The organism is Photobacterium sp. ABD4_091 (assembly GCF_056160145.1).
In genome coordinates this window covers 2,278,668-2,509,353 of the sequence record NZ_JBSWWQ010000001.1, presented here as the reverse complement: position 1 = coordinate 2,509,353, position 230,686 = coordinate 2,278,668, and the positions used below count along the sequence as shown (strand labels likewise).

Sequence of the window (230,686 nt, the reverse complement as noted above, 5' to 3'; positions counted from 1 at the left end):
TCGGCATTGTACGGCATGCATTTCTCTCTTACTGAATTAACCTACCAATAATACTAGCGGCTTAACGCAGGAAAAGTAGGTAGCAAGATCAATTCAAGTGCATCACGTAAGCGAGCAAGATCATATTTTTGCTATAAAAAAACCGCCCAGAAGGACGGTTTTGAAATTTCGCTAATTGCTATTAGGCTTGAATGCCCACAATCAGCCAAGGTGCGTTCGGCGTACGCAGGTCGCGCTCAAGGTGCCAGATATCGGTAATATCTTCTTCCACACCCTCTTGGCGGTCTTTGTAGCGGCCAGAGAACTTAATACTCAGCTGCGCGATGTTGGCATCGTAGTCGGCACGTACTAGCTCGGCATCTACATACATCACTTCGGTATGCTGCTCGCCGTCTAGCTTGGCACGCTCGGCAATCAAATCGTCAAGCAGCGCAGGGCTGACGTACTCTTTGATCTTAGCCAGTTCGTTGTGGTTCCAAGCACCCTGGATAGTACGGTAGTGCTCACGTGAGCCGTTCAGGAATGCATTCATGTTAAAGCCCGGAGGCAGGTTGAACGGTACGTCACTATCGGTTGATACATACTCTTCCTGCGCCATGCCGCCTTGGTTCGCCTGCTGGCGGAACTGATTAGGCTGTTGTGGCTGACGCGGGGAGTTGCCTGCATATGCCTCGCGGTGGCCCATCGGAGTCGATTTGGCACCACGTATTGTTTTGAACAACTTGAAGATAACAAAGGCAATCAAGCCCAAGATCAAAATATCCATAAACTGGATACCTTCAAACGCACCGCCAAAGAAGGCTGCTAGCAATCCACCAGCTAATAGTCCGCCCATCAGGCCGCCCATTAGTCCCTTCTTGCTTGAGTTTGCTGCCTGATTAGCACCTGGTTGTTGCTGCTGTCTCAGGGTGTCCGTTTGTTGTGGTTGCTGCTTTTTCACTGGCGCAGTTTTAAAGCTTTTGCCAAATGATTTACCGCCACCAAATTTCTTTGCCTCAACCTCAGGAGCAACGAATGCAACCGTCAAGATCAGGGCAAAAACTGTGAAGATGCGTTTCATTTGAATGAATTACCTTTGCCTCATATTGGAGATTGCATCGTAAACCGCTACAACTGAATGTCAACCAAACCACACAAGCAAATTGTTACTAATATTAATTATCGATGAAATAGTTTCATGTCATGCTCGATTGGATTAGTCTTTAACCATAATAACTTCAATGTGTTAATAACCATTTTGTAGGCGGAATGACTTATGCAAGATACGCACAGCAAACTGATCGGATATCTATTGTGGATTTTCGGCTTTACCGGCGCCCACCGCTTTTACTACGGTAAACCAGTTACCGGGACCATCTGGTTCTTCACCTTGGGTCTGTTCGGTATCGGCTGGTTGATTGACCTCTTCCTGATCCCATCGATGGACCGTGAGGCTGACCTGCGCTTCCAGGGCGGTGAGATTGACTATACCGTCGCATGGCTACTGCTGACTTTCCTTGGCGTATTCGGCCTGCACCGGATGTATATGGGCAAGTGGCTAACCGGTATCTTGTACCTGTGTACCTTCGGCTTCTTCCTAATTGGTATCTTGGTCGACTTCTGGACCCTCAACGATCAGGTTTCTATTCAGAACCGTGAGCGGCGCCGCAGCTAATTCAACTCGAGCGGTACTGTTCAACGGTACCTTTCAACGGTGCCTTTCAACGCCAGCGCCACTATTGCTCAGCGCTGTAATAGTAGCCAAGATAATGCCAGCATTCGAAATAGTGCTGGCATCTGTCATGACTGGGCTCACAACTCACCAAGTAAATGTTAGAAAAGGTTATTGGGCAGGAGATGTCGCTTGACCTATTCTTGTTGAAAACACTAGAATATCGAACAATGTTCTAATTATTTTTTGCCTTTTAGCAAAAAAACTTATTTCGCATTATCCCCACATTGGTTGGGCATATTACAATTAAGCAAAATAAGACTTAGTCGATTAAGAGTAACCTCGATGGCAAGACGAAACGACCATACTCGTGAAGAGTTGGTAAGTATGACACTGGAGCAAGTCAAAAACTTTCTCGCCCAGCACCCACACCACGAACTTAGCCTGCGCAAAGTTGCAGGAATGATAGGCTATGTGCCTAGCACCTTGGTCAACGTGTTCGGTAACTACAATCTGCTTTTGCTGCATGCCGTAGCCCAGACGCTAGATGAGCTATTCGCCGAAGCAGAAGCAGAAATGAAAGAAGCCTCATCAGCGGAAGATGCACTTAAGCGCCTTGCATACTGTTATTTGGACTTTGCTTCGCGGAACCCATACCGCTGGCAATTGATTTTCCAACATACGATGAACGGTGAAGAACTGCCTGAATGGCAATCTGAGCGTATCAATAACATGACGGGTATGCTGGAAACCCTTATCCAGCAAATCAATCCAAGCCTTAGTAGCGACGAAACCTTGGAAGCCAGCCGTGTGATCTGGTCAGGTGTTCATGGTATCACCCTGCTGTCGGTTGACGACAAGCTATTTACTGCTGTACCTGTCGATGGCAAGGCATTGATTAATAACCTGTTAAACACTTACCTTAACGCTTGGAAAGGGTAATTAGTTAACTGTTATTAAGCAGTATCTGGCCTTTATTAAGGCCAGATACCTATACTCTCATGTCAACAAGTGTTAACGTCTTTTTTCAACCCGCACACCCTGCGGTGACTACTTTCGATGATCAATTCGAACTCAGGCTAAAGTATTCATGTCAGATCAGTCTCGACTCCTAACCCAGCGGCGTTTCCTGCCCTACTTCCTTACGCAGGCCCTCGGGGCGTTCAACGACAACATCTACAAGAATGTTCTGCTTATTCTTATTGCTTTCGCTGCCCCTGGTACCTTGCCGGTAGACAGCGATCTGGTCATCAACCTGGCTGCGGGCTTATTCATTTTGCCGTTCTTCCTTTTTTCCGCAACCGCCGGGGTGATCACCGACAAATACGACAAGGCCAACATCATGCGGGTCGTCAAGATGGCTGAAATCATCATCATGACCTTGGCTGCGATTGCCTTTATCAGCGAAAACTACATGATGTTGCTGATCTTATTGTTCCTGATGGGCACCCAATCAGCTTTTTTTGGCCCGGCCAAATACGCGCTTCTGCCCCAGCAACTGAAAAAAGAAGAACTGGTATCCGGAAATGCCTTGGTGGAAACCGGTACCTTCCTGGCTATTCTCATCGGTACCTTGCTGGCAGGCGTGATTGCCAACCAAGAGCAGGCAACCTACATCGCGGCAATAAGCGTGGTGAGTTTCGCCATCATTGGCTACCTGTGCTCAAAGTGGATCCCTTCTGCCAAGCCAAGTAACCAAGACCTGGTATTCAAATGGCAGCCGGTCAAACAAACCCGCAAGACGCTGGCGATTGCACGAAAAGACAGAACCGTCTTCCAGTGCATCATGGGGATCAGCTGGTTTTGGTTCCTTGGAGCCTGTTACCTGACGCAGTTCCCGAATTTTGCCAAATTACACCTCGGCGGCAATGCAGCGTCGGTTTCCTTCCTGCTGACCCTGTTCTCAATCGGTATCGCCGTTGGCTCGCTGTTGTGTGACCGGTTATCCGGCCACCGTATCGAGCCGGGCATTGTGCCGCTAGGTAGCATGGGGATCACCCTGTTCGGTGCTGGCTTGATGCTGAGCACACCGAGTGTGTTGCCTGAGACCCAGCCGATCCTTGAGTTTATTACTGACCCTCAGCTATTGGGCGTCTTTGTCTGCCTAACCATGCTTGGGGTATCTGGCGGTATTTTCATCGTCCCGCTGTATGCCATGATGCAACACCGCGCCAAAGAAGAAGAACGGGCGCAGGTGATTGCGGCCAACAATATCTGGAATGCCATTTTTATGGTGGTCAGTGCAATTAGCGGCATTGTGGTACTGTCGGTGCTGGAGTTCACCATCCCGCAGTTCTTCCTTATCTTGTCGGTACTCAACTTGGTTGTCGTCGTCTACATCTACGTACAGGCCCCTGACTTCTTCTGGCGCTTTATGGTTTGGCTCGTTAGCCACACCATGTACCGTGTGACCCACAAAGATCTGAAAAATATCCCGGAAAGCGGCGGTGTACTGATTGTGTCCAACCATGTCAGTTACATGGATGCCCTGCTGCTTGCCGGTGCCTGCCCTCGCCCGATCCGTTTCCTGATGGACAGGGATATCTACAACCTGCCAATGATCCGGGCCTTCTGCCGTGCCTGCAAGGTGATCCCAATTGATGCGACCGACAGGAAATCGGTGTTGAAAGCCTTTGTTGACGTCAGCAAACACCTCGAGCGCGGTGAAGTTGTCTGCGTCTTCCCCGAAGGGCAACTGACCTATGATGGCGAGATGGGCCCTTTCATGCGGGGAATCGATTTGATCATCAAACGCTCCCCGGTACCTGTAGTGCCAGTGGCTATCCAGGGGCTATGGGGCAGTTTCTTCAGCCGGGAAGGTGGTCGCGCGCTATTGAAAATCCCTAAACGCTTCTGGTCAAAGGTCACAATTATCGCCGGGCAGCCGGTTCAACCGGAAGAGACCAATAGCAGCCAACTAAGGGAAGAAGTACTAACGTTGCGTGGGGATAATAGGTAGCTAGATCCTAGAGCCTAGGTTCTAAATCCTGGCAAAAGTGTTGCAAAAAAGCCCAAGGGATAACCTTGGGCTTTTTTATTTGGAAAATAATCAATTGTTAGGATTGCTTAGCCAGCCATTCTGCCAGCTGTTTACGGGACACCTTGATCCCGCCTGTGCTCAAGTGGGTAGGCAAAGTCAAATACTTCACCGGGCGGCAAAGGCCCATCATTTGTTGCTGCATATAATCAGCCAGCTCACCCTGCAAAGCAGCATCTAGCTCACTAGGCGTTGCCACGATGGCAACTGGGCGTTGGCCATATTCCTTGTCCTCAGCTGGCAGGACAAATGCCTTGTTCACCTTGGGATGAGCCAACAACACTTTCTCTATTTCCTCCGGCTGGATATTCTCGCCGCCAGAGATAAACATGTTGTCCTTGCGACCGAGAATAAACAGCTCCTCGTCACGCCAACTGGCCAGATCTTTGGTCGCGAACCACTGTTGATCCGAGAACGGAAAAACTGTCCGGTTTCGGTAGTAGCCCAAGCCCAATGTCTTGCCTTTGACCCACACCTCGCCATCTTTGAGTGTCAACTCTCGGTTTGGCAGCACGGCACCGACACCGGCTGTGCTATCGGCAAGCTTAGCGGTGACTGTCGAGGCCATTTCCGTCATGCCATAACCGCACCAGCACTCTATACCCACTGACTTGGCTCGCTCGGTCAGGCTCACAGGGATCACGGCGCCACCAAGCAATACCCGTTTTAGTGACAATGCAGAAACATCGCTATTCTCCAACAAGCGCTGGAGCTGGGTCGGTACTAATGAGGCATGGGTGACCTTGCTGAGGGCTTGCTGCAAATCTTGCGATGGCTCGACAGCCATTTGGGCACCGCGGTATAACCAGCGCCAGACAATCGCCATACCTGAAATGTGAAATAACGGCAGTGACAATAGCCAACTGTCATCGGCATCAAACCGCATCCAGCTAAGCAGCCCAGCCGCACTCGCCAAATGGCTTTGAGCGCTGTGCACTACCGCTTTAGGCTGGCCGGTAGAGCCCGAGGTCATGGTCAAAGTCGCCGCCCGAGTGGCTTGCCAAGTCACTGGCACCATTCGTGGGGTTTGCGGCGGTAACAACTGTAATCGTGGTGGCAGTTCGGCGATACGATCTTGTCCAAGATTGCTCTTGGCAGGATGCCAGATAAAATCACACTCAAGCTGTGCCAACTGGCTTGAGAGTTCCTGCTGGCCCAACCTAGGGTTCAAGCCTACAAAGCGGGCACCTGTGCGCAAAACCGCCAACAGCAACCAGATCACTGATACCGAATTGGGTGCAACCACAGCCACTAGCTGATCACGCTTGAGCCCTTGCTCAACCAAGCCTTGGGCGTACTCTTCTACCCGCTCGGCTAATTCCGCCCAGCTAAATTGTTGTTCACCACAGGAGCGGTCTCCAAACGAGAGAGCGACCGCTGACGGTCGCTCTTTTGCCCAGTGCTGCCACGGCCAAGTGGAAAAGGTCATATCCATCACCTCCTCCACCGGCAAGTTCAAGGTTCTTTCGTTCAGCATGGTATCCAGGGTTACTTGGCCCATACCACGTCCAGTTCTGCCAGCGTTTTCACAGGCAGCTCGCACTCAGGCCATGATGTTTCCAGCTGGCTCTGGAACAGCTGCATGGTATCCAGGCCCGGGATCACTCCCGGCGTCTGCCATTCGGCAAAGCGAGCCAGTTGATTAAGACCAAGACTGCTCTCCATGCTTGAACTGATCACAGCAGTAAGGCCATGTTCATGAGCCTGCTTAACCAGCTCCATACAGCGCTGGACACTGCCCACTAGGGTCGGCTTGATGACAATCGCTACCACACCCGGCTCAGCTTTGACTTCAAAACCTTCATCACGCACGGTTTCATCCCATGCGATGTTAATGCCCGTCTCCTGGGCAAAGGCCAAGCTGTCAGCTGGTGTTTGGCAAGGCTCTTCCAAGAAAGCAATGCCGCCACGGTTTTCCGGTTTCACGTATTTGGCAAACTGCTGGGCCTTTAGTGGTGTCCACTGGCGGTTGGCATCCAAACGCAAACGGATGCCCGGAATTGAATCGACAAACATATTGGCAACCATGCCATCGCGGACCGCTTCGTACATGCCTACCTTGATTTTAGCAACCTTCTCACCCGGCATATTGTTCAGGGCAATTACCAAATCATCCGGGTCGCCGGCACAAAGCGGTGCTACCGTGTAGTTACCTTCTTGCGGCAAGTCGCCTTGCAGTTCAAGCTGCGCCATGCTCAGGCCGAACGCAACAGATGGAAGCGCATCAGCAAGGTCAAACGCCTCACCCGCAACCCATTGTTCCAATAACGCTTTGGCTTGCTCACCAGCTTGTTCTGCTGTCTCTTGGCTGAACTCAGGCAATGGCGCAATTTCACCATAAGCCTTCTGCTCGCCGTCCTGAAGTTCGACAATCCAACCGTCTCGGTTTACAAGGCGCTGGGTACGGAGGATCACGCCGGAGTCCATAGGAAGCTGGTATTGGTAAAGTTTCGCGCTACGCATCATAAAATTCCATCTGCCTTATTCTTTAAAAGAATGTGCTAAAAAGTTCTTGAAATAAAGTCGTCTACAGCTCTGGCGAATAAGTATGGCTGCTCAACATGAACATTATGGCCGGCATCTTCAATAACCTGATAAGACAGGTCGGAGCCGGCAGCCAGTAGCGTAAACTTGTTGTCTTTCTCTCCGCAAAGATAATGCACAGGTATCGGTAACCCGGTTAACTGAGGTTGCAGAAGAGGTTGTTTGGCTAATGATGTAGCCAGTAGCATATGTGCTATAGAAGAGCCAAGGTTATCACTGCGCTTGGCAATCAAACCTTGTCTTTGGTCATGGTTCAGTGATGAAAATACCGGTTGCTGGTACCAGTCAGCCAATACTTCGGCAATGGGTTCATTGGCAAAGCGCCGGGCCCAGTGCTGATCGTTCTCCCAGCGTGCTGGGCGAGTATCTTGCGGCAAGCCAAAATGACCACCTTCCAAAATCATTCCGCATAGCTGCGGCGATACTGAATCTGGGCAAGTTTGCGAATCAGCCACCTGGCGGCAGGCATGGTACATCGACATCCTAGCACCAAGCGAATAACCAACCAGAACATAGCGCTCGACACCGCGAGCAGCCAGGGTACTAGAGAGCCATTGACTGACTTGCTCAAAGCCTTGCTCTAGGCCCGCCTGTAATAGCCGGCTATGGCCATGACCCGGCAGATCAACGGTTAGGCAGCGATATTGACCACTTAACTGGTTGACGACCTGCTGCCAATCCCGGCCCGAGCCAAGCAAGCCGTGCAGGAACACAAGTGTTGGCTGGGCTGGCGGTTGCGAGCCAGCCACTTTAGCAGGTGCACCGTAAGTTTCAGAGAACAGACACTCATTGCACATAACGGTAGAAGCCGGGCTGTTAGAGTAAGGTCGCATGCTTAATCTCGCTGAAAATCGCCCGCAGCAATTCGCCACTTTCTCCGGAAGGGGTCTGGACTTCAACCAGTGTCGCCCCTGCCGTAGTCAAGCCATGCTCAACGGCTTGCTTGGCTTCATCAAGCGTCCCAGGGCAAGCGTAACCCAAGCCGAACATACCCGCGGCTTGGTCAAAGCTCAGGCCGTGGGGCATCCGATACAAACTGTCTTTCTGGGCATCAGGTACGGGAAGCAGATCAAAAATCGCCCCGCCATCATTGTTGGTCACCAGCACGACAAGAGGTTGAGTCGCCTCTTTGAGTAATGCCAGCGAATTAAGATCATACAGCAGCGAGGTATCACCCAAGACACAAAGCATCGGCTGGCTACAGGCACGCTGTACACCGGCCGCAGTCGCCACCAAACCGTCGATCCCAGAAGCTCCGCGGTTGGCAAACGTGGCCGTTTGCGGCATACGACCGAACATATCTAGCAAGCGAACAATCAGGCTGTTGCCCAAAAACAAGGTCGTATCCGGAGCGACCCAGTCCATCAAATTGGCAGCAAGGCTGACTTCATTGAGCGTGGTGTACTTGCCTTGTATTGTCGCCAAACACTGGCTTGAAGCAACCTTGAGCGGATCAGCCCAGCCATGGTGGGCGGTTATGGTATTTTGCGTGTGCTCAGCAAGCAGGCTGGCAAGCCCAGCGACATTGGCCTGAATGCGGGTTGTGACGGCAAAACTAGGGTCCAGCGGGACGGCTAATGGGTCCACCAGCCAATAGTCCTGCCACTGTTTCGCGCCAAGCAACTGCCCAAGGCGTTTGGAGACCAAACGGCCGCCAAACTGAATAATACTGTCCGCCTGAGTAAGGTACTCGCGGCAGGCCTCGTTTTGTAGCCAGACATCAAACCCTGACCAGTCACTACTGCCCCCCGCTTGCGGATCAGCCAGCAAGGGCCAGCCCAATACCGAGGCGAGCTTGCTGACCGCGTCGAATTCGTCCGGGGCGATACGGCCGGCAATCACAACCCCTTTTTTGCCTTGCAAGGATTGCCACTGCCCGGCCCCAAAAGCCGTACCGTTTCTTTCGGCATCCATATACTGGGTAAAGCGTGACTGACCTGATAGCCAATGCTGGGCAGGCTGAAGGTAGTCCGAGAAATCGCACTCATCACCGTACAGCGGCTCTGGGTAATGGCAGTTGAAATGCACCGTCCCCCCGCGCTGGAATTGCTGGTGCATCACCTTATCAACGGTTGCGAGCAACCAGGCAGGGCTGATCGCTTGTGTGGGTGTAGGAATATCTTCAAATGCCGTCACATGAGAAGAAAAAATACCGTGCTGGCGGATGGCCTGGTTGGCACCACAGTCAATCAGCTCAACGGGGCGGTCAGAGGTAAGCAGTACTAGCTTTTCCCCTGTCAGGCCACTCTCGGCCACCGAAGGCAATAAGTTGGCCACTGCGGTACCAGATGTTACTACCACCGCAACTGGCTCATTGGTCGCCTTGGCAAGACCCAGCGCAAGAAAACCCAGACCGCGCTCGTCAAAGTGGGTATGAATAGATAATTTGCCATTTTTGGCCGCCGCTAATGTCAGCGGCGTAGAGCGTGAACCAGGGGCAATACAGATATGCTTGACTCCATGGCGCACCAATTCTTCGAGCATCAGCCCTGCCCATAACTGGTTCAAGGCCGCTCGTGTCGAAACCCCATTGCTCATGCAGTCCGGCGCTCCCAGTCAGGCTCATCGCTCGCCAAAAGGCTGCAAAGGGTCGATGTTTTGCGATCCAGCTCTTTCCACTCACTGTCAGCGGTCGAGCCCGGGACAATGCCAGCACCGGCAAACAGGTGTAGCTCATCGCCCATGATCAATGCACTGCGGATCGCAACACAGAACTCACTGCGGCGGGTGCCCAAAAAGCCTACCGCACCACTGTACCAACCTCGGGCAAACGGCTCGTTCTCGCTAATAAAGTCCAAGGCTTTATCCCTTGGCAAACCAGCAATAGCAGCCGTTGGCTGAAGGCTATCCAGCAAGTCTGAGTTTTCGACCCCATCATTGAGCTGGGCGTCGATACCCCGCTTGAGGTGCTGCACCTTGCGCAGGCGGATCAGCTCTGGTGTCTGAGCAACATTCATGCTGATACAGCGCGGCACCAAACGATCAACAATATCATCGACCACCAGGCGGTTTTCATAGCGGTTCTTACTGTCATCGAGCAGCCATTGCGCCAAGCGGTCATCTTCGGCGATATCGGCCCCGCGGCCAATGGTACCGGCCAGCGCTTCGGTTTGCAGATCTTGCTCCTGGCGCAGGAACAGACGCTCTGGCGTTGAGCCAACGAAACAATGCTTGGCATCAAGGGCCATCATAAAATGGAAGCTGTTATGGTTACTGTCACGGCTAGCCTTGAGCAGCTGGGCCGGAGAGACCGGTGTATCGAGGGTCAGGGTCGTTTTGCGTGCAAGCACGACCTTCTCGAACACTTTTTGCGAGATTGCCTCAAGGGCACTGCCAATCATCTGCGACCAGCCAGAAAAGTCCGGGCTATAACTCCGCCCTAGAATCTTGCTGGTGATCTGGGGAACCTCAGCAGTATCCAGCGTCAGTTGTGCCAAGGCATCCGTTACCTTGCCCCGGCTTTCTTCAGACAGGTTCACAGCAATATTCCAGCCACCGTCCAAACGGAAAATTTCCAGTACCGGCAAGAAGAAAAAAGAAGGCATGCAGCGTCTGTTGCGCTGGGTGCGGCCATCAAACGAGCGGCCACCCCAAATTCGCTGGCCATCAGACAAAATGGTCTCGGCAGCTTTTGGATCGGTGAATGTTTTTATTTGCCCAAACGCCACTACTTCCTCGCGGCAATCTCGTGACTGCCAGTAGAATTTTGGAAACAGGGGTTGGGATTCCATCCAATCAATCAGATCGGTATTGGCCGGAAGATCCAGCTTTACCGTAATTCGTTGAGTTGTTGGCGTGGATTGTCGAATTTTTTCAAGTAGTAACTCAACGGCTTTTTGTAACGCGGTCAAGGTAACCTCACTCAGCTCTCAAGCACAGAATTGGCTCATCCCTGGCTGATGGTAAATGGCTAATCAATTAGCATCTTTCGCCCTATATGTGATCCCCCAGCAAGTCATACAGCTGCAAGCAATAGACCACATACCGAATGCTGGCATTCTACCCCAGAACTCGCATTCTGACTAATAAAGTAATGACTCAACATGAATCTTCATATCTCATCACAATTCTCTGCTTCTGGCCAATTATCCCAGCGCTGAAGCAATCCCCTCATGACCAGATATTATTTTGCCAGCGAAATCGACAAATACGGTTTAAATCGCACCATTTTTTGCTGAAATCTCCAGCAATTCCCTGCATTGTAATATTTTATTCTAAACAAAGAGGTAAATAGCCCCTGTTTTTCCAACCAGCCAGTGGATCCCACCTGACATTGTAGAATTTAATTATACAAACAACTATTTTACGCTACTTATTTCTGCAGGGTGTTTATTTTATAAGGTTTTATAGTGTAATTTGTTGTCATTAACGGCTTGAAACAGGATACCACCAAAAATGCAAAACATCGGGATGTCATCAAAACTCAACAATGTCTGTTACGACATTCGAGGTCCCGTTCTGAAACATGCTAAGCGCATGGAAGAGGAAGGGCACAAGATTCTCAAACTCAATATCGGCAACCCTGCGCCGTTCGGTTTTGATGCCCCTGATGAGATTCTGGTGGATGTGATCCGTAACTTGCCGACTTCACAGGGTTACTGTGACTCCAAGGGCATATACTCAGCACGTAAAGCCGTGGTTCAGCACTACCAAAAGCGCGGTATGCTTGATTTGGATGTCGAGGATGTCTACATCGGTAATGGTGTGTCAGAGCTGATTGTGATGGCGATGCAGGCGTTGCTCAACAACAACGATGAAATGCTGGTACCGTCTCCGGACTACCCGCTGTGGACCGCAGCCGTATCACTGTCTGGTGGTAAAGCCGTGCACTATACCTGTGACGAGCAAGCCGATTGGTATCCAGACCTCGACGATATCCGCAGCAAAATCACCCCTAATACCCGTGGTATTGTGCTGATCAACCCGAATAACCCGACAGGTGCGGTTTATAGCCGAGACTTCCTGCTGGAAGTGGTAGAGATCGCCCGCCAGCATAAGCTGATTATTTTTGCCGATGAGATCTACGACAAGATCCTTTACGAAGGAGCACAACATACTTCGATCGCACCGCTTGCCGAAGATGTTTTCTGTGTCACTTTCAACGGGCTGTCGAAATCTTACCGTGTCTGTGGCTTCCGTGCTGGCTGGATGGTGCTGTCAGGCCCTAAGCATCTGGCCAAGAGTTACGTCGAAGGGCTGGAAATGCTCTCCTCCATGCGCCTGTGTGCCAACGTACCGATGCAGCATGCTATCCAGACGGCGCTCGGCGGCTACCAGAGCATCAATGAGCTGATCCTGCCAGGAGGCCGTCTGCTGGAGCAACGCGACCGGGCCTATGATTTGCTCACCTCCATCCCAGGTGTTTCTTGCGTGAAACCCAAAGGCGCACTTTACCTGTTCCCGAAATTGGATCAGAAGAAGTTCAACATCATTGATGACCAGCGCTTCGCACTGGATTTCCTCCAGCAGGAAAAAGTGTTGGTGGTGCACGGCACTGGCTTTAACTGGAAGCAGCCAGATCACTTCCGTATTGTCACCCTGCCACGGGTTGATGACTTAGAAATGGCAATAGGTCGTTTGGAGCGATTCCTTCATAACTATCGCCAGTAAAAATTAATATTTTACGTGTTATTAGACCTATATCAGGGCGAGATTTCAAAACCTACCCGCCATGGATGGCGGGTCGGAGCGACATGGATGTCTTAATGCGTTTTTGAAATCACATCCTGCATATATGTCCCTTCATTATTTCATTTCTCTAGCTTGTCCCCTAAAGATCCAAACGCGAATTATCGTTTGCTTAGCGGTAAATTCTGATACCTTTAAAAGGTGATTGATTTTATTACCTGTTCTGTCCGTCAAGAAGTACCGCTATGAAACAAAGCCATTTTTTTGCTCACCTTGCCCGAATGAAGCTGATCCAGCGCTGGCCGTTGATGCGCTGTGTCGAAGCTGAAAATATTTCCGAACACAGCCTTCAGGTCGCGTTTGTCGCCCATGCCCTTGCCCTGATCAAAAACCGCAAATTTGGTGGCAACACCAACCCGGAGCGTATTGCGCTGCTTGCGATGTTTCACGACTGTAGTGAAGTGCTGACCGGGGATATGCCCACCCCGATCAAGTACTACAACCCGGCCATTGCCGAAGAGTACAAAAAAATTGAACTCGCGGCCGAGCAAAAACTGCTTTCGATGCTGCCAGCAGAGTTCCGTGACGATTACGCCCCGCTTATCGATAGCCACCAGGTAGACAAAGGTGACTATGCGATCGTCAAACAGGCTGACAGCCTGTGTGCGTACCTCAAGTGCCTGGAAGAGCTCAATGTCGGTAACCATGAGTTCACGTCGGCCAAGAACAACCTAGAGCACACCCTGCATGACCGCTCTACCCCGGAAATGCAGTACTTCCTCGAGACCTTCGTCGACAGCTTCAATTTAACCCTTGATGAGATCAGCTAATGACAGTTATCTCCCTCTCCCCTGAGTTCAGCCAACAGTGGGAAGCGCGCAAAAGCAATGAACAGAAGATGCGACGTAACGACCATCGCTCGGCCTACCAGCGAGACCGGGCCAGGATATTGCACTCTGCCGCTTTTCGCAGGCTCCAGGCAAAAACCCAGGTTCACGGTGCCGGACACCATGACTTCTACCGCACCCGTCTAACCCACTCCCTTGAAGCCTCGCAGATTGGCACCGGCATTGTGGCCCAGCTTAAGATCAAGCAACCGGAGTTTCGCGATTTGCTACCTTCAAACAGCCTGATGGAAAGCCTGTGCCTGGCACACGATATCGGCCACCCGCCTTTTGGCCACGGTGGAGAAGTCGCCCTGAACTATATGATGCGCGAGCACGGCGGGTTCGAGGGCAATGCCCAGACCTTCAGGATCGTCACTCTGCTCGAACCTTATACTGAAGCGTTCGGCATGAACCTGTCACGCCGCACCTTGCTCGGGCTACTGAAATACCCAGCATTTATCAGCCATACCCGCGCGACAGAGCTCCCTGCTGATGTTCATCATTTCCGCCACCTCAAAGCCAAGGATTGGTACCCGGCAAAGGGTATTTACAATGATGACAGCCAGACCTTCGACTGGGTGCTAGCACCACTGTCCGAGCATGACCGCCAGCTGTTTGGTCAAATGCGCGGTGAGCGCCAAGTGCCGAGAGAGCACCTTAAAACCCGTTTCAAATCGTTGGATTGCTCTATCATGGAGCTGGCCGATGATATTGCCTACGGTGTCCATGATCTGGAAGATGCGATTGTGATGGGGATTGTTACCCGCGAGCAATGGCAGGAAGCAGTTGCCAGCAAGCTGGCTGATTGCGGTGAGCCTTGGATTGAAGAACGAATTGGCGTGTTGAGTGATCAGCTGTTTGGCACCCACCACCAGCGTAAAGATGCTATCGGTGCCATGGTCAATGCTCTGCTGACCTCCATCCAGATAGCCCCAACCATCCAAAATGGCATTGATAGCTTCGAAGACCTGCTGCTGCAGTGGAACGCTTACCTTTCAGATCCGATGGAGCAGGTACTGGAAGTCCTCAAGCAGTTCGTCAGCCAATACGTGGTCCACAAACCGGATATCCAGCTATTGGAGTACAAAGGCCAGCAGTTGGTAATGGAGCTGTTCGAGGCCTTTGCCTCAGATCCCGAGCGCCTACTGCCGGAGAACACCCGCGAGCGCTGGCGCCAATGCAATGACAGTGGTGAAAATGCCCACCGGATCATCGCCGATTATATTTCCGGCATGACCGACGGCTTTGCCCAGCGCCTGTACAGTACCCTGTTCCACCCGACCGCTGCCACCGGCATAGGGTTTCATGGGGGGGACTGATAAAAGCGGAGCCTAGATCCTAGATAAAGAGCCTAGGATCTAGGAACTCGTATCTAGGTTCTGTAGTTATTCTCAAACACCCCTTCCGGCATCTGCTTGATCTGGAACTCGATCATTTGGTTGAACGCATCAATAAGCGGGTCGAATCTGCCGTCATCCCCTTCCAAGGCCGTTAAGGCGAGGTAGCCAGCTTCAACCGTCGAAACCCCCTGGGATTTGGGTGATTTTCGAATGCGGTAATTGCCCTGCTCGGCGTTGTCGAGAGCTACAGTAGGTAATTGCTGAAGGTTCGATGACAGCTGCCACATCTTGTAAGCTTTCTTCCAAGTGCCGTCAAGCAGGATAAGGGTACGCTTTGGCTCAGTTGCTTGTTCAGCCCCCTCACCAGCAAGGCTTGAAATAGGCTTCGCCTGCTCTCCTGGATAGACAACCCAAGCCTGGCGACCTGGCTCGGCCAGCAACTGGTTGATTTCCTCATGCTTTGAAAAGTCCTCCCCGACCCAGAGCTTGGCGTTGGGCAGCGATAAGGTGAGGATCCTCGCTGTACCAATTGCACGCTTTACTTCCGATGGGTGTTGTAAAATCCACAATTCAGTTTTAGCATCAAGCTGTTGGATCCACTGGCAAATACATGCCTTGGTTGCTTTTCCGCACCGTTCACAATATCGACTCATCGAGGTAGCCTTGTCTATTCGCATCTTCGTTTTCATTATTATCGGTATGATGGCTATCGCCCAGCTGCCAGCCATCCAGCCATTGCTGGTATGGCAACGCCCATTGATCGCCAATAGGGAAGTTTGGCGGCTGGTCAGCGGCAACCTGACCCATACCAATTGGCCACACATGATAATGAACAGTCTCGGCTTGGCAATCATTACCTTCATCTTTCGCCGCTATCTCACCAGCCTGCGCCTTGGCTTGTTGACCTTAACCATTGCAGGCTTCATTGGAACAGCTCTATTGCTAAGCCCTATGACGTGGTATGCCGGCCTGTCGGGTGTGTTACACGGGCTATTTGCCTGGGGGGCAATACAAGATATCAAAGCGAAAGATAAGCTAGGCTGGGTACTGCTGATCGCTGTTATAGCCAAAGTTATATGGGAGCAAGTTTCAGGGGGGTCAGCAAGCTCTGCTGATCTGATTGGCGCTAGAGTAGCCGTAGAAGCTCACCTGGCGGGTGTTTTGGGCGGCTTGCTTTTTGCCGCAGCGGAGCAAGTTAAAAAGAAGATTGCAATTGAGAATTAGTTTCATTTAAAATGCATCTTAAAGGTGTCGACCTTGTTGAACTAAGTCTGTTTAATAGTGAGAACCAAAATGGCTTTGGAATCTGAAATTTTAAACCGCATCAATGTCTCTCTACCGACAGGTATTGTGAGAGTGGGTTCAAGAGGAAAATACAAATTCCCGCTTGAAGCCGCTAAGCAAATAGCTAAGGCTTATAAGGATGATGGTTATTAAATCCATTTTACACCAGCCAGACCACGTTTTACCTTCAGTGCGTGCTAATAGCTCACCTAATAAAGGAGAACAACTTACCTCTCTCCTTTAAGTAACTTATGACAGAGCAGGAGCCATTATTGGAGCTTGATCCGCTCGCGGTTTTTTTCAACCGTAGATGCACCAATACCCTTCACTTTGATAAGGTCATCAGGGCTGGCAAAAGACCCATTCGCATCACGGTATTCAATAATCCGGGCAGCTTTATCCGGCCCGATACCCAGCAATAACTTATCCAGCTCTTCGGCATTCGCATCATTAATGTTAACAGTAATCTCTATTCCTTCATGGCTATCGCTAGTTGCCATTGCCGGTGCTGCCAGGCCAACCCCCAGCGCGCTAACCAACACCATAGGCATAATGAATCGCTTCATGTCTTTTCCTCTTCTATAAACTAAGAGAAAGAGTGACGAATCCATACCCTGCAGTACATAGCTAATACTTACCTAGACTCCAAAAAAACGACGGGCCGCACAGTGGCGGCCCGTCTAGCAACGTATTAGTTACACTTAATTTGTTGTTGTATCCAACACAGGGTAAGAAACCTTGGCTGCATTTCGCAATACATCAAGCGTCGCCATTACATCCTGCTGGGCATGCATTTGCTCAAGCTGCTGGGCCATCTGCGGGTCAACCGCATCCACATCGGCTTCAACCACATTGTCCAGCGCGATAATTAGCATATTGCCAGCCATATCACGAGTAACACCGTAAACCGGTGCGCCAGCTTCAGGCTTGGCAAGACCGAATGCCACTTGGGCAACAAGACGATCAGCACCCATACGGTTGATGGTTTCCGCCTCAGAGAAGCTCAAGCCTTCATCAGCCAATACGTCGGTATTGCCATCACGCAGCGCGGCAACCAACTCATCAGCTTTCTCGCTTGCCGCCTCTTCGCCTTTCACGACAGACAGCTGCTGCTTCACTTTTGCAGAGACTTCGTCGAACGGCAGTACCATTTCGTCACGAGAGTCATCAACGCGTACAACAACCACATGCTCAGGGCCGATCTCGATAATATCTGAGTTCAGGCCATCTTCACGAACTTCCGGGCTAAACAGCGCCTGCTGTACCGCAGGGTTAGCCAGTACGCCCGGTGCATCAGACTGAGAGATGAAGTCTGTTGTTTCAACCGTTGCATCTACCGCTTCCGCCGCATCCTCAAGCGAGTCAGGCATCTCGAATGCCTTTTCAGCTAGCTGAGTCTGAAGATCGTAGAACGCTTCCGCTGCGCGATGCTCGCGAAGTTCTGCAAGGATATCTTCTTGAACGTCAGCGAATGGCTTGACTTGTGGCTCTTTGATATCGTCCAGCTTAATGATGTGGTAGCCGAAATCAGATTCAACCACACCAGATATCTCGCCTTTACCCAAGGCAAACGCTGCTTCCTCGAATGCAGGATCCATCACACCACGCTCGAACCAGTCCAGCTGACCACCATCTTTGCCACTGAACGTGTCATCAGATGAGCTTTTCGCTAGCTCGGCGAAATCAGCGCCGTTGTTCAGCTCTGCAAGTAGGTCTTCAGCTTTTGCTTTGGCTTCGCTACCTTTGCCCTGCACCAGGATATGGCTCGCTTGGCGTTGCTCGGCGGTACCATACTTGTTCAGGTTTTCGTCGTAGTAAGCTTTGGCGTCGTCTTCAGAGATGTTCAGAGTCTCTTTCAGGTTAGCGCCTGACAACTCGATGTAAGCCGCTTTGACTTGGTCTGGACGAGTGAACTGCTGTGGGTTCTGCTCGTAGTAAGCTTGCGCTTCTTCGTCAGTGACTTCTGCCTTGTTGGTGAATTCAGCGACATCAAGAGTCAGGGTGCGGATTTCACGCTCCTGACGCTCTAGTTTAGCCAACGCCGTCACTTCATTACCCAGAGCAAAATCACTGCCTTGGATAGCCAACAGCAATTGCTGGCGCAACAGGTCAGTTCGCATAGACTCTGCAAACATATCCGGCGTCAGGCCTGAGCGGCGAAGCAGTGCATTGTACTGGTCGTTGTCAAAAGCACCATCACGCTGGAACTCAGGCATCGACAAAATAACCTGGCGCACTTGCTGATCACTAATGCGTAGGCCCAGCTCGTCGGCACGCTGCTCAATCAGCAGGTCGTTGACCATACGGTCTAGTACACTGCGGCGGAACTGCTGCACATACGCTGGGTCGCCCATTAGGCTCGAGAAATAATCGCCCAGTTGCGCCTGCATGCGGTTGCGCTCATTTTGGTAAGCCATTTCGAATTCGCGCTGGCTGATTTCACGGTCGTCCACTTTCGCGGCAACTTGCTCGGTTCCACCAGCGAGGTAGCTACCTACCCCTGCAAAAACAAAAGAAAGAATAATCAGACCAAGAATAATCTTGACCCAAATGCTGCTTGCGCCTTCGCGCATACGCTCCATCATAATTTGCCGTATCTCCTACCTATTCGATTTGGCATGGTAATACCAACCTGTGATAAGCCTAATGTAGACTCGTTTAGCCTGGATGACTTCGAAATCACAGCTTACCTGTATTGATATTAGTGAAGAATGCTAACAGGCGAAGACCTGAAAAATTCACACTTTTTCCAAAGTAAAAAAAGCGCACCGACAAGATGCGCCCTTTATCATGCCAGATTGCCCATTAAGACAACCTGAATGTTCGTTTGTTCACACAAACCGGCGGGCAAAGCCCAACGCTTAGTTTACAGAATCTTTAAGCGCTTTACCTGCTTTAAAGCCAGGTACTTTTGCTGCAGCAATTTGAATTTCTTCGCCAGTCTGTGGGTTGCGGCCAGTGCGCGCTGCACGCTCACGTACAGAGAAAGTGCCGAAGCCAACAAGCGCAACCTGATCACCGTCTTTCAGGCTCTCAGATACCGCGTCGATGAATGCATCCAGTGCACGACCCGCAGATGCTTTAGAAATATCTGCATTTTCAGCGATTTTATCAACTAGTTGAGTTTTGTTCACGATCTATCCCCTCTATGAACGTTATCCGCTTGCAGCCTTCATGGCAAAATTTACATCACGGATAAAAAGAATCAGTTTCATTATATCAACACCGAACCCAAGTTCACGTGTAGACATTGATTTTATTGAGCTAACGGCAAATTAGAACTCACTTATAGCCACACAAAAAAACGCTGACAAGGTTTTTATCCCCGAAAGCGTTTTTTCATATCTTAACTTTGCTGCACGTCACTGTTTTGGGCGTTTACCAGCTCGATACCGGTTGGATTATTCTGCAGTGCAACGGTCAGCACTTCATCAATCCAACGTACTGGTCGCACTTCCAAATCAGCAATCACGTTATCTGGGATCTCTTCCAGATCACGCTCATTCTCCTTCGGAATCAGTACCGTTTTGATACCACCACGGTGAGCAGCAAGCAATTTCTCTTTCAGGCCACCGATTGGTAGCACTTCACCACGCAGGGTAATTTCACCTGTCATAGCGACATCGCCACGTACCGGGTTACCGGTCAGGCTAGAAACCAACGCAGTACACATCGCGATACCAGCACTCGGGCCATCTTTCGGCGTAGCACCTTCTGGTACGTGAACGTGGATATCACGTTTCTCGTAGAAGTCAGGGGCGACACCCAAACGCTCGGCGCGGGTACGGACAACGGTCATGGCTGCCTGAATCGACTCCTGCATCACATCACCCAACGAACCGGTGTAGGTAAGCTTACCTTTACCCGGCATCGACTCGGTTTCGATAGTCAGTAGGTCACCCCCCACTTCTGTCCATGCAAGGCCTGTCACTTGGCCGATACGGTTATTCTCTTCGGCTTTACCGTAATCAAAACGCTGAACACCCAAGTACTCTTTCAGGTTATCTTGAGTGATCACAACCTTCTTGGTTTCAGTGTTAAGCAGAATTTCTTTCACGGCTTTACGGCACAGCTTGGACACTTCACGCTCAAGGCTACGTACACCTGCTTCACGGGTGTAGTAACGAATGATGCCGATCAGGGCTGAGTCGTCCACTTCAATTTCGTTTGGCTTCAAGCCATTACGCTTGATTTGCTTTTCAAGCAAGTGACGCTTGGCAATGTTCAGCTTCTCGTCTTCGGTGTAGCCCGACAAGCGGATCACTTCCATACGGTCAAGTAGCGGGCCTGGAATGTTCATCGAGTTCGATGTTGCTACGAACATGACATCAGACAAATCGTAATCCACTTCCAGGTAATGGTCGTTGAACGCATTATTCTGTTCCGGATCCAGCACTTCCAATAGCGCTGAAGACGGGTCGCCACGCATATCAGATGACATCTTGTCGATTTCATCAAGCAGGAACAGCGGGTTCTTAACCTCAACCTTGGACATTTTCTGGATCAGCTTACCCGGCATGGAACCAATGTAGGTACGACGGTGACCACGGATTTCCGCTTCGTCTCGTACGCCACCCAATGCCATACGGGTGTATTTACGACCGGTAGCAGCAGCAATCGACTGGCCCAGAGAGGTTTTACCCACACCAGGAGGACCCACCAAACACAGGATAGGGCCTTTTAGCTTGTTGATGCGGCTCTGTACTGCCAAGTACTCAAGGATACGCTCCTTGACGCGCTCAAGGCCGTAATGGTCGGCATTCAGTACTTCTTCTGCCTTGGCAAGGTTCTTCTTCACCTTGGAACGCTTGAACCATGGCACGCTCAGCATCCAATCGATGTAGCCACGCACAACCGTTGCCTCGGCAGACATCGGCGACATCATCTTAAGCTTCTGCAGCTCTTGTTCTGTCTTCTCGCGTGCCTCTTTCGGCATCTTCGACTCTTCGATTTTCTTCTTCAAAGATTCGAATTCATCCGGCGCATCGTCCAGCTCACCCAGTTCTTTCTGGATAGCCTTCATCTGCTCGTTGAGGTAGTACTCGCGCTGGCTCTTTTCCATCTGCTTCTTGACACGGCCGCGGATCCGCTTCTCCACCTGCAGCAGGTCAATCTCAGACTCCATCATCGCCATCAGGAACTCTAGGCGTTCCACAACGTCGACGATCTCCAGCACTTTCTGCTTGTCAGCCAGCTTGAGCGGCATATGGGCAGCAATGGTATCGGCCAGGCGCGCTGCCTCATCGATACCATTTAGCGAAGTCAGCACTTCCGGCGGGATCTTCTTGTTGAGCTTGATAAAGCCTTCGAATTGGTTGATGGCGGTGCGAACCAGGACTTCCTGCTCGCGCTCGTCCATTTCTTCGGTGACCAAGAAATCAGCCTCGGCACTGAAGAACTCATCATCGCGAAGGTTTTCTACCTTGGCACGCTGCTGGCCTTCTACCAGAACCTTCACCGTACCGTCAGGCAGCTTAAGCAGCTGTAGGATAGTCGCTACCGTACCGACATCGTAAAGGTCGGTAATGGCAGGCTCGTCAGTCGCCGCTTCTTTTTGGGCCACCAACAAAATTTGTTTGTCGTCATCCATCGCCGCTTCAAGGCAGCGAATAGACTTATCCCGGCCTACAAACAATGGAATAACCATATGCGGGTAGACCACCACATCACGAAGTGGCAGAACGGGGATCTCAAGGCGTTCCGAACGCTCCAGGTTCATATTATTCTCTCTTCCGTTCACTCTTATTAAAGAGTATATGGGGGCTTGGACAAAAGATTCAACGGGATATGTATCAGAAAATAAAAAAGGAGGCGATTGCCTCCTTTTTTTGACCGCTCTGCGCAGAAATTACTCAGCACCAGCTGCTTGGTTTTCAGTGTTTTCGTAAATCAGTAGAGGCTCAGACTCGCCTTTAATTACTGATTCATCAATCACAACCTTGCTAACGCCTTCTGCTGAAGGTAGCTCGTACATAGTATCAAGCAGTACCGCCTCAACAATCGAGCGCAGGCCACGTGCACCAGTCTTACGCTCCATTGCCTTACGGGCAATAGCCACAAGCGCATCGTCACGGAACTCAAGCTCAACGTTTTCCAGCTCAAGAAGTGCCGCATACTGCTTGGTAAGCGCATTCTTCGGCTCACGCAGGATCTGTACCAGTGCGTCTTCGTCCAGCTCGTTCAAAATAGCTGTAACGGGAAGACGACCGATGAACTCAGGGATCAGGCCGTATTTGACCAAATCTTCCGGCTCAACCTTCTCGAACAGATCGCTCAGGGTACGAGACTGATCTTTCGAACGCACATCAGCACCAAAGCCAATGCCTGTACCGGTTGCAACACGCTGGTCAACCACCTTGTCCAAGCCGGCGAATGCACCGCCACAGATGAACAGGATTTTTGACGTGTCCACTTGCAGGAATTCCTGCTGTGGGTGCTTGCGGCCACCTTGCGGTGGAACCGATGCAACAGTACCTTCAATCAGCTTCAGCAATGCCTGCTGAACACCTTCACCCGACACATCGCGGGTAATTGATGGGTTGTCTGACTTACGTGAGATCTTATCGATCTCATCGATGTAAACAATGCCGCGCTCGGCCTTAGCTACATCGTAATCACATTTCTGCAGCAGCTTCTGGATGATGTTCTCAACATCCTCACCCACATAACCGGCTTCGGTCAGGGTGGTGGCATCTGCCATAGTGAACGGCACATCCAGCATGCGAGCCAATGTCTCTGCAAGTAGCGTCTTACCGCTACCCGTCGGGCCGATCAACAAGATATTACTCTTGCCCAGCTCAACACCGTCACTATTGGTGTCGCCATTGCGAAGACGCTTGTAGTGGTTGTAAACCGCTACTGCGAGTACTTTCTTCGCATGAGACTGGCCAATAACATATTCATCCAGGTTTGCACGAATTTCTTGCGGTGTCGGAAGCTCATTGCCATCACGCTTAGGCATCACTTCTTTGATTTCTTCACGAATGATGTCGTTGCACAGGTCAACACATTCATCGCAAATATACACAGAAGGGCCTGCAATCAGCTTGCGAACTTCATGCTGACTTTTACCGCAGAAAGAGCAGTACAGCAGTTTTCCACTACCACTCTCTTTTCGCTTATCTGTCATTCGCTAACCTCTTTTCGGGTCTTACCCCATCATTGCCTTTGTTTTGAGTGTATAACAACTCAAGTCTTTTTGCTCCGTGCAAGCGGCTAAGTCGCTGCACGGAGGCTAAAAAACTTAGTCACGCTGACTCAAAACAGCGTCGACCAAACCGTATTCTACAGCTTGTTCTGCCGACATAAAGTTATCACGATCAGTGTCGCGCTCAACCACTTCAAGTGGCTGGCCGGTGTGCTCTGCAAGCAAACCGTTCAGGCGCTGTTTGATCGTCAGGATTTCCTGGGCATGGATCTGGATATCAGAAGCCTGGCCCTGGAAGCCACCTAGCGGCTGGTGAATCATTACACGGGAGTTCGGTAGGCAGTAACGCTTACCTTTGGCACCACCTGCTAGCAGGAAGGCGCCCATTGAGCATGCCTGACCCATACATACCGTGCTGACGTTTGGCTTAATAAACTGCATGGTGTCGTAGATAGACATACCCGCAGTCACCGAACCGCCTGGTGAGTTGATGTATAGGAAGATATCTTTGTCAGGGTTTTCAGACTCAAGGAACAGAAGCTGTGCAACAACTAGGTTGGCCATGTGGTCTTCAACCTGACCGGTCAGGAAGATCACACGCTCTTTTAGTAGTCGGGAATAGATGTCGTAGGAACGTTCACCACGAGAAGTCTGCTCGACCACCATAGGAACCAGCGCATCCAAAATCGGCGACATGGCGTTTTTTTCTTGGTAGCTCATAACGTTATTTCCCTAAAATAAATGGCCCGAATGAAATTACTCTCACACGGACCATTGTTAGCAGAAGATTTGAAGTAAAGTCAAATCCCTACAGCAATTTCAGCAAATTATGCAGCTGGCTGCTGGTTCATCAGATCGTTGAAGCTAACTTCTTTTTCTGAAACCTGAGCTTTAGCCAGTAGCGCATCGATAGCTTGCTCTTCTAGAGCAACGTTGCGCATGTTGTTCATCATCTGCTCGTTTTTCTCGTAGTAAGCAACAACTTCTGTTGGATCTTCGTATGCAGAAGCCATTTCAGCGATGATTGCTTTAACGCGCTCTTCATCAGCTTTTAGCTCTTCAGACTTGATCACTTCACCTAGAAGTAGGCCAACAACTACGCGACGCTTAGCTTGCTCTTCGAACAGCTCACGTGGAAGCTCAGGAGCGTTAGCTGCATCACCGCCGAAGCGCTGAGTAGCCTGCTGGCGTAGAACGTTGATTTCTTGATCGATTAGAGCAGCTGGAACAGTGATGTCGTTCTGCTCAACTAGACCGTCTAGAACCTGATCTTTGATACGGTTCTTAACAGCTTGCTTCAGCTCACGTTCCATGTTCTTGCGAACTTCAGCTTTAAGACCTTCTACAGAACCGTCTTCAACGCCGAACTTAGCAACGAACTCTTCAGTTAGCTCTGGAAGTTCCTGAGCTTCAACTTTGTGTAGTTTGATAGCGAAAGTCGCTGCTTTACCTTTTAGGTTCTCAGCGTGGTAGTCTTCAGGGAAAGTCACTTCTAGAGAGAACTCTTCGCCCGCTTTCTTACCAACGATGCCGTCTTCGAAACCTGGGATCATGCGGCCCTGGCCCATTGCAAGAGCGAAACCTTCAGCTTTACCGCCTTCGAACTCTTCACCGTCGATAGAGCCAGTGAAATCGATAGTTACGCGGCTGTCAGCAGCTGCAGCTTCTTCAACTTCGTTCCAAGTCGCCTGCTGCTTGCGAAGCGTCTCAAGCATAGTTTCAACGTCTTCGTCTTTAACTTCTACTGCTGGTTTCTCAACAGTGATGTTTTCTAGACCAGCTAGTTCGATTTCTGGGAAGATTTCGAAAGACGCCTTGAATACTAGGTCTTTGCCTTCAGCCATTTCAACAGGAGTAAAAGTAGGCGCGCCTGCTGGATTGATTTTTTCTTTAACGATAGCTTCGATGTAGTGACGCTGCATCACTTCACCTAGGATGTCCTGGCGAACAGAAGCGCCGAACATACGTGCAACCATTTTGATCGGTGCTTTACCTGGACGGAAACCATCGAAACGACGATTCTTAGCAATTTTCTTCAGCTCAGCTGTTACAGCGTCTTCGATGTTTGCAGCTGGAACTGTGATAGTTAGATGGCGTTCTAGACCTTCAGTGGTTTCAACGGTAACTTGCATTTTATTTAACCTCAAAACTTACTCAGTGCTATCTGAGTGATGTTGCCGATCAGTCATACTGACGGTGGCATCCTTTCGTGTTATGGCTGGCAACCACGCCAAAACCATAACGCCTTAATTCTGATAGTTCCTGCTTTCTATCGGGCTTAAACCCACCCGGCCAGGGACTAAAAACGCGGTATTATAGCGATCCTCAACCCTGCCGTCGAGACAGAGTGGTCGCACCGCAATCAAACCTTTCACACAAGATAGGGGCAAAAATTCCATTTACAAGGGAAAACCCAAAAAAAATCGTTTCCTTTTACGTTTTTTTGACCGTCAGCTGCTTTATCTGCCTCTTTTTACCGCTAAACGCTGCTTTTTTATCGCTTAAACTTTATACATGCCACTGCTCAAAATTAACGATGATCTGTCATGCGCAGCAACGCGTAACAAAACATGAGGTTATATAAAGAGTGCTACTATGGGTGATGAAAAAAAGAAGACCTGGATTATCGGTGCCAACGGGGGCTTAGGGTTCGCCCTCACCCAACACATGCTGAACCAAGGCCATCACGTTGCTGCTATGTCTCGTCGCCCATCGAAAAAATTGGAGCAGCTGCAGCAAGACTATCCTGGCCAGATTGCCCCTGTCGTGTGTGATATTAACCAGCAGGGTTCAGGCGGACTTTCGGCTATTTCAAGCATTTTCAAGCGATATGGGCGGCCGGACTGGACTATCAATGCCTCAGGGCTACTGCACACCTATACTCAAAACGATGGTCAAAACGATAGCCAAAGTAACAGTCAATTACACAGTAAACAAAGCGATATGCCGGAAAAGCGCCTGTCGCAGATCACCCCAGCTTTTCTGGCTGGCAACATAGAGGCCAATACCTATACCAGCATTGCCACCGCCCAGTACCTCGACACGCTCTATAGACGCGACGACCCATTTCGCTTCTTATGCCTATCCGCCATGGTCGGCTCTATCAGCGATAACCGCTCAGGTGGATGGTACAGCTACCGAATGAGCAAGGCGGCTCTGAACATGTTTATCAAAACCCTCAGTATCGAATGGCAAAGACGCTTTCCTAATGCCTGTATCGCGGCTATTCACCCCGGTACAACAGAAACCCCGCTCTCAGCCCCTTTCCAACTCAACATTCGTGATGACAAGCTCCATACACCACAACTTTCCGCTGAACGAATTTATAGCGTCCTAAACTCCCTAGCGGCTGAAGACAGCGGTAAGTTCTTTCATTGGGATGGAAGTGAAATAGCTTGGTGATAGAATAGAGCGGATCCTAGCTTCTCGATCCTAGATTAAATCAGGCAGCATTTTCCCCACATCCACTATCTGGCGTGCTTTTCTTAAGATCAGCTCTTCTAAGGTTCTTCTTGCTCCACAAGAACTAGGATCTTCTCTTCCTAGCTCCTGCACCACCTGAACCCTTCCTGAAATTAACCCTATTAACACTAAGGTTAACTTGATAAACCGACGGATAGCACAAAATGTAGCCACCACCCTCATTAAGATACTTGTTGAATATTCCCCAAGAGCATACAAGGAAAAGACAATGAAAAGGAACAAGGCAACAGTGATCGCCTCATGGCAACCGACTAATGAACGCGAGCAACAAGCGCTGAAACAGTTTCTGATGAACGAAATAGCAGGATGCACCAAGCAGCACCAAGGCGGTACAGGAAAAACAGGTTGCGATACGGGTAGATTGATTCGCTAGAAGTAGCATTTGAAGAAAGGGGAAATGGCACGCCCTGTAGGATTCGAACCTACGACCACATCCTTAGAAGGGACGTGCTCTATCCAGCTGAGCTAAGGGCGCATCATTGGTGTAACACTGGGTTACGGGACGGAATTATACGTCTCCAACCATGAACGTCAATGCCTTTTCCCCTATTTTCTCTGCATTTGCGGTTAAGTGACTAAACATAGAACAAATTGCATAGGTGGCGGGCAATCAGCGATACGTGTTAACAATAACCACACAAAGATAGCAACTATCACCATAACGTAAACAAAATCCAAACCAAAACCCAAACGCAAACGTTTGCGCTATAGATCTTCGTAACATTCTCTGCGACAATACAACAATCGAGTAGCACCCGAAATACCTCGTTCATGAGTGTATTCATATACCAAGCTACTTTGCTCCATGCTCAGTCAATTTCAGTTCAAAGGATAAACATGGCCGCTCAAATCATTGATGGAAAACTCATTTCGCAAACTGTTCGTCAAGAAGTTGCAGCCCGAGTTAAAGCTCGCCTCGACGCAGGCCTTCGTGCACCGGGGCTTGCTGTTGTCTTGGTAGGCCAAGACCCTGCTTCGCAAATTTACGTGGGTAGCAAACGTAAAGCCTGTGATGAAGTCGGTTTTGTATCCAAGTCTTTCGACTTGCCAGCCACTACAACCGAAACTGAATTGCTCGCCCTCATCGACGAGCTAAACGGTGATAACGACGTGGATGGGATACTAGTGCAACTCCCCCTGCCGGCAGGTATCGACAGCACCAAGGTACTAGAGCATATCGACCCGGAGAAAGACGTTGATGGTTTCCACCCCTACAATGTCGGCCGCCTTTGCCAGCGTATTCCCAAACTGCGTTCATGCACGCCTAAAGGCATTATCACCCTGCTTGAACGCTACAATATCGCGGTACGAGGCAAGCACGCAGTGATTGTTGGTGCGTCGAACATTGTCGGACGCCCTATGACCCTCGAGCTGCTTCTGGCTGGTGCAACCACCACCACATGCCACCGCTTTACCCAAGATTTGGAAAGCCATGTCCGCCAAGCGGATATATTAGTGGTTGCTGTCGGCAAACCTAACTTCATTCCGGGCAGCTGGATCAAAGAAGGGGCAACGGTTATTGATGTCGGTATCAACCGCCTGGACAACGGCAAGCTAGCTGGTGACGTGGAATATGATATTGCCCGTGAGCGAGCACGCCATATCACACCGGTACCGGGTGGTGTAGGCCCTATGACCGTAGCAACCTTGATTGAAAATACCCTGCATGCATGCGAGCAGTATCATGAGAAGTGAGCAAAGCAGATCCTAGATCCTAGATCCTAGATCCTAGGAAAGGCTGCTAGACGCCAAATAAAAAAGCGAGAGGTATCACCTCTCGCTTTTTTAAATATTAAAATCAGGATCTTGTTACTTCACCATCTCTTTCAAGAAGGCTTTGAAGTCCTCGCCCAGAGACTCATGGCGTAAGCCGTATTCGACAAATGCCTGCATGTAGCCTAGCTTACTACCGCAATCGTGGCTCTTACCTGACATATGGAACGCATTAACTTGCTGATCTTCCATCAGCATATCAATCGCATCAGTTAGCTGGATCTCATCACCGGCACCCACTGGGGTACGCGCTAGCAGTGACCAAATTTCAGCAGGCAGCACATAACGGCCAACGATGGCCAAATTCGACGGCGCATCCTCAAGGGCAGGCTTCTCAACGACTTTGGTCATCGCTGCTGTTTCACCCGGCTTAAGCTCTGCACCACTAATATCTGCCACGCCGTAGCTGGATACCTCAGACATTGGAACCGGCTCAACCATCACTTGGCTGATCTGGGTATCATTAAAGGCGTTTACCATCGCCGCCATATTTTCACGGCGCAAATCACTGGCAGCATCATCAAGAATCACATCAGGCAGCACAACGGCGAAGGGCTCGTCACCAACTAGAGGGTGAGCACACAAGACTGCATGGCCCAAACCTTTTGCCTGGCCCTGGCGCACATGCATGATGGTGACATCTTTCGGACAAATCTTTTGAACTTCATCAAGCAGCTGTCGTTTTACACGCTTCTCAAGCGTTGCTTCCAGCTCAAAAGAGGTATCGAAGTGGTTTTCAATTGAGTTCTTCGAAGAGTGAGTCACCAACACAATTTCTTTGATGCCAGCAGCAACACACTCGTTAACCACATACTGGATAAGCGGCTTATCCACGATAGGCAGCATTTCCTTTGGAATTGCTTTAGTTGCAGGCAGCATTCGCGTACCCAAGCCGGCAACAGGGATCACCGCTTTACGTACAGGGGAAGATGTAGACATAGTTTATTCCGTTTTAAGTTATCTGAACCACTATAACAAACACATTGCAAACGAATCCAATATTGCAATAAAGGTGGATCACTTTTTCACCAGATCTTCATTCTGGACACTGACTTTCACCGGCCTGCCAAGTAGGTTAATCAGCATAAATGAACGTTTCTCGCCATCAGGCTCCTGGTAAATAGCTTCAATACCCTTGAACTGACCTTGCAACAATTTGAGTGAATCGCCCGGTTTTGGCAGATCGGACAATTTCGCCTGTTGTTCTTCAGAGTCCTCATTCACCATCAAGCTATAGATGAGATCCGGGTTCACCACCTGTGGTTTTGCCCCTTGACGGATAAAATCAGCCACACCGCGTGTCGATCGCACCGTGGTATAGCTGATTTGCTCAGGATCGAAATAGACAAACATATAGCTTGGGAAAAGAGGCTCAAAAGCAGTCGTACGTTTACCGCGGACTATTTTCTCAACCGTGACCTGCGGGTAATAACACTCCACACCTTGACGATCGAGGTTGATCACCGCACGTTCCTGTTCGCTGCGCTTACAATACAGTAAGTACCAATCTTTCATAGCAATCTCAGTCAGTTAATCCTCTAGCCATAGCTAATTATACCTAAGCCTGCCTATGCGACAATAATTTGCCCCTTCCCGCGCTTAAAAAACACCAAGGTCATTGCGAGACTGCATAAACAGCCATAATTGTAATAATCATTAACAAAAACCAACCACAGGATTTAATTCCATAAAAAGTTAAAAATTCAACCTATAACACCACAATAATCACAAAATACGATATCATCTCAATTTAACTTCTGGTAAATCTGAAATTTCAATTTTGAGCAAATAGCAAACAATCGCTTATATTTCAGAGTCTTGCGTTGTTTTTGGTTTGTTTTATATTTGTAACGATTTGCAGTTTAATAATTTGTCATTTATAAAAGGGGCGACATTAGCAAACACAAAACCAATTAAATTTAGAGAATAATTATGAGCAATCTGAATAGTGGCACGCTGTTAGGCCATCCAAAAGGTTTGTTCTTACTGTTTGGAACCGAACTGTGGGAACGTTTTTCTTACTATGCGATGCGTGCCATTCTGGTGCTTTACCTCACCGACAAAACCATCAATGGTGGTCTTGGTTGGACAACCCAAGATGCCCTTAACCTCTACGGTATCTATACCGGCCTTGTGTATATCACCCCTCTCATCGGTGGTTGGATTGCCGATAACTTTCTAGGGCAGCGACGCTCTATCATTATTGGCGGTATCTTGATGGCCCTAGGCCAATTCACCCTCGCGCTGCCAAACAGCATGGTCGACCCACATTCTGTCACTGCTTTTTATCTCGGCCTAGGCTTGTTGATCATTGGTAATGGTATGTTCAAGCCGAACATTTCAACCATGGTGGGTGACTTGTACCAAGAAGGCGATAACCGCCGTGACGGTGCATTTACTATCTTCTATATGGGTATCAACCTTGGCTCTTTACTTGCAGGTATCATTGCCGGCACAGCTTCTGCCACTTACGGCTGGAAAGCGGGTTTCCTGACGGCAGGTATCGGTATGCTGATCAGCCTAGTAACCCAACTGATTTTTGCCGAGCGCCTACTTGGTGATATTGGTAAAGAGCCAGCAGCAAAACGTGCGGCGGCCATGAATAAGTCAGGCCAGAAAGAGCCATTGACCAAGCAAGAAAAAGATCGCCTGAAAGTGATTATGATCATGGGTCTATTCGTGGTTATCTTCTGGGCGGGCTTCGAGCAAGCAGGCGGCCTGATGAACATTTTCTCGCAGCAGTACACCGACCGTATGATCGGTAGTTTCGAAGTGCCTGCTGCTTGGTTCCAGTCTCTAAACCCATTCTTCGTGATCACCCTAGCGCCGCTTATCGCTTCGATCTGGGTGAAAATGGGGCCCAAAGAGCCAAGTTCCCCAGTTAAATTCGCAATGGGCTTGTTCTTCCTTGCTGCTGGCTTCGTGTGCATGATGGGTGCTGTTATGCAGCAAGGTGGTGATATCACTGTGAAGACGTCAATGTTCTGGCTAGTCGGCGCATACTTCTTCCATACCCTTGGTGAGCTATGCCTATCGCCAATCGGCTTATCGATGGTTACCAAGCTAGCACCGCTTCGCCTTGCTTCCTTGATGATGGGTGCATGGTTTGGCTTCAATGCCATCGCTAACTATGTAGCCGGTATTATTGGTGCCCATGTCGGTGAATCTGGTCCAATGGCAATCTTCAGTGGTATCGCAATCGCAGCGACAGTTTCTGGTGTGCTGCTGCTTCTATGCTCTAACCAACTAATCCGCTGGATGCACGGAGCAGAAGGTAAGGCTGTGGAAGAAGAGGCTGAGCCGCAGCCAGTGCAAGCCTAAACTGAACACAGTAGGTACAAAAATGACAACGGAGAGCCTAGGCTCTCCGTTTTATTTTCTTGTTACTGGCTTTTTCGTTTAAAAGTCAAACTAAAGCTGGCCGATCCCATTTCGCTTAATGATAAACGCCCCCCAGATTCAGCAAACTTGAGGCTGACGCTCTCATTTTTACTGGCTTGGTTACCGAGCCAAGGTTGGGCTTTGACTACTTGCTCACCGTCACTGGTTTGCAGCCTGGCGGAGAGGCCTGCAGACGCAATATTCAGGGTTCTGTCGGTCACATCAAAGATACCGAATATCGCCTTGATTGGAGATGCATAACCGGAATGGCGCATTCCTTTCTCGATCAATTTAATCAGGCCAGATATCGTGTTTTGATCTCCCATACGGGTTCGGAGGTAATCATTGAAAAATGCGCGGATAAGTAAAGTGGTTGCCGTGCCGTTATCACCACCGGTTGCTGAATCGACCAAGTAAAAAGCCAACCGGCCATCAATCAGCCAGGTGTAATCGAGCAATACGGGCTGGACATCAGTCGCCTGCAGGACACAATAGTTCAGCTGCCAGTCACCCAATGAAGACTGTGCTTCAGGCATAAGGCCCAACAACAATTCTCGAGCCGCACGAGGGTTAGCCTTTAGCTCTTCGATATGCCACTCAAGCTCCTCATCAACCACGGTCTCTTCGTCGATGTTGACCCATTGGCTAGAAAAACCCTGGTTTTCTGTCACGGAATCTTCAGACTTCAGCACTGACAAAATGGCAGACTTCAGCACCATGATGTTATCAAGCGGCTTGATCAAGAAGTCTTTTACCCCATGGCGCAATGCCGCCGCTACATCCGACATATTCCCAGTACCAGAGATAACAATTATAGGAACCATTGGATATTGAAGCGAAACTTCCTCTACAAACTCCATACCGGTCAACACCGGCATGGCCAGATCACACAATAGGATATCTGGCATACCCTCGCGCAGTGCCTGCAAGCCCTCAAGGCCGTTCTCCGCTTCACGCACCCGGCACCCCTGGCTGGATAGAAAGCCAGTGAGCATGGTTCTAAATACTGGATCATCTTCGACGATCAGAACGTCTTTATCTTCAAGCAAAGCCTGCTCCCTGACTGACGAATGGTAATGCTGCTTGGCACCGACTGTGCCACCTGACTGGGAATGTGTACTCATGACAACGCTAACCACAGGCTTGACTAACCTACCAAAAGCATAGGTCGAAATCCGCTGATCGTCAGGGGATTCCTGATATCGACGATGAAAATATTGAAATTTGTTAACAGCATCAAAATTTAAATTTATCAATTAGTAAGAATTAACCCAAAAAGAAAAACACGCCATATCTTGATTTACAGCAAAAGTTGTCCTGAAAGCGTCATCTTTTTACATATTTTGTTATACAATTCCCCATTATAAGTTTTCAGTGTTGTACAGTTATGAAGCTTGACGATTTGAATTTATTCCGCATGGTTGTGGAAAACGGCAGTTACACAGCGACTTCTCGCAAGACCCAGGTACCCGTTGCCACCCTGACAAGACGTATTCAGGCGCTTGAAGAGTGCTTGAATATCCGACTACTCAACCGTCATGCAAGGAAGCTATCACTGACAGAAGCCGGACAGAAATTTTACGATGAGTGCAGCCCCTTGCTCCAGAGCTTGGTGGACACGGCTGAACATGTCAGCGAAGAGTGTAAAGGCGCTGCAGGCAAGCTAAAGATTGCCGCCCCCTCAAACCTGACTAAGGTCATGTTGCAGCCCCTGCTCAATGCGTTTATGAAAGAGCACCCGGCTATCAACATCCAGTTAACGATGAGTAATGACCCGGAGATCCTTGACCCGACTGATTGGGATGTGATCTTCCGTGTCGGGCCACAGCGTGACTCGACCCTGATTGCTCGAAAGATCAATGCGGTTAAAGATATCTTGGTTGCCAGCCCGGCGTACCTCAAGAGCAACTCCGAGCCAAAACATGCTCAGGACTTACACCAGCACCCCTTGCTAAAAGGCAAACCCCTTTTGCGCTGGCGCCTGACTAACAGCGATGGTGAAACGGTCACCGTGTCTGACCGTGGGCGCTACGAAGCCAATGAGCTCAATGTTGTTCGCAAAGCCTGTATGGCCGGTTTAGGAATTACACTGATGCCGGATGTCATGCTGGAGAAATACATCTCTTCAGGCGAGCTGGTGCAAATCCTTGAAAACTGGTCATCCAACCAACGTGATGTGTACCTGATGTATAACCATCGCGATTACCAGCCAGAGAAGCTGCGCTTGTTCATTGAGTTTGCCAGCGAGTATTTCAAACTGTAAAGCGGTTAGCACTGTTATCCAAATCAATAAGCGAGAGACGAAAGTCTCTCGCTTTTTTGATCCTTGGGCCCTAGATCCTAGTTCCTGGAACCTTGATAAGATAGAAGCTAAAGCTTTAGGTTCCACTTTCCCGCTCCTTCTAGGAACACGATTCTAGGATCTAGGTTCCCTCTATTTCTTGCGAACTTTTTCAACCACGACTAAATGTTAATAGTACTGGCACGAAAAGCCTTCCTGATTTTGTGTTTATTGGTAGGCAACGCCACAAGCAGTCTTTATTTGCAAAAAATAGCGATATTTGTAAAAAGAGCAGTTAGCAAGAAGAGCACCACAAGTTCCACTTTCGCTTAGTAAGTGTTCTTCGACAACGGATGAAAATAAGCACGACTCAATGAGGAAGCATTATGATTCTGGGACACTTATTTGGTTTATATACCCACCCCAAGCAAGAGTGGCGGGCGATTGACAAGGAACACGAAGGGATACAAAGCAGTTTAAGCCACATTCTACTGATTGCTTTGCTTCCACCTGTCTTTGCCTTCATTTCAAGCGTATTTATCGGCTGGCGAATTGGCGTCGGCGCACCTATCTACCTTACCCAAGGCAGTGCGCTAGCAATGTCGGTCGCTATGTACTTTGCCTTGATAGCCGGGGTATTCGCCCTCGCCTACCTGACTTACTGGATGAGCCATACTTTTGGCTCCACACCGACATATACTCAGGCACTTGAGCTAGCGGCATACACAGCAACGCCATTGTTCATGGTCAGTATCGCGGCTATCTATCCTCAGGTTTGGTTCCTGATGATTGCCGGGTTGATAGGTATCGCCTATTCCGTCTACCTGCTCTACACCGGTGTGCCTATTTTGATGCATATTCCCGAAGAGCGTGGGTTTATTTATGCGAGCTCTATTGTCACCTGCGGGTTAGTACTGCTGGTTTCCATCATCGCAGGGTCTGTGATCCTATGGAACCTAGGCATTGGGCCGCAGTTTAGTCATTAGAAGTTAGGTTTAGAGATACTAGAACCTAGAACCTAGAAAAACGCAAACAAAAAAGCGAGAGCCGTTGGCTCTCGCTTTTCACTTGATAGGTAAATGGATAAAGCTTTTGCTCTTTCCAGGAACTAGGATCCAGGGCCTCGCACTCGCACCCTTTCCCCTTAAACCCCTTCGTTATGCAACTCGAGGTTCGCTAGATCCTGCTGGATTTCACGCTTGATTTTCGAGTCTTCGCTACGGAGTGATTCGAGGTAATCAAGGTAGGTCTGGTCGATGTCACCTGTGACGTAAGAACCGCTGAATACCGACGTTTCAAACTTCTGGATATCCGGGTTACCTTCTGCAACGGCATCAACCAGATCTTGTAGATCTTGGAAGATCAGGCCGTCAGCACCGATCATGTTACAGATCTCATCAACTTCACGGCCGTGTGCAATCAGCTCGTTAGCCGTTGGCATATCGATACCGTATACATTCGGGAAGCGAACTTCAGGTGCAGCTGATGCTAGGTAAACCTTACGCGCACCGGCTTCACGTGCCATTTCAATGATCTGCTCTGAAGTGGTACCGCGAACGATTGAATCGTCCACCAGCAGTACGCTCTTATCTTTGAATTCTGAACGAATAGCATTCAGCTTACGACGTACTGATTTACGACGCATTTGCTGGCCCGGCATGATGAAGGTACGGCCAACATAGCGGTTTTTCACAAAACCCTGACGGTATGGCTTATCCAGTGTACGGGCAATTTCCAACGCGCTGTCACACGATGTTTCCGGAATAGGGATAACCACATCGATATCCAAGTCAGCCCAGTCACGCTTGATCTTCTCGCCCAGCTTCTGGCCCATGCTTACACGCGCACCGTATACTGATACCTTGTCGATAAACGAGTCAGGGCGGGCAAAGTAAACAAACTCAAACACACAAGGATTTAGCGTTGGGTTGTCTGCGCATTGCTGAGTGTATAGCTGGCCATCAAAGGTCACATAAACCGCTTCACCCGGTGCAACATCACGCATGAAATCAAAGCCAACGGCATCCAGAGCTACCGACTCTGAAGCCACCATGTACTCCACCTGACCTTCAACTTCACGCTTACCAAGGCACAGAGGACGGATACCATGCGGGTCGCGGAAGGCAATCATACCGTGGCCGATAACCATAGAAACGACAGCATAAGCACCAGAAACCATGCGATGTACTTCACGTACTGCATCAAAGATTTCTTCAGGCGTGATTGGGTAAGTCGTGGCGCTTTCCAGCTGGTTCGCCAGTACGTTCAACAGGATTTCTGAATCAGAAGTGGTGTTAACGTGACGACGTGCTTTTTCGAACAGCTGCTCTTTGATCTCACCCGCATTGGTCAGGTTACCGTTGTGGGCCAGTGAAATACCGTATGGTGAGTTCACATAGAAAGGCTGGGCTTCTGACGCGCTTGAGCTACCAGCAGTCGGATAGCGCACATGGCCAATCCCTACGTTACCCTGCAAACGCTGCATGTGCTTGGCTTCGAATACATCGCGAACCAAACCGTTCGCTTTACGCAGACGAAAACGATTGCTTTCCAAGGTAACAATACCAGCCGCATCTTGGCCGCGGTGCTGCAGCACAGTCAAAGCATCATAAATAGACTGGTTAACCGGGGTTGAACCCACGATTCCGACAATACCACACATGTCCTAAATCCTCGTCACGCTTAATTTGAAATTCAGCGGGTATTCGGCCTAGCCAAATACCCGCTGAGAGCTTTTCCATTAGGTATCAGTAAATTAACACTGAACCTGATTTCCCCAAGCCACCTTGGGTTTCATCCAACACCGTTCGCTATATCGCGCCCGGCAAAAAGCTTGATGTGTCTTTGAGGTACGAAAAGAACCATTCAATCACGACGCCAAACTGAGGGATCAGTTGGGACTGCTGCCACCATTCCGCTTCCGCAAAACCGGTGAAGGCGTCCATGAAGAACAGCACTGCCGCGACAATCAATACGCCGCGCACCCCGCCGAACACAATTCCCAGTACCCGGTCTGTCCCTGACAGGCCGGTTTTCTGTACCAGTTGTCCAATCACATAGTTCACTACTGCGCCGACTATTAGCGTGGCAATGAACAAGGCAGCTATCGCACTACCATTTCGAAGCATCTCATCTTGTATATTAGTGAAGTAGGCCGCCAGCTGATTATAAAAATTACTTGCGACGAAAAAAGCAGCAAACCATATCACTAACGAGAGCGCTTCCTTGACAAAACCTCGGATCAAACTCACCAGAGCCGAGAAGCCAATTACGCCTAAAATTACGTAATCAATCCAGATCATCATTTGTTGTATTCGTCTTGTTGGTGCGTATTCTAACAGAAAAAATGAGAACGCAAACGTTTACCTAAGGGTTAAGTGGATTAAATCTGACCAATCGGCCCTTTAATCCGGTCAATTCTTCCAATTTTTTGATGTCACCCGACAGCTTTTGCTTCGACACATCAGGGCCAACGACAACCCGGGCCAAATCGCCTTGCTGCGGTTGTTTTGGAAAAACATGTGCCTGATAACCCGCTTTGCGAAGACGCTCAACCAACTGGTTGGCGTTATCAAAATTGCGGAATACCCCTAGCTGAACCACCCAGGCGCTGTCTTGGTTACCTACCGCTGGCTCGCTAACAGGTTGAGGTTCAACCTTGAGTGGCTGGTTGGCCGCTTCGATTGCCTCGGCAGTTACTTCAACCGAGTCTTCCGGCTTCGGCTCGTCAATCACCACTGTGACCGGTTCTGGGGGTAAGTCCACCTCAGCAAACTCCGGAGCTGGGATCGTTTCATACTCGACTTCAGCAGTGGTTTCAGGCTGCAGCGGTATACTGGCAAATTGCTCTTGGTAATGCTGTTTCTTGCCATCGAACAAATCGGGAAGAAAAATCACCCCGATGGCCACCAAAATAATCGTACCGATCAACCGGCTCTGAAATTTACTTGCCACAGTTACTCCTGATTCTTTGCTTCAATGTGACTGGTTATCTGCCCCACAGTGTAAAAGGAGCCAAATACAATTACCATATCGTCCGCTTCTGCCTGTGTCAGCGCTTTGTCATAAGCCTCCTCTGGGGTCAGGCAAGGCTCTGCTCCCATAGGAAGGTGGACCAAGATTTCATCCGCACTCGCCGCACGCGGGCCTGTCAACGATGCTGGGTACCAATAATCAACCACTTCTGTCATCTCAGCAATGGTAGCTGCTATGTCTTTATCGTGGAGCATTGCCACCACAGCATGGAGCTTATTCTTGCCGAGCTTTTGTTTCATACCTGCTAGCTGCTGGGCAAAATACTGTGCAGAGTGCGGGTTATGAGCCACATCCATGATAACCAGCGGTTGCTCAGAGACTTTTTGCATACGTCCCGGCAGAGCGGCATCAGCCAAACCCTCAATCACATTTTCATCAGTGATATTCAGCTCGGCAACGGCCAATGCCATCAGTGCCGTTGCGGCATTTGGCAGCGGCAAAGACGGAATCGGCAATTGTTCCAGCGTGAATGCACCGCTCTGCCAGCGCCAGTGATCCGCTTCGACGCTATAGTCAAACTGGTAGCCAACCTGATACATCTTGGCACCGATATCATCAGCATGGGCAGGCACGGTCGCTGGCGGGTTAGGCTGGCCACACACGGCCGGTTTGCCGCTACGGAAAATTCCAGCCTTTTCATAGCCGATGACATTGATGTCATCACCCAGCCAATCAACATGATCGACTGCCAGGCTGGTTATTACCGATACATCATGGTCAACGATGTTGGTGGCATCCAAGCGCCCACCAAGCCCTACTTCCAATAAAACGACATCAACCTGGCGCGACTTGAATAGCTGCAACGCTGCCAAGGTGCCGAACTCGAACAGGCTCAGGCTGGTTTCGCTGCGCTGCTGCTCTATGGCCGCAAAGGCTTCGCTGTGTGCAGAATCAGCCAACTCAACGCCGTTAATGCGGACACGCTCGTTATAACGAACCAGGTGGGGAGAACTATACACCCCAACACGGTAGCCGGCCTTGAGCAAAATCGCTTCCATCATGGCGCAGGTAGAGCCTTTGCCGTTGGTCCCCGCTACAGTGATCACACAAGGTGCCGGCTTAGTGAGTTCCGCCTTCTGGGCTACTGCCTGTACCCGGTCAAGACCCAGATCAATGGCACTGGTGTGGAGGTGTTCAAGATAAGTCAGCCAAGAGGCCAAAGGAGAATTTGCTTGAGGTGCTGTCAATCCGGACATCATATTTCATTTCGTTATAACAATATGAGCCTTAATTTACCACTGAACGCAGCCAGACCAAACAGCAATGTATTGATTCTTGATGACGAGGGGGAAATAAATACAGGGCCAGAAGGCTCGTTGTTTGGGGATAAAAACAAAACGGGGCCAACAGGCCCCGTTCGATATCTATTTGCAAAAAAGCTTACTCTTCAGTTTGCTCGTTCTGCTCTTCTACTTTTTCTTCAGTGGCTTTTGCCGGCTTCTCAACAGGCACAACCATTGGAGATTCAACCTGGGTTAGCTTCGCAACCAGGCCACCGATACGCTGGCGCATTTCACGGCGGTCGACAATCATGTCAATAGCACCGTGCTCAAGCAGGAATTCACTGCGCTGGAAGCCTTCTGGCAGCTTCTCACGCACCGTTTGCTCAATAACACGCTGGCCTGCAAAGCCGATCAGGGCTTTTGGCTCACCGATATTGATATCACCCAGCATTGCCAAGCTTGCCGATACACCACCCATTGTAGGGTCTGTCAATACAGAGATAAACGGCAAGCCTTTATCAGACAGGCGCTCAAGGGCCGCACTGGTTTTCGCCATCTGCATCAGCGACATTAGCGCTTCCTGCATACGGGCACCACCACTGGCAGAGAAACACACCAAAGCACAGTTATTGGCAATGGCTTCGTCAACCGCTTTAACGAACTTAGCGCCCACGACTGAGCCCATTGAGCCGCCCATGAAAGAGAATTCAAATGCACAGGCTACCAATGGCTGGCCTAGCAAGGTTCCTTTCTTCACGACTAGCGCATCTTTCTCGCCGCTTGCCTTCTGTGCAGACGACAGGCGATCTTTGTATTTCTTGGAATCACGGAACTTCAGCTTGTCTTTTGGCTCAAGCTCGGCCGCGATTTCAACTTGCCCTTCTTCATCAAGGAAAGTTTCCAAGCGACGGCGTGCCTTCATGCGCATGTGATGGTCACATTTAGGGCAAACTTCCAAGTTACGTTCTAGATCGGCGTGATAAAGCACTTGTTCGCAAGAAGTACATTTGGTCCACACCCCTTCAGGGATAGACGCTTTGCGAGAAGAAACAATGTTGCTTTTTGTAAGGATCTTTTCCAGCCAGCTCATGAATGACCTTTTATCTTTTATTTCCCTGCCCTTAGGGTCTTAGCACAAGTCTTTGCAGCAGAGAATTACAAATTCGTTAATTTACCGAGGTGGAATTAAAGCACAAACTCGTCTAACTGTAGATAAAAAACTGGTACTACGAGTTAGCCCGAGACAAATCTGACCGTTACCTGACAGGTTAATCAGGCAAAAACAACGGGCCAACAGGCACTTTCGGCAGTTCATGCTCTTGAGGATAGTCCACCTCAACCAAGTACAGCCCTTCCGCTTTTGCTGTCGCACCTGCCAATGTACGATCCTTCTGCTCCAGCAGCCACTGGATCCATTCCGGCTTTTCTTCACCTCGGCCGACTTTGATCAGGCTTCCTGTAATGTTGCGGACCATATGATGGACAAAGGCATTGGCCTTGATATCAATGATCACAAAATTACCCTGACGCGACACGTTCAAATGCATTAGGTTACGCCAAGGACTGCGGGATTGACAATACACAGCACGGAAGGATGTGAAGTCATTCTCACCCAGTAGGTACTGCCCTGCTTCATGCATCGCTTTTTCGTCAAGCTCACCGTGATAATGGCTCACACCTTTGGCCAAAATCGCAGGGCGGTATGCATGGTTATAGATAATATAGCGATACCGGCGCGCTGTTGCGGTAAAACGGGCATGGAATTCATCATCCACCCTCTTGGCCCAGCGAACCGCGATATCTTTAGGTAAGTGGGCGTTCACCCCCATGCTCCACGCAGCCATCTTGCGGTCAACATCGACATCAAAATGTACGACCTGCCCGGTGCCATGTACACCCGCATCCGTCCTGCCTGCACACTGTACTTCAACGGGCTTATTGGCAATCTTGCTCAGCGCCTTTTCCAACCGTTCCTGGACACTGTCTACGTCACGCTGGCGTTGCCAACCGTAGTATTTCGCACCATCGTACTCAATACCTAAAGCTATTCGCATAATCTTCTTCGTCTTGCTGGCGGCCAAAGGCCGATTTTCAAAATAAGGGAGGGAGTATAACAAAAAAAGCGGAAGCTTGTGCTTCCGCTTTTTGGGGTTGTGTAGATCCTAGATCCTGGATGCGAGTTCCTAGACAATCAGAAGCTAGATCCTAGATTCTAGAACCTAGGTAGCTATATCCACTCAAGCTCTTAGCTTTTGTTCTTACTAGGATCTAGGTTCCGCTCTTATCCTTTTGTCTTCCCCAGCAGGCTCTTCGCCTCTTGCTGCAATGCGGCGTCGCCACCCATTGCTACTTCCTCAAGGAGCCCCTGGGCACCTTCACTGTCATTCATCTCAAGGTATGCCTTAGCCAGATCCAGTTTGCTGGCAAACTCGCCCTGGCTATCGATATCCATACTGCCAATATCGGCCAGTACATCCGGGAACTCATCCAAGCCAACATCCAGGTTGAGCGGGGCTTCGTCAAGCTCACTGTCTAGATCTTCGCCATCTAAATCTTTCATCAGCTCATCAATACTGATATAGGATGCGTCCGATGGTGAGCTAGCCTTTGCCGCTTCATTCAGAGGCTCTTCCAGCAATTCGCTGGCTGCTTCTTCCACCACCGGCTGAAGCCCATTAGCTTCAAGGTCACTGCTTTCAAGGCCATTGGTTTCAAGGTCACGACTTTCGAGGTCTTTGCTTTCAAGGTCATCGATTTCGATGTTAGCTGCTGTCTCAGGCAGCAGTTCAGAATCAACGCTCTCTTCATCCAAAAGCTCGCCTTCATCATAGGCTGGCACATCCTCGATATTCATCTCAGGCTGCTGGCCCCAATCTTCCCCTTCTAATTCAGGCTCTGGGTTATTCGTCGACCAAATTTCTTGCTCTTCTTCAGAAAGCGTTTCTTCTTGAGATGAATCAACGGTGCTCTCTTCAGAATGCCCCACCAACTGCTCGCGCTCCCAGTCAGCCTGAAGCTCAGGATCATTCAACAGAGCATCCATATCCAGCCCCGCCGAATCCACAAACTCGTCAGTCATAGGCATTTCAGCCATAGACATTTCAGGGCTAATGCTGCTGTTTTGCGCCGATACTGGTTGCTGTAAAGCTGTCGGCTCTGGGCTTAACGCCTGCTGTAGTTGTGTTTCAGCTTGCTCTGAAGTATCTGAAACTGCAGGTTGCGCTTTAGCACCCTGCTCCATCTCATACTGCTCGAGCTCGTGCTGCTCATCGAACGAGGCCTGCAAGGCGTCATCTTCACTGAACTCAGGCAGACTGGCCGGATCTAGCGTTTCAAACTCAATATCCGGGCGGCCATGCAACGAGTATTGGCCTGCCGCACCAACTGGAGACGCCTCTGGCGCAGAGTCAGTGCCAAGCGACGGTTGATTATCAACCGGCTCTAATGATTCAGGTTGTGCCAACTCTCCAGTCTGCGTATGCGGCTTGTCTGCCGCTTCAGCCGCCTGCTGTAACTGACGGACGATATTATCTAGCATGGCCTGCTCATCGTCATCGCTCAGTACCAGCTCTTGCTCTGCCAGCGGTTCAACTTCAGGGTCATTAAATGCTGCCTCTTCGTCAAACTCAGGCAATTCATCATCCGACAGAGGCTCGCTTACAAACTGCTGAGAATCCGGAACAGCATCTGAGCCGTGCACCTCTTCTGTTGATTCGGTTTCAGGCTCTAGATCAAGCTCAGCCAGCAACGTTTCTTCATCGAAAACTGGGAACTCTTCGGCAACATTATCTGTTTGCTCGGCCTGCAACGGCTCTGTTGAGTCAAGGATGCTCTCTTCTTGGCTAATATCTTCTAGAATAGCCTCCTCAACTTCAGCCGCAATGCTATCGTGCTCTACGTTGCCTCGTTCTTCGTTGTCCAGTGCTTCGATGCTTTGCTCTTCTTCGTCCAGACTCTCAAGCAGTTGCTCCACCGTCTGGCCAATCGCCTCAACGTCAGCGCTTTCTGTCAGTATATCGGCATGTTGCGAATCGGCATCAAATGGAGCTGCCTCAACAGAGGCAAGCAATTGCTCGATTTCATCTATCCCTGGCTCAACCTCGAGGGCGACCTCTGGCTCTTTCTCCGCTTCGAAATCATCTGCGTGGCTACCTGGCTGTAGTTCGGCCTCTGCCGCTATAGCCGGTGGCGCTGCCAGGTCAGATTGTTCACCGCTGGTTTCCTCAACTTGGCTATGCTGCTGCAAAATATCATCGAGCAGGTCGGTGCTGTCTTCCTCGATGGTAATATCGTCCACAGAGACTGCCTCTTCGATACCCTCAGCGTTAGCAATGTGACGGGCGTCTTGGCTGCCATCTTTAAGGCTACCGTTAAGGCTGTCATCTTCAAAGCTATCGTCTTCAAAGCTGTCCTCGGCATCAGCCAGTAACTCATCCAGCAGCTCTGTGCTGTTTTCGTCGATCTCAATATCGTTGTTGGCCAACAACCCGTCCGTTTCTGGCTCGTCCAACAGTTCATCAAGCAACGCCGTACTGTCTTCTTCCACCTCGATATCAGACGTTAAACTGTCTTCATCATCAAGCAGTTCATCAAGCAGAGCCGTTGAATTCTCTGGCGTCTGAGCTGCAGCTCTTTCGACTTCTTCATCAAAACTACCCACCGCTTCATCAAACATCGAGGCAAAGTCCTCATCGCTTGAAGGCGATGCCATCATATCGATATCGGCTAATGCTTGATCTACCGCTGCTTGCTCGGACACTTCCTGCTCGTTTGTGGCTTGCGCAGCAGTTTCATCGGCTCCGACACTGTCGAACAGTGCATCCAGCTCATCTTGGCCGACCGTTTGCTCTGGCGACTGGCTATCGAAAGCGGTGTCATTCGGGGTGTCATCCGCAGCAGAAGAGAACAGATCATCCAGCATAGCCTGATCGACAATTTGCTCGTCCTCAGCCTGCGGCGCCATAGAGGCGTCAAGATCCATCTCGTCAACGTCGTAAGACAAATCAAAGCTGTCTTCGTCGTCATCGTCAGCTTGCAATGACTGCTCCCACATCGCAGCTAGCTCTTCATCAGGGCTTGGATCGGCCTTCTTGTCCATCTCATCAAGCGCCCGCTCCATGTCTTCCAGGCCAATAGCTTCATCATCACTATTCACCGAGATACTGCTAGCCCCCATGTTGCTTCCCAGCTCACCAGCAATATCAAAGCCATTGCTGTCATTGTCTTTCGAGCCCATGCCATCATGGCTAAACAAGCTGCTTTCGGGATCATCAAACGGAGAATCATCATCACCAAACAGGTCGTCAAGCTCCTTGTCATCCCCCAGAGACAGGTTCGGCACATCTTCATCATCACCAGGTACTGGCGGAGGCGGTACCATGGCGGTTTCATCCTGCCCCTGCGGTGCATCCAGTGACTTCACATCATCTTCTTGCTCCCGTTTGCGGCCAAGCAGGAAGTAAGCCAGCGCACCGGCAATCAATGCGCCGGGGATCAATGCCAGCGCGGCCAGCATCAATGGGTTGGCAATCAAACGATCAAACATACTTGGCTGAGGCTCAACCACTTCCGCCTGCATCGCTCGCTGCTGGTCGATAAACCCTTTGATTTGCTCGCGCAATACCTCATCGTCGCTGATTTGCTGTTTCAGCGCCGACACTTCATGCTGCATTTCGGCAAGGCGGACACGCAGCAGGTGGTTGCTTTCAAGCAACTTGGTCATCTGTTCATCCGAGGCATCCAGCTGGGCCTGAAGCACGGTTGGTTTCGGAGGAATAAGTGCCTTAGGTGCCTCAGGGGTTGCAGCTGCCGACTTAACCTCTGACTCCACCACTGGCTCAGGTTTTTCCTGTGGGGTCACGACGACTGCCGGAGCCTGTGGTTTAGGAGCTGGGGCTTTAGGTGCTTCAGCAACTTTAGGCGTTGGCGTTGCTGCTGGCTCTGGCGTCTGAGCAGGCTGAGAAACTTGCGGTGTCGGCCTTGGAGTTGATGGCGCAGAAGCGGTTCGTGTTGAACTACGCGCAGGCGAGCTTTGGTCAGCTTCCAAACGCTGCTTCACTACATCGACATTTTCCCGGCGCATTTGTGCTTCTGTTGGGATGGCCAACATACTCCCCGGGATCAACCCGTGGATATTGCTATTTTCGAATGCCTGAGGATTTTGGCGAAAAATAGCGCCAATCACTTGGTAAATGGATACCTGATTATTTGGTCGGTAGCGGGTCGAAATAGACCACAAGGTCTCGGCATTGGTCGTTGGACCATAACGGAAGGCATTCGCAGAAGGCTGTCCCGTCGCGGCGTTGTCAACCGGTAATGAGGTAGTGGCAGGCTGTACACCTTGAGTTGGCCCTGTAATACGAATGGTATTGGCATGAGCCGAATAAGAAATTACAGCGGTGGAAAAAATTACCGGCAGAAAAATGCGTTTTATCATCGTCGAAAGGTCAGACACTGCCTGTCATCCTCTTTGGCAGGAAAAATAGCTACGAATGAATAGGGCACATCATGTGCACACATACAGACGTTGTATCATACAAGAATATTTATCTTCGGCCTATTCACAATAAACTTGAACGTGACCGAATTAGTCAATTTAGACTTCGGGAGCAAAGTCGCACTCTGCAGCCCTGGTTACTGAGTAATCAGTAATGGGTGAATTGATATTGATAGTAGGTTCAACAAGCTAAAAATACAACAGAGCCAATATCGCCACCAGCATAACCACAGCGATATAAAAATAAAAAAGCGCCCGCTTGAAAAAGCATGGCGCTTTGGGTTTCCTAGATCCTAGATCCTAGATCCTAGATCCTAGATCCTAGATCCTAGATCCTAGATCCTAGATCCTGCAGAAGCGATCACTGATAGCGATACGTCGTCAAGCTTTAGCTCTTGCTCTTGCTCTTGCTCTTGCTCTTGCTCTTGCTCTTGCTCTTGCTCTTGCTCTTGCTCTTGCTCTTGCTCTTTCAAGGAACTAGGATCTGCTCTTCCCTAGGATCTTATTTTTACAAATACTCTTCAATCAGCTTCTCGGCGATCTGTACGCTGTTGGTCGCCGCGCCTTTACGCACGTTGTCGGCAACTACCCACATGTTCAGGCCGCAAGGGTGGCTGATGTCTTCGCGGATACGGGCAACCATCACGTGGTCTTTACCTGTCGCATCGCTAACCTGAGTCGGGTAATCATTGCCGTGGAAAACTTCGATACCTTCGGCATTTTCCAGCAAGTTAATTGCTTCTTCGACATGCACAGGCTGACAGGTTTCAACGTGAACCGCTTCGGCATGACCATAGAACACCGGCACACGGACGCAGGTAGGGTTTACACGGATGTTGTCGTCGCCCAAAATTTTCTGGGTTTCCCACACCATCTTCATTTCTTCTTTGGTGTAGCCGTTATCCATGAACTGGTCGATATGCGGCAAGCAGTTAAAGGCGATTTGCTTGTCGTAAACATCCGTTTCCGCAGGCAGGCCATTTAGTAGCTTAGCCGTTTGGCCTGCAAGCTCATCCACACCTTTCTTGCCCGTGCCCGATACCGACTGGTATGTCGCCACGTTGATACGCTCAATGCCGTACGCTTCGTGGATAGGCTTCAGTGCCACCAGCATCTGAATGGTCGAGCAATTCGGGTTAGCAATAATGTTACGGTTACGGTATTCCGCCAATGCGTGCGGGTTCACCTCAGGGATAACCAAAGGCACATCATAGTCGTAACGGAAACGTGATGTATTGTCGATCACTACTACGCCGTAATCAGCTGCAGTGGGTGCCCAGCGCTCAGATGCTTCTGCACCGGCAGAGAAAATAGCAAGCTGAACCTGACCCCAGTCGAAATCTTCAACATTGGTAACACGTACAGTCTTACCCTTGAAGCGCAGGGTTTTGCCCGCACTGCGCTCAGAAGCAAGCAAATAGAGATTGCGAACAGGAAAATTGCGTTCCTCAAGAACTTCTACAATGGTTTCGCCGACAGCGCCGGTCGCACCGAGTACTGCAATATCAAATTCCTGGCTCATGGCCTTTCCTCTACTGTAAAACCTAATTTAGCCAGCGACTCTACCCCAAAATGGGCCTCGCCCGCTACTGTAATCGCGCTATATTCGCGGCGATCCCAGTAATTTTTACGCATCCGGTCAAATGCCGAAGCCATTTCCACGCTCCCTTCTTCAGTTTGGCCCATTTCGCGGCGGAATAAACCATCATCACGGCGCACATCGTAAACCAGCTGGGTCAGGGTAAATAAGGTTGGCTCGTCCCACTGACCGCTGAGCGTAACCTGCGGCACAGGAGCAACCGGCAGCAAGCTTGAGGCACTGACTTCCTTATCCAGACCAAGGAACTGGCAGAAGCTGTTGTACACCATGGTCGTTCCGCGAGCTTTACCTTCCAGGCCATACCCGGCAACGTGCGGCGTGGCAAATGCCAGCAATGGCAACAGCTCCAAGTCGACTTGTGGCTCATGCTCGAACACATCCAACACTGCGGTTAGGTTCTTGCCTTCCCCTGACAGGCTCTGGTGCAGGGCGTGCTTAAGCGCCTGGTTGTCCACCACAGGGCCACGGGCTGCGTTGATCAAAATCGCACCCGGCTTTAGATCAGCGATGAATGCCTCATCAACCAGGTGATGGGTTGGGTACTCGCCGTCGCGGGTAATTGGCGTGTGCATGGTGATCACATCACATTGCGAGCGAATTTCTTCCAGCGAGTGGAATGGTCGGCTATCGCCCTGTTGCTCTTTAAGCGGGTCATTGAGCAGGTACGAGATACCCAGCGCATCGAGGCATTGGGCAAGGTAGCTACCAACATTGCCAGCACCGATAATCCCGACCTTTTTGTCAAAAATAGAAAAGCCCTGCTGCTGCCCAAGCACCATCAGACTGCTCAATACATATTCTGCCACCCCGACCTTGTTACAGCCTGGTGCAGCAGTGAAAGTGATCCCTTTTTCGGCCAGCAAGCTTTCATCGACATGATCCTGACCAGCGGTTGCAGTACCAACAAACTTCAACTTGTTGGCCTTGGTCAGAAGCGCTTCATTGACCTTGGTCACCGAGCGGATCATCAATGCATCGATATCCTGCAAATCCTCAGCGGTCATGGTCCTGCCCGGCTTGCTGATCACCTCGCCCAACTGGCTAAAAAGCACCTCGGCATAAGGCATGTTCTCGTCAATGAGGATTTTCATAAAGCGTCCTTCGAAGGTTATTTGTATATGGGAGATGCTATTGAAAGTTTAGGAAGAGTCAAGGTGTACGAGACTAGATCCTAGATCCTGGAGCCTAGTACCTAGAGGCGGTGGGTCCTGAGTTACTAGAGGTCTAAGAGCCTAGGTTCACTATGCACTCACTTACTGGCGAGCTCTTGCTTTGCTCTTCGCTCTTGCTAGGAACTAGGAACTAGGAACAGTTCAACCTAGGGCCGGCTCCTCCCAGGAACTAGGATCCAGGTTCTCGCCCCTGCTTTTACATATAAAAAAACCCAGCAGAAACTCTGCTGGGCGAACGTCCAGGAATAAAAACACCGGCTGGGATCATAGACAGCTCCCGCAAAAGAAAATACTATTCTCACAGCCAATGTCGCGTCTGTTTTTTAGGCACTGGCTTAAGGGCAAATCAGCTAGAGCAGTCTCCGCAAAAAGGCCTTCTAGCTGAATCTCTTAGTCAGTGCCACCCCCTGGAAAATGACAAAAGTCGGTTCACTTAAGATCCTAGGTACGAGTTCCTAGTTCCTAGATGTTTTCATATTTCGCATTCAAAACGACACGCTTTCTAGGAACTAGGATCTGCTCTTTCTAGGATCTAGGCTGTTATGCCTCGTATTTCTTAATAACCAATGTGGCGTTAGTGCCGCCGAAGCCGAAGCTGTTTGACATTACTGTCTTCAACTCTTGATCGCGTTTTTCAGTAACGATATCTAGGCCTTCAGCCGCTTCGTCAAGGTTATCAATATTGATGCTCGGGGCGATAAAGCCATTGTCTAGCATCAACGTCGAGTAAATCGCTTCGTGTACACCAGCCGCACCCAGTGCATGGCCTGTCATTGCCTTGGTGGCAGAAATCGCCGGGCTGTTATCACCGAACAGCTCTTGGATCGCGCCTAGCTCTTTCACATCACCTACTGGCGTTGAAGTACCGTGGGTGTTGATGTAGTCAATGCTGTCAACATCCTGCATCGCCATCTTCATACAACGCACTGCGCCTTCGCCAGATGGCGCTACCATGTCGTAGCCGTCAGACGTCGCACCGTAGCCTACGATCTCACCGTAGATTTTCGCGCCACGCGCCAATGCGTGCTCTAGCTCTTCGATAACGACCATACCGCCGCCACCAGAGATCACGAAACCGTCGCGGTCTGCATCATAAGTACGCGATGCTTTTGAAGGGTCATCATTGTACTTGGTGGATAGTGCGCCCATGGCATCGAACATCATAGTCAAAGACCAATCTAGCTCTTCACCACCACCTGCAAAAACAACGTCTTGCTTGCCTAGCTGGATCAATTCTAGTGCATGGCCGATACAGTGTGCAGATGTCGCACATGCTGAGCTCATGGTGTAGTTCACACCACGGATTTTGAACGGTGTCGCCAAACAAGCAGACACGGTTGAAGACATAGTACGCGGTACCATGTAAGGCCCCACACGCTTAACGCCTTTCTCACGAAGAATATCAACCGCAGCAACTTGGTTGTAAGAAGATGCACCGCCAGAACCAGCAACAAGGCCAGTACGGTCGTTTGATACCTGGTCTTCAGTCAGGCCAGCATCTTCAATCGCTTGTTCCATAGACAGGTAAGCAAAAGCGGCGGCATCGCCCATGAAACGCATTTTCTTACGGTCGATATGCTCTGAAGGGGTCATTTTCAAATCGCCCCAAACATTACTGCGCAGCTTCATTTCTGCAAATTGTTCAGAGAAGTTGATACCGGACTTGCCCGTTTTCAAAGACTCCAGCACTTCTTTAACGTTGTTACCAATGCTGGACACAATACCCATGCCTGTAATTACGGCTCGTTTCATGATGAATTCCTACTGTCATTTATACCCAAATAACCTCAGTCAAAACAATCAACAACCTGAGGTAACTTGGGTATAACGTTGACGATAATAACGGGTTTGTCCGCCAAAAGTGGTCAGCTTTCCTGTTGATCAGGTACAATCCTCTGCAATTCAACCCGTAATACCAACTATGAGGCTTCTCCCTTTGTCTTATAAAGCCCAACCGTCCGTAAGCAAAACGCCATCGGCAAAAATCGAAAATGCCGTATTGAACTGGAACGAATCAGGCACTCCTGTTTCCAATGACTTTGACGATGTCTACTTCTCCAACGCCAATGGCCTGGAAGAAACCCGTTATGTGTTTCTGCACCAGAATGGCTTACCGACACGCTGGGAAACCTTCGACCGCCGCCGCTTTGTGGTGGCGGAAACCGGCTTTGGCACCGGCCTCAACTTCCTTGCGGTATGGCAATGGTTCAAAGCCTTCCGCCAGGCCAACCCTGACGCGACCACCAAAGAGCTACACTTCATCAGCTTCGAAAAGTTTCCGGTCACCAAGGATGATCTGATCAAGGCTCATGAATCTTGGCCTGAACTGGCCGATTTAGCCAGCCAGCTCCATGCCCACTACCCACCAGCGGTCGCTGACTGTCACCGAATTGTGCTGGAAGATGGCATGATCACCCTTGATCTGTGGTTTGGTGATATCAAAGACTGTATGCCACAAGTATGGACGAATAATGACGGTATCGTTGATGCTTGGTTCCTTGATGGTTTTGCCCCGAGCAAGAACCCGGAAATGTGGAACCAGGAACTGTTCAACGGCATGGCCAAGCTTGCCCGCGTCGGCTGCAGCACCGCAACCTTCACGGCGGCTGGTTTTGTCCGCCGCGGCTTGATTGAAGCGGGTTTTGACATGAAAAAAGTCAAAGGCTTTGGCACCAAGCGCGATATGCTGGCTGGCAGCGTGACCGAACGCAAATATGGCAGCAACGTCAAGCCATGGTACAACCGCAAGTCGGCCGAACTCATTACAGATCAAGAAGACAGAACTGAGCAAGAAAACAGCTCTGAGCCAGAAGAAAGCAGCGAGAATAAAGGCAAGGGTATCGCAATTATCGGAGGTGGTGTCGGTTCAGCAACGACCGCTCTGGCACTGGCACGCCGTGGGATCAAAACAACGCTTTACTGTGCCGATGCACTACCTGCCGAAGGGGCTTCAGGTAACCGCCAAGGCGCTGTATACCCTCTACTCAACGGCTCTAACGATGCCCTATCACGCTTCTTTGCCCCGGCATTTCTCTATGCCCGCCAGTTTGTCGAACAAGCGGCCAAGCAAAAAGCGTTTGCCCATGAGTGGTGCGGCGTCACACAGCTCGCCTGGGACGACAATGCCGCCAGCAAGCTTGGCAAGATGATGGCAGGCGGTTTCCCTGAGCTGCTAATCCGTCAACTGGACGTTGAACAAACTGAACAGATAACTGGCGTGGCCTCTGGCCACAGTAGTGTCAACTACCCGCTTGGCGGATGGCTGTGCCCGCAGGAGCTGACCCGCGCTTTGATTGAGCAAGCACAAGAAAGGGGCATGCTTGAGCTGAAGACCCAAGTTGATATCAATCAGCTTAGCCAGCAAGAAGATCAGTGCTGGTTGCTGGTCGACCAAAATGGCAAGACTTACCAACACCACACCGTGATTGTGGCAAATGGGCACCGTTTTGCCGAATTCCCGCAGACCCAGGATATCCCGGCCTACTCCGTACGCGGGCAGGTAAGCCATATCCCAACCAACTCAACGCTGACGCCGCTCAAAACTGTACTTTGCTACGATGGCTACCTAACACCAGTTAATGCTACAGGTGAAAGCCATTGCATCGGTGCCAGCTACCGCCGTGGCAGTACCGATTTAACCTTCAGCCCAGAAGAGCATGCCGACAACAAACAGCGCCTAGTTGACTGTTTACCAGAAGCTAGCTGGCCACAAGATATTGATATGTCGGGCGAGCAAGCACGTGCCGGTGTCCGCTGTGCCAGCCGCGATCACCTGCCGTTCGTGGGTGATGTATGCCAATACGCGCCATTGCTTGAGCAGTATGCCGATTTGAAAAACCAGCAAGAAAACGCGCAAGACGTCCCGGTTTACCACAACCTGTACGCCATGATTGGTTTAGGCTCTCGAGGGCTAAGCTCCGCCCCACTGCTAGGAGAGCTATTGGCATCACAGATCTGCGGCGACCCACTGCCATTGCCTAACAGCGTTCTGGAAGCCTTGCACCCAGGCCGGATGTGGGTGAGAAAACAGGTGAAGGGGAAAAAGGTTTAAAGAACCTAGATCCTAGAACCTAGATCCTAGACCCTAGATCCTAGATCCTAGAATAAACTAGGCCTGCGGGTGATGCAGGCCTAGCTAAGAATAGATACTTTTACCTTATTTATTCGGCTTGTGCTGTTACAGGTGGTGCCGGATCATCGCCACCACCAGAATCTGACAATGCGACCCCAATGACAACCACTGCGGCACCGACTGCCAATACCGTTGCCGTGATACCTCCTGCCGAAGCGGCAAATGCCGTATCAATTCCTGCCGCCTTCCCGGTTTCTTGACTCACAGCATCCGCCTGTTGACTAGTAGCCTGCGCCTGTTGCTGAGTCGTACCCGGCTGAGAGGCGGTTGATGCCGAGGTTGGTGCTTGCCTGACCTGAGACGAATTAGATGCAACGTCTGCTGCAAAAGCAGAAAGGCTAATAAAGCCAGATATGAAAATTGCCGCCAATGAAAACTTCATCATTACTATCCCCAAAGCGCAACGTATCGTTATTGATATGGTTATAAGTATAGTTAGGGATTGAAAAGGCGGAGGGGCGGTTGAGATGAGTCTTGAGAATGAGAACCTAGAACCTAGAACCTAGATGTATGGACTCCCTCTCCCTGAGGAGTTACGGTCTTAATCCGACGAAAGATTAGCCAAAAGGAGTCCATACATGAACGACCTTAATACATTGGCCATCGACTTAGCAAAGAATGTTTTCCAAGTTTGCAAGCGAAGCCCGCAAGGCAAAGTATTCTTCAATCGGGAAATGACCCGGGCAAAGCTCAAGGAGCTGCTTGCTAACGAGAAAGTGGCTTTAGTCGCAATGGAAGCCTGCAGTAGTTCCCATTATTGGGCAAGGTATGCTGCTGAGCTCGGGCATGAAGTAAAAGTCATCAATGCCCGAGCTGTTAAGGCTTTCCAAATCAAGCAGAAAACGGATAGGAATGATGCATTGGCAATAGCTGTTGCTGCTGCTCAAGCCCATATCCCTAGTGTCCGTGTCCAATCGGCCGATGAACAGGCACTGCAATCCTTAGAGCGAGCCCGCCAATTAGCAACGTCCCATCAAATTGCACAAAGTAATCAAATTAGAGGGCTATTAGCCGAGTTTGGTATCGTCGCTCCAAAAGGCCTCAAAAGCTTGAGAGAGAAAATACCCTATATTCTCGAAGATGGGGATAACCGGTTACCTGGTAGTTTTAGGGAAATGTTACACCGATTATGGGAACACCTCCTTGCCCAGATTGAACATACCGAAGCCTTAGAAAAGCAGCTTGAAGCCACGGTAAAGTCGAACAATGTTTGCCAAAAGTTGATGAAGCTTGAAGGCGTTGGGCCGATATGTGCAATAGGTTTAGCCGTCAAACTAGGACGAGGAGAGAGCTTTGCCAATGGCAGGCAGGCTTCAGCCAATATAGGTCTCACCCCAAGGCAGCATAGTTCTGGTGGCCAAGAACGGATAATCAATATCTCAAAGTACAGTGCAGACAAGCGACTTCGTTCAACACTTTTTCAAGGAGCGCTTTCAGTCATTACTCAGGTAATGAAACGTCCAGCGAGAACGCATAAAGAACAATGGCTCCAAGCATTAGTCATGAGAAGGGGACAGAAGATAGCCGCGGTAGCCCTTGCCAATAAGACAGTGCGTACAGCGTATGCGATATTAAAGAATGACTCAGTGTACCAGCCAGTTGAGTTGACTTAGTACACTGCTCATAATCTGCAAAGAGCGATGTAAAACAGGTAAGACCGACCAGTAAAAGCTAGATGGGTTCTGAGGTACCTAAATACCGCTTCCTAGAGTTAGCTTACTGGTGCGACTACATCTTAGGGCGGGGTAGCTCCCCAAAGAAGCCCGTATATAAGTGCGCATCTATACCTTGTTTTGGTTTTTTTCTTTGTTGATTTCCCAAGGGAGTCCATATAAGAACCTAGAAAAATAATCTAGGAACTAGGATCTAAAATCTAGCGCCTGCTGTTAATTAGTCGGCACCAAATAAATCACGGGTGTAAACCTTATCTTCAACATCAGCAAGTTCTTCTGCCATACGATTAGAAACGATAACATCGGAAATTTTCTTGAATTCTTCAAGATCTTTAATCACCTCCGACTGGAAGAACTCATCTTCTTGCAGTACCGGCTCGTAAACCACAACGGGAATACCCTTGGCCTTGATACGCTTCATAATGCCCTGGATAGAAGAAGCGCGGAAGTTGTCAGAACCCGCTTTCATAATCAGGCGGTAAACACCAACTACCTGTGGACGCTTAGCAATAATAGAGTCTGCAATAAAATCCTTGCGGGTTCGGTTGGCATCAACAATGGCACCGATGATGTTATTTGGCACCGACTGGTAGTTAGCCAGCAGCTGCTTAGTATCTTTTGGCAGGCAGTAGCCGCCATAGCCAAACGATGGGTTGTTGTAGTGGTTACCGATTCGAGGATCCAACCCTACCCCTTCGATAATTTGTCGGCTATCCAAACCATGAGCCTCGGCATAAGAGTCTAGCTCATTGAAGTATGCGACACGCATAGCAAGATAAGTGTTAGAGAATAATTTCACCGCTTCGGCTTCGGTAGAATCAGTGTAAAGCACCGCAATATCTTCTTTTACCGCGCCTTGTACCAGCAAGTTGGCAAACACTTCTGCCCGCTCAGACCTTTCGCCGACAATAATGCGAGACGGGTGCAAGTTATCAAACAAGGCACGGCCTTCACGCAAGAACTCAGGTGAGAATAGCAAGTTTTGACAACCCAACTCTTCCTGCACACGCTGCGTATAGCCAACAGGAACCGTTGACTTAATGACCATGACCGCCTTCGGGTTAATCGACATAACATCTTTGATCACCGCTTCAACCGAAGAGGTATTGAAGTAGTTGGTGATCGGGTCGTAATCAGTTGGTGTTGCAATAATGACGTAGTCAGCCCCTTGGTAAGCAAGCTCCTTGTCCGTTGTCGCTTGAAGATCCAGCTTTTTTTCTGCCAGGTATTGAGAAATTTCTCTATCTTCGATCGGCGATTGACCACTATTAATCAAGTCTACTTTATCTTGGATAATATCCAATGCGACGACTTCATTGTGCTGTGCCAATAGCACCGCGTTTGACAGGCCAACATACCCTGTACCCGCAACCGTAATCTTCATTATTCAACCTCTATCTCATCAGTAAACCGCAAGAGCGACGGTTCTTGGATCGCTACCTATTTACTGATTGGTATACTCAATTGGCAACGATAGTACATCAGTAACTTAACAGAGCATAGTGATGGTTTAGTTTAAGGTACACAATAATGTTCAGTATCAAGCAGTGACCATTTTTTGCCCGGCAGTCACCACCACCTCACAATTGGGTTTTATCGCGCGTAACTTTGCAGCCAATTCACTTTGCGCTTTAATATCGCCGTGTACAAGGTGAACTTTAGCCGGGCCTTGGCCAATATTGTCGACAAATCGAACCAAATCAGCTTGGTCTGCATGGGCAGAATAGCCCGTTAGATGATGTATACGGGCCCTGACCTCTATATCCTCACCATCAATATTAACCCGCTTGGCACCACGGGAAAGGGAATACCCCAGTGTACCCTTCGCCTGATACCCCGCAATCACTACATCTGTCCTTGGTTCTGGCAATAACGCCCTGAGGTAATTGAGGATTCGCCCTCCGCTGCACATACCACTCGCTGCGACGACAATCGCGGGCTCTTGGGTCGATACCAAGCGATTCACAATTGTTTGATGCTGCTGGTGGGAGGCTACCGTAATGCATTGTTCAAACGACAACGGATGGCGCCCCATATTTTTTCTCGCCAGCGCCTCTTTCTCCCATAAGCGGAAAAAAAGCGCATACTGCTTAGTCACAGCACCGGCCAAAGGCGAATCCAAGATTATCGGCAACTCTTGCCACTTCAATCGCTCGGCGCCCCCTTGCAACTCTGCCCCCTTGAGCAAAACAGGCGCGAATGCCTCGGCTATCAAGCTCTCAATATCAAACAATAGCTCTTGTGTACGACCAACACTGAAGGAAGGGATGAGGATCGCACCACCGTCAAGCAGGGACTGTTCAATAATTTGCTTGAGGTTTTCACTTCGCTCTCTCTTCCGTTGGTGACACCTATCGCCATAGGTACTTTCCAATACCAACACATCGGCACGTTTGGGCGATACCGGATCAACCAGCAAAGGTGTGTCAGTTGGGCCAAGGTCACCGGAGAAAACAACAACCTGACTGTTCGGTAAGACAACTTCAACATACGCCGAACCCAAAATATGCCCAGCCTGGCGGAAAGAAAGCACGAGCCGCTCACCATTTGGCAAAACAACAGGTGCCTGGCAATCGAAAGGAACTGGCCTGAGCAAGCTCTTGCACAGGTTCAAAAACTGATTACGCTGACTTTCATTGAGATTAAGCTGAATCTTCAATCCATCATCGAGCATTAACGGCAGCAATGCAGCCGTCGCTTCTGTCGCATAAATAGGGCCGCGATAACCCGCAGCAAGTAGCCAGGGAATCCGGCCGATATGATCAATATGACAGTGGGTCAACACAAGGGCCTGGATATGCTCTACAGCAAAATCGATATTCAACGAATGTTGGGCTTCACTCCCTTGGAACAAGCCACAGTCAATCAGAATGCCATATTTCTCCCAGCGCAGCTCATGGCAAGAGCCCGTCACCCCCTCAAATGCGCCATGATGAATGATTTGCATAATCGAGCCCCTCTATAGTCCTTGGGGTGATCTTCGCTAAATCGAAGAGGTGCGACAGCCATAATCGTAACAAGCCCGATCGAGTTCACGAAAAAAGCTGTTAATCACCAACTCAGGTACACTCGATAACCGGGCGTATCAAAAAAGTCTTAACAACAACAAGAAAATCACACTATTAAAAGCCATAGCTAGGAAAGAAAAAAATACCACGCTGAATAGCTATAAAGGCAAAAGTCACCATGCGAAACGTCAAAAAAGTGACTAAACTAAACAGTGACTAAATCGTTCTCCCCCTACAATCTGTGAGCATTATCCAAATTAGAATAACTTAGAAGGGTTTAACTTTAATGTTATATGCCACAGGTATAGTATTCGTGAGTTGTCAAATTTTGATAGGGGTTATTTATGGACAGCAGATTGACCGCTATTGTTTTCGTGTCATTCTTAAGTCTTATTGCGCTAAGAAGGGCCGCGATTGCTATCAACCTAGTTGATACGCCATCAGAGCGAAAACACCACCGAGGCAGCATTCCACTGGTTGGAGGGCTAGCTATATTTTCGACTATTTCTCTATTTTTGCTCAACAGCACGGGCTCCGGAGTTGATCCCACACTGTTTGTGCTTTGCTCAGGTATGCTGGTTCTCACCGGCGCACTGGACGACAAGTTCGATATCAGTGTCAAATCACGCCTTCTCATCCAACTGGCCGTTACACTTGTGATGTTCAGCTTTTGCGATATCCAGCTTGTTACACTGGGCGGCATTTTGGGCTGGGGGGAGCTGAGCTTTAATACCGCAATCAGCTTTATTATTACCTTCCTCGCTGTCGCAGGGGCTATCAATGCGTTCAATATGGTAGACGGTATCGACGGTTTATTGGGTGGACTGGCAGTCATCACTTTCTCTTCGCTAGGCTACTTGTTTCACTACAGTGGTCATACAACACTTTTCCAGTTCTGCCTCTTAGTCGTTTTTGCCACCTTGCCCTATATTCTGCTCAACCTCGGTTTGCCATTCGGTACCCGCCTAAAAATCTTTATGGGGGATGCAGGCAGCATGTTCATCGGGTTTACCGTGGTTTGGCTATTGCTCTCAGGAAGCCAAGGAGCCGAGAATAGCTTCCGCCCTGTAACGGCTTTGTGGTTGATTGCTCTGCCATTGATGGATATGGCGGCAATCATGATCCGACGCGTACGAAAAGGACAGTCACCTTTCAAACCAGATAGAGAACACCTTCACCACATCTGTCAACGCATTGGCCTGAGTTCTAAAATGACCTTGCTGGCTATTTGCACCATCGCCATGTCTTTCGCAGCTATCGGTATCATCGGGGAAGAATATAATATTCACGAGAGCATCATGTTTTTTGGGTTTATCTTGATGTTTGCCTGCTATTACGCAGCAATTTGCCATATTTGGCGGATTACAGCTTTTATTCGAAAATTCAAAATGCTACTACCTATAAGTAAAGCTCCCACCCAGATTTCCGATGTCGATCAACAGTAACCCAATTCAAACCGCAAAATTGTGATGGCCCACCATCCGTTCATCACAATTTTGCAACAAAAAGACACTGAGCCGCTGGCTAACTCGCTGAATGCTTCTATACTCTAAATAACACCTTTAAAAGCAATATGTTATAGAAGCAGAAAAAGGAGGCACCATGATTCAGCCAGCAACTATTCCCTACCGCTTATCCGTGCTTTCTCATACAACAACCGATGTAGTTTTTGCCATTTTGTTAAAGGTATGCCTATTCATGGATCAGCTGGAAACTTTTGACCAGGAAGCTAAAGCGATACGCAGAGAAGATAGAAAGAATAGTGCATAGGCAGAGGCAGAGGCATTCTTCGCTGTCCCTTTATTACTAACAGTTACAGACTTCGAGCACCCTTTATTACAGAGGGTGCTATTTGAGCTTATCATCCCCACCTTATACTCCCCTCTAAGGTAATCACCGAATTTTACTTATACTCAATATCTTATATCTCTCTTCTATAGACTCTAAATACGGTATAACGGATACCGAATAATAGCTTATCCCATCACAATTTCTGATGAAAATAACACTTTCAGAAAGCAACATATTGAATAACAACCTCATGCACTGTAAAAATCAGCAACACAAATTAACAATAAACCAAAAAAGCTTACTGTTTGCTGACTAAGCCATTCAGGGCCTATATCGGTTATATCCATTGCAACCATTCACGATTAATCACATGGTGAGTGAAATGAAAAAGACTATTCCACTGATATTGTTATCATTAATTTTAGGGGGCTGTGGAGGAGGTGATAGTGAAAACACCAACTCAACAAAAGACACTGAAGTCAGTGCCGGACAAGATATCAATGCATACGGAAAAAAAACCGTCACACTCACTCCTTCCTATAACAATGTCTCTGATCCCACCGTTAAGTGGGAGGCCTCAACAGAAAATACCATTGAAGCAGAAACACAAGCTGGTGAAGCTAATGCACTACTTGTCACACTGCCTGATTTATACAATGAAGCCACATTAAAGTACCAAATAACGATTGCAGATAAAGAAGGGAATTCAGCGACTGACGAAGTCACTATCAATGTCATTCCAGCAGAACATACTCTCGCGCTTGCTTTAACAGGGCTTGGAGCTAACCAAAAGGTCACTAATCAAGCATCACCAACTCTTGAAGGGATATACAATTCAGACTATCAACTCAAGTCTCTGACCATTTTGAATGAAACCTCCGGTGACCAGACAGACGTTGAGGTCTCTCCATCTTGGAGCAGTCCAATAGAACTTGCTGAAGGCGATAATAATATTATTGTGACAGCAATATCGGATGATGATACGGCTCTTTCTATCTCAGCCGTCATTACTTACTACCCTGACAGTGACTTCACTACACCACTGCAGATGGACAAGAGCTTACTTTATGTTGGGGAGGCAGCCACTGATATTCGAGTCATGATCGGTACTTCCAACAGCAACAACCCCACCGTCAAATTGCTAGATGACGAAGGCAATGAAATTGCACAGCTAAATGATAATGGTCAGCTACCCGATGAAATTGATGGTGATGGCCTTTTTACTGCTGTTTTCAGTGCCCAGGCCGAAACTGCAGGCGAAATCTGCTACCGCGTTAGTGTTTCAGATAATGTCGCGCCAGAGTACATGTCTGAACAGCAGTGCCTTTGGGGCGTAACACCATACAGCAACCAACAAACCACAGTCGCAGTAGATAATGCCAACGATATTAAATCGCTAATTGATAGCAAAGTCGCGGATGGTGAAGAAGCCTCCAGCGCGGCGGTGACTTCGATAAAAGACATTGAAGCGATTGAAGGAATTGCAGTTGCAGGTGCAACCCCAGATGGCGGCCTTTGGTGGGTTAACGACTCTGGTATTTTAGGGCTTTACCACTCAGTCAATGAAGGCGCTAAATCCGGTGTAAGCCGAGGAGGGATAGTTGGGGACACTCCAACTTTAGAAGCGCCATTTGAAGCCCAGTACTATGCTTCGGAGCCCCTCGCTAAGTCACGGCTAGCATCATCTAAATCAACGCCAACCACCAACCGAATAAAAAGTTCACGCGCCGTTATCATAAGCCCGTACATCGACAACCCGAACGCTTCGGGTAACTTTGGCCAAAATGATGACTATTTTTCCGTTTGGCAAACACTCAAAAATGAAAATTCATGCAAACTAGAAGCTGATACCAGCTACGTTAACGATGGAAGCATGGGCGTATCGCTGGATAATTTTAAAGATTTCAGCGCATTTGGCTATATCCACCTTTCAACGCATGGAGACAATTATTACAACGGCTTACTCTCACTTTGGCAAGACGTATGGGGCCCAAATAATTTCTTGCAAGGCGGGCTGTCAATTGTTGGCGTATCTACGGGTATAAAGCTGCCAAAGAACAATGATGGTAGTTATGACTTAACTGGGTATCAGAGCGATTTACAAGCTAAAAGGCTTGCACTTGGCCCTGACGGCTCTATCGTTGCCCTACCCTCTTTCTTCGCCCATTATATGAGTACCATACCAAATAGCCTGGTATCGCTATCATCATGTCGCTCGATATATAACAACTCCCTTGCCAATGTGTTCATGTCTAAAGGGGCAGGAGCGGTAATGGGTTATGATAATTATGTTTCAACAAGCTACGCCCAAGGGACGACCAATACCATACTCACAGATATGTTGAACAATGACTCAACGTTTGCTGATGCGGTACAAGTTGCCATCAATACACATGGTGCGGTTGATAAAGCCCCTTACTTCTCTAAATTAAAAACCATAGGAGCCGCAGACTTACAGCTACCTGCCGGAGGTTTTGAAAACCTTGATTTTGAGCTAGGAGGACTAGGACCATGGCTAACTGAGGGGGATGGCCGTGTCATTTCCCAGCTAGGTGCGACTCCTCCAACACAAGGGCAGTTTATGGGAGTGGTATCTACAGGGCTTGGTTATACGACCACCTCCGGGCAAATTAGCCAGCAGGCCTGTTTGGATAGCAGCGCGACGTCATTGTCTTTCGACTGGAATCTGTTCTCTGAAGAGTTTATGGAATTTTGTAATTCAGCTTATGATGATTCTTTCAGTGTGAGCCTTTGTGAAGCTGATGATGGGAACTGCGTTAAGTTTGAAACCAGTATCAATCAGTTGTGTAACTCAGACATACCGCTTACTTCGTCAGATGTTAGTTTTGACCGAGGTGATGTTTATGATACAGGTTGGCAAAATGAAGCCCTGAACATTTCATCGCTTGCAGGCAAAAAAGTGGTGCTCAAAGTATTTGCTTCTGATGTCGGTGATAGTATTTATGACACTGCTATCTTGGTAGACAACATTCGTGTTGAATAACTTGAAGAAGTTAAAGAAATAAAGATGGGAGGGAGTATGAGCGATAAATATCTAAAGGGAAGCTTATCTCTCTCACTTTCAATGGTTTTTAATAAAGCTAAGCAATGTTTCATTTACATAATGGGAGGGCTAATCATTATGGGATGCTCTCCCAATGAGAAGCTTCTTTATGAAGAGAAGTCACTTGGCAAAATCTACACAGTAGATGCACCGAAGAATTGCCAATGGAATATCGGTTTGTTGACAGAACAACTTCAAACATTGATATCGGCAGTCAATGATGAAAAACTGCCTCCAATCAGAACTATTTTTCACCCTAAACATACTTTTGTTAAACAACACACTAAAGGGACAATACTCCTAGTCCAAGTCGAAAAAGGGCGTTGGATCGTCCCTATTGAAAGCGACTTTTTCTTTTTCCAACAGGGTGATGAAGTGATAGGTTACGAATACCCTAAAGATTATCGTCTACAGTGCAACAATAACGCCTGACATTCGATTCAACGAAAGCCAGGCGAAAATGAAATATTTAACTTTCAATTTTTGAGCTTGGAGGTTTTAGCTTTGATTTTTAATTTTAAAGCTTCTTCGCCCACGCTTTGGCTGACTCATCAATCAGCTCATAGACAAAGTCAAACGCTTCACGGCTCTGGCGGTATGGGCCAGGAATGTCTTTTTGACCAATCCACTGACCTGATAGCCTGTGCTATCAGGCACCTCTCCACACGCCTCTAATATCTCAATAAAATCAATACCTTAAAATCATACCAAATCTCATTGAGACAATTTCAGCGCTCAATGAGACAAACGCTTTTTGTCTGCTGCTATATAGAAATCTGAGTTTTGGTGTTGAAGAATATCAACAAAAAAGAGGCACTACTTTGGTACAATCCCAGAAATATACAAATATATTGCTGTCGAATACCAAGATAATAACCGAAATTCTGCCAAGCTCTTTTGTAACTTTCAGCCAGATTTACACTCAAATAAACCCAACAATCCTCAACTCTCTGAGCCCGAGAAAGCGCTATGCTTTCACGCTCTATTTTATCTATATGTAAAATAGATAACTTTCAGTGATAGTCAAAGTTTTGACATTAGAAACGTTCATTAGACGACATTTGATACAAACCTTATATTCCCACCCTACATCCTACTTGAATGATTTAGCGACAAATAACTATGAATCAAAAGCAAAATGCTTTTACTCTCATTGAAATGGTTGTCGTCATTGTCCTCCTCGGTATCCTTGCTGTCACCGCTGCACCACGTTTTTTGAATCTACAAACTGACTCCCGTATTGCAACTTTGAAAGGCGCGAAAGGAGCGACAGAAGCAGCAGATGGGATCGTCTACGGTAAGGCAGTCATAGAAGGTATAGAATGGACTCGTGGTCATGTCGGCATCGAAGTTGGCGACGAAATGATAAAAACCTATAGTGGCCATATCGACATGATTGATGAGTTCAACTTCAAGCGTGCAGTAAAGACAGACTTACAAGCTGTCGGTCTACCCGCTGATATTGAAGGCAACTTAACCCCGACGGTAGCCATTTATAATCCACCGCGCTTAAGCGATGACCGAGCCGAAGAGCAAGCATTACTTCAAGCCAAAGGCTGCTACCTGCAAGTCTGGAATGATCGGGATACAGGGGAGCTAACTTACAAGTTGGTTGAAAAAGGCTGCTAAAATACCCCCCATTAAATACAAAGCACCTCAACAAAGGTCTGCCAATAAGCAGGCCTTTGAGTTGATGATCAAGTTCCTCTCCCACCCACCGCTTGACATTTATGCATAAACAGTTAGAAATATCCCTTATGTCTTCAGGGATTATGCATTTTAGGTATCTCTCACCCACTAAATATGCGTCAACCTAAAGCCAGGATGGCTGTCGACAGATTTCTTCAGTAATTTACATTTATGCCAACAGAATAAGGATGTTTCCATGGCTACAAATACCTCTCCGTTGGAGGCTCCCTCCTCGTCCACTGCACCGTTTTACCCCCGTATCGCCATTGCTGTAACCGCAACTATTAGTGCCATTGCGCTCATTCAACCAGGCCTACTTCCAATCAACTCGGTGATCCTTGCTATCGGCATAATGATTGCCATGTGCTTGCTGCGGATGCCGGTGGCCATTGCGCTGATTGCTTCTGCCATGGTGGGTGCCATCAACAGTGGTATGACGACCAATGAAGCAATTGGTGCCATCAATGACAACCTCGCGGGTGGTGCCCAGGTGGGGATGACCTACGTGATGATAGGCGCATTCGCGGTAGCCCTTGGCCGCAGTGGATTACTCGATGTGTTTGCTAACAAGACTCTCGGCGCTGTATCGGGGGGAACATCGCACAAGACCATCAAGTGGATGCTGTTCAGCCTGTTTATTGTCGCCTCTATCATGTCACAAAATATCGTGCCGGTTCACATCGCCTTTATCCCAGTGATGATCCCACCACTGCTGGCTATCTTTAACAAACTGCGTATCGACCGACGTGCAGTAGCTTGTATTATTGCCTGCTCAATCAGTGTCAGCTATCTACTGCTACCAACCGGCTTCGGCGCGATTTACCTGTTTGAAATCCTGCTACCGAATGTTAATTCGGCTGGTGAGACATACGATCTCACTGTCACCGCTGCACAGGTCCCGTCAGCCATGTTCTTACCGGTGATGGGGATTGTGGCCGGTATGCTGGTCGCGGTTTTCATTACCTACCGCAAACCGAGAGATTACGACAATAACATCACCAATAAACTGGTTTTCCACACTGAACAACCAAAACTAAAGGTCGGGCAGTTAATTTTTGTCCTCGGCGCTATTGCTGTCGCTCTGTTGTGCCAAATTTTGTTCGACTCACTGCTAATCGGGGCGATGGTGGGCTTCATGCTGCTGACAGTCTCGGGTGTGTTCAAATGGCAGCAACAAGATGATGTCTTTACCGAAGGGATGCGAATGATGGTACAGATCGCCGTTATCATCACCATTGCGTCCGGTTTTGCGGGAGTGCTTGAGACAACAGGGGAAATTCCATCGCTGGTGCAATCAACCGGTGAGTTGATTGGCAATAACAAAGCGATTGCAGCATTGCTGATGCTGTTGGTTGGTTTATTTATTACTATTGGCTTTGGTGACTCATTTGCCAGCGTACCTATCTTGGCACCTATCTATGTTCCACTTGCCTTGTCCCTTGGCTTCACCCCGGCAGCAACTATTGCACTTTTGGGTGCCTCCGCAGCCTTGGGGGATGCAGGCTCACCGGCCTCGACGATTTCCTTGGGCGTGACATCTGGCCTGAATGCTGATGGGCAGCACGATCACATAAAAGACTCAGTGATCCCGACCTTCACCCATGCAAACTTTGGTATGGTGTTGTTTGCCTGGGTAGCGGCATTGGTGCTTTAAATACTAAATTTTTAATACTCAAAAGGGTTCTCTATAAAGCGAACCCTTGCCATCAATAAGCGGCTCTTCGGGTGGCGTATTTCCTATAAGCTATTTTCGATAAGATGAAACGGTTCGTTTAAAGAAGTTCGAATGTCTCCAGTTTCGAAATGCTATGACTGATTATCTTCACCAAATCATCTGAGTCAGCACTGATCCCCCAATTCTCAGGCTGAAAAGCCACGAACTTGATCACTCCTGTCTCTTTACTAACTTGCACATGAGCAAGCGGTATCACCTTTCCTGAAGGGTACTCTAACGACTGAGACTCAACAACATAGTACTGGTTAAGTAAATCTGAGCTAGTGGATACAAGGATTGAAAAGCCCACACCATTGCTTGCAGTGAACGATTCACGCGTCTCAATGGCCTTTACCTTCAGCCTGTACATTGAAAGAGTGTGCAATTTCATTGTTCACCTTACTCGTTACGACTCAGATCCTTTTGATACCTTCTTAACATGGTTGAAAGCTAGTTAAAGAATCCTCCCAAAAGAGTAAAACAATAGGGAGAAAACACATACCTTCAATTCATCCATCCATCCATAAAAGTTAAAGGGTTAATTAGACTCTGCTGTAAAGTCTAAATTCCGTAGTGTACTGTCAGACACAAATAGACCTGCCAGGTACATCAAAGTATCCTCTTTTTCTGGGTTTTGAAATGCTTCAGCGGGAGTGCACCCAAGATCTTCATCAAAACTAGTTAGCCAGCAGTACACACCTATATCATTCAATTGAGACAGCATTGCACATAGCTTTGGTACAACAGCAAACACTTGAGCTTTATCAATATCAATTTGAAACAGAGGTATTCCGACCGGTTTGCCATCATTGAAAAAGTTAAACACAAAAAGCTGATGATTCTTTTTGGCTTCATTCACAAGGCGCAAAGCATCCTCATCATCACAGTAGCCCAATAAACACACCGCTTCTTCGGGTGATGCTAATGGAAACTCAGTTATACGTTCATCCAACCAACTATAACAATCCACAACCGTTACTCCCCAAAAACAAAATAAAAAGCCTTAAATGTCATTTCATATAAAAATAGGAGGAAAAAGCCAAATTATCACTGAAGATAGTCAATTAACGACGACACTAGGCTTCAAAAGTTCACCACTCCCATTAAGATGCTCCGATGCTTAAAAATGTCCCGCATACAATTGAAAGATGCACAAAAAATTCACTAAAGAAAGAGGTAATACTGGATAAATAAACAGGCTTGTACTAGTCTTAATGGGCCAAGTATAGAAAACTTGGTGCACTGCAGCTGGGCTGAGATGGCGGCAACCATCTCAGCCCGTGTCGGCTGCCACCCAATAGTCCTTACAGAACCCTGCGTCAGCCGACGGGATGAGTATACGCGATCCTGTCGGTAAAACACTATTTTGTATGGAGTTAACCGATGGCCAATATCCGTATTCGCCCCAACGGGATCATCCAATATGATCTCTGTGTCTTTGGTGTCCGCTTTCGTGAAACCTCAGGCATGCCCGCAACCCCAGCCAATATCAAGAAAGCCAAAGCCGTTCTCAAACGCCTCAATGCTGAGCTGGCGCTGGGCAGTTTTGATTACAAAGAGTTCTTCCCTCACAGCAAGAAAGTCGAGAAGTTTGAGCTGTTAGTCAGAGCACGAAACCCGGCAATCGCCGAACCTTACTTTGATACGTACACTGAAGCATGGCTAGAGCGAAATAGCCACCAATGGAAAAACAGCTACCTCAAAGCTGTACACAGCATCTTGAACAACTACCTGCTGCCAGCGTTCAAGAACACCTTGGTCGATGCCATCACTCTCAAGGATGTGCAAACCCTGCGCAGTCAGCTTTGCGCTCTGACCAACCAAGATGGCAAGAGAAAGCTCAGCAACAAACGGATCAATATCATTTTTGTCCCGCTTATCAGTATCCTGCACAGTGCGGCAGATGAATTTGGTTTTCCCTACCCGCTCGAGCGCCTGCAGCCTCTGCGGGAAGAGCCGAGCGATCCCAACCCGATGACCCAAGAGGAAGTCCAGCGTTTCATGACGGCAGTTCCTCCCCAGTGGTATGATTATTACCTCATCCGTTTCCATACCGGCATGCGCAGCTGTGAAGTACATGGACTAAAAAAAGACTGCGTCGACTTCAACCATGGACTTATCCGAGTCAGACGTAATTGGGTGGCAGGTGAACTCACAACCGTGAAGACGCCCAAATCCAACCGCGACATTATCATGACACCAACAGTAGAAGCCGCTCTGCGAAGAGCGGTGGAAAGGAGCCCGTCTGATTTTGTCTTCACCCATCCCAAAGGATGTCCACTCGACACCCGTTTTATCAACAAGAAAGTCTGGTATCCGACGTTGAAAAAGGTGGGCCTGCCAAAACGCCGAGGATACGAAACCCGCCATACCGCAGCGGTACTGCATCTAGCAGCGCACGAAAACCCACTTTATGTGTCTCGCCTTCTCGGCCATAGCTCTACCCAGATGCTTTACGAGGTATACGCCCCATACGTCATCAATGCTGCAAGACAAGATGGCAGCGCATTTGATGCCATGATGACAGGGGGGAAGTGATGGATAAGTTCGTAAGTATAGCCGCCCTGATTCACCACCTCCGGGCAGAAAAACCTCAAGTGGATCCTGAGCGCCTCATCACCCTGGTTGCCATAGGTGCGCAGTCAGCAGAACTGCTGCATTTACTCAAAGCCAGTGGACAACCGCTCGGTGCGATTCCTTCTGTTAGATTGCAGCAGGAATTAAGCCTATATGGTCAACAGCGTTTCAAGGAACTGGCGCAACAGCAACAGCTTTACCACTTGCTCGCCTCCTTGTGTCACGAGGCTAATCGCTCGCCCTACTGGTTAACATCTAAGTGGCTGAGATCGGTATACACAACCCCGGATATATTATTTCTGCTGTATTACTATGAGTCTTCTCGCTGCGCCATCCACGGCTGCCCACAAGTATTGGACACGCTCTGGCAACGACACCTAAAACGGACACTTGTAGTGATCATTAGCCAAATGCTCATAGATTCGGGACAGTGGGATGAACTCTATGGCCACAACATGGAAATCATTACCCCAGACCATACAAGTAAAAGGTGCCTTGTGATCGGCCACACTCCTATCAATCACAATCCTCTTGGCTATCAGCATGAGTGGTGGCAGTTAACTCCTCAAATTCTGCAACAATTGGGTGAAGGACACTCTCAACGCTCGAAAGAAATACAAAACGTCAATATGCCAGTCTCCTGATAAAGGCTAAGCTCAAGGCTTGTTAGAATGTCTCTAGCAAGCCTTCTTCTTCAACGTCGCCCACCATGAATACACGCCATTGAAAAGTATATCTGTCTTGAGCGGTCGCAAAAAACGAACCCACCTCTTATTGAAAAAGCCCAATCCGATGAGAGCGGTAATGTATCAAGAATATGCTTAAAGCAGGCGTAGTTGAAGCTGACATCAATATTGGAAGGGAACGGGTGAGCGGCCTTAACCGGAATCATGGCCCCGACATGATCCTGATTGACCTTCAACCTGAACTCATCGGAATAATTTGGGTTGGACGCTTCATGTGTTTCAACGCAAAGTCTTTCTTTTTGAAGGTTATCAGCCACCGCCAACTTAGGCAGTACACGAACTAATGTCTCCGCAGGTAGCTCACTCCAAATGGACTCAGGTAACTGTTCAAAAGTCTTCGTTATGCTCTCCCAATTCCAGCGCGATTCTGTCAATTTCACCGATAATTCCCAGTTTTTCCGCTCAATTCGCAAATGATTTTCCGTTAGCTTGACCTTGATATTTCCCGCACATAACACAAGTACTTGAGCCACTTTGGCAGCAATATTGATATCTAGCGGAGCGACAGATACCTTAGGACGTTCAGTCTTACGGTTAACAAAATGGGACGGCAACGTGATGGCGACCGTGTTGCCATTGGCTTGCCCCTGCACAAAGGCGGTATCATTCAGACAGGTAATTTGTAGGGTGTGGGACTTATTCGACGACGATAATAATTGTTGGTTTTTTGGGGTCAGCTTGATGTATTTTGCTGCTGTGTTCAGGCTACTTCCCAAATCAGAAGCTGACATCTCGTATACCCAAGGATCCTTTTGAGGTGTTTGTTCAAAATTTCTGTCCTCTTCATCTGACACCCACTCCAGCCAGTGCTTAGCTCCACTGTCCTCTAAATTAAAATCCCCTAGCAAATCCGGTCCTCCGCTTGACTGGAGATAAATTTGACCTTCGCAAACCGTCATCGCAATAGAGTCCGCAGGCTCGAGTAATTTGAGGGTATTGATCAACCCTTTCGCAGCTACGTTATAACACCATGCCTCCGTTTTAGGATTTTTCTCTATTGGCCAATGGTAAGTCAATTGAAAGCCCGATAGCGAACCAAGACTTGACGTCAAGGTTAAGCATTCTGCATCAGGCTCTACTCTCAGCATCACGTATGGATGATCTTTCTCCACCACCTCCCGCTGGAGAAAGTACAAAATGTCTTCATCCCATTCGGCTGACAAAATCAGTGTCATACTCATTTATGCCTCCCCCGTCAAAACACCGGTTTCACCGCGCCCTGTTGCAATACTTTTGCTGGTTATGGACTGGCAATAATCGGCATAGGCCACTATCAAATCCAAGATGGCGCCTAACTCAGGCCATAACGGCCACCCCAAACGGTAAGGTTTTAGCACCGCGCTGATCCGTTTATGTTCACTCGGCTTCCACTCAACCTGATAGCCATATCGTTCAATCAAACATTGCCACTTTGCTATCATCGTTTGTTCTGATTCACAGGCATGAACCACTATCGTCAAGTTCTGCAACCCTAAGGCTCGATAGCCACGTAGCACTCTATTCATTTGCCGAATTGTCGTCACGGCCTCTCCATTGAGGCAAGCCTGTCGCAATTGCCGAAGACTATTCATCATCAGCAACGTACGTGTTGACCATCCATTTTCAAGGCATTGGCATAACCTTAACCAGGCAGGCTGCTGACGGGCAGATAACACTAAACAAGGTAAAGGCGACTCATAACTCAAGAGCCATCCCTTTAACATTTCAGGTAAAGGTACATCGTCGCCCCCTAAACGGATATGGCGAATTGCCGCCACAAATTGGCTAAATGTGATGGCTTTTTCAAGGCAAAGCGACTCTTTGGGAGACACTTTTACGTCATAGCGTTGCACGCCTTTTAATCGCTTAAGCGCAACCCGTTGTAAGGTATCAGGTGCGATAACTCCTGCTAGGTGGGCGCTTTTACTCTGGTGGTCATCGGGTTCATTCAAAAACTGGTGGGACTGGCCTGGCTCTGGCAACGGTATCGGGTGTTGCGGGATAAAAATCGTTTTTTGTAATTCAAACGCATAATTTGACGGAGATAACCACCGCCTAACATCTCGCTTTAATAACGTAATAGGTTCAGCGGTCAACGCTAAGCATAACCAGTCGAGCAGATGAAGGTAGACCGTAAAGGTGGTTGCCGGCCCGGCATGGCCAACCCGCTCACTGACCCACTCCAATACGGGAAAGTACAACGACATGGGATACCCCATTGACGCCAGCATGGCTTGAATACTTTGCAACTGCTCAGTCTCAAACAGGAGGTGGCGGAGAAAAAAAGGGCGATCCGTTTCATGCGGCTGGTACTCAAAGGCCAGCATGCTGATCATCACCACCCAATTATTGGCTCCACTATGACGTAAGCTATGTGTTACCAAGGTCGCATCATCTAAGGCTTCACGGGCAAAATGAATAAACTGCCCTTCCAGCGATGGGTAATGCCAATGGTCAAACAGCAAGGTACCTTCAGGAGATGATTGACTTTGTTGAACCGAGCATTGACTTCCCAATGCTTTTATAACGAAAGGGGGCAGTAATGCCATGGGGATTTTACGAACCGCATGGGGTGACTTTCGTCGCTTGGCCGCCGTGATGTAGATCATCCCGGTATCAAAGCAAATATCCTGACACTGCAACGAAAGCGCTTCATCCTCACGCAATGCTGCGTAATAACAAAGCTGCATGAATAACACTATTTGCTGCTCGAAAGCCCCCTTCCCCTGTGCAAATCGCCGGCAAATATCATCAAAATGGGCAGGCGCCAAATAGTTAGCACGCACTACCCCTTTTGCACTAAGAAGGCTGAGTTCCTCAAGCTCAAAGGCGGGTATTTCAGGGTGAAGCTGACAAAACTGCAAGAAACGCAGAACGGTATATTGCGCATCGGCGTGTTCAAACTGTGCGAGCCCCTGTTGGCAAATAACCTGAAAGTCCTCTGCTGGCACCTCAAATACCTCATCATCAGGCCAGGCAAACTTGATGAAGGTAGTGATACTCGAGTGATAAGTCAGCAAGGTACCGGGCGCCAGCTTTTCCTTCCACGCAGATCCGAAGGCGAACAACGCCGTCAACCAGCGCAACGCCAAGATACTGGCCCGCGACAAAGGCTGGGCGCTCAATGCTTGGAGGCTAGCCAACGTCTGTTTGTAGCTTCGGTGGGAGCGCGTATCCTTAGGGTTAATACGCTGATATTCTCTCAAATAAGCGCAAAACTGTCGGTGTTGGGGGGCTTCTTTGGTAAAGGCGGACTGGCGATGACAATCGGGCAATGTCTGCACGGGTTGGCTATGTGATCTCCCATTTAATACCGGCAGGCACTGGCCACTGAATGCCCTAATCATCACAGGATCTGCTAAGGAGGTGTAATGTTGCCAAATCCCCCTCAAGCCAATGCTGCGACTGAGCACATCGATATCCCTTACCAATTGACTGACTCGGATCTTTGAGGTGGCGTCCTGTCTCCACGGCGAGCACCCTGTCTTTTTTACCTGCCCCAGCCAAGCCTCTATGCATTTTTCTGGGTGGCGTTGTATCTCTTTCCACACCGGCTTTACCCGCAAGTAACTCATCAAGGCACTTCCTACCGCTCCCAACCACACCCTGCTGGTTTGTTCCGGCAAGTACAACGTGAGCAGTACGGGTGATTGCACACTCACCCAACTCGACAGAGGTGCCTTGGCAATCGCCTTCAACATGGCCAATGAATCGACTCCGCTCTCCCAAGCGACAATCAATAACCAACGGCCAGCCTCAACCTCGTCATCTGTTGTTTCACTTTGTCCAGTCGACGGCCTCAGCAAATGAGACAACAACCACTCAACCAAACCAATCGGTAGCTGTTGTTGAGTCACCGTCGGGCGCTCTGGTGGGAGTGGTCGCCACACTTCCGGTTGACGCAATGATGGATTTCGCTCTACTTGCCGCTCCCACAGCAGTGACAACACCTGCTGGAAAGCCACCAGCTCATCTCGGGTGGCCGCATGACGATATAATCCGCCGGCCACGCGCGCCAAGGCGTTATCCACCAGCGGTTTTACTCCCAACGTCTGCGGGGCATGTTGATTGAGCCAAGAATACGCGTTGGAGATGGCTTCACGAACACCCAAAGGCTCCTGCGCCATGTTGGTTTCAAAATACGCTAACCACTCGTCCATCCGCCCCCCTTACATGCTAACAAGCTCTCCAGCGTACCCAATGCTTGCTTGTCATACTCTGCAAACGGGGCTATCACCTCCGTCAAACATTGCCGCTGATAAGCAGCCACTTGATTAAGAGAGAGCAAGGAATACGTGCCCAATGGACTTTGGCCACGCTGGAAATGATTGAGCAGTTGATTGAGTGCGGATTGGACAAAGGGTCTATCAAACGATTCACTACTCTCCTCTAGCCATAACGACGCAGAAAGATGCCGTAATCCTTCTATCAGGTGGTTGCTCACATAAGTCTCAAACAGGCGATTCACCACGCTTGCAGTAACCGGCACCGCCTTTTTACCATCAAAAACACTAAACGACGGTGGTTGGCGATGGCACGTCAATGGCATCCACTGATCTTGCCATTGCAGGTATAACTTGAGCAGCACCATCAGCATGCGATCGGCCACAAGCACACGACGTTCATCTTCATGATGGCTGCGTTTATCCTGCACCGTGAGTAGCCCTGTTTCGAATGCCATATGGCTAAGATCTGGGTAAGGAGAGTTGACCGGGCGCAATGCCATCGTGATGGCCGCCCGCACATGGAGGTACAAGGCCAACCGCTCGCTGGGTTCTTGCCATAGATGGGATTGACGCCGTTTTGATGTGACGGTTTTTGGCTTAAGAGGGGCCAAAATAGCGGAGAATATCGGCGGTAATAACTCTTTTCTGAGGGTCAGTGCAGAGCCGACCTGCTCATGATACGTCGGAGGAGGCCTCGTCATACTAACATGCGTTTCACTGCTGGAATCAAGCGCTGTTGTCGCATCAAGCTCGGCGAGAAAGGCTTGCCAGCACTGACGGATTTGCCGATTCACCTCAGTGATTTGCTGATTGATGTAATGAGACTGGATACACCCTTTCCTCGTCAACAACGCTATGGTGGTATCGGGCACCTGCTCACAGGCAAAGTGTAAAAATGCCTTTTCAATGGCTGACGGTGTTATTGAAAAAGGAACATGGGGTTTGACCCTCTGAATCGTCGACCTTAACCAGTGTCGGTACTGCACTTGGGACACCGATAACACGTGGCTCAGCGGCTGACCATTTCGCTGGTGACTTTTCAACTCGCGCAATACCAGATTAAACAGGCTTTGGATGGGCCAAGGTAACATTAACGACCAAGCAGGCTGGGCGGAACAATACCGTTTGTCACCGGGCTCAGGCTTAGCACCCTTCACTACTTCCGCCCCCAGTTGTAGGGAAACGACGCTGCCATCGAGCTTATCAAACTCATAGAGAAATACCGGAGCTGACATAGCCTGTTTTGATTTTCCGCGTAAGTTATAGACCGGAACATCCAAATCCCTCCAGCCTAATAACGATAACCAAAAGATCAGCCAGTGTTTACGTTCATCAGGCTCAATGGCTAACCACTCACCATCTAACATGGACGGACAGCTATAAAGAATGAAGAGCCTCAGCTCAGCCGGTGTCAGAGCAGATTGACTGGCCGGCAATGACTGGTTCGCACGGCCTATCGCTCTGGCCATCCCACTGCCTTGCAATGAAAACTTCCGTCTAGCTGCTTTTGTTGTGAGCGGCTGATTAGCTGTCATTACCAGCCAGCTCTCGCCTTCACGACCTTCTGTGTCACTCGTCGTATTGAGGGCCGCTTTCACCAGACCACGCTCCAGTGAAATGCCGGTATGGGTATTGTCCGCCTGATAGGGACGGCGGGAGGACCGCTTTTGCCTGGGTACTATCGACGAAGCAAGCTCACTAAGGTGCTTATGTTGCTCAAGAGCCAGAGAGAGTTCACGACTACTCCCCTGAGTCATCACACCCATGGAGATAAAAGGGACTCGCTCCGGATACCGGCTTCGCAATTGGTCAAACAACAAATAGGCGTGATATTCATCCGGCCCCACCGCATGATAAAGCCGGACCAAGAGCCATAACCAGTCAGGCTGTGTAATGCCCTCTTCATTGGCCAGGAGCAGTAACGTGCTAAACAGTGGATAGTGGGTAAGATACGTGCGCAGTTGTTGGCGGGAAGTAGGCAGGGAGAGCGGTGCCTCTGCCTTTGTAAGCTGCAGCTGCTCAAGTTGCGAGGCTATCACCTGCCGCTGTCGGCGATGGTATATATTGGCTTCAGGCTCGAACGCACAGCAACAATGGTGAAACTGCAGGTATAACGGAATAGCCTGCTCGGCGTAAGGGTTGTCCGGCGGTATGCGGAGCACCTCCCACAACACTTGTCGCCCAGGACAATTAAGGTATATCCCCTCTCGCGGCAGAGGATATAGCTCTTTGTCGATATGCTCTTTAGGGTACATATCCCCTCCTTATTTATCGGGAATATGCGCAGTTAAACTGTCAAAGTCGATGGGGTCTGGGGATACCGGTATCGCGTCATCGCATGACTGCCAACGAGGCAAAAGACGATCATGACGCTTGTACAAGGTCGTCCTCTCACACTTGAAGAGTTCACACAGCTGTTTTTGATTTAATAGAGACCGAAAATTAAAGGCATGCAGCCACTCGGTTTGAAGCCCAAAAAGATCCTTACAATCATGACTATGCAGTAAATCAAACCATTGAGCTGAAGCGCAGTGCTGCTGAATCTCCTCTAGGCTATTCGCCCTACCCTTTACCGCAACCGGTAACAATGTATTTGGGCAAAGCTGGGAGAGCAGCTTGAGCTCCGGAATATGGCGCACCGGATAGTAATGGCGTTTGAAGGCCAACACAGTTACAGGCGCTATTGTATCGATTAAAGAAGACAGGAAAGTAGGAGCCGCATAACTCAATTCCTTTAAGCGAGCGTGTTGCGTTTCATCGCGCAAAGGTGGTTCAACCAACCGTAATTGTTTTACCGGCACCCGTTTGACAACCCATTGTTCCATGGCGGTCCTTTGTCCGGGTAAGTATTACTAAGGCATACGCCAATACGCAACAAATTGCAAATTACTGCTTTAGGTTTTGCGGGGCATAACTCAAAAAGCTCAAGATGAAAAGGTTAAGCCGCTTAGAGGAATCGAGAAGTGCAGGAGTTTGTACAATAGGGAGGTAGAGAGACAGTTAAAAGAAAACCCAAGCCGGTTTTCAACATTTCAAAGGACGATAAAGAAAACTTGGCATCAACATATCATCAATGCCAAGTACGACTAAGCTTACAGCTTCTTCGCCCACGCTTTGGCTGACTCATCAATCAGCTCATAGGCAAAGTCAAACGCTTCACGGCTCTGGCGGTATGGGTCAGGAATGTCTTTTTGACCAATCCACTGGCCAAACAGCATGGTTTTACCACGCGCTTCCGGCGCGATATTGGTCACCGCTTCGATGTGGCCTTTTTCCATCACCAAAATCAAATCGTAATCGCGGCAAAGCTCGCTGGTCAGCTGCTGTGCTACGTGCCCTTCCAGACTAACACCGTGCTCAAGCGCGACTTCAGCAGCAGTTTTATCAGCCGGTTTACCAACCAGCGCACCCACACCTGCGGAAGCAATGTGTTTGTTTGGCAGGTGATGCTTCAACAGGTATTCACCCGACGGCGAACGGCAGATGTTGCCTACGCACACTACCAGAATTTTATTAAACATAGTGTTCCTTCAATGTATTGGTTATAGGCCGCTAGTCAATGACAAGCCAAGGCCTATAGCCGAATTATGATGGCTAGAAGTCTACCCCAACTTCTTCTGATTTTCAGCCTAGTTGCTGTAACAAACTCATAGCCAAGGTTCCAAAAGTGAACATCCATTTTCAACGGGGCTAAAACGCAAAAAGGGCGATACTCCAGAGGAATACCGCCCTTTAAAAAAATATATAATTATTCTGAATTAAGCCGCTTTTACTGCCTCAGCAATGTGCTCAGCCCACTGCTGCGCCATTTCTGCTGATTCAGCTTCAACCATCACACGGATCAACGGCTCGGTGCCAGACTTACGGAGTAAGACACGACCTTTCGGTGTTTCAGTACCGACTTCCATTGCTTTTTCCGCTTCAATTACTGAATTCTTAACCAGTTCAGATTCAAGCGGTTGATTGTCGCCGCTAAAGCGAACATTGATCAATACCTGCGGCATCATTGGCATATCGACCAATAGCGTATCTAGGGTGTTTCCACTGCGCTGAATGACCGCCAGCACTTGTAGCGCTGCGACGATAGCATCGCCAGTGGTCACCAAGTTACGGCAGATCACGTGGCCTGAGTTCTCACCACCTAGCCACCAACCGCGCTCAAGCAACTGCTCCATTACGTAGCGGTCACCCACATTTGCACGAACAAATGGAATACCCAGTTTTGCTAGCGCCACTTCAAGGCCCATGTTGGACATCAAGGTGCCGACCACACCGCCTTTTAGCTGGCCATCAATCAAGGCTTGCTTGGCTAGCACGAATAGGATTTGGTCGCCATCAGCTACGTTGCCCTTACTGTCGACCATCATGATACGGTCGCTATCACCATCAAGGGCAATACCCAAGTCCGCTTTATGCTCAACAACAGCCTGCTGGATAAGCGCCATGGATGTAGCACCACACTTGTCATTGATGTTCAGACCGTTTGGCTGATTACCAATCGCGATAACTTCCGCACCCAGTTCGCTGAATACTGAAGGGGCAATGTGGTACGCCGCACCATTGGCACAGTCAACCACAATCTTCATACCCGCCAGTGATAACGCTGATGGGAATGTACCCTTACAGAATTCAATGTAACGCCCTGCCGCATCGTCCATACGGCGCGCTTTACCTAATAAGTCTGACGATACACATTCAATGTCTTTATCAAGCTCTGCTTCAATCGCCAGCTCAACTTCATCCGGCAGTTTCTCGCCACTTTCAGAGAAGAACTTAATTCCGTTATCGTAATACGGGTTGTGCGAAGCACTAATGACAATGCCGGCTTCTGCACGGAATGTTTTAGTCAGATAAGCTACTGCCGGTGTAGGAATTGGTCCGGTCAAGATAGCGTTAATACCTGCCGCTGACAGACCCGCTTCCAAAGCAGATTCAAGCATATAGCCTGAAATACGTGTATCTTTACCAATAATTACTTTCTTAGTGCCCTGACGAGAGAGAACACGACCTGCTGCCCAGCCAAGCTTCAATGCAAAATCAGGAGTAATTGGGTAATCACCAACCTTGCCACGCACACCGTCGGTGCCGAAATATTTTCTAGTCATAATTTTTTATCTTTGAAGTATCTTCTGTATATGTGAAATCTGTTATATATCGAAGCACCCTGCCCTCTATAGTCTTTGCTAATAAATAGCTACATAATGGAACAAGGTGGCCAAATTATCTGTTTATTTTATTGGGCTGAGGCTATTTGATTTTTACTGGACGTTTCCAGTCATTTTTAACCTTTGGTGCAACGCGGGTAATAACTAGTTCGTTTTCACCTACATTTTTATTAATGGTCGAGCCAGCGCCAATGGTTGCGCCATTTGCAATAGTAACTGGCGCGATCAACTGGCTGTCTGAGCCAACAAAGACATCATCACCAATCGTTGTCTTAAATTTGTTGGCACCGTCATAGTTACAAGTAATAGTGCCAGCACCGATATTCACTCGCTCACCAATTTCGGCATCACCTAGGTAAGTCAGGTGGTTCGCTTTAGAGCCTTGGCCCAAAGTCACCTTCTTTGTCTCAACAAAGTTACCAACATGAGCATCGTTCTTAAGCTCAGTGCCAGGGCGTAAACGGCTAAATGGGCCAACAGTGCATGCTTCACCAATGATGGTATCTTCAATCACGCTATAAGGACGAATTAGCGTGTTATCTGCAACAATACAGTTTTTCAGCACCGAACCCGCACCAATGATAACGTTGTTACCCAAGGTTACCTTACCCTCGACAACTACGTTGATATCGATGTCAACATCCGTTCCGCACTGTAGTTGGCCTCGCAAATCAAAACGACTCGGGTCTTTGAGCATGACACCTTGTGCTAGTAGCTTTTCAGCTTGTTTTTCTTGATAAGCGCGCTCAAGTTTAGCCAGTTGAACACGGTTGTTAACCCCTTCAACTTCAATCGCATCGACTGGGTGTACCGACTCAATCGCCCGCCCTTCATCATGGGCAAGGGAAATAATATCTGTTAAATAGTACTCACCCTGTGCGTTGTCATTGCTGAGCATGGAAAGCCATCGCTTCAAGTCCTTACCCGTTGCCACTAACACACCGGTATTGACTTCATTAATCAACTTCTGCTCTTCTGAGGCATCCTTTTGCTCAACAATGGCAACCACCGGACCATTTTTACGAATAATACGACCATAACCCGTTGGGTTATCCAGTACGACAGTCAACAAGGCAATCCCCCCTGTCGGCTGAGCTTCAATCAAATTGTTTAAGGTCTCTGGGCTAATCAGTGGTACATCACCATATAACACCAACACCTTCTCATCATCAGAGAAATGTGAAGATGCTTGGTCAACCGCATGGCCTGTCCCTAGCTGTTCCGCTTGCAATACCCAATTTACATCTTGGTCGGCCAATACAGATTGCATCATGTCACCACCGTGGCCATAAACAAGGTGCAACTGATTGGCATCAAGTTTACGACAAGCATCCATCACATGGGTGACCATAGGTTTGCCCGCAAGGGTGTGTAATACCTTCGGCAGGTTCGAGTACATCCGCGTACCTTTACCAGCGGCTAAAATGACAGCACTGAAATTCATATCAAACTCCAAATAAAAAATGCTGTGACTATCGCTAGTCACAGCATTAAAAGACATAATTAATAAAGCTACCGCAAGAAATATGATTAAATATTATTTTTCAGCGTTGGTTTGAGTGGCTTCTACGTTGAAATCAATCGGCTTATTAGTACCAAACAGCTTATGAATAAAGGTCGTAATACGCCAGATATGGCTAATAACGAAGAAATACATGCCAAAAGTACACAAGAATGCAACAAACATCACCGACTCGCGCACATCATTCATATCAGCCCAAACACCAATAGCAGCCATAATCATCGCTAAGCTACAAATCAATACCAATGACTGACGTGATGAGAATCCAATGCGTTGGCAGATATGGTGCAAATGCTCTCTGTCTGGCTTAAATGGTGAGTGCCCTTTACGGATACGGCGAATCATAATTGTCACCATGTCCATTAGAGGTATGGCAATCAACCACAGTGCAGTAACAGGCTGGAAGGCATAGGCATCGGCTTCTTGCGAACCACGGATAAGCATCCATACCACCGCGAAGCCAATAAACATACTACCGGCATCACCCATAAATACTTTAAAACGACGGCCCAACGGAATACCCAAATTCAGCATGATATATGGGATTAAGGCTGTCACAATCAACAGGCAAACCGTCGCCAGGTATTCATTACCAGTGTAATAGAAAACCCAACCTAGAGCGCCAAAGGTCACCGATGCCAAGCCACCTAACAGGCCGTCGATGCCATCCACCATATTAAAGGCATTGATAGCACCTATCACACCAAAGACCGTGATAACACCACTTAAAAGCGGTGAAAGCATGATGGTATCACTGCCCATAAGATAGCCAAGATTATGTAAGCTGTGTTCACCAATATGGATCATCGCAAGAGAAATCAGCGCCTGGACTACAAGGCGGATCTTGAAGCTAAGATCAAAGAAATCATCCAGCGCACCTAAAATGACCAAAATCACGGCACAGCTTAAGAACAGAATCAGGTTATTTGATATCGGCAAAAACAGCAGGAAGCTGATCACTATCGTAGATACGACAGAAATGCCACCAACAAGCGGTATTACCCCTTGATGCAATTTCCTTGCATTGGGTTTATCCACCAAACCAATACGCTTCGCAACCTTACGGAAGATAAAGAGGCTGCAAAACGATAAGATAAAGACAAAAATAAATGCGGTAGTTGTCATCATTATTTCTTATTTAAATTAACAGAACGTTTTAATCAAAAGACCAGCAACAAGCAGACTTTAACTTACCAGCTTAAGATTATCACCACCCTTAAAGAGTGAATCGAGGTAGGCTTTGAATTCGTCACCTAAGACATCATGACGAAGACCATACTCAACAAAGGCCTTCAAGTAACCTAGCTTATCACCACAGTCGTGTGCTTTACCGGTCATATGGAAAGCTTCAACCGTTTCTTCAGCCATCAACATGTCAATAGCATCCGTTAGCTGTATTTCATCACCAGCGCCGGGAGGTGTGATCGCCAACTTGTCCCAGATTTTTGATGATAAAACGTAACGCCCCACAACAGCCAAGTTTGAAGGTGCATCTTCTACGGCTGGTTTTTCTACCATAGCCTTCATTGCATGAGACTGACCACCTTCAAGTACTTCACCTTCACAGTCAACAACACCGTACTTTGACACTTCTGTCATTGGCACAGGTTCAACCATGATCTGAGAAGCATAAGACTCTTCAAAACGATTAACCATTGCAGCCAAGTTCTCAACAGACTGATCGGCAGTATATTCATCCAAAATGACATCCGGTAGAACAACAGCAAATGGTGCTTCACCTACAAGCGGTTTGGCACAAAGCACTGCATGGCCAAGTCCTTTTGCATGGCCCTGACGTACATGCATAATAGTCACATCAGATGGGCAAATAGACTGCACTTCATCCAGAAGCTGGCGCTTAACACGTTTTTCCAACGTCGCTTCAAGCTCGTAAGAGGTATCGAAATGGTTTTCGATAGCATTCTTTGAAGAGTGTGTAACCAATACAATCTCTTTAATACCCGCTTCAATACACTCTTTAACAATGTATTGGATAAGCGGCTTATCCACCAACGGTAGCATTTCCTTAGGAATAGCTTTAGTTGCAGGAAGCATACGCGTGCCTAGCCCCGCCACGGGAATGACGGCTTTTGTAATTTTTTTCATTATATTTCCTTAATAGAGTTAACGTACCTGTCGCTCTACAGAGATAAGTCCACAATACCAATTTATCTTTACATACTAAAAAGCCGGTAAGCAAAACCTACCGGTCCATGATAATGGCATTGTAAGAAAGTATTAAGGCAACCTAAGCGAAGAAAAGAACTGTCTCACAATTAGCTCAGGGGTTAGCCAACTTTGAATAAGTTGAAATATTCTATCGATATGGCTTAAATTCGTAAATCATGCAATTAGATTAAACTATTGATTGAATTATTTTTTCAAAAAGCCAACTAAGTTATCCTTGTCAGTAACCAGCAAAGCATTAACTTTCTTTTCATCCATCAGTTTATATGCTGCTTGAATACTTACATCTGGTGTGGTGGACACAGGGTTGAAAGTTGCTATATCCATTGCTTTCAAATCAAATACATCTTTTCCTTTTGATTTCATAGCACGACGTAAATCACCATCCGTGATAATTGCTTTCTCAGGAGTATCAGTAATTACTGCAAGCCCAAGTTGACCACTTGAAATAATATTGATTACCTCCTGAAAAGAGGTATCAGGTTTCACGATTGGAAGGTCGTTTGAAATCATCTCATCTCTAACTTTCCCAAGTAAACGACGGCCAAGGCTTCCCCCTGGATGAAAACGTGCAAAATTTTCCGGCTTAAAGTTGCGCTCTTCCATCAAGCAAATAGTTAAAGCATCCCCCATCGCCAACGTCGCAGTTGTCGATGCTGTAGGAGCAAGCTGTAATGGACATGCCTCTTGAGGAACCGCAATATCCAAATGGCAATGTGAAGCTTGTGCCAAAGTGGACTCTGGTCGCCCCGTGATAGCAATAATAAAGTTGCCATTATCACGTAAGAATGGAAGCAATTTGAGTACTTCATCTGTTTCACCAGAATTAGAAATGGCAATAAAGACATCCTCTGGCCTAACCATGCCTAAGTCACCATGGAAAGCTTCACCAGGATGCATGAAGAATCCAGCGGTCCCTGTACTTGCAAAGGAAGCGGCAATTTTCTTACCAATAATGCCTGACTTACCCATACCACAAATAATGGTACGTCCCTTAGTATTTAAAATCGCTTCAACTGCAACATCAAAAGATTGGCCAAGCCGTGTAGCCATAAATTCTAGGCCGCTAATTTCTGTGCGGATAACATCCCTAGCACGCTCAATTACTGACATGTTAGTTTTCCATTATTGTTTTAACGTTAAGATAATCTTGCTCGGTATCAATACCGTGCGGTGGGGCTTGTTCAACAAGTGTTGCCCCTATGGACTGGCCATTACTCAAAGCACGTAATTGTTCAAGCTTTTCTAAATGTTCTAATGATGATTCAGGATATTGGCAAAACTGACGCAGGCTTTTAACAGAATATGCATAAATACCAATATGCCGATATACAGAATCAACTGACTCAGGCTGGTCACGGTTAAATGGAATGGCCGAACGTGAAAAATAAACAGCCCGGTTATATTCACCCATGGCAACTTTAACGATATTAGGGTTTGTCAAATCATCCATACAATGTATAGGTGAAATTACCGTTGTAATATCAAATGGCTTTCCATCTAGCGTAAAACTGATTAGCTGGCGTATTAATGCACTTGGAATTAATGGCTCATCCCCCTGAACATTAATAACTAATGTTTCATCAGTCCAGCCAAGTTGAGTAGTAACTTCATTTAACCGATCCGTACCACTGACATGATCTTTATTGGTCATCACACAAGGTACAGACAATTGAGATGCTTCAGAGAAAATACGCTCATCATCTGTTGCAACCACGATATCTTCAGTTGCGACACCTGCCTCAACTGCACGCTGGAATACATGCCAAAAAATAGGCTTGCCGCACAAAAGAAGCAATGGTTTACCTGGCAAACGGGAGGAGCCATACCTAGCGGGAATGACAATTTTTATCTTGCCCTTATTAATGTCAATCATTGCTCTACTCCTTCTAGGTCGTCACGAGCAATTTTATTCAACAACGGTTGGTAGATCTCTTTTAATTTAAGGTCGCTTTGGTTCAAGAGTAAGTTATCAACAAAATCTCTGACCATTCCAAAGCCACCATTACATTCAGATATCCAATCAGCTTCCGCTAATACCAATTGGTGAGCATCCGCTGGTGCTACGGACAAACCACAATGCGCCATAATCGGTAAATCAAGCACATCATCACCACAAAAGGCCATTTCATCTGTAGTGATATCAAAAAGATTGCAAATCTCTTCTAATTTAGGAAGCTTATGCTTACAACCAGTTTCAATCACATCAAAACCGAGTTGTTGGCATCGTTTTGTTAGTGCAGGACTCGCTTTACCCGAAATAACACCGGACTTTATTCCGTGGGCCCGTAACAACTCGATGGCTAAGCCATCTTTAACATTAAAGGCTTTAATGAATTCGCCGGACTCTGCCATATAAATAGTACCATCTGTCATGACACCATCTACATCAAACAGAACCATTTTTATTGGTTTGTTGATCACTAGCGCCATATTTAAACCAACTTAGATTCAATAAATGGGCGCTTATTTACTACCTGATCAATTTCTAGCAAGGTTTCAAGTAACTCTTTCATATGCTTCAGAGGTAACATATTTGGTCCATCACTCAAAGCAACCGTTGGATCAGGGTGTGTTTCCATAAACAAACCATCGATACCAGCAGCAACTGCGGCACGAGCAAGTACTGGTACCATTTCACGCTGACCACCAGAGGTAGCACCTTGGCCACCCGGCTGCTGCACCGAGTGAGTTGCATCAAAGACAACTTTACACCCAGTCTGACGCATTACAGAAAGGCCACGCATATCAGAAACCAACGTGTTATAGCCAAAAGAAGTACCACGGTCGCAAAGCCAGATGTCTTTATTACCAACTTCGTGACACTTCTTCACGACTTGCTCCATATCCCAAGGAGCTTGGAACTGACCTTTTTTGATGTTGACTGGCTTACCAGCTGCAGCTACTTTCTGGATAAAGTTCGTTTGACGAACCAAAAAAGCGGGCGTTTGCATAACATCAACAACTGATGCTACTTCATCAATTGGGGTATCTTCATGAACATCAGTCAACACACGTAGACCAAGCTCACTTTTTACATTAGAAAGGATTTCTAAACCCTTTTCTATACCTGGGCCTCGGTAACTACCCGTGGAACTACGGTTAGCTTTATCAAAGCTTGCCTTAAAAATATAATCAATACCCAGTTCATCTGTAATATTTTTCATGGTCGAAGCAACTTCAAAAACAAGTTCTTCTGATTCGATAACACATGGGCCAGCAATTAAAAACATTTTTTCACCTTATATAAATTAATCATTACCAAACAAATCACGGGTGTAAACTTTAGAGGCCACATCAAGAAGTTCTTCTGCCATACGATTCGATACAATCACATCTGACATAGTTTTAAACTGCTCTATGTCTTTAATAACAGCAGAATTAAAGAACTCACTATCATCAAGTACCGGTTCATAAACAACTACTTCAATACCTTTAGCCTTGATACGCTTCATTATCCCCTGAATACTTGACGCTCGGAAGTTATCAGAGCCTGATTTCATGATTAGACGATAGACACCAACAACCTTAGGCTTACGACTGATGATTGAATCTGCAATAAAGTCTTTTCGCGTTGTATTCGCGTCTACAATGGCACCAATCAGGCAATTAGGTACATCTTGATAATTAGCACGAAGTTGCTTGGTGTCTTTTGGTAAACAATAACCACCATAACCAAATGATGGGTTGTTATAATGGCTACCGATACGAGGGTCTAAACCCACACCTTCAATAATTTGGCGAGCATCAAGGCCATGAGACTCAGCATAGGAATCTAATTCGTTGAAATAGGCAACACGCATAGCAAGGTAAGTGTTAGAGAACAGCTTCACCGCTTCTGCTTCCGTAGAGTTGGTAAACAACACTTCGATATCTTCTTTGATGGCACCTTCTACTAATAGATTAGCAAAAGTTTTGGCACGTTCACTTTGTTCACCAACAATGATACGAGATGGATGAAGGTTATCGAACAAAGCCCGACCTTCACGCAAAAACTCAGGCGAGAAAATAATGTTCTCACAGCCGAACTGTTCTTTAATTTGTTTTGTATAACCAACAGGGATGGTCGATTTAATAACCATCACCGCATTTGGGTTAATGGCCATAACATCTTCAATGACCGCCTCAACAGATGAAGTCTTGAAATAGTGATTAACCACATCATAGTCGGTTGGTGTCGCAATGATAACAAATTCAGCATCTTTGTATGCTTGTTTTTTATCGAGCGTGGCTGTTAAATTCAGATCTTTATTCGCTAGAAAGTCTTCAATTTCTGCATCAACAATCGGAGATATCCGATCGTTAATCATGTTAACTTTATCTTCAATAATATCTACAGCAATTACTTGGTGGTGTTGCGCAAGAAGCACAGCATTTGACAGACCTACATAGCCTGTACCCGCAACAGCAATTTTCATTTGAGTACCTTTTGGTTCGTTAGACTAAATTAGCTGAACCTGCTTTAAGGAATGACTTACTAAGTGATGAGCTCGTTCTAATGAATAGGATTCAGCATAACAACGAAGTTCTGGTGCATTTCCTGATGGGCGGAAATGAATGATATCACCATCTTTTAATGTAATACGCAAACCATCTGTTGTATCAATAAACTCAGTTGTAGGCTCATGAAGGCCTAGTTGAGTTAGAAAAACTTCTGGATGGTCTTTTGCTTTTGCCAGAATGGATAAACTAACTTCTGTTGCAAAATTTTGGATTCGATCACTATGCGTAATACGACTTGGCAATGCTTTTACTAGCTCTGATATTTTCTGAGCTCTAGATGCAACTAGTAGCATTATTGCAGGTAACACAGCATCACGTGTTGGTAACGCGCTCAGATATTTACCATTTACTTTTACATCCGAGCCAAGAAGAAACCCACCGTTAGCTTCAAAGCCTGCGAAAGTAGAATACTCTTTAGTTAATTGCTCAAACTCAGCAATGACATAAGGTGAACCAATTTTAGTTCGAGATACATGGTTAAACAACGCACTGCTTTCAATAGCAGTATTACAACTGACTGGAACCGCGAGTGCTTCAATGTTCATAGCATTGGCGCATAGCAAGCCAAGCACATCACCACGCAACCAGTCGCCATTTTCATCAGCAACAAGCGGCCTGTCGCCATCACCATCTGTAGAAAAAATAAAGTCTAAACTATATAGCTCAGACCACTGTTTCGCTTTGAGTTTATCCGCCTCGGAAACTGCTTCCGTATCAATAGGAACAAACTCATCGCTACGCTCTAAAGCAATAGTTTCAGCGCCAAGCGCGCTAAACATATCTGCATATAAATCACGTCCGGCACTCGAGTGCTCATAAATACCAATACGTTTCCCTGCAAGCAACGTAGGTTCGAATAATGAGGTGTAACGCTCTACATATGCTTTCGACGCTTTGCTATTTACCTCTAACTTAGTAAGTTCAGTAATGGCCTCAAACTCAGCAAATACAGTTAAAATAGCTTGCTCATCCGCTTTACTGATTTCACCATCTGGGCGATAAAACTTTAAGCCATTACGATCAAACGGAATATGACTACCAGTGACCATAATTGCTGGCATATTATCTTGCTTAGCCACATACGCTAAAGCAGGAGTAGGCACAACACCGTAATACACCACATCAAGGCCAAGTTGCTGCAGCGCTTTTGCACAGGCCTGCGCCATAGCTGGACTGCTAGGACGATTATCAATCGCAATAGCTACCTGAGTAAAAGAAAACTGCTTTTTCATGCAATTAACAAAAGCATGAGTAAATCCAGCGCAAACATCAGTTGTAAATTGAGTCACTAAACCACGAGCGCCACTGGTGCCAAAATGGATGCCGGACTCTTTAATAATCTCTGAACTATTTAACATATTATTTGACCAATTCAATACCCTTCGCCATCTTCATCTATACGAATGATGTCATCCTCTTTTAAATAGACGCCTGTTCGGACTTCGATTAACTCAAGAGGAATCAAGCCCGGATTTTCAAATGAATGAGGAGCACCAACTGGAATGAAAGTTGACTCATTTTCGCTAATCAAAAAAGTCTCGTCACCATTTCTAACTTTTGCGGTACCAGAAACAACAACCCAATGTTCCGCACGATGATGATGTATTTGAGTTGCTGTTTTTTCATTAGGTTTAACTATTACTTTCTTAACGTGATAACGTTCACCCTCTGCAATATGATCATGATACCCCCATGGACGATAAACTTCGCGATGACGTAAATACTCACTCCGATCTGAACACTTCAATTCATCAACAATGTGCTTAACATCTTGAACTTTGTCTTTATGAGTTACTAAAACAGCATCTTTTGTATCAACAACAACTAGATCCTTGACACCAACTGTTGAGACAAGTTTACTATTTGAATAAATAAGACAATCCGTTGTGTCAAAAGTTAATACATCTCCTTTTGTTACATTACCATTCACATCTTTATCATTAACCTCCCATAAAGCTGACCAGGAGCCAACATCACTCCAATCTGCATCCATAGGAACAACAACAGCTTTCGATGTATTTTCCATGACAGCATAATCAATCGAATCTTCAGGGCAAATATTAAACGCATCTTTATCTAGCCGGATGAAATCCAGATCAGAGCAAGACTTATTTAACGCATTTTTACAAGCATCAAAAATTTCGTAATTGTTCTTTTTAAGTTCATCCAAATAAACTGATGCCTTAAAAAGGAACATACCGCTATTCCAATGATAATCTCCAGAGTCTAAATATTCTTTGGCACTAGGTTTATCCGGTTTTTCAACAAAAGCGTCAACACAGAAAGCATTTGAAGATAGAGCTTTACCTTGTTTAATGTATCCATACCCTGTTTCAGCTTTTGTTGGAACGATTCCAAAAGTAATAAGGTAGTCCAACGCGGCAAATTCAGAACCTGTTAGAACTGTGTTTGTAAATACTTCTCTATTCTTTATAACGTGATCTGCTGCTAATACAAGAAGAAGTGGATCTTCATCATGCTGTAGTGCTTTCATCGCAGCAAGTGCAACAGCAGGCGCAGTGTTTCTACCTTCCGGTTCAAGAATAATCCCACTATTACCGGAATTTATTTGCCTTATTTGTTCAGCGACTAGAAAACGATGCTCTTCATTGCAGATAAAAAGCGGAGGTAAACTTGATAGACCAGATAGTCGATTAACAGTCTCTTGTAGCATTGTTACATGGCTAACAAGAGAAAGAAATTGCTTTGGTAAATGCGTACGTGACATAGGCCACAAACGTGAACCCGAACCACCTGCAAGAATTACTGGTAAAATTTTCTGCATAACACTAGGATACTAATTGATTAATTTTCAGGACAAGTGGCTCTAGTTTACCACTCCATGTATGATTATTTTTTACATATTGAAGAGCAGAGTCAGCCAATTTTTGCGAAAAAACAGGATTGTTGTAAATATTTAAGATCTGTTTAACATATTCTTCAGGTTCATCAGCAACTAATAAATCTCTCTCAGGAATTGCTTCTAAACCCTCAAGTCCAGTGCTTGAAGTTATAGTCGGTAACCCAAGTGCCATATACTCAAGAGTTTTGTTTTGCACACCTGCAGCTAATCTAACAGAGCATATTCCTGCTAAAGCACCATGTGCATGAGAAGAAACATCATCTACCGAGCCAGTTACGATTACGTTATCAAATTTAAGAAGCTTATTTCTACTATCTGGTTTTATTCTGCCAATGATTTTAAACTTAAACTCACCATGTTTCTGAAGTAACGGTAACACTTCCGAGGCAAACCAATAAGCTGCATCAAAATTTTGAGCAGAAAACATATTACCAATAAAAATAAGTTCTTTTCTTTTAGGTTCAAATTTAAAAGAAAGTTTAGATAAATCTACACCATTAGAGCAAACCAAAGTTTTTGATAAAATTGATGGTAAATCAGAAAAAAGAAAATCTTTATCATATTGAGAAACAAGGACATTACAATCAAATAAACCTGCCACTTCCCTTTCATACTGATTAAGACGACGATATTCTAATTTATATATAACTCCTTTCAAACCAGTATTATTTTCATTTTCAATAAAGCGCCTATAATTCATAGATATTGCATCAGTCATTTCAAGGACTTTTTTATTGGGTAGTTCTTTTACATAGTCAGCAACTCGAATTAAATGAGGAATCACTAAATCATGACTTGGTGCCAAATCATTAACTAACGTAGAAAACTCTTTACACGAGTAATACTTTACCTGAAGTGGTTCATTAGTTGGCAATGATTTAAGACAATTAAGGTATGATTTCCACTTAGGTAGGTAAACACGATTAATTGATGAGAATACACCATCATTTGGTATGACCATATTCATTTCATCTTTGGATTCACATAGACTTGCAAGTGATATCGAGTAGTTTTTTGACAACTCACGGCAAAGTTCAAAAATTCTAAGACGATCCCCACCAATAACTGGATATGGAAATCTTGGGGTAACTACAAGTATTTTTTTCTTTTTAATCACAATATAATCTACTTAATTAGTCAACTGTTGCAATTGCAAATAAAACAATTCTAATATGTTTTTTTTGTTTTTTTCAAATGAAAATTCTTTAGCTCGAAGTAGCGATTTATCAGACTGCAATTGATAATGATTTTCATTAGAGAGATTAATAATTTCACTTTTTATCATTTGTATTTGAGACAAATTAACCTCCATTTCAAAAGATGGAAGAACGCCTAAATCAACACCATGTTTTCCATTATCGATAATGAAATCAGGCCCACTTTTGCAACTCGTACTTAAAACTGGTACTCCTAATGCCATTGCCTCAACAAGAGAATTACCAAAAGACTCCCAAATAGAAGGAAATAAAAAAGCGTGTGACTTTGACACATAAGCATGAGGATTTTCTACGTTACCAAGAAAAAAAACATTATTCTCGACATTTAGATTCACTGCTAGCGTCCTAAGATGTTCTTCTAACTCTCCTTCACCTAAAATGACCAGATTATATTGTTCTTTATTTAAAAGAGACATTAGATAAATAAGGTGCCATTGTCCCTTTTGTTTTGAAAGTCGCCCAGAAGTAATAAGAACCTTTTTATCGAAAATTTTTTCATGTTCGATTTTTTGATTGGATAACGACACTATCTTGTCAAAGAAAAAAAAGTTATCAAGGTGAAAGATTTTATCATCGTTAACATTGTAAAACTCTTTTATCGCATCAATCATTGGATAAGAGTTTGCATGTATTCTATCAGCTAAAGGATATAACCTCTGCAAAGCCCTAGAAACAAGTGAATTGCTATCAAGATCCATTCTCGGGTCTTGACGCTCTGAAATAACGATTTTCGTCTTTGTTTTAAATATTCTTGATGAAACAATGTTAACAATATTTGGTACGTACATCATTGAATAAATGACGTCAGGTTTATACTTAATTCTGTAGTAGACCATGTATAATATCGCCAATACCATACACGGTAATCTAAAAATCTTTTTAAAGTAAAAACCTGCTTTTGTTTCGGAAAAATTTGCAGCTAATGGCAAATTTAAGTGAATTGTTCTTTTGGCTTTTGTTTTAATATTAATTGGAACGTTGTCATAAACAATTAAGTCAACCTCTGCATGACTATTTAACGATCTCACCATTTTATCTGTACTTTGCGCAACACCTCCCTGATAAAGATCGGTAGTAAAAATTGCAATTTTATTACATTTATCACTCATAAAAATCTTGACACTCAATAAAGTATATTTAAAAATCTACTGGCACTTGTATTATACCAAACTACAGCATAATAAATCACCTGAGCAAAAATCATTTAGGCCGCAACCTAGAAAAATAGAGCTCACGAATTGTATGTTAAGGATTAAATTTAATGTAGAAAATCAAAATAAACTAATTCCAGATTGATACTAATATGTAAATTTGATTTTGCATCTATAAAAAAACCAGTTAACAATCATGTATTTATCAATAAATTTATATACTACTAAGCTTTGATTAATAGTGAACAAATCCACGGTATAACTTAATTCAAGAGGTTATCCTATAAGACTAATCTCGAATAAATAGTAAAATTTTAAAAATATGCAAATGACAAAACTAAGCTTGCTCATTTGAATCATTACTGACAGTTAACTTTAAAACAAAAGTTTTTGGGGGATATCGTATTTTAAGCATTCCTCTCAACATAATAAAAACATCAGAGAAATTGAACTTCGTTGATAAAAAAGTATATCGTTGTCTTTTATGGATGATAAAAAATAAGCAAGAGAACTTAGCTTTGTGTAGTAGTACTAACTTTGATATATATTTTTACATGTATAATAAGAAAGAGACTATGTATAACCTATTTTATAAAAAACTAATTTATTTAATTCATTTTAAAATAAAACATTACGTTTTAACACTACCACTTCTTTACACACTTATAAAATTGACAAAAAATATTTTTCAAATTTATATTATACCACTTAAACAACAATGATTTTTCTGCACTAAATATATTTTGCTTATATTTATCTGCTTGTTTCTGCTCATCAATGATAATTGAACTAACATCCTTCGACTCCGAAAAATAATTATTTAACTCAAAATTTTGGACATTCATCCTAGATTGTTCTCTGTCAATCATTGATTTTGCAACTTTTTCTACATTTAAGATAGAGTTTATATACCATCCGCTCTGAATAAATATAGGTGTATCACGATAAAAAAGTTGAGCTACAGGTAATTGAAAAGACATAGCTTCTACAATTAATGTACTTGGTGTTGTTATAACGCAATTAACATCATTTAATATTGAATCTAAAGAGCAATTAATAAAATTATTATCAACATTCACAAAACGTATTGATTTAATCAAATCTTTATCAAAAAGCCGAAAGATAACATTGTAGCCTAATTTTGTTAGTTGTTCTGATATAAAGTTTAGCTGACAAATTAGAGTGTCTTTTTCTTCTTCATTAAAATATGCAGAGTTCGCTGTTGTGATAAGAAAATCGAACTGTTTTTTTGTTCTATTCATCATAATTTCATCTGATTTTAAAAATCTATCTTTAGATTTTTCAAGATAGGCTGGAGTATAAGCATAAACATTTTTTCCAGGATTCAAGAATGAAATAAAGTCTGCTTCTTTCTGTCCAAAAGAAAAGTGTATGTCTGAATAAAGTGGATCATACAAATCCGGAGAAAAGTCTCTACGTTCATTTTTGTAGTAACTATTTGCGAAATCATATACACCATCAGAAAAGCTTATACTCTTTATCTCACTAGAATATAGAAAGTTGATTTCACTAGAAGGACTGATTGAAAGCAATAAATCGCACGCTTTCACTATTGATGAATCATAATTATATGCCAAACCGAACTTAACATTTAATGTATTATCCAACTTTATTATTCGTTCAGCCTTTTCTTTTCTCTCAGAAAAAAATATCATTTTCAATCCTTTTATAAATCTAAACTGCAGACTTCAGAATCAAAGTTAACTCTATTTTTAACAATCTCTGTATTTACTTTAGACTTACCTTTCATCAAATTTTCTTTAAGTTCAATAAGAAAGCCTTCACCATCCTCATAAATAAACTCAGCATTTAACTCATTAAGATGATTTTTTAAATTTAAATTCGAAAAACAAATTATTTTTAATCCTGAGGATAGATATTCATATAGTTTATTTGGAGCGCAGTATTTAGTAGCAAATGAGTCCTCACTCCAACTTACTATGCCAAAAGTTGCCTTTTGGCGTAAAGTGATTAACTCCTTTGCCTTTAAAACACCTAAATATTTAAAGTTAGACTTGTTTGATAAATCTTTAAATCTTGATTCATAGATACTATCTATAGGCCCTGCAATTACGATATCAACTTCTTGAGGTAATGATTTAATTAACTCAATCAATCTGTCCCCATTAGCCATCTTTGAAACTCTTCCGGTATAAAGGACTAAATCACGTTCAGAATATTCTAATTGACATAGTACGTCTTTATAGGATTTTACTGAATTATGAACTACCGCAGATTTTTCACTTTTATACATATATTGAGCTGCAATTAACCGTGCAGAGTTAGGTGCAATTAATAAGTTCAAGTTGATATATGATGATAAAAAGTTTTCAAAAGGGGTTCTATTAACTTCAATAAAATTACAGACCAACTTAACTCTAGATCTCACTCTATTAGTTTTACTTACTAATACGTGTAGCAAACGAGGATATACAAAATAGAAAAGTCGCTCTTCCCTACGGTGAATAACAAAAAAAATTAAACATATAACATATACAAAAGGTGTATGAAGTATCTTATTCAATAGCCTTCCAACAAAATAATTATTGAATGATAGCTTTCTAATAATTTTATTTAGTGATATGATTTTTACACCATTTTCATTCCAGTCTGATGTTCTGTTTTGTTGGTATGGTTCAATAGCATATATTTTTGAGAATCCTCGTCTATTAAACTCTTTCATCCAATATATATGTTGAGGAGTACCATAACCTAAAACATGGTCAAGTTCCATCAACACATTTTTGTTCTTCATTTAAAAACACCTTTAGTAGCAAAAAATATACAGTCACATTCAAAATAAACCAACTATATCTGACTGGAAAATCTCCAAGTACAAAAATAGAAATAAATATTAAGAAAAAAGCATAAGCATCAGAAACTATCCTTAAATTATTATTGCTACTTTTTTCTAAAAGTTGTTTATATCGCTTCCTCAACCGGATTAATGGATATACAACAAATAACAATCCAACTAAACCAAACTCAATAATAAATTTAGGCAAAAAGGCAACAATAGTAGCACTTTGCAATGATAACATCTCATAATATTCTGTGTTCATTGCCCAATTAGGAAAATGGAAAAAAGAAATTTGAGATGTTGCACCAACCCCAGCCCCGATAATCATCATTAATGGATAATGTACTAAAAAGTCCCAAAGTATATAGAATCCTGATAGCCGTGTCTGTCCAGAACCATATTCAGTGAAGTTTTGAATCTTTAATATTATCTTTGAATATTCAGAGTCAACAAAGTAACTATAACCAAATTGAAAGATTGAAAAGAATATAATTAAAAATAAAGGAAGTAAATAAAACTTCTTAACTGACAACTTCTTAACAAGAGTACACATCATAACACCAAAAAGGAGAAAGATGAAAGATGATGACAAAGTTAACGCAGCTGTTATCAAAATTAGTGCTAAATAAATTCCTGACTTCATTTTATATCCATTATAAAAAAAAGACATAATGAAAGGAAGTGGAACCAAGCCTAACCACAAAATTAAAGATGATGGTTCTTGAAATGTCCCCGATACACGTCCATGCGCTTTTATTTGTGGCAAATCAGAAGGAAACATATACGTTGGGTTGTTCCAATCCCATCGAGACTCAAATAGGAAAAACATCTTATCATATAAATCTGACAACTGAGGGATAGTGTTGAATAAAACGTTCACTTGTAACACTGAAACTAAAAATATAAAAACAACGGATAGCCCGACAAACCTAAAATAAAGAAAATGCAACCTATTACTTATACCACAGATTGTTTTAAGTGAATAATATATATAAAAGTAAGTTACAAACAATGTGAATGGATAGAAATATCCAGGCAAGTATGATTCATATTTTATTGGTAAGAAGAAGTCTGAAAAAATAGCACCCACAATTGAAGTTAAAGTTATAATCACGAGCCAGATTAAGAACTTAAAATCAGAATCATCTATTAGCTTTCTATTTTTCACCCTTAATAATATAACTACTGGCAATAACCCAATCAGTATAATCCTTGTTAACTCACTTAAATCGTATTGATTACCTAGGATTTTTGGAATCGGTGTTTTTATGCCTACGAAAATTGTAGACATAAAAATCAACATAATAAACAATTCGTTTTTATTAATTCTCATATACGTTAATTTTATTCTTAAATTCTTTACTTAATATCATTTTCATCATTGTCAAGAATAATACCACCTCACCAACATTCATACCTAACAACACACCGTAGTAACTAAAGAAAGGTGTAAGTGAAAAATAACAAAATATACTAGCACTAGATGCAACTAAAAACGATCTAAAGTATAAATTCCCTCTACCAACATTGATTAAGTATTGTATACCAACCATATTATTAACTAAGCCAAGTATAAACCACGGTGTAAAGAGTAGAATTAGATGTGAATACCCAACAAACTCTTCTGAGAACAATAATAGTATTACATCTTTAGCAAACACATTCAAAAATGTTAATACAATAATAGCCATGAAGGTTATTACAAAGGTAAGTTTTCTTAATATGATAACACCTTCCCTCTCTGAACGCTTCAATGCTCTAGCAGAAAATGGAAATAAAGCCTGTGTAATCGGTGTAAATAATGACAAAACTGCTTTTACCAGCTTTTCTATGGCTGAATAATACCCTAACGCAGCATCTGAAATGAACATACCGAGTATTACGATACTACTTGATGACAATATGTTGCTTAAGGCTGAAACACCAAAAATATCTTTTCCACTTACAAAATATTTTTTTAACGTACTTAAAGGCTGCATTGTGAATTTAATATCAAATTTTTTATACGCGATAATTACTGAGACACATCCTGAAAAAATACCACCCATTGAATTTAAGACGGGGACCAAATAAAAATCACTAGAACTTTTTATAAAAACAAATATTGATAACGTAAAAATCAGCTTCGAAGTTATATTCAAATAGGTAATGTACTTCATCTTTTCCATTCCTTGGAAAAGCCAAACTGGTAATAACCACTGTGCGATTACAGTACCAAAAGTAAAATAATATACCTCTCGGTTCACACTAAACCTATCAAATAAACTCACAAGAACTACAAGAATAATGAAACAGAACAGCAACAATACCAATTTAACAGTCATCACTGAGCTATAAATCTCATTAACTTTATCCTTATTACTTCTGTTTAATGATATCTCTTTCGTCGCGGAAAGGTTAAATCCATAGTTTGTAATAATAATAAAATATGCGCAAATTGCTGTCGCAAAAGCCAAAGCACCAAAATTACTTGCACCTAATGTTTTAACCAAATAAGGAAGCGTAATTAATGGCAAAATATAGTTACATGCTTGAATTGATGATAATGCAAAAAAGTTTGATACTAATCGTTTCTTATCATCAGTTGAAATTAGTTTATTTAATGCAAAAGACATTTGTTAACTTCTTTACTTAATTTACTGATTTCTTTCACTCAGTATAGATTGAATAATTCTTTCACATGCTTTGCCATCACCGTACGGATTATGTGCATAGCTCATTGCTTTGTAAGCCTCATCATTGTTCAAAAGCGAATCTAATTCAACTACAATTCTCTCTATATCTGTACCAACTAGTTTTACAGTTCCCGCTGCTACAGCTTCTGGTCTTTCAGTCGTATCACGCATTACTAAAACTGGTTTACCAAGAGATGGTGCCTCTTCCTGAATACCACCAGAGTCAGTCAAAATAATATGAGAACGATTCATCAAATAAATAAACGGTAAATACTGCTGTGGTTCAATCAAATAAATATTACTAATGCCTGATAATATGCGATTTACAGGCTCTCGAACATTTGGGTTCAAGTGTACTGGATATAGAATCTGACAATCTGGGTGTGTCTTTGCTGTATCTGCTAGAGCCTGGCAGATTCTTTCAAAACCTCCACCGAAACTTTCACGACGGTGGCCGGTGACCAAAATAAGCTTTTTTTTATTATCTAGGAATGGGAATTGTGCTGCTAAAGTTGCATTTAAATCGGCATTATTATCAATTTTTGCTTTGACCATTAGTAAAGCATCAATCACCGTATTACCAGTAACTGAAATACTCTGTTCGTCGTAGTTTTCATTCAACAGGTTTTCTTTTGAGGTTTCAGTTGGGGCGAAATGATATCTCGTCAAAGCCCCAGTAAGTTTTCGATTCGCTTCTTCAGGCCATGGTGAGTATATATCACCTGTGCGAAGACCGGCTTCCACGTGACCAACCGCAATTTGCTCATAGTATGCAGCTAAACTTGCAGCAAATGTGGTAGCTGTATCACCGTGAACGAGAACTACATCTGGCTTAAACTCTTGCAGTACAGGTTTAAGCTCTAATAATATTCTAGCGGTTACTTCATTTAATGTTTGCCCTGCTTTCATTAAATTTAGGTCATAATCTGGCTTAATATCAAAAAGCTCAAGAACCTGATCTAACATCTCTCGGTGCTGAGCTGTTACGCACACTTTTGCTTCTAAACGGTCGTCACCAGCTAGAGAATGTACTAATGGAGCCATTTTTATTGCTTCTGGTCGAGTACCAAAAATCGTGAGAACACGTTTTTTTGTCATCATTAAATCCTAGTTTACTAATATTCAAATTTATTCTTCATAAAATATAGGCACCAATTTGGTGCCTATATAAATATTTGTCTTATTTTTAACTATTTTGATTCACTATAGCTATAGTTATAATAACCATAGTTTCCACCATAGTAATTACTTGCCTTTTTCACTACTGCGTTAAGGATAAAACCTTTAATCTCAATACCATTTTGTTCAAATCGCTGCTTAGTTACTTCAATTTCTTTAACGGCATTTTGACCGAAGCGCCCTACAAGTAATGCTGTGCCTGCATGGGCACCAACAATGGCAGGATCAGTTACCGCCAAAATTGGTGGTGTATCAACAATTACAATATCGTAATTTTTTGATGCCCAATCCATTAATACGGAAAAACGCGGGTGCATTAACAACTCAGATGGATTAGGAGGAACTTCACCGTGTCCGATAAAGTCCATACCTTCGACACCTGGTTTTTTAACTAAATTATCAACATTCACCTGTCCACTTAAGTACTCTGATAGCCCAGGTTTTGGGCTAACAGCCATTTGCTTATCCATACGCCCCTTACGCATATCAGCATCTATTACTAAAACTTTTGAACCAGATTTAGCAATAACTGCAGCCATGTTGGCCGAAACAAATGATTTCCCTATACCCGGGCTTGGCCCTGATATCATTAAAATATTGTTTTTTGCTTCCATCATAGCAAAATGCAGGCTAGTACGTAGACTTCGTAACGCTTCAATAGATAAATCGGCAGGATTGGAAACAGCTAATAAAGTATCTTGCACCGTCAGTTTTTTCTTATTGATTTGTTTTTTTTCAAGCTCGACTTGCCAATCTGACATCGGAATACTTGCATATACCGGCAAACCAATTGCTTCAATTTCATCTGGATTTTCTACACCTTGATGAAATACTGAGCGTAAAATAGATATCGCAACGGCTAACATTCCACCAACAATTGTTATCAATATAACAATCATTGTTTTTTTCGGCTGCACTGCGTGAGTGAAAGACTTTGCCTCATCTAAGATTCTCACGTTGCCTACGGTGCTAGCCTTTAAAATATTTAACTCTTGTACTTTATTAAGTAGCTGAACATAAATCTGCTGATTTACTTCGACATCACGAGTCATTCTTAAAACTTCTCGCTGAGTTTGAGGTAATTTTTGAATTTGACGATTCAAACGCTCCCGTTCACCAAGTAAAGTTCTTCGCTTATCTAACAAAGCAACATATGCTGGATGCTCTTTAGTAAAGCGCTGTGATATTTCACTTTCTTTAAATGTTAACTCATTCAGTTGCGCTTCAATTGTCACCATTACATCTAGAGTTGATTTAGCTTCAAGCCCTAAATCTATTGATTCATTTTCTTGTCTGAATTTATTTAGTGTGTTTTCAGAGGCTGTTAATTGCTCTTTTATAGCAGGTAAATGAGTACTTAGAAATTGTAAACTACTTTCCGCTTCGGCTGAGTTTCTCTCTACATTTTGTAAGAAATAATTATAACTAATATCATTCAAGATGTTTTCAATTTCACTACGATTTTCTCCAATATAACTAAGCTGGAGAATACCCGTTTGCTTACCTCGCTCACTAACAGAGAGGTTTTTTTGTAAAAGCTGAATCGCATCTAGTCGACTGCTTTTAGCGACACTAAAATCATCGCCATCTTTAGCATTAATGCTATCTACAAATATACTATAACCTGACTGAGTTATTAACTTCCCAGCAACACCACTCAGTATGGTGTTATTTTCACTATCAATAAGATTATATTTTCCAACATTTTCATCTACAACTTTAAGATTGAAATCTGGCTCAATAACATCATCTGGAATAATAAAATGTGATATTTTTAATCCTTTATTCTCACCTAATATTCTACTCACCCCCCTTCCTACAATTGGAAAGTGTTTTGGGGTTACTATAGTTGTCAGGTTTAACTTATCGACGGTTTTGCCTAAAATCATTCTTGATTTTATTATTTCAATTTCGGTTGTTGCTGACGACTCACTCGCAAACAACTCAGCCATATCACCAAGAGCTGGCATCCCGGAGCTTTTTTGTTCAACTTGAATTAATGCATCTGCTTTATAAATAGGTGTTGCTAATAAAGCATAAGCAACTCCCAACAAAGAAAATATAAAGGTTATAGAGATAATCATCCATCGATTATCAAGCAAAATTCCAAACAGCTTTCTCAGATCGATGTCATCTGAGTCCTGTCTAATTTGTATGTTGTGAGGAACGCTCATAATTTTCCAAGAGTTAATTAATTAAATTGTAGTTTAAGCTCGCAAGCCCCTATGGCCAATTACGAACGCGAAGTGCGCCTTCTGTCAAATCATTAAAGCCACTTATCGTTGGAAGTAATTGTGTCATCACACGATTCCAGCGACTAATTGGAGCTGCTGTAACATACACAATATCGTACGGTTGAAGATCAAATTCAGTACCAATTACAAGTGCAGATGCATCTTGAATGTTAAGCTGAAAAACATCAGCAATTACTTTATTATGCTGAGTTTTATTATCCATAACACTACGGATCACGAAAACGCCTGTTGCGTCTGCTGTAAGCTGATTTATACCTCCCACATTACTCAATGCTTCAGTCAAGCTCATACCTGAACGGTCAATCTTGAGTAATTGTGGGTCATTAACTTCCCCCATGACAAAAACTTTCTGGTTGTCATTACGAGGAACATGAACAATATCTCCAGGACGTAATAAACGATTTTGTGTTAAGTCACCACGTTGCATCAATGCATAAAGAGATAGACTTTCTTCAATACCATTTCGGGTCAAGGTTACATTTCGCCAATCTGCTTCTGCAGCCAATCCACCAGCAGCATTCACAGCATCGAGTAATGTTAGAGGGACATTAGTGACTGGCTGCTGACCCGGCTTGTTCACTTCACCAGTGATGTATGTTTTCTGCGAACGAAATGAGGCAACATTGACATCTACTTGAGGGCTTTCTATGAATTCTGCCAAGCGCTTGGCAATAACCGCACGAACTTCAGTAACAGTCTTACCTTCAACTTTGACTGTACCAATATAAGGATAAAAAATAGTACCGTCTGCATGTACCCAGTTGCCTGCTTCTGCTGAACTTCGGTAAGACCCGGCTGGAATAGTTAGTTCAGGATGATCCCAAATAGTGATATTAAGAATATCACCTGGACCAATACGGTACTGATACCGAGCAATTTCTGCATCAAGAGCAGCATTGGTTTGCGAGTATACCCTTGGAGACTTGAACTGATTTACTTGACTAGCTGTCAGAGGATAAACATTAATTTGTTGCGACAATTCTTGTTCATCACCGGTTGAGACAACATTTTTGTTATCTATGCTCAAATGTGAACCAGGCACTGTACAACCCGCCAGCATGGCCGTCGCCATTGTGCTGATTAGAAGCTTCTTAGTGAAATGCATATTTGTTTATACGTATAAATTAAAACAACGACCTATAAGAAGGTCAATGTAAAGATAAGGGAGTAGTTAGCATCGGCTACCCGACAAAAAGAAGTAATCAGGTAAATGTACAACTACCGTGGGGGATCTTGTCCCTTCTGATTGTTCGAATGCAAAGCCTTAGATAAACCGACGAACAACAACCTGAAAGAGTTTAACAACTCAAACTGTTTGACTAGCATTTGGACATGCTACCGCCCTTAGGTTATGGCTCCCAATGACCGTAGATTTTCAATTTTGGAGCTTTTTTATGCTGTTTTGCCTTAGAGGGCAGCTTGAGTGTTATCTCTTGCTTCAACAATTAGAGGTAACCATAAAAAAGTGTCAGGCATTTTACAACGAATCACTTTTGATAGGAATATGAATTTTGTAGCTTAATTTCAAAAAAACTTAAGAAATTCTGTTTATACTGTTGTTTTTAAAGGTCTTAACTCCAATTCAGAACCTTTCAAAAACATTATAAAACCTTTAAATGGCATGTAGCACATCTAAAACACTCTTTGGATGTTCTCATCAGCAGACCATCAATGATTATTGGGAACAACCTCTCTTAATTACACTTCCGATCTTAAGAAAAAAAGAAAACTCTTTTATGACAATTATCTAGATGCATTGCGGAATTCCGTTAATCACCATATCATTGCATAGAGAGCAACTAATGCTTGTTTTAGGTTTTTTTATGAAACCTTTTTATAAACTCTCGATAACATGTAAGGGAATGGGATGAAAAAAACATTAGCGCTACTTGCTGCCTTATCAATGGCAAGCACGGCATTCGCTGCCACTGAAACTGGTTCTACAGCTGGTGCTACAGGTGGGACAGGTGCCTCTTCAACAGCAGCAACCACAGCTACAACTACGACTGCAACTTCTGGCGCAGCAGCTGGCACAGCTGGCGCGACAGCTGCTGCAGCTGGCGGTATCACCGCCACAACGGTTGCGGTAGCTTCAGCTGTTGCGGTTGCAGGTGTCGCCGCAGCAAGTTCTGGTGGTAGCAACAACAACACTACAACAGTATCAGCAGCACAAGGCTAATTGAAAATTAGCTAAGTAACTTACACAAAAACTGCAAGCACATACTCATAACCGCACTTCCGTGCGGTTATTTTCTTTAATCACACCTTCGCGTTTTGTATTTTGATTACTGTCAGTACACTTTTTAGGGAGTAACACTTTTTCATGGACTTTGACCGAGTAAGACCCTTGTGGTCTTCGTTTGCCCTAATTGCTCTTACCGCCTTTGTGTCCCTTACTTCCGGTTGCAGCCAGAACTTTAAAGACGTTAACGACACCATGAGCTTAGCTTTCTTGGGTGAAGACGACGCCGCCCTCAACGCGGCAGATATTGATCAACTACCCTATGCAAGCCTCTATGCGCGAATAGAAGACGGCCCACAAGCATTCATGGTATTAGCATTAGCTGAAGAATCACCACATTTCGGCCATAGCACCAACACAAAGACAGCTAGCTCTTCTAAGCCTCTTCTGAAGTGGCTTTCTTCTGACAAAGGAATGCTGGTCACTCAAGCTGGCCGTTTGGTAAAAACCTTAAATCTACCGCATGGCAATGTAGTCGGCGTTGAAAGTCATTTTACGGATCCCCTCGCATTAGGGTTACATAAGCCAGCTACACCAACCCATTGGCAATACACCCTGGATTGGCAGCCTGGCTATCACTATGGCTATCAGGCCCTATCGCAATTTGAGGCTCAAGGTAAGCAGGTCATCATGGTGAATGAAAAGCCTATCGATGTGTTGTACTTTGTCGAAACGGTTTCGGTAGAAAAGCTCAATATGTCTTACCAAAATGAGTACTGGCTCTCACCGGTTAATGGTCAAGTAATTAAGACTCGCCAAAAGCCAGCGCCGAGTTTACCGTACATTGAGCTTACCGTTTTGAAGCCATTTGCATAAGGAAGTGAAAATGGTTAATTCATTATTAAGATTAATAAAGATTATGCTGTCCAGATCCTCTATTGCGCTGACTCTTTGCTCAGCCCTAATTTTCACGTCACATGTCGCGGCGCATGAAAGCAGCAGGGTAATTTCGTCATCCGATTTTACCATTGAGGTGTTTAACAGCCATCAACAGGCTGAGCACCTACAGCTCAACTACCCGCAAGCGGTGCGACTTGAACAAGTGCTAGCAGACACTATTGCAAACATTTCTTTATTACCGACAGCTCAACAAAATACCAATCAATCAATTTATTGGACTGGCGCTGGGCTATATAATCGCTTCCCGCACCCTGACAAAGCTCTTGTCATCAAGCAGCTATTCAAGGCTTCAGAGTTGGTTGACTCTGATGAAAAAGCCCCTTTTCAGCAACTGGCGACTCAGCTTAATCAATTTGAGATTGGTGAGCGTATATTTACCCCTATTGATTACGACTTAGTACGCATTAATAAAGCATCTAATCCACTTATTACTGAGCCTATGGACCTTGTATTACCCTCACGCCCTAACTCAGTATGGGTCCTAGGTGCCGTACAACACAATTCTGAGCAGCCATGGATGACACGTACAAATGCACGTCAGTACTTAAAGCAAGTTGGCACTACCTCTTTTGGTAACAACAGTATAGCTACGGTTATTCAGCCAGACGGCGTTACCGAGCAACACCCTATTGCCTATTGGAATAAAGGCCACAAGGATATCGCACCTGGTGCCATCATCTACTTAGGTTTTGACAACTTACCTGCTGGCTATCAATCACTCAATGATGAGATCATCAACTTGCTAAGGAATAAGGCGCTGTAATGAAACCTGCTGTAGACACTACCTTTTCAGAATCTATTTCTGGCAAGGCCCAACCATATAACAAATTGACAGCCTATCGGCTGTCAGCAATCGCTATAGCCCTACTGCCTATATTCCATGCCCAAGCCGATGACTTTGATTATCCGGCATTTACACCTTCGCAAACAGACTTTGGCGGTGTGGGCTTGATTCAAATGCCTTCAGGCCGTGTAGCTCGTGAAGGCGAAATCAATGTCGCGGGTACCTTCAATGACGAATACCACCACTACACGGTATCGCTACAATTGATGCCTTGGCTGGAAACCACTATTCGCTATACCTTGGTGCAAGACTTACTCTACAGTAACGACCCGAACTTCAGTGGTGATACTAAGTACACCGACAAGGGCATTGACTTTAAGATTCGCTTGCTTGAAGAAAGTTATTGGCTACCTGAAACCTCGATTGGTGTACGTGATTTTGGCGGTACCGGTCTGTTTGATGGTGAATACATTGCCGCTAGCAAACACATAGGCCCGTTCGATTTTACTCTTGGTGTAGGCTGGGGCTATCTTGGTAATAGCGCTAACTTGAGCGGTGATAAAACCCAAAGCAATGACTGTGGCCGTAATACCGGGTATAGGGGGGCTGGTGGTAGCGTCGACTTCGACCGTTGGTTTACCGGCTGTAGCGCCGTATTCGGTGGGGTTGAATACCAAAGCCCTTGGGCACCTCTGCGGCTGAAAGTTGAGTATGACGGCAATGATTACGAAAGTGACTTCCCTGTTACCCGAGCTGGCATTGATATGTCTCAAGACAGCAAGCTCAACTATGGTGCCCTCTACAAACTTGGGAACTGGGGTGATTTACGTTTAAGTTATGAGCGCGGTACCACCTGGACGTTCGGCTTTAATCTCCATACCAATTTCAATGACCTCAAAGCCAACTGGTACAACAACCCTGCGCCTGACTATCAACAACGATCGGGTGAGGATAAGAAGCCAGCCGATGAACTATCGGGCCAAGAGTGGGAACAACTTGCCCAAGATTTACATCAACTCGCTGGGTATGAAGACCCTCGCCTGTATGCCGATGACAAGTCCATTACCGTGGTAGCGCCGCAGACAAAATACCGAAATCGCGATGAAGCCCACGAGCGTGCAGGTACAATCCTTGCCAATCAAAACTTGGATGTTGAAAACTACAAGATCATCGAAACAGCCAACCGACAGCCGATGACCGAAACGGTATTCGATCCTGAGCAGTTTGCCAAAGTAGCCAATGTCGAGTATTTCGCCCCAGAAGTGAGCGATGCGACTACCGTTGGCGAACCTATAGGCCCAGAAGGTCAGCTGTATGCCAAGTCCAATAAGGATTGGGATATCAACTTTGCTCCGGTATGGCAGCAATCTATTGGTGGCTCAGAGAACTTCTACCTATTCAATATCGGTGTGACTGCCGGAGCTAACTACTGGCTAAATGATAACTTCGAACTGGGCGGCTCGCTTTACTTCAACATCTATGATAACTACGACAAGTTCCTTTATGATGTACCGCCTGATGGTACTGATTTGAAACGTGTCCGTACCCTGGTACGCCAGTATATCAATGACAACCCAGTACGGATGGATAACCTCCAGCTGACCTGGATGGATCGTCTGAGTGATAACTGGTATGCCCAAGCGTACGGCGGTTACCTGGAGATGATGTTCGGTGGTGTCGGTGGTGAAGTGCTTTACCGCCCGCAAAATAGCAACTGGGCCATGGGTGTCGATTTAAACTATGTGGTTCAGCGTGATCCGGATAGCCAGTTCGGCTTCTTCACCGAAGAGGTACAGTTTGATCCGATCACCAACCGTAACTACCGTGTGCAAACCGGCGCGCCGACGGGTCATGCGACCCTGTACTACCAACCACAGTGGGAATGGTTGCCGAATACCTTATTTAAGGTCAGTGCCGGTCAGTACCTGACGGAAGACTACGGGGTAACTGTCGACTTCTCCAAACAGTTCGACAGCGGTGTGATTGCCGGGGCCTTTGTCGCCCAAACCAACCTTTCTGCGGATGAATTTGGTGAGGGAAGCTACAACAAGGGTTTCTACCTGTCGATTCCGTTTGATGTGATGACGGTGAAACCGAGTACCAACCGGGCAACGATTTCGTGGCTACCACTGACCCGCGATGGCGGCCAGATGCTGAACCGCAAGTACGAGCTGTACAGTGTGACCGATGCGCGCTCGCCATGGTATGGGCGAAAGCCGCAGTAAGAGCGGTTCTATGGCCCTAAGGTCCTGTGGGACTGTGGGACTGTGGGACTGTGGGACTGTGGGACTGTGGGACTGTGGGACTGTGGGACTGTAATTGTGAGTTACTAATGTATTAAGACTAAGCCCTGCCTAGAAAATAGGTAGGGCTTTTTTACTAGCTCAATTTCTCAAAGAAAAGTCATGTGCAAATAGCTGGGGCTATACGCACGTGAGTTCTGGTCTCCGAGTGTCGAATATACTCAATAATTTCGTAGGAGTGTTTTGATTGATGAGACAAATAGGTTGGGTTTTAGAGTGGATTGAGACAAATTTCGCCAAGCGTCAACATACTGACTCAGCGTTGACTTATTGCATTAGTTTTTCGTTTGAATATCAGCTTAGAGGGCAGAAAAGCACCTTAACTGTCTTTCTAACAAGGCACTTTCCATTGCAATATTAGACATTTTTACTGTTCAATTAGTTATGCTAAGTGATTGATTATTAATTACTATATTCGCTTTGACACATATTATTTAAGGTTAAATTTAATTTGGTCGTCTCAATTCTGTGACATTGAGCATAAATTTTTTTCGGTGACCAACATGCATCCTGAAGATCAGCTATCATAAGTAAATAACAAGATTGTCAATAGATTGACAGCAAAAAATTAAAAATCATTTTTTTGACGGGAACAAAGGATCTAATCAATTTTTTATCCCTTTTTCATGTCAATCACTATCACATATTTCATAATTTTTTACGACAGAAGATAAGAAGAGGATAAGAGCATGTTCAGGGCCTATGCTCACTTTTCAGTGAACCACCCATTGATGCATTACACCAACCTGTTGGCGATACTGGCAATATTTATCGTCAGCTGCTACCAGCTACTGGCAAACGAGAACCTGATTTTTGCTGCAGGCTTGTTATTTGTTGTGCTGCCGACCATCGTTTTTGCTCGCTCATCGGACTATAAACGCAAGTACTTAAACACCAATAATTAACTCTAGTTAATTGCTACAATGTTCGTATAGCATGACGAATCAAACAAAAACGGCACCTATACTAGGTGCCGTTTTATATGAATTTGATTATCTCGATTGAGGTTATCGAGCCTGTTGTTGCAATTGCGCCCACATATCTTTCACAATCATCTGGTCGGCCGGATTTAGCTCAGACTGCGCATCTGCCATGCTCTCTTCCACCTTGGCATCCATCGCGTCAATGCTCGATTCCCCTTCCAATTCACAGTTTGCCGCAGAAAGGGAAATGTGGCCACGTAGGTAACCGCCCGCGAACAGTTCATCGTCCGAGGCTGTTTCGACCATCAGGTCAATCAAGGTTAACAATTTTTCTTCGTATTGCTGGATCATGTCTTTTTCCGGGCTATTGGCTATTGGCTATTGGCGGCCATTAAACAAACATCACTGGAGCCAATGGCGCTATGCCATAATGGCTCCGTAATGCTTCTGACAAGTGCTTTGCTCGAGCTGGTATACCGTCTTCTAGATAAATAAGCACTTGCTCACGGACCTTGCGGGTAAAACCGGCTCTGTCAGGCTCACAGTTGCCGCTCAGGTTATCACAGCTGACCTGAAAGCGAAAACCACAGCTGGCAGCCAAGATCCACTCCAATGCTTGGGGTTTTATCTCCACTTTTTCAAACTCAACTTGCACTTCAGCAGTACGGCCATCTGGCTCATACCAATAGCCATAGTCCTCCAGCAAACGGCGCTGTGGGCCCGCGATACACCAGTGGGCGATCTCATGCAGTGCTGAGGCAAAATACCCACGGGCAAAGATCACCCTGTGGTGGGGGTTCCCCTCATCGGCAGGAAGGTAAATGGGCTCGTCGCCACCGAGGATCAATTCAGTGTTATGGCTTTCAAGAAAGCAGCGATTAAAAATCGCGATAATATCGTCGTTGTTATGATGCATCGTTGTATTGGAACAAGGTTATGACGTTACGATCAGGTATTTCGGCTTTTGACCCTATCCCCTGCCCCACGGCCAATCGCGGTCTGGAGGATATAGGCAAAGTACGCTTTCAAGTTAAAAGTCTGGATCATTTCGCTATCCATCTCAGCCAGTTTAACCGGGGTCGACATATCTACCCCGTTGATCTGGGCTAAACCGGTGATCCCTGGCAATACATCAAGCACACCTCGCTGCTGACGCGCTTCAATCAATTCCACTTGGTTGAACAAACAAGGACGCGGACCGACCAAACTCATCTCCCCTTTCACCACATTGATCAGCTGCGGCAATTCATCCAATTTGGTCTTGCGCAAGAACGCACCCAGCTTGGTCACCGAGGTGGCGTCCACTAAATGCGTAGCCACCGAAGCCGTTTCGACCGGCATGGTGCGGAACTTCACCAAGGTAAAAGGCTGCTGATTTTTGCCGACCCGCTCCTGGCGGAAGATAGGTTGACCGGTATCACGCTTACCGAGGAGATAAACAATGACAAATACCGGAGATAGGCAGACTAGCCCGCATAAGGCGAAAGATAAATCCAAATACCGGTATAAACGAGATTGCATTATGTTTGTCCCCAAAAAGTTGAAGGAGCAAGTCTAAAGATGACCAGGAACAAGTGCAAGTAAGAACATAGCGCATATTTTAAGCAACAAGTTCTTAAAGTCCTTTGAACAGCTAGATCAGTGTGTAGTGAGCGATTAGAATGAACACACTATCTTCAGGGTATCAATCATGTTTCAGCCAGTTTTAAGTCTTTTTAGCGCAAAACGTATAACCAAGCGCCTAGTCACTGTTTTATATGATATTGTTGCTATTAACTTCGCCCTTTACCTTGCTATCGCACTGCGAACTGGGAAAATGACCATTCCCTTTGGTCCAGAAGAAGTGACCAGTTTTGTCTTGACTGTTGCTGTAACCGTGCTGGTATTTTCCAAACTGGGGCTATACAGAGCAGTGTTACGCTATATGATTGTCCCGGCTTTGGGTCACATCGCCCTTGCCGTTATTCTTTCTGCCTTTGCGCTAGCTATTTCAAGTTTCTATACCCATTCTTATATTCACCGCAGTGTGCCCGCTATTTATGCAGGCTTAGCCATTTTTTTCCTCGGGGCTCCCCGGGTAATGATCAGAATGTATTTCGATCGATATTACAGAAAAGGTAAACCCCATGTTCTGATTTACGGAGCAGGGTCTACTGGCCGTGAGCTTGCCTACGCTTTACGCCAAGGCTCAGAATACCACCCAGTGGCTATACTCGACGATAACAAATTGAAGTGCGGCAACATTATCTATGGCTTAAAAGTCTACCATAGCAGTGAGTTTGAAAAACTGAACAGCCTTTATCGCCCTGTTAAATTGCTATTAGCCATCAACAACATCAGTAAGGGCGAGCGTTTAAGAATACTGGATAAGCTCTCTAACTGGCCAATTGAAATTCAGTCTGTCCCTTCTGTCGAAGATATTGCGTCAGGTAAATCAAGCTTGACGGAAATCAAGGATCTCGATATTGCAGACCTTCTAGGCCGCAACAGCGTTGAACCTCAAGAGCACTTGATGAAAGCTTGTATTGAGTCAAAAGCCGTGATGGTTACAGGTGCCGGGGGCTCTATTGGTTCTGAACTTTGCAGGCAGATAATTAAAAGAAAACCTAAATTGATCCTACTGTTCGAACTCAATGAGTATAACCTCTATAACATTGAACGAGAGTTGCAACAGTTTCTCAAGTTCACTAACCAAGAGATCCCCATTATTGCAGCCCTAGGATCGGTACAACATAAAAACCGACTGCAAAACCTGATGATCAACTACCAAATAGACACTGTTTACCATGCAGCTGCCTATAAACATGTACCTATTGTTGAGCACAACACTATCGAAGGTATACGAAACAATATTTTTGGCACTTGGTTTACAGCCGAAGCCGCAATGAAGTCAGGTGTCAGTAATTTTGTCCTGATCTCAACGGATAAAGCCGTTCGCCCTACCAATGTTATGGGGGCTAGCAAGCGAATGGCAGAGCTCGTGCTGCAAGCTTTGGCTGATGCTAGCAGCAATACAACATTTACCATGGTGCGTTTTGGTAACGTGCTTGGCTCATCAGGTTCGGTTGTGCCGCTATTCCGTGAACAAATAAAAAGTGGTGGTCCAGTTACCGTTACTCACCCTGATATTACACGCTATTTTATGCTGATCCCCGAAGCGGCCCAACTGGTTATTCAAGCAGGTGCCATTGGCCATAACGGCCAGGTTTTCGTACTTAATATGGATGAACCGGTCAAGATTCTCGACCTTGCCAAACGAATGGTTCAGCTAATGGGCTTAACGGAAAAGAAAAATGAAAAGTGCGATGGGGATATTGAGATCCGCTTCACCGGTCTTCGTCCTGGCGAAAAACTCTATGAAGAGTTACTGATTGGCAATAATGTAACAGGAACAGAACACCCGAAGATTATGTCAGCGAGTGAAGACAAACTGAGTTGGTCGGAAATGGAAGATGTACTAAGAGATCTTGATAGCGCCTGCCACTCGACAGATCTACAGAAAATCCGGGATATACTGCTTCAAACCCCTACGGGCTATCAGCCTGAAGGTGAAATCTACGATCACCTTTTCCGTGATTCGAAACTGCTAAAAATATAACACTTTATATTTTTCGGCGATGAAGCCTTGATGCATACATTCAAAGTGGATGTATGCATCATCATGATGATTTTTACTTCAGTGTTGAATGAAGACCCTCACTAGGTTCCCATCCAAGTAGTTCTTTGGCCTTACTATTATCAACTTCGAGATCATCAAAAAGCTGATTCGCTATCGCACCCTTCCCCAACAATTTCGCAGCAATACGCATAACCCCCACAGGGATTGGTAACTGAATCGTTTTATCACCAGCAGCTTCAGCTAACGCATCAACCAATCGTTTAGTAGAAATAGGATGGCTATCAGCAGCCAAGAACACTTCGCCTGCAGCCGCAGGATGAGTAGCGCATATCTTCAACAATGAGACCAAGTTTTTCACAGAAATAAAGCTTTTTCTGTTGTTTACGGCACCAAATGGGAGAATTGGCAAAGCCGAAGCCAGTTTAGTTAACCTTGCTATATTACCCGGTGCATTTTTACCATACACCAAGGCAGGGCGAACAATAACTAATTCAATCCCTAACTTTTTAGCTTCAAGAGTGAGTTGCTGCTCAGCCTCGTATTTTGAAATCGCATAATCAGAGATAGGAGCTGGTATCTGCTGCTCGTTAAATGGTGTCCCGTAAGTCGCATTACCATTCACACCAATACTACTGACAAAAACAAAACGTCTGACACCTTGATTGGCCGCCTCGCGGAAAAGATGCAATGCCGCTTTACAATTAACGTCTCTAAACAAATCAAGCGGCGAGTGAGAATTCTCAGCCAATACATGTGCCCTTGCAGCTAAATGAATAACCACATCAACCCCTGTGAGTGCCTCACTCCAATCTGTTATGTCGGAGATATTTCCAGTAGCGACGACATCGGTTGAATCTTGAAATGCATCATAACTACTATCATTATGTTCACGAACTGATGCTCTTACAGAAAAATCATGCTGTAATGCTGCAACTAATTGCTTTCCAATAAAACCATTGCCACCGGTTACCAATACCCTTTTCAAAGGCTTCTCTCTCAATACTTTATGATCTGTGGTATATTAGTATATCAAGTGAATTGGTGGTAATCATGTGGTCGATTAAAAACAAAAATAAATTTTTTCTACAACGGTTTGCAGATGCAGCCTCTGGCATTTTTCTTTCCTTCTTTTTTATCTTTGGTAAAAGAAAGAAAAGGATTATTCTCAATTCAACTGTTAATAAAGACTTTACGTTTAATTCAAAATATCTATTTATCAATCATAAAGATAAATTTGAGCAAGCAGGCTATCATGTAAAGTTCATTATCAATGATAATGAAAAAAAAGATAAGCTGACGCAAGAGTTTGGGGATTATTTCATATCAACAAAGGGAATCAAGCAGAAGGTTTATATTCTACAAGCTAGTTGTTGGATCATGAGTACTATGGATGCTCCTATCAGTGGGTTATTCATGAACTACAACCGATTGGTTATTCAGCTTGGCCATGGCACACCGATAAAAAACATCGGGCTAATGGATCAATCTGCAGGATTACTCAAAAAAGTGTATTATAAATTAATGAGCACCAACATTAGCTATTACTTAAGCCCCTCTGAGTTTTTTGCAGACTACATTGGCAAAGCATTTGGTGTAAAACAAGATCAAGTTTTAGTAGCAAGGCAACCCCGCCTAGACTCAATGACAAAAGGAAAATCTGACTTCGTCAATAGTCATCAACAAAAAGGAGAAACTAAATATTTCTTATACTGTCCAACATGGCGCCCTTACAGCGATGTTAAACTATTTCCTTTTGATGATTATGACAGAGAAAAATTAGAACAACAGTTATCAGAAAATAATACTATTATTTTTTTAAGGCTGCACCCAAAATTTGAAATTAACTTAGAGGATTACCTAAGTCCACACGTGATTAACCTGGACTCGACGAAAGCTCCAGATATTACTGAATACTTAGACCAATTTGATACATTGTTCACTGACTACTCAAGTATATATTGTGACTATGCTATGCTGAACAAACCAGTTGGTTTCATTCCATATGATAAAGAGATTTATAAAAGAGAAGTTGGCTTTTCATTTAGCTATGATGAAATGACATGGGGTAAAGAGATAACCTCTATCACCGATATGTTAGAAATCGGAAGTAACAATGTCGCTGGAGAGAAAGCAAATGCCCTAAACATGCCTTCACATGCTCAGGACATAGGTAAATGGATGAAAGAAGAACTAAGAAAGATAGTTAAAACGTAAAGAGAGCTGACCAATAAAGAAAGATTTAAGTGAGCCATTTGCCAAACGAGCAAGGAGTAGCATCATAATAGCTATTAGCACATTGATTTGGCTCACTAAAACAACAATGGCAATACCAATAAACATTACAAGGTAGAACAACCCTGAAAAAGCATGTATGAATTGTTTATTATCTATATGTAACTTACGTAATAACCTTGTCTCATGATCTGAAAAAGCCCAATACTCGACAATAATAAAATATAAACCAGTTACACAAGAAAAATACAGTGCATAAGGCATATTTACAATAAAAAGTAAACAAGTTATAAAAACAACAAGCATTATATCTGATAAGACTTGACAATATGTGGGGAAAGTACGTTTTATTACTTTATAAGGAATTGATTTTCCTCTAACATTAAACGCTTTAACCTCAACTTTTTTAAGTTCATTGTTAATGAGCTTTCCTTTATATACTTGCAAACCTGTGTTAAACAAATAAAGAAAAACAACAAGAGCTATCATCATAATTACATAAGTATTTCTACCTACTGTCAATTCTATTTGTTCTAATGCAGTAATATTTTTAGTACCAGATAAAACAAAAAGAAGTTTCAACGGAATAAACATTACTACCATGTTTAGAAACTTACAAAGCAACATTATTATAGATGCAGGAAGTATATGTAAATTAACAGTGCTTCGAAAAAAAGAGTAAAGCTGTGTAAACATTAAAAAGAAGTCAACCAATCGAGACTTTACTACTCCAAACTTTTTTTTAATTTTAAAATCATTCATAAACTTATTTTCAACACAGACCTTATCAGTCATTATCACAATACATAGTGTGTTCACTGATTATTAATAATATATTCAACAAATCTTTTAGTATTATTGTTATCAACATGTTTGAAAAAAAGATCTGACGCTATAGGAGTGTTTTCATTACTTTCATCAATCAAAGATGTCAATGAATGCAATAATTCTGGAAAATTATGTGTCATCTTCCCGGGAAAAACTGATTCAAGAGGATAAATCGTTCCACGTTCATCATCATATTCCTTTTCATCAAAAAGATAAAGACAAATACTTGATGACACTAGAGCATAATCAATCCAAACACTTGAATAATCTGTTATAAGAATATCAGTTTGCTTCAATACCGAATTAGTCAAATCATAGTCATTTAAATCGACTAACAATCCCTTCTCAGCTAAAAGTGGTAAAGGTTGAATTTGACTAAACTTATGTGCCCTAATTCCAAACACCGCATTATTTCGCTCTAGAAACTCACATAATGCCTTTTCTTCGTCATGAGAAAAAGCTACGATCTCATTAAATTCATGCCAAGTCCCACGGTATGTAGGCATCCAAGAGATAAGTTTCCGCCCGTTTAACCTTGTTTTAAGTAACTCGTCAGTGCTGTCCGAAAACCATTCTAATTGTTCTTGGAACAACAGATCATTACGAGGTAACCCAGAAAGAATACAACGGTTAGGCGGCACCTGAAAGCAAGCTGACATTACAGCCATATCCAACATGGAGGAACAAACAAGTCCATCTAAATTATTTGATTCAAACTCAAGAAACGAATCCGTAAAGCGTTTACCATCAAAATAACGTATGGTTTTTAATGGAATACCATGCCATACATTATATATTTTCCGCTTTCTATTTGTTAAAAACCTTGGAATGGCATGATCTACAATCAAAATCGATGATGATAAAAGATGCTTTAAGTTTTTTAAATCAGATTGTAAACCACTCTTATTTTTACCCAGGATTACATTTATTTTCATATCTGGATAATAGTACTTAAGATAGGCATTTATGCATACTAAATTACCATCCATAACTCCTGTAGAAGCAAAAAGTGTGATACTTTTTTTCTCTTTTGGCCAGAGGGGATCAATACAGTTACCAATAAACTTTGAGATCAACCTTTTAACATTTATCATCTAAAACTTCTTAGCTATTTCAATAATTTCTGTAGTTGATATAGAGGGTGTCCTTGGGAAGTAAACAACTTCACAGATATCATTGAATTCATCAAACTTACCTTTCCAATCGTCTCCCATAGCTAGAACATCAGCACGATAGAATTCAATATATTCACGCTTTCTTTCTAAAGAATGCTCAATAAACACCTCATCAACAAACTTTAGCGACTGAACAATCTTCATTCGACTTTCTTGATCGTAAATAGGGTTGCGATTTTTTTTTGAAAAGTTTAGCTGATCACTTGAAATTCCAACAATTAGAGTATCACCAAGCGATGCACAGCGCTCTAAAATATTGATATGACCAATATGAAACACATCAAAAGTTCCGAACGTAATAATTCTTTTTGACATCTTTGACTCACATAACTTTGTAATTTATTCATCTAACATTGTCACACAACAATTAATTAAAAACAAGACAATGAATTTTGCTGTTGTTAGTTGCTACCAAGATGAATATTTTTGATTGAGTCTGCAAGTTTAGAAATAAGCTCTACTTTATCCATCTCTATACAGTCTGGTATATAGCTTATATTTGGAAACCATATGTCTTTATTACCTTTAATTCTATATCTCTGTGATTCACTATTTATTAGAGCAAGTGTTTCCGTACCTGATAATCCAGCAATTTCAAGCACTGCAGTACCAGCAGAGATAACAAGATCCATATTTTTCATCAAGTACAACACGGACTCAAAGTCATTTAATTGATCAATTGGTGGAATATAGATTTCAGTTGAATATAATTCTCTAATTTTTTCAACTTCATCAAAGCAATCATCATACTGCAAAGATATGAAAATACAGTTTTGAAGTTTAAATAATTCAGATAAATCTTCGAGATTATAGTAGTGTGAATTCCTTGAATGACTCTGAACCATACTACGCCAACAAATACCTATGATAGGCCTTTGTTTCTCTTTCAAGTCATTGATAAAAGAATTGATGACTTTAGCAGTTTTTAAGTCTATAAACTCAAGATTATTTTCTAAATTTTGTGCATATTTATCTAAATCGACAAAATCAGATATTACATCTGAAATCAACGTGACTTTGTCATATTTAGACAAAAGGTCAACACCGTGTTTATCAAGTACATGATGAATTTTATGGTGCAACTCATGGCTAAAGTCAGATGAATTTTCATACATAATACGTTTCGTGCGAGCCACAGGTATAATATCAATATCTCGATAGACTCTTGAAAAGAGTGAGAATAACCTCGGTTCGCATGAAAAAGTCACATTTGGATGGGCAATTTTGATAGCAGAAAATTTTGATGAGTAACGAATATCATCACCAGGCCCCCAAGAGGCAAGTACAAGCAATGAATCACTCTCATCTATAGAGCTAAGTTTTTGAATATATTTCTCTTTGAGAATTTTTCTTAATACAAATGACATATCTCGCTTACGCATGGAACGAAACCCTTCGACAAGTTCTCCTTTAGTAAACCAATATTCATTAATATTTTTATTTGACAGCTTTTCTTTGAAATCATGTAATAACTTGCTGGCACAGTTAAAATCTTTTAATTTAACTGCTGCCTCAAAAATATAATTAACACTACTTTTAGATAAGTTATCAAATTGGCCATGATTATATATTTCCACAAGTTCTTCTAGCCTAGATTCGATATAATAAAGAAAAACCTTTTGATTTATCTTTAAATTATCAATATCAAGTACAGCTCTATTTTCGACCACCTTATAATCTAAATAAACGCTAATAACATAACGCTGAAGATTATTAAGTTCAGGGCATTTATCTGTCATTGCTTTTAATGACTTTAAAAAGGTACTTTTATCATCTAGCTTTGAAAGTAATATAGAAAAAGTTACCTTGTTTAAGCATGTTGAATCGGCTAGTACAGCGACTAACATGAACTTGATTCGTTGTAACTCATTTGATTCTGCTAAAGCAGCAAGTAATATATCTTCAGACCTTTTAGCTCTAATTAAGAAACCAATATTATTGTTAACTAAATCTATAAGTTCATTATAGTTATTTTGCCTATAACTCCTTTTAATAGCTTTTAACCTAAAGAGACCAATAACATCTAAATAGTACTTTTTCTGTCTACACAAAGATAGATGTGTAGTTAAGGAAACATTGATTGCGCCATCAATATCATCAACAAAAACATGATTAAAAAAATTAGCTGGCTTTAATATTGACATGATTTTCTTAAACAAGCTATTTTAACTCTCTAAATAATTTATAAACTATCAATTTTTGCTAAGCAAATAATTTAATACTGTCGTCTCATCAAAAGTAATAGCATCAGACTCCTTCATTGCATGAATTACAGCACTTCTATCGTCAATTGACATACTATTAAACATAGCTAAAATTTCATTATTCATAGCTTTGAATTTATCAGATTTTTCAGCAAGCACTTGTTTATTCAATCTTGTAGAACCTTCCAATTCAGTTGCGATCGAATCTCTTAACTGATGTAAATTATACTCTTGTGTCCCAGCAAGAAGCGGACAGTATTCTTTAAGCTTATCAACAGGAGCATTAAAGTTGGATTGCCAAAATTTTGAATTTAGTTCAGCAGTTTTTAATTCCTTACATATTTGCTTATGGATAAAGCCATAATAATCCGCCTGGATATCATCCATTGCAAAACACTGGTAAACTTCCTCTCCTTGCAAAGCGTAATCTAATGCAGCTGTTGTATTCCCTGCGATACAAATAAGTCTATTATTCTTTACTGTATCTAAATTACTAACGACTAATGCGGCCTGATTGATTTTGTCAATTTCATTAAATCGTGGATGGTGTTTTATATAGATATTATTAACATTTGTGTTTTTTTCTAGCTCTTCAATAATTTCATTTAAGTTTGATATTGAAGGAATAGATGTTGGTAAAAGGCAAACATTAATTAACTCATCTTCATCATATTTCTTATCTACTATTTTAGTTGATTCTTTTAATCGAGAAAGTGTAAAAATTTCCGCTTTTGATTTACCAATTTTATTGTATGTTTGTTTACTGTTTTCATTCATTAATACAGCATAATCAAAGTCTAGCTTTGGAAATATCTCTGATACTGCAGCATGTTGCAGGTAAACTCTTTTTACACCAAATAATTTAAAAACTCTAGATACAGCTACATAGTTTGGATTGTGATCATTAGAAACAATCAGCAACGTTGGCAAGCATCCCTTTTGAGCTTTGATGGTCTTATAATATTTCAAAAAATTTCTGGTATATTCAAGAGCATAAGTTAATGATGTTTGATTTAGCACTATCTTATTAGTAAGAAAGGCTATAAAAACAACTACTGAAAAGACAGCATTAATTATAATACTTTTATCCTTCCTTTTAAAATTACCGATATTTTCTGCAATTACAATATTATTTAAATTTTGAACCGCATCATTTTCATCCAAAATACCCTTACACCATTCATAAAAGCATTCAAATTCTTTTATGTTATTTTGTGTATGCCCTGCATATATAATTTCTGAAAATGGGAAGTTTATTTTTTTCACTTTCCTTTTCATAATTTCTTTTAAAAGTAAAGATGGGAGAAAGCGTAAACCTTTCCGAGTAGAGAATTTTTGATATAGCTCAATATTTCTTTCTCGATTCTTTACATTTCTACCATATTGAATTACAGCAGTCGAATCGATTAACCCTTTATAAAAGGTATAAATTAACTTAATCACTTTATAATCTCAGAAAAAAACTTTTAATGATTGACCAACATCCAGAGAAACAGCACCATTTGAAGAAGCCTTATTTATGAATACTTTCCCTATAAAGCCAGCGCTTATCAGACACAAGTCACCTGGTTGAACAGTTTCCTCAATCCATGAGTTTATTTCTTTATAGACAAAAGGTAGTGGCCTTAATGCCTTAACTGTTTCTTCTTTACCCCTTAACATACTATGTGTCGGAATTTCTTTGACAAGAATATTATCATGTGGGATTTTCTCTTTAATAACTTCTTTTTTATAACCAGAAATAACAATAAGACGTTTTGAATGCTTTACCAATCTTTGTATACTATCTTTATTAAAAATAACATTGTTTATCTGATCTTCTGTAAAATATTCAGCCGCAAGAGTTTTATCTGTGATTCTTCTAATCAATTCCTGAGTCGTGAATGCTAACCTATTAATCACCTTAACATCCATATCATGAGGGATGTCTATTGAAGTGTTATTGTTAAAATCAACATAATGTAAGAATTTATAAGGCGATGGCATTCCAATTAGATCAAATTTTGAATTTAGTATACTAATAAATTCATTTTTTATCTCTTGCCTTAACTCCTGTGGTAACACTTCTCCCCACCAATGAACTTCTTGTCTTTTACTAAGCTTAGGGCAATCTGTAAACGCATATGCTTCACCGTCACTAATTCGCACAAAAGAAAATGGCTCGTGATTTATTATTGATGTTATGAGTTTTCTAAACAGCTGCTTTTGAGCCAATTGGTTATAGCGTAAATCAAATAGAGATTTACCTTCTGGAAAACTATTCACAAATGAAGGAAATAATTTCAAATAATCTTTAAAGTAATTTTCTGATAACTTAGAAAATATATCTTCAATATTATCTATTGATATACCATCATGACTGTAATATTTCCTTATTAGCTCTAGTTTGTCTTTTTTTTCTTGATCTAATATAAGCTCTTTATTAGCATCATAGATACTATAATCACCAAGTTGCATTGATCTTTTGAATATTTTAAACAAATGAATCTGTTTGATGTGTTTTTTATTATCAAGAATAATTCTAAGCTGATTTGTTTTAGAAACTGAAACTAGTGATGAAATTAATCCTGAAGCTGCATTCCCGTAAGTATTAGTGAAATGGACAATTCTGTATACTTCTTTATCATCAGGACTTTCAATTGAAAATTGAAGCAGAGAAAGATATAGAAATTCTTTTGTATAGAGATCTTCAAATTTGTAGTATTTTTCAGCTCGTTCTATAACATTCTTTCTCGAAATGTGAAACTTTGATAATATCTTATTCTTATCTGTTTTATTCAATTTAAAGCCATTCATCACATTATTGATGAGCTTTATATCGATATTATTATTTTGTAACAAGCTTAGTATTACTGCTTTTTTATCCACTTTTTTTTCCAATACTATTTATTGCTTTTGGACACAATATCCCAGCATATCCTTATGATGGGATTTCTGTAAAAAGCTACTAATTACGAGTCGTATTTATTGATTCAGCAATACTTTTAAATTGTGGTTTGACGATGTTGTAGTATGTATCATCGATAAAATCGAATACTTCAACATAGTTGCTAAAACAATTTTTAATTTGTAAATCTACAAAGTTAATTACCGTCTTAGGAATTGTTTCTGAAACATACCCATTCTCCATAGCATTAAAGCAGCCATAGGCTGTCCCTGTTGTTTTCGAGAATCCATATGCTCGAGCATCTTCAACTAAAAGAATAGACGGTTTACGCTGCCTTAAAAAATAAATGTGCCCATGAAGCCGATAACCGACATGCAAATCTATCTTATCATAGAATGATAAATTTTGACTTTCGCCATAAAGTGAGATTATTTCAATATCTCTGGATTGTGCTACTTTTCCTAGCTTTCGAGTAATTTCGTTCTCAGCACCATGCAATGTTAAGTATATTTTAACATCATCTGAAAAGTAATCACGAATCAAATTTATTAGTTCAATTGACTGCTGAGTATATTTCGACTTATGCTGTATACTGATAGCAACCGATTTTACATTGTCGCAACCATTATATTTGCTTCCGATAACATCTGGATCAAAAAGAACTAAATCACCGCTGTAATATGAATCAATATCTGCATCTTGCATTAGCGCTTTAATTTTTTCATCCCTGCAGGCTAGCGAGCCATAATTCTCCGATAGTTTCCGTAAAAATTTAATATCTGATTCTTTATAGCTCGTTAATGAGAATGAAGAATCCTCTGGCAAGTAATGTTGATAGGAGCAACCGAAAGGAAAAAAGTTAAATTTATCGAGATCTTCGATATTATCAAATAACTTATAATTTTTAGGGTAAGTTCCTGGGGCAACAGAGAATCCTGGAGCAAAAATGTTCTTTATATGCTTAAGATTTAATGCATCTAAATTTTGCCCTCGAAAGATACGTAAATACTTAAAATCTTGATTATGAACTTTCAATAATTTTACGAATGAATCGGTGATCATTGCATCACCCACGTTACCTGTTGAAAATTCCGGATATGTCGTTAAAACCACATTTTCAAATTCACCCGATTTCAAATCTTGATTTAACTTATCAAGTCCATCTTGTTTTAGCTTGTTTTCAAGAATTTTATTTTTACTTTCCAAAGATATAACTTGATTACTAAGTGTTTTTATCGCTTTTTTAAAAACCTTCTCTTGATTTTTTTCTAATGAAGAAACCTGCAAGCTTAGATTATTAATCTTCTTTTGTTTACTTTCTAAGCAAGACAGTTGTAAAATCAGTTTTTCAATCTTAGCATTCTGAAGTTTAATATCATTTTTCAAAGATTTTTCAATTTTTTTCCTATTTTCGAGCCATTTTATATAAGGATATTCCTTCATGAATATTTTTTTCACAATAAAACTCTCTTAGTCGAAAAGCTCAAATGATAATGGAGTACCCTTCATTAGCTTTATCTTCGCTTTTTTCCCTATCACTTGCTCATAGAACTTGGGTTCTAAACCAAAACCAGGCCGAATGCTTTTTACATTCTCTTCTGTCAGTTCTTCACCTTCAGCGATATCCTTGACAATATATAGTGAACGACGGAATTTCACATTACCTTTTTCTGCTTCAGTGCGTTCGTAGTTAACTTTACCTAACGCCTGCCAAGCAGTTTTAGCATCTTTACACAGCTGAGCAAGTTCGTGTGGCTCAAGAGAGAAACTATCATCCGCACCGCCACCGTTACGATCCATGGTGACATGCTTTTCAATCAGTGAGGCTCCCAACACCACTGAAGCCACCGCGGTAGCATTATCTATAGTATGATCCGACAGCCCGGACAATACACCAAAGCGTGCTGAAATATCAGCGATGGTTCGTAGATTATATTGATCTGCTGGCGCAGGGTAGCCACTCACACAGTGAAGAACGACAAGCTCCTGACATCCATTATCTTTGGCTGTTTTGATGGCTTCAGCGATTTCTTCTTCGTTAGCCATACCTGTCGACATGATCATTGGTTTGCCTGTTTTGGCGACACGCGCAATCAAAGGCAAGTCTATCAATTCAAACGACGCAATTTTATAAGCTGGTGCATTCAATTCTTCGAGTAAATCCACCGCTGTAAAATCAAACGGTGAGCTAAAAATGGTAATCCCTAACTCTTTTGCCTTCTTGAACAAAGGCTCATGCCATTCCCATGGCATATGTGCCCCTTTGTAAAGTTCATACAGCGTCTGACCATCCCAGAGGCCACCTTTGATTTGAAAGTCCTCACTATCACAATCAATAGTAATGGTCTCATGGGTATAAGTTTGTAACTTGATGGCATCCGCCCCCGCTTTCTTCGCTTCTTCCATAATGGCGAATGCACGGTTTATATCACCATTATGGTTCGCCGACAGCTCAGCAATAATATATGGCGGATGCTCTGGTCCAATTTTACGGCCATCGATAGTGATATAGTTATTCATTTACGTTTACCTGTTTGTGTATTTCTTTGAAATGTTTCGTCTGTCAACTGCATGTAACCCGCTTTTGAAAATAAGCGTTGTGATGCCGTGTTTTCTTTCAGTACGGTGGCGTTGATTACAATATCTGGGTGGATATCATCAAGTATTGACAGACATTGGCTGGCAATACCCTGACCAAAATATTGCGGGTCAACAAAAATAGAAATCAAGTAGCAGCTGCTCTGCTGCCGGTTAAGCCTTACCACCCCAACGGAGAAAATCTCGCCATCTATATATTTTTCTGCAATGTAAAATAGACAATGTGGATTCACGACCTGCTTTTTCATCCAGGCCTGATGCTCTTCCCAAGTTGGAATCGATGTGTTGAGCGCGAATTTTCTAGTCTCGGGTAAGCATTGCCAATCATAAACTTGTTTTATATCTTCACGACTGGCCTTTCTCAGAATGATTTGCTCACCACCGATTATCTTATTAAAAGATGAAATCACGCCAGCGACACGTTTTGCCCCATAGCCATCACAAATTGAAAAGGCATTTTCTCTGAAGTTATCATAATTTGTGATGATACTTTCAAGGCCCGAGTCAAGTTGATCTGCAATATCTTCAATTTTAATCGGTATCGCTACCTTGGCTTCATGGAGGTTATGACTAATTGTTTGCTGGTTTTCAGCTAGCGGGACAATAATACTCGGTAGGCCGAGACACGCCCTTTCCCAAGACGTTGTTCCCGGAGCACCAATCGCAATAGTGTGCGCCAGCATCAGTCCCGCCATGTCTTCGACAAAGTCGATATGTGTGATGATATCTGGGTAGCTCTCAGCATATTGCTTGACGGCAAGGTAATGTGGAGCTTTAGGTGACAGAAGTACGGTCACTTTTATATCTGAATACCTTGAAGCCATAAGAGCCTGCAAGACACTCAGCGTCGCGTTCGGTTGGTCAATCCCCCCCATGCTCACCAATAGTCGATGTGCCGGTATGTCTTCTGCTCTTTCTAGAGCACGCTCTCTCAGGGCACTGAACTGGTTACGCATCGGAGCATAATCACATCCAACCAAGACAACAGTATCAGGGTCCACTTCATGTCGGTATTCTTCAATCCCTCGACCCAAAGTTTGATCCATTAGTAAATGGCAGTCATGCTCCCGAACAAGGTCATCGATGGCCATTACCCGGCAGTCCAACTCTGCCCTAATGGCCATTTCCCACTCTTTGCCAATACCATAATGATCAACAATCACCCAGTCAGGCTGGTCAACCATGGCAATAAAGCTGTCGGCATCTTCCTGTTGGCTCACCTGAAGCCAAGCGGCATAATCAGCCGAATGCAGAGGTGTCTGCCAGTACTGCGGAGTACTCAACTGATGAACACCGTATCCACGAGACCGGATGTATTCAATCATATCTCCGGCCTGTGGACGACAGGCAAAATGAACCTGGTGACCATGCCAATTGAGCTCATCGGCCAGAACCAAGCAGCGCATAATGTGGCCGCTGCCGATGTGAAGAGAAGCGTCGGCGCGGATCACAATGTTCATGATCGAATTTTCTCCATCAACGCGAACAAGCCTTCAGCGGTTTCCCAATCTTCCTGCGTATCAATATCCTGCACTTCAATTCTTGGCAACATTATCGCCATGCTCTGTTCAGAAAATATCGCGCGACCTTCACAGAAAGCCTCGTATGTTCCCCAGTAAAACTGGCCGGCATCATGAATGGCTTCTTCCAGATCTTGCGAGCGGGTGTTTTGATGTTCTGGCATGAACATCGATACAGTCCCTTTTTCCGTTACCTTCAAGGCGCGCTGAATAGGAAACGGGAAGGTCGTTGCACTGAACGCATAATCAACGTCCGGTTGTATGACTGACTCCAACCCCTCAGCCAGTTTATCAGCCCTAACAAACGGTGCTGTCGCATAAATACAGCAGATGTACGATGGCTTGCACCCTGATTCAGCTAACCATGATGCGGCATGCTGAATCACATCCATGGTAGTCGCGTGGTCATCGGAAATGCCTGCTGGCCTGATGAATGGCACCTCTGCGCCATATTGCTTGGCAACATCAGCAATTTCCAGATCATCTGTTGAGACAATGACCCGATCAAAACAGCCCGATTCACGGGCTGCTTTTATCGAATAGGCGATCATCGGCTGTCCAAAGAAAGGTTTGATATTCTTTCGGGGAATACGCTTGCTTCCACCGCGGGCAGGAATGATAGCTACACGCATTACTTCATCTCCAATACCTGGGCCAGTACTTGTACCACTTCATCTTGCTGCTCCTCCGTCATCAGGTGGAACATCGGCAGTGAAATCGCCTCGCTGTAGTAGGATTCGGCCTGTGGGAAGTCACCTTGTTTGAATCCCATAGCCTGGTAGTAAGGCTGAGTATGGACTGGAATATAATGCAAGTTAACGCCAATACCGTTCTCGCGCAGTGCCGTAAAGACTTCACGGTGCGAAAGGGCAATCTTGTCCAATTCCAAGCGGATCACATATAGGTGAAGACCCGAGTAAGTCTCCGGCAACTGGTAGGGACACACCACCGGCAAAGCTAATAATTTGTCATTGTATCGCGTGGCCAAACGATGGCGTGCCTCGACAAAATCGTCAAGTCGTTCCATTTGGCTAACACCCAGTGCGGCCTGAAGTTCAGTCATTCGATAGTTATAACCCAACTCAATTTGTTGGTAATACCAGCCACCGTGGGACGGCTCGGTCATCAACGCATCATCGCGGGTGATCCCATGACTCCGGAACAGGGCCATTTTTTCAGCAAGCTGCGCATTGTTTGTCAACGCCGCACCACCTTCTGCCGTGGTAACAATCTTCACCGGGTGGAAACTAAATACCGTGACATCAGAGTATTCACAGTTGCCGATCACCGTATCTTGGTAGCGCCCACCAATCGCGTGAGATGCATCTTCGATAATGGCAAAGCCGTATTCTTCAGATAGCGCTTTGATCGCCTTCATGTCGCATGGCTGACCACATAAATGGACAGGCACAACAACCTTCGGCAGACGATTTTCAAGCTTGGCCTGCTTGAGTTTTGTTGCCAACGCCTCAGGGCACATGTTGTATGTATTCGGATCGATATCAACAAAATCAACATGGGCACCACAGTAGAGGCCACAGTTTGCTGACGCAACAAAAGTGACAGGTGAAGTCCAAAGCCAATCACCCTCACTCAAACCCAATGCCATACAGGCAATATGTAATGCAGACGTAGCACTGTTTACTGCCAGTGCATGGGAAACACCGGTGTAATCCGTTAATGCTTTTTCAAAAGCAGGGACCTGAGGCCCCTGTGTGAGAAAATCAGATTTTAGAACATCAATAACGGCATCGATGTCTCCCTGGCTGATTTCCTGTTTACCGTATGGGATCATGTGTTTACACCGTAAACGTCGGATCGACGTGCTCTTTGATCAAATCACGCAGTGACTCGACAGTTTCCCACTCAGTGTTAGTACCTGAATTGTACTTGAACCCAAACGGTACTTTTTCTGCTTTGTGGTGTGCCAAGTATTCTTCTTCCGTGTAAGTGAACGACACTGAAGGCAAGATAGCGTAGTGAGGCCCCAAATCGATAGTATTCAGAGAATCTGTATCGGTGATCATTTCCTCATGTAGTTTCTCACCCGGGCGGATACCAACTACACGTGTTTGGCACTCAGGTGCGACTGCTTTGGCAACATCTAGAATTTTGTATGATGGGATCTTAGGAATAAAGATTTCACCGCCAAGATGATTCTCAAGTGCAAACATAACTAGGTTTACACCATCCTGTAGGGAAATGTTAAAACGGGTCATTTCATCATGAGTGATAGGTAAAACGCCTTCTTCTTTTTTCTTCAGGAAGAAAGGAATAACTGAGCCACGCGAACCCATCACGTTACCGTATCGTACAACACTAAAGCGAATATCTTTTGAACCACGGATATTATTGGCAGCTGTAAACAACTTATCTGATGCTAGTTTTGTCGCACCGTAAAGGTTAATAGGCGCGCAAGCCTTATCTGTTGAAAGGGCCACTACATCTTTTACACCACACTGAAGCGCAGCATGGATCACGTTCTCGGCACCATCTACATTAGTACGGATACATTCTGTTGGGTTGTATTCAGCCGTATCAACTTGCTTAATTGCCGCCGCATGAATGATTACATCGACGCCTTCACAAGCTTGGATCATACGCTCCTTGTCACGTACATCACCAATAAAAAAGCGTAGTTGAGGGTAATCATAAGCTGGATACTGCTGTTTAATCTCAGACTGTTTCAGCTCGTCGCGTGAGAAAATAATGATTTTTTTCACATCACTATAACGCTCTAAAATTGTTTTGATAAACTGCTTACCAAACGAACCAGTGCCGCCTGTGATTAGAACTGTTTTATTGTTCAACATCCGTAATACCTTGTAGTTGCATCATAATCGAACAAGATAAAGCATTCACCCACGCTACCGCCATGAAGTCATGCCCCTCCCCTGCAAGATTAAGTTAATTTTGTTGTTAATTTTATCATAATCAGAATTAAACACTAACCTTTAAATTACCCTTAAAAATCAGTATCATAAGTACATACAATTACATATGCTAATTAGTCGTTATTATCCACCATAAAGATATCAATGACACGCTTTGCTGAATCACCATCTTCAAATGGGTTAAACTTGCAGTTAAACGCTTTATGAGATACCTCCAAAGGTGCCAGTTTAATACCCTTTACAAGTGTCTCGGAATCCTCGAACATTGCACCAGGCAACTCTTTATCGACATCTATATAGAACCCTCTATTTTCATTTTCGTAATGTTCTCGATCATACATGAAGAAAAGTATTGGACGACTCAGTAGTGCATAATCAAAAAACACGCTTGAGTAATCAGTAATAAGCACATCTGATATCAGGTACAGATCATTAACATTGTTGTAACTGGATACATTTAAAAATCTTGTATGCTTTTCTGTCGACTCAGAGAAATAGTGACCACGAAATAAAAAAACAATATCATCACTGAATTTATTATAAAATGAATCATTATCTAGTGGATTATTAAAATAATACCCTTGACGATTATGGCAAAACTGCATATCACGCCATGTTGGCGCATAAAGAACTACTTTTTTATTTTTCCCTATCCCTAGCGAACTCTTAATTTCATTTATTTTTTTTATATTATTACATTCAGATATCAAGAAATCATTTCTAGGATATCCAAGTTCAATCAGCTTATCATTTGGTATATCAAAGGCCGAAGAAAAACATTCAGAAGCATATCTACTTGGTGATATAAAATAATCATACCGTTTTGAATCAACTTTATACGAATATCTCATACCAAGCTTACTAGTAGTTTTATATGTGCCATTTTCAATATCAAGGCCAAGCTTTTTTAGTGGCGTTCCATGCCAACACTGGATATATTTTTGACTTGCTTTTTTCTTTAGCCGAAATGGGAGGCGGCAATTTGTAATCCAAAAGCCTGAAGTTGCATATGCGCAATCATATTCTTCAGTTCCATAATAGACAATCTCTGTTTTTTTATTTTTAGATAAAAGTTCTTCTAAGGCTTCATTCTTTTTATCTAAAACCCAAATAAACTTATAGTCTTCGGAGCTTTTACAAAGCTCTAGGTATATTGCCCATGGGGAGTCTGAGACATTTTTCCCTTGAAAACACTCAAAGATAAATTTATTTTTATCAACACTTTTGTTACCGTATTTGAGACCAAATACCAGTTGCGATAAATTAACCACAACTAGTTTAATGAAATAGTCTATGTAACTGTTTTTTGCCAAAATACTTTTGGCTCTTACCAAAACTTTCATTTTACTTCAATCTAATTTTAACTTGAGCATATAGGATATCACTCCCCATCTATCTCATCCATAAAATCATCCAGGTACGCTTCGTCTTCCTGCTCTAGCGTCTCGATGTTGCCGCCATTGGCACGGAAGTTCTTGTTCTGGATGTAGGCGTCTCGGGTGAAGATGTAGGCGTCAGGCGAGTCTTTGAGGATAGCTTCCTGCTTGACCAATGCCGCCCGGTCTTCCATACCTTCGAATGCCCATTTGCCGAGGCTCTGCCAGAAGTTCAGCGCACTTAGCGGTAGGTATAGGCCATCAACGACATCACCAGCACCTTCGCGCAAGGTCAGTGGCCCGTAGACTGGGAACATGAAGTATGGACCATTGGCAACACCGTATTTGCCCATGGTATCACCGAACTGCTTATCGACAGGCTTGCGGATATCGGCGGCAGAGGCCACATCAATCAAGCCGAGAACACCGAAGGTTGAGTTGATCCAGAAGCGGTTGAAGTGGCGCACGGCCTCTTCACCATTGAGCATCAATGCGCTGTTGACCATGCTGGCCGGTTCATCAAGGTTGGCCAAGAAGTTCCTGATGCCAGTGCGGAGGAATGACGGGGTGTAGTCAACATACGCCAAAGAGACAGGACGTGCCAAATACGGATCTAGGTAATCGTAGTTCAAGTTCCACATCGCGCGGTTGAAGCCTTCAAACGGGTCATATACACCCGGTACGGCATACTCACCCCCGCCTTGTTCAACCTCTTCCAGCACGGCTGCAAGATCTTCGTCATATTCAGCGTCGTAATCACCGAATTCGTCCATTGCTGACGAGTCTGATTCTAATGTGCCATTAACGCCAGCAGCGTCCACCGAAGACTCAACATTTTCAGACGTTTCAAACGTCTGGGCTGCCTCATCGTCCGGTGACTGGGCACAGGCCGTCAAGGTCAATACAATGGCAAAAGGTAATAAGTGTTTTTTCAATGTTCTTTCCATGGCTTATCAGGCTGAAACCGCGCTAAATGGTAATATCAGCAGCTGCAAACATCTAGCAAAATTATGCCACCTGTCGAGAGATAACTAAACTTGACAGCTAAACTCGATACCTGAATTTGCTATCTGAATTTACTCTCTAGGCTTTCACTATTTGCCCTGTATCCTTTGACAGATAGATGTATCAGTAATGAATTGCAAATCCTTATTGACCTAAAAAACAAAAGGCCAGATACATATAGTATCTGGCCTTTATGTCAGCTACCACCTCAAGTGGCAGATTTTATTGATATTTTGTATTTATCTTAACGTTTGTCGAGCCACCTAACGGGATAACCTCGCTCTCACCGAACCAATCCCCCTCCCGGGTCATGACATTGCCATCGGTATCGATGCGGGCCTTGATGATCATATCCTGCAGTGACGTCATCGGACGCTCAGGTATCATACTGTCATTGTCATCCAGCGTAATCGTGAACGGAAAAGACGACAAAGGTACGCGACGGGCAGCAACTGGCATCGGTGCGCCATCTGCCGAGTGAACAGAAACAAATACCAAGCCTTGCTCAGGCAGTTTCACACTCGGATCAAGCTCGACGGTGACCGATACCGATGTAGCGGTATTTTTACCACGGTCCAATTGCGACTGGGCGCGGGCGATACTGCGATCAAGCATCTCGGCACGGGGATCATCAGCACCAATAATTTGCTGCATCATGCTCCAGAAGCTGATTGCCTGCTGGAAGTCACCGCTTTCGAACGCATCGAATGCCAGCAGCGACAAGGCACGGATATTGGTGTGGTCGACACGCAATACACTGCGCAGCAGCAAGCGGGCGCGTTCGCTCTGCGCCGGATCGCCAATCATCATCAGAGTCTGGCCGAAGCTCAGCATCACTTCTGGGTTGGTCGGGTCAAGGCGGTAGGCACGGCCCATTGCATCCTGAGCGGTTTCAGCATCGCGGTTAGCCATACCGATACGGCCAAGCAGCAGCCAGCCTGTGGCATCGTCCGGTGTGTCATGAAGGCGGGTACGCAGTGCCAGCGTCAGGTCGTCCATCTCTTGGTCGCTGAGCGGATTGGCTTCATCCATCAGGCGCTGGGAGAGCTCTGGCAAACGGGCTACCGTATCATTCCAAGCCTGAACCTTGTCCAGGCTACCTACTTTCATGTACATACCGAAGCTCACACCGACCAGCAGGATAAGCCCCGGGATCAGCATAGTGGTACTGACCTGGGTTTTGACTTGCGCTGAGTTGGCTGGGACATCGTCGAGCAGTGACTGCTGAAGTTCGACAAGCAGCTCGTCTTTGTTCTCCACCAAGCCTTCGCTGCTTTCTTCTTTCAACTCGTCAACACGGTCTTTGAAGAATGCTTTGTTCAGTTCATCGCGGCTGGCAGCTTCATCTTGCTCTTTGCCTTTGTACATCGGCACGACAAAGATAGCCATCGCAACCAATACCAAGAGGGCGGAAATTACCCAAAACATTGTCATTACTTCACCTTACCGTCTTGGTCAGTCTGCTGTGAGGAGTTATCTGCCTCGTTACCCATTTCTGTCATCAGGGCGTCCAAGCGTGCCTGTTCATCAGCTTCAAGCACTGTGTCAGTCACCTTTTCATTGCCTTTACGCGAACGCATCACAAGCACAGTGAAGCCAACAACGACGAAGAACAGCGGGCCAAGCCATAGAATCAAGGTCGACAGCATCACTGGCGGGTTGTAAGTCACAAAGTTGCCGTAGCGGGCGATCATGTAATCCACAACATCCTGCTTGCTCTTGCCTTCTTGAAGCAGTTCATAGGTTTTCTGGCGCATGTCCTGCGCCAGCGCCGCATTGGAGTCTGCAATGTTGTTGTTCTGACATTTCGGACAGCGCAGCGTTGCAGTCAGCTCCTGGAAGTCCTTCTCCTGCTTGGCAGAATCAAACTCATAGATGTCGGTGATGGATGAAGCTTCAGCCGGCGCCGAAAGCACCAGCGCTGCCGTGCCAACACCCACCACCATCGCCATTGCCAGCACAGGGCCGGTCAATAAGCGGGTCATAAGACGAGAAATAGCCATTACCCCTGCGCCTCCTCAATCAAAGCCTCGTACATAGGTTTCAGTGTCTCGTTCCAGTTACGGTCGTTAACATCACCTACGTGGCGGTAGCGAATGATACCGTTGGCATCAATCAGGAAGGTTTCCGGTGCGCCGTATACGCCAAGATCCATCCCCAGCATGCCGTTGCCGTCAAACAAGCTGTGAAGGTAAGGGTTACCCAGCTCGTTCAACCAGCGTACCGCTTTCAGGCGCTCGTCCTTGTAATTAAGGCCGATAATCTTCACACCTTCGCTGGCTAGCTGGTTAAGGTAAGTATGCTCGGCATAACAAGTCGGGCACCATGTTGCCCATACGTTAAGCAGTAGTGGCTCGCCCTTGAAGATATCCTGCTCGTATAACCTGCCAGCTTCGACCAAGTCTTCCAGCTTGAACTGGGGCACAGGCTTGCCCACCAGTACAGACTCCAGCTTGGTTGGATCATCACCGTCGGCATTTCGGGTCAGCTGGATCATGAACATCACGACCAAGCCCAGGAAAAGGACCAGTGGAATAAAAAGTAACTTCTTGTTCATCAGTTTGCCTTTGCCTCCTGCTTAGCGACCTTGTCAGCGTTTGCATCAGCGGGCTGCGCTTTTTCTGCCTTTTTGCGGAAGCGGTAACGCTTGTCGCTAATGGCAAATGCACCACCCAGAGCCATCAATGCCGCACCGAACCAAATCCAGTTTACAAACGGTTTGAAGTAAATACGGACTGCCCACGCGCCGCCATCCAGCTTCTCACCCATTGCGACATAAAGATCACGGGTAACGCCGCTGTCGATTGCCGCTTCGGTCATCATCGAGCCGGCTACCGAGTAGAAACGCTTCTCGGCATGCAGGGTTGTAACACGCTTGCCGTTGCGGGTGATGTTGAAGTCAGCAATATAGCCGTCGTAGTTCGGGCCATCTGCATCGCGCACGCCAGCAAAGTAGAAATCGTAACCCTGGATCTGGTAGCTATCACCAGGTGCCAAGCGTACGTCACGCTCGATATCGTAGTTCGACACCAGCGCAATACCAATGACCGATACCGCCAAGCCCATGTGGCCAAGTACCATCGCCCAGTGACTACGGCCCAGCTTGCCAAGTCCTTTCCAGAAAGTGTGGCGGTGCGTGGCACGCTCATAAAGTTCAAAGCCGTGCATCACGATGATCCACACTGCCATGGCCATACCCAATACCGCCATCGGCTCAAGGATATCTGTAAACAGCCATACCGACAGGAAGGCAAATGGGATAGTGACAATCGCAGAGATGATCATCTGCTTGCTGATGCTAGACAGTTTGTCGCGCTTCCAGCGTACCAGCGGGCCGATACCAAGAATGAAGGCAAACGGGATCATCAACCAGGTAAACAAGGTGTTGAAGAACGGTACACCGATAGAGACCGAGCCCAAGCCGATCTGTTTGTGGACGAGCGGCAGCAAGGTACCAATCAATACCACAAGCAGCGCGGCAACCAGCAATAGATTGTTCGCCAGCAGCAAGTTCTCACGGGAGAACAGGCTGTAGTTACCACGGGAGCGGATTTGGGCGCCGCGCAGTGCATAAAGCAACAGCGAGCCACCGATCACTACCACCAGGAAGCCAAGGATAAACATGCCGCGCGCCGGATCGGACGCGAAGGCGTGTACCGATACCAGTACGCCCGAGCGAACCAGGAAGGTACCCAGCAGGCTCAATGAGAACGCCGAGATAGCAAGCAGTACCGTCCAGGCTTTGAACGTCCCGCGTTTTTCAGTTACAGCCAGTGAGTGCATCAGTGCCGTACCGGCCAGCCATGGCATGAAGGAGGCGTTTTCTACCGGATCCCAGAACCACCAGCCGCCCCAGCCAAGCTCGTAGTAAGCCCACCAAGAGCCCAGTGCGATACCTAGGGTCAGGAATGCCCAAGCGGCAGTTGTCCAAGGGCGAGACCAACGTGCCCATGCGGTATCCAAACGGCCTGTCATTAACGAGGCGATGGCAAATGCAAACGCAACCGAGAAGCCTACATAACCCATGTAAAGCAGTGGCGGGTGAATGATAAGACCCGGGTCTTGCAGCAATGGGTTCAAGTCACGGCCATCAACAGGGAAGAATGGCAGGGTACGCAGGAACGGGTTTGAAGTCGCGATGATAAACAGCAGGAAGCCGATCGCGATCATTCCCATCACGGATAGCACGCGAGCCAAAGACTCCAGCGGCATACCACGGCTAAATACGGCTACAGCCACTGCCCAGCCAGCCTGGATAAGTGCCCAAAGCAGCAATGAGCCTTCATGGCCGCCCCACACCGCTGACAAGCGGTAGTACCACGGCAACAAGGAATTTGAGTTGCTGGCAACATAAACCACGGTGAAATCGTTGGTGTAGAATGCCCAGCTAAGGATGGCAAATGACACAAAGGTCATGCCGAAGATACCGTAGGTCAGCGGGCGGGCCATGCGCATCAGCGCCTGGTTGCCGACGGACGCACCGTACAGCGGATAAATGCTGACTAGGATGGATAACCCCAGTGCAACAATCAGGCTAAAGTTGCCTATTTCTGCAATCATTATTGTGCACTACCCTGCAATTGTTCGTCGGTGTACTGAAGCGGTGCGTGTGTCTTCTGCATGGCTTCTGCCACTTCTGGCGGCATGTACTCTTCATCGTGCTTGGCAAGCACTTCATGGGCTTCAATAGTGGTTGGGTTTACCAATACACCCTGTGCCACGATACCCTGGCCTTCACGGAACAGATCCGGCAGGATACCGTCGTATTTGATGGTTACCGCCGGGCCGATATCAGCCACATCAAAGGTAACTTGCAGAGACTGGGGATCACGCGAAACCGAGCCTTCAACCACCATGCCGCCAATACGCAGGCGCTGACCAACTTCCGGCTTGGTGCCGTCTTTCTTACCCTGTACCAATTCGGTCGGGGTGTAGAAAAGATCCATATTCTGGTTCAGTGCATACAGCAGCAACCCGATGGTTGCACCGAGGCCAACTACCAACGCCAATACCAACGTCAGGCGCTTTTTACGTCTCGGGTTCATAATGTGTTCTCCAGTTTTTCCGCTTCTTTAATGCGCTGCTCTCGCGCAATCTTATTCTTGATCTCTGCCGCCAGGCGGCGTTTGGTATTCAGGCTTGAAATCATCAGCCACAGCAAGGCTGCAAAGGAGATCCCGTAGGCACTCCATACATAAGGGCCGTATCCGCCCATCGCCAAGAAGTCACTAAAAGAGTCAAAATGCATAATGGCCTCACTTCATCAGGGCACGCACCCAAGGGCGGTGGCTTTCACGGGCAATAATTTCGTTGCGTAGACGAACCATGGTCAACGCACCAAAGAAACAGGCAAAGCCAAGAATGTTAAGCAACAGCGGCCACAGCATGGTGGTGGCAATAGAAGGCTTGGCAAATTTGGTGATCGTGGCACCCTGATGTAGGGTGTTCCACCACTCTACCGAGAAGTGGATGATCGGTAGGTTGATCACGCCGACAATCGCCAAGATCCCGGCGGCTTTGCCTGCCGTCTTCTGATCGTCGAAGGCATTATAAAGCGCGATAACACCGAGGTAGAGGAACAGCAGGATCAATTCAGAAGTCAGACGGGCATCCCATACCCACCAGGCACCCCACATCGGCTTGCCCCAGATCGCGCCGGTCAGCAATGCGATCACGGTGAACACCGCACCGATCGGCGCCATGGCGAGCGCTGCCATGTTCGACAGGCGGATCTGCCACACGAGGCCAATGAAGGCAGCAATTGCCATCGACATGTAAGCACCCATCGACCAGATAGCCGCCGGAACGTGCAGGTAAATGATACGGAAACTGTCACCCTGCTGGTAATCCGTAGGGGCGAACATCAACCCCCAAACCGTGCCTACTAGGATGGATAACAAAGCGATGATTGAAAACCAAGGCAACAAGGTACCGCACAAACGGTAGCAGTTCTCAGCTTTCGCGTAGGGATGTAACCACTTCCACATATTTCTGCTCTACTCATTTAATAAGAATAATTTTCCCAAAATGAGCAATCTTCTGCCTGCTATTACTCACTTTGGTATTACGTATCTAAACAACACTTGGCTCAAATGCCAATCCTGGCTACGCCTAAGGTGTTGTTTATCGTTTTGACTAAGCACCTGGTGTCAAAGGGCTTTCTATCTACCCATCATCCAGAATGCCACGCCAACCTAAATACTCCTTAAGGGGTAATGGATTGGCTATCGTCCGCTTCCTTGTTCTTGCTCAAAATTGTCTCATGAGATCCAATCTCATGAGACTGCACAAATCTTAGTTAATTGTAATCAGTTATTGCACACTTATGCGTAGTGAAGCTGCGACAGCGAAGGGAGAAAGTGTCGCCGATGCCACTAGCATCGCCCCCATTAATGCCAGTTGGCCGTTGTAAGGCATCCCCAAACTGGCTGCATCAATCGCGGAGGTCGCGAATATAAGCACAGGAATATAGAGCGGCAAAATGAGCAAGCTCAATAAAACCCCACCTTTTCGCAATCCCACGGTCAGGGCAACCCCAATTGCCCCCAGAAAGCTTAACGTCGGTGTCCCGATAAGTAGGGTTAGGACAACCGCCTTCCAAGTCTCCCACTCCAGGGAGAGCAAAATGGCCAGCAGCGGGCTAATCAACAACAGCGGCAAGCCCGTCAGTATCCAATGGGCCAGCATTTTGGCAAACGCCAGTATTGGCAACGGCGTCGGCATCAGCAACATCTGCTCCAGCGAGCCATCGACAAAGTCATCGCGGAACAAGCGCTCCATCGACAACAGGGCAGCCAGCAGGGCTGCAACCCAGACAATCCCCGGCGCAATCCGAGCCAGCAGGTTCGGCTCAGGCCCGACACCAAGCGGAAACAGGGTAATGACAATAATAAAGAACCACAGCGGGTTGAATACCTCTGCCTGGCGGCGAAAGGCAATTAAAAGTTCGCGGCGGATCACTTGGTAAATCGCACTCATCGTCTGTTACCGCCCCAACTTGATTTTTCGCAGCTGATCGCTGTCGGTGAACATATCCTGGTGGGTAGTCAGCACAACGATGCCCCCACGGTTGGCATGGGCCAGAAACAGTTTTTCCAACACCTTGACCCCCTGCTTGTCAATGGCCGTCAGCGGCTCATCCAATATCCATAGCTTGTGGTTGCTGAGCCACAGCCTTGCCAAGGCAACTCTGCGCTGCTGGCCTGCCGATAGCTGACCTGCCGGGACATCTTCCCGCCCAGCCAAGCCGACCTGAGCCAATGCCTGCCACAGGCGGTCTTCGCCAGATACCTGAGGCTCGCCATTCAGATCAGACTCTTCATTGCAAAGATGCATCGACTGGAAATACGCCAAGTTCTCAAACGCCGTCAGCTCCCGCTTTACACCGGTCTGATGGCCGAGGAACAACAGCTCTTGGTGATAGTCTTCACGGGCTGATTCTATATCTTCATCCAGCCAGCATACCCTTCCGTCATCTGCCCGACCAAGCCCTGCCAGGATCCGCAACAAGGTCGTTTTACCCGCACCATTATGGCCTTCTATCTGGACCAGTTCGCCCGACGAGACCGTAAAGCACAAGCCTTCAAACAATACCCTTTCGTCCCGGGTACAACTTAACTCTTCAACAGACAACATAAAAATGATGCATCCTAGGTGTCACAATTTGACTCGCATAGTACCACAGCGCTCTCCCCTGTTGTTAGAGACTAAGGGGTGTAATTGTGACTTCCATACTGAGCCAAGCGAATGCACTGTGAAGCAACGCTCCGTATTGACCAGTAAATATTTAAAAAGTGCCATAAATATTTCTGATAACAATCAATCCTGTTGACGAGCGCACACCAAAAGCACAAGTCGCTATTTTTTCAGGCAAAAATATGCCAAATCCATTCACAGCACGAATTACACCTGCGTTAATGATTGTGAATGGAATGAAAAGAATGGTTACAAGTTGGGGAGGGGCGGGTCCTAGATCCTAGATCCTGGATCCTGGATCCTGGGAAGAGCGGGAAGAGCAAAAGCAAGGGCAAGGGCAAGGGCAAGGGCAAATAGGAAACTAATAAACCTTTGACGCACAGCGGTTAAGTGACTTAACCACTGTGCTGTGTTTTACATCTATTTTAGCTTCTAAGTTTGCCGGAAAAACATCATCGCCTTTTGGCTTGTATCTCAACAATGCCCCGCTTGGTGATACCGGCATGATCAGTCTTACGGTTGCCAACCGTTTTATATTTGAACGTCACGCGCTTTAAGTTTCTAGACTGATGCCGAGGGACATTAATTGCACGGCTGGTTTTTCCCTTTAGAAGGATGCCCAAGTCGCTTGTTACCTGTTTACTTCCATCTCGAAAGTGCAAAGTAATCGAGTCCATATTGATAATGCCTTGCTTGGACTTTAACCGGATTTGGCGGATATCCCGATTGAACCAGTTAATGTTGACCCGATCCGTATCCTCTTTATAGGTAACCCGTCGTTCAGCTAAATGCTCCCACCCCTTGGCATAGGCGGGTTGGCTAAACGCCAGTACTAAAACAAATAAAGTTAACAAGACTCTCATTAGCGATACCTTAAACAATACATGTAAATTTCTGATTTTATTTATTATTTTAAACCAGAAAGCACTGTATAAACTTTTCTAAGCCCCCTTGTCAGCGGTGGGTCAGGCCAATGTCTGCGGTTTGAAAAGGTTTTAAGATGAATAAAAGTTCAGGGTGAATAAAAAGTTCTAGGCGCATAAAAAAAGGTACCCTAAATTGGATACCTTCGAGTCTTTCAACAATTTGCTGCCAGTTGCCTCGCTGTCAGCGCCTTGAATGATGCATCTGCTGTAATCGCAGCAGCAGCTCAGCTTCTGCTTTCGGTAGGTCGCACTCACGCATCAGCTCATTAACGTCAGCGCCCAGTTCGACCATCTTGCTCGCACGGCTGTATAGGCGGCTGTCCGGGTCTTGCATCGCCAGTTCACCCTGGCGGTCTGCCAGCTCTTCCAAATGCTTGGCCATATCGCCCAGCTTCTGGCTCATCCCCATCGTGCCGGCACGCAGCTCGTTAAACTGTTTAACCAGGCTTTCCTGCTGCTGGCGGGCATTTTTCAATACCAGCTCTGTCGCTGCAAATTTGGTTTCAAGGGCCTGGCGGGCAAGGCGCTCACGCCTTACCATCAACCATGCGACCACAATCGCCAACAACGACAAGGCCAGCGGTAACCATTGCAACAACATCTCTAGCATTATAGGTACGCCATCTCGTCCCATTCTTCATCTGATAATAGCTTATTCAGATCAACCAAAATCAGCAGCTGGCCATCACGGTTGCTCACACCCTGAATAAACTTGGCGCTCTCTTCCGTACCGACACTTGGCGTGCTGTCGATTTCAGAGCTGCGTAGGTAAACCACTTCCGCAACGCTATCAACCAGAATACCAATCACCTGCTTCTCTGCTTCGATGATAACAATACGGGTGTTGTCCGAGATCTCGCCCGGCATCAAGCCAAAACGCGAGCGGGTGTCGATAACGGTCACAACGTTACCGCGAAGGTTGATGATACCCAGCACATAGTCAGGTGCGCCCGGTACAGGTGCGATTTCGGAATAGCGCAATACTTCACGCACCTGCATCACGTTAATACCGTAAGTTTCATCTTCCAGCTGGAAGGTCACCCACTGCAGGACTTGATCATTACTGTCTTCTTTTTGTATTTCAGCGACACTCACCTGTGACATGCTGTTTCCTCTTTGATCTATTTGCTGCATTCATTGCATCCGCTGCGGCATGATACCGTAGCCTGTCATGATTGCCTAAGTTTGGTATTAACATCTAATCCAGATTTGAGCATGGTTATTAGCTCACTAACATGAATTAGCGCACACATTTTTTCTTTTACCATGCCCGCCAGCCAAGGGCGCTTCCCGGCTTTCTCGCGCCAGCGGACACTGTGTTCGGATAGCGTCTGGGTTCCGAGCAGGGCGTTACATGCCAGTCCCCATGAGCTTTCACCCAGCATAACCAGGTATTTGTATTGCTCGCGGTACTCCTCGCCATCCAGCTTATCGGGCATGACCCAGCAAGCTGTGTCGACCACATCCAGCTGATGCTCGCGGCCGCTCATCAGGCCAAGGTACCAAGGCGGGCGACCCAGCAGGCGGTTTACCTCGCCAAGCTGATGGATCCCCCCCAGTTCGGTCAGAGGCACGGCAAACGTCACACCATTGACCTCAAAGAACAATGCCTGGAACTCGTTCCCCAAGTAACCCTGCTGCGACCAATTATCCGGCGGCAAACCCTCTGCCTGGGTTTCAGGTTTAGTTTCAGGCTGGGCTTCAGGTTGAGCATCAAGCTTGGCTTGATCTTCCACGGCTTGGCTGCCTTCAAGCCCTGGGCTCTCGATAGGTTCTGGCTCAGCTACCAGCACTACAGGTTGCTGCAATGGCGCTGGCTGCGGATCCTGAACCTGTACACTTGCCAGCTCTTTTGCCTGCTCATGAGCCATCACCTGCTGCCAATCGTCGGCCAAATCGGCATCCACTGTCGATGGCTCGCTAACACTAGGCTCTGGCAGGCTGACCTTATTAACCTGGTTCAACAAGCGTTGAACGTTATCCAACACCGGCGAGGGCATGCGACTCTCGCTACGCTCTTCCAGGCTGGCAAAATCAAACGGCTTGGCAGCCGGTACGGCCGCAGTTGCCTGTTTTGTTAGCAACCCAGCATCTTGAGGTATGTCGTTATCTGGCCTGGGACAGTCAACGGCTGCCTCTTCAGTGCCGGCTATCTCTTCAGTACTGACTAACTCTTCAGCCGATGGTTCTTGGGCAGAATCACTGCTTTCCTGCTCTTCGCCTGAAGTTAACTCAGCACCTGCTTCAACCTCAGCGGCAAGCTCTGACTCTGACTCTAGCTCTGGCTCTGGCTCTAGCAGTAAATCAACAAAGTAATCTTCCAGCGCCTGGGTGCTGGACAAACGGTTGTTATCGCTCATCCTGTTGCAGACGCCCCAAGTAATTCAATAATGTTTTGTACGCAAACACCCCACGGCTGCTGCGTGAATAAATGGACGGCGGCATGTGTTTAATACTCGCATCTCGGAATTTTGTATCGATTGGCACCGCCGACGCCCAAACCTGATCGGGGAAACGCAGTTTCAGCTCTTGCAACGTTTGCAATGATGCCCGCGTCCGCTTGTCATACATGGTCGGTACAATCGTGACCTTAAATGGCGATCGGCGTGATTTCTGCATGATCTCCAAGGTGCGCATCATGCGCTCCAGCCCTTTCATCGCCAGGAACTCGGTCTGCACCGGGATCAAAATACGATCACTGGCGGCCAGCGCGTTGACCATCATCACCCCGAGGATCGGCGGGCAGTCAATCAGCACATAATCATAGTCATCAGCCAAACACTGCAGGGCTTTTTTGAGGATCAGTCCCATGCCGCCGCGGTTGCCCATTACCCTATCAAGGGTTGCCAGTGACATGTGGGCCGGAATAATATCGATATTGTTGAACTGGGTGCGCAGGATCACCGGTTTCACCGTATCGCGGTTAATCTCGGTTAACTGGAACAAATCAAACAGGCTGGCCGGGACACCGTCAGCATCAAAGTTGAGGTAGGTGGTCAGCGACGCATGGGGATCAGTATCCACCAGCAGAACCCGCTTGTTGCGCTCACTTAGCAGCCCGGCTAGGGATACGGTGGTTGTCGTCTTACCGACGCCCCCCTTTTGGTTAGCAATACTCCAGACTATCAAGTCAAACTCCCTACGCTAGCCCAAGTTCAACCAAGATGCGCTCGGCGATACGTTCAAGTGGTAGATCTTCCGATGAGATCCCCGCCTTGGCAACAGCCTGCGGCATCCCGTAAACCACGCAGCTATCTTCATCCTGCGCCCAAATCGTCGCACCACTGCCCTTGAGCATCCGCGCCCCTTCACGGCCATCGGCACCCATACCGGTCAGTACCATCGACAAGACTTTATCGTGGTAAACCTTAGCAGCAGAGCCAAAGGTCACATCCACGCACGGTTTGTAATTCATCCGGTCACCACCGTCGATGATACGCAGCCTTGCCGAACCAGGACGGCCATCAAGCATCATCTGCATGCCGCCCGGAGCAAGGTAGGCCATACCCGGCCTTAACACATCACCATCCTGTGCCTCTTTGACGCCTATCTTGCAAAGGTTATCAAGGCGCGCTGCAAAGGCAGCCGTAAAGGTTGCCGGCATATGCTGAATAAGCACAATCGGCAGCGGGAAATTGGCTGGCAAGGCAGTCAAAATTTTCTGCAGCGCAACCGGGCCACCGGTTGAGGTACCAATTGCCATAAGCTGGTATTTTTTCCCCGAGGCCTTAAAGCGAGCCGCCGGCTTGGCGGGTGTTGGTCGGGCTGCTGGCTGCTGGCGCAAAGCGGATAGCTGGCTTGCCGGTTTAGTGCTATCCGGGGACGTTTGCCCCCTTCCGGCCAGAGCATTGCGCGATGAAAGAGTACGTGCAGGCTCCCGAGATAATTCCAAGGTATCACGTACCGGCGCAGGCTGGCGCAGAGGGCGGCGCATGAATACCCGCTTGCGGGCAAGTTCGGTAACGCGTTTCTGCAGCAGGGTCACCGCCTCGTCACGGTTGCGGGCAATGTCTTCAAATTTTTTCGGCAGAAAGTCCAATGCACCTGCATCTAGCGCATCCAATGTTGCTTTCGCCCCTTCATGGGTCAGGGAGGAAAACATCAAGATTGGTGTTGGGTTGGCCTGCATGATTTCACGTACGGCGGTGATCCCGTCCATCACCGGCATTTCAATATCCATGGTGATGACATCCGGCTGCATACGTGCCGCCATCTCGACCGCTTCCTTGCCGTTAACCGCATTGCCGACCACTTCCAACCTTGGGTCAGCATTAAGAATTTCGCTTACGCGCCGGCGGAAAAAGCTTGAATCATCCACCACCAATACTTTTACTGCCATGTTAATTTATCCTGTAGATGGCTAACCTTGTGCCCTTAAAAGGCTTTCTATGAGTTATGGTTAAGACTAATAAGATAACGCCAATGGCTTCCCGGTTTAAAGGAAGCCATTGATTTTTTTATTATTGTTTTTTAGCGACCCGCATAATGCTTAAGCAAATTCGGGACATCTAGGATCAGCGCAATATGACCGTCACTGGTAATTGTCGCGCCTGCCATGCCCGGCGTCCCCTGCAGCAATTCATCCAGCGGCTTGATCACCACTTCTTCCTGGCCGATAAGGGTATCAACCACAAAGCCGATCCTCTGGTGGCCGATCTGGACAATCACCACATGACCATGGTCACGCTCACGCTTCGGCACACCGACGCCTGATAGCCAGTCCTGCAAGTAGAACAGCGGGATAGCTTTATCGCGCACGATTATGGTCAATTGGCCATCAACCGTATTGGTCTTGCGCAGATCTAAGTGGAAGATCTCATTGACGCTGGCCAAAGGCAGGGCAAATGGCTGCTCTGCCACGCCGACCATCAAGGTTGGCAGAATAGCCAAGGTCAGCGGGACCTTGATATCAATACGCGTGCCTTTGCCCAAGGCTGAATCAATAGAGATTGAACCGTTAAGCTGGCTGATACCGGTTTTCACCACGTCCATGCCGACACCGCGGCCAGAGATATCAGAGATCTCTTTTTTGGTCGAGAAGCCCGGGGCGAAAATCAGGTTGTAGCATTCGCTATCGGTCAGGCGCGACGCCGCATCGGCATCCATCACACCGCGTTCAACCGCGATGCCACGCAGCTTGTCCGGATCCATACCGACGCCATCATCCTCGATGGTCAACAGGATATGGTCACCTTCCTGGGAGGCTGACAGCAGTACTGTCCCCGTTCTAGGTTTACCTGCCTTCTCGCGGGCATCCGGCATTTCAATACCGTGATCAACCGAGTTGCGCACTAGGTGGATCAACGGATCGGCCAGCGCTTCAACCAGGTTCTTGTCCAGGTCGGTTTCTTCGCCGCGCATCTCCAGTACGATTTCTTTATTGAGGTTTCGAGCCAGATCGCGTACCACGCGCGGGAAACGGCCAAACACTTTCTTGATTGGCTGCATGCGGGTTTTCATTACCGCGCCCTGCAGATCTGCCGTGACCACATCAAGGTTGGCCACCGCTTTGGACATTTCTTCGTCGTTGGTATTAAGGCCAAGGCTAACCAAGCGGTTACGTACCAGCACCAACTCACCCACCATGTTCATAATGGTATCAAGGGTTGAGGTATCAACACGTACGGTAGCTTCTGCTGCTTTGCTCTTTTCCTTCACCGCCGGTTTTGCCTTTTTCTCAGCACCTGGCTGAGAAGCAGCAACCGGTTTTGGCGCAGGTATAGGTGCAGGTACTGCTTCAGGCTGGGCCTGAATCCGAGCTTTAGGAGCAGGCGCAGATACTGGCACTTGTGCCGGGGCCTGGGGCTCTGCGAGCATATCGGACACTGACTTGGTCGCCATGTCTAGCTCGTCTTCAGACGGCCCTTTGCCAACGCCATGCAGCTCATCGAGCAAACGCTCGAATTCATCATCGGTCATCAGGTCATCATTACTGCTGTCGACCGCTGGCGCCGCGGAGGCAACCGCAGCAGGCTCTGGCTGTTGGGGGTGCGACTGTGAATGCGCCGGCTGGGGCTCGCTAGCAACTGGTGCGCTGTAATCACTGCTGCCCGGGCCTTTACCGGCACCGTGCAGCTCATCGAGCAGGCGCTCAAATTCATCGTCAGTAATGTCACCGCTTTCAGACTGGATCTGATTGACGATATCTGTTTCCGCAACAGGGGAAAGGGAAGCTGGCGCGGTATCCTGTGAGGATTCCGCTGCAGAAGGACCACGCCCTTTACCGTGTAGCTCGTCTAGCAGACGGTCGAATTCATCCTGGGTGATATCATCAACAGAGTCACCTGCAATCGCCACATCAGCCGCAGCTTCAACAGCAGGCTCAACAGCCGAGGCAGAAACAGATTCGATGCCGGGTGCAGCCATCGCTGACTCAATGGCAACGTCTACCACTTCGACCGGGTCGGTCATCTGGGGGACTGATGTCGGTGTTGAGGTCGGGGCTGATGCCTGGGCCAACTCTTGTTCTGTTGGTGGCTGACTGAAACGGTGCAGCGCTTCTAGCAATGCAGGCTCGGCCGGCTCAACAGGCTCGCGTTCCTGTACCTGACCAAACATCACATTGATGGTATCCAGCGCTTCGAGGATCACATCCATCAGTTCAGGTGTAACGCCGCGCTTGCCGGTTCTCAGCAAGTCAAAGATATTCTCAGCGCCATGACAAGCATCAACCAGTTCCGTCAGGGACAGGAACCCAGCCCCACCTTTTACGGTGTGGAAGCCACGGAAAATCGCGTTGAGCAGATCCGAGTCTTCCGGACTGCGTTCCAGCTCAACCAACTGCTCTGAAAGCAGTTCGAGGATCTCCCCTGCCTCAATCAAAAAGTCCTGTAGGATATCTTCGTCTAAATCAAAGCTCATATTGTTCCCTTAAAATCCTAGGCTAGACAGCAGGTCGTCAACATCATCCTGAGTGGACATGACATCCTCGCGACTGTCGCTGTTGACGATCGGCCCTTCCGGAGAAAGGATCCTTTCTTCACGCAGCTGGTCGGTACGGTCATCTTGTTCCATGCCAAACGCTTTGAGAATTTCAACCAGTTGGTCTTCGACCTCATGAACCAGTTCGATCACCCGGCGAATGATTTGCCCGGTCAGATCTTGGAAGTCCTGTGCCATGAGAATTTCAGTCAACTGGGTTCGCAGTATATTGCTATCACTCTCGACCTGAGTGAGCAACCCGTCGATATCGTGGCAGAGCGGCTTAAACTCGTTAAGTGCGATCTGCCCCCCCATCAAACGCTGCCATCTTGGATAAACCTGCTGTAAGGTCTCCCCTAACTGCTCTGCCACTGGCTGAATGCTATCAACAGCATCCATGGTTTTATTGGCGGCGGACTCGGTTTTGTCTATCACGTAAGACAACCGGTCGCGTGCATCAGGGATTTCCGTTTTTGCTAAATCGGTAACACGGGGATCAAGGCGGAAATTAGCAAGCGAATCATGAAGTTGGCGTGTAAGCTTACCCACTTCTTCGTAGACGGGATCACGACTATCTGACACCAATCGGGTAAATAGTGTATTTGCTCCATCCTGATCGCCGGATTCAAGCATACTGACAAGCTGTTTCGCCTGTTCGAGTGTAATCATTGTTATTATTGTCCTTTGATGCCCGAAAGTGTCTTACTGCATGCGCTCGAAGATTTTATCTAGCTTCTCTTTAAGCGTTGCGGCAGTAAATGGCTTCACAATATAGCCATTGACACCAGCCTGAGCAGCTTCAATGATCTGCTCTCGTTTGGCTTCCGCGGTGATCATCAGTACCGGCAGGTGCTTGAGTTCGGCATCTGCACGGATATGCTTGAGCAGGTCAATCCCCTGCATGCCCGGCATATTCCAATCTGTTACCACAAAATCGAAACCGCCCTTCTTCAGCATAGGTAGCGCAGTCAATCCATCATCCGCCTCCTGGGTATTGTTGAAGCCCAGGTCACGCAGCAAATTCTTTACGATACGGCGCATTGTTGAGAAGTCATCAACAATGAGGATTTTCATGTTTTTATTCAAAGTTGCCCCCACTGAATTATCAGTGTTTTATAGTGTGTTTATTACGAAGTCCACGCAGTCAACTTAGACCGCAAACGTTGCATCGCCTGACTGTGAATCTGGCAAACTCGGGATTCACTCACCCCGATAACCGCCCCTATCTCTTTGAGGTTTAGTTCCTCGTCGTAGTACAGGGACAAAACTAGTGCTTCTCTCTCAGGCAAGGTTTTGATGGCTTCGGCCAAGGATTGGCGAAAATTATCATCTACAACCCCCTGAAAGGGAAGATTTTCTTCAACTGATTCTTCCGTTGCAACTGCGTCTTCCGCTACCCCAAGATCATCCATACCCACTAAACGACCACAATTAACATCATTTAAAGCTTGGTGGTACTGTTCTAGCGTCATTTCGAGATATGCCGCAATTTCCTGATCATTGGGATCACGACCGAGAGTGCTTTCAAGTGCCGAAATGGCTTCGGAAATACGTCGGTTGTTTTTGTAGACAGAGCGGGGAACCCAATCCCCGCGGCGGATGTCATCCAGCATGGCACCGCGAATACGGATACCGGCAAATGTTTCGAAGCTCGCGCCCTTGGTCGGGTCATAGTTCTGCTGGGCTTCAAGCAGGCCGATCATCCCGGCCTGGATCAGGTCTTCCAGCATCACGCTGGGTGGCAGACGCCCCATCAGGTGATGGGCAATCCGCTTTACTAGTGACGAATACCGCTCGATAAATGCCTGTGGGCTCTGCTGGTAGCGCCCATAGGTTAATGCTTTATTCACTGACCGGCACCTCCCGCGGGTGGCGGTTGTTGACCAACAGTCTTTCTACGAAGAATTCCAAATGTCCACCCGGGCTTTGCGGTACAGGCCAGGTTGCCGCTTTGTTGGCCAGCGCGCCCAAGGCCAGCGCTGCCGGGCTGCGCGGGAAGGCTTCAACCACCAGCTTCTGACGCTTGACCGACTGGCGTACCCGGTCGTCGAGCGGAATACAGGCCACCAACTCAAGGTTGGCATCGAGGAAACGCTCTGTTACCCGGGTCAGCTTGATAAACAACTCGCGCCCTTCCCGGTAGCTGCGCACCATATTGGCGACAATCTTAAAGCGCTGAACATCGTATTCTCGGCTCAGGATCTTGATAAGGGCATAGGCATCGGTGATCGATGTCGGTTCGTCACACACCACTACAACAACATCTTGGGCTGCGCGGGAAAAGCTCAACACCATGTCAGAGATCCCCGCCGCGGTATCAACCAGCAACACATCGATATCTTCTTCGAGGGTGCTGAAAGCCCGGATCAGGCCCATGTGCTGGGCGGCTGTTAGCTCAGCCATATTCTGAGTGCCAGAAGCCGCCGGGACAATTTTCACCCCGTAAGGCCCTTCGACAATGATGTCTTTCAGCTCGCACATGCCCGACAGCACATGCGACAGGTTATGCCTGGCACGTAGGCCCAGCATGACATCGACATTCGCCAAGCCCAAATCGGCATCGAGAACCATTACCCGCTTGCCCTGGCGAGCCATGGAGATCGCCATATTCAAGGTTACGTTAGTTTTCCCCACCCCGCCCTTACCGCCAGTTACGGTAATGACTTTGGTTGAAGTTAGCTGTGTCATACGGCGTAAGCCGCTAGCTTGATCGTACATGGCGTTCTCAGTCATAAAAGTCTGCCCCCTGGTTCTCGGAGCTATCACTACTCCAGAAGTGGGTTTGCTGGCTCAACTCTTGTTCAAGTAATTCATTTGCCCGGGCAACCAAGTAATTCCCCGTGGCGACCTTAATGTCTTCTGGTACCCGCTGCCCGTCGGCAAGATAGGCTATTGGCAAGGCGTGCTGAATCGACACACTGATCACCTCACCCAAGCTCAGCGACTCATCCAGCTTGGTCAGCACGCATCCCGATAGCGGGATCCGGCGGAAGTGCTCAATGGTTTCATGCAGTACCCGGCGCTGCGCTGTCGAGGGCAGAACCAAGAAGCTGCGAATTTGCGACCCGCTGTTCTGCATCAGGGTATCTAGCTGTTCCGACAGCCTGATATCGCGCTGTCCCATACCCGCTGTATCGAGCAGCACCAAGCGGCGGTGGCGCAGCTGATGTAATATATCGGCCAATTCCTCAGCATCTTTAGCCACTCTTACCGGACAGCCCATAATTCGGCCATAAGTCGCGAGCTGCTCGTGGGCACCGATACGGAACGTATCCGTGGTGACCATGGCAATTTGATCCGGGCCGAACTCCATGGCCGCCCTTGCGGCAAGCTTGGCAATGGTCGTGGTTTTACCGACGCCGGTCGGGCCTAGCAGCGCAACAACCCCACCGGTTTCCAAGATACTGTCCTTGGTGGTAATAATTTGGTCAGACAGCAGGTCGAGCAATGCCGGCCAGGCTTCGTTAGCCGGTACATCCTCCGGGATATAGCACGCCAGCTGATCAGCTAGCTCTTGCGATAGCCCCATTTTTTCCAACCGCTTGATCATCATTGCCCGCATGGGCTCGCGGCGTTCCATTTCCTGCCACATGAGCCCCGACACCTGATGCTCGAGCAAACGGCGGATCGAAGCCATTTCATTGCGCATAGCGTCAATTTCATCAGCACTGTGGTTGCGTGCCTTAGGGTCATAGCGGCTCGGATCCAGGCGGTTCTTCGGCTGCTGTGGCGAACCGAAGCGGGACTCACTGCGGTGAGCGTCAGTGCGGCTGCCTGCTAAGCGTGGGCTATGAAGCGCTTCGGCCTGAGGGACGGCCGGGCGACGGTAGTCTCCAATATCCAGCTGGTGCCTGCCAGGCTGGCGGCCATTTGGCTGACGATCACTTAGCTGGCGATCACTTGACTGACGATCACTGTGCAGGCTTTGCTGACGTGGCGCAGGCTCATTGTAATAAGACTCAGGCTGGCGGCGCTGAGGCTCTTGCCCGCGCCCGCTATTAAAACTGCGCTCCCCGTATGAACGGTTCGCTGGCTGTTGCGGCTCATCATGGCGACCATAGCGAGGGTCTTCACCATAATGCTTCGACTGACGCTGCAGCAGGGCCGATAGCGAATCTGCTTCACTGCCCTTGTCCTGCTCGGGTTCCGCCGATTGGCCAGTAAAATTATTCAATACTTTGGCAAACCGGCTTGAGGCGGATTGAAGCTGAACCTTATCATCAGCCAGTTGGCGTTTGGCACTGTCGAACTGGCTGGCCAGCTCTTCACGCGTTTTGCTTGCAGCTGGCGACTGGTGGGCACGAGGTTCCTCGCTATCCAACGCCGCTACAATTTCCACTCCGCCGGTGACCTTTTTATTTGACATGATAACGGCATCTGCACCCAGTTCTTCCTTAACCTGAGTGAGCGCGGCTCGCATGTCTTTGGCAAAAAAACGTTTTATTTTCAATGTCACATTCCCGTTATATCAGGCCGTTGCCGCCACTATGAATTCCCTACTGCATTGACAATACGGATCTGTTTCTCATCAGGCACTTCCTGATAGGACAACACACGCAATGAAGGAATTGTATTTTTCACGAACTTCGCAAGTGTCAGTCTCAATACACCCGATGTCAGCAACACGGCTGGCTCGCCCTTGAGCTCTTGCTGCTGGGTCGCCTCCACCAGTGAGCGCTGCAGGCGCTCAGCCAGTCCAGGCTCGATGCCGGTCGATTCACCACCAGAAGACTGCATGGTTTGATGCAAGATCTGCTCCAACTCTGGCACCAGCGTAATAACTGGCAATTCAGGCTCTATACCATTGATTTCTTGGCAAATTAGTCGTTTCAAACTAACCCGTACAGCAGCAGTCAATATGTCAGGATCTTGACTCTTGCTGGAATATTCAGCCAGGGTCTGAACAATCGTCCGGACATCCCTGATTGGAATAGCCTCATTGAGCAAGTTCTGCAGCACCTTAACAATAACGCCAAGGCTTAGCTGATCAGGGACCAAACCTTCCACCAAGCGCGGGGAGGACTTGCCAAGCAGATCGAGCAGGTTCTGTACCTCTTCGTAGCCAATCAGCTGGGCGGCGCGGTTGGTCAGGATCTGGCTAAGGTGCGTTGCCAGCACGGTCGCGGAATCCACCACGGTATAGCCCAGTGCCTGGGCATGCTCACGCTGCGAGTCGTTAATCCATACCGCTTCAAGGCCAAAAGCCGGATCGACTGTACGTTCACCATCGACACTGCCAAACACTTGCCCCGGGTTGATGGCCAGCTCGCGGTTCGGGTGGATATTCGCCTCGCCGCAGGCTACGCCCATCAAGCTGATACGGTAGGTATTCGGTGGTAATTCAAGGTTATCGCGAATATGCACGGCCGGGATCAGGAAGCCAAAGTCCTGCGACAATTTCTTGCGCACACCCTTCACGCGTTCGAGCAGCTCTCCGCCTTGGTCTTTGTCGACCATTGGAATGAGGCGGTAGCCAACTTCCAGGCCAATGACGTCAATCGGTTTGACGTCATCCCACGACAGTTCTTTCGGCAATTGCGGAGCCACCACATCGGTGGAGGCCTCCTGCTCTTTGGCCGCCTCTGCTTCACGCTGGGACTTGATGCGCCAATAGGCAACGCCACCGATCAAAAGGGCCAACAACAAGAACGGGATGTGCGGCATACCCGGCACAATACCCATAACAAATAAAATACCGCCTGTGATGATCAACGCCTGCGGGTTGTTGAACATCTGGAAAATCATCTGCTGACCCATATCCTCGTCAGTATTTTGACGCGTCACCATCATGGCGGCACCAATGGACAGCAACAAAGAAGGGATTTGGGCAACCAAGCCATCACCGATGGTCAGCAGGCTGTAGATCTCAATCGCCTCGCCAAAGCCCAAGCCGTGCTGGCTCATGCCGATAATCAAACCACCAATGATGTTGATACAAAGGATAAGGATACCGGCGATGGCATCCCCTTTGACAAACTTGGACGCACCATCCATTGAACCATAGAAGTCTGCTTCCTTGGTCACTTCGAAACGGCGGGTACGCGCCTGATCCTGATCGATCAAGCCTGCGTTCAAATCGGCATCGATAGCCATCTGCTTACCCGGCAAGGCATCCAGGGTAAAGCGGGCACTCACCTCGGAGATACGGCCAGCACCTTTGGTCACGACCATGAAGTTGATAATCATCAAGATCAGGAACACTACCAGGCCGACGGCATAGTTACCCCCAATCACTACCGAGCCAAAGGCGTCGATAACCTGGCCAGCGGCATCCGGGCCTTCATGGCCATACAGTAATACCACCCGGGTAGAGGCAACGTTCAAGGCAAGTCGCAGCAAAGTCGCTATCAGCAACACCGTCGGGAAAGCGGCAAAATCCAGTGGGCGGCGGGTATAAATCGTCACCAGCAGCACCACGAGGGCCAGCGCAATGTTAAAGGAGAAAGCCATGTCCAGCAGCACTGGCGGCATCGGCAATATGACCATTGCCAGGGTGGCCAACACCAGTATAGGCGCGCCTATTGCAGGCATCGACTGCAAACGGGCAGGGTTGAACTTATCGGCAAAGGGTAAAGATAGCTTCATGCAATGTCTGTAATGGTTTTGTTCCCGCTAAACCAAGACACCTTCAATATATTGCGAGCCATTTCGAGCGACACAGTATTGAGTGGGATCTGCGAGGGGGGTTATTGAGTTTCGGCATTATATTGCCGTTATTGTACCGTTTTCGCCGACAAACAAAAAGCAAACGGCATACACAGATTAGCAATTATCATGCCTTAAATTTACGCCATTTTCTTGACATTATTTCCCGAAATGAGAGGTAAATAGGCTATCTAGGCTGACAAAGGCCATAAGGGTTGGTGGCAGCCGGTAATTAGCTGTGAATAGCGGCGTTTATAGCGGCATTAATAACAGCGTTAGTAGCGAAACTCTGTCGGGATATCGGAGGCTTCCTTAGCCAGCGATGGCTTGCGTCCCCGCCCTTTCTGGTACTGCTTGAGCTGGTAAATATAGGCAAGCACCTGCGCCACGGCGGCAAACAGCCCGTCAGGGATTTGCTGCTCGAGCTCAGTGGTATGGTACAGCGCCCTCGCCAGGGGCGGTGCAGGCACAATTTCAATATCGTGTTCGTTGGCGATCTCACGTATTTTCAATGCCAGGAAATCGGTGCCTTTTGCGATAACCACCGGCGCCGAATCAATCTTGGAGTCGTAGCGCAGTGCGACCGAGAAATGCTCCGGGTTGGTGATCACCACATCGGCCTGCGGGACATCCGCCATCATCCGCCGCTGGGCCATTTCACGCTGGAGCATCCTGATGCGGCCCTTGACCTCTGGCTTACCCTCCGAGTCCTTGAACTCGTCTTTGACTTCCTGTTTGGTCATCTTCAGCTGTTCGTTGTGCTGCCAGATCTGGAACGGAATATCGATGGCCACCACAACCAGCAAGGAGCAGCTGATCAGCAGGATAAAGTTGAGCAGGATATCGAGCGCATGAACGATATTTTGCGGGTACATTTCACGGCTTAGCTGGTAGAAATCAGTCAGGCTTGCCCGTAACAAGAAAAACGCCACACCGACGACCAGCAACACCTTGAGGATCGACTTTACCAACTCAACCAGGCTCTGTTTGCCCATCATCCGCTTGAAACCATTGAGCGGATTCATCTTGGACAGTTTTGGAGCCGCAGCCTGTGCCGAAAAGCGGATCCCGCCAAGGCCAGTCGCGCCGATGAAAGCCGCCACATAGACAAACAGCAAAAAGGTAAACAGTGGAAACAGCACATTGCCCACCGCCGACACCACCAAACCAAACAGCTGCGAAAGGTCAAAGATCTCCTCGCGGGTCAGGCTAAACAGGCGCGACATAACCTCGCCAAGCCCGCTGCCAAGCGATTCGCCAAACCACATCATGCCTACCGCACCGGCTACCAGTACGGCAATTGATGCCAGCTCCCTCGACCGGGGAACCTGTCCTTTTTCGCGGGCCTGCTCCCGCCTTCGGGGCGTGGCCTCTTCGGTTCTTTCCTGTCCGTCAGACTCTGCCATTATTGCTCCTTAGCAATTGTCGCTCCTTAGCAATCCAACCGAATCAAACTACATACCTGCTCAACACCAACCTGCCAAATCGCTTCGTAGTGCGGCAAAATACCGGCAATCAAAAACCAGCTGATCACAAAGCCAAGCAACAGGGCAAAGGAAAAGCCAAGGGCAAAAATATTCAGCTGCGGGGCGGCCCGAGTCATGACACCGAACGACATATTGACCACCAGCAAAGCCACCACACCCGCGATGGCCATACTCAAGGCAAACTTGAACATATGGCCGAACCACTGTGCCAACTGGTAGTAGTCGCCCGCTTCAAGCATCGACTCACCCACCGGCAGGGTATGGAAACTCATCGCGACCAGTTTGAGCATCACCAAATGGCCGTCGGTCGCAAGGAAGATCATCACCACCAGGAACATATAAAACTGACCCAGCACCGGGGTATTCTGGCCGTTGGACGGATCAACCATGGAGGCAAAACCCAAACTCGACTGCATACCCAAGATTTGCCCCAGCAAGATAAACGTCTGGGTGACAAAGGTAGTCACTGTCCCCATTGCGACACCAATGACCACTTGCTGGCCGGTGGTAATAAACCCTTGCAGCGATAATAGCGGAATATCAACCGGTGCGACCGGCAATACCGGCAACAGGGCAAAGGTGAACAACAGTGACAGGTAGAGGCGAATTTTAGGCGCAACATACCGGGCGCCGAAAAACGTCATCACCATCAGCATCGACGAAATCCGCGTCAACGGCCAGAATACCGTTGCCAACCAATCCAATAGCAGTGGCGCAGGGTAATTCATCATCAGTGCAGCAACTGTGGGATGTAGTCAATCATCTGGTGGAAATAGTCCATCAGCATCTGGGTCATCATATGGCCGAAAAACATCAGTGCCAGCAAGGTGACGATCAGCCTCGGCAAGAAGCTCAGGGTCTGCTCGTTAATCGAGGTTGCCGCCTGGAAAACGGCAACCACCAAACCGATCAGCAAGCCGGGCACCACAATGGCGCTGACCATGATCAGTACCATGTAGAGTGCATCCTGGAAGATTTCGACAAAAAACTCCGGCGTCACGTTCCAAAACTCCCTGCCAGGGTCGATAGGATCAGGTTCCAGCCATCCACCAGCACAAACAGCATCAGCTTGAACGGCAGGGACACGATCATCGGCGAGAGCATCATCATACCCATCGCCATCAGAACCGAGGCTACCACCAAATCAATGATCAAAAACGGCAGGAACAGCATGAAGCCTATCTGGAAGGCGGTTTTCAGCTCGGAGGTTACGAAAGCCGGGATCAATACGGTCATCGGCACGTCTTGGGGATCGGTCGCGGCTGACCCAGACATTTCCACAAAAGTCTCAAGGTCTTTGACCCGGGTTTGCTTGAGCATGAACTGGCGCAGCGGATCTTGCGCCGCTTCCAGCGCCTGAGCAGCACTCACCTGTTCATTGATATAGGGCTGAACGGCATCGGTGTTGATTTTATCAAGCACCGGCGACATCACAAAAAATGTCAGGAACATGGCAATGCCGATGATCACCTGGTTTGACGGCGTTTGCTGCAAACCCATTGCCTGGCGCAATATCGACATCACCACCACGATACGGGTGAAGGACGTCATCAGGATCACAACGGCCGGCAGGAAGCCCAGTGCCGTCATCAGCGCGAGGATCTGCAGCGTGACCGAATAGTCTTCGCTACCGTCAGGGTTAACGGTCACCGAAAAGGCCGGGATCCCACTGCCTCCGCCTTGGGTGAGGGACATCTGGGTCGAGCCGGCTTCATTTTGCATCTCGCTCAGTGTCGTACCTGCCCCTCCAGCACCTGCCACAGTTTCTGCCGCCGCTGGCAACACCAACAAAAGCGAAAAAGCCGCCAAGATGGCGGCAATGAAATTAGTTCTTGTCATTTTTTCTCAACAGCTTGCCAAGCTGGCTGGCAAACTCCCCGCCGTCCTGGCCTTGCTCTTCAACAATGGGGGAATCGAGCTTCCCGAGCAATGAAATATTGTGTTGTGTCACCCCGACCAGCATCTGCTCTTCACCGACCTGGAGCAGGACAATACGCTCCCTCTGGCCAACAGGCAGCTGGCGCAGGATACGGATTGCACTGTCGCCACCCTGCAAGCCCGGTAACTTCATTCTCTTCATCAGCCATGCCAGCAATACGATCACGGCGATAACCAACAACAGTGATGCCAGCGTAGTGGCGAGGTTAAGTTCAGGCGCCATCATCAACGTAGCTTCTTGATACGCTCGGTCTGGCTGATCACATCAGTCAGGCGAATACCGAACTTGTCATTGACCACGACCACTTCACCGTGGGCGATCAAGGTGCCATTGACCATCACATCCAGTGACTCGCCGGCTACCCGGTCAAGCTCTACCACCGAGCCCTGGTTCAGCTGCAGCAAGTTACGGATGCTGATCTGGGTACGGCCAACTTCCATCGAAATCGTTACCGGGATATCAAGAATGGTATCGAGCTTGCGGCGCTCGTCATCGCCAATCGGCGCAGACTCATCGGTCAGCTCTTCCAACGGCGCTGGCTGCGCCCCTTCGTCACTGGCCTGCTCTGCAAGTGCCGCCGCCCAATCGTCGGCAATTTGTTGGTCATTGTTAGACATGTTTTGTTCCTATTCGGATCTCGTCCTTAATTGTCTGTATCGTCACTGTGGAGGTTCAACAGTGCCGAGCCTAATTCATCACGATCGAGAAAAGCCAAGTCGCTTTTCACCATATCCGGACGTTTTAATTTTTCAGTGATTTTGAGCGCGATATTCTCACCCGTCTTGCCCATCTTGGCACGGTAGGTCGGCAGGTCTTCAACAAAGACCGTGGCCGCCTCAGGCATATCAATCGGGATCACATCCCCCGGCTGCAGCTCCATCAGGTCGCGTAGTGTCAGATCGACATCAAGCAATTTCGCCCTGAGGTTAACCGGTACATCCATAATTTCATCGCGCAACGCCTTGCTCCAGCGAACATCGGTATCCATCTTGTCGCTCTGGACACCGGCATCAAGCAATTCGCGGATCGGCTCAACCATGGAGTAAGGCATCACCACGTGGAAATCACCGCCACCACCATCCACTTCGATGTGGAACGAGCTAACAACAATGACTTCGGTCGGGCTGACAATGTTGGCCATGGTCGGGTTCACTTCCGAGTCGAGGTATTCGAACTCAACCCCCATCACCGGCGACCATGCCTCACGGTAGTCTTCGAATACCAGCTTGAGCAGCATCTGGACAATGCGCCGCTCAGTCGGGGTAAATTCGCGTCCTTCGATCTTGGCGTGGAAACGGCCATCGCCACCGAAGAAGTTCTCCACCAAGATGAAAACCAACCGTGCTTCCATGGTGATCAGCGCGGTGCCCTTGAGCGGGCGGAAACGTACCATGTTCAAGCTGGTCGGGACATACAGGGTATTCTGATACTCGCCAAACTTGAGCATCTGAACCCCGTTGATCGACACCTCGGCGGTTTTTCGCAACATATTAAACAAGCTGATCCGCATATGGCGGGCAAAGCGCTCGTTAATCAGCTCCAGTGTGGGCATCCGCCCACGGACTATCCTGTCTTGTGATGAGAAATCAAAGGAAACGACCCCCGTTTCACTCTGGCCACCGTCATCATCATCATCGACATCGTCAACGCCGTGCAACAGCGCATCAATCTCGTCCTGGGTTAATAAGTCACTCACATAAAACCTATTGCATTACAAAACCAGTAAACAGTACCCTTTCGACCGCTTGTCGGCCGGATACCTTTTGCAGCGCGCCCTGAACTGCCGCCAGAGACTGGCCGCGAAGCTCCAGCCTACCATTTGGCGTGCGCAACTGCTCTACCGTCGCAGCCCCAAAGGTCTGCAACAATGTACTTTCTATCAGTGGGATATGCTGGCGAGCGATAGCTTCATTGCTATCCCCCCTTACCATCAGCTGTACCTTGACCTGCACCAGCCTGTCACGGGCATCACCGGTCACATTGAAAATAAAAGGCTGGGGAAGAATGACATAATAGGCGGATTCCACAACAGCCGGTGTTGATGGCGATGCTGAACCTGCTTCGGCCACTTCAGCTTCCGGTGAAGAATTACCGAAGAAAAACCATGCCCCGGCACCAGCCCCTGCGAGCAGAACAACGGCCAATACGGCAATGATCATCAGCTTTTTCTTGCCGCCGGCTTGTGCTTCATCTGCCATGTTCAATTATTCCTTTGTTATTTGTTTTATTGTGCGCCAGTTTAACAGACTCAACCCTTATGCATAATAATCAACACCTTCTTTTGGTGCTGCCATCCACAAATCAGCAGGGCCTGGCTGCATCCCATTGCCCGACACCAATTCCTGTGTTGCCGACTGGCCTGATTGTCCTCCATGCTGCGATGTATCCTGCTGCGATGGAGAACCCGGTTGTCCCGGCTGTCCCTGCTGTGAGGTACCGGCAAACTGGCGGCTGCTATCCTGCTGCACGGTACTTTGCGCCAGCTGGAGCCCCTGTTGCTGAAGCAGCTCACGCAAGCGAGGCATCGCTTGCTCGACCAAGTCGCGGGACTGCTGGTTGGCCACGGTGATCTGCACCGAAGCCTGGTCGTTGTTCATCGATAATTTAATCTGCAGCTTGCCAAGCTCTGGCGGATCCAGACGGATGTCTACATGCTTCAAGTTCTTCGACATCATCATCTGCACCCGGTCAGCAAGCTGATCACCGGCTTGCTCCTTGCTCAATAGCAAAGGCGGCTGGGCGCTGCCCGGCTTGTCAGCTTCGGCCAATACCATCCCAGCAGCAGTCGCTCTCTGAGCCGCATGCGCTCCATGCGTTTCTGCGCCATTCAATAGGGTACTTTCGCCTTTGGTGCCAGCAACGTCATCCAACGAACCTGCCAGCAAGGTACCCGCACTGCCTTTTGCCGCCGCTGAGCCTTTCGCCCCACCGGCCTGGCCCATCAGCGCAGTGAGTTCACTGTTCATTGCATTGTTTATTGCACTATTTTTTGCACTGTCAGGCTCGCCAAGCTGCGCACCGTTCGCCACTAGGTTCGCTGATAATGGCGAAGCCCCCTGAGCACTTTTTAGCTCAGCAGCATCAGCGCCTGACAAGGTCATGCCGGCAAGAGCTAATTTACCGCTAGGGTCTGCCTTTACCGTTTTACCATCGCTGACAACCAAACCATCTTTCGCCAATACCTCTTTAGCTACAGCCTCCTTGGCGGCCTGCTCTTTGGTAGAAAGATCCTTGGCAGATAGCTCCTTGCCTACTTGGCCGCCGTCTTTACCCGCAGCGTCTGAGAGCTGGGTATCGCCCTCCTGGCCAGGCGGCAACAATTTGCCTTCTGCGGTTTGTGAATGCCCACTCCCAGCGGCAGTACCTAGCTGGCTATGCGAAGCTGACAGCCGCTGGAGCAACTCCTCACCTTCGCTCATCGATACCTGAGCATCGGCCTTGGCATTACCCGTTGTCGCCGCAACTGTAGCCGGATTTGCTTGCTGTGCTACTGTTGATAGCGCAATTTCTCCATCAACATCATCAGCCAGCGGTTCCTCTTTACCTGTGCTTTCAGACTCTTCCTGTAACTTGGCGTCTGTCTTTTCAGTCAGCACTTTTCCATTTTTATCAGTAGCCTGTGCAACATCATCGACGGGCTGCTCATCCGCTGAGGACGATTCTGCCGGTACTTCCCCCATCGCGCCTTGCAAGGTTTCGCCAAACACTTTGTCCGGCTCTGCCGAGGGGCTTTCCGCGGCAGCAGAAGGCTTTGACGTTGCCGGAGCGGAAGCCGGCGCTGATGCTGCATTGAGAAATTGAGATAAAAACATACTTGGTAACCGCGTGATGGCCGTATTCTATATGCAGATAATGCAAGAAGTAAGCCAAAACCTTTACTGCATCATTTGCCTGCGGGCGTACTGCATGGTGGCGAATTCATCCATCGCCTTTTGCTCCTGCTTGTCCAGCAAGCGCTGCCGGTCGGTTTGTTTCTTTTCAATCAGCCATTCGACCGAGCGCCGTTGTTTTCGCATTTCCTGCCAGTGCTGGCTGCATTGCTCGACTTGTTGGTCATAGTGTGCCCCCGCGCTCTTTTGCTTGACCAAGGTTTCATCCAACTGGTTCAGGAATTTCTGGAGATGGTTATAGGCACTGGCGGTCAAGCCTTGCTGGCCGCGTTCTGACAACTGACGGCAATAGTCCAAGCGGTACTGCTCTATCTGCTGCAGTTGCTGGAGGTAGTTTTCCCGTTCGATGCGGGCTTGGTTGAGCGCCAGCGATGCCTTGTGCTCAGCATCGGCGCTCTGGGATAAAATCAGTTCAAGTGCACTGTCGGCTGCCATCACCTTCTCCTTGTCGGTTTACAACAAGTTGTTTATTGCTGCGGGTTATTGGCCGCTCAGGACGGAGCGCAGCATGTTTACGCACATCTCGTAAGGGACGGCTTCTTTCATTGACTGCTGCATATAGCCATCCAGCCTCGGCTTTAGGGCAAACGATTGATCGATGGCCTGATCAGTACCGGGCTTATAGGCGCCGATTGACACCAGATCCTGGTTCTTGCGGCAAATAGATAGCACCTGCCTCACCGCTTTCGACATCATCATATGCTCTTCGCTCACAATGGCAGGCATTACACGGCTTACCGAGCGTTCGACATCGATAGCCGGATAGTGCCCGGCATCGGCAAGCTCCCGCGATAGCACGATATGGCCATCCAAAATCGCACGGGAGGCATCGGCAATCGGGTCTTGCAGATCGTCGCCCTCGGTCAAGACCGTAAAGAAAGCGGTAATTGAGCCCTGATGCTCGCCACCGTTGCCGGCGCGCTCCACCAAAGCTGGTAATTTTGCAAACACCGAAGGCGGGTAGCCTTTGGTTGCCGGCGGCTCACCCACCGACAGCGCGATCTCGCGCTGCGCCTGGGCGAAACGGGTTAGTGAATCCATCAACAGCAGGACATCGAGCCCTTGGTCACGGAAATACTCGGCAATAGTCAGGGCGGTTTGGCAGCCTTTGAGCCGCATCAGCGGAGAGGCATCGGCAGGTGCCGCCACCACGACCGCGCGCTGGCGCCCTTCGCTGCCAAGGATTTCATCAATAAATTCTTTTACTTCCCGGCCACGTTCGCCGATAAGCCCCACCACCACAACCTGAGCCGTCGTACCGCGGGTCATCATGCCCAAGGTGACCGACTTGCCGACACCAGAGCCGGCAAACAGGCCAATACGCTGCCCTTTGCCCACGGTCAGCAGGCCGTTGACCGCTTTCAGGCCAACATCCAACGGCTCTTTGATTGGCTTTCTCGCCAGGGGGTTAATCGGCTCGGCATTGAATGCCGCACGCTCGCCAGTGAAGATATCGCCAAGCCCGTCAAGCGGATTACCGACACCGTCAATCACCCTGCCGAGCAGTTCCATCCCCACCGGGATCCCGCTGGCTTCAGTGATCGGCGTCACCCGAGCCCCGGGCATCACCCCGGTTAGCTGCTCACTGGGCATCAAATAGAGAGTTTCGCCCGAAAAGCCGACAACTTCGGCTTCCATTTCGCCGCTTAGCGTCTCCACCTTACACAGGCTGCCAACCGGAGCCCGGCAACCAATCGCCTCTAATGTCAAACCGACGACACGGACAAGGCGTCCCGACGCCACCGGGCGGCAGGCAGTATTCGCCGTTTGGTATCGTGATAAACGTTCAGCCAGGCCGGCCATTACCCTGCTCCGTTCGCTTGGGGCGCAGAAGACTGGGGCTGGGCTTGAGGCTGGGACTGGGAATTAGGTTGAGGCTGGCTATTGAGGCCAATAAACTGCTCAAGCAGGTGGCGCAACCGTGCTTCCATCTGGTAATCAATGGTTGAGTTACCCGATTCAATAAACAAGTCGCCGCGGTTCATCGCCGGCTCGGCCTGTAACGTCCAGTGCCGCTCCGCCAAATTCTCTGCACCGTATGCCTGCTTGATAACGTCAAGATCATCAGGGTGCAGCTGAATCATGGTCTGCTGGGCAGAAATAGGCAACGCTGCAATCCCTTCACGCAAGGTTTGCAGTATCACTTGGGGATTTGTCTTGAGCTCAACCTGGATCAGCTCGCGGGTCAGGCCGGTCACAAGCTGGACCAGCTGCTGCTCGACAGCCTCATCCACTTGCTGCAGCGGGGTAGCGAGCTTTTCGACCAACTGGGCTAGGTGGCCCACCTGCTCATCAATCTGTGCCTTACCCTGCTCGAGGCCCTGCTCCAAACCTTGGGCCAAGCCCTGCTCAAGCCCCTGCTGCAGACCTTGCTCAAGTCCCTGCTGCATGCCTTGCTCTAGACCTTCGCTATGGCCAGACGCACGGCCTTCGCCGAGCCCTTCCTCATAGGCGGAATGGCGGATCTCATCCAGATCGGCTGCCGTCAGCGGCGGCAGCTCGGGTTCTTCGTCAAGGGGCTCTACTTGCCATTGCGGATCGTAATTGAGGGCGTTTTCCGTCAGGCTGTCTTGCTCGGGGGAGTAATCCGGGTAAGCCCAGCGTTCCAGCTCCTGCGCCTGATGCTCGGAGACCCGAAGGAAGCCCCGACGGCGATCTATTGACCTATCGTCAGACATAGTTAGCCTTCACGCTTACGAGATTAAAGGAATTCATCCGCACCGCCCCCAGTCAGCATCAACTCACCGGAATCAGACAGGCGGCGGGCAATCGACAGGATCTCTTTCTGTGCCGATTCAACATCCGCCACACGGATTGGCCCCATGGCTTCGAGATCGTCCTGCAGCATTTCAGCCGCACGCTTGGACATATTGCGCAGAATTTTCTCCCGCAGCATATCGTCCGCCCCTTTGAGGGCTTTCTGCAATAGATCCTGCGGTACATCACGCAGCAGGGTCTGGATACCGCGGTCGTCCACTTCAGCCAGGTTGTCGAACACAAACATCAGGTCTTCGATCTGGGTGGCCATGTCTTCGTCGTTATCACGGATCTGATCCATCAATGCACCCTCAACATTGTTGTCGAGATAGTTCATGATTTCGGCTGCCGCTTTCAGGCCGCCAATTTTCGCAGCCTGGGCACCCGCCTGGCCAGCAAACTGTTTCTCCATGATATCGTTCAGCTCATGCAGTGCCGCCGGCTGGACTTCCTCTAGGTTGGCGATTCGCATCATCAGGTCAAGGCGAACACGCTCAGGGAACTGTGCCAGAATTTCTGCTGACTGCTCAGGCTCAAGATAGGAAAGCACGATGGTTTGGATCTGCGGGTGCTCATTAAGAATAATGCTCGCCACCTGGCGCGGATCCATCCATTTAAGCGAGTCAAGGCCACGCGAGCCGCTCCCCATCAGGATCTGGTCAACCAGGTTATTGGCCTTGTCTTCACCCAAAGCTGCAATCAGGGTATTACGGACAAAGTCTTCGCTACCCATGCCAATGCTGGTGTATTTCTGGATATCTTCGAGGAAATGCCGGTGCACCGCCGAGACTTTCTCTTGGTTCAAGTCGGCCATCTGCGCCATCACGCCACCCACGCGCTGGACCTGTTTCGGCTCAAGATGGCGGATAATACTCGCTGCATCCTGCTCGTTGAGGCTCAGCAGCAAGATAGCGGCTTTATCCGCCCCAGTCAGGGTGGTGATATCAAATTTCTTGTTGTCTGTGGTTGCGACTTCGTTAGCCATCTTCAGTTACCCAACTTTTAACAACCTGCGCTGCCAAATCCGGTTCGTTAGCCACCAGGGCACGTACCGCCTTGAGCAGGTCTTCATCTTTATGCAGGTTTGGTAGATCCAGGTTGCTGCTGCTCAGCTCGAGGGTTTCTACCCCGTCAAGCTCGCTGCCAATAAGGTCAATTGACTCTTGGCCACCAGCAGGGACAGGCAAGCCATTTTCATCAAGCGGCGTACCGTCTGCCGCCTGGTTCGGGTAGAGCAGCTTGCGCATGGCCGGGCGCACCATCACAACCATGATCACGATGATCACCAGCGCAGCCGCCAGCCAACGTACCCAGGTATTGAAATTCGGGTGGTCCCATATCGGCAGGTCAGCAATCATTTGCTCTTCAGGAACGGCAAACGGCACCGAAATCACTTCCAGCATATCGCCGCGCATCTCGGAGAAGCCGACACCACCTTTGAGCAAGCGGGAGATTTTCGCCAGCTCCGCTTCGCTCAGCGCAACACGGGTCACATCACCGGTTTCCGGGTTCACCACCTGCTTGTAGTCAATGGCAACCGAGACCGTCTGGCGGTCAACCGTCCCTGTTTGGGCACGGCGGTGGCGGATGGTGGTATCAAGTTCGTAGTTTCGGGTCGCCTCGCGGTGTACGGAGTTGTTGCCGGCACTACCGCCTGACTGCAACTCTTTGACTTCCTGAGGGATCGCACTGTCTGCCGGCGGCTGGTTGCTCAGCGCCCCGGGGATCCCCGCAACCATGCTGCCGTTATTGATATCTTCCAGGGTGTATTCGCTTCGGGTTGACTGTGACGCCGGATCGTACTGCTTGCGGGTTTCCTCGACTGCGCTGAAATCCATCGATACATCGACCTGGGCAGTGTAGTTGCCCAGCCCCAGCACCGGGATCAAAATCGCATCGATTTTCTCGCGCAGCGCCTGCTCTTGCTTGCGCTCCAACTCGTATTCCTTGCGGCGGGCCGTGGCCTGCGGATCGGCCGTCCCTGAGCTCAGCAAGCGACCATGCTGGTCAGTCACCGTAACGCGAGTTGGCTTAAGGCCAGGTACGGCGGTTGCCACCATATCAACAATCGAGTCGACTTCTTGCTGACCCAATGAGCCGCCTGTCGACAGCGTCAGAAAGACAGTCGCTGACGCTTCCTGGTTATGGCGGACAAACACGCTTTGCTTTGGCATCGCCAGCAGTACCTGCGCCTGGCGGACCTGGCGGATCTGCTCAATCGCCCTTGCTAGCTGCCGCTCCCTGCTGAGCTTCAAACGCTCTTGCTCTAGGCGCTGGGACACGCCAAATCCCATATCCTGCAGCAGGATATCATCCCCCACAGCAGCCGTTTGGTTCAAACCGGCACGGGTCAGCTCAAGCTTGATGGAAGAGAAGTTGTCGGCAGGCACCCGGATGGTATTGCCATCTAGGGTATAGTTGATTTTCTTCTGGTCGAAGTGATCGAGGATCGGAATCAGCTCTGCGGTTTCATAGGTACCAAGCGGCCGCATTTCCGGCTCTTTGATCCAAGAAACGACTAGGACAATCAAAGCGACACAAATGGCCACCGACAGCACCAAAACAACCTGGCGAAGCACATCCAGGTTGCCCAACATACTGTCGACACGCGAGGCACCCTTCTCTTCCGCATCCGGATTCTGGATCATCGGATCGCTATCGGCCATGACCGCAGTTGACGGTGAGTTGCCGGCTACGGCGAGCTCATTATTCGTTGATGGTTCCGACACGCACTAAATTCCTAATTAGACCGGCATATTCATGAGTTCTTTGTACGCTTCAACCATTTTGTTGCGCACCTGTACCGTGGCCTCAAAGGCAACGCTGGATTTATTGCGCGCAATCATAACATCGGATAGGGAAACGCTGCGGTCTCCCTGATCAAAACGTGTCGCCAACTCGCTGGACTGTGATTGAATCTGGTTGACCCCTTTAATGGCATCACCAAGCATTGCGCCAAAATCGGCACTGACCTGCTGACCGGTTGCCGGGCGGGAAGCATTGGACGCTTCCAGTTGCATGGCCTGCATTTCGGCCTGAAGTCCATTTACTTTCATTTGTCTCTCCTACCGGTCAGAAGCTCGTCAAGCATATCGCTTGCCAGCAAAATTTCTTTTAAATAATAATTTTAAGTATGAAGGAATTCCCCCTTCATTGCGGTGCTCAAACTGGGATATCTATTCCAGCATCACGCATTTTTGCTAGTTTATAGCGCAGCGTTCTTGGACTGATACCTAATTTTTCAGCAACATCTTTGCGCCGCCCATCACAAGCACGAATGGTGTCTAGAATAATCGAAAACTCCTGCTCCCGCAGCTCATTTCCTAACCCATCCGCAGGCATTGCCATTTTCGCACTATCAACCACTTGCTGCTCAGTTGCTACATCTGGCACGGCAGGTGAAATACCAGAGGTATCCTGACTACCCGCAGTAGGCTCCAGCAATGTTTGCAAACCGTCAGCCTGCAGCCAATCCAACCCTTCCAGCAAAATATCGGATGCGGCAACCGACTGGCCCAGGCACAGGATCATCGCACGCTGGATAACGTTATCAAGCTCACGGACATTGCCCGGCCAAGTGTACTGTTTAAGCTTGGCTACTGCCGCAGCAGAAAACTCAGGCACTGACTGGCCCTGCTTGGCACAATGGCGCTCCATCAGGTACTGTGCCAGCGGCTCGATATCCCCCGGGCGCTCACTCAAGGCAGGCCACACCAGCGGGAAAACATTGAGGCGGTAATACAAGTCCTCGCGGAAATTGCCCTGCGCAACGTACTGTTTCAGGTCACGGTTACTGGTTGCCAGCACCCGGACATCCAACTTAATACTCTTGCGGCTGCCCAACCTCTCGACTTCGCGTTCTTGCAAGACACGCAGCAATTTGGCCTGCAGGCTCAAATCCATCTCGCTGATCTCATCGAGCAGGATCGTCCCGCCCTGCGCCTGTTCGAACTTGCCGGGGCACGCCTGGATAGCGCCGGTAAATGCCCCCTTCTCGTAGCCGAACAACGTCGCCTCGAGCATATTCTCCGGAATAGCAGCACAGTTAATCGCAACAAATGGCCCATCGCAGCGGTTGGAGTGCTGGTGTATATAGCGGGACATCACTTCCTTGCCAGAGCCACTTGGCCCCAGCACCATGACGCTCGCATCGGTTTTTGCGACTTTTTCGGCCAGCGCCAGCAAGCGGCGCGACTTTTCATCCGCAGCGATGGTGTGGCCGCTTTCGGCCTTGACCGGTGCATAGCGGCTGACCATATTGAGCAGGACTTCTGGCGCAAACGGCTTGGCCATATAATCAATCGCACCTTCTTTCATCGCCGATACCGCATCTTCGATATTGGCGTAGGCGGTCATCAGCAATACCGGCAGCTTTGGCCAGTGTTGCTTGATGCTGCGCAGCAGGCCGAGGCCATCCATCCCGGCCATTTGGACATCCGACACCACGATATCCACCGTGTTGGCCTTTAGCACCAACAGAGCCTGCTCGGCACTATCGGCTTCCAGTGAATGGTAACCGGCCAATGCCAGTGTATCTACCAACGCTTCACGTAGCCCTTCGTCATCCTCGACAACCAATACTCGGCTTGGGTTCATTGCGTCACTCCTGTCGGATCCATTTGTTGTTCGTTTTGTGTTTGCTGCTGTTGCTGCTTGCCCTGCTCGGCTAGCGCGCTATCTGCAAGCGGCAATGACAAGGTAAAGCATGCCCCCTTGCCAAGTTCTGATTCCACGGCCAAGCGTCCTTTATGGGCATTGGCGACCATTTGCACCACAGCCAAACCAAGGCCGGTACCCTGCTGGCGCGTGGTATAAAATGGCTCCAGGATCTTCTGTTGCATGTCCGGGGCAATACCGGGGCCATTGTCCAGCACAGCCAAGTGAACCCAGCCATCTTGGGCAATCACCTTGACCGCCACCCGGCACTCTTTTCCTGCCATCTGGATAGCATTGGTGATCAAGTTGCTGAGCGCGCTGGCAAGGGCATTGGCATTTCCCAGCAAGGCCAAGGATTCATCATCACAATCAATACTGAAGTCAACGCTATTACCCAACACCTGGGCTTCAACCATGCTATCGAGTTCGTTAAGCAAGGTTTCCAGGGAAAAGCACGCAACCACCTTGTTATCGCCGCCCTTGGCAAACAGAAGCATGTCGTTGACCTGCTTCTCCAGATCCTGCAAACGGTCGACAAGTTTGCCCTGGAAGCGCTCGCGCATCGGTGCGGTCAAGTTCGGCGCAGCCAGGTTGGAGGCATACAGCATGGCGCTGGACAGCGGCGTCCTGACCTGGTGAGCCAAAGAGGCCACCATCTTGCCAAGTGACGACAGGCGTTGCATTTCACTGACCCGGGACTGCAGCAGCCGGGTCTCTGTCATATCAGTAATGAAAATCAGCTGGCCACTGTTAGAGGCTGAAATAGCCAATTTTACCCTTCGGCCGTTTTTCAGGGAGATTTCATGGCCATCATCATCACGGGGGGAGAAGGCGCGCTGGATAACATCCATCCAACGCTGATCAATGATAGGCTCACCAAGCAAACGGATGGCTTCGGGATTGGCCTCGCGCACAATACCGCCCGGATCCAAGAAAATCACACCTGACGGCATGACCTCTAGAACCTGCTGGTATCGGCTGACTTGCTGGGCTAGGGAGCCCAAAGCCGGGTTGTCGCCCTGTGCTGGCGGAATATCATCCATGGAAAACCTAATAAAACGAAAGTGATTTGCTATAACGCATACAGCCCTTATCTTGAGTTCAGCGTCGAACCCCCAGCGCTATAGCGTCAATATATCTGATACGTAAAAACTAATATGTGTTTATGCATTTATAGTGCCAGAATTATATCTTTACTATCAGCACGTTATCTAGAGGGGAAGGAAATAAAAAGGCGCCATTTTATTGGCGCCTTAGGCAGGATGGTCTTTTTGCTAGCGACTCAAACCATATTTGCGCATTTTTTCAACCAGCGTGGTTCGGCGCATCCCCAGCATATCTGCAGCACGGGCAACAACCCCGCCCTGCGCCTCCAGCGCCTGGCTGATCATGTCGATTTCCAGCTCTGCCAGCATTTCTTTCAAGTTTACCCCTTCCGGCGGTAAATCACTGTGGCCTTGGGTACTGTCCAACTCCGCACTCTGGCTGCTGAACATATCTGCCAAGGCTAAGCGTTCATGGTCGTCAACCGACATGAAGCTTTCTTCCGGCTGGAACTCAGGGAACTGGTTGTAGCGGTACTTCATCGGCAGGTGGCTGATATCTACCATTTCACCTGGGTACAGGATGATCAGGCGCTCGACCAAGTTGGCCAATTCACGGATATTCCCCGGCCAATCATGCTCCATCAGCGAAGTTACCGCACGCGGTGTGAAATGAATAGGCTTGGCTCCCTGCGCTTCCATCCTTGCCAGCAGCTCCTGCAGCAACAGCGGGATATCCTCCATCCGCTCGCGCAGCGCCGGCATTTCGATTGGGAAAACATTCAGGCGGTAGTAAAGATCTTCGCGGAATGTGTCATCGGCAATCATCGATTCGAGATCACGGTGAGTCGCAGCAACAATGCGGACATCAGCCTTGATGGTTTCACTTCCGCCAACACGCTCGAAGCAGCGCTCCTGCAACACACGCAACAGCTTCACCTGCATGGACATCGGCATATCGCCAATTTCATCAAGGAACAGCGTACCACCTTCAGCCAGTTCGAAACGGCCCTTGCGCGCAGACACCGCACCAGTAAAGGCACCCTTTTCATGACCGAACAGTTCGCTCTCAAGCAGATCTGGAGGGATCGCGCCGCAGTTAACCGGCACAAACGGTCCTTTGCCGCGGGTCGAATGGTAGTGGATATTCCTTGCAACGACTTCTTTGCCGGTGCCGGATTCGCCAAAAATCAACACGCTGGCATCGGTAGAGGCAACTTGTTCCATCAAATGGCGGATCTCGCTGATCGCCTCACTTCGCCCAACCATGCTGCGGAACAAGGTATTCTTGCGGCCCAATGAAGGCAACTGGAATGTCTGCTTGCCCAAAAACTCTTTGCAGTGGCGGAAGGCATCGCTCAACTGCCCATAATGCAATGGTTTGTCAAGGTTGCCGACATAGTTGGGTAGCGAAGCCAGATCGGCTTCGTGATCACCGATCGAAATCACCGGAATATGATGATGGGTTCGCAAAAAATTAAGCAGCGTGCTCAATGACTGGCTGGAATTGATCTTGCCAAGTAAACATGCTCCCCACTCTTTTTCCCAGTGCGTACTATTAACCTCTAGAGACGAATAGGCTTCAAATTGCTCACCAATAAAGGTAAGGATCACGCTTAAATCATGGCGATGCTGCTGGTCATCATCAATAACGAGGGTATGAACTTGCATAGAAAAGAGTTTGCCTGCCTACTTAAGAGTTATTTCGTGCTGGCAATTTTGGTTTTCATATTCAAAAAGATGAAAAACCCTGCCGAATGCGACGAGAAACCACTTCAAATCTTATCAGACCATTGTAATTAAAGTACAGAATAAGGCAACTAACGGGGGGCAAAAGCTGTGAAGCTATCCCAATGAAATGCAAGCTTGGGATAGCTCGAAGGCAGAAATCAGGCTGGAATGCAGGAAAAATGCCATAGCCGCATTGCGGCCGTGCTTAAGATTCCTCAGCCAGGTGGTGATACTCGGCAGGGATTTGCTCCCATGCTGACTTGATTTCACGCAGTAAATCGACCACTTCAGCCAAATTTTCCGGCTTGTTGTTAGAGCTGCCGTCAATGACATGACGCATCATGAAATCATACAGGCTGTCGAGGTTGGTCGCGATCTCGCCACCATCTTCCATAGACAGGCTATCGCGCAATGTACCGATAATCGCTAGTGCCTTCGACACCCGCTCGCCTTTTGCCGACACATTTCCCTGCTCCATCGCAGCTTTGGCCTGAACCAAGCGCTCAATCGCACCGGTAAGCAGCATCAATACCACGCGGTGCGGTGATGCACTGGCCAACTGAGAATTAACCGACACTTGTTTATATGCCTGAAGTGAACCACGCATAGCTATTTCCTATTTATTTTTGATACATTTGATAGACAGACACCGACTTCTTACCTTGCTTGGCGGTCAGTAGTTTCTGCCTAATTCGTGCTTTGTTTTGTTCAAGTAACGCTTTTAATTCGCGGGTGCGTTGCTGGACGTCTTCAAAGGTCTCCCGGCTCAACCTATCACGGTCAGCTAGGATCAGTTTGACCCGCTCATGCCTTGCAGCCACGAGTTGCTCGAGCTGCTCGGGAAAATCATCTGGATACTCGTCGAGTGCGAGAAGGTCCTGGACCTGCTTCTCTAAAATGGTTAGTTCTTTCATAGTTAAGCCTTAGAACACCAGCAAGCTCATCATAGTATTCAGTTCGTTGTTCATCTTGTAGATGGCCGCATCCATTGCCGACATCTGTTTATAGACACGCTCTTCATAAGCTTCCATTCGGCGGTCTAGTTCCCGTTGGTCATCTTCCAAGCGGCTCTTCTGGCCTTCCAATGACTCTTCCCTGTTGGTCAAGGTGCCTTCACGGCCAACATAGGAGTCCATCAAATCATCGACTTTTTTCAAAAAGCCATTTTCGCTAGCGAAAAACTGATTGAAAGAAATGAAATTATCTTCCAAGGCTTCATCAAGCAACTCATTATCTATCTCTAGCACACCTTCACGTGTCGTGGTCACACCAAAATCCGATAAGTAAAACTGCTCACCATTCACTTCTACCGGGGTATTCATCAATGTACGCATTTGGCCAGTAAAAGATCGGGTAATACTATCACCCACCAAAGGTCCGCCAGTTTTCTCTTCAATATCATACTTAGACATACCTTCGACCATTTCAAGGAAGGCATTATAACTTTCGGTAAATGACTCAACGGCCTCTTTTGCTTTACCAGTATCGTTACTGATAGTGATATCAACTTTCTTTACATCGATATCATCTCGGCTACCGCCAGTAGTTCCAGTCAACTTTTCGACATTGAGCTTCACGCCATCAATGACATTATCGAACTCATTGGTGCTGCTGGTCGCTGTGAGGAAGTTATCAATCAGGATTTCCGCATCTTGCGCTTCCTGCATTTCATCCATTCCTCCTGCTCCAGGATTATTGGGGTCAAACGCTAAATCGGCCAAATCACCATTAGCATTAGACGCATCGATGGTAATCGCATTGTCCTTACCAGTTTTATCACTGGTAAATACAATATGCGCCTGATCCCCTATGGTAATGGTGGTCGCATTGATACCTGGGTTTCCATTCGCATTATTGATGGCTTCAACCACGTCTTTGAGGCTACTTTTTGCCGGGTCGATAACCACAGACATAGTTTCACTACCAATAGTAAAAATCAGCTCACCATCCCCCAAGCTCGCATTGGGGTCAGCATCGAGGCCAGATCTACTCACCAAGCGGTGAGATTGCGCTAGCTGGTTTATTTCAATTGAATAGTTACCATTTTGGGCATGACTTTCAGAACTGACTTTCAGGTAATTATCTTCAGAACTGACCGCTTTCTTGCTGAGGAATGCCTCATCTTCATCGAACTCTTCAAACATTTCCTGCATATCGGACATGGAAGATTTCACTTGGCCATAAGCACTCAAGCTGACTTCCACTTCCTGCATCTGTTTGTCGATACGTTGCTGTTTCGGCGTTCGCTCAGCCGCCACAAGCATATCTGTCATACCCGCGACATCCAGCCCTGATCCTAAACCACCAACAGATAAACCCATGCGACCCCTTTACACCTTCTGGCTCAGCGAGACTGGCGGGTACTTCGCCAGACTTTCATTAATATCTAGCAATTCTTGTGCCGGAACTTGGCGAATAACATCACCACTTTCTTTATCAATGATAATAACAATAGGATCACCGCCTTCGTTATCGACTTGGAATTTCAGTTCGCGGTTGACGTTTTGGAAGTACATGGCCATTTTTTCTGCCATTGACTCGTCAAACTGGGGATTCGAAACTTCATCTTTGGCATTAACGGTTTTATCTGCGGCAAGGGAAGTATCGGATTGGTTGGCATTAATGGTCTGGTTTTGCGCCGTTTTGATATCACGGCCTGAAGAAGTATTGTCGATTTTAGGTATGGTAGTTTTAGAAGTGCTAGCGGCTACCGAGCTTGGCCGAACATGGCTGTCAGGTGGGATCTCCATTTATTCACCCTCATACAATGGTAAAAAGGCATGGCACTTTCCGCACCATGCCTTAGAGGACTAAATGATTACAGTAGGCTTAGTGCTGCCTGTGGGTTCATTTTAGCCTGAGCAAGGATCGAAGTTGAAGCCTGCTGAAGGATCTGGTTCTTAGTTAGATCCGTGGTTTCCTTTGCAAAATCAACATCTTTAATTCGACTATTTGAAGCATTAACGTTCTCGTTGATGTTAGCCAGGTTGTTCAAAGTATGGTTAAATCGGTTCTGTACCGCACCCAACTCTGCACGCTGATCATCAATTGAAGCAATTGCTCCATCCAGAGCATAAACCGCTTTTTGTGCACCCGCAGCATCCGTCACATCAAGATCGCTCAACATGCTTGATTTCTGTCCAGCACTACCAATAGTCATGTTACCAGTCACGGCAGCCGCACCACCACTACGTGATGCACCTGACAATGCTACAGCAACAGTCGCACCAGCGGTAGCTTCTGAGTCATCCGCGATACCTGAAATTGTAATCGAGCCGTTACTTGCTTCAGCAACCATACCCGTTCCAGATAGACCTGAGTTGATAGCATCGATAACACCAGCCTGATCAGTAGTACCACTCAAATCAATGTTCTTCGTTAATGATGAACCTGTCTTAGCACTATCGATGTGCAAACTACCACCAATCAAGTTTGCCACTTCAGCTGTCGAAATCGTAGCTGCAGCACTTGCACCAGTACGGCCAAGTTGATCTGCCGAAATGTCACCTAGAGACATGCTGATCGTTTCGTTTGCTGCCGCACCGACCTGGAACTGCTGGGTACCGTATGAACCATCTAGCAATTTCTGGCCACCGAAGGTAGTAGTTTCAGAAATACGGTTAAGTTCGGTAGTTAGCTGATCCATTTCTTTTTGGATTGCACCACGGTCTTCGTCAGAGTTCGAGCCGTTGGCCGCCTGCAAAGACAGGTCACGCATACGTTGCATGATGTTGGTCGATTCCTGCATTGCCCCTTCAGCAGTCTGGGCAATAGAGATACCGTCGTTAGCGTTACGCATTGCCACGTCTAGACCATTAGTCTGACTAGTTAGACGGTTAGAGATTTGTAGACCCGCCGCATCATCTTTAGCACTGTTGATACGCAAGCCAGAAGACAAACGCTCCATGCTGCTGCCTACGTTATTAGTGGCATTACCAAGGTGACGCTGGGCCGTCATTGCTGAAACGTTAGTATTTACGGTAACAGACATATTTCGCTCCTTGTTGAGTTACAACCCAGCCTATAAGCGGGGGGTAAATATCTATTTTTGTTTAAGTACTTCTATTAACGGCAAGAGCAAAAATACCTTTAGGATTTTTTTAAAAAAATTTTGGGGGTGAGAATAGCGAAGGATTAGTGCTTCTGTTTGTTAGAGTGTTTTAAGGAGGCGGCTTGGAACAAGCAAGGAAAGAAATTGCCGTCAGGTAACACCTGAGCAGAATAGAAAAAGCGGCAATGCCCTGCCGCTTTTATTAGGTTACAAATAGTTAAACAAGCTGAGCTGTTTAGTCTGGTTAAAGGCTGCCTGGGAAGCCTGCAGGGCCAGCATATCCTCGTTAAGCTCGATAACCGCCTTACTGTAATCCAAGTCTTCCAGGCTACCCTTGGCTTTATTAAGACTGAGCTCGAAGTCCATATGCTGGGCTTCATAGGTTTCCAAGGTTTTGAGTCCGGTACCGACTTCAGCCCGGCGCTGGTTCATATGGACATAGCTGGCATTAAGCTCTTCTATCGAGCGCTGCAAACTCGCCCGCGCCTCGGGAGAAGAAGTCGGGTACTCAGAGTATTTAATCGCATCATTAAGTGTCTCGAACAGATCGATAGTATCGGTTTTATCTAACGAGACACTGTCTCCCAATTGCACGTCACCTTTAAACTGCAAATCAAGCTCCCCCTGGCTTCCAGGGGGAGTACCGGAGTACTGAATGCCCTGCGCGGGGTCATAGCTACCGGTAGCAATTTGCTGGGTGCCATCGTAAAGCTCATAGTTCACCCCCCCTTGACCATCGTCGACGAAAGATACACTGTAAGAGGCAGGGTCGTCGGGATCCTGGTTGGTGGCAGAGAGTAACGACAGCGTGGATTCGTCCTGCAAGCCAGCATAATCCGGACGGTAATCACCGAACGGGTTGTCGATGCCCATAAAAACCAGATCACCAGGTTGGCTGGTATCAACATGTACCGAGGTATCAATCCGAGCCTGACGGTGACCACTGTCTCCCTTATACTGCACATCACCGTTAGCATCCTCTGCAAATGGCTGTGTTCGCACTTGATGACCAGCAAATACATAATTGCCGCCTTCATCTTGGGTATTGGCAAGGTTCAACAGCCCTTCATACAAGCTTTCTAGCTCATTTTTAAATGCCGTTTTGTCATCACCAGCCATTGCGCCGTTGATCATACCGATCACTTTCTGCTTGGCACTATCAACATGATTTTCAACATTTTTGAGCGAGGTTTCCAATGTCCCCAACCGGTTGTTAGCAAGCGTAATAGACTTCTGAAACTGCTCTATCTGCACTAATTGCTGCTTGTAGTTCTGGGTAGAGACCGACGCAATAGGATCGTCCCCAGCCGTCTTGATACGCTTACCCGTAGCCAATTGCTCATTGGTATTATTTACCGCCCCCTGCTTTCGCATCAGGTTAGAGGTCAGATTCTGGTACTGGGAAAAAGTCGACACTCGATTGATCATAACGCCTCCAAGCTTTATACCGCACGTAGCAGTGTATCGAAGGTTTCACGGGCCACGCTCATGATCCGTGACGATGCCATATAAGCCTGCTGGAACTTCATCAGGTTGGCGGCTTCTTCGTCCAAGTTAACCCCGGAAACACTGGCGACCCGCTCGGTCGCCGCATCCAAGTCAAGTTGGCTGATTTGACTAAACTTCTCAGCATTCATCTTCTGGATCCCGACATCAGTGGTGAGATTCTGGAACAAGTCAATAACACTGGAGCGGCCATCATTCATGCTCTTGCGCGTTTGCACATGCTGCATTTCCATCAGGTTACTGTTGTCGCCTTCGGCAGGTGTCGCGCCAAGGTGAACCGTAAACTGATCGCCACCCGCCGCAGAACCGCTCAGAGTCAGGGTCGGTGTCCCAAGGCCAATACTCGGTGTCCCCCCGGGGGCAAATCGAATAATGTTATCTGTCATCGGGTAAGCAAGATCCTGGGTGACATTACCCAATGCGTCAGTCAAATTTATCTTACTTCCCTGCTCATCCAACACGGATACCGAATCACCCGCATTGCTAACTACCACCTGATATATGCCTGTTGCCGTCACGCCTTGTATTGGCTCTAGCGCAGCGGAGCCTTGATTGGACTCTGCCGCAAAAACCGTCCGCTGGGCGGCTATCTGCGCAGGCTCTGTTGCCGTCATCTCCATTTGGGCGCCACCGAGGCGGACTGGGCGGATCGTAATGGTCTCCCCGGCCTGAGGTGGCTGGTTAATACCAATTTTCATTCCGCCAACCAGCAGTATTTGGGGATCACCAATCTGGATACTTTGGTTGAGGACTTCTTCGCCTTTCGCATTGGTTACACTGTAGGTATTGTTCGTTCCGTCCGTCGAGGCTTGCAGCTTATAATCCCCTAGCTGCAGCTTTGACACATCATCAATAGCGACCAGTAGGTCAGCAGAGCTACCATCAGGTTTGAGCACCCGCTGAGCCATTGCCGTTGGATCATTAATATCTGCGTACAGGTTTTGCCCTTGCTCACCATTCAAATCCAAACCCTGGCGCTGAATAGCATTGACTTGACCTGCAAAACCGATCGCCATCCGACCCACTTCGTCAATGCTGCGCTCAACGACATCCCGCCTAAAGGCGACCATAGCACCTAATTTACCGCCAAGACTGTCTGTTCTGATAGGCGTGGTATTGTGGCCATCATCGACCGCAACTTGAGTTTGCAACGGATCCGGCTCACCAGGGATCACTGTCAGGCGTGAAGATTCCGTCCCGGAAACCAGTGTTTGCCCATCGCCGATAATGACCGTATTGGCGAGGTTATCCTTGCCCTTCAACACAGTGACCTTAGTAAACTGGGCCAGTTCATTCACCAAGCTCTGCTGCTGGTCGAATAAATCGTTTTTCTCGCCTGCTGGGTTTTCCTGGATACGCTTGTTCAATGTGGCAATCTCTTGCCCCAAGGTGTTGACCCGGTCAACCGTTGCCACCAACTGATCATTGACATCACGCTGCATACTTGAAAGCGTGTCATAGGTACTTTTGACGGTTTGGCTCACCAGAGAGGCGTTTTCCAGCACCGCCTTTCGAGACCCAAGATCATTGGGTTGATCCGCCAAGCTTTTCACCGAATCGTAGTAATCATTCATGCTGGAGATAGTTTTGCTAGCGTTGTTGGAGATAAACTCATCCATCACGGCTAGCTGGGCGTGACTCTCATTGGCTTGGTGAAGCTGGGTTGTCGATTGGGTTAGCTCCCTGGCGGCAAATTGGTCATAGGCACGACGTACATTATCGATGTAGGCACCGGTGCCATACTGGCTGCCGCCAATCCAGTGGGCATCATCCGCCTTCTGTTCCGCACTCTGGCGGCTGTAGCCCGGCGTATTAACGTTACTGATATTATGGCTAGTGACATTGAGCTGCTTCTGAGATGTCCTCAGTCCACTCATACCGATATTCAGTAGATCCAGCGCCATTAATACCTCCAACCAATCCGTTCACAACCATCAAAGCATAAACAAGCAAAAATCAAGCCAAAAAAAGAACAGGCATGTAATTTGCATTTATCATAGCAATGGCAATCTACGTAAATGTTAAGAGTTTGGTATGAGAATTGATTTAACCCCGACGGCAACACTCAGTCTGCAAGAAGCTTTCCAACTGGGTATAAAAACCTACCAAGAAGGTAAAAAAACCAAAGCTCGTGAGATATTTACATCAATCCTTGAAAAAGCCCCTCAAGCCATAGACGTCTTGCAGGTTCTTGCCATATTGGATGTCGAGGACAAGCTATACGCTAGCGCCGAGGCGAAACTCAGGAAAGCTTTATTACTGTCACCAAATGAAGTCTCATTAACTTTAGATCTCGCACATACCCTCAAACTACAAAGTAAAAACAATGAAGCTCTTGTGGTAGTAGATCAAATTTTACTCATTGATCCTCTCCATAGTGGCGCGCTTGAACTTCGCGGCCAGATTTCACACTCAATGGGTTTACGTGGAGATAGCAAAAAAGCCAGTGACATTTCTAAAGCAGTTAAACAGTCTAAACAAGAGCATATCCAGAATGAAATCAGGCAAACTTTAGAAACAGCGGCTAACTTGCTCATATCCAAAAACTTCGAACTCGCAGAACAGTTGCTCAAGCCCCTACTAATCCTGGACACACAAAATGTGGCAGTGTTGAGCATTCTGGCTCATACCCAGATAGAACAAGATAAACATACTGAAGCCAGCCACACACTAAAAAAAATATTAGAAATTAAGCCAATACACGAGAATGCGGTTTTGGAGCTATCCAAATTGAGCCGTGCTACAAAACAGTATGATGCTGGTATCAATGCGTGCCGCACGTTTTGTAATAATGTTCAGAACGACGAACAAGTTACTGTTAAAGCAAACTGGATTGAACTACTTTATCTCAAAAGAGAATATGACAAAGCCTTAAACATTATCAACACATTGAAAACGACCAACAGGGAATGTAATAACATTGAATGGTTGGATGCAGTGGTCAGCTATGGATACTTAAAAGACAAGAAAAGCTTCACCGCTGAAAATGTTAATAGGGTAAAAACTAAAGTACTTAAAGCATTAAATAAAGTAGAAATAAATTCGTACCGACATTACGAACTTTTATCCTGCCTTTACATGTTGAAAATTTACACTGGTGAGCTAAGTGAGGTCGATAAAATTATCACAAAGCTCAAAGAGTTCCCTATTGATCAAGAGAAGTTAGACCTTTTAAAGTGGAACCAAAGCTTTTCTGCAAAAAGTAATTTGTCATGGCAGGAATATTATGCTCTTTATGAAAGTGGTATTCCTGTTAAAGAAAGAATGTCAAACCCCTTGGATAAACCTGTTTGGCACCCAGATAGTAATGCATTAAGTATTCTTCTAGTAAGGGAGCAAGGAGTCGGTGATGAAATTAATTTCTATCATAATGTAAAATACATATTAGAAAGAGTTGACCATGTTTACCTAGCTTGTGATCAGCGCCTAGCCCTATTAATGGAAAAAGCCTTCCCAACGGTTTCGATTATACCTTTGAGACCAAACTCTGAGTTTTTCAATAACAAAGATAAACATTACATATTAGATGAAGTTGAAACATGGCTTCCTGTTGGCAGCATCGGTAGACACATATATGGAGAAATTGGCCAACACTGGCTTGATGAGAAATACCTTTCATCTCCAACGGAGTTAAAAGAAATATGGCAGCATCGAGTTAACAGTACCTCTAAGCAGGACTCAATAAGAATAGGACTTTGCTGGCGCAGTGGAATGTCGGCCAATAGCCGTAACATCCACTATATGTCTCTCAATGACATAGCTCATTTTATGAAGCAATTCCCAAATGCAACTTTCTATAACCTACAGTACGGTGATTGCACTAAAGAACTGAAAAAGCTCAAAAAATTTACCGGCATTGATATTGTAGACTTTGATGAACTCGACCTAAAAGATGACTTTACTTCAACTGCAGCGCTAATTGAATCACTTGATGCTGTGTTTACAGCAGGAACCGCAGTTCACATGCTAACAGTCGCTCTCGGTAAGCCATGCTATGTCTTTTTTGCCGGCAGATCTGATGACGACTTCACCACTCCAACACCACTCTTCGGCCAAGGGATGGACAAAAAGTGTGAGAAGCGATTCTGCTACCCACCTTTGATTGATAACAAATATCCTGTTGCAGAGGCCATCGCAAAACAGATCAAAGAAGACTTTGCTATTTGATTGTAACTATAAAAGGCTTGTCTATCATGACAAGCCTTCTTTAATCAAAGCGTCAATTAATTGACAAAACACTCAACTCTATATTCCAATCAACATATCTCCACTTATCCCTGATGTACCAAAAATAGTTTTAAATAGGGCGAGGCTATAACCAACACATCGCGTTAACATTGTTGACGATAAATGATAACCAGATCTAACATTTATAATTTATTTCGATTTACACTAGATAAACAGTATAAATTGCATATATAATTACACTATCTATTCAATATAACCCATTGGTGGAAATTATGAATATTGGTATTGCAACATTACTTGGCTATGCTATTAAAGAGATTATCGCACCTGTAATTCTGGATAATGTTCGGGAAGGTAATCAGGCAAAAGTAGAGAGTAATGAGATACAGTCGGCACTGTCTGAAAGTGAAGATACGTTGAATATCATTTCATCAATTGTGGATGTATTTGTCTAATATACTCCCTTCCTTCTATTGCTGCTGTTTTTAATGCTTTTTGTCCATCAAGTTATTTACCTGATCGTAAACCCGCATGACCTTTTCGCTGTACCGAGGATCGGTCGCATAACCCGCTTTGTGGATCTCGTTTATAAACGCTTTCGGATCCTGCGTATTTTCTAGCGCTACCGAGTATCTCGGGTTTCGTTTCAAAAACGCCGCGTAATCACTGAAGCTTTCATCGAAAGAGTCATAAGAACGGAATGCTGCCCGCTCCTGGACCGCAATTCCCTGGTGATACTCTAGGGTCTGGGTCGCCATTTTATCCCCTTTCCAGCTCGGATCGGCCTTGATATTGAAAAGGTTATTGCTGTTACCAGCCGCATTGCTGATCACTTTTTTCCCCCACCCAGTTTCCAAGGCTGCCTGGGCAATCAACACCGCAGGATCAACCCCCAAAACATTGGCAGTACGCCGAGCGTAAGGCGCCATATGGGTAACAAACGCCTCTGGGGAATCGAAGCTTTCCGGCAACGTTGAGGGTACAGGCAGTGCAGAAACACTATTGACCTGATCACGCTGGACAATCGCCCTGTTGGCAATCTGGGTGATTTCTTCTTCGCTCATTGCCGGCTTTGGTCCCACCGCCGCAGGCGATAAATGTGGGTGATTTAGCCCAGCATGTTCATTGTCTTCAAACACTTGCCGCTCAAAAGGCAGGTATTTGCCGCCCTTGTCTAGCTCAATAAATTCTTGCTCTTTAGCGAGAGTGCCATCACTTTGTTCTGCTGAGTCAGTATCTTGATGGGCACCGAGCTGCTGGACAATCATATCCGCCAAGCCCAATGAATTACTACGGCTGAGTTCACTGGCCATCTGTTCATCGTGCATCTGCTCGAAGAACTTGGCATTGCGGCTGCTCATCAAATCCGACTCGAAGGCCGAATTGGCCTCGCGCATTGACTTAAACATCATCTGGGTAAAGATAGCTTCAAACTGCTCGGCAGCCGCTCGCAGGCTAGCCTGCTCACCTTCTTTACCGGTTTTCACCCCGGCACGAAGCCGATCAAGGCTAGAGATATCAAGAACAAAGCTGGTATCAGTTGGACTTTTCATCAGGCTCTCCCGTTAGATGATGATCAGCTGGCCTTCGATGGCACCCGCCTGCTTCAAGGCTTGCAAAATCGCCATCAGATCTGACGGTGCTGCGCCAACCTGGTTCACCGCACGGACTAAGTCATCCAGCGTCACGCCTGGCTCGAACAGGAACATCCGTGAGTCTTCCTCGGTCACGGTAATTTCGCTATCAGGCACCACCACCGTCTGGCCGCCGGCAAACGCGTTCGGCTGGCTTGCCGCCAGGTTTTCCTTGATAGAAACCGTCATACCACCGTGGGTGATCGCCGCCGGCTTCAAACGCACATGCTGGCCGATAACAATCGTCCCGGTCCGCGAGTTAACAATAATCTGCGCGCCGGAATCCGCTGTCTCGAACTCGACGTTTTCAATTGTCGAGAGGAAAGCGACCCGCTGGCTGACATCACGCGGCGCACGAACCCGCACCGAAGCGGCATCCATCGCCGAGGCAACATCAGGGCCAAGGAAATTGTTAATGGCATCGACCATGTTCTGCGCGGTAGAAAAGTCCGGCTCAAACAGGTTGAACGTCAGGAAATCACCACGGCCAAACGGGTTTGGCACTTCTTGCTCAACAATCGCACCGGAAGGAATAGTACCAACGGTCGGGGTATTGCTGACAATGCGCGAGCCGTCAGCGCCATCGGCAGTAAAGCCGCCCACCACCAGGCTACCCTGGGCAACGGCGTAAATGTTGCCATCCAGACCTTTAAGGAAGGTTTGCAGCAGGGTACCGCCACGCAGGCTTTTTGCTGACCCCACCGAGGAGACGGTCACATCAATTTGCTGGCCTTGTTTGGAGAAAGGCGGCAGCGTTGCATGGACAGCGACAGCCGCTACGTTTCGAGTACGGAAACGCTCACCCTCAGGGATATTGATACCAAAGTTATTCAGCATCGCACGGAAGCTTTGCTCGGTGTAAAACGCCGATGAGGATTCGCCGGTACCCGGCAGACCGACGACCAAGCCATAACCCACCAGCTGGTTATCCCGGACACCAGCCACAGCCGCCACATCTTTGATCCGGGCAGCATGTGCTTGCGATGAAACAACAGGCAACACCGAAACCATCAACAAACTAAACAACACTGATTGAAATAACTTTTTCATGATTTACATCGCCGCGTTGAAGAACCGGGCGAACCAGCTCGGTGTTTGGGTATCTTGGCGATCGCCCGTTGCCGAATACTGAATGCGGGCATTGGAGATACGCGTTGACGGAATCGAGTTTTCCCCGTCGATATCGTCAGGGCGGATAGTGCCGCTGACCCGGATATATTCATCTCCGCTGTTCAGGGTCAGCCACTTCTCCCCCCTCACCAGCAAGTTGCCGTTCGGCAGCACTTCGATCACCTCGACCGAAATAGAGCCGGAGAAACTGTTGCTTTGATCCGAGGAAAGGCTACCGGAAAAAGAGTTGTCGTTGGTCAGGGCGTAGGACAAATCATAGTTGCCAATATTGACCGGGCGGCCGCCCAGCATGATCGGCTGCATGTTCATGTCAGTCGATTTACCCAAATCCGAGCTGGCACTCTTCCTGGCCTGGGTATTTTCTTCCAGCAATACGGTGACGATATCGCCAAGACCTGTTGGGCGGGAATCGTTGTACAGCCCCATAGAGTTAGTATTGCTGAACAATGAACCGGTAGAGGTCGCGTAATGCTCCGGCTTTTCCGGCGGGCGGACTGAAGACCAGTTCGGGTCACCCTGCACGGCATCTTCGCGGGTTCTGACCATACCGATAATGCCATCGCTTTGTTCCGTGGTGCCTTCCACTGCATCCACTTCGCTGACAGCGCTATCGAGATCCGATCCCGTGTCAAAGTCCTGTGCACAGCCCGACAGCAACGCCACCAACAATGCCACCCGCAAGACTGGCCAATACTTACCCATACCCTACTCCCTGTTATAGCTGCTGGTTAACGTAGCTCAGCATCTGGTCAACGGTTGAGATCACCTTGGAGTTCATCTCGTAAACCCGCTGCGCCTCAATCATGTTGACCAGCTCTTCGGTCACATTCACGTTTGAGGTTTCCAGCATCGACTGGCGTACGCTACCGAAGCCATCAAGTCCCGGGATCCCTTCCTGAGGATCGCCGCTCGCCCCTGTAGGTAGGTAAAGGTTCTGGCCAATCGGCTCCAAACCGCCTGGATTGATAAAGTTAGTCAGGTTGATCTGGCCCAGCACCTGGTTTTCCTGCTGATCACGAATTCGGGCAGAGACTTCACCATCGGTACCAACGGTGATCGCCACCGCATTGTCAGGCACCACAATTTCAGGCTCCAGCACGTAACCGGCACCTGAAGTAACGATCTGGCCTTCGTTACTGACCGTGAACTGGCCGTTTCGGGTATAACCGATATTACCGTCTGGCAGCATCACCTGGAAGAACCCGTCGCCTTCGACCATCATATCGAGGGCATTGTCGGTGGTTTGGGTATTGCCTTGGGTAAATACTTTCTGGGTAGCAACGACCTTAGAACCTGCACCCAGCATCAAGCCAGATGGCAGCGTGGTATCCTGTGTCGCCTGGCCGCCAGGCTGGTTAATATTCTGGTAGAACAAGTCTTCAAAAACTGGGCGGCTTTTCTTGAAGCCGACCGTCGAGGCGTTAGCTAGGTTGTTGGAAACCGTTGAGATATTGGTTTGCTGGGCATCAAGACCAGTCTTACTGACCCAAAGAGCTGGATGCATTGGTTAACTCCTCGCTATTATCCGATACGCATTAAAGATGAAGACGCTTTATCCATGTCTTCTGCGGTTTTCATTAATTTGACTTGCATTTCAAAGTGGCGCTGAAGGTCTATCATATTAACCATTTCACCGACGGCATTGACGTTGCTGCCCTCAAGGGCACCGCTCAGTAAGGTTACACCTGCATCAGCTTCCAACCCCTGCGGGGCTGGGTTTGTTGCCTTGAACAAGCCATCGACATCTTTGTACAAGCTGTTATTTTCTGGGCTAACCAGTTTGATCCGGTTAATGGCAACCATCGCTTCCGGTGGCGCACCCTGCGGCAAGATACTCACTGTGCCGTCTTTTTGGATCTCAATCTTGTTGATAGGGAGCGGGACGAAAATCGGTGCATCGGCATCGCCCAAAATTAGCTGGCCGTTGCTGTTTTGCAGCATGCCCATTTCATCAATTTTCAGATGGCCGGCACGGGTATAGGCTTCTTGGCCCGAGGCATCTTGTACTGCCAGCCACCCATTGCCTTCCACCGCCACATCCAAGGCTCGCCCGGTCGTTTTTACCGAGCCCTGCTCAAAGTTGTTGCCCGGGCGCTCAGTCATTGAGAAAACGCGGGTCGGCAACCCTTCGCCATAAGCCTGCATGCTTCTCGCTTGCTGCAGATCCGCGCGAAAGCCCGTGGTGTTCACGTTCGCCAAGTTATTGGCTGCAACCTGCATGCCGTACATATCTTGTTTGGCGCCACTCATGGCAAGAAATAATGCGCGATCCATCTGTCCATCCCCTCTATCGATAAGTACTAACAATGCAAAAAGCATACCAGCAAATTAATGGCTGCTAGGGTGCTGATTTTAAAGAAAACCAAGTAATAAAGGGAGAGTAATCAATGAAAAGGGGAAAAGAGTTGCCGCTACGCTGACGCTAGTGGTTAGATAATAAACACCTCGGTTAAAGATAAGCAGCCAACCGCTCAAAATCGTCAAAAACCCGACGCAAACAATTAAGCCCACAATTCCGCGAACTATGGGCTTAATATAGGTTGGCTATAGATCAGACGCTGGCTATAGATCAAACATAGTCAGATCAACGTTTAGCGGATCTGCAAAATGTTCTGCTGCAGCTGGTTGTTCACATCCAGGGCGCGCGAGCTGGCCTGGAAGTTACGCTGGGCAGAGATCAAATCCACCAGCTCCTGGGTCATGTCGATGTTCGACTGCTCCAGGGTACCGTTCTTGATTGAGCCGAATGAGCCCTGTGAGGCATCACCCCATACTGCGGCACCAGAATCTTGGGTCACGTTCCATAGAGTACCACCCAGCTGGGCCAGCCCCTGCTCGTTAGCTACACGCGCCATGGCAACACGGCCAATCACTTTGTCCTTGCCGTTCGAGTATGACGCGAGGATGTTGCCGTCAGAGTCGATATCGACATTGGACAGATAACCCGTGGTCGCACCGTCTTCATCTTCCAGCTTGCGGATTTCAAACGGAGAAGCGTACTGGGTTGGCTCATCATAGTTGAAGATCAGATTCTGGGAGCCGTCTGCACCGCCAAGCTGAATACCCGCCGTTTGGAAATCAACGGTTTGGAAGTTTGGCGGATTAGTTACCAGCTGACCTCCCGCATTAAACTGAAGGTTATGGCCTAAATGTCCCGCACCATTATCAACACCATTCGCAACATCGAGGGCTTTCTCACCACCGCTGTCACTGACTGTGTAATAAACCTGCCATGTGTTATCAATTGGCGCTTTTACGTAATAGGCAGACATTTTCAACGGGTTGCCCAAGGAGTCGTAAATGGTCGAAGAGGTTGATTTATTGTAAGAGTCCGGATCATTGAAGTCGAACTGCGCAACCTTTGGCGGTGTCTCGCCACTTGGCAAGTTCATCGCAATGTTCATGTTCTTCGACATATTCGGCTGGCCGAAGGTGTCATCAATCGCCATCGGCTTCGGCTCGTAGGAAGCAACCGTATTGGTTTCCTGGTTAACCTCGTAGCCAAGCAGGAAGTTATTGTCGGAGTTAACAATCTCGTTGTTGTTGTTCAGGTGGAACGCACCATTACGGGTCAGGTTATTATTCGCCGGCTCTGTCTTGTTTGGGGCTACGGCAAAAAAACCGGTACCCGATACACGCAAGTCCAACGGGTTGTTGGTGTAAATGCTCGAGCCTTCGTGGAACTGCTGGGCAACCGTTGCGGTCTGCACACCGCCACCAGTCGTGGTCTTCGAGTTCGAAAAGATCGAGTTGGAATACACATCGGCAAACTCGGCACGAGATTCTTTGAAGCCGTAAGTATTGGCGTTGGCGATGTTGTTACTGGTTGTATTGAGATCTTTTTGGGCCGCACCCAGGCCACTCAAGGCAATATTCATGCTCATAGTTGATTATCCTTTCGCTTGTGCTTTTCCGACCTGAAGTACATCAGCCAAGTTGAATTGCTTGTCGAGACCAGCCAGGTTCAGTAAAACCTGCCCATCTCCTTGTCCCATCACCACGCTATTAACATTGGCATGGGTGAATACGTCATAGTTCTGTGTTTCGCCGCCGACCAGGCCCGATACCCGGATGGTGTATTGCCCCTCCGGCATCATCTTGCCCTGCTCGTTCTTGCCGTCCCACTCAATATCGTGGTCACCGGCACCTTTGGCACCGAGGTTGATCGTTTTGACCAGTTCGCCCTGCGGCGTTTCGACCCGCATCATGGCTTGGTCAAGCGAGTTCGTCAGGCGGACGCGGCCACTCAGTCCACCTTCTTCTAACTTCATGCCAGTCGCACTTGGCACCAGTACATCCTGGCCGACCAAAGTTGAAGCCTGCAGCGCCTGATTCGAAGTCATGGCGGTGTTCAGCAAGCCGAACTGCTCGTTCATCTGGCTAATGCCATCTACGGTGGCAAAGGAGGCCATCTGGGCAATCATTTTGTCGTTGCCAACTGGCTCGAACGGGTCTTGCTGTGCTAACTGCTTGGTCAGCAAAGACAGGAAGTCTTCTTGCTTCAGCTGGTTTTGCCCAGTGACTTTCTGCTCTTCCTGAACCTTTTTTTCCTGCATTGACTTTAGCTGGTCAAGGTAAGAGAGGTTGTTGGAACCCGCACCGTTAATACTGCTCATTGTCATCACTCCCTAGCCTACTTGCCCATCTGCAGCGTTTTCATCAGCATCTGCTTGCTGGCGTCGGCAACCTGTACATTGTTCTGGTAAGAACGCGATGCCGAAATCATATTGGCCATCTCTTCCATTACATTGACATTCGGCTTGTAGATATAGCCTTCGGCGTTCGCCAGCGGGTGATCCGGGTTATACTCGGCACTCAATGGCTTCTCGCTCTCGACAATGCCTTTCACCTGAACCGGCACGCTATCGCTGCGCTTGTAGCTGGCACTTTGCAGCTCTGCAGCAAAAACCGGGTGCCTTGCCTTGTAGGTTTCCTCTGCCGAGCTGCTGACACTGTTGGCATTGGCAAGGTTACTGGAGGTGGTATTCAAGCGTACCGATTCCGCACTCATTGCCGAGCCCGATACGTTGAAAATATTAAACAAGCTCATTCATTAATCCCCTTTCAGTGCCTTGCTCAGGTTCTTGAATTTAGACCCAAGAAAATCCAACGATGCCTGGTACTCAATCGAGTTCTGCATAAACAGGTTCTGCTCTAGCTGGGCATCAACGGTATTGCCGTCACCGGTGTCTGGTTGAGTCGGTACCCGGTACTTTTGCTCACCCATAACCTGTGTGGAGGCAGAAATATGCCGACCATCGGTACGGCTGAGGCCAACTTTTGCCCCTGAGGTTGCCGCATTGAGGGCCCGCTGGAAGTCAATATCTTTCGCCTTGTAACCCGGCGTATTGGCATTGGCAAGGTTGCTTGCCAGCGTTTCTGCTCGCTTGGCGCGTACGCCGACGGTATGCTGGTGAACGCCTAATGCTTTATCAAAAGAAATGGACATGTCTGCCTCCAAAATTCGTTACCGAATAGAAAGCAAAGGTTGTGCCAGAAAATTTAAACGAGGTAAATTAGAGGGTTGACGCTGGGTGGCTGGACTGCGGGTGTACTGGGTTAGCAGGGCCTAGGATCTGCCGCCCTAGGCCCAAATCGTTAAGGGTGTCAGCCCTTACTTAAGCTTATAGATAATCCCCGGGTTGCAGCGGATCATCTCAAACTTGTCGGTCAGGCCTGTCAGCGACTCTGACGCACCCAGCAACAAATAGCCGCCAGGATTAAGGCTAGCTGCCATTTGGTTGAGTACCTTGGCTTTCATCTCCGGCGAGAAGTAGATCAATACATTGCGACAGAAGATCACATCAAACTTGCCCAGCAGCGCATAACTGTCTTTTAAGTTTTGCGGGCGGAAGTTGACCATCCGCTTGACCTTGTCGTTGACTTTCAGGCGGCCATCGCCGTTGTCCTCGAAAAACATCCGGCGGCGCTCCATCGACAGCCCCCGGCTAAGGGCCAGGTTATCGTAGGCCCCGTTGCGGCATGTCTCGAGCATGGTCTGGGAGATATCGGTGGCGGTAATTTGCACGCTGCTAGGCAGCATACCTGGCCTGCGGCTCTGGGTTTCCAGTACCGTCATTGCAATGGAGTAAGGCTCCTGCCCTGACGAGCTGGCCGACGACCAGATTTTTATCGGCCGCTTGTTTGCCGCCAGCTCCGGCAAGATCCGCTCAGCCAATACTGTATAAGGATAGGTATCACGAAACCAAAGCGTTTCATTGGTTGTCATGGCATCGACTGCCGCGACACGCAGCTCACGGTTGCGCCCGGAGACCACTACCTGCAACAGTTCAGAAAGTGAAGATAATGAATATTGACTGACTAAAGGGCTGAGCCGGCTGCGTACCAAGTATTGTTTGCTGTCACCCAGCACAATGCCACACTGGGCTTCCAGGAAACGGCAAAATTCACGGTATTCCTGATCGTTTATCGTTATAGCTGTCATCTACTGCTCTAGTATGGTTATTCTGTGCTCGAGTCTGTTTGCTTCGGCATTGCTTATTTAGGCATTGCCGCTTTAACCGCTGCGCCAAGTTCATCTGGATTGAATTTAGGAATAAAGGCATTCGCCCCTACGCGCTCAACCATCGCCTGATTGAAAACCCCACTCAGAGAAGTGTGGAGAATAACATGCAAGTCCTTCAAACGGGGATCGTTGCGGATTTCTGCAGTCAGGGTATAACCATCCATTTCCGGCATTTCGATGTCCGAAATCACCAACGCCAGCTGCTTGTAGATATCTCCTTCCTGGGCCATTTCGCGCAGCTTGATAATGGCTTCTTTGCCATCCTTGACCAGCACGCACTCACAGCCGATGGCTTCAATCGCACGCTGCACCTGCTTGCGTGCCACACTGGAATCATCGGCTACCAGTACCCGTTTGATATCAGGCATATCTTCAATGAGTTCTTCTAGCACGGTACCGGTGATGCTGGTATTAACCGGTGAGATCTCATCGAGGATTTTTTCCACATCCAAGATTTCTACCAGTTCATTATCGATTTCAGTCACCGCAGTCAGGTAGTTGGCTTTGCCCGCTCCTTTTGGCGGCGGCAGGATCGATTCCCAGTTCATGTTGATAATGCGTTCGACCGAAGAAACCAAGAACCCCTGAATCGAGCGGTTGAATTCGGAAATAATCACAAAGCAGTTGTCGAGATCATCAATCGGGCGGCCACCGGTTGCCAAGCTCATATCAATAACGGAAATAGTTTGCCCCCGGATATGGGCAATCCCTTTAACCAGCGGGTGCAAGTTGGGCATCGTAGTGAGTTTCGGGCATTGGAGGACTTCCTTGACTTTAAATACGTTGATGCCATAACGTTGACGTCGATTGAGCCTGAAGGTGAGCAACTCTAGCCTGTTTTGACCGACCAGCTGGGTACGTTGATTCACAGAATCTAATATCCCCGACATATTGAGACGTCTCCTTGTTGATTGTTTTTATAATTTGATACGTGTTAATTAGAGAACCAAAAGGTTAAATCACATATCATAGCAAGTTAAAGCTGCTTTATTGAAATACCTGCGGTAAGGCACAGTATCCCATTGTGACTGGCGACATTAAAGAGATAATTACGTGCGTAGCTACTCGCTTTACATTCACCGAATTTGCTTTATCGGCCTGCTAGCGCTTTTCTTTAGCGGCATTAACCCGGCCTTTGCAACCCCTGCACCCGACCAGCCGGTTTCGGGTAATATGGCACCCGAGGCCATCAGCCAGGCTGCGCAGCAGCATGTCAGTGAGTTAACCCGCGAGGCAAACGGCACCTTCACGATCACCGCCCCTAACCTAGACAACCGCCTCCGCCTGCCCCAATGCCCCGTTCCCCTTACAACTGATATTCCTAACCAGGGGTCACTAAGCGGTACGGTATCGGTGTTGGTGCGCTGCGAGCCACTCAACTGGCAGCTTTACGTCCCGGTGCGTGTGCAGCAGGTGCTCGAGCGGGTTGTTGCCAAGACCCCACTCCCCCGGGGCAGCATCATTACCGCGGGCGATATCGATGTCGAACAAGTCGAGTTGCGACGCCAGCGCGGCGCTTCCTTCTCTGATCCCCAGCAGCTGATCGGCTCCAAGGTAAAGCGACCGGTCAGGCTAAGCGAAATCATCCTTGCCAGCGATATCTGCCTGGTATGCCGCAACGATGCCGTGCTTATCAAGGCGGGGAATGATGGGCTGTCTATTATTACCGAGGGCAAGGCGCTATCCGACGGCTCGCTCGGCGAGCAGATACGAGTACAGAATAACCGCTCGAAAAAAGTGATCACCGGCGTGGTAAGTGCGGTCGGGGAAGTCACGGTCAGGTACTAATTCGAAATTGCTGAAAATTTACGTACAATAGCTAAAGGTTTTGCTATCGTTGTCGATAATACAGTAGCTATAGAGCTTAACTGCATGTTCAAGGAGTTTCTAATGCCTACTATCAATAACATACGTACTAACCAGCCGATGACCTCGGGTGGTAGTGTTTCCAATGCGGAAGCGGGAAAAAACAAAGCCGCCGCTGAAGCAAAAGCCAGCGGTGCCGAAGCGGACTCCGTTTCACTCAGCAGCCAGGGCCAGTCTGTAGGTCAAATCCACCAGCAACTGGCGACCCAGGAAGTCTTCGATACCGAAAAAGTCAACGCCATCAAAGAAGCCATTGCCAATGGTTCCTATGTCGTCGATGCCGATAAACTTGCGGCAAACATGATCAAACTTGAAGACGAGCTGAAAGGGCTTTAAGGAACAGGTGAGAGAGTATGTCTACATCTATAGAGCAACTACTTGAACAGCAACAAACTAACCTGACCTCTCTCACGGCCCTGCTTGAGCAGGAGCAAAAAGCGATTGTCGAGCGCCAATCCGAGCAAATCTTGGCATGCGCCCAGAATAAGATCGCCCTGATCGACAACATCAAGCTAGTCGACCACCAGCTCTCGGTCCATCCAGACAAAGCCCGCCTAGCAGAAGGCGGGGACTTGGCGGAAGCCGTCAGATCCTTGAGAGCCCAAACCGATGACTGCCAGTCAACCAACGAAATCAATGGCGAAGCCTTGATGCGCGCCCAGCTGAGCTTCCACAAGCTCAATAACTTGCTGCAACAAAGCCGCGGCAAGCACCAGATGACCTACAACAGCGACGGTATCACCCAGAATACCCGTACCCTGGGCACCGACCTGAAAGCTTAAGTTCTAAAACCCTAAAGCCTAAATCCCCAAGCTTTAGAATATGGCCTTAGAACATGATTTCTTGGCTCTGGGGAACCGCATAGATTTCTGCACTTCCCTGCAAGCGTTCCATCCGGTTGAGATCCAGCTGCATTTCTGTCACATAGTTGTCACCTACCGGGTAACTGCGGATCACTTCAGCCCCCCGGATGCTGCCATCGACCGAGCTATCATTGCTTTCAAAATTCAGCTGCTGGTCATCCATCTCGGAGCGGGCAGAAATACGGATGCCATAGACCTGCTCCGTCAGCTCGCGGTAGGCATCAAGTTTTGATGCTCGCATAGCACGGATCCGTTTCTCTTCAATCGTCTTGCCCTGCTGCTCGCTGATCGACGCGTAGCCAACCGCAGTAATGATGTCGGCGTTACGCACTTCCACCAAAGGCTGACACCCAACAAGGAAAGCTAACACCAACAGGCACCAATAACGCATTTTTACTCCTAAGGTTTAATAACGACTGTGTTTCTGTCGTAGCCGATTGTTTCATCTCGAACAATCCAGCCATTGTCCATTCGCATCCGATTCAAGCTATCAAGATCACGGCCAATCCGGTCGGCAGGCAGGAACCCTTGAGCCGAGGCAATTACCACGCGGGAGCGGATCCCGATAATACGGGCATTGACCAGCACCCCTGCCGACTGGCGGAGCATGGTACCTGCAAGCACGTAATCGACAGGCTGCTCTGCTGATAACTGCTGCCAGTCCCGGCTGAGCGCAAAGTCGCCATCAGGGGTCACTTTGATCCCACCTGTTACCTTGTAGTCAACCACGGTATAGCCCCGCTGCTGCATCTGGTAAATCAGCCCTTCGGATACGCTGTTGCCTAGCCAGTTGGTCTCGTCCATATCCTGGAGATCGACAAAAGAAGTCACGGCCAGCGGTGTACGGGCGGTCAGGTACTGGTTTGATTCAATCAGCTTGTCGGCCATACCCTCAATGAAAAAATCCATGGTATGACGCGGCATCTCATCCAAGCTATGCCGGCTACCGGTATATGGCTCTTTACCGTTATAAATGGGGGAATAGGCACAAGATGTTACCAACATTGCCATCAATACAATTGCCCACTTTTTCATAATTTACCGCTCCAATTGAAGAGAGACTTCAGACCCATAGCTTGTTATCGTAGTTTCAAACAAAAACTTTATTGGTAAACACAAAAAATAAGGAATGCTCTTTGCATTACCCTTGGAATACGATGAAAGTCGCCATTCAATTTCATAACCGATAGTGGCACACCCGCTTCAACTCGTAAGTATCCAACTTACAGTTTCAAGCAATTTTTATACCGAAAGTGGAAGTCATGAGAAAAAAGATCCTGCTCATCCTCAACAGCCTTTGGCTACTACTTGCCTTGCCGGCACAAGCCGCCTGGTATGAAGTCACCGGATCCGCTGTTGTCCTGCAAAGTGAGTCCCAAGCCCGCCAGAGCGCGCTGGAAGATGCCGTATTACAAGTGATCCGCTATGCCGGTGCCGATCTTTCTTCTTTCAACCGTGTAAAGCCTTACCTAAAAAACAAACGCGACCATTACCAGTTCAGCGGCAGCGAGCTGCGTCAAATCACCGTCACCGAAACCAAGAAGCGGAGCGGCAATCTTTACCTAACAGCCCAAATCGAAGTCTTTCCGTCGGCAAGAACTTGCCACAAGGTACAATACAAAAAAGGGCTCCTGTTGGGCGAATTTGATATCCGCTCCCCCCAGCATGCTTCCCTTGGTGGGATCTACCAACTCGGGGACAACTTTACCGCAGTATTGAAGCGCCAGCTGGAAACCCGCTCCCAGAGCTTTGTGGTCTCCGGCATGACCCGTGTCCAGATCAACCCTAGCTACCCAAGCCAGATGGTGATGCTGGCAGAAGATCATGATGCCCAGTACATCATCAACGGCCAGATCACCGATCTCACTTCGACCTTGGATCAGAAACTGTTGCGCAGCGATAAAATCAACCGTCAGTTTGCAGCCGAGCTGCAGCTGCTTGATGGCAAGACCGGTGAAGTCTTGATGCAGAACCAGTACCGTGAAGTGGCCGACTGGCCATTTTCGCGCACGAGCCAAGTTGACACTAGCAGTGCCCGCTTCTGGCAATCAGCCTATGGCCAGGCTGTCCAACGGGTCAGCCAGAATATGATGCTGGATCTGGAAAGCTCCCTGGCCTGCCGTACCAATTTGCCGGAAGTCGTGCGCCATTATGGCAATACGGTCCATATCAACCAAGGGCGTAAGCACGGCGTCAAGCAAGGCGACCAACTGGCCCTCTGGCACAGCGCAGGCTTCATTGACCAGAATGGGATCCCTAGGAACCGTATGGTCCAAACCGACATCACGCTTGTGGTAGACCGGGTTTACGAAAAGTCGGCCGAGCTCAGTGTCGAGCAAGCAGAGCTAGCCAACAGCATCCAGCCTGGTGATTTGCTAACCAAACAGATTGAAGATTGAAACTAATCACTTAATTTACTGGTATTTTTTTGTATAATGGCAAAACCAAGCAACGCTTGCTGCTCCCTTAGCTCAGCTGGATAGAGCGTCCCCCTCCTAAGGGGAAGGCCACAGGTTCGACTCCTGTAGGGAGCGCCATCCTATTCGAAGGCCCAGTGACTACCTGTCACTGGGCCTTTTTCATCACTAGGCGATAGCTCTACCGAACAAGCCCTATCAAGCAAACTACATAGTAAAATCAATGCTGATGTATAGGTTACCCAGTTCCCCAAGCTGGTATTCCTTCCAGTCGTCAATCGTATCGAAAACACGGTAGCCAAAGTCTACGCTGGTGTCGGCACTAAACTGGTAACGAATGCCGGTTTGGCCACCGAAGGTCCAGTCGTTCGTGTCATGCAGGCCGAACTTGTAGCCAATACTACCACCACCAAATACCTGCCAGTTTCCATTGTCAGTAAACGGGTGTAGGTAGTCATAAGCCAAATGAATGCTGGTCACGCCTGATGTAAAACCATAGGAATAATTTGCGGTCATGCGGTGCTTTTCATCAAAAATAGCACCGAGTCGAAATACCGGTTCAAATTCCAGCGGTGTTTCGTATTTCGTCCCGTCAGTGATCCCCAGGCCAATAAAAGACTGCGAAGTAGCTGGCTCTGCCATCGCCTCTGAAACAAAACCCGCTACCAGAAATGCGCCAAGTGCACGAAGACATTTATTTTTCTTTTCCACAATAAAAAACATCGTTTTAAACCAAGACCTGAAAATTATCCCAATCAGCCGGCGATAGGAATGGCATTGTGGATTAATTAATATGAAAGATGACCGTTCAGGGAGAAGTAGAGGCTTTTGGCGAGGTATAGAAAAAGCGAAAAAAACTAAAACAAAAAACCTATAAACAAAAAAACCTCGCCGGAGCGAGGTTCTTGGAATTTGGTGGAGCTAGGCGGGATCGAACCGCCGACCTCTTGCATGCCATGCAAGCGCTCTCCCAGCTGAGCTATAGCCCCAAATTGTGGAACTGATAATAAAAAGTTAGTTAAATCATGTCAATAGAAGAAAAACCAACAATGTAAGCCAAGCTATAATTTCGTGACAGCAGTCACGTCATCGCTTAATTTCCGCTCAAAAAGCCATCAGGTAACCGCATATTTTCCCGCGCTTTTTAATACTTGAAAAAAATGATCTTCGCCTACGCTCAAAGGGCAGTCCCAAGCATGACTCACCAATTCCATGTAGCTTACGCCATATGTGCTAACCGAAGAAGGAGATGCTATGAAGAAACTCACCACGTTGTTCGCTGCACTATTATTGTCTGCGAGTTTCAGTTCGGGGGCTTTCACCCTTTCTGGTACCGAGGCCGATCTCCCAGAGGATGCCGTCAGACACTGCGCGACAGCAAAGAATTTCTACGTTTGTGTCAACAACTACAAACAGATGCATAAGAAATAAAAAAACGGAAGAGTTCTCACTCTTCCGTTTCTGTTTCTACATTCAGGAACCCTGAATTAGCTGTTCGCTTCACGCTCTGCGATAAACGCCAGTGCCATCTTGATTCGAGCAGCAACGCGCTCTTTACCAATCAGCTGCATCACAGCATCTACCGATGGTGATTGACCTTGGCCGGTAACAGATACACGTAGTGGCATACCCACTTTACCCATACCTAGCTCAAGCTCTTCACATGTTTCTTTGATCACGTTGTGAAGGTTTTCAGTGGTCCACTCTTCAAGAGCTTCTACTTTAGCAAGTGCCAACTCTAGCGCACCTTTCGCCACTGGGCGTAGGTGTTTCTTCGCCGCACCGGCTTCAAACTCGCTGAAGTCCTGGTAGAAGTAACGAGATTGCTCTGCTAGCTCGATAAGCGTGTTGCAACGCTCGCCAACCAGCTTGATCACGTCAGTGATCGCAGGGCCGTCAGTAATAGCGATTTCTTTCTGATCCAAGTGCCATTGCAGGTATTCTGCAACGTATTCAGGCTCAGCGGTCTTGATGTAGTGGTTGTTCAACCACAGTAGTTTGTCGGTGTTAAATGCAGACGCTGACTTGCTGATAGAATCAAGGCTGAACAGCTTGATCATCTCTTCCAGAGAGAAAATTTCCTGATCACCATGAGACCAACCCAGGCGAACCAAGTAGTTCAGCAGCGCTTGAGGCAGGTAGCCTTCGTCACGGTACTGCATTACGCTTACCGCACCATGGCGCTTAGACAGCTTGGCACCGTCATCACCTAGGATCATTGCACAGTGGGCAAACTCTGGTACAGGTGCACCCAGTGCTTCGTAGATGTTGATCTGGCGAGGGGTGTTGTTGATGTGGTCTTCGCCACGAACAACTTGTGTGATACCCATATCCCAGTCGTCAACAACCACACAGAAGTTGTAAGTTGGGCTGCCATCAGTACGGCGGATGATCAGATCATCCAACTCGCTATTAGCGATTTCGATACGACCACGTACGTGATCGTCAAACACAACCGTGCCCTCTTTCGGGTTACGGAAACGGATAACAAATGGCGAGTCTTCAGTCGCAGCCGCATTTGCCGCAACAATTTTAGGGTGGTTAGCATCATAGCGAGGCTTCACACCAGCAGCCATCTGCTCTTCACGAATTTCGTCTAGCAGCTCTTTCGGGCAGTAGCACTTGTAAGCCTTGTCTTCTGCAATCAGCTGGTCAATTAGCTGGTTGTAACGATCAAAACGCTTGGTCTGGTAGTATGGGCCTTCATCCCAGTTCAAACCCAGCCATTCCATGCCTTCAAGAATGGCATCGATCGCTTCCTGTGTAGAGCGCTCAAGGTCAGTGTCTTCGATACGAAGAACAAATTCGCCACCCATATGTTTAGCAAACAACCAAGAATAAAGAGCCGTACGAGCGCCACCTACGTGCAAAAAGCCTGTTGGGCTCGGTGCAAAGCGAGTTTTAACCGTCATTGAACATTACCTAATTAATGAAGGAGTATGCAGTGGATTCACTGCGATCAGATGGCGGGTATTTTAACACTGTCTGGTAAATCTACAATGACCCGTCAACAATCAGTGATGTTCAACGTTTTTAAACAAACCGGTAGTGGCTACTCACCGCCACCAGGCTACTTCAAGTTTCGCATCGCCCACTGCATGAACTGCTGCTGCTCCTGTGCATTCATGTCGGCAAACGTTGATTGCAGTATGGCCATCCGCGAGTTGGGATTCCCCTTGGCTTCATTCCCCTGACTGTTTGCACTGACAGGCGAAGCCTCGGCTGTCGCGGTTTGGGTAACGCCCGCAATGGCATTTCCCTGCCCGTTATAAGCAAGCAATTCATTCTGATAGTCGCGAAGGTTCTGCAAACCGCCAGCGGTGATGGTATCTATTGCAAACTCAACAGCTTGCTCATCGACCGTCGCCAACTGGAACACAGGGGACTTCTCGAAGGCTTTGGCCTCTGCAATGGTTCGAATTGTAGGATAGCTCAGTGTTAGCGGGGCTTCCTGGGCCTCGAAGCGGATGATAAATGGCGGCGAGTTGTACTTTCGATGCTTGGCATCCTCGGAGACCAACTGCCCCACTTTAAACAGCAACTGGTTCGTCCCTTCTTGGATCTGCAAGGTATTATTGCTTGCCTCGACCAGCAGTTCCTCGGCATCTACTGTGTTGAGGATCAAGGGTTGAATTTCACTTGGAAACGAGAGCGTTGTTTCTGCCCCGGCATTCAATGTGCCTAGCAGCAAGCCCGCAGTCGCAACTTTAATTATCATTTTCATGTCACATTTCCCAATACGCAAAGTCAGTAAAAGGGCGAACAGTTCGCCCTTTGTTTATAGTTATTTCATTTAAGTCAGTAATTAGAAGTAGTATTCAACGCCAACAGAAAGCTCATCATAGTCAGTAGACTTCCAGCGGGTCTTGTTGTCCACACCCTCTGCACCATCACCAAAGTCAAGAGTACGGGCACGGAAGTAAATCACAGCCGATGGATCGACAAAGTACATGGCCTGCGCAGATATCACGTCATCAGATGTGTTCTTAACCGTCTTGCCATCCACTTCTAGGTCAAAGTTAGCGGCATAGCCCAGTTTGAACTGCCAGTCATTGATGTTGTACATCAAGCCAGCAGACACACCGTCTTGTTTCTCATCTCGGCCCGTATCTGCTGAAGCTTCCATGTACTTGTACTGCGCGAAGAAAGAAATCCCGTTGTCAAACCAGCCCTGGATACCGGCTAGGTATGTATCGTTATCCCAAGATGTTCCTTCTGCAGCAATGTTACGGTTGCCTTCATAGGCTAAGTCGAACTGAACCGGGCCAACTTTATAGTGAGCCGCCAAACCGCCCCAGTAATCATCGCCTTCGCCTAGGCCAGCGGCGTCACCGGCACCGACAGCAACATCGAAAGTCAAAGAGTCAGCATACAATGGTGAATCCCAGCGAATAGTATTCGACTGGCGGTCTTGGTACTTGGCACCACCGATGGCACCACCCCAGTCCCACACATCACCCAGGCCCGGGTTAGATGCAGGCCAGTCAACCAGTTCATATAGCGGTGTTAGCACACGGCCAAAGCGCACCAAGCCAAGGTCATCACTTTCAAACCCGACAAACGTATCTCGCTCGCCAAGGCCTGCCCCCTCTCCGCCAAAGCTTGGGTCTACATAGCCACCTTCAATTTGCCAAATAAACCTTGGGCCGAAGTTCTTGAACTGCTTTGAACCACGGAAGCCGATACGTGACTCGTTGTTCAGCTGCATGCCCCCCAGCTCATCATCCGTCGCAGAACTACCACTGTCGTAATCACGGTATGCCGCCTGTACAGCAATAATACCGTAAACTTCATATTTCGCGTCTGAATCACTTGCCTGTGCCGGTACCGCCGCAACAGTTGCTGACATGATGGCTGCTCCCAAAAGGGTACGCTTGAAGATCTTATCCATGAAAAACTCCTAAAATATAGCTGGTTAGGCACTTCCTCCTCAGTTGGCCGCCGAAGGAGGGTTGCTCGAATTCTTTACTAAGTTGTTCACGAATAAGGCTATCCTCTTTTTTTTCTCCGTGAATATAGCCTCAAGAAAAACATGATCCCCTTCAAACCGGGCAAACGCACAAAACTCAAAAAATTCTTAAAATCAATAATTTACAAGCAAAACATAAATAAACATGAGTTTTGACGTAGTGGCAAAAGGTGCGTGGCGTCTCATCTCGCAATGAAATTTTCGACATTTTTTCGCACTTCTTAGAAAGATTTACACTCTCTTGCTTTTTATTATTTTTCTTGATGGGGAAAGGGTGATACTGCTCTCATAACACGCCTAGTGATATGGAACTCATTTATTCTTTTTAAAGAGAATTTTGACGTTTTTGACATTGGGGTTAGTTGACTTATTCCCCCTTACACCAGCAACTTAAATAAACTGCGAGTAAACCACTCACAAACAATTTACAAAGTGAAATATTGAGCAATGGATGTTCTAGCAGAGGAATAAACAAGATAAGAGCAAGAAGTTATTCGAGTTAGACAATTTGGATCAAGTGAAAGGCGACTATATACATGACTTAGCCGAATTGAGAGGAACTGGAGTGGCAATTTATCTTCAGAAATTCATTACAATATATGATTAATTCAATCGTTATGACCAGCACATTACGTGCTGGTCAACTTTTGACCCTATAAATAGCTTTTAACCATTACGGCCTATCATCCTAAAAATCAGCTGGGTCTCCCTGACCATCCTTAGATTTACAGTAGAACCAAGGAACAAAAACAACATCACCAGACGGAAGCTTACAGTATGTCTGACCGAAACCGCCACCATTACCACTATTGGCATTGTTATTACCCGCAGCACTTACAGGTAATGAAACTGATGCTGCTAAAAACAATCCAGCTAACGTTAAAGATATTGCTTTTTTCATAGAACCCCCAACAAAACATGATTTAGATCACATTCAGTATAGGAGCTTATAAATAGTGCGCCATTTTATTGAATTATTTTTCTTTAAAAAATTTATGTACTTAGTGAGCTCTTTTTTCAAAAACAAAAAAAAGCAGGCTAATAAGCCTGCTTATTATTTACTCTAGAAGAGATTATAAGAAGTTATAAGGAACGATAACCTGGAAACGTAGATCTGTTTCATCAGCATCAGCCGCGCCTGCAAACTCATCACGCTCTAGGATTGTACCGTGCAGACGAACCGTGGTGCCTTTCAATGAACCGCTCTGCAGCGAGTAAGAAACTGTACCGTTTATCGCATACTCACTCTCGTAGTTCCAATCACCGCCAACTACACCTGCTTTATCAGAGTTTTTACCACCAGTACCGTAACCGAAGCCTAGGTAGTAGTTCCAACCATTGCCTTGGTCGTAAGATAGGCGGTTGTAGAATGAAACTTCACCAGATTTGTTCCAGTCAGATAGGGCATCCCACCATAATGAGTAGTTACCATTGGTCATGCCGTAGGTATAAATCATACGTGGGTTAACATCACGGTCATTGTCAGATTTAGCGTACTGCAGGTTAGACATCCATGACCACTGACCAAAGCTTGCGTTAAATGCAAGGCCTGTGGTGTAGCCTAAACCATCATACTGACGATCATCATCAACACCATAGAAGTCAAAGGCGATGTTCATCGTATCGTTGATGTTATAGCGTGCATAAGCTTTGTAGCCTGTGGTATCAACAGCATCTTGATAGCCTGTAACTTCACCTGCCGCCCAGTCAACACCATCGGTATAAACCACGTCAGTCGCTTGACCTAAACCAAACTGTAGGAACAAGTCATCCGTAGCGTTGATTTGCGCACCTAGCGAGTGAACAATACCCCAGCTAGTGTCTGACCATAGAGCAGGCGCGTAGTCATCCTCGCTCAGAAGCCATGGCGCGGTAAACTGATCAGCAATAAAGTAGGTTAACTTCACATCATTGAAATTCGCATTCAACTCTGCACCTCGGTAGGTACCTGGAACGAAACTCCACACATTACCGATAGTACCGTTACCACCAGCCTGAAGCATCCCGAAACGACCATCAAAGTTTTCACCCGCCTTAAACTTCAAAGCAGCTTTATACACTTTGAGTTGGTCACCTTCACCTGAACCCCAGTCAAGGTTATTACAGGTTGAAATCTCGTTACATAGATACTCACCTGTATCACCATTGACGGCGCTATTATTATAAAGGTCACCAGAGAAGTAGGCACCAACATCAGCACCTAGCCAACCATCGTGGTAGCCGGAAGTGAAGTCAAGAATGGCGTTATACGATGAGTAATCTAGACGGCTCCAACGGTCACCATTTTCGCCACCTGGTTTACCTGAGGTACGTGTACGAGAACGCGTATCAACAACAAGTGTGCCGCTTAGCGCTGCATCAGCAACAAACTCATTGATAGCTTCAACATACATATCTCCCCCAGCACTCTCAGTCGAAGCGTGAACTGGCATTGCAACAACACCAAACATCGCAGCTGTAAGTGCAGAGACTTTAAAAAGCTTGGAACTATTTTCCATGGATTAACTCCTAAAAATACTAGCTGTGTTTACTTGTGCCCAAAAGGTTGGCCGCCGAGGGCAACAAGTAACTCTCCCGATATGCTAGCCGGGTGAATCCCCGACCAATTCATATTTTTTTCGTTTTAAGCTGAACTGCTGTCTAACTTCACCCCTAAGACTACTTTCACATCAAAAAACATCAAATAGAACTTAATTTATTGTTTAAAAAATATGACTCAGTGCAAACTTTGAGACGATTAGTGATCCGGATCAACCCCAATAAACCCAAAAACCAAAAACACCTAAAAAACCATGTAATACATACACTTAACATCACAAACAAACACGCATTATTGATCGGGGATATTTTTGACTCATATTTTTGTAATTGATTACATCACTATCTTTAGCCATACAACCTCAAAAAAGCCACAGTGATTTCGAACTAAAAAATAACTAGGCATTAAAACTGAAAGCAAAAAAAAACAGCCTTAAAGACATTGCTTTAAGGCTGTTTAACGTTAATTTCGTCAATAAATTATATTTTGACGTTTTTGACGGCTTTATCAGTTCATGAAATCAACAAGTTGCTGTTCATCCCAAATTTCAATGCCAAGCTCTTGAGCTTTAGTGAGTTTTGAGCCTGCCGCTTCGCCCGCAACCAGTAAATCAGTCTTTTTTGAAACACTGCCGGTCACTTTGGCACCAAGGTTTTGCAGCGCAGCTTTGGCATCAGAACGGGTCAACTGTGACAAACTTCCCGTCAGGACAACCGTCTTCCCTTCCAGGGGCAGCTCAGCAGTATCATCGCGCTTTTCAATCGCCGGCCAGTGAATGCCGACTTCGATAAGATCATTGATAACCGCAAGGTTGTGCTCTTCACGGAAAAAATTGTACACGTGAGCGGCGACAATCTCGCCGACATCCTGAACCTCGACCAGCTGCTCTTTGGTTGCTGCCTCAATAGCTGGCAGGGATTCAAAGTGCATAGCTAAGTTTGCTGCAGTGGCTTCGCCCACCTCACGGATACCTAATGAGTAAAGGAAGCGAGGAAGCGTGGTCAGCTTCGAGGCAGTCAGCGAGTCCACTAGCTTCTGCGCTGATTTAGGCCCCATCCTTTCCAATACTGTCAACACGCCCGCAGACAGCTTGAACAACTCAGCGGGTGTCGCCACCATTTCACGATCAACAAGTTGCTCTATGATCTTTTCGCCACACCCATCAACATCCAGCGCTTTTCGTGACACAAAGTGTTTCAGGGCTTCTTTTCGCTGCGCCTGACAGAATAAACCACCCGAGCATCGAGCGACTGCCTCACCTTCAACACGCTCAACTTTGGACTCACACACCGGGCATGCTTCAGGGAAGACAATTGGCTTGGCATCAACTGGGCGACGGGATTCAACCACAGAAGCAATCTGCGGGATCACATCACCGGCACGGCGGATAATCACCGTATCACCCACCATCACACCGAGGCGGGCAATCTCATCTGCATTGTGCAACGTCGCGTTACTCACCGTTACGCCACCAACAAAGACAGGTTCGAGTTTTGCCACTGGAGTAATTGCCCCGGTACGCCCAACCTGGAATTCAACGTTGTTTAGCGTCGTCAGCTCTTCCTGTGCAGGAAACTTATAGGCAATAGCCCAACGCGGGGCGCGTGCAACAAAACCCAGCTGTTGCTGGATCGCGATGTCATCGACCTTGATCACCACGCCATCGATCTCATACGGTAGCGCCTCTCGCTTGTTACCGATTTCTTGGTGGTAAGCAATCACTTCATCCATACTGGTAAGCTGGCGGATCTCTGGGCACATCGGTAACCCCCAGCCTTTGAGCTGTACCAAGCGGTCGTATTGGCTCGGCGCCAATTCTAACCCGTCGACAACACCCACCGAGTATGCGTAAAAACTCAAAGGGCGGGTCGCCGTAATTTTAGAATCGAGCTGGCGCAAGCTGCCTGCCGCAGCGTTACGCGGGTTGGCAAAGGTCTTTTCACCTTTCTTCAACGCTTTTTCATTCAGCGAATCGAAGCCTTTTTTCGGCATGAATACTTCCCCCCGCACCTCAAGGCGAGCTGGCCAGCCTTCACCGCGGAGCTTAAGGGGAATCGAACGAATAGTACGCACATTTTCTGTGATATTTTCACCCGTCGTGCCATCACCTCGCGTCGCGGCTTGGGTCAATACCCCATTTTCGTACATCAAGCTCACCGCCAAGCCATCTAGCTTGGGCTCACAGCAGTAGGCCAGCGAAGGCTCTGACAACAGGCGGTCCAGCATCCGCTTTTCGAAAGCATGAAGATCCTCGTCATTGAATGCATTGTCGAGTGACAACATCGGGATTTCATGAGTGATCTGGGTAAAGCCGTCAAGCGGCGTGCCGCCGACTCGCTGGCTCGGGGAGTCAACCGTCACTAACTCCGGATGTTCAGCCTCTATCGCCAGCAACTGCTGCATCATGCGGTCGTATTCCACATCCGGTATTTCCGGATTGTCTTCTACGTAATATCGGTGACCGTGATAGGCAAGAAGTTCGCGCAGCTCATCGAGCTGCTGCTGAATGTCGTGGCTCATATGTGTACCTGTACTAATACCAATCAAGTTCCTCTAATGAACCAGGCTTGGCAAGGGTATAAAAAACAAGGCCCCTTATACCAAGATGTATAAAGGGCCAATTTGTATTCATTAATTGCTAAACGTTAACTAGCAGTATAGCGCTGGGCTTTGTCACGGTATCCACTGATACGGTGAGGCGTAATAAGGTTTCGCTCGTGATCAAGCACATCACCACCCAAGCTGTCTGCGATCCGCTGAACCGTTTGCAGCATTACATTAAAGTTCTGATCGGCACGGCCTATTTCACAAGGCAGCATGAGATAAAATGCAACGCCCGGGGTTTCAAAGCTTTCGCTTCCCCCTTCAGGGAAATGGGCAGGGTGCACCATGTTTGTCACAGAAAAGATAGCAGGCCCTGTACCTGCCGCATCGGCGTGTCGGTGGTACACCGAGTTTTCACCGAAGATCAATTGGTTTTGCTCAAAAGCGTTAAACAGCCGGCTGCCACGGAACACCTCTCCGTTACGGGCATGAACATTAAGCACCAAATAATCAGGCGGAAGCACTTCTTGCTCAACGACAGGCTCCGGCTCTTCAACTGCAGGTTCAACAGCAGGCTCAATAACAACCTCTTTAACCTGAACAGCTTCTTGTGCTTTAGACATTTCAGCCGTTTCAGCTGCCACCAAATCAGCAGCCTGAGCTGGCTCCATGCTTTCAGGTTGCGGCTTATCCGTTTTCACTGGCTCCTCAAGTGTGACCCGCTCTGCGCTGGCTACATTGAGAACTGGCTCAACTTTCTCTGCCACTTTCGCCACTGGCTCAGGTTCCACGACTTGCGGAGCTGGCTGTGTTTGCGGGGCTGAGTGGGCTTGTGGCTGCTGCTCAGGTTTTGGAGCAAGTGCAGGTGTCGACTTTGACTCAGCCGCCGCAACAGGCTCAGGCACTTCAGGCTTGTCGGCAACATGGGCATGCTCTGGTGATGAAACGGGTACAACCGTTTGCTTTGGAGCCGGGGTCTCTACCGCCGCTATGGTAACAGTGCTCAGTGTAGGCTGGTCTTGTGCCTGAGCGGGCTCTTTAACGGCAGCGCCGTCCAATAATGGGTCAGCATCCAATTTTGCACCAAAGTGCAACTCGGGTTCTTTCCTTTTATGACGAGGCGTTTCAACGGCTGCCGCGTCGGAGTTCACCACCCTGACACTGCCCACACCATCCTTATCAAAACCTTCCGAATCTAGGGAAGACTTGTCCAACTTACCCAGTGGCTTCTCACCAAATTTTGCAGGCTTTTCCTTCCGGCTGCTCCACAGCCCATGAAGCAACAGTCCTGCAATGGCAAGCGCACCGACAATAATAAGAACCAGACGCAATTCCTGCATATGAATACTCTGAATTTACTTGTAACCCATTACCGGGTAAATCAACATCTCGATTACAACCACTAGCAACCAGTGGGTAACCCTTACTACTTAGCTTGGTACATTTCTATCATAGCCAGTCAACGGGCTATGACAAAAAAGTGTCAATATAAAAGCCAACTACAGCCCTTCACTGAAGTAGTCTACAACAGTCATTATGGACTTAACTTTACTCTAATGTATCAAAACTCAAATCAGAATGAGAAGGTGAAAGTCGTTATTCGTGCAAGATAGTGCTGCCGAGCACAAAAATGAACAAGCTTTGACCATTTTTGCCTTCATCCTACCGTTCGAAAACGGCGTTTATTTGCTTATAGCCATTAATCACCGTTACTATCAGGCTTGAAATGTTTACGTCTTTACCTTTTTTCAACCTGCCAAGGAGCCCGCAATGCAATCTACCCGGCAACCCCGCCCCCAGCTCACAGCCCCGTTAAGTGGTGCCGGTTATTTCTTCCGAGGCATTTCGCTGGCGACCCAACCGGGCACACGACGCTTTGTCATCTTCCCCCTGCTGATCAACATTGTATTGTTCGGAACCGCTTTTGGTTTGGTATTAAGCCAGCTGGGCACTTGGATTGATGGCTGGATGAACCAACTACCAAGCTGGCTTGATTGGCTGTCTTACCTACTGTGGCCCCTTCTTGCCATCGCGACGCTGGTCACCTTCTCTTATCTGTTCAGCACCATCGCTAACTGGATTGCCGCGCCATTCAATGGCCTGCTTGCCGAGCACTTGGAAGCCAAGCTGACTGGCCAGAAGGCACCAGACACCGGAATTACAGGCGTCATGAAAGACCTTCCGCGGATCATGCATCGCGAGTGGATTAAGTTGAAGTATTACCTGCCAAAAGCAATTGGGCTGTTCATCCTGCTATGGATCCCTGCCGTTGGGCAAACTGTCGGCCCTGTACTGTGGTTCTTGTTCAGCGCCTGGATGATGAGCATCCAGTATGCCGACTACCCGTTCGACAACCACAAGGTTCCGTTCCCGGCAATGCGCGATGCGCTAAAAACCAAGCGCGGTACGTCACTGAGCTTCGGCAGCCTGGTGATGCTTTGCACCATGACCCCTATTTTAAACCTGTTCGTTATGCCGGTAGCAGTATGCGGCGCCACAGCCATGTGGGTCGATCATTACCGCGAGCAGCATAAGAATTATTAAAATAGATCCTAGAAGCTAGATCCTGGTTCCTCGATGGGTCCTGGGTCCTGGGTCCTGGGTCCTGGGTCCTGGGTCCTGGGTCCTGGGTTGCAAAAGCGTTTGCTCTTAGCTAATCGATGTCAAGCTCTTCGCTCTTATTCTTTCGCTCTTCCCAGGAACTAGGGCCTGCTCTTCCTAGGTTCTGCCTTTCGCTCTTCCCAGGAACTAGGATCTAGGTTCTAGCCTCTGCTCTACCTTAGTCACTTGGCCTTACATACTGATGTTCCCATATAACAATAAGATATAACTACAAATTACTTTCCAAACGCCGTTTAGGGATTATGCTTAACGTGTCTTATTTTTTAAACGCGTTACGAAGGAACGACAACAATGAGCAAGATCTACGAAGATAACTCCCTGACAATTGGTAATACTCCGCTCGTTCGCCTTAACCGAGTAAGTAAAGGAAACGTCCTGGCTAAGGTTGAAGCCCGTAACCCGAGCTTCAGCGTGAAATGTCGTATCGGTGCCAATATGATTTGGGATGCCGAGAAGAAAGGTATTTTGAAAGAAGGCGTAGAGCTTGTTGAACCAACAAGTGGTAACACAGGCATCGCTCTTGCGTTCGTTGCTTCTGCACGCGGCTACAAGCTTACTCTTACCATGCCCGAGAGCATGAGCCTAGAGCGCCGTAAGTTGCTAAAAGCATTGGGGGCTAACCTTGTACTGACCGAAGCGCCAAAAGGCATGAAAGGTGCAATCGAAAAAGCAGAAGAAATCGTTGCTTCGAACCCAGACAAGTACCTACTTCTGCAACAGTTCAACAACCCAGCCAACCCAGAGATCCACGAAAAGACCACGGGCCCTGAGCTATGGGATGCTACCGAAGGTGAAATTGATGTCTTCGTCTCTGGCGTAGGTACCGGTGGTACCCTGACTGGCGTAAGTCGTTATATCAAACAGCAAAAAGGTAAAGCCATTACCACTGTAGCAGTAGAGCCTTCCGAGTCTCCGGTTATCACCCAGGCGCGAAATGGTGATGAAATCAAGCCTGCTCCGCACAAAATCCAAGGTATTGGTGCTGGTTTCATCCCGGGTAACCTAGATCTTGATTTGATTGATGAAGTTGAGCAAGTAAGCTCGGAAGATGCCATCGATATGGCTCGCCGTCTGATGGAAGAAGAAGGTATCTTGGCAGGTATTTCTTCTGGCGCAGCAGTAGTAGCAGCAAATCGCATTGCAGAACGCCCAGAATTTGCAGGTAAAAATATCGTTGTTGTGCTTCCTAGTTCAGGTGAGCGTTACCTGTCATCAGCACTGTTTGCCGGTATCTTTACAGAAAAAGAAACCCAACAGTGATCACACTTTGAGATGTTGACGTAACGATTGTTACCCAAAAGCCTCCCATTGGGGGGCTTTTTTGTTGCTTTTTGACCGAAGCTTTAATATAAATCCGTTGTGTTTTATTTCTAGCTTCAAAATAAAGCGGTCGAAATGTAGACGGCTGGAAGTTAGGACAGAGAGAAAAGTCACAAAAAATTGACTTGGATTAAGCTCAAACACCGAACTGTTGGGTAGTTTATAATCCCAGATAGCGAGCTTAGCATAAACAGGTTAAGCTTACTTTCAGTTACGTTAATATTAAATAAATAATATCTATATCGGGGTGAAAAATGTATCAGAAGCAAGTTGAGATCACTGCAGAAAACGGTCTACACACTCGTCCAGCTGCTCAGTTCGTTAAAGAAGCTAAAGGCTTCGACGCTGACATCACAGTGACTTCAAACGGCAAGAGCGCTAGCGCTAAGAGCCTATTCAAGCTTCAGACTCTAGGTCTAGTAAAAGGCACAGTAGTAACTATCGCTGCTGAAGGTGCTCAAGCTCAACAAGCTGTTGACCACCTAGTTGCTCTAATGGACGAACTGCACTAATCCGCAGTCCGTTTATTACTTCCCCTAGTTTTAAGTTAATTTAAGGTAAGGCTATGATTTCAGGTATCCTGGCATCTCCTGGTATTGCTTTTGGTAAAGCACTACTACTGCAGGAAGAAGAGATTGTTCTAAACAAAGCTCCAATCGCTGCAGACCAAATCGAGAACGAAATTCAGCGTTTCTTCGACGCTCGAAAAAAATCTTCTGAGCAACTAGAAGTTATCAAAGAAAAAGCACGTGCAACCTTCGGTGAAGAGAAGGAAGCCATCTTTGAAGGCCACATCATGCTGCTGGAAGATGAAGAGCTTGAAGAAGAAATCATAGCCTTCATTAAAGACAACAATGCTTCTGCAGACCTTGCGATTCACTCAATCATCGAAGAGCAAGCATCTACACTAGAATCATTGGATGATGAATACCTAAAAGAGCGCGCAACGGATATCCGTGATATCGGTAACCGCTTTGTGAAAAACGCACTGGGTATCAGCATCGTAAACCTAAGCGCTATCAACGAAGAAGTTATCCTGGTTGCTAACGACCTAACGCCTTCTGAAACTGCGCAAATCAACCTAGATTACGTTCTTGGCTTCATCACTGATATCGGTGGCCGTACATCGCACACCTCTATCATGGCGCGTTCTCTAGAGCTACCTGCAATCGTAGGTACTAACGACATTACAGCTCAGGTTAAGAACGGCGACATGCTGATTCTTGATGCAATCAACAACACGATTGTTATCAACCCATCTGAAGCTGAACTAACCAAATTCAAAGCGATCCGTGACTCACACATTGCCGAGAAAGAAGAACTGGCTAAGCTAAAAGACCTGCCAGCTATCACACTTGACGGCAAGCAAGTGGAAGTATGCGGTAACATCGGTACCGTTAAAGACTGTGACGGCGTTAACCGTAACGGTGGTGAAGGTGTTGGCCTTTACCGTACTGAATTCTTGTTCATGGACCGCGACGCACTTCCTACCGAGGAAGAGCAGTACACCGCTTACAAAGAAGTTGCAGAAGCAATGCACGGCGAGCCAGTGATCATCCGTACTATGGATATCGGTGGTGACAAAGATCTACCGTACATGGATCTGCCTCAAGAAATGAACCCGTTCCTAGGCTGGCGTGCGGTTCGTATCAGCCTTGACCGTCGCGAAATCCTACGTGACCAGCTACGTGGTATCCTGCGTGCATCTGCACACGGTAAGATCCGTATCATGTTCCCGATGATTATCTCTGTTGAAGAGATCCGCGAACTGAAAGCTGCGATTGAAGAGTACAAAGCTGAGCTTCGTGCCGAAGGCCACGCGTTCGATGAAAACATCGAGATCGGTGTAATGGTTGAGACCCCTGCTGCTGCAGCGATTGCTCACCACCTGGCAAAAGAAGTTGAGTTCTTTAGTATTGGTACTAACGACTTAACCCAGTATACTCTTGCTGTTGACCGTGGTAATGAGCTGATTTCTCACCTTTACAACCCACTATCACCTGCTGTCCTAACTGTGATCAAGCAAGTTATCGACGCTTCTCACAAAGAAGGCAAGTGGACAGGTATGTGTGGCGAGCTAGCGGGTGATGAGCGTGCAACCCTACTACTACTAGGTATGGGTCTGGACGAATTCAGCATGAGTGGAATTTCGATTCCTCGCGTTAAGAAGATTATCCGCAACGCTAACTTTGCTGATGTTAAAGCAATGGCTGAGCAAGCGCTTGCTATGCCTACTGCTGCTGAAATTGAAGCTCACGTAGAAAAATTCATCGCAGAAAAGACCATCTGCTAATATAGCTGCAGATAGAATAAAAACGCTTAGGAGCAACGATATGGGTCTGTTTGACAAACTTAAGAAGCTGGTTTCTGATGACAACACTGAAGCTGGTGCTATCGAAATCATCGCACCACTTTCTGGTGAAATCGTAAACATCGAAGATGTGCCAGATGTTGTTTTCGCAGAGAAAATCGTTGGTGACGGTATCGCTATCAAACCTGCTGGCAACAAAATGGTTGCACCAGTAAACGGTACTATCGGCAAGATCTTCGAAACTAACCACGCTTTCTCTATCGAGTCTGACGACGGCATCGAGCTATTCGTTCACTTCGGCATCGACACTGTTGAGCTGAAAGGTGAAGGCTTCACTCGCATCGCTGAAGAAGGCCAAACCGTTAAAGTTGGTGACACGATCATCGAATTCGATCTAGCTCTTCTAGAAGAGAAAGCGAAATCAACTCTGACTCCAGTTGTTATCTCTAACATGGACGAAATCAAAGAGCTGAACAAACTTTCTGGCGCAACAACTGTGGGTGAAACTCCAGTTCTTCGCATCAAGAAGTAAGATTGTCACAATCTTTGCCAAAAGCGCTGCCCTCGGGCGGCGCTTTTTGTTTGTGGGAACATTCTAAGAGCGAGATCCTAGTTCCTGGATCCTAGAACCTAGAAAAGAGCTGAGAGATTGAAGGTTGAGGTTAGCGTTGGGACTTAGCTCAAAACACCAGTGTTGCGCTTTGCTTCTGCTTTTCGCTCTTCATGCTCTTGCCAGGAGCTAGAACCTAGGAACCGCTCTACCAAGTTCCCAGTACCTTCATTTCCTAAAGCCTTTATCGCTCTTTCCAGAAACTAGGATCTAGGAACCGCCTTCCCTATTTCATCTAAAAACAAAAAAATCCCCGATCAAAGACCGAGGATTTATCATTTAATCTGGTTCTGCTTTTTCTCTTCCCAGGAACTAGGATCCAGAATCTAGGAACTCAGTTTCTATAACGAATTCAGCATCTCAACCGATGGCGCAAAGAAGTACGCACCCGTTACCGCCGTGGTAAAGCGTAGCAGCTGATCCGTTTTGCCATCTGTGTGGCCGTACATACTCTCCAGCATGGCTTTGAAGTTATGCTGGGTGTGGCAGTAGGCAATGAACAACAAACCGTGGTCGCCGCTTACAGAGCCGTATGGCAGGCTGTGGCGAACGATCTTCAGCCCCTTGCCTTCTTCTTTGATATCGACACGGCCAACATGCGAAGCGGCTGGTACATCCTCCAGCTCAACAGAGTCAGGCTTGGTACGGCCCACCACTTTCTCCTGTGCCTGGATGTTCAAGCGGTTCCAAGCTGGCAGGTTGTGAACAAAGCGCTGTAGCATGACAAAGCTACCACCAGCAAAATCGCCATCTTTGATCAGCGCGACATCCTGACGGGACTCCAGTGTTTTCGGGTTTTCTGTGCCATCAATGAAGTCTGTCATATCACGTGAATCAAGGTATTTGAACCCGTAGGTTTCATCCATGATCTCGACATGCTCGGCAATTGGCGAAATAAACTGGCGCAGTAGATAGAAATTCAAGTCATGGCGGCTTGAATTAAGGTGAAGCAACACATCACCACCGGTTGCCGGAGCTGTCACCTGACCTTCGCCTAACGGAGAGAATTCATCGAACTCAGCAGGCGAGCCTTTTCCTAGCGAAGCCCAAAATGCCTTGCCAAAGGCAACACTGGCCCTTAGCTCTGCGCCTGGTTGCTGGGCATTGATCTCTTCAACCAGAGAGTGAACTTGCTGACAGCGCTGAACAAGCGCCTGAGAATCACCCGTTGCCTTAATAACAACATACAGTGCAAATGGTCCTGCTTCAGGCAAAATCAACGGTTGTGCCGTAGCCATATTTTTCTCCTAACTTATTATCATTGCTTTTCCAGCCTTGTGATGTTGAGAGTATAACGAGAAAACGTAAAGGAAAATTGATCATTATCAGCTCAGGGGATGACATGATGCCCTGCCATTACCGGCAACTTATTAATTTCGGTGGGTTAATCGCCCCCTCCCACGGCCATCACCGCTCCCAATAGCACTTAACTAGGAACAAAATAGTGCTGAAAAGTGCTGAATTGTTCAATTTGTGTCTATTTTGACCTGCTAAGCTGGAGTAAAATTTATACAAAAACAACACATTAGCTGATACTAATAACAAGGATTAGATCATGGAGACAGGTTCATCATCATTTCCGACCAAAGATGTGGCTGGCACCCTCTATCAAGCCAAGCAGACACAGAAACTGGTAGATATTCATCAAAACAGTGCAAACAAATTTGAAGACGATCCGAAAAAGGATCCTGACACCGTGGTGATTTCGGCCGACAACAAGGCTCAAACCCAAGAAGATCGCTTAGTCATCAAAAAGAAAGTGGCTGATGCCATTAACGACCACCGGCCAAAACCCGATTTCTACAGCCAAAGTATTACCCCTGACCCGGGGACAGGCAGTGGCAATGTACTTGATACCTCAGTGTAACGCCTAGGCCCGGCTTCAAATGTAAAAAAGCCCGCATTATGCGGGCTTTAAACATTGAGGGGCAGTATCAGCCTTATACCGATGTCACTTCCACCTGAAGCTTCACTTGCTGGTCGCCGTTGTTATCCACACCTTCAAACATGGTCGGCGCATTCAGGCCAGTGGATAGGGTTGGTGACACCAGCGTACGCCAGCCACCATCATCCAGTCTCTCCTGGACTTTGAACGCAATTTTCACTTCTTCCGCCGAGACTTCCAGTAGCTCTGCGCTACCGACCAGTTCGCGGCTGCTCTCTTCACTATCGATATTGCTTCCAAAGAATACAGTCTCTTCTCCAGGTAGCAGTGACAGCGATGTATTCACCGACTGCGTGCTGCCAGATGCGCCAGTGAGTTCAAAATTCACATCTAGTAGCCAATCGGCCATGGCTAATGGGCTTAGCAGTGCGCTGAACAGCACCAACCCTTTACCCCAATCATTCATCGTACTTACCTCTCTACGGGCTTGTCCGCAAATGTATTTCTGACCCTGGTGCTTCTTAGCAGGTACCCTCCTAGCCAGAATGTCAGCAGCAGACTGACTGCCCGGGTCCAGCTGAAGGCCCCGTGGGCCAACATCAGCTGATACATTTGCAAAACACAATCTGTGGCATAGCTCAGCATCAGGATCCCTTTCCCATGCAGCCATACGTAATTTATTAGTTTTTTATTTTTGTGTCGGTATCCGGCCATCCACATATAGATAAGTGCAGGTAGGCCCAATAGCATTGCCAGATATAAGTTCTCTCGCAAGGGATACAAAACTTCCAAGACCTGGGCACCTTGCTGGCGGCTTGCACCTGCCATCACAAAAATCACCCACCCCTTGGCACTGAACAACCAGCACAGCCATAGCATGGCAGAAGGTTTTAACAAGCCATGCTTGTCATAGGCGTCTATCGGATATATCACTTACTGTTCCCGTTTCTCACTGCTTCATATGCAATGGAGGTTTACCCTTGCTTTTTCAACAGCCAGTATCACGTTTGGCTGCGTTGGGCATAATTCTATCTTCGGGAGCCGATATAACAACACTGTTCAGTACTAGGCACACCTTAATCTATCTGGTCGCAACTACCAGCCAAAGTGGTAAATTCTGTGGTTCAACGCACTGTTTGGGTGCTTATCTTGTCGGCATGATCACGTTTTGTGGGATGAGAGTGACGAAAATTCTAGTTTTCTTACAAAAGTCACATCAGGAATATTTATGCGCAAATACTAATGCTTTACTGGAATAATCATTAATATTCATTATGTTAATGGATATACCCACAAATCACACCTTGTTCACTTTCTGTTCATGTGATGTAAGATTCCTACCTCTTTTGAAGGAGGTAAATTACAGCAATGTGCCAATGACTCTTAGCACGGTATAATCTTGCTGTAGCAGCGATGTAAAGGACAAATGATGGCCACCAAGAAGAATCAAGGGACCCCGTCCCCGGAGACGCAAGCTGAAGCAATGAAGATTGCCCGTGCAACACAGAAGCCGGGGCAGAACAAAGAGCAAACTAAACTGATCGCCCAGGGGATCCAGCACGGTATAGAACAATACAAGAAACAACAAAAGGCCAAAGCCCGCGAGCGGGATAAATTCCGCAAAAAACAGGCCAGAGATAAAACGCAAGACATCGAGCAAACCACAGTAGAGGCTCCTGCGGCCGAACAAGTGGTTGTCAACAAACAGCATTGGCTGCCTTGGCTATTGCTTGTCGCCTCTTGGGCGGGGTTTGTCGGCTACCTGCAATTCAGTTAACTATCATAAGGACTCAAGGATGAATCAACCTCAAGGTTTTCGTTTTATTCCTCTCGCAGCACTACTCACTGTGATCACTGGCTGTGGCAGCCCAGACTCGGCCTACAGTGACACTGTCAGAGTGAACCAGGCCTGCGGTGAGAAGCCGAACTGCGTCAGCACAGTGGATAACCGTGATGAGCACGCCCTAGCCCCTTTTTCGCTCAGCCAAAAAGGACTGGAGCAATGGCCGCATATCGAGCAACTGGCCCTTTCCTTGCCGGGAGCCTCCCTTGCCAAAAAAGCCGATGATTATTTTCACATCGAGTGCACCAGCAAGGTCTTCCGCTTTGTTGATGATTTTGAGGTACAACGACAATCAGGGCAGCTAACCGTCCGCTCGGAATCTCGGACTGGCTATTCCGATTTCGGTGTCAATCGTGAGCGTGCCGAGGCATTCAGGCTGCTGTTGGAACAAGAAGGTTACCTGACGGACAGCAAGTAACCGGAGCTGCAGGATAACAAAACAATTGTAAATAATTCTCATTTAGATCTAAAATTACAGCAATTGCTCTTTTGGAGGATCGAGATGAGTATCGCCAGTTATCTGTTATTCGGTTTTCTGGGCTTCCTAACTATGCTCTTAGCCCAAGGTATAGAGGCGATTGCATTGCCCCCTGATAGCCACACAGGGTTCGTTCCATGGCTATTTATAGATAGCATATGGTTAGCTTTGATAGCCATCGGGCTTTACCAGTGGCACAAAAACAAGCCGCGCAAGCATTAAAAAAGCCATGCAGAAATGCATGGCTTTGTCCTTCCCCGGTAAGTTACACACTACCGTTAGATATTTTTGTCCTTACCCAGCGACAATAGCCAGACACAAATCACAGCTACCGCAGCGAAACCAAACAGGATGATAACAGGCATGGCCGCATAGCCCAGTACATGCCAGAAGATTGATTCTAATGTACTCATTGTTTCTCCTTATCTGAGGCTTACTGCCAGCCTTCAATACCTGACATGTCAGGCAGTTTGTGGGCAATACCCTTGTGGCAATCTACACAGGTCTTGTCGCCCGACGCCAGTGCTGTCGAGTGCTGCTTGGCACTGCGGCTACCCTGCTCGGAAAAGTCCATGTATTCGAATTCGTGACAGTTACGGCACTCCTGCGAATCATTTTCTTTCATCCGGTGCCACTCGCGGTTGGCCAAGTGGCTCCGCCGTGCCTCGAACTTCTCCTGGGTGTCAATGGTTCCCATCGCATGGGCCACCAGCTCTTTCGAAGCCTGTACTTTACGAACAATTTTATCTGTCCAGTTATGCGGTACGTGACAGTCAGAACAAATTGCACGGACACCTGAGCGGTTGGCAAAGTGAACCGTTTCACGGATCTCTTTGACAATCGGTGCGTGACACCCAGCACAGAACTCTTCGGTGTTGGTCGCTTCCATACCGGTGTTAAATGCGCCCCAGAACAGCAAGCCGCCCATAAAGCCCATAAACAAGACCAGGCCGACAGCCACTTTACTTGGCGAGGAGAACCTACGCCAAAATGTTTTCAATAGTTTCATCTTATAGCCCCTTTAGCACTGATGGCTATAATTAGCGCAACGCGTCAACACGCTGGAAATCATTCTCAACCAATGGCTTAGCATCTGCCTGTGGTACGTGGCACTGCAAACAGAAGTAGCGTGCCGGTGACACGTCAGACAGCACCTGGCCTTCACGCGGCGACTGGTAGTGGGTTACGCTGATCTTTGTCGCGCCCATTTCATTGGCATTTTTCCAGCTGTGGCAAGCCAGACACTTGTTGGCATTCTTCGACACTTCGTAGTTACGGATCGTGTGCGGTACCAAAGGTGGCTGGTAAACGTAATCGCTGTCGATCGTGCCCTGGTCACGCGGGTAACGCTTCATCGGATCCGCTGCGCGGGTTGCTTCCAGTTCGCTGGCACCACGTAGTGACTCCAGACCACCGATACCGCCAGGGTTGTTCAGCTCTTCTGCACTGTGTACAGCACCAGCCAGCATCATGCCAAATGCCATAACTGCTAACACTAATCGTTTCATTGTATTCTCCGCCTTCAGGCTAAATTTGGTAAAGGCTGGGCTGTCCGGCAAGCGGCCAGACAACCAAGCTCTTCAATTTATTGCTATTTATACTTTGGTGATCTTCACAGGGCACTTCTTGAAGTCGGTCTGCTTGGACAGCGGATCGGTTGCATCAAGAATCAACTTGTTCACCAAAATACGGGCATCAAAGAATGGAATGAATACCAAGCCCGCAGGTGGACGGTTACGGCCACGGGTCTCAACACGGCAGCGCACTTCACCACGGCGAGAGGCAACCAGTACTTCATCACCACGACGCAGGCCACGTGACTGAGCATCATCCGGGTGGATGTAACAAAGGGCATCCGGTACCGCTTTGTACAGCTCTGGCACTCGGCGGGTCATGGTGCCTGTGTGCCAATGCTCAAGGACACGGCCCGTCGACATCCATAGGTCGTATTCTGCATCTGGCACTTCCGGTGCTGGCTCGAACGGGGCAAAGATGATGTTTGCCTTACCGTCTTTATGGCCGTAGAAACGGAAGCCTGCACCAGCCGGTACGTATGAGTCATGACCTTCAGAGAAACGCCACTGGGTCTCTTTGCCGTCAACAACCGGCCAACGTAGGCCACGTACCTGATGGTATGTATCGTAAGGTGCCAAGTCGTGAGCCTTACCGCGACCGAATGCTGCGTATTCTTCGAACAGACCTTTCTGCACGTAGAAACCTTGCGCTTTGGCGTCATCGTTCAATGGCTGGGTTTCAGACATTGGGAATTGATCTACCTGACCGTTACGGAACAGGATGTCGTACATGGTCTTGCCACGATACTGTGGTGCTTGTGCCAGTAGCTCTTCACCCCACACTTCTTCAACTTTGAAGCGCTTGGAGAATTCCATGATCTGCCAAAGGTCAGACTTAGACTCGCCCTGGGTTTCAACCTGCTGGTACCATGCCTGGGTACGGCGCTCGGCGTTACCGTAAGCACCCTCTTTTTCTACCCACATTGCCGTTGGTAGAACAAGATCTGCCGCTTGTGCTGTTGCCGTTGGGTACGGGTCTGAACACACAATGAAGTTCTCTGGGTTACGGTAACCCGGCAGACGCTCTTCGTTGATGTTCGGGCCGGCTTGCATGTTGTTGTTACACATTACCCAGTAGGCATTCATCTTGCCGTCTTTGAGCATACGGTCGTGCAATACCGCGTGGTAACCCGGCTTCGGCGGGATGGTGCCTTCTGGAAGTTTCCAAATTTTCTCTGCAACCGCACGGTGCTTAGGATTCGCCACGACCATGTCGGCTGGCAAACGGTGAGCAAAGGTACCCACCTCACGCGCTGTACCACAAGCAGATGGCTGGCCAGTTAGTGAGAATGGGCTGTTGCCCGGCTGCGAGATCTTACCGGTTAGCAGGTGGATGTTATAAACCAAGCTGTTCATCCACACACCACGGGTGTGCTGGTTCATACCCATGGTCCACAGTGACATCACCTTGGTATTTGGATCCGCGTACTGCTTCGCTAGCTCGATCAGCTTCTCTTGTGGTACACCCGACATTTCAGACGCTTTCTCGACAGTGTACTCAGCAACAGAGGCTTTGTACTCTTCGAACGTCATCGCGTGCATCTTACCAGAGTTGGCGTTCTTCGCTTTCTGCTGGCGCGGGTCTTCGTCACGCAGGCCGTAACCGATATCGGTATCAGCACGCTTAAAGTTGGTGTGCTTGTTCACGAAGTCCCAGTTAACTGCATCATTCTCGATGATGTAGTTAGCAATAAAGTTACCAATCGCTAGGTCGGTCTGCGGCTCGAAAATCATGCCGTTGTCAGCCAACTCGAACGAGCGGTGGTAGTAAGTCGACAGCACGTTCACTTTAACGTGCGGGTTGCTCAGGCGGCGATCTGTCAAACGGGTCCACAATACTGGGTGCATCTCCGCCATGTTCGAGCCCCAAAGCACGAACGAGTCTGCGTTTTCGAAGTCATCGTAACAGCCCATCGGCTCATCGATACCAAAGGTACGCATGAAGCCAACAACCGCAGAAGCCATACAGTGACGGGCGTTCGGGTCGATGTTATTAGAACGGAAACCGGCTTTCATCATTTTCGATGCAGCATAGCCTTCCATTACCGTCCACTGGCCAGAGCCAAACATACCTACGCCAGAAGGGCCGTGCTTCTTCAGGGCTGCTTTCCACTTCTCGGCCATCACATCGAACGCCTGATCCCAAGAGACAGGCTGGAAATCGCCATCTTTGTGGAACTTGCCGTCTTTCATACGCAGCATAGGGGTCTGAAGACGATCCTTGCCGTACATGATTTTCGACAGGAAGTAACCCTTGATACAGTTCAGGCCTTTGTTAACCGGTGCTTCAGGGTCGCCCTGAGTTGCGACCACACGGCCATTCTGCGTACCGACCAGTACTGAACAACCTGTACCACAAAAACGACAAGGCGCTTTATCCCACTTAATTTTGGTTTCGTCAGAACTAACGATTAAGTTAGTTGCTGATGCTGGCAGCGAAATCCCCGCTACGGCTGCTGCCGATGCAGCGGCGTTTGCTTTCACAAACGCACGTCTTGTCATTTTCATGAATCTTCCTCAGATTGCGAGTCGAACTGTTCGATTTGGTGATACACTAAAAACGTGGTTAAAACGTGTTCTAAGTTATTGATTTTATCTATGGTATCAGTCACGTAGCCTTGGTTTTCGGTTTCCAAAACCACAACGACCTTCCCTTCTTCACTGTCGCCGTAAATTTCTGCATTCGGCATTTCGGCGATCTGCTCTTTGACAGAGGCCAAATACTCCGGCTTTACATGAACAACCAAGCTGGAAATGTGTACTTCTTGTAATGCCATCGCTAATTCTCTTCGTTATTGTGATTCACCATGGTGATCGCCGATGTCGGGCAAACCGACACACAGCCACCACATCCTGTACAAACTGAGGTATCCAGTTCGGGCCGGGCAACACCGCCCAATTGCAGTTTGAACCGAATCGCCATCACCTCGCAGGCATCGCCGCAGCTTCGACACTCAATATTTTGGTGGGCCAGGCACCCCTCATTAACCTGTGCCACAAAAGGCCATGGCTGCTCTGATTGCGGCTGAAACAACGGCTCGGGACAAGCCTCTGCACAGCGGTAACAGAATGTGCACTCACCACGCTGAAAGTCGACAGCAGGAAAACCACCGTCGCCTTTGGCAATGATCTGTGTTTCACATGCATTGATACACTTGTTGCACCGGGTACAGGTATCGGTGAAAGTATCTTCATCGACCACCCAGGGCATTCGCTGCAGGTCAGGCTTGCGACGCCGCGTCAGCAACCGACGGCGGGAACGATCAAACATTGACTCAGTCCTTCGTAAAATATTATTAATAAAAATAGTGATTACGGGCAGCAGCTTGGCTATATAAAGCAAGGTGTACCAATAAATAACAGCAATGATTTACAACAAATAATCACATGCTGTCATTTTTTTACACGACAAGTGTAAATCCCGAAATAAATGCTTAAATACCTAGTAAGGGCTAATTAGGGGCTAAATTTGTCTTGGATCAATAAATTCAAATGCGCGCCCTCTCAGTATAAAAAAGCCAAGTTTTCTTTGAAGCGGCTAGCATTTATCTCAATTGCATTGAAAATCACCATTCCGTCTATTAAATATAGACCAGACTTAAACAGAAAAACGTTTTCTCCTTATCTTTAAGATAACGATTTAAAAGGAAAATCTGTGAAAAATAGGCCTCTAAAGCCCGTCACTACAACGATTGCCAGAGCCATGCTCGCAATCTTGCTTCTTTCTGTGGTTACCACCAGCTTTGCCCTGCTCACCCTTGCCTCGAGCTTGAACGATGCCGAGGCGGTCAATGTGTCCGGTTCATTGCGCATGCAAAGCTACCGACTGGCCTACGATATCCAGACTCAATCTCCCCATCTGGAAGCCCATTTGGATATGTTCGAAAAGTCCTTGTTCTCGCCATCAATGGCAGCATTAGAGCACTGGACGGTACCGACCAATATCAAGATGCATTACTACAACCTGATCGGCCGTTGGGAAGATCTGCATCCCTTGTTGCATGATGGTAATGAAAGGCTATTTCTCAGCGAAGTTGCCAAATTTGTCGACCGAATCGACCAATTTGTCTACGAGTTACAAGAATTTTCGATCATCAAACTTCAAGTATTGTCAGTCGTTGGCGGGCTGGGTTTGAGCCTGATCCTTATCGCTGCGCTGTTCACCATTCACTTTACCCAACGCAAGATCGTCACCCCGCTCAATCAGATGGTCACGGCTAGCGAACAGATACAAGAAGGAAGATTTGATCTCACCCTTGATGTAAAAAGTGACAACGAATTAGGTATTTTGGCCGGCACCTTTACCACCATGGCGACGGAGCTCGGCAAGCTATACCGCAACTTGGAAATGAAAGTTGACGAGAAAACTCGTCGCCTGCGCCAAGCCAATGACTCACTGCAAGTACTCTATGATTGCTCGCAAGAGCTCTCGCAAAGCCGCCTGAGTACCAAGAACTTCGCCGTGATGCTAGACACCCTGCTTGATATCGAGGGGCTAACTGCCGCCAAGCTAATTATTGAAGAGAACAGCGGCAACAATACCGAGATCACCGCAGGGGAGCCTTCTGGCAACAACTGGCACTACCATGACCTTGAACTCGACGGTCAGGTACTGGGTCAACTTTGGTGGCAGGACACCTTGCCTTGCCCGGATAAAAACTTAATCGAAAACTTATCCCGTACCTTAGCCCGGGGGATCTACTACAACCGGGCACAAAAGCAGTCGGAGCAATTATTATTGATGGAAGAGCGTGCTACGATTGCACGCGAACTGCATGATTCCTTGGCGCAATCACTGTCTTACCTCAAAATCCAAGTGACCCTGCTAAAGAGGCAGCTTAGCCAAGGTGATCAGCAACAGACCATGGCAATCATAAGTGATATAGACCAAGGACTTTCAGGGGCTTACACTCAGTTAAGGGAGCTATTAAGCACCTTCCGCCTCACAATAAAAGAAGCAAATTTAGGCGAAGCATTGGTAGAAATGCTAAAACCATTGGAAGAACAAAGTACTGCTTTGCTTATCATAGACAACCAGCTTTCATCGCTGAACCTTGATGCCCACCATCAGGTGCACTTACTGCAATTTATAAGGGAAGCGGTTCTCAATGCGATCAAGCATGCACAAGCTGATGAAATCATCGTAACCTGCCAGCAAGATACAGATACGGTGATCATCAATATCAGTGACGATGGCATAGGCTTTGACCCGGCCAATGAAAAATTGAATCATTACGGCCTAGCAATAATGACCGAGCGGGCCTCACGCTTGCACGGTAGTTTGGAAATCAATACAACCAAGGGCTCTGGCTGTGAAGTCACCCTTCAGTTTCAGCCTGAATCCCAAGGATAACAATATGACGTGTTGGAAAATTATGATTGTTGATGATCACCCCTTGATGCGCAGGGGGATCAGCCAACTTCTCAGCTTTGAAAACGACTTCGAAATGGTTGGCGAAGCCAGCAACGGGGCAGATGCCGTGCTGCTCGCCCAGGAAAAAGAACCGGATTTGATCCTGCTTGACCTCAACATGAAAGGGATGTCTGGCCTCGATACCCTCAATGCGATGCGAGCCGAAGGGATCCAGTCACGAATCGTCGTGCTAACCGTTTCTGACAGCCGCTCGGACGTTAAAGCCCTTGTCAACGCTGGTGCCGATGGCTACCTGCTGAAAGATACCGAGCCTGATCAGCTTATCAGCCTGCTTAAACAAGCCATGTGCGGCGGACAGGCTTTCAGTGATCTGGTGCGTGAGTATCTGGCAGACAGCGCCGAGCAAGACTCCCTGCTCGATTCCCTAACCGACCGTGAAATGCAGATCCTAAAAGAAGTGGCGAAAGGCTACCGCAACAAGCAGATTGCCGATAACCTGTTCATTTCTGAAGCAACCGTAAAAGTCCATATGAAAAGCTTGCTGAAGAAACTGCAGGTTAAATCCAGGACTGCCGCCACTGTGCTTTATTTAGAGACACAAGGCCAATAATGGGAAAAGTCCGGGCTCTGGGGGTTTCGCTGTCTGTTATGGTATTGGCGGGGTGCAGCACCTCCCCCCTGTTTGTTGATGCCGGCGCAGTGGTGTTGACATGGGATGCCAATGACATACAAAACACCTGTGAAAGGCGGGGAACGCTTATCGGCTCGCAGGGGAGTTGGTATAACTATTGGTTCATCAGCGACAGGGACCTGACCCAGGGCGCGCTCAACCAACTGCGCAATCAGGCTATTGAGCGAGGAGCCAATACGGTTTCATTGTACAGCCCACCCGATTTTTCGACGTCCGTGACTTTAATTGGCAATGCCTATTATTGCGAATAGCACAGATATAAAAAAACCGCACTCGTGCGGTTTTTTTATTAACTCGAGACGGAAGAGATAATATCCCTTTCTTTCGATTCGACCCAATTGACATCAAAGGGCCCCCAGTCGCTTAGCTGGTAGTAGCCATCATTATGACGTTTACCATCTTGAATGAATGCTAACTCAATGCCAAAACCCGGCAGGGCTTTAAGCACATCCTGAATGGTACGACGTGGCCAACCGGTAATTTCAATCAGCTTAGGTACATTGGGGCGTTCAAGCTGCTCAACAAGCAAGGCAAGATAAAGACGACGGGCAAAAACCGGATTCAATTCCATTGAGACCTCCATAATTTGAGGTTTTATTATTCCGACTTCTGCCTACGGGGTGTTGAGTTTGATCAATATGAGGGAGGATTTCCCTGTTTCGGTCGTCATTTTCGGTGATCGCGGTCGCAAAATTTAGGAACTTGTCATTTCAGAAACAAAAAAGACATGTTTAAACAACAACTTGAAATATCACACAAAAATGCCTCTCTGGCAAAATTGTGAGCGCAACATTTGTTGCACTCACTGTGTGCTCAGGCTCTAGCTTAGAAAGTGTAACCGGCGGTTACCATAAAGACCCAAGGGTCGATATCCGTACTAATTTTCTGCGCGTTGCCCTCGTGTTTAAATTTCACATCAGTACTGATATCGGCATACCACACTGAGGCACCGAAGAACCAGTTATCCTTCACCTGGTAATCGATACCTACATTTGCTGCGAGACCCCACGAATCTTCCAGTTTCAGATCGCTTAAGCCAGCTCCTTCACCAGTACCGTTAAAGTCTTCATTGAAAAAAGTGGTGTAGTTGAGGCCAGCACCGACATACGGGCGGAACTTGCTAACGCTGTCCATAAAATAGTACTGCAGCATCAATGTTGGCGGCAGGTGTTCAATTTCTGCAATTTTACCGGCACCGTTTAGCGAAACACTATGCCTGAACGGGGTTGCGGCCAGCAGCTCAATACTGATGTTGTCTGTCAGCATGTAGCCTACTGTAATACCAAGCTGGGTATTTGAATCAATACCAAACTCACCTAGGCCAAGTACATCATCACTGCTTTCGTTTGGAACCACCGTTGCCGTACCGGCACGGACCAAGATATCACCCTGCTTGTGTGCCATAGCCTGAGGGGCTGCCAATACTGCAGCGAGGATAGCGGCGGTACATAGATTCTTTTTCATTATTATTGACTCCATTCCTTTTGAATCCCGACATGGGGAAAAATTGGGCTTCACGTTAAGCGGGTCAAAATGTAACTATTTAGAAACATACTGGTATTGATTGAAATCAATTTATAAAAATTAGTGATAATAAATAACCTTTGATACAGATCAAGTACTTACAAAAGCAGCTTTGCACTTAAGTAATGTGCAGCAAAAAATGTTACTAACCCTACCCAAAAGCCATTAAGTGGCTCGCAGAAATTGCCATTCAACAGTAGTCGTCATGCTATCTGGTAGCACTTTTTTGTCATCGATAATTATGCATATGCGGGCTTATCAGATGCTCATTCTATAGCTAGTCTCCTATACTTTGGGCAAACCCACTCTCCCCAAGGCGCTGCCATGACCCCTGCTTTCTGGTGCATTATCACCATGATATTGATTAACTATTTACTGGCAGGCGTCGGCGGCTGGTTAACCGTCCGCCAAACCGGCAAGCTTGATATCAACCAACCACGAATCCAAGACCGCGAACTCACCGGTGCCGCCTCGCGGGTAAAAGCCGCCCAGGCTAACGGTTGGGAAATCCTGACGGTATTTTCCAGCTGCGTGTTCATCGCCCACTTAGCAGGGGTACCCGCCCATGAATCCGCCCTCCCCGCGTACCTGTTTATCATCAGCCGGGTGCTTTACTTCATTTGCTATGCCTTCAAGCTCAGCCCATGGCGCACCATCGTATTTGTGCTCGGGATCCTGGCGAATATCTGGCTGATCAAACTGGCGATCCACTATGGCGGCTGAAGCCGTTGCACCCCATGGCTATTCCCGCTATAAAGGGAGACCAAGTTCACAAAACAAGTCAGCCAGAATAACTATGAGTACAATTGCTTACGGCATCAAAAACTGCGACACCATCAAGAAAATGAAGAAGTGGCTAGAAGCCGAAAACATCGAATACACCTTCCATGACTACCGTGCCGACGGCCTTGACCGTGGCATGCTAGAGCAGTTTGAGGCCGAGTTGGGCTGGGAAGCCATGGTCAACAAGCGCGGTACGACCTACCGCCAGCTGAGCGACGAGCAAAAGGCCGGCCTTGACCAGCAAAGCGCGATCGAATTGATGCTGGAGCACCCGGCCATGATCAAGCGCCCGCTGCTGGTTCACAACAACAGCTTCCACCTAGGCTTCAAGCCGGCCCAATACCAAGAAATCTTCCAAACGAATTAAGAAAGGATACAAGGATGTCAGATAGCCCGGTTCTCGCCCTGGCGAAAGACTTTATCAGCCGCCAATCAGTGACCCCTGAAGATGCTGGCTGCCAGGACGTGATGATCGAGCGCCTGGAAAAGCTCGGTTTTAATATCGAAACCATGGTGTTCGAAGATACCACCAATCTCTGGGCCCGCCGCGGCACGGAAGCTCCGCTATTCGTCTTTGCCGGCCATACCGATGTGGTACCAGCCGGTAACCTAGATAAGTGGCATACCGCGCCTTTCGAGCCAACCATCATCGATGGCTACCTGCATGGCCGCGGCGCAGCCGATATGAAAGGCTCGCTAGCCTGTATGATTGTGGCGATTGAGCGCTTCCTGGCCGCAAACCCTGATCATAAAGGCTCTATCGCTTTGCTGATCACCTCGGACGAAGAAGGCCCATTCATCAACGGTACGACCCGTGTTATCGATACACTGGAAGCCCGTAATGAAAAAATCGACATGTGTATTGTCGGTGAACCATCAAGTACCCATGCTGTGGGCGATGTGGTGAAGAACGGCCGCCGTGGTTCGATTACCGGTGATGTGAATATCAAGGGTACTCAAGGCCATGTCGCCTACCCGCACCTTGCCGATAACCCGGTTCACCGTGCCATGCCAGCACTGGCCGAACTGGCCGCGACAACGTGGGACAACGGCAATGCCTACTTCCCACCGACCAGTTTCCAGATCGCCAACCTGTCTGCGGGTACTGGCGCATCGAACGTGATCCCAGGCGAATTCCACGTCCAGTTCAACTTCCGCTTCAGCACCGAGCTGACCGCCGATGATATCAAGCGCAAGGTTCACTCAGTACTCGATGCCCATGGCCTTGATTACGACTTGGCCTGGACGTTCAGCGGCCACCCGTTCCTGACCGACGAAGGAAGCCTGCTTGATGCCGTCGTGGAGTCTATCGAGGAAGTGAATCACAAAAAACCGGAACTACTGACCACTGGCGGTACTTCCGATGGCCGTTTCATTGCCCGAACCGGTGCACAGGTTATCGAGCTCGGCCCGGTCAACGCGACTATCCACAAAGTGAATGAGTGTGTGAAAGTGGCCGATCTGGAAAAGCTGACCGACATGTACCAGAAAGTGATGGAAAAAGTCCTTTAATGGTTAGCCATCCAAACCAAGCCCGGCAGCACACTGCCGGGCAGCTGACCGGGCAAGAGACCAGCCACCTGGTCTCTCTAAACCCTGACGGCGGGCACCCTTTTGTCCACCAGCAAATGCTACCCGCCTTTGAGGCATTAAAAGATGCAGCCAATAAGGCTGGCTTCGACCTCCAAATAGCCAGTGCCTTCCGCCCGTTCGAGCGGCAGATGCTAATTTGGAACAACAAATATTCCGGCAAGCGGCCGCTGCTTGATAGCAACAGCCAACCGCTTGACCCAAGCACCCTTACTGAGCTTGAGAAAATCCACGCGATACTGCGTTGGTCAGCGCTACCTGGCGCAAGCCGCCACCACTGGGGCACCGATATCGATGTCTACGCAGCCAACTGCCTGCCTGAAGGCGAGCAGCTTCAACTGGAGCCCTGGGAGTACCAAACCGGAGGCCACCAAGCGGCATTCAGCCAATGGCTCAATAGCCATATGAAAGGCTTTGGCTTCTACCTCCCTTATGCAGAAGACCGCCATGGCGTCGCCTGCGAGCCTTGGCATATCAGCTACTTCCCGGTTAGCAAATATTTACTTTCACAGCTCACGCCAGACCTGCTCAAGCGCACACTTAGCCAATATGAGCTTGCAGGAAAGTCGCACATCCTGGAAAACCTTGATAGTCTCTATAGTAGGTACATAGAGAATATCTGTGAGGTGTAAATGGAATGGCTACTCAACCCGTGGGTTATCAGCATCATCGTCGTGAGCGTGGTGGTCGGTAATATTGCGGCGCTGAAATACACCGCTAACATGAAATTTGGCTACAAGGACAAAGTCAAATACATGTACGACAAAAGCAAGCGCGAACAAGAACTTGATGAGCTGATCGAGAAACAAGCGGCAAACGACGAAAACCAAGACTTAAAGAAACTCAAAGATCAGGCATAAAAAAAACGAGAGCATCACGCTCTCGTTTTTTTATATCTAAATCAGTGTGACTCAAAGCTATTCGGAGCAATGAAATCTAAGTCAGTTTACCTAGAACAAAGAGCTAGCGCGGAGTTTACGATAGTAAATGAGCACTTGCGATGCAGTAATAGGTAAACTGACAACGAAATCATTGTTACGAACGAGGCAGGTAGTCTGCGACGCCTACCCACTTGTAGCTTGTCAGCTCTTCCAGCCCCATCGGGCCGCGGGCATGCAGTTTCTGGGTCGATACCGCCACTTCTGCGCCTAGGCCAAACTGTGCGCCATCGGTGAAGCGCGTTGACGCATTGACATAAACGGCTGCTGAGCCTGCTGCATTAACAAAACGCTCTGCCGCCATCAAATCATTGGTCATGATGGCATCAGAGTGGCTGGCGTTGTGCTTGCGCATGTGGGCAATCGCTTCTTCCACGTCTTTGACTATCTTGATACCTAGCGTGAAGCTCAGCCATTCGGTGTCGAAGTCCCCTTCGGCCACCCGGCGCAGGCTTGTCGCTTTGCCTTCAAGCAGCTCGTAAGCATTCTCGTCAGCGACCATATCGACACTGCTGGTGTTCAGGCGTTCCGCCAAACGAGGCAAGAAAGCTTCTGCAACTTTCTCATGAACCAACAGGGTGTCCAAGGCATTACAGGCCGATGGGCGCTGTACCTTGGCATTTTCCACCACGTCCAGGGTGCGGGAAAGATCTGCCGAGGCATCGACATACACATGGCTGATACCGAAACCACCGATGATCACCGGAATAGTGCTGTTTTCCTTACACATCTTGTGCAAGCCAGCACCACCGCGCGGGATGATCATGTCAACGTACTGATCCATCTTCAACAGCTGGGAAACCAGCTCACGGTCCGGTTTTTCAATATATTGTACCGATGCTGTCGGCAAGCCTGCTTTCTCAAGCGCAACCTGGATCACTTTGACCAGTTCCATATTGGAATGGAACGTCTCGCGGCCACCGCGGAGGATACTGGCGTTGCCGGTTTTCAGGCACAGGGCAGCGATGTCAATGGTGACATTAGGGCGCGCTTCATAGATCACACCGACGACACCAAGTGGAACACGGCGTCGGCTAAGGCGCATACCGTTTTCCAGTACTTTGCTGTCTAGCTCGGCACCGACCGGGTCATTGAGGCTGATCACATTGCGCACGTCGTTGGCGATACCAGCCAATCGATCTGCATTTAACAGCAGGCGGTCAACCAAGGCATCGGTCATACCTGCTTCTTTTGCCGCTGCAATGTCTTTGGCGTTGGCTGCCAAAATAACCTCTTGGTTGGCTTCCAGCTCATCGGCAATCACGGCCAATGCACGGTTTTTCTGTTCAGTTGCTGCGGTTGCCAGTTCAAACGCAGCCTGTTGCGCCGCTTGGCCCATCAGTTCAAGATTCATGTTCTTTTCCCTTTATATTTTATTCGGTGTTAGATGACGACTAAATCGTCACGGTGTACAGCAACTGGGCCATATTCATAACCCAACACCTGATAGATATCCTGGCTGTGCTTGCCGGCAATTTTCGCCAGATCCTGGCTGGAGTAACGGCTGATCCCACGAGCCAGCAACTCGCCTTGGGTATTGAAGATCCGGGCAACCTCCCCCCGCTCGAACTCACCTTTCACTGCGGTGATCCCTTTCGACAACAAGCTGCTTCCGCGCTGCTGCACAGCCAATGCTGCACCTTGGTCGATAACGATATCGCCCGCAGGCGGAGGCCCGGCCAAAATCCACCGTTTACGGCTTTCAAGCGGAGATTCCAGCGGCAGGAAGCGTGTACCCACCGATGTCCCATGCGCCAGATCCGCCACCACATCAGGGCGGCTGCCCGCTGCAATAATCACTTCGATACCCGCACGGCGCGCAACATCTGCCGCCTGTAGCTTGGTCGCCATGCCACCGGTGCCCAAGCCACCGACACTGCCACCCGCGATTTTGCGCAGGGTTTCATCGATGGTGTGGACTTCACGGATCAGCTCTGCCTCCGGGTTATTACGCGGATCTGCGGTAAATAGCCCCGGCTGATCGGTCAGCAGCAGCAGCTTATCGGCGCCAGCCAAAATACCCACCAATGCCGACAGGTTGTCGTTATCACCGACTTTGATTTCAGTTGTCGCAACCGCATCGTTTTCGTTAACAACCGGAATAATGCCATTGTCCAGCAGGGCAACAAGCATATCGCGGGCATTGAGGTAGCGCTCGCGGTCATCGAGATCGGCACGGGTTAGCAGCATTTGCCCCACGTGCAGGCCATAGATTCCGAACAGGCTTTCCCACTCCTGGATCAGGCGGCTCTGGCCAACAGCAGCCAGCAGCTGCTTGCTCGCCATCGTTTTGGGCAGTTCGGGGTATCCTAAATGTTCTCTTCCGGCAGCAATGGCGCCGGAGGTGACAATAATGACCTTATGGCCCTGCCGGCGCAGTTGCGCGCACTGGCGAACCAGCTCAACCATATGGGCACGATCCAGCTTTAGCGTACCGCCGGTCAAAACGCTGGTACCCAGCTTGACCACGATAATCTGTGAACTGTGCCTAACCTCTTGGTGTTGAGACCCGTCTTTGGAGTCTGCGGTTACCAAGTCCTTGTTTTGCTCATTTAGGATATTTGTCTCTGCCATGGGGATAAAACAAAAAGAAAAGTAGAATGATGTTGTATCAATACCCTTTATAAATC

The 230,686-nt window shown here is 47.5% G+C and carries 212 protein-coding genes, 3 tRNA genes and 2 pseudogenes (1 of these 217 running past the window's edge); 56 read left to right on the top strand and 161 right to left on the bottom strand.

Annotated features, from left to right (window positions below):
- Positions 1-17 carry the beginning of a TIGR02647 family protein gene (locus ACXAGQ_RS11610; RefSeq protein ID WP_475254014.1) on the bottom strand. 229 nt of this gene lie to the left of the window's left edge, so the window shows 17 of its 246 coding nt (coding positions 1-17); the start codon lies at positions 15-17; its stop codon lies off the left edge, out of view.
- A gap of 164 nt (positions 18-181) precedes the next feature.
- Complete coding sequence (locus tag ACXAGQ_RS11605; RefSeq protein ID WP_475254013.1) at positions 182-1,060, bottom strand: Tim44 domain-containing protein; 879 nt, start codon at positions 1,058-1,060, stop codon at positions 182-184.
- 195 nt (positions 1,061-1,255) lie between these two features.
- Here ACXAGQ_RS11605 and ACXAGQ_RS11600 point away from each other — a divergent pair, with 195 nt between their 5' ends.
- The 3 genes from ACXAGQ_RS11600 to ACXAGQ_RS11590 all read left to right on the top strand — a co-directional run bounded on the left by ACXAGQ_RS11600 (position 1,256) and on the right by ACXAGQ_RS11590 (position 4,610).
- A complete protein-coding gene (locus ACXAGQ_RS11600; protein ID WP_475254012.1) occupies positions 1,256-1,654 on the top strand; it encodes an NINE protein in 399 nt (132 codons plus the stop codon).
- 342 nt (positions 1,655-1,996) lie between these two features.
- On the top strand, positions 1,997-2,593 hold the full coding sequence (locus ACXAGQ_RS11595; protein WP_475254011.1) for a TetR/AcrR family transcriptional regulator: 597 nt from the start codon (positions 1,997-1,999) through the stop codon (positions 2,591-2,593).
- 148 nt (positions 2,594-2,741) lie between these two features.
- A complete protein-coding gene (locus ACXAGQ_RS11590) occupies positions 2,742-4,610 on the top strand; it encodes an MFS transporter (RefSeq protein WP_475254010.1) in 1,869 nt (622 codons plus the stop codon).
- A gap of 97 nt (positions 4,611-4,707) precedes the next feature.
- On the opposite strand, the gene menE is transcribed toward ACXAGQ_RS11590, so the two are convergent.
- From menE to ACXAGQ_RS11565, 5 genes are read right to left on the bottom strand one after another with little or no spacing between them, the layout of a single operon-like run.
- Complete coding sequence (menE, locus tag ACXAGQ_RS11585) at positions 4,708-6,123, bottom strand: o-succinylbenzoate--CoA ligase (protein ID WP_475254731.1); 1,416 nt, start codon at positions 6,121-6,123, stop codon at positions 4,708-4,710.
- 53 nt (positions 6,124-6,176) lie between these two features.
- Positions 6,177-7,151, bottom strand: coding sequence for an o-succinylbenzoate synthase (gene menC, locus ACXAGQ_RS11580; protein WP_475254009.1), 975 nt, complete (start codon positions 7,149-7,151; stop codon positions 6,177-6,179).
- Positions 7,152-7,189: 38 nt separating this feature from the next.
- Positions 7,190-8,065 carry a 2-succinyl-6-hydroxy-2,4-cyclohexadiene-1-carboxylate synthase gene (menH, locus tag ACXAGQ_RS11575; protein ID WP_475254008.1) on the bottom strand — a complete coding sequence of 292 codons (876 nt, stop codon included), beginning with the start codon at positions 8,063-8,065 and terminating at the stop codon, positions 7,190-7,192.
- The gene (menD, locus tag ACXAGQ_RS11570; protein ID WP_475254007.1) at positions 8,049-9,770 is read right to left on the bottom strand and encodes a 2-succinyl-5-enolpyruvyl-6-hydroxy-3-cyclohexene-1-carboxylic-acid synthase; all 1,722 of its coding nucleotides are present in this window, start codon (positions 9,768-9,770) and stop codon (positions 8,049-8,051) included. Before menD ends, menH begins: the two co-directional genes overlap by 17 nt.
- Positions 9,767-11,083 (bottom strand): isochorismate synthase, encoded by a 1,317-nt coding sequence (locus tag ACXAGQ_RS11565; protein WP_475254006.1) that lies wholly within the window; start codon positions 11,081-11,083, stop codon positions 9,767-9,769. The genes menD and ACXAGQ_RS11565 overlap by 4 nt, the downstream gene beginning before the upstream one ends.
- A gap of 544 nt (positions 11,084-11,627) precedes the next feature.
- Here ACXAGQ_RS11565 and ACXAGQ_RS11560 point away from each other — a divergent pair.
- The 3 genes from ACXAGQ_RS11560 (at position 11,628) to ACXAGQ_RS11550 (ending at position 15,066) form a co-directional block, all read left to right on the top strand.
- The gene (locus ACXAGQ_RS11560; protein WP_475254005.1) at positions 11,628-12,842 is read left to right on the top strand and encodes a pyridoxal phosphate-dependent aminotransferase; all 1,215 of its coding nucleotides are present in this window, start codon (positions 11,628-11,630) and stop codon (positions 12,840-12,842) included.
- Positions 12,843-13,105: 263 nt separating this feature from the next.
- On the top strand, positions 13,106-13,690 hold the full coding sequence (gene yfbR, locus ACXAGQ_RS11555) for a 5'-deoxynucleotidase (protein ID WP_475254004.1): 585 nt from the start codon (positions 13,106-13,108) through the stop codon (positions 13,688-13,690).
- The gene (locus tag ACXAGQ_RS11550; protein ID WP_475254003.1) at positions 13,690-15,066 is read left to right on the top strand and encodes an anti-phage deoxyguanosine triphosphatase; all 1,377 of its coding nucleotides are present in this window, start codon (positions 13,690-13,692) and stop codon (positions 15,064-15,066) included. The genes yfbR and ACXAGQ_RS11550 overlap by 1 nt, the downstream gene beginning before the upstream one ends.
- Positions 15,067-15,119: 53 nt before the next feature.
- Here the strand turns inward: ACXAGQ_RS11550 and ACXAGQ_RS11545 are convergent, their stop codons facing one another.
- Positions 15,120-15,740 carry a tRNA-uridine aminocarboxypropyltransferase gene (locus tag ACXAGQ_RS11545; RefSeq protein ID WP_475254002.1) on the bottom strand — a complete coding sequence of 207 codons (621 nt, stop codon included), beginning with the start codon at positions 15,738-15,740 and terminating at the stop codon, positions 15,120-15,122.
- 10 nt (positions 15,741-15,750) lie between these two features.
- Between ACXAGQ_RS11545 and rrtA the strand changes: the two genes are divergently transcribed.
- Complete coding sequence (gene rrtA / locus ACXAGQ_RS11540; RefSeq protein ID WP_475254001.1) at positions 15,751-16,311, top strand: rhombosortase; 561 nt, start codon at positions 15,751-15,753, stop codon at positions 16,309-16,311.
- 69 nt (positions 16,312-16,380) lie between these two features.
- Complete coding sequence (locus ACXAGQ_RS11535; protein WP_475254000.1) at positions 16,381-16,524, top strand: hypothetical protein; 144 nt, start codon at positions 16,381-16,383, stop codon at positions 16,522-16,524.
- Positions 16,525-16,640: 116 nt separating this feature from the next.
- Here the strand turns inward: ACXAGQ_RS11535 and ACXAGQ_RS11530 are convergent, their stop codons facing one another.
- The 7 genes from ACXAGQ_RS11530 to tig all read right to left on the bottom strand — a co-directional run bounded on the left by ACXAGQ_RS11530 (position 16,641) and on the right by tig (position 25,650).
- Positions 16,641-16,937, bottom strand: coding sequence for a ComEA family DNA-binding protein (locus ACXAGQ_RS11530; protein WP_475253999.1), 297 nt, complete (start codon positions 16,935-16,937; stop codon positions 16,641-16,643).
- Between the two features lie 135 nt (positions 16,938-17,072).
- Entirely contained in the window at positions 17,073-18,956 is a 1,884-nt protein-coding gene (gene ppiD, locus ACXAGQ_RS11525) for a peptidylprolyl isomerase (RefSeq protein ID WP_475253998.1), read from the bottom strand.
- A gap of 276 nt (positions 18,957-19,232) precedes the next feature.
- Positions 19,233-19,505, bottom strand: coding sequence for a nucleoid-associated protein HU-beta (gene hupB, locus ACXAGQ_RS11520; protein WP_222550121.1), 273 nt, complete (start codon positions 19,503-19,505; stop codon positions 19,233-19,235).
- A gap of 212 nt (positions 19,506-19,717) precedes the next feature.
- Positions 19,718-22,090: an endopeptidase La gene (gene lon / locus ACXAGQ_RS11515; protein ID WP_475253997.1), complete on the bottom strand. Its 2,373-nt coding sequence runs from the start codon at positions 22,088-22,090 to the stop codon at positions 19,718-19,720.
- 129 nt (positions 22,091-22,219) lie between these two features.
- On the bottom strand, positions 22,220-23,500 hold the full coding sequence (clpX, locus tag ACXAGQ_RS11510; RefSeq protein WP_107299112.1) for an ATP-dependent protease ATP-binding subunit ClpX: 1,281 nt from the start codon (positions 23,498-23,500) through the stop codon (positions 22,220-22,222).
- Positions 23,501-23,614: 114 nt separating this feature from the next.
- A complete protein-coding gene (gene clpP, locus ACXAGQ_RS11505) occupies positions 23,615-24,238 on the bottom strand; it encodes an ATP-dependent Clp endopeptidase proteolytic subunit ClpP (protein ID WP_005369103.1) in 624 nt (207 codons plus the stop codon).
- Between the two features lie 107 nt (positions 24,239-24,345).
- A complete protein-coding gene (gene tig / locus ACXAGQ_RS11500; protein WP_475253996.1) occupies positions 24,346-25,650 on the bottom strand; it encodes a trigger factor in 1,305 nt (434 codons plus the stop codon).
- Between the two features lie 463 nt (positions 25,651-26,113).
- Here tig and ACXAGQ_RS11495 point away from each other — a divergent pair, with 463 nt between their 5' ends.
- Together ACXAGQ_RS11495 and ACXAGQ_RS11490 are read left to right on the top strand one after the other, a co-directional pair.
- Entirely contained in the window at positions 26,114-26,920 is an 807-nt protein-coding gene (locus ACXAGQ_RS11495; protein ID WP_475253995.1) for an SDR family NAD(P)-dependent oxidoreductase, read from the top strand.
- Between the two features lie 289 nt (positions 26,921-27,209).
- A complete protein-coding gene (locus tag ACXAGQ_RS11490; protein ID WP_475253994.1) occupies positions 27,210-27,374 on the top strand; it encodes a hypothetical protein in 165 nt (54 codons plus the stop codon).
- 25 nt (positions 27,375-27,399) lie between these two features.
- On the opposite strand, the gene ACXAGQ_RS11485 is transcribed toward ACXAGQ_RS11490, so the two are convergent.
- A tRNA-Arg gene (locus tag ACXAGQ_RS11485) sits at positions 27,400-27,476 on the bottom strand.
- Positions 27,477-27,838: 362 nt separating this feature from the next.
- On the opposite strand from ACXAGQ_RS11485, the gene folD reads away from it, so the two are divergent.
- Positions 27,839-28,696 carry a bifunctional methylenetetrahydrofolate dehydrogenase/methenyltetrahydrofolate cyclohydrolase FolD gene (gene folD, locus ACXAGQ_RS11480; protein WP_475253993.1) on the top strand — a complete coding sequence of 286 codons (858 nt, stop codon included), beginning with the start codon at positions 27,839-27,841 and terminating at the stop codon, positions 28,694-28,696.
- A gap of 114 nt (positions 28,697-28,810) precedes the next feature.
- Here the strand turns inward: folD and galU (ACXAGQ_RS11475) are convergent, their stop codons facing one another.
- Together galU (ACXAGQ_RS11475) and rfaH are read right to left on the bottom strand one after the other, a co-directional pair.
- Positions 28,811-29,713 (bottom strand): UTP--glucose-1-phosphate uridylyltransferase GalU, encoded by a 903-nt coding sequence (galU, locus tag ACXAGQ_RS11475; protein ID WP_475253992.1) that lies wholly within the window; start codon positions 29,711-29,713, stop codon positions 28,811-28,813.
- A gap of 78 nt (positions 29,714-29,791) precedes the next feature.
- The gene (rfaH, locus tag ACXAGQ_RS11470; RefSeq protein WP_475253991.1) at positions 29,792-30,289 is read right to left on the bottom strand and encodes a transcription/translation regulatory transformer protein RfaH; all 498 of its coding nucleotides are present in this window, start codon (positions 30,287-30,289) and stop codon (positions 29,792-29,794) included.
- Positions 30,290-30,706: 417 nt separating this feature from the next.
- Here rfaH and ACXAGQ_RS11465 point away from each other — a divergent pair, with 417 nt between their 5' ends.
- Positions 30,707-32,095: a peptide MFS transporter gene (locus tag ACXAGQ_RS11465; protein ID WP_475253990.1), complete on the top strand. Its 1,389-nt coding sequence runs from the start codon at positions 30,707-30,709 to the stop codon at positions 32,093-32,095.
- Positions 32,096-32,157: 62 nt separating this feature from the next.
- Here ACXAGQ_RS11465 and ACXAGQ_RS11460 read toward each other — a convergent pair whose 3' ends face one another.
- Positions 32,158-33,204, bottom strand: coding sequence for a response regulator (locus ACXAGQ_RS11460; RefSeq protein WP_475254730.1), 1,047 nt, complete (start codon positions 33,202-33,204; stop codon positions 32,158-32,160).
- A gap of 338 nt (positions 33,205-33,542) precedes the next feature.
- Here ACXAGQ_RS11460 and ACXAGQ_RS11455 point away from each other — a divergent pair, with 338 nt between their 5' ends.
- Together ACXAGQ_RS11455 and ACXAGQ_RS11450 are read left to right on the top strand one after the other, a co-directional pair.
- The gene (locus tag ACXAGQ_RS11455; protein ID WP_475253989.1) at positions 33,543-34,418 is read left to right on the top strand and encodes a LysR family transcriptional regulator; all 876 of its coding nucleotides are present in this window, start codon (positions 33,543-33,545) and stop codon (positions 34,416-34,418) included.
- Between the two features lie 404 nt (positions 34,419-34,822).
- Positions 34,823-35,422, top strand: coding sequence for a Yip1 family protein (locus ACXAGQ_RS11450; protein ID WP_107299104.1), 600 nt, complete (start codon positions 34,823-34,825; stop codon positions 35,420-35,422).
- 158 nt (positions 35,423-35,580) lie between these two features.
- Here the strand turns inward: ACXAGQ_RS11450 and purF are convergent, their stop codons facing one another.
- The 11 genes from purF to fabB form a co-directional block, all read right to left on the bottom strand.
- Complete coding sequence (gene purF / locus ACXAGQ_RS11445) at positions 35,581-37,098, bottom strand: amidophosphoribosyltransferase (protein WP_475253988.1); 1,518 nt, start codon at positions 37,096-37,098, stop codon at positions 35,581-35,583.
- 148 nt (positions 37,099-37,246) lie between these two features.
- Positions 37,247-37,738 (bottom strand): colicin V production protein, encoded by a 492-nt coding sequence (gene cvpA / locus ACXAGQ_RS11440; RefSeq protein WP_475254728.1) that lies wholly within the window; start codon positions 37,736-37,738, stop codon positions 37,247-37,249.
- Between the two features lie 64 nt (positions 37,739-37,802).
- Complete coding sequence (locus ACXAGQ_RS11435) at positions 37,803-38,390, bottom strand: SPOR domain-containing protein (protein ID WP_475253987.1); 588 nt, start codon at positions 38,388-38,390, stop codon at positions 37,803-37,805.
- Positions 38,391-38,392: 2 nt separating this feature from the next.
- Positions 38,393-39,667 carry a bifunctional tetrahydrofolate synthase/dihydrofolate synthase gene (gene folC / locus ACXAGQ_RS11430; protein ID WP_475254727.1) on the bottom strand — a complete coding sequence of 425 codons (1,275 nt, stop codon included), beginning with the start codon at positions 39,665-39,667 and terminating at the stop codon, positions 38,393-38,395.
- A gap of 184 nt (positions 39,668-39,851) precedes the next feature.
- Positions 39,852-40,784 carry an acetyl-CoA carboxylase, carboxyltransferase subunit beta gene (accD, locus tag ACXAGQ_RS11425; protein WP_475253986.1) on the bottom strand — a complete coding sequence of 311 codons (933 nt, stop codon included), beginning with the start codon at positions 40,782-40,784 and terminating at the stop codon, positions 39,852-39,854.
- A 178-nt stretch (positions 40,785-40,962) separates the two neighbouring features.
- Complete coding sequence (gene truA, locus ACXAGQ_RS11420) at positions 40,963-41,748, bottom strand: tRNA pseudouridine(38-40) synthase TruA (protein ID WP_475253985.1); 786 nt, start codon at positions 41,746-41,748, stop codon at positions 40,963-40,965.
- Positions 41,749-41,975: 227 nt separating this feature from the next.
- On the bottom strand, positions 41,976-46,148 hold the full coding sequence (locus ACXAGQ_RS11415; RefSeq protein WP_475253984.1) for a FimV/HubP family polar landmark protein: 4,173 nt from the start codon (positions 46,146-46,148) through the stop codon (positions 41,976-41,978).
- Between the two features lie 377 nt (positions 46,149-46,525).
- On the bottom strand, positions 46,526-46,663 hold the full coding sequence (locus ACXAGQ_RS11410) for a hypothetical protein (protein ID WP_475253983.1): 138 nt from the start codon (positions 46,661-46,663) through the stop codon (positions 46,526-46,528).
- A gap of 35 nt (positions 46,664-46,698) precedes the next feature.
- Positions 46,699-47,712 carry an aspartate-semialdehyde dehydrogenase gene (locus ACXAGQ_RS11405; RefSeq protein WP_475253982.1) on the bottom strand — a complete coding sequence of 338 codons (1,014 nt, stop codon included), beginning with the start codon at positions 47,710-47,712 and terminating at the stop codon, positions 46,699-46,701.
- Positions 47,709-48,881 (bottom strand): 4-phosphoerythronate dehydrogenase, encoded by a 1,173-nt coding sequence (locus ACXAGQ_RS11400; RefSeq protein ID WP_475253981.1) that lies wholly within the window; start codon positions 48,879-48,881, stop codon positions 47,709-47,711. Before ACXAGQ_RS11400 ends, ACXAGQ_RS11405 begins: the two co-directional genes overlap by 4 nt.
- A gap of 621 nt (positions 48,882-49,502) precedes the next feature.
- Positions 49,503-50,714 (bottom strand): beta-ketoacyl-ACP synthase I, encoded by a 1,212-nt coding sequence (fabB, locus tag ACXAGQ_RS11395; protein ID WP_475253980.1) that lies wholly within the window; start codon positions 50,712-50,714, stop codon positions 49,503-49,505.
- Positions 50,715-50,883: 169 nt separating this feature from the next.
- Between fabB and mnmC1 the strand changes: the two genes are divergently transcribed.
- Positions 50,884-53,013: an FAD-dependent 5-carboxymethylaminomethyl-2-thiouridine(34) oxidoreductase MnmC1 gene (gene mnmC1 / locus ACXAGQ_RS11390; RefSeq protein ID WP_475253979.1), complete on the top strand. Its 2,130-nt coding sequence runs from the start codon at positions 50,884-50,886 to the stop codon at positions 53,011-53,013.
- Between the two features lie 109 nt (positions 53,014-53,122).
- Here mnmC1 and ACXAGQ_RS11385 read toward each other — a convergent pair whose 3' ends face one another.
- Positions 53,123-53,479, bottom strand: coding sequence for a hypothetical protein (locus ACXAGQ_RS11385; protein WP_475253978.1), 357 nt, complete (start codon positions 53,477-53,479; stop codon positions 53,123-53,125).
- A gap of 193 nt (positions 53,480-53,672) precedes the next feature.
- On the opposite strand from ACXAGQ_RS11385, the gene ACXAGQ_RS11380 reads away from it, so the two are divergent.
- Positions 53,673-54,707, top strand: coding sequence for an IS110 family RNA-guided transposase (locus ACXAGQ_RS11380; protein ID WP_475251581.1), 1,035 nt, complete (start codon positions 53,673-53,675; stop codon positions 54,705-54,707).
- A 277-nt stretch (positions 54,708-54,984) separates the two neighbouring features.
- Here the strand turns inward: ACXAGQ_RS11380 and ACXAGQ_RS11375 are convergent, their stop codons facing one another.
- Together ACXAGQ_RS11375 and ACXAGQ_RS11370 are read right to left on the bottom strand one after the other, a co-directional pair.
- On the bottom strand, positions 54,985-56,151 hold the full coding sequence (locus tag ACXAGQ_RS11375; RefSeq protein WP_475253977.1) for a nucleotide sugar dehydrogenase: 1,167 nt from the start codon (positions 56,149-56,151) through the stop codon (positions 54,985-54,987).
- 156 nt (positions 56,152-56,307) lie between these two features.
- Complete coding sequence (locus ACXAGQ_RS11370) at positions 56,308-57,714, bottom strand: MBL fold metallo-hydrolase RNA specificity domain-containing protein (RefSeq protein WP_475253976.1); 1,407 nt, start codon at positions 57,712-57,714, stop codon at positions 56,308-56,310.
- Positions 57,715-58,119: 405 nt separating this feature from the next.
- Here ACXAGQ_RS11370 and wecA (ACXAGQ_RS11365) point away from each other — a divergent pair, with 405 nt between their 5' ends.
- The 6 genes from wecA (ACXAGQ_RS11365) to ACXAGQ_RS11340 all read left to right on the top strand — a co-directional run bounded on the left by wecA (ACXAGQ_RS11365) (position 58,120) and on the right by ACXAGQ_RS11340 (position 65,973).
- Positions 58,120-59,220, top strand: coding sequence for a UDP-N-acetylglucosamine--undecaprenyl-phosphate N-acetylglucosaminephosphotransferase (wecA, locus tag ACXAGQ_RS11365; RefSeq protein WP_475253975.1), 1,101 nt, complete (start codon positions 58,120-58,122; stop codon positions 59,218-59,220).
- A 157-nt stretch (positions 59,221-59,377) separates the two neighbouring features.
- Entirely contained in the window at positions 59,378-59,545 is a 168-nt protein-coding gene (locus tag ACXAGQ_RS11360) for a hypothetical protein (protein WP_475253974.1), read from the top strand.
- 403 nt (positions 59,546-59,948) lie between these two features.
- Positions 59,949-62,570, top strand: a complete 2,622-nt coding sequence (locus ACXAGQ_RS11355) for a PKD domain-containing protein (RefSeq protein ID WP_475253973.1) — start codon at positions 59,949-59,951, stop codon at positions 62,568-62,570.
- A 36-nt stretch (positions 62,571-62,606) separates the two neighbouring features.
- The gene (locus ACXAGQ_RS11350) at positions 62,607-63,062 is read left to right on the top strand and encodes a hypothetical protein (protein WP_475253972.1); all 456 of its coding nucleotides are present in this window, start codon (positions 62,607-62,609) and stop codon (positions 63,060-63,062) included.
- A 690-nt stretch (positions 63,063-63,752) separates the two neighbouring features.
- Complete coding sequence (locus tag ACXAGQ_RS11345; protein WP_475253971.1) at positions 63,753-64,259, top strand: type II secretion system protein; 507 nt, start codon at positions 63,753-63,755, stop codon at positions 64,257-64,259.
- 256 nt (positions 64,260-64,515) lie between these two features.
- Positions 64,516-65,973 carry a Na+/H+ antiporter family protein gene (locus ACXAGQ_RS11340; protein WP_475253970.1) on the top strand — a complete coding sequence of 486 codons (1,458 nt, stop codon included), beginning with the start codon at positions 64,516-64,518 and terminating at the stop codon, positions 65,971-65,973.
- A 118-nt stretch (positions 65,974-66,091) separates the two neighbouring features.
- Here ACXAGQ_RS11340 and ACXAGQ_RS11335 read toward each other — a convergent pair whose 3' ends face one another.
- Together ACXAGQ_RS11335 and ACXAGQ_RS11330 are read right to left on the bottom strand one after the other, a co-directional pair.
- Entirely contained in the window at positions 66,092-66,424 is a 333-nt protein-coding gene (locus ACXAGQ_RS11335; RefSeq protein WP_475253969.1) for a hypothetical protein, read from the bottom strand.
- 147 nt (positions 66,425-66,571) lie between these two features.
- The gene (locus tag ACXAGQ_RS11330; protein WP_475253968.1) at positions 66,572-67,003 is read right to left on the bottom strand and encodes a hypothetical protein; all 432 of its coding nucleotides are present in this window, start codon (positions 67,001-67,003) and stop codon (positions 66,572-66,574) included.
- Between the two features lie 413 nt (positions 67,004-67,416).
- On the opposite strand from ACXAGQ_RS11330, the gene ACXAGQ_RS11325 reads away from it, so the two are divergent.
- Together ACXAGQ_RS11325 and ACXAGQ_RS11320 are read left to right on the top strand one after the other, a co-directional pair.
- The gene (locus tag ACXAGQ_RS11325) at positions 67,417-68,571 is read left to right on the top strand and encodes an Arm DNA-binding domain-containing protein (protein ID WP_475253967.1); all 1,155 of its coding nucleotides are present in this window, start codon (positions 67,417-67,419) and stop codon (positions 68,569-68,571) included.
- The gene (locus tag ACXAGQ_RS11320) at positions 68,571-69,254 is read left to right on the top strand and encodes a hypothetical protein (protein WP_475253966.1); all 684 of its coding nucleotides are present in this window, start codon (positions 68,571-68,573) and stop codon (positions 69,252-69,254) included. The genes ACXAGQ_RS11325 and ACXAGQ_RS11320 overlap by 1 nt, the downstream gene beginning before the upstream one ends.
- A gap of 50 nt (positions 69,255-69,304) precedes the next feature.
- On the opposite strand, the gene ACXAGQ_RS11315 is transcribed toward ACXAGQ_RS11320, so the two are convergent.
- The 25 genes from ACXAGQ_RS11315 to ACXAGQ_RS11195 all read right to left on the bottom strand — a co-directional run bounded on the left by ACXAGQ_RS11315 (position 69,305) and on the right by ACXAGQ_RS11195 (position 102,204).
- A complete protein-coding gene (locus ACXAGQ_RS11315) occupies positions 69,305-70,537 on the bottom strand; it encodes a hypothetical protein (RefSeq protein ID WP_475253965.1) in 1,233 nt (410 codons plus the stop codon).
- On the bottom strand, positions 70,538-73,495 hold the full coding sequence (locus tag ACXAGQ_RS11310; RefSeq protein WP_475253964.1) for a tyrosine-type recombinase/integrase: 2,958 nt from the start codon (positions 73,493-73,495) through the stop codon (positions 70,538-70,540).
- Positions 73,480-75,816 (bottom strand): hypothetical protein, encoded by a 2,337-nt coding sequence (locus ACXAGQ_RS11305; protein WP_475253963.1) that lies wholly within the window; start codon positions 75,814-75,816, stop codon positions 73,480-73,482. Before ACXAGQ_RS11305 ends, ACXAGQ_RS11310 begins: the two co-directional genes overlap by 16 nt.
- 9 nt (positions 75,817-75,825) lie before the next feature.
- A complete protein-coding gene (locus ACXAGQ_RS11300) occupies positions 75,826-76,386 on the bottom strand; it encodes a hypothetical protein (RefSeq protein WP_475253962.1) in 561 nt (186 codons plus the stop codon).
- Positions 76,387-76,653: 267 nt separating this feature from the next.
- Positions 76,654-77,082, bottom strand: a complete 429-nt coding sequence (locus ACXAGQ_RS11295) for an arsenate reductase/protein-tyrosine-phosphatase family protein (protein ID WP_039467550.1) — start codon at positions 77,080-77,082, stop codon at positions 76,654-76,656.
- 237 nt (positions 77,083-77,319) lie between these two features.
- Positions 77,320-78,666, bottom strand: a complete 1,347-nt coding sequence (gene glmM, locus ACXAGQ_RS11290) for a phosphoglucosamine mutase (protein ID WP_475253961.1) — start codon at positions 78,664-78,666, stop codon at positions 77,320-77,322.
- Positions 78,667-78,808: 142 nt separating this feature from the next.
- Entirely contained in the window at positions 78,809-80,170 is a 1,362-nt protein-coding gene (glmU, locus tag ACXAGQ_RS11285) for a bifunctional UDP-N-acetylglucosamine diphosphorylase/glucosamine-1-phosphate N-acetyltransferase GlmU (RefSeq protein WP_475253960.1), read from the bottom strand.
- Between the two features lie 93 nt (positions 80,171-80,263).
- Positions 80,264-81,373 (bottom strand): UDP-N-acetylglucosamine--undecaprenyl-phosphate N-acetylglucosaminephosphotransferase, encoded by a 1,110-nt coding sequence (gene wecA, locus ACXAGQ_RS11280; protein WP_475254726.1) that lies wholly within the window; start codon positions 81,371-81,373, stop codon positions 80,264-80,266.
- 60 nt (positions 81,374-81,433) lie between these two features.
- A complete protein-coding gene (gene galU, locus ACXAGQ_RS11275; protein ID WP_475253959.1) occupies positions 81,434-82,354 on the bottom strand; it encodes a UTP--glucose-1-phosphate uridylyltransferase GalU in 921 nt (306 codons plus the stop codon).
- Positions 82,355-82,621: 267 nt separating this feature from the next.
- On the bottom strand, positions 82,622-83,548 hold the full coding sequence (locus tag ACXAGQ_RS11270; RefSeq protein ID WP_475253958.1) for a KpsF/GutQ family sugar-phosphate isomerase: 927 nt from the start codon (positions 83,546-83,548) through the stop codon (positions 82,622-82,624).
- 1 nt (position 83,549) lies between these two features.
- On the bottom strand, positions 83,550-84,311 hold the full coding sequence (gene kdsB, locus ACXAGQ_RS11265; protein WP_475253957.1) for a 3-deoxy-manno-octulosonate cytidylyltransferase: 762 nt from the start codon (positions 84,309-84,311) through the stop codon (positions 83,550-83,552).
- The gene (locus tag ACXAGQ_RS11260) at positions 84,308-84,868 is read right to left on the bottom strand and encodes a KdsC family phosphatase (RefSeq protein ID WP_475253956.1); all 561 of its coding nucleotides are present in this window, start codon (positions 84,866-84,868) and stop codon (positions 84,308-84,310) included. The genes kdsB and ACXAGQ_RS11260 overlap by 4 nt, the downstream gene beginning before the upstream one ends.
- Positions 84,869-84,870: 2 nt before the next feature.
- Entirely contained in the window at positions 84,871-85,668 is a 798-nt protein-coding gene (kdsA, locus tag ACXAGQ_RS11255) for a 3-deoxy-8-phosphooctulonate synthase (RefSeq protein WP_475253955.1), read from the bottom strand.
- 18 nt (positions 85,669-85,686) lie between these two features.
- A complete protein-coding gene (locus ACXAGQ_RS11250) occupies positions 85,687-86,853 on the bottom strand; it encodes a nucleotide sugar dehydrogenase (RefSeq protein ID WP_475253954.1) in 1,167 nt (388 codons plus the stop codon).
- Positions 86,854-86,877: 24 nt separating this feature from the next.
- Positions 86,878-88,296 (bottom strand): phosphomannomutase, encoded by a 1,419-nt coding sequence (locus ACXAGQ_RS11245; protein WP_475253953.1) that lies wholly within the window; start codon positions 88,294-88,296, stop codon positions 86,878-86,880.
- Between the two features lie 14 nt (positions 88,297-88,310).
- Entirely contained in the window at positions 88,311-89,723 is a 1,413-nt protein-coding gene (locus ACXAGQ_RS11240; RefSeq protein ID WP_475253952.1) for a mannose-1-phosphate guanylyltransferase/mannose-6-phosphate isomerase, read from the bottom strand.
- A 4-nt stretch (positions 89,724-89,727) separates the two neighbouring features.
- Entirely contained in the window at positions 89,728-90,918 is a 1,191-nt protein-coding gene (locus tag ACXAGQ_RS11235) for a glycosyltransferase family 4 protein (protein ID WP_475253951.1), read from the bottom strand.
- Between the two features lie 12 nt (positions 90,919-90,930).
- Positions 90,931-92,127 (bottom strand): glycosyltransferase, encoded by a 1,197-nt coding sequence (locus ACXAGQ_RS11230; RefSeq protein ID WP_475253950.1) that lies wholly within the window; start codon positions 92,125-92,127, stop codon positions 90,931-90,933.
- Between the two features lie 686 nt (positions 92,128-92,813).
- Positions 92,814-93,845, bottom strand: coding sequence for a hypothetical protein (locus ACXAGQ_RS11225; RefSeq protein WP_475253949.1), 1,032 nt, complete (start codon positions 93,843-93,845; stop codon positions 92,814-92,816).
- An 11-nt stretch (positions 93,846-93,856) separates the two neighbouring features.
- The gene (locus tag ACXAGQ_RS11220; RefSeq protein WP_475253948.1) at positions 93,857-94,945 is read right to left on the bottom strand and encodes a glycosyltransferase family protein; all 1,089 of its coding nucleotides are present in this window, start codon (positions 94,943-94,945) and stop codon (positions 93,857-93,859) included.
- Positions 94,914-96,281 carry a hypothetical protein gene (locus tag ACXAGQ_RS11215; protein ID WP_475253947.1) on the bottom strand — a complete coding sequence of 456 codons (1,368 nt, stop codon included), beginning with the start codon at positions 96,279-96,281 and terminating at the stop codon, positions 94,914-94,916. Before ACXAGQ_RS11215 ends, ACXAGQ_RS11220 begins: the two co-directional genes overlap by 32 nt.
- Before the next feature lie 31 nt (positions 96,282-96,312).
- Positions 96,313-97,605: an oligosaccharide flippase family protein gene (locus ACXAGQ_RS11210; RefSeq protein ID WP_475253946.1), complete on the bottom strand. Its 1,293-nt coding sequence runs from the start codon at positions 97,603-97,605 to the stop codon at positions 96,313-96,315.
- Positions 97,606-97,626: 21 nt separating this feature from the next.
- The gene (gene wecB, locus ACXAGQ_RS11205; protein WP_475253945.1) at positions 97,627-98,763 is read right to left on the bottom strand and encodes a non-hydrolyzing UDP-N-acetylglucosamine 2-epimerase; all 1,137 of its coding nucleotides are present in this window, start codon (positions 98,761-98,763) and stop codon (positions 97,627-97,629) included.
- Between the two features lie 92 nt (positions 98,764-98,855).
- A complete protein-coding gene (locus tag ACXAGQ_RS11200) occupies positions 98,856-101,018 on the bottom strand; it encodes a polysaccharide biosynthesis tyrosine autokinase (protein WP_475253944.1) in 2,163 nt (720 codons plus the stop codon).
- A 49-nt stretch (positions 101,019-101,067) separates the two neighbouring features.
- Complete coding sequence (locus tag ACXAGQ_RS11195) at positions 101,068-102,204, bottom strand: polysaccharide export protein (protein ID WP_475253943.1); 1,137 nt, start codon at positions 102,202-102,204, stop codon at positions 101,068-101,070.
- 762 nt (positions 102,205-102,966) lie between these two features.
- Between ACXAGQ_RS11195 and ACXAGQ_RS11190 the strand changes: the two genes are divergently transcribed.
- The 5 genes from ACXAGQ_RS11190 (at position 102,967) to ACXAGQ_RS11170 (ending at position 108,233) form a co-directional block, all read left to right on the top strand.
- The gene (locus tag ACXAGQ_RS11190; RefSeq protein ID WP_107351399.1) at positions 102,967-103,278 is read left to right on the top strand and encodes a hypothetical protein; all 312 of its coding nucleotides are present in this window, start codon (positions 102,967-102,969) and stop codon (positions 103,276-103,278) included.
- A 144-nt stretch (positions 103,279-103,422) separates the two neighbouring features.
- On the top strand, positions 103,423-104,157 hold the full coding sequence (locus ACXAGQ_RS11185; protein ID WP_475253942.1) for a YjbF family lipoprotein: 735 nt from the start codon (positions 103,423-103,425) through the stop codon (positions 104,155-104,157).
- 10 nt (positions 104,158-104,167) lie between these two features.
- The gene (locus ACXAGQ_RS11180) at positions 104,168-105,004 is read left to right on the top strand and encodes a capsule biosynthesis GfcC family protein (RefSeq protein WP_475253941.1); all 837 of its coding nucleotides are present in this window, start codon (positions 104,168-104,170) and stop codon (positions 105,002-105,004) included.
- Positions 105,004-107,250: a YjbH domain-containing protein gene (locus ACXAGQ_RS11175; RefSeq protein WP_475253940.1), complete on the top strand. Its 2,247-nt coding sequence runs from the start codon at positions 105,004-105,006 to the stop codon at positions 107,248-107,250. Before ACXAGQ_RS11180 ends, ACXAGQ_RS11175 begins: the two co-directional genes overlap by 1 nt.
- Positions 107,251-108,017: 767 nt before the next feature.
- Positions 108,018-108,233, top strand: coding sequence for a hypothetical protein (locus ACXAGQ_RS11170; RefSeq protein WP_475253939.1), 216 nt, complete (start codon positions 108,018-108,020; stop codon positions 108,231-108,233).
- 102 nt (positions 108,234-108,335) lie between these two features.
- Here ACXAGQ_RS11170 and ACXAGQ_RS11165 read toward each other — a convergent pair whose 3' ends face one another.
- Genes ACXAGQ_RS11165 through ACXAGQ_RS11155 form a run of 3 tightly spaced genes read right to left on the bottom strand, consistent with a single transcriptional unit; the run spans position 108,336 to position 109,772 of the window.
- Positions 108,336-108,602, bottom strand: a complete 267-nt coding sequence (locus ACXAGQ_RS11165; RefSeq protein ID WP_475253938.1) for a YfcL family protein — start codon at positions 108,600-108,602, stop codon at positions 108,336-108,338.
- 40 nt (positions 108,603-108,642) lie between these two features.
- Positions 108,643-109,167, bottom strand: coding sequence for an elongation factor P hydroxylase (locus ACXAGQ_RS11160; protein ID WP_475253937.1), 525 nt, complete (start codon positions 109,165-109,167; stop codon positions 108,643-108,645).
- Between the two features lie 32 nt (positions 109,168-109,199).
- Entirely contained in the window at positions 109,200-109,772 is a 573-nt protein-coding gene (locus ACXAGQ_RS11155) for a sugar transferase (RefSeq protein ID WP_475253936.1), read from the bottom strand.
- 169 nt (positions 109,773-109,941) lie between these two features.
- Here ACXAGQ_RS11155 and ACXAGQ_RS11150 point away from each other — a divergent pair, with 169 nt between their 5' ends.
- Positions 109,942-111,849: a polysaccharide biosynthesis protein gene (locus tag ACXAGQ_RS11150; RefSeq protein ID WP_475253935.1), complete on the top strand. Its 1,908-nt coding sequence runs from the start codon at positions 109,942-109,944 to the stop codon at positions 111,847-111,849.
- Positions 111,850-111,922: 73 nt separating this feature from the next.
- On the opposite strand, the gene ACXAGQ_RS11145 is transcribed toward ACXAGQ_RS11150, so the two are convergent.
- Positions 111,923-112,855, bottom strand: a complete 933-nt coding sequence (locus ACXAGQ_RS11145; RefSeq protein WP_475253934.1) for an NAD-dependent epimerase/dehydratase family protein — start codon at positions 112,853-112,855, stop codon at positions 111,923-111,925.
- Positions 112,856-112,920: 65 nt separating this feature from the next.
- Here ACXAGQ_RS11145 and ACXAGQ_RS11140 point away from each other — a divergent pair, with 65 nt between their 5' ends.
- Positions 112,921-114,084 (top strand): CDP-glycerol glycerophosphotransferase family protein, encoded by a 1,164-nt coding sequence (locus ACXAGQ_RS11140; RefSeq protein ID WP_475253933.1) that lies wholly within the window; start codon positions 112,921-112,923, stop codon positions 114,082-114,084.
- Here the strand turns inward: ACXAGQ_RS11140 and ACXAGQ_RS11135 are convergent.
- From ACXAGQ_RS11135 to flgK, 62 genes and pseudogenes are all read right to left on the bottom strand, one after another.
- Positions 114,061-114,897: a hypothetical protein gene (locus ACXAGQ_RS11135; RefSeq protein WP_475253932.1), complete on the bottom strand. Its 837-nt coding sequence runs from the start codon at positions 114,895-114,897 to the stop codon at positions 114,061-114,063. The two genes, ACXAGQ_RS11140 and ACXAGQ_RS11135, sit on opposite strands and share 24 nt — an antisense overlap.
- 20 nt (positions 114,898-114,917) lie before the next feature.
- Positions 114,918-116,024 (bottom strand): CDP-glycerol glycerophosphotransferase family protein, encoded by a 1,107-nt coding sequence (locus ACXAGQ_RS11130; RefSeq protein WP_475253931.1) that lies wholly within the window; start codon positions 116,022-116,024, stop codon positions 114,918-114,920.
- The gene (locus ACXAGQ_RS11125; protein ID WP_475253930.1) at positions 116,025-116,420 is read right to left on the bottom strand and encodes an FAD synthase family protein; all 396 of its coding nucleotides are present in this window, start codon (positions 116,418-116,420) and stop codon (positions 116,025-116,027) included. It lies immediately after the preceding gene.
- Between the two features lie 86 nt (positions 116,421-116,506).
- Complete coding sequence (locus ACXAGQ_RS11120) at positions 116,507-118,249, bottom strand: hypothetical protein (protein ID WP_475253929.1); 1,743 nt, start codon at positions 118,247-118,249, stop codon at positions 116,507-116,509.
- A 48-nt stretch (positions 118,250-118,297) separates the two neighbouring features.
- Positions 118,298-119,752 (bottom strand): hypothetical protein, encoded by a 1,455-nt coding sequence (locus ACXAGQ_RS11115; RefSeq protein WP_475253928.1) that lies wholly within the window; start codon positions 119,750-119,752, stop codon positions 118,298-118,300.
- A 9-nt stretch (positions 119,753-119,761) separates the two neighbouring features.
- Positions 119,762-121,177, bottom strand: coding sequence for a hypothetical protein (locus ACXAGQ_RS11110; protein WP_475253927.1), 1,416 nt, complete (start codon positions 121,175-121,177; stop codon positions 119,762-119,764).
- A gap of 79 nt (positions 121,178-121,256) precedes the next feature.
- On the bottom strand, positions 121,257-122,654 hold the full coding sequence (locus ACXAGQ_RS11105; protein WP_475253926.1) for a polysaccharide pyruvyl transferase family protein: 1,398 nt from the start codon (positions 122,652-122,654) through the stop codon (positions 121,257-121,259).
- Between the two features lie 12 nt (positions 122,655-122,666).
- Positions 122,667-123,716: a pseudaminic acid synthase gene (gene pseI / locus ACXAGQ_RS11100; RefSeq protein WP_475253925.1), complete on the bottom strand. Its 1,050-nt coding sequence runs from the start codon at positions 123,714-123,716 to the stop codon at positions 122,667-122,669.
- Positions 123,713-125,254 carry a UDP-2,4-diacetamido-2,4,6-trideoxy-beta-L-altropyranose hydrolase gene (gene pseG / locus ACXAGQ_RS11095; protein WP_475253924.1) on the bottom strand — a complete coding sequence of 514 codons (1,542 nt, stop codon included), beginning with the start codon at positions 125,252-125,254 and terminating at the stop codon, positions 123,713-123,715. Before pseG ends, pseI begins: the two co-directional genes overlap by 4 nt.
- Positions 125,251-125,946 carry a pseudaminic acid cytidylyltransferase gene (gene pseF / locus ACXAGQ_RS11090; protein WP_475253923.1) on the bottom strand — a complete coding sequence of 232 codons (696 nt, stop codon included), beginning with the start codon at positions 125,944-125,946 and terminating at the stop codon, positions 125,251-125,253. The genes pseG and pseF overlap by 4 nt, the downstream gene beginning before the upstream one ends.
- The gene (gene pseC / locus ACXAGQ_RS11085; RefSeq protein WP_475253922.1) at positions 125,946-127,109 is read right to left on the bottom strand and encodes a UDP-4-amino-4,6-dideoxy-N-acetyl-beta-L-altrosamine transaminase; all 1,164 of its coding nucleotides are present in this window, start codon (positions 127,107-127,109) and stop codon (positions 125,946-125,948) included. Before pseC ends, pseF begins: the two co-directional genes overlap by 1 nt.
- Positions 127,110-127,113: 4 nt before the next feature.
- Positions 127,114-128,127, bottom strand: coding sequence for a UDP-N-acetylglucosamine 4,6-dehydratase (inverting) (pseB, locus tag ACXAGQ_RS11080; protein WP_475253921.1), 1,014 nt, complete (start codon positions 128,125-128,127; stop codon positions 127,114-127,116).
- Between the two features lie 194 nt (positions 128,128-128,321).
- A complete protein-coding gene (locus tag ACXAGQ_RS11075) occupies positions 128,322-129,551 on the bottom strand; it encodes a CDP-glycerol glycerophosphotransferase family protein (RefSeq protein ID WP_475253920.1) in 1,230 nt (409 codons plus the stop codon).
- A gap of 38 nt (positions 129,552-129,589) precedes the next feature.
- A complete protein-coding gene (locus ACXAGQ_RS11070; protein WP_475253919.1) occupies positions 129,590-130,531 on the bottom strand; it encodes an MlaA family lipoprotein in 942 nt (313 codons plus the stop codon).
- A 280-nt stretch (positions 130,532-130,811) separates the two neighbouring features.
- Positions 130,812-132,023, bottom strand: a complete 1,212-nt coding sequence (gene ccmI / locus ACXAGQ_RS11065; RefSeq protein ID WP_475253918.1) for a c-type cytochrome biogenesis protein CcmI — start codon at positions 132,021-132,023, stop codon at positions 130,812-130,814.
- The gene (locus ACXAGQ_RS11060; protein ID WP_475254725.1) at positions 132,023-132,541 is read right to left on the bottom strand and encodes a cytochrome c-type biogenesis protein; all 519 of its coding nucleotides are present in this window, start codon (positions 132,539-132,541) and stop codon (positions 132,023-132,025) included. The genes ccmI and ACXAGQ_RS11060 overlap by 1 nt, the downstream gene beginning before the upstream one ends.
- 50 nt (positions 132,542-132,591) lie before the next feature.
- Complete coding sequence (locus tag ACXAGQ_RS11055; protein ID WP_475253917.1) at positions 132,592-133,146, bottom strand: DsbE family thiol:disulfide interchange protein; 555 nt, start codon at positions 133,144-133,146, stop codon at positions 132,592-132,594.
- Positions 133,146-135,149, bottom strand: a complete 2,004-nt coding sequence (locus ACXAGQ_RS11050; protein ID WP_475253916.1) for a heme lyase CcmF/NrfE family subunit — start codon at positions 135,147-135,149, stop codon at positions 133,146-133,148. Before ACXAGQ_RS11050 ends, ACXAGQ_RS11055 begins: the two co-directional genes overlap by 1 nt.
- Complete coding sequence (ccmE, locus tag ACXAGQ_RS11045) at positions 135,149-135,634, bottom strand: cytochrome c maturation protein CcmE (protein ID WP_475253915.1); 486 nt, start codon at positions 135,632-135,634, stop codon at positions 135,149-135,151. The genes ACXAGQ_RS11050 and ccmE overlap by 1 nt, the downstream gene beginning before the upstream one ends.
- Complete coding sequence (gene ccmD, locus ACXAGQ_RS11040; protein ID WP_475253914.1) at positions 135,631-135,837, bottom strand: heme exporter protein CcmD; 207 nt, start codon at positions 135,835-135,837, stop codon at positions 135,631-135,633. The genes ccmE and ccmD overlap by 4 nt, the downstream gene beginning before the upstream one ends.
- A 7-nt stretch (positions 135,838-135,844) precedes the next feature.
- The gene (locus tag ACXAGQ_RS11035) at positions 135,845-136,576 is read right to left on the bottom strand and encodes a heme ABC transporter permease (protein ID WP_475253913.1); all 732 of its coding nucleotides are present in this window, start codon (positions 136,574-136,576) and stop codon (positions 135,845-135,847) included.
- Positions 136,577-136,901: 325 nt separating this feature from the next.
- Complete coding sequence (gene ccmB, locus ACXAGQ_RS11030) at positions 136,902-137,567, bottom strand: heme exporter protein CcmB (RefSeq protein WP_475253912.1); 666 nt, start codon at positions 137,565-137,567, stop codon at positions 136,902-136,904.
- A 6-nt stretch (positions 137,568-137,573) separates the two neighbouring features.
- Positions 137,574-138,224 (bottom strand): cytochrome c biogenesis heme-transporting ATPase CcmA, encoded by a 651-nt coding sequence (gene ccmA / locus ACXAGQ_RS11025; protein ID WP_475253911.1) that lies wholly within the window; start codon positions 138,222-138,224, stop codon positions 137,574-137,576.
- A 512-nt stretch (positions 138,225-138,736) separates the two neighbouring features.
- Positions 138,737-139,147: a hypothetical protein gene (locus tag ACXAGQ_RS11020; protein WP_475253910.1), complete on the bottom strand. Its 411-nt coding sequence runs from the start codon at positions 139,145-139,147 to the stop codon at positions 138,737-138,739.
- Positions 139,148-139,391: 244 nt separating this feature from the next.
- Positions 139,392-139,820, bottom strand: a complete 429-nt coding sequence (locus tag ACXAGQ_RS11015; RefSeq protein ID WP_475253909.1) for a DUF2802 domain-containing protein — start codon at positions 139,818-139,820, stop codon at positions 139,392-139,394.
- The gene (locus ACXAGQ_RS11010; RefSeq protein WP_039467430.1) at positions 139,820-140,314 is read right to left on the bottom strand and encodes a chemotaxis protein CheW; all 495 of its coding nucleotides are present in this window, start codon (positions 140,312-140,314) and stop codon (positions 139,820-139,822) included. The genes ACXAGQ_RS11015 and ACXAGQ_RS11010 overlap by 1 nt, the downstream gene beginning before the upstream one ends.
- Before the next feature lie 65 nt (positions 140,315-140,379).
- On the bottom strand, positions 140,380-141,570 hold the full coding sequence (locus ACXAGQ_RS11005) for a chemotaxis protein CheW (RefSeq protein WP_475253908.1): 1,191 nt from the start codon (positions 141,568-141,570) through the stop codon (positions 140,380-140,382).
- Positions 141,560-142,339, bottom strand: coding sequence for a ParA family protein (locus ACXAGQ_RS11000; RefSeq protein ID WP_475253907.1), 780 nt, complete (start codon positions 142,337-142,339; stop codon positions 141,560-141,562). The genes ACXAGQ_RS11005 and ACXAGQ_RS11000 overlap by 11 nt, the downstream gene beginning before the upstream one ends.
- 10 nt (positions 142,340-142,349) lie before the next feature.
- Complete coding sequence (locus ACXAGQ_RS10995; protein WP_475253906.1) at positions 142,350-143,549, bottom strand: protein-glutamate methylesterase/protein-glutamine glutaminase; 1,200 nt, start codon at positions 143,547-143,549, stop codon at positions 142,350-142,352.
- Positions 143,550-143,680: 131 nt separating this feature from the next.
- Positions 143,681-146,071 (bottom strand): chemotaxis protein CheW, encoded by a 2,391-nt coding sequence (locus ACXAGQ_RS10990; RefSeq protein ID WP_475253905.1) that lies wholly within the window; start codon positions 146,069-146,071, stop codon positions 143,681-143,683.
- Positions 146,072-146,080: 9 nt separating this feature from the next.
- Positions 146,081-146,800 (bottom strand): protein phosphatase CheZ, encoded by a 720-nt coding sequence (locus ACXAGQ_RS10985; protein WP_475253904.1) that lies wholly within the window; start codon positions 146,798-146,800, stop codon positions 146,081-146,083.
- 33 nt (positions 146,801-146,833) lie between these two features.
- Complete coding sequence (cheY, locus tag ACXAGQ_RS10980; RefSeq protein ID WP_039467413.1) at positions 146,834-147,205, bottom strand: chemotaxis response regulator CheY; 372 nt, start codon at positions 147,203-147,205, stop codon at positions 146,834-146,836.
- 53 nt (positions 147,206-147,258) lie between these two features.
- Positions 147,259-147,981, bottom strand: coding sequence for an RNA polymerase sigma factor FliA (locus ACXAGQ_RS10975; RefSeq protein WP_475253903.1), 723 nt, complete (start codon positions 147,979-147,981; stop codon positions 147,259-147,261).
- Positions 147,974-148,864, bottom strand: coding sequence for a MinD/ParA family protein (locus tag ACXAGQ_RS10970; protein WP_475253902.1), 891 nt, complete (start codon positions 148,862-148,864; stop codon positions 147,974-147,976). Before ACXAGQ_RS10970 ends, ACXAGQ_RS10975 begins: the two co-directional genes overlap by 8 nt.
- On the bottom strand, positions 148,857-150,581 hold the full coding sequence (gene flhF / locus ACXAGQ_RS10965; RefSeq protein ID WP_475253901.1) for a flagellar biosynthesis protein FlhF: 1,725 nt from the start codon (positions 150,579-150,581) through the stop codon (positions 148,857-148,859). The genes ACXAGQ_RS10970 and flhF overlap by 8 nt, the downstream gene beginning before the upstream one ends.
- Before the next feature lie 35 nt (positions 150,582-150,616).
- Entirely contained in the window at positions 150,617-152,716 is a 2,100-nt protein-coding gene (gene flhA, locus ACXAGQ_RS10960; protein WP_475253900.1) for a flagellar biosynthesis protein FlhA, read from the bottom strand.
- A gap of 335 nt (positions 152,717-153,051) precedes the next feature.
- A complete protein-coding gene (flhB, locus tag ACXAGQ_RS10955; protein ID WP_475253899.1) occupies positions 153,052-154,182 on the bottom strand; it encodes a flagellar biosynthesis protein FlhB in 1,131 nt (376 codons plus the stop codon).
- A gap of 26 nt (positions 154,183-154,208) precedes the next feature.
- The gene (gene fliR, locus ACXAGQ_RS10950; RefSeq protein WP_475254724.1) at positions 154,209-154,991 is read right to left on the bottom strand and encodes a flagellar biosynthetic protein FliR; all 783 of its coding nucleotides are present in this window, start codon (positions 154,989-154,991) and stop codon (positions 154,209-154,211) included.
- A 2-nt stretch (positions 154,992-154,993) separates the two neighbouring features.
- Positions 154,994-155,263 carry a flagellar biosynthesis protein FliQ gene (fliQ, locus tag ACXAGQ_RS10945; RefSeq protein ID WP_475253898.1) on the bottom strand — a complete coding sequence of 90 codons (270 nt, stop codon included), beginning with the start codon at positions 155,261-155,263 and terminating at the stop codon, positions 154,994-154,996.
- Positions 155,260-156,102 carry a flagellar type III secretion system pore protein FliP gene (gene fliP, locus ACXAGQ_RS10940; RefSeq protein ID WP_475253897.1) on the bottom strand — a complete coding sequence of 281 codons (843 nt, stop codon included), beginning with the start codon at positions 156,100-156,102 and terminating at the stop codon, positions 155,260-155,262. The genes fliQ and fliP overlap by 4 nt, the downstream gene beginning before the upstream one ends.
- Entirely contained in the window at positions 156,089-156,427 is a 339-nt protein-coding gene (gene fliO / locus ACXAGQ_RS10935; RefSeq protein ID WP_475253896.1) for a flagellar biosynthetic protein FliO, read from the bottom strand. The genes fliP and fliO overlap by 14 nt, the downstream gene beginning before the upstream one ends.
- Positions 156,427-156,819 carry a flagellar motor switch protein FliN gene (gene fliN / locus ACXAGQ_RS10930; protein ID WP_107299325.1) on the bottom strand — a complete coding sequence of 131 codons (393 nt, stop codon included), beginning with the start codon at positions 156,817-156,819 and terminating at the stop codon, positions 156,427-156,429. The genes fliO and fliN overlap by 1 nt, the downstream gene beginning before the upstream one ends.
- A gap of 26 nt (positions 156,820-156,845) precedes the next feature.
- Positions 156,846-157,898, bottom strand: coding sequence for a flagellar motor switch protein FliM (gene fliM / locus ACXAGQ_RS10925; protein ID WP_475253895.1), 1,053 nt, complete (start codon positions 157,896-157,898; stop codon positions 156,846-156,848).
- A gap of 7 nt (positions 157,899-157,905) precedes the next feature.
- Positions 157,906-158,400: a flagellar basal body-associated protein FliL gene (gene fliL, locus ACXAGQ_RS10920; RefSeq protein WP_475253894.1), complete on the bottom strand. Its 495-nt coding sequence runs from the start codon at positions 158,398-158,400 to the stop codon at positions 157,906-157,908.
- Positions 158,401-158,457: 57 nt separating this feature from the next.
- Entirely contained in the window at positions 158,458-160,014 is a 1,557-nt protein-coding gene (locus tag ACXAGQ_RS10915; RefSeq protein WP_475253893.1) for a flagellar hook-length control protein FliK, read from the bottom strand.
- A 63-nt stretch (positions 160,015-160,077) separates the two neighbouring features.
- Positions 160,078-160,527: a flagellar export protein FliJ gene (gene fliJ, locus ACXAGQ_RS10910; protein ID WP_475253892.1), complete on the bottom strand. Its 450-nt coding sequence runs from the start codon at positions 160,525-160,527 to the stop codon at positions 160,078-160,080.
- Positions 160,528-160,572: 45 nt separating this feature from the next.
- The gene (gene fliI, locus ACXAGQ_RS10905; protein WP_475253891.1) at positions 160,573-161,895 is read right to left on the bottom strand and encodes a flagellar protein export ATPase FliI; all 1,323 of its coding nucleotides are present in this window, start codon (positions 161,893-161,895) and stop codon (positions 160,573-160,575) included.
- Positions 161,895-162,770: a flagellar assembly protein FliH gene (fliH, locus tag ACXAGQ_RS10900; RefSeq protein ID WP_475253890.1), complete on the bottom strand. Its 876-nt coding sequence runs from the start codon at positions 162,768-162,770 to the stop codon at positions 161,895-161,897. Before fliH ends, fliI begins: the two co-directional genes overlap by 1 nt.
- Before the next feature lie 23 nt (positions 162,771-162,793).
- The gene (gene fliG, locus ACXAGQ_RS10895; RefSeq protein WP_107299318.1) at positions 162,794-163,834 is read right to left on the bottom strand and encodes a flagellar motor switch protein FliG; all 1,041 of its coding nucleotides are present in this window, start codon (positions 163,832-163,834) and stop codon (positions 162,794-162,796) included.
- Positions 163,827-165,578 (bottom strand): flagellar basal-body MS-ring/collar protein FliF, encoded by a 1,752-nt coding sequence (gene fliF, locus ACXAGQ_RS10890; protein ID WP_475253889.1) that lies wholly within the window; start codon positions 165,576-165,578, stop codon positions 163,827-163,829. The genes fliG and fliF overlap by 8 nt, the downstream gene beginning before the upstream one ends.
- Before the next feature lie 15 nt (positions 165,579-165,593).
- On the bottom strand, positions 165,594-165,905 hold the full coding sequence (gene fliE / locus ACXAGQ_RS10885; RefSeq protein ID WP_475253888.1) for a flagellar hook-basal body complex protein FliE: 312 nt from the start codon (positions 165,903-165,905) through the stop codon (positions 165,594-165,596).
- A gap of 106 nt (positions 165,906-166,011) precedes the next feature.
- Positions 166,012-167,445 (bottom strand): sigma-54-dependent transcriptional regulator, encoded by a 1,434-nt coding sequence (locus tag ACXAGQ_RS10880; protein WP_475253887.1) that lies wholly within the window; start codon positions 167,443-167,445, stop codon positions 166,012-166,014.
- Positions 167,442-168,548, bottom strand: a complete 1,107-nt coding sequence (locus ACXAGQ_RS10875) for a sensor histidine kinase (RefSeq protein ID WP_475253886.1) — start codon at positions 168,546-168,548, stop codon at positions 167,442-167,444. The genes ACXAGQ_RS10880 and ACXAGQ_RS10875 overlap by 4 nt, the downstream gene beginning before the upstream one ends.
- Positions 168,549-168,779: 231 nt before the next feature.
- A complete protein-coding gene (locus tag ACXAGQ_RS10870) occupies positions 168,780-170,219 on the bottom strand; it encodes a sigma-54 dependent transcriptional regulator (protein WP_475253885.1) in 1,440 nt (479 codons plus the stop codon).
- Positions 170,220-170,484: 265 nt separating this feature from the next.
- Positions 170,485-170,886, bottom strand: a complete 402-nt coding sequence (gene fliS, locus ACXAGQ_RS10865; protein ID WP_475253884.1) for a flagellar export chaperone FliS — start codon at positions 170,884-170,886, stop codon at positions 170,485-170,487.
- A 13-nt stretch (positions 170,887-170,899) separates the two neighbouring features.
- The gene (locus tag ACXAGQ_RS10860; protein ID WP_475253883.1) at positions 170,900-171,193 is read right to left on the bottom strand and encodes a flagellar biosynthesis protein FliS; all 294 of its coding nucleotides are present in this window, start codon (positions 171,191-171,193) and stop codon (positions 170,900-170,902) included.
- A 9-nt stretch (positions 171,194-171,202) separates the two neighbouring features.
- Entirely contained in the window at positions 171,203-172,600 is a 1,398-nt protein-coding gene (gene fliD / locus ACXAGQ_RS10855) for a flagellar filament capping protein FliD (protein ID WP_475253882.1), read from the bottom strand.
- Positions 172,601-172,609: 9 nt separating this feature from the next.
- On the bottom strand, positions 172,610-173,029 hold the full coding sequence (locus ACXAGQ_RS10850; protein ID WP_475253881.1) for a flagellar protein FlaG: 420 nt from the start codon (positions 173,027-173,029) through the stop codon (positions 172,610-172,612).
- A 68-nt stretch (positions 173,030-173,097) separates the two neighbouring features.
- Positions 173,098-173,397 (bottom strand): annotated as a pseudogene (locus ACXAGQ_RS10845) (flagellin); the annotation flags it as partial.
- Between the two features lie 413 nt (positions 173,398-173,810).
- Positions 173,811-174,270 (bottom strand): annotated as a pseudogene (locus ACXAGQ_RS10840) (flagellin N-terminal helical domain-containing protein); the annotation flags it as partial.
- A gap of 267 nt (positions 174,271-174,537) precedes the next feature.
- Entirely contained in the window at positions 174,538-175,758 is a 1,221-nt protein-coding gene (gene flgL, locus ACXAGQ_RS10835; RefSeq protein WP_475253880.1) for a flagellar hook-associated protein FlgL, read from the bottom strand.
- A 14-nt stretch (positions 175,759-175,772) separates the two neighbouring features.
- Entirely contained in the window at positions 175,773-177,740 is a 1,968-nt protein-coding gene (flgK, locus tag ACXAGQ_RS10830) for a flagellar hook-associated protein FlgK (RefSeq protein ID WP_475253879.1), read from the bottom strand.
- Between the two features lie 130 nt (positions 177,741-177,870).
- Between flgK and ACXAGQ_RS10825 the strand changes: the two genes are divergently transcribed.
- Positions 177,871-180,003, top strand: coding sequence for a tetratricopeptide repeat protein (locus ACXAGQ_RS10825; protein ID WP_475253878.1), 2,133 nt, complete (start codon positions 177,871-177,873; stop codon positions 180,001-180,003).
- Between the two features lie 293 nt (positions 180,004-180,296).
- On the top strand, positions 180,297-180,479 hold the full coding sequence (locus tag ACXAGQ_RS10820) for a hypothetical protein (protein ID WP_475253877.1): 183 nt from the start codon (positions 180,297-180,299) through the stop codon (positions 180,477-180,479).
- A gap of 30 nt (positions 180,480-180,509) precedes the next feature.
- Here the strand turns inward: ACXAGQ_RS10820 and flgJ are convergent, their stop codons facing one another.
- From flgJ to ACXAGQ_RS10765, 11 genes are all read right to left on the bottom strand, one after another.
- A complete protein-coding gene (gene flgJ / locus ACXAGQ_RS10815; RefSeq protein ID WP_475253876.1) occupies positions 180,510-181,577 on the bottom strand; it encodes a flagellar assembly peptidoglycan hydrolase FlgJ in 1,068 nt (355 codons plus the stop codon).
- A gap of 12 nt (positions 181,578-181,589) precedes the next feature.
- Positions 181,590-182,708 (bottom strand): flagellar basal body P-ring protein FlgI, encoded by a 1,119-nt coding sequence (locus tag ACXAGQ_RS10810; protein ID WP_475253875.1) that lies wholly within the window; start codon positions 182,706-182,708, stop codon positions 181,590-181,592.
- A 3-nt stretch (positions 182,709-182,711) separates the two neighbouring features.
- On the bottom strand, positions 182,712-183,491 hold the full coding sequence (locus ACXAGQ_RS10805) for a flagellar basal body L-ring protein FlgH (RefSeq protein WP_475253874.1): 780 nt from the start codon (positions 183,489-183,491) through the stop codon (positions 182,712-182,714).
- Positions 183,492-183,504: 13 nt separating this feature from the next.
- Positions 183,505-184,293, bottom strand: a complete 789-nt coding sequence (gene flgG / locus ACXAGQ_RS10800) for a flagellar basal-body rod protein FlgG (protein ID WP_044624008.1) — start codon at positions 184,291-184,293, stop codon at positions 183,505-183,507.
- A 17-nt stretch (positions 184,294-184,310) separates the two neighbouring features.
- A complete protein-coding gene (gene flgF, locus ACXAGQ_RS10795; protein WP_475253873.1) occupies positions 184,311-185,063 on the bottom strand; it encodes a flagellar basal-body rod protein FlgF in 753 nt (250 codons plus the stop codon).
- A gap of 317 nt (positions 185,064-185,380) precedes the next feature.
- Positions 185,381-186,673, bottom strand: coding sequence for a flagellar hook protein FlgE (gene flgE / locus ACXAGQ_RS10790; protein ID WP_475253872.1), 1,293 nt, complete (start codon positions 186,671-186,673; stop codon positions 185,381-185,383).
- Positions 186,674-186,679: 6 nt separating this feature from the next.
- Positions 186,680-187,405: a flagellar hook assembly protein FlgD gene (locus ACXAGQ_RS10785; RefSeq protein ID WP_475253871.1), complete on the bottom strand. Its 726-nt coding sequence runs from the start codon at positions 187,403-187,405 to the stop codon at positions 186,680-186,682.
- A gap of 17 nt (positions 187,406-187,422) precedes the next feature.
- Entirely contained in the window at positions 187,423-187,839 is a 417-nt protein-coding gene (flgC, locus tag ACXAGQ_RS10780; RefSeq protein WP_107351475.1) for a flagellar basal body rod protein FlgC, read from the bottom strand.
- A 3-nt stretch (positions 187,840-187,842) separates the two neighbouring features.
- The gene (flgB, locus tag ACXAGQ_RS10775) at positions 187,843-188,238 is read right to left on the bottom strand and encodes a flagellar basal body rod protein FlgB (RefSeq protein WP_475253870.1); all 396 of its coding nucleotides are present in this window, start codon (positions 188,236-188,238) and stop codon (positions 187,843-187,845) included.
- 165 nt (positions 188,239-188,403) lie between these two features.
- Positions 188,404-189,234: a protein-glutamate O-methyltransferase gene (locus ACXAGQ_RS10770; protein ID WP_475253869.1), complete on the bottom strand. Its 831-nt coding sequence runs from the start codon at positions 189,232-189,234 to the stop codon at positions 188,404-188,406.
- A 53-nt stretch (positions 189,235-189,287) separates the two neighbouring features.
- Entirely contained in the window at positions 189,288-190,205 is a 918-nt protein-coding gene (locus ACXAGQ_RS10765; RefSeq protein ID WP_475253868.1) for a chemotaxis protein CheV, read from the bottom strand.
- Positions 190,206-190,368: 163 nt separating this feature from the next.
- Here ACXAGQ_RS10765 and flgA point away from each other — a divergent pair, with 163 nt between their 5' ends.
- The 3 genes from flgA (at position 190,369) to ACXAGQ_RS10750 (ending at position 191,963) form a co-directional block, all read left to right on the top strand.
- Positions 190,369-191,103 carry a flagellar basal body P-ring formation chaperone FlgA gene (flgA, locus tag ACXAGQ_RS10760; RefSeq protein ID WP_475253867.1) on the top strand — a complete coding sequence of 245 codons (735 nt, stop codon included), beginning with the start codon at positions 190,369-190,371 and terminating at the stop codon, positions 191,101-191,103.
- Positions 191,104-191,205: 102 nt separating this feature from the next.
- Complete coding sequence (gene flgM, locus ACXAGQ_RS10755) at positions 191,206-191,517, top strand: flagellar biosynthesis anti-sigma factor FlgM (RefSeq protein WP_475253866.1); 312 nt, start codon at positions 191,206-191,208, stop codon at positions 191,515-191,517.
- A 17-nt stretch (positions 191,518-191,534) separates the two neighbouring features.
- Positions 191,535-191,963 (top strand): flagella synthesis protein FlgN, encoded by a 429-nt coding sequence (locus ACXAGQ_RS10750; protein ID WP_475253865.1) that lies wholly within the window; start codon positions 191,535-191,537, stop codon positions 191,961-191,963.
- A 46-nt stretch (positions 191,964-192,009) separates the two neighbouring features.
- Here ACXAGQ_RS10750 and ACXAGQ_RS10745 read toward each other — a convergent pair whose 3' ends face one another.
- Positions 192,010-192,435, bottom strand: a complete 426-nt coding sequence (locus tag ACXAGQ_RS10745) for an LPP20 family lipoprotein (RefSeq protein ID WP_475253864.1) — start codon at positions 192,433-192,435, stop codon at positions 192,010-192,012.
- 8 nt (positions 192,436-192,443) lie between these two features.
- Entirely contained in the window at positions 192,444-193,079 is a 636-nt protein-coding gene (locus tag ACXAGQ_RS10740) for a FlgO family outer membrane protein (protein ID WP_475253863.1), read from the bottom strand.
- A 227-nt stretch (positions 193,080-193,306) separates the two neighbouring features.
- On the opposite strand from ACXAGQ_RS10740, the gene ACXAGQ_RS10735 reads away from it, so the two are divergent.
- Positions 193,307-194,443 carry a flagellar assembly protein FlgT gene (locus ACXAGQ_RS10735; protein WP_475253862.1) on the top strand — a complete coding sequence of 379 codons (1,137 nt, stop codon included), beginning with the start codon at positions 193,307-193,309 and terminating at the stop codon, positions 194,441-194,443.
- Between the two features lie 61 nt (positions 194,444-194,504).
- Positions 194,505-194,581 (top strand) — tRNA-Arg (locus ACXAGQ_RS10730).
- 87 nt (positions 194,582-194,668) lie between these two features.
- Here ACXAGQ_RS10730 and ACXAGQ_RS10725 read toward each other — a convergent pair.
- Together ACXAGQ_RS10725 and ACXAGQ_RS10720 are read right to left on the bottom strand one after the other, a co-directional pair.
- The gene (locus ACXAGQ_RS10725) at positions 194,669-195,184 is read right to left on the bottom strand and encodes a hypothetical protein (RefSeq protein WP_475253861.1); all 516 of its coding nucleotides are present in this window, start codon (positions 195,182-195,184) and stop codon (positions 194,669-194,671) included.
- A 190-nt stretch (positions 195,185-195,374) separates the two neighbouring features.
- Positions 195,375-195,450, bottom strand: a tRNA-Ala gene (locus ACXAGQ_RS10720).
- A gap of 265 nt (positions 195,451-195,715) precedes the next feature.
- On the opposite strand from ACXAGQ_RS10720, the gene ACXAGQ_RS10715 reads away from it, so the two are divergent.
- Positions 195,716-195,892, top strand: coding sequence for a hypothetical protein (locus ACXAGQ_RS10715; RefSeq protein WP_475253860.1), 177 nt, complete (start codon positions 195,716-195,718; stop codon positions 195,890-195,892).
- A 56-nt stretch (positions 195,893-195,948) separates the two neighbouring features.
- Here the strand turns inward: ACXAGQ_RS10715 and gltX are convergent, their stop codons facing one another.
- The 7 genes from gltX to zipA all read right to left on the bottom strand — a co-directional run bounded on the left by gltX (position 195,949) and on the right by zipA (position 205,853).
- Positions 195,949-197,373 carry a glutamate--tRNA ligase gene (gltX, locus tag ACXAGQ_RS10710; protein WP_475253859.1) on the bottom strand — a complete coding sequence of 475 codons (1,425 nt, stop codon included), beginning with the start codon at positions 197,371-197,373 and terminating at the stop codon, positions 195,949-195,951.
- A 158-nt stretch (positions 197,374-197,531) separates the two neighbouring features.
- Positions 197,532-198,185, bottom strand: coding sequence for a YccT family protein (locus tag ACXAGQ_RS10705; protein ID WP_475253858.1), 654 nt, complete (start codon positions 198,183-198,185; stop codon positions 197,532-197,534).
- Between the two features lie 81 nt (positions 198,186-198,266).
- The gene (locus ACXAGQ_RS10700; RefSeq protein ID WP_475254723.1) at positions 198,267-199,310 is read right to left on the bottom strand and encodes a porin; all 1,044 of its coding nucleotides are present in this window, start codon (positions 199,308-199,310) and stop codon (positions 198,267-198,269) included.
- Between the two features lie 808 nt (positions 199,311-200,118).
- Positions 200,119-200,331: a hypothetical protein gene (locus tag ACXAGQ_RS10695; protein ID WP_475253857.1), complete on the bottom strand. Its 213-nt coding sequence runs from the start codon at positions 200,329-200,331 to the stop codon at positions 200,119-200,121.
- A gap of 172 nt (positions 200,332-200,503) precedes the next feature.
- Positions 200,504-201,928, bottom strand: a complete 1,425-nt coding sequence (locus ACXAGQ_RS10690) for an OprD family porin (protein ID WP_475253856.1) — start codon at positions 201,926-201,928, stop codon at positions 200,504-200,506.
- A 548-nt stretch (positions 201,929-202,476) separates the two neighbouring features.
- Positions 202,477-204,489, bottom strand: a complete 2,013-nt coding sequence (gene ligA, locus ACXAGQ_RS10685) for an NAD-dependent DNA ligase LigA (protein WP_475253855.1) — start codon at positions 204,487-204,489, stop codon at positions 202,477-202,479.
- A 125-nt stretch (positions 204,490-204,614) separates the two neighbouring features.
- On the bottom strand, positions 204,615-205,853 hold the full coding sequence (zipA, locus tag ACXAGQ_RS10680) for a cell division protein ZipA (RefSeq protein ID WP_475253854.1): 1,239 nt from the start codon (positions 205,851-205,853) through the stop codon (positions 204,615-204,617).
- 430 nt (positions 205,854-206,283) lie between these two features.
- On the opposite strand from zipA, the gene cysZ reads away from it, so the two are divergent.
- The 5 genes from cysZ to crr all read left to right on the top strand — a co-directional run bounded on the left by cysZ (position 206,284) and on the right by crr (position 211,298).
- Positions 206,284-207,057, top strand: a complete 774-nt coding sequence (gene cysZ, locus ACXAGQ_RS10675) for a sulfate transporter CysZ (RefSeq protein WP_475253853.1) — start codon at positions 206,284-206,286, stop codon at positions 207,055-207,057.
- A gap of 369 nt (positions 207,058-207,426) precedes the next feature.
- Positions 207,427-208,395: a cysteine synthase A gene (cysK, locus tag ACXAGQ_RS10670; protein ID WP_475253852.1), complete on the top strand. Its 969-nt coding sequence runs from the start codon at positions 207,427-207,429 to the stop codon at positions 208,393-208,395.
- 314 nt (positions 208,396-208,709) lie between these two features.
- Positions 208,710-208,967, top strand: a complete 258-nt coding sequence (gene ptsH, locus ACXAGQ_RS10665) for a phosphocarrier protein Hpr (RefSeq protein ID WP_317523991.1) — start codon at positions 208,710-208,712, stop codon at positions 208,965-208,967.
- Positions 208,968-209,020: 53 nt separating this feature from the next.
- Complete coding sequence (gene ptsI / locus ACXAGQ_RS10660) at positions 209,021-210,748, top strand: phosphoenolpyruvate-protein phosphotransferase PtsI (protein WP_475253851.1); 1,728 nt, start codon at positions 209,021-209,023, stop codon at positions 210,746-210,748.
- Between the two features lie 40 nt (positions 210,749-210,788).
- Positions 210,789-211,298: a PTS glucose transporter subunit IIA gene (crr, locus tag ACXAGQ_RS10655; RefSeq protein ID WP_039460662.1), complete on the top strand. Its 510-nt coding sequence runs from the start codon at positions 210,789-210,791 to the stop codon at positions 211,296-211,298.
- A 419-nt stretch (positions 211,299-211,717) separates the two neighbouring features.
- Here the strand turns inward: crr and ACXAGQ_RS10650 are convergent, their stop codons facing one another.
- Positions 211,718-212,614 carry a Dyp-type peroxidase gene (locus ACXAGQ_RS10650; RefSeq protein ID WP_475253850.1) on the bottom strand — a complete coding sequence of 299 codons (897 nt, stop codon included), beginning with the start codon at positions 212,612-212,614 and terminating at the stop codon, positions 211,718-211,720.
- Between the two features lie 317 nt (positions 212,615-212,931).
- Here ACXAGQ_RS10650 and ACXAGQ_RS10645 point away from each other — a divergent pair, with 317 nt between their 5' ends.
- Positions 212,932-213,243, top strand: coding sequence for a hypothetical protein (locus ACXAGQ_RS10645; RefSeq protein ID WP_475253849.1), 312 nt, complete (start codon positions 212,932-212,934; stop codon positions 213,241-213,243).
- 73 nt (positions 213,244-213,316) lie between these two features.
- Here the strand turns inward: ACXAGQ_RS10645 and ACXAGQ_RS10640 are convergent, their stop codons facing one another.
- Together ACXAGQ_RS10640 and ACXAGQ_RS10635 are read right to left on the bottom strand one after the other, a co-directional pair.
- The gene (locus ACXAGQ_RS10640; protein WP_475253848.1) at positions 213,317-213,727 is read right to left on the bottom strand and encodes a hypothetical protein; all 411 of its coding nucleotides are present in this window, start codon (positions 213,725-213,727) and stop codon (positions 213,317-213,319) included.
- A 5-nt stretch (positions 213,728-213,732) separates the two neighbouring features.
- A complete protein-coding gene (locus tag ACXAGQ_RS10635) occupies positions 213,733-214,194 on the bottom strand; it encodes a DUF2919 domain-containing protein (protein WP_475253847.1) in 462 nt (153 codons plus the stop codon).
- Positions 214,195-214,690: 496 nt separating this feature from the next.
- Here ACXAGQ_RS10635 and ACXAGQ_RS10630 point away from each other — a divergent pair, with 496 nt between their 5' ends.
- The 3 genes from ACXAGQ_RS10630 (at position 214,691) to ACXAGQ_RS10620 (ending at position 215,804) form a co-directional block, all read left to right on the top strand.
- Positions 214,691-215,038: a DUF2956 domain-containing protein gene (locus ACXAGQ_RS10630; protein WP_475253846.1), complete on the top strand. Its 348-nt coding sequence runs from the start codon at positions 214,691-214,693 to the stop codon at positions 215,036-215,038.
- A gap of 19 nt (positions 215,039-215,057) precedes the next feature.
- The gene (locus ACXAGQ_RS10625) at positions 215,058-215,522 is read left to right on the top strand and encodes a DUF1499 domain-containing protein (RefSeq protein ID WP_475253845.1); all 465 of its coding nucleotides are present in this window, start codon (positions 215,058-215,060) and stop codon (positions 215,520-215,522) included.
- Between the two features lie 84 nt (positions 215,523-215,606).
- Positions 215,607-215,804, top strand: a complete 198-nt coding sequence (locus ACXAGQ_RS10620; protein ID WP_475253844.1) for a hypothetical protein — start codon at positions 215,607-215,609, stop codon at positions 215,802-215,804.
- A 56-nt stretch (positions 215,805-215,860) separates the two neighbouring features.
- Here the strand turns inward: ACXAGQ_RS10620 and ACXAGQ_RS10615 are convergent, their stop codons facing one another.
- The 6 genes from ACXAGQ_RS10615 to napF form a co-directional block, all read right to left on the bottom strand.
- Positions 215,861-215,995 (bottom strand): TIGR02808 family protein, encoded by a 135-nt coding sequence (locus ACXAGQ_RS10615; protein ID WP_475253843.1) that lies wholly within the window; start codon positions 215,993-215,995, stop codon positions 215,861-215,863.
- Positions 215,996-216,015: 20 nt separating this feature from the next.
- Positions 216,016-216,591, bottom strand: coding sequence for a NapC/NirT family cytochrome c (locus tag ACXAGQ_RS10610; protein ID WP_475253842.1), 576 nt, complete (start codon positions 216,589-216,591; stop codon positions 216,016-216,018).
- 31 nt (positions 216,592-216,622) lie between these two features.
- The gene (locus tag ACXAGQ_RS10605; protein ID WP_475254722.1) at positions 216,623-217,066 is read right to left on the bottom strand and encodes a nitrate reductase cytochrome c-type subunit; all 444 of its coding nucleotides are present in this window, start codon (positions 217,064-217,066) and stop codon (positions 216,623-216,625) included.
- A 111-nt stretch (positions 217,067-217,177) separates the two neighbouring features.
- A complete protein-coding gene (napA, locus tag ACXAGQ_RS10600) occupies positions 217,178-219,664 on the bottom strand; it encodes a periplasmic nitrate reductase subunit alpha (RefSeq protein WP_475253841.1) in 2,487 nt (828 codons plus the stop codon).
- On the bottom strand, positions 219,661-219,933 hold the full coding sequence (locus ACXAGQ_RS10595; protein ID WP_475253840.1) for a chaperone NapD: 273 nt from the start codon (positions 219,931-219,933) through the stop codon (positions 219,661-219,663). The genes napA and ACXAGQ_RS10595 overlap by 4 nt, the downstream gene beginning before the upstream one ends.
- 2 nt (positions 219,934-219,935) lie before the next feature.
- Positions 219,936-220,427: a ferredoxin-type protein NapF gene (napF, locus tag ACXAGQ_RS10590; RefSeq protein ID WP_475253839.1), complete on the bottom strand. Its 492-nt coding sequence runs from the start codon at positions 220,425-220,427 to the stop codon at positions 219,936-219,938.
- 384 nt (positions 220,428-220,811) lie between these two features.
- On the opposite strand from napF, the gene narQ reads away from it, so the two are divergent.
- From narQ to ACXAGQ_RS10575, 3 genes are read left to right on the top strand one after another with little or no spacing between them, the layout of a single operon-like run.
- Positions 220,812-222,509 (top strand): nitrate/nitrite two-component system sensor histidine kinase NarQ, encoded by a 1,698-nt coding sequence (gene narQ, locus ACXAGQ_RS10585; protein WP_475253838.1) that lies wholly within the window; start codon positions 220,812-220,814, stop codon positions 222,507-222,509.
- 4 nt (positions 222,510-222,513) lie between these two features.
- A complete protein-coding gene (locus tag ACXAGQ_RS10580; protein WP_475253837.1) occupies positions 222,514-223,140 on the top strand; it encodes a response regulator in 627 nt (208 codons plus the stop codon).
- Positions 223,140-223,472, top strand: coding sequence for a DUF4156 domain-containing protein (locus tag ACXAGQ_RS10575; protein WP_475253836.1), 333 nt, complete (start codon positions 223,140-223,142; stop codon positions 223,470-223,472). Before ACXAGQ_RS10580 ends, ACXAGQ_RS10575 begins: the two co-directional genes overlap by 1 nt.
- A gap of 38 nt (positions 223,473-223,510) precedes the next feature.
- Here the strand turns inward: ACXAGQ_RS10575 and ACXAGQ_RS10570 are convergent, their stop codons facing one another.
- Both ACXAGQ_RS10570 and ompW read right to left on the bottom strand, forming a co-directional pair.
- Positions 223,511-223,792 (bottom strand): winged helix-turn-helix domain-containing protein, encoded by a 282-nt coding sequence (locus tag ACXAGQ_RS10570; RefSeq protein ID WP_475253835.1) that lies wholly within the window; start codon positions 223,790-223,792, stop codon positions 223,511-223,513.
- A 254-nt stretch (positions 223,793-224,046) separates the two neighbouring features.
- The gene (gene ompW / locus ACXAGQ_RS10565) at positions 224,047-224,685 is read right to left on the bottom strand and encodes an outer membrane protein OmpW (RefSeq protein WP_475253834.1); all 639 of its coding nucleotides are present in this window, start codon (positions 224,683-224,685) and stop codon (positions 224,047-224,049) included.
- Positions 224,686-225,069: 384 nt separating this feature from the next.
- On the opposite strand from ompW, the gene ACXAGQ_RS10560 reads away from it, so the two are divergent.
- From ACXAGQ_RS10560 to ACXAGQ_RS10540, 5 genes are all read left to right on the top strand, one after another.
- Complete coding sequence (locus ACXAGQ_RS10560; protein WP_475253833.1) at positions 225,070-225,468, top strand: MAPEG family protein; 399 nt, start codon at positions 225,070-225,072, stop codon at positions 225,466-225,468.
- Between the two features lie 73 nt (positions 225,469-225,541).
- Positions 225,542-225,895: an ArsC family reductase gene (locus tag ACXAGQ_RS10555; protein ID WP_475253832.1), complete on the top strand. Its 354-nt coding sequence runs from the start codon at positions 225,542-225,544 to the stop codon at positions 225,893-225,895.
- Positions 225,896-225,909: 14 nt separating this feature from the next.
- Entirely contained in the window at positions 225,910-227,040 is a 1,131-nt protein-coding gene (dapE, locus tag ACXAGQ_RS10550; RefSeq protein ID WP_475253831.1) for a succinyl-diaminopimelate desuccinylase, read from the top strand.
- Positions 227,040-227,750: a M15 family metallopeptidase gene (locus tag ACXAGQ_RS10545; RefSeq protein ID WP_475253830.1), complete on the top strand. Its 711-nt coding sequence runs from the start codon at positions 227,040-227,042 to the stop codon at positions 227,748-227,750. Before dapE ends, ACXAGQ_RS10545 begins: the two co-directional genes overlap by 1 nt.
- Positions 227,751-227,978: a DUF2897 family protein gene (locus ACXAGQ_RS10540; protein WP_475253829.1), complete on the top strand. Its 228-nt coding sequence runs from the start codon at positions 227,751-227,753 to the stop codon at positions 227,976-227,978.
- 175 nt (positions 227,979-228,153) lie between these two features.
- On the opposite strand, the gene ACXAGQ_RS10535 is transcribed toward ACXAGQ_RS10540, so the two are convergent.
- Positions 228,154-229,410, bottom strand: a complete 1,257-nt coding sequence (locus ACXAGQ_RS10535; RefSeq protein ID WP_475253828.1) for a glutamate-5-semialdehyde dehydrogenase — start codon at positions 229,408-229,410, stop codon at positions 228,154-228,156.
- A gap of 29 nt (positions 229,411-229,439) precedes the next feature.
- The gene (gene proB / locus ACXAGQ_RS10530) at positions 229,440-230,630 is read right to left on the bottom strand and encodes a glutamate 5-kinase (protein WP_475253827.1); all 1,191 of its coding nucleotides are present in this window, start codon (positions 230,628-230,630) and stop codon (positions 229,440-229,442) included.
- Positions 230,631-230,686 lie beyond the last annotated feature (56 nt).

Bases quoted from the DNA above. Each gene is read 5' to 3' on its own strand.
- ACXAGQ_RS11160 (WP_475253937.1), bottom strand. From the start codon at position 109,167: ATGCATCATAACAACGACGATATTATCGCGATTTTTAATCGCTGCTTT.
- ACXAGQ_RS10605 (WP_475254722.1), bottom strand. From the start codon at position 217,066: ATGGCATTTGGCATGATGCTGGCTGGTGCTGTACACAGTGCAGAAGAG.
- galU (WP_475253959.1), bottom strand. From the start codon at position 82,354: ATGAAAAAAATTACAAAAGCCGTCATTCCCGTGGCGGGGCTAGGCACG.
- ACXAGQ_RS11545 (WP_475254002.1), bottom strand. From the start codon at position 15,740: ATGAGTCGATATTGTGAACGGTGCGGAAAAGCAACCAAGGCATGTATT.
- ACXAGQ_RS11590 (WP_475254010.1), top strand. From the start codon at position 2,742: ATGTCAGATCAGTCTCGACTCCTAACCCAGCGGCGTTTCCTGCCCTAC.
- ACXAGQ_RS11075 (WP_475253920.1), bottom strand. From the start codon at position 129,551: ATGAAAGTTTTGGTAAGAGCCAAAAGTATTTTGGCAAAAAACAGTTAC.
- ACXAGQ_RS11185 (WP_475253942.1), top strand. From the start codon at position 103,423: ATGGACTTTGACCGAGTAAGACCCTTGTGGTCTTCGTTTGCCCTAATT.
- crr (WP_039460662.1), top strand. From the start codon at position 210,789: ATGGGTCTGTTTGACAAACTTAAGAAGCTGGTTTCTGATGACAACACT.
- ACXAGQ_RS11340 (WP_475253970.1), top strand. From the start codon at position 64,516: ATGGCTACAAATACCTCTCCGTTGGAGGCTCCCTCCTCGTCCACTGCA.
- ACXAGQ_RS11595 (WP_475254011.1), top strand. From the start codon at position 1,997: ATGGCAAGACGAAACGACCATACTCGTGAAGAGTTGGTAAGTATGACA.
- ACXAGQ_RS11385 (WP_475253978.1), bottom strand. From the start codon at position 53,479: ATGATGAAGTTTTCATTGGCGGCAATTTTCATATCTGGCTTTATTAGC.
- flgB (WP_475253870.1), bottom strand. From the start codon at position 188,238: ATGTCCATTTCTTTTGATAAAGCATTAGGCGTTCACCAGCATACCGTC.
- flgM (WP_475253866.1), top strand. From the start codon at position 191,206: ATGCCTACTATCAATAACATACGTACTAACCAGCCGATGACCTCGGGT.
- clpX (WP_107299112.1), bottom strand. From the start codon at position 23,500: ATGACAGATAAGCGAAAAGAGAGTGGTAGTGGAAAACTGCTGTACTGC.
- ccmA (WP_475253911.1), bottom strand. From the start codon at position 138,224: ATGTTGTCTGTTGAAGAGTTAAGTTGTACCCGGGACGAAAGGGTATTG.
- ACXAGQ_RS10570 (WP_475253835.1), bottom strand. From the start codon at position 223,792: ATGGAATTGAATCCGGTTTTTGCCCGTCGTCTTTATCTTGCCTTGCTT.
- ccmB (WP_475253912.1), bottom strand. From the start codon at position 137,567: ATGAGTGCGATTTACCAAGTGATCCGCCGCGAACTTTTAATTGCCTTT.
- ACXAGQ_RS11320 (WP_475253966.1), top strand. From the start codon at position 68,571: ATGGATAAGTTCGTAAGTATAGCCGCCCTGATTCACCACCTCCGGGCA.
- ACXAGQ_RS11165 (WP_475253938.1), bottom strand. From the start codon at position 108,602: ATGATCCAGCAATACGAAGAAAAATTGTTAACCTTGATTGACCTGATG.
- ACXAGQ_RS10820 (WP_475253877.1), top strand. From the start codon at position 180,297: ATGAATATTGGTATTGCAACATTACTTGGCTATGCTATTAAAGAGATT.
- ACXAGQ_RS11190 (WP_107351399.1), top strand. From the start codon at position 102,967: ATGAAAAAAACATTAGCGCTACTTGCTGCCTTATCAATGGCAAGCACG.
- ACXAGQ_RS11305 (WP_475253963.1), bottom strand. From the start codon at position 75,816: ATGTACCCTAAAGAGCATATCGACAAAGAGCTATATCCTCTGCCGCGA.
- glmM (WP_475253961.1), bottom strand. From the start codon at position 78,666: ATGACTAGAAAATATTTCGGCACCGACGGTGTGCGTGGCAAGGTTGGT.
- ACXAGQ_RS10640 (WP_475253848.1), bottom strand. From the start codon at position 213,727: ATGAATGATTGGGGTAAAGGGTTGGTGCTGTTCAGCGCACTGCTAAGC.
- kdsB (WP_475253957.1), bottom strand. From the start codon at position 84,311: ATGATTGACATTAATAAGGGCAAGATAAAAATTGTCATTCCCGCTAGG.
- flgK (WP_475253879.1), bottom strand. From the start codon at position 177,740: ATGGCGCTGGATCTACTGAATATCGGTATGAGTGGACTGAGGACATCT.
- ACXAGQ_RS11135 (WP_475253932.1), bottom strand. From the start codon at position 114,897: ATGACTGATAAGGTCTGTGTTGAAAATAAGTTTATGAATGATTTTAAA.
- flgG (WP_044624008.1), bottom strand. From the start codon at position 184,293: ATGCATCCAGCTCTTTGGGTCAGTAAGACTGGTCTTGATGCCCAGCAA.
- fliS (WP_475253884.1), bottom strand. From the start codon at position 170,886: ATGCGTGGTTCACTTCAGGCATATAAACAAGTGTCGGTTAATTCTCAG.
- ACXAGQ_RS10825 (WP_475253878.1), top strand. From the start codon at position 177,871: ATGAGAATTGATTTAACCCCGACGGCAACACTCAGTCTGCAAGAAGCT.
- ACXAGQ_RS10615 (WP_475253843.1), bottom strand. From the start codon at position 215,995: ATGAGTACATTAGAATCAATCTTCTGGCATGTACTGGGCTATGCGGCC.
- ACXAGQ_RS11360 (WP_475253974.1), top strand. From the start codon at position 59,378: ATGATTCAGCCAGCAACTATTCCCTACCGCTTATCCGTGCTTTCTCAT.
- flgE (WP_475253872.1), bottom strand. From the start codon at position 186,673: ATGAGCATGAATATTGCCTTGAGTGGCCTGGGTGCGGCCCAAAAAGAT.
- ACXAGQ_RS11380 (WP_475251581.1), top strand. From the start codon at position 53,673: ATGAACGACCTTAATACATTGGCCATCGACTTAGCAAAGAATGTTTTC.
- rfaH (WP_475253991.1), bottom strand. From the start codon at position 30,289: ATGAAAGATTGGTACTTACTGTATTGTAAGCGCAGCGAACAGGAACGT.
- ACXAGQ_RS10735 (WP_475253862.1), top strand. From the start codon at position 193,307: ATGAGAAAAAAGATCCTGCTCATCCTCAACAGCCTTTGGCTACTACTT.
- ACXAGQ_RS11405 (WP_475253982.1), bottom strand. From the start codon at position 47,712: ATGAGCCAGGAATTTGATATTGCAGTACTCGGTGCGACCGGCGCTGTC.
- ACXAGQ_RS10860 (WP_475253883.1), bottom strand. From the start codon at position 171,193: ATGAAAGAACTAACCATTTTAGAGAAGCAGGTCCAGGACCTTCTCGCA.
- ACXAGQ_RS11055 (WP_475253917.1), bottom strand. From the start codon at position 133,146: ATGAACAAGAAGTTACTTTTTATTCCACTGGTCCTTTTCCTGGGCTTG.
- ACXAGQ_RS11175 (WP_475253940.1), top strand. From the start codon at position 105,004: ATGAAACCTGCTGTAGACACTACCTTTTCAGAATCTATTTCTGGCAAG.
- ACXAGQ_RS10595 (WP_475253840.1), bottom strand. From the start codon at position 219,933: ATGGCATTACAAGAAGTACACATTTCCAGCTTGGTTGTTCATGTAAAG.
- ACXAGQ_RS10770 (WP_475253869.1), bottom strand. From the start codon at position 189,234: ATGACAGCTATAACGATAAACGATCAGGAATACCGTGAATTTTGCCGT.
- fliP (WP_475253897.1), bottom strand. From the start codon at position 156,102: ATGACAAGAACTAATTTCATTGCCGCCATCTTGGCGGCTTTTTCGCTT.
- ACXAGQ_RS10850 (WP_475253881.1), bottom strand. From the start codon at position 173,029: ATGGAGATCCCACCTGACAGCCATGTTCGGCCAAGCTCGGTAGCCGCT.
- ACXAGQ_RS11155 (WP_475253936.1), bottom strand. From the start codon at position 109,772: ATGCAATCTCGTTTATACCGGTATTTGGATTTATCTTTCGCCTTATGC.
- ACXAGQ_RS10750 (WP_475253865.1), top strand. From the start codon at position 191,535: ATGTCTACATCTATAGAGCAACTACTTGAACAGCAACAAACTAACCTG.
- fliD (WP_475253882.1), bottom strand. From the start codon at position 172,600: ATGGGTTTATCTGTTGGTGGTTTAGGATCAGGGCTGGATGTCGCGGGT.
- ACXAGQ_RS10700 (WP_475254723.1), bottom strand. From the start codon at position 199,310: ATGTCAGCAACTGTTGCGGCGGTACCGGCACAGGCAAGTGATTCAGAC.
- zipA (WP_475253854.1), bottom strand. From the start codon at position 205,853: ATGCAGGAATTGCGTCTGGTTCTTATTATTGTCGGTGCGCTTGCCATT.
- ACXAGQ_RS10970 (WP_475253902.1), bottom strand. From the start codon at position 148,864: ATGACTGAGAACGCCATGTACGATCAAGCTAGCGGCTTACGCCGTATG.
- ACXAGQ_RS11250 (WP_475253954.1), bottom strand. From the start codon at position 86,853: ATGAAAATTGCTGTTGCGGGTACAGGCTATGTAGGTCTGTCAAATGCT.
- folD (WP_475253993.1), top strand. From the start codon at position 27,839: ATGGCCGCTCAAATCATTGATGGAAAACTCATTTCGCAAACTGTTCGT.
- ACXAGQ_RS11210 (WP_475253946.1), bottom strand. From the start codon at position 97,605: ATGTCTTTTGCATTAAATAAACTAATTTCAACTGATGATAAGAAACGA.
- folC (WP_475254727.1), bottom strand. From the start codon at position 39,667: ATGTCCGGATTGACAGCACCTCAAGCAAATTCTCCTTTGGCCTCTTGG.
- ACXAGQ_RS11020 (WP_475253910.1), bottom strand. From the start codon at position 139,147: ATGAGAGTCTTGTTAACTTTATTTGTTTTAGTACTGGCGTTTAGCCAA.
- cysK (WP_475253852.1), top strand. From the start codon at position 207,427: ATGAGCAAGATCTACGAAGATAACTCCCTGACAATTGGTAATACTCCG.
- ACXAGQ_RS10630 (WP_475253846.1), top strand. From the start codon at position 214,691: ATGGCCACCAAGAAGAATCAAGGGACCCCGTCCCCGGAGACGCAAGCT.
- ACXAGQ_RS10990 (WP_475253905.1), bottom strand. From the start codon at position 146,071: ATGAGCTTTGATTTAGACGAAGATATCCTACAGGACTTTTTGATTGAG.
- lon (WP_475253997.1), bottom strand. From the start codon at position 22,090: ATGAACCTGGAGCGTTCGGAACGCCTTGAGATCCCCGTTCTGCCACTT.
- pseF (WP_475253923.1), bottom strand. From the start codon at position 125,946: ATGCGTGTAGCTATCATTCCTGCCCGCGGTGGAAGCAAGCGTATTCCC.
- flgF (WP_475253873.1), bottom strand. From the start codon at position 185,063: ATGGATCGCGCATTATTTCTTGCCATGAGTGGCGCCAAACAAGATATG.
- ACXAGQ_RS11400 (WP_475253981.1), bottom strand. From the start codon at position 48,881: ATGAAAATCCTCATTGACGAGAACATGCCTTATGCCGAGGTGCTTTTT.
- ACXAGQ_RS11260 (WP_475253956.1), bottom strand. From the start codon at position 84,868: ATGGCGCTAGTGATCAACAAACCAATAAAAATGGTTCTGTTTGATGTA.
- ACXAGQ_RS10985 (WP_475253904.1), bottom strand. From the start codon at position 146,800: ATGATTACACTCGAACAGGCGAAACAGCTTGTCAGTATGCTTGAATCC.
- menH (WP_475254008.1), bottom strand. From the start codon at position 8,065: ATGCGACCTTACTCTAACAGCCCGGCTTCTACCGTTATGTGCAATGAG.
- ACXAGQ_RS10610 (WP_475253842.1), bottom strand. From the start codon at position 216,591: ATGAAACTATTGAAAACATTTTGGCGTAGGTTCTCCTCGCCAAGTAAA.
- ACXAGQ_RS10705 (WP_475253858.1), bottom strand. From the start codon at position 198,185: ATGAAAATGATAATTAAAGTTGCGACTGCGGGCTTGCTGCTAGGCACA.
- ccmD (WP_475253914.1), bottom strand. From the start codon at position 135,837: ATGCATTTTGACTCTTTTAGTGACTTCTTGGCGATGGGCGGATACGGC.
- flhA (WP_475253900.1), bottom strand. From the start codon at position 152,716: ATGAAGCTATCTTTACCCTTTGCCGATAAGTTCAACCCTGCCCGTTTG.
- pseC (WP_475253922.1), bottom strand. From the start codon at position 127,109: ATGATCCCATACGGTAAACAGGAAATCAGCCAGGGAGACATCGATGCC.
- ACXAGQ_RS10645 (WP_475253849.1), top strand. From the start codon at position 212,932: ATGGAGACAGGTTCATCATCATTTCCGACCAAAGATGTGGCTGGCACC.
- glmU (WP_475253960.1), bottom strand. From the start codon at position 80,170: ATGAATTTCAGTGCTGTCATTTTAGCCGCTGGTAAAGGTACGCGGATG.
- ACXAGQ_RS10995 (WP_475253906.1), bottom strand. From the start codon at position 143,549: ATGGCAGTAAAAGTATTGGTGGTGGATGATTCAAGCTTTTTCCGCCGG.
- wecB (WP_475253945.1), bottom strand. From the start codon at position 98,763: ATGACAAAAAAACGTGTTCTCACGATTTTTGGTACTCGACCAGAAGCA.
- ACXAGQ_RS11120 (WP_475253929.1), bottom strand. From the start codon at position 118,249: ATGTCAATATTAAAGCCAGCTAATTTTTTTAATCATGTTTTTGTTGAT.
- clpP (WP_005369103.1), bottom strand. From the start codon at position 24,238: ATGAGCTACCAAGAAAAAAACGCCATGTCGCCGATTTTGGATGCGCTG.
- yfbR (WP_475254004.1), top strand. From the start codon at position 13,106: ATGAAACAAAGCCATTTTTTTGCTCACCTTGCCCGAATGAAGCTGATC.
- ACXAGQ_RS10745 (WP_475253864.1), bottom strand. From the start codon at position 192,435: ATGCGTTATTGGTGCCTGTTGGTGTTAGCTTTCCTTGTTGGGTGTCAG.
- ACXAGQ_RS11225 (WP_475253949.1), bottom strand. From the start codon at position 93,845: ATGATATTTTTTTCTGAGAGAAAAGAAAAGGCTGAACGAATAATAAAG.
- wecA (WP_475254726.1), bottom strand. From the start codon at position 81,373: ATGACAACTACCGCATTTATTTTTGTCTTTATCTTATCGTTTTGCAGC.
- truA (WP_475253985.1), bottom strand. From the start codon at position 41,748: ATGCGAATAGCTTTAGGTATTGAGTACGATGGTGCGAAATACTACGGT.
- ACXAGQ_RS11220 (WP_475253948.1), bottom strand. From the start codon at position 94,945: ATGAAGAACAAAAATGTGTTGATGGAACTTGACCATGTTTTAGGTTAT.
- ACXAGQ_RS11140 (WP_475253933.1), top strand. From the start codon at position 112,921: ATGTGGTCGATTAAAAACAAAAATAAATTTTTTCTACAACGGTTTGCA.
- ACXAGQ_RS11550 (WP_475254003.1), top strand. From the start codon at position 13,690: ATGACAGTTATCTCCCTCTCCCCTGAGTTCAGCCAACAGTGGGAAGCG.
- ligA (WP_475253855.1), bottom strand. From the start codon at position 204,489: ATGAGCCACGACATTCAGCAGCAGCTCGATGAGCTGCGCGAACTTCTT.
- ACXAGQ_RS11130 (WP_475253931.1), bottom strand. From the start codon at position 116,024: ATGATAAATGTTAAAAGGTTGATCTCAAAGTTTATTGGTAACTGTATT.
- galU (WP_475253992.1), bottom strand. From the start codon at position 29,713: ATGTCTACATCTTCCCCTGTACGTAAAGCGGTGATCCCTGTTGCCGGC.
- fliL (WP_475253894.1), bottom strand. From the start codon at position 158,400: ATGGCAGATGAAGCACAAGCCGGCGGCAAGAAAAAGCTGATGATCATT.
- ACXAGQ_RS11245 (WP_475253953.1), bottom strand. From the start codon at position 88,296: ATGTTAAATAGTTCAGAGATTATTAAAGAGTCCGGCATCCATTTTGGC.
- ACXAGQ_RS10875 (WP_475253886.1), bottom strand. From the start codon at position 168,548: ATGGATGATATTCCGCCAGCACAGGGCGACAACCCGGCTTTGGGCTCC.
- cvpA (WP_475254728.1), bottom strand. From the start codon at position 37,738: ATGATCTGGATTGATTACGTAATTTTAGGCGTAATTGGCTTCTCGGCT.
- ACXAGQ_RS11005 (WP_475253908.1), bottom strand. From the start codon at position 141,570: ATGAGCGATAACAACCGTTTGTCCAGCACCCAGGCGCTGGAAGATTAC.
- kdsA (WP_475253955.1), bottom strand. From the start codon at position 85,668: ATGTTTTTAATTGCTGGCCCATGTGTTATCGAATCAGAAGAACTTGTT.
- ACXAGQ_RS10540 (WP_475253829.1), top strand. From the start codon at position 227,751: ATGGAATGGCTACTCAACCCGTGGGTTATCAGCATCATCGTCGTGAGC.
- mnmC1 (WP_475253979.1), top strand. From the start codon at position 50,884: ATGAGGCTTCTCCCTTTGTCTTATAAAGCCCAACCGTCCGTAAGCAAA.
- ACXAGQ_RS11050 (WP_475253916.1), bottom strand. From the start codon at position 135,149: ATGATTGCAGAAATAGGCAACTTTAGCCTGATTGTTGCACTGGGGTTA.
- purF (WP_475253988.1), bottom strand. From the start codon at position 37,098: ATGTGTGGTATTGTCGGAATCGTGGGTTCAACCCCGGTTAACCAGTCT.
- flgC (WP_107351475.1), bottom strand. From the start codon at position 187,839: ATGAGCTTGTTTAATATTTTCAACGTATCGGGCTCGGCAATGAGTGCG.
- ACXAGQ_RS10715 (WP_475253860.1), top strand. From the start codon at position 195,716: ATGAAGAAACTCACCACGTTGTTCGCTGCACTATTATTGTCTGCGAGT.
- ACXAGQ_RS10535 (WP_475253828.1), bottom strand. From the start codon at position 229,410: ATGAATCTTGAACTGATGGGCCAAGCGGCGCAACAGGCTGCGTTTGAA.
- ACXAGQ_RS10725 (WP_475253861.1), bottom strand. From the start codon at position 195,184: ATGTTTTTTATTGTGGAAAAGAAAAATAAATGTCTTCGTGCACTTGGC.
- ACXAGQ_RS11180 (WP_475253941.1), top strand. From the start codon at position 104,168: ATGGTTAATTCATTATTAAGATTAATAAAGATTATGCTGTCCAGATCC.
- ACXAGQ_RS10765 (WP_475253868.1), bottom strand. From the start codon at position 190,205: ATGTCGGGGATATTAGATTCTGTGAATCAACGTACCCAGCTGGTCGGT.
- ACXAGQ_RS11300 (WP_475253962.1), bottom strand. From the start codon at position 76,386: ATGGAACAATGGGTTGTCAAACGGGTGCCGGTAAAACAATTACGGTTG.
- ACXAGQ_RS11560 (WP_475254005.1), top strand. From the start codon at position 11,628: ATGCAAAACATCGGGATGTCATCAAAACTCAACAATGTCTGTTACGAC.
- fliR (WP_475254724.1), bottom strand. From the start codon at position 154,991: ATGAATTACCCTGCGCCACTGCTATTGGATTGGTTGGCAACGGTATTC.
- ACXAGQ_RS11015 (WP_475253909.1), bottom strand. From the start codon at position 139,820: ATGCTAGAGATGTTGTTGCAATGGTTACCGCTGGCCTTGTCGTTGTTG.
- tig (WP_475253996.1), bottom strand. From the start codon at position 25,650: ATGCAAGTTACCGTTGAAACCACTGAAGGTCTAGAACGCCATCTAACT.
- cysZ (WP_475253853.1), top strand. From the start codon at position 206,284: ATGCAATCTACCCGGCAACCCCGCCCCCAGCTCACAGCCCCGTTAAGT.
- ACXAGQ_RS11455 (WP_475253989.1), top strand. From the start codon at position 33,543: ATGAAGCTTGACGATTTGAATTTATTCCGCATGGTTGTGGAAAACGGC.
- ACXAGQ_RS11070 (WP_475253919.1), bottom strand. From the start codon at position 130,531: ATGGAAAGAACATTGAAAAAACACTTATTACCTTTTGCCATTGTATTG.
- ACXAGQ_RS10575 (WP_475253836.1), top strand. From the start codon at position 223,140: ATGGGAAAAGTCCGGGCTCTGGGGGTTTCGCTGTCTGTTATGGTATTG.
- dapE (WP_475253831.1), top strand. From the start codon at position 225,910: ATGTCAGATAGCCCGGTTCTCGCCCTGGCGAAAGACTTTATCAGCCGC.
- ACXAGQ_RS11535 (WP_475254000.1), top strand. From the start codon at position 16,381: ATGGCTTTGGAATCTGAAATTTTAAACCGCATCAATGTCTCTCTACCG.
- ACXAGQ_RS11230 (WP_475253950.1), bottom strand. From the start codon at position 92,127: ATGAGTGATAAATGTAATAAAATTGCAATTTTTACTACCGATCTTTAT.
- ACXAGQ_RS10740 (WP_475253863.1), bottom strand. From the start codon at position 193,079: ATGAAAAAGTGGGCAATTGTATTGATGGCAATGTTGGTAACATCTTGT.
- ACXAGQ_RS11060 (WP_475254725.1), bottom strand. From the start codon at position 132,541: ATGGCGATGGTGGTGGGTGTTGGCACGGCAGCGCTGGTGCTTTCGGCG.
- ACXAGQ_RS11465 (WP_475253990.1), top strand. From the start codon at position 30,707: ATGAGCAATCTGAATAGTGGCACGCTGTTAGGCCATCCAAAAGGTTTG.
- ACXAGQ_RS11215 (WP_475253947.1), bottom strand. From the start codon at position 96,281: ATGTCTACAATTTTCGTAGGCATAAAAACACCGATTCCAAAAATCCTA.
- ACXAGQ_RS11310 (WP_475253964.1), bottom strand. From the start codon at position 73,495: ATGGACGAGTGGTTAGCGTATTTTGAAACCAACATGGCGCAGGAGCCT.
- ACXAGQ_RS11170 (WP_475253939.1), top strand. From the start codon at position 108,018: ATGTTCAGGGCCTATGCTCACTTTTCAGTGAACCACCCATTGATGCAT.
- ACXAGQ_RS10555 (WP_475253832.1), top strand. From the start codon at position 225,542: ATGAGTACAATTGCTTACGGCATCAAAAACTGCGACACCATCAAGAAA.
- ACXAGQ_RS10880 (WP_475253887.1), bottom strand. From the start codon at position 167,445: ATGAACCCAAGCCGAGTATTGGTTGTCGAGGATGACGAAGGGCTACGT.
- fliE (WP_475253888.1), bottom strand. From the start codon at position 165,905: ATGAAAGTAAATGGACTTCAGGCCGAAATGCAGGCCATGCAACTGGAA.
- proB (WP_475253827.1), bottom strand. From the start codon at position 230,630: ATGGCAGAGACAAATATCCTAAATGAGCAAAACAAGGACTTGGTAACC.
- ACXAGQ_RS11295 (WP_039467550.1), bottom strand. From the start codon at position 77,082: ATGTTTAATAAAATTCTGGTAGTGTGCGTAGGCAACATCTGCCGTTCG.
- ACXAGQ_RS11195 (WP_475253943.1), bottom strand. From the start codon at position 102,204: ATGCATTTCACTAAGAAGCTTCTAATCAGCACAATGGCGACGGCCATG.
- ACXAGQ_RS11010 (WP_039467430.1), bottom strand. From the start codon at position 140,314: ATGTCACAGGTGAGTGTCGCTGAAATACAAAAAGAAGACAGTAATGAT.
- flgJ (WP_475253876.1), bottom strand. From the start codon at position 181,577: ATGAAAAGTCCAACTGATACCAGCTTTGTTCTTGATATCTCTAGCCTT.
- menE (WP_475254731.1), bottom strand. From the start codon at position 6,123: ATGGATATGACCTTTTCCACTTGGCCGTGGCAGCACTGGGCAAAAGAG.
- menD (WP_475254007.1), bottom strand. From the start codon at position 9,770: ATGAGCAATGGGGTTTCGACACGAGCGGCCTTGAACCAGTTATGGGCA.
- ACXAGQ_RS11325 (WP_475253967.1), top strand. From the start codon at position 67,417: ATGGCCAATATCCGTATTCGCCCCAACGGGATCATCCAATATGATCTC.
- pseI (WP_475253925.1), bottom strand. From the start codon at position 123,716: ATGAATAACTATATCACTATCGATGGCCGTAAAATTGGACCAGAGCAT.
- ACXAGQ_RS10805 (WP_475253874.1), bottom strand. From the start codon at position 183,491: ATGGGTAAGTATTGGCCAGTCTTGCGGGTGGCATTGTTGGTGGCGTTG.
- ACXAGQ_RS11600 (WP_475254012.1), top strand. From the start codon at position 1,256: ATGCAAGATACGCACAGCAAACTGATCGGATATCTATTGTGGATTTTC.
- ACXAGQ_RS11370 (WP_475253976.1), bottom strand. From the start codon at position 57,714: ATGCAAATCATTCATCATGGCGCATTTGAGGGGGTGACGGGCTCTTGC.
- ACXAGQ_RS10870 (WP_475253885.1), bottom strand. From the start codon at position 170,219: ATGCAAGTTCATACCCTCGTTATTGATGATGACCAGCAGCATCGCCAT.
- ACXAGQ_RS10915 (WP_475253893.1), bottom strand. From the start codon at position 160,014: ATGTTTTTATCTCAATTTCTCAATGCAGCATCAGCGCCGGCTTCCGCT.
- ptsH (WP_317523991.1), top strand. From the start codon at position 208,710: ATGTATCAGAAGCAAGTTGAGATCACTGCAGAAAACGGTCTACACACT.
- ACXAGQ_RS10620 (WP_475253844.1), top strand. From the start codon at position 215,607: ATGAGTATCGCCAGTTATCTGTTATTCGGTTTTCTGGGCTTCCTAACT.
- ACXAGQ_RS11345 (WP_475253971.1), top strand. From the start codon at position 63,753: ATGAATCAAAAGCAAAATGCTTTTACTCTCATTGAAATGGTTGTCGTC.
- ACXAGQ_RS10810 (WP_475253875.1), bottom strand. From the start codon at position 182,708: ATGAAAAAGTTATTTCAATCAGTGTTGTTTAGTTTGTTGATGGTTTCG.
- ACXAGQ_RS11240 (WP_475253952.1), bottom strand. From the start codon at position 89,723: ATGCAGAAAATTTTACCAGTAATTCTTGCAGGTGGTTCGGGTTCACGT.
- fliI (WP_475253891.1), bottom strand. From the start codon at position 161,895: ATGGCCGGCCTGGCTGAACGTTTATCACGATACCAAACGGCGAATACT.
- ppiD (WP_475253998.1), bottom strand. From the start codon at position 18,956: ATGATGGAGCGTATGCGCGAAGGCGCAAGCAGCATTTGGGTCAAGATT.
- ACXAGQ_RS10580 (WP_475253837.1), top strand. From the start codon at position 222,514: ATGACGTGTTGGAAAATTATGATTGTTGATGATCACCCCTTGATGCGC.
- ACXAGQ_RS11035 (WP_475253913.1), bottom strand. From the start codon at position 136,576: ATGTGGAAGTGGTTACATCCCTACGCGAAAGCTGAGAACTGCTACCGT.
- ACXAGQ_RS11355 (WP_475253973.1), top strand. From the start codon at position 59,949: ATGAAAAAGACTATTCCACTGATATTGTTATCATTAATTTTAGGGGGC.
- gltX (WP_475253859.1), bottom strand. From the start codon at position 197,373: ATGACGGTTAAAACTCGCTTTGCACCGAGCCCAACAGGCTTTTTGCAC.
- ACXAGQ_RS11495 (WP_475253995.1), top strand. From the start codon at position 26,114: ATGGGTGATGAAAAAAAGAAGACCTGGATTATCGGTGCCAACGGGGGC.
- ACXAGQ_RS11605 (WP_475254013.1), bottom strand. From the start codon at position 1,060: ATGAAACGCATCTTCACAGTTTTTGCCCTGATCTTGACGGTTGCATTC.
- ACXAGQ_RS11270 (WP_475253958.1), bottom strand. From the start codon at position 83,548: ATGTCAGTAATTGAGCGTGCTAGGGATGTTATCCGCACAGAAATTAGC.
- ACXAGQ_RS11450 (WP_107299104.1), top strand. From the start codon at position 34,823: ATGATTCTGGGACACTTATTTGGTTTATATACCCACCCCAAGCAAGAG.
- fliN (WP_107299325.1), bottom strand. From the start codon at position 156,819: ATGTCTAACAATGACCAACAAATTGCCGACGATTGGGCGGCGGCACTT.
- ompW (WP_475253834.1), bottom strand. From the start codon at position 224,685: ATGAAAAAGAATCTATGTACCGCCGCTATCCTCGCTGCAGTATTGGCA.
- cheY (WP_039467413.1), bottom strand. From the start codon at position 147,205: ATGAAAATCCTCATTGTTGATGACTTCTCAACAATGCGCCGTATCGTA.
- ACXAGQ_RS11375 (WP_475253977.1), bottom strand. From the start codon at position 56,151: ATGAAGATTACGGTTGCGGGTACAGGGTATGTTGGCCTGTCAAACGCG.
- ACXAGQ_RS11200 (WP_475253944.1), bottom strand. From the start codon at position 101,018: ATGAGCGTTCCTCACAACATACAAATTAGACAGGACTCAGATGACATC.
- ptsI (WP_475253851.1), top strand. From the start codon at position 209,021: ATGATTTCAGGTATCCTGGCATCTCCTGGTATTGCTTTTGGTAAAGCA.
- ACXAGQ_RS11350 (WP_475253972.1), top strand. From the start codon at position 62,607: ATGAGCGATAAATATCTAAAGGGAAGCTTATCTCTCTCACTTTCAATG.
- fliO (WP_475253896.1), bottom strand. From the start codon at position 156,427: ATGATGGCGCCTGAACTTAACCTCGCCACTACGCTGGCATCACTGTTG.
- ACXAGQ_RS10785 (WP_475253871.1), bottom strand. From the start codon at position 187,405: ATGAGCAGTATTAACGGTGCGGGTTCCAACAACCTCTCTTACCTTGAC.
- ACXAGQ_RS11150 (WP_475253935.1), top strand. From the start codon at position 109,942: ATGTTTCAGCCAGTTTTAAGTCTTTTTAGCGCAAAACGTATAACCAAG.
- ACXAGQ_RS10545 (WP_475253830.1), top strand. From the start codon at position 227,040: ATGGTTAGCCATCCAAACCAAGCCCGGCAGCACACTGCCGGGCAGCTG.
- ACXAGQ_RS11530 (WP_475253999.1), bottom strand. From the start codon at position 16,937: ATGAAGCGATTCATTATGCCTATGGTGTTGGTTAGCGCGCTGGGGGTT.
- fliG (WP_107299318.1), bottom strand. From the start codon at position 163,834: ATGGCTAACGAAGTCGCAACCACAGACAACAAGAAATTTGATATCACC.
- pseB (WP_475253921.1), bottom strand. From the start codon at position 128,127: ATGTTGAACAATAAAACAGTTCTAATCACAGGCGGCACTGGTTCGTTT.
- ccmE (WP_475253915.1), bottom strand. From the start codon at position 135,634: ATGAACCCGAGACGTAAAAAGCGCCTGACGTTGGTATTGGCGTTGGTA.
- ACXAGQ_RS11335 (WP_475253969.1), bottom strand. From the start codon at position 66,424: ATGAAATTGCACACTCTTTCAATGTACAGGCTGAAGGTAAAGGCCATT.
- fliJ (WP_475253892.1), bottom strand. From the start codon at position 160,527: ATGGCAGCCGACAGTGCACTTGAACTGATTTTATCCCAGAGCGCCGAT.
- napF (WP_475253839.1), bottom strand. From the start codon at position 220,427: ATGTTTGATCGTTCCCGCCGTCGGTTGCTGACGCGGCGTCGCAAGCCT.
- accD (WP_475253986.1), bottom strand. From the start codon at position 40,784: ATGAGCTGGCTGGAAAAGATCCTTACAAAAAGCAACATTGTTTCTTCT.
- fliH (WP_475253890.1), bottom strand. From the start codon at position 162,770: ATGTCTGACGATAGGTCAATAGATCGCCGTCGGGGCTTCCTTCGGGTC.
- fabB (WP_475253980.1), bottom strand. From the start codon at position 50,714: ATGAAACGAGCCGTAATTACAGGCATGGGTATTGTGTCCAGCATTGGT.
- wecA (WP_475253975.1), top strand. From the start codon at position 58,120: ATGGACAGCAGATTGACCGCTATTGTTTTCGTGTCATTCTTAAGTCTT.
- ACXAGQ_RS10695 (WP_475253857.1), bottom strand. From the start codon at position 200,331: ATGAAAAAAGCAATATCTTTAACGTTAGCTGGATTGTTTTTAGCAGCA.
- flgL (WP_475253880.1), bottom strand. From the start codon at position 175,758: ATGATCAATCGAGTGTCGACTTTTTCCCAGTACCAGAATCTGACCTCT.
- ACXAGQ_RS10690 (WP_475253856.1), bottom strand. From the start codon at position 201,928: ATGGAAAATAGTTCCAAGCTTTTTAAAGTCTCTGCACTTACAGCTGCG.
- ACXAGQ_RS10625 (WP_475253845.1), top strand. From the start codon at position 215,058: ATGAATCAACCTCAAGGTTTTCGTTTTATTCCTCTCGCAGCACTACTC.
- ACXAGQ_RS10650 (WP_475253850.1), bottom strand. From the start codon at position 212,614: ATGGCTACGGCACAACCGTTGATTTTGCCTGAAGCAGGACCATTTGCA.
- ACXAGQ_RS11315 (WP_475253965.1), bottom strand. From the start codon at position 70,537: ATGAGTATGACACTGATTTTGTCAGCCGAATGGGATGAAGACATTTTG.
- pseG (WP_475253924.1), bottom strand. From the start codon at position 125,254: ATGAACATTGTGATCCGCGCCGACGCTTCTCTTCACATCGGCAGCGGC.
- ccmI (WP_475253918.1), bottom strand. From the start codon at position 132,023: ATGACAATGTTTTGGGTAATTTCCGCCCTCTTGGTATTGGTTGCGATG.
- ACXAGQ_RS11125 (WP_475253930.1), bottom strand. From the start codon at position 116,420: ATGTCAAAAAGAATTATTACGTTCGGAACTTTTGATGTGTTTCATATT.
- flhB (WP_475253899.1), bottom strand. From the start codon at position 154,182: ATGGCAGAGTCTGACGGACAGGAAAGAACCGAAGAGGCCACGCCCCGA.
- ACXAGQ_RS11490 (WP_475253994.1), top strand. From the start codon at position 27,210: ATGAAAAGGAACAAGGCAACAGTGATCGCCTCATGGCAACCGACTAAT.
- menC (WP_475254009.1), bottom strand. From the start codon at position 7,151: ATGCGTAGCGCGAAACTTTACCAATACCAGCTTCCTATGGACTCCGGC.
- napA (WP_475253841.1), bottom strand. From the start codon at position 219,664: ATGAAAATGACAAGACGTGCGTTTGTGAAAGCAAACGCCGCTGCATCG.
- ACXAGQ_RS10560 (WP_475253833.1), top strand. From the start codon at position 225,070: ATGACCCCTGCTTTCTGGTGCATTATCACCATGATATTGATTAACTAT.